At 47.1% G+C, this 230,094-nt stretch carries 220 protein-coding genes, 20 tRNA genes and 2 pseudogenes (2 of these 242 running past the window's edge); 164 read left to right on the top strand and 78 right to left on the bottom strand.

Translation table 11 applies throughout. The features are described from left to right. From gpt to pgpA, 13 genes are all read left to right on the top strand, one after another. Positions 1 to 33: the 3' end of a xanthine phosphoribosyltransferase gene (gene gpt, locus MKA69_RS01490; RefSeq protein WP_000037415.1), read on the top strand. Its footprint begins 432 nt before the window's first position; the window shows 33 of its 465 coding nt (coding positions 433-465); its start codon lies beyond the left edge, outside the window; the stop codon is at positions 31 to 33. Positions 34 to 129: 96 nt separating this feature from the next. Beyond that, a complete protein-coding gene (frsA, locus tag MKA69_RS01485; RefSeq protein ID WP_055035010.1) occupies positions 130 to 1,377 on the top strand; it encodes an esterase FrsA in 1,248 nt (415 codons plus the stop codon). Positions 1,378 to 1,523: 146 nt separating this feature from the next. Beyond that, a complete protein-coding gene (gene crl / locus MKA69_RS01480) occupies positions 1,524 to 1,913 on the top strand; it encodes a sigma factor-binding protein Crl (protein ID WP_001293327.1) in 390 nt (129 codons plus the stop codon). Positions 1,914 to 2,033: 120 nt separating this feature from the next. Next, positions 2,034 to 3,167, top strand: coding sequence for a glutamate 5-kinase (proB, locus tag MKA69_RS01475; RefSeq protein ID WP_000210569.1), 1,134 nt, complete (start codon positions 2,034 to 2,036; stop codon positions 3,165 to 3,167). 11 nt (positions 3,168 to 3,178) lie between these two features. Next, positions 3,179 to 4,429 (top strand): glutamate-5-semialdehyde dehydrogenase, encoded by a 1,251-nt coding sequence (locus MKA69_RS01470; protein WP_305848215.1) that lies wholly within the window; start codon positions 3,179 to 3,181, stop codon positions 4,427 to 4,429. A 100-nt stretch (positions 4,430 to 4,529) separates the two neighbouring features. Continuing rightward, positions 4,530 to 4,979 (top strand): transcriptional regulator NrdR, encoded by a 450-nt coding sequence (nrdR, locus tag MKA69_RS01465; RefSeq protein WP_305847391.1) that lies wholly within the window; start codon positions 4,530 to 4,532, stop codon positions 4,977 to 4,979. Positions 4,980 to 4,991: 12 nt separating this feature from the next. Continuing rightward, complete coding sequence (gene ribD, locus MKA69_RS01460; protein ID WP_305847390.1) at positions 4,992 to 6,095, top strand: bifunctional diaminohydroxyphosphoribosylaminopyrimidine deaminase/5-amino-6-(5-phosphoribosylamino)uracil reductase RibD; 1,104 nt, start codon at positions 4,992 to 4,994, stop codon at positions 6,093 to 6,095. A gap of 4 nt (positions 6,096 to 6,099) precedes the next feature. Then, positions 6,100 to 6,753, top strand: coding sequence for a riboflavin synthase (locus MKA69_RS01455; protein WP_305847389.1), 654 nt, complete (start codon positions 6,100 to 6,102; stop codon positions 6,751 to 6,753). A 39-nt stretch (positions 6,754 to 6,792) separates the two neighbouring features. Beyond that, the gene (ribBA, locus tag MKA69_RS01450; RefSeq protein WP_305847388.1) at positions 6,793 to 7,902 is read left to right on the top strand and encodes a bifunctional 3,4-dihydroxy-2-butanone-4-phosphate synthase/GTP cyclohydrolase II; all 1,110 of its coding nucleotides are present in this window, start codon (positions 6,793 to 6,795) and stop codon (positions 7,900 to 7,902) included. A gap of 140 nt (positions 7,903 to 8,042) precedes the next feature. Continuing rightward, on the top strand, positions 8,043 to 8,513 hold the full coding sequence (gene ribE, locus MKA69_RS01445; protein ID WP_000864130.1) for a 6,7-dimethyl-8-ribityllumazine synthase: 471 nt from the start codon (positions 8,043 to 8,045) through the stop codon (positions 8,511 to 8,513). Beyond that, the gene (gene nusB, locus MKA69_RS01440) at positions 8,513 to 8,983 is read left to right on the top strand and encodes a transcription antitermination factor NusB (protein WP_000501297.1); all 471 of its coding nucleotides are present in this window, start codon (positions 8,513 to 8,515) and stop codon (positions 8,981 to 8,983) included. Before ribE ends, nusB begins: the two co-directional genes overlap by 1 nt. Positions 8,984 to 9,074: 91 nt before the next feature. Continuing rightward, a complete protein-coding gene (gene thiL / locus MKA69_RS01435; protein WP_055029166.1) occupies positions 9,075 to 10,049 on the top strand; it encodes a thiamine-phosphate kinase in 975 nt (324 codons plus the stop codon). Next, positions 10,046 to 10,552 carry a phosphatidylglycerophosphatase A gene (pgpA, locus tag MKA69_RS01430; RefSeq protein ID WP_095469687.1) on the top strand — a complete coding sequence of 169 codons (507 nt, stop codon included), beginning with the start codon at positions 10,046 to 10,048 and terminating at the stop codon, positions 10,550 to 10,552. The genes thiL and pgpA overlap by 4 nt, the downstream gene beginning before the upstream one ends. Before the next feature lie 31 nt (positions 10,553 to 10,583). Here the strand turns inward: pgpA and MKA69_RS01425 are convergent, their stop codons facing one another. The 3 genes from MKA69_RS01425 to map form a co-directional block, all read right to left on the bottom strand. Continuing rightward, the gene (locus tag MKA69_RS01425; RefSeq protein ID WP_000483923.1) at positions 10,584 to 10,967 is read right to left on the bottom strand and encodes a DUF3461 family protein; all 384 of its coding nucleotides are present in this window, start codon (positions 10,965 to 10,967) and stop codon (positions 10,584 to 10,586) included. A 194-nt stretch (positions 10,968 to 11,161) separates the two neighbouring features. Beyond that, a complete protein-coding gene (gene glnD, locus MKA69_RS01420) occupies positions 11,162 to 13,792 on the bottom strand; it encodes a bifunctional uridylyltransferase/uridylyl-removing protein GlnD (RefSeq protein ID WP_000966838.1) in 2,631 nt (876 codons plus the stop codon). 104 nt (positions 13,793 to 13,896) lie between these two features. Continuing rightward, entirely contained in the window at positions 13,897 to 14,739 is an 843-nt protein-coding gene (map, locus tag MKA69_RS01415; RefSeq protein ID WP_000023304.1) for a type I methionyl aminopeptidase, read from the bottom strand. A gap of 343 nt (positions 14,740 to 15,082) precedes the next feature. Here map and rpsB point away from each other — a divergent pair, with 343 nt between their 5' ends. The 21 genes from rpsB to MKA69_RS01310 all read left to right on the top strand — a co-directional run bounded on the left by rpsB (position 15,083) and on the right by MKA69_RS01310 (position 37,784). Further along, a complete protein-coding gene (rpsB, locus tag MKA69_RS01410) occupies positions 15,083 to 15,808 on the top strand; it encodes a 30S ribosomal protein S2 (RefSeq protein WP_000179227.1) in 726 nt (241 codons plus the stop codon). Between the two features lie 131 nt (positions 15,809 to 15,939). After that, positions 15,940 to 16,782, top strand: a complete 843-nt coding sequence (gene tsf / locus MKA69_RS01405) for a translation elongation factor Ts (protein ID WP_055027593.1) — start codon at positions 15,940 to 15,942, stop codon at positions 16,780 to 16,782. Positions 16,783 to 16,965: 183 nt separating this feature from the next. Beyond that, positions 16,966 to 17,697: a UMP kinase gene (gene pyrH / locus MKA69_RS01400; protein ID WP_000210549.1), complete on the top strand. Its 732-nt coding sequence runs from the start codon at positions 16,966 to 16,968 to the stop codon at positions 17,695 to 17,697. A gap of 53 nt (positions 17,698 to 17,750) precedes the next feature. Beyond that, positions 17,751 to 18,308, top strand: a complete 558-nt coding sequence (gene frr / locus MKA69_RS01395) for a ribosome recycling factor (protein ID WP_000606616.1) — start codon at positions 17,751 to 17,753, stop codon at positions 18,306 to 18,308. A gap of 90 nt (positions 18,309 to 18,398) precedes the next feature. Then, the gene (uppS, locus tag MKA69_RS01390) at positions 18,399 to 19,151 is read left to right on the top strand and encodes a polyprenyl diphosphate synthase (protein ID WP_304572502.1); all 753 of its coding nucleotides are present in this window, start codon (positions 18,399 to 18,401) and stop codon (positions 19,149 to 19,151) included. A 17-nt stretch (positions 19,152 to 19,168) separates the two neighbouring features. Then, positions 19,169 to 20,011 (top strand): phosphatidate cytidylyltransferase, encoded by an 843-nt coding sequence (locus tag MKA69_RS01385; protein WP_000813570.1) that lies wholly within the window; start codon positions 19,169 to 19,171, stop codon positions 20,009 to 20,011. 46 nt (positions 20,012 to 20,057) lie between these two features. Further along, on the top strand, positions 20,058 to 21,266 hold the full coding sequence (gene ispC, locus MKA69_RS01380) for a 1-deoxy-D-xylulose-5-phosphate reductoisomerase (protein WP_095456549.1): 1,209 nt from the start codon (positions 20,058 to 20,060) through the stop codon (positions 21,264 to 21,266). Continuing rightward, positions 21,263 to 22,621 carry a sigma E protease regulator RseP gene (rseP, locus tag MKA69_RS01375; RefSeq protein ID WP_305847387.1) on the top strand — a complete coding sequence of 453 codons (1,359 nt, stop codon included), beginning with the start codon at positions 21,263 to 21,265 and terminating at the stop codon, positions 22,619 to 22,621. The genes ispC and rseP overlap by 4 nt, the downstream gene beginning before the upstream one ends. Before the next feature lie 48 nt (positions 22,622 to 22,669). After that, positions 22,670 to 25,081 (top strand): outer membrane protein assembly factor BamA, encoded by a 2,412-nt coding sequence (gene bamA / locus MKA69_RS01370; protein ID WP_001240972.1) that lies wholly within the window; start codon positions 22,670 to 22,672, stop codon positions 25,079 to 25,081. A gap of 14 nt (positions 25,082 to 25,095) precedes the next feature. Beyond that, positions 25,096 to 25,605, top strand: a complete 510-nt coding sequence (locus MKA69_RS01365) for an OmpH family outer membrane protein (protein ID WP_009355384.1) — start codon at positions 25,096 to 25,098, stop codon at positions 25,603 to 25,605. Between the two features lie 9 nt (positions 25,606 to 25,614). Next, positions 25,615 to 26,667, top strand: a complete 1,053-nt coding sequence (gene lpxD / locus MKA69_RS01360; RefSeq protein WP_305847386.1) for a UDP-3-O-(3-hydroxymyristoyl)glucosamine N-acyltransferase — start codon at positions 25,615 to 25,617, stop codon at positions 26,665 to 26,667. A 108-nt stretch (positions 26,668 to 26,775) separates the two neighbouring features. Then, the gene (gene fabZ, locus MKA69_RS01355; RefSeq protein WP_009355382.1) at positions 26,776 to 27,207 is read left to right on the top strand and encodes a 3-hydroxyacyl-ACP dehydratase FabZ; all 432 of its coding nucleotides are present in this window, start codon (positions 26,776 to 26,778) and stop codon (positions 27,205 to 27,207) included. Between the two features lies 1 nt (position 27,208). Then, positions 27,209 to 27,997 (top strand): acyl-ACP--UDP-N-acetylglucosamine O-acyltransferase, encoded by a 789-nt coding sequence (gene lpxA, locus MKA69_RS01350; RefSeq protein ID WP_305847385.1) that lies wholly within the window; start codon positions 27,209 to 27,211, stop codon positions 27,995 to 27,997. Positions 27,998 to 28,142: 145 nt separating this feature from the next. Next, complete coding sequence (gene lpxB, locus MKA69_RS01345; RefSeq protein WP_055044234.1) at positions 28,143 to 29,282, top strand: lipid-A-disaccharide synthase; 1,140 nt, start codon at positions 28,143 to 28,145, stop codon at positions 29,280 to 29,282. A gap of 24 nt (positions 29,283 to 29,306) precedes the next feature. Beyond that, positions 29,307 to 29,927, top strand: coding sequence for a ribonuclease HII (rnhB, locus tag MKA69_RS01340; protein ID WP_055044235.1), 621 nt, complete (start codon positions 29,307 to 29,309; stop codon positions 29,925 to 29,927). Between the two features lie 198 nt (positions 29,928 to 30,125). After that, positions 30,126 to 33,605, top strand: a complete 3,480-nt coding sequence (gene dnaE / locus MKA69_RS01335; RefSeq protein WP_305847384.1) for a DNA polymerase III subunit alpha — start codon at positions 30,126 to 30,128, stop codon at positions 33,603 to 33,605. 54 nt (positions 33,606 to 33,659) lie between these two features. Further along, positions 33,660 to 34,619, top strand: coding sequence for an acetyl-CoA carboxylase carboxyl transferase subunit alpha (gene accA, locus MKA69_RS01330; RefSeq protein ID WP_000055724.1), 960 nt, complete (start codon positions 33,660 to 33,662; stop codon positions 34,617 to 34,619). A gap of 123 nt (positions 34,620 to 34,742) precedes the next feature. Beyond that, positions 34,743 to 36,065, top strand: a complete 1,323-nt coding sequence (gene tilS, locus MKA69_RS01325) for a tRNA lysidine(34) synthetase TilS (RefSeq protein ID WP_158119931.1) — start codon at positions 34,743 to 34,745, stop codon at positions 36,063 to 36,065. A 35-nt stretch (positions 36,066 to 36,100) separates the two neighbouring features. After that, entirely contained in the window at positions 36,101 to 36,424 is a 324-nt protein-coding gene (locus MKA69_RS01320; protein ID WP_000513611.1) for a cytochrome c, read from the top strand. 103 nt (positions 36,425 to 36,527) lie between these two features. Then, positions 36,528 to 36,866 (top strand): nitrogen regulatory protein P-II, encoded by a 339-nt coding sequence (gene glnB / locus MKA69_RS01315; protein WP_000717796.1) that lies wholly within the window; start codon positions 36,528 to 36,530, stop codon positions 36,864 to 36,866. Positions 36,867 to 36,938: 72 nt separating this feature from the next. Continuing rightward, the gene (locus tag MKA69_RS01310) at positions 36,939 to 37,784 is read left to right on the top strand and encodes an endonuclease/exonuclease/phosphatase family protein (protein WP_055027600.1); all 846 of its coding nucleotides are present in this window, start codon (positions 36,939 to 36,941) and stop codon (positions 37,782 to 37,784) included. Between the two features lie 20 nt (positions 37,785 to 37,804). On the opposite strand, the gene MKA69_RS01305 is transcribed toward MKA69_RS01310, so the two are convergent. After that, a complete protein-coding gene (locus MKA69_RS01305) occupies positions 37,805 to 39,400 on the bottom strand; it encodes a LysM peptidoglycan-binding domain-containing protein (RefSeq protein ID WP_055027601.1) in 1,596 nt (531 codons plus the stop codon). Positions 39,401 to 39,471: 71 nt separating this feature from the next. Then, on the bottom strand, positions 39,472 to 40,230 hold the full coding sequence (gloB, locus tag MKA69_RS01300) for a hydroxyacylglutathione hydrolase (RefSeq protein WP_305847383.1): 759 nt from the start codon (positions 40,228 to 40,230) through the stop codon (positions 39,472 to 39,474). 37 nt (positions 40,231 to 40,267) lie between these two features. Here gloB and MKA69_RS01295 point away from each other — a divergent pair, with 37 nt between their 5' ends. Continuing rightward, positions 40,268 to 41,005, top strand: a complete 738-nt coding sequence (locus MKA69_RS01295) for a class I SAM-dependent methyltransferase (protein WP_000801263.1) — start codon at positions 40,268 to 40,270, stop codon at positions 41,003 to 41,005. 31 nt (positions 41,006 to 41,036) lie between these two features. Here the strand turns inward: MKA69_RS01295 and rnhA are convergent, their stop codons facing one another. Next, on the bottom strand, positions 41,037 to 41,507 hold the full coding sequence (gene rnhA, locus MKA69_RS01290) for a ribonuclease HI (protein ID WP_001041875.1): 471 nt from the start codon (positions 41,505 to 41,507) through the stop codon (positions 41,037 to 41,039). 56 nt (positions 41,508 to 41,563) lie between these two features. Here rnhA and dnaQ point away from each other — a divergent pair, with 56 nt between their 5' ends. Then, the gene (gene dnaQ / locus MKA69_RS01285; RefSeq protein ID WP_001098056.1) at positions 41,564 to 42,307 is read left to right on the top strand and encodes a DNA polymerase III subunit epsilon; all 744 of its coding nucleotides are present in this window, start codon (positions 41,564 to 41,566) and stop codon (positions 42,305 to 42,307) included. Between the two features lie 8 nt (positions 42,308 to 42,315). Beyond that, positions 42,316 to 43,575 (top strand): TIGR03503 family protein, encoded by a 1,260-nt coding sequence (locus MKA69_RS01280; RefSeq protein WP_305847382.1) that lies wholly within the window; start codon positions 42,316 to 42,318, stop codon positions 43,573 to 43,575. Between the two features lie 86 nt (positions 43,576 to 43,661). On the opposite strand, the gene fadE is transcribed toward MKA69_RS01280, so the two are convergent. After that, a complete protein-coding gene (fadE, locus tag MKA69_RS01275) occupies positions 43,662 to 46,106 on the bottom strand; it encodes an acyl-CoA dehydrogenase FadE (protein ID WP_305847381.1) in 2,445 nt (814 codons plus the stop codon). A 320-nt stretch (positions 46,107 to 46,426) separates the two neighbouring features. Here fadE and lpcA point away from each other — a divergent pair, with 320 nt between their 5' ends. Then, positions 46,427 to 47,002, top strand: coding sequence for a D-sedoheptulose 7-phosphate isomerase (gene lpcA / locus MKA69_RS01270; RefSeq protein WP_055031649.1), 576 nt, complete (start codon positions 46,427 to 46,429; stop codon positions 47,000 to 47,002). Between the two features lie 62 nt (positions 47,003 to 47,064). Continuing rightward, positions 47,065 to 47,910 carry a class II glutamine amidotransferase gene (locus tag MKA69_RS01265; RefSeq protein WP_095456541.1) on the top strand — a complete coding sequence of 282 codons (846 nt, stop codon included), beginning with the start codon at positions 47,065 to 47,067 and terminating at the stop codon, positions 47,908 to 47,910. A 251-nt stretch (positions 47,911 to 48,161) separates the two neighbouring features. Here MKA69_RS01265 and purN read toward each other — a convergent pair whose 3' ends face one another. Then, positions 48,162 to 48,800 carry a phosphoribosylglycinamide formyltransferase gene (gene purN / locus MKA69_RS01260; protein ID WP_055031647.1) on the bottom strand — a complete coding sequence of 213 codons (639 nt, stop codon included), beginning with the start codon at positions 48,798 to 48,800 and terminating at the stop codon, positions 48,162 to 48,164. Between the two features lie 2 nt (positions 48,801 to 48,802). Then, entirely contained in the window at positions 48,803 to 49,843 is a 1,041-nt protein-coding gene (purM, locus tag MKA69_RS01255) for a phosphoribosylformylglycinamidine cyclo-ligase (protein WP_001915179.1), read from the bottom strand. Between the two features lie 166 nt (positions 49,844 to 50,009). Between purM and upp the strand changes: the two genes are divergently transcribed. Further along, entirely contained in the window at positions 50,010 to 50,636 is a 627-nt protein-coding gene (gene upp, locus MKA69_RS01250; protein ID WP_000706206.1) for a uracil phosphoribosyltransferase, read from the top strand. Positions 50,637 to 50,956: 320 nt separating this feature from the next. Next, on the top strand, positions 50,957 to 52,384 hold the full coding sequence (locus MKA69_RS01245; protein ID WP_305847380.1) for a sensor domain-containing diguanylate cyclase: 1,428 nt from the start codon (positions 50,957 to 50,959) through the stop codon (positions 52,382 to 52,384). Between the two features lie 60 nt (positions 52,385 to 52,444). On the opposite strand, the gene rluF is transcribed toward MKA69_RS01245, so the two are convergent. From rluF to MKA69_RS01230, 3 genes are all read right to left on the bottom strand, one after another. Then, the gene (gene rluF, locus MKA69_RS01240) at positions 52,445 to 53,443 is read right to left on the bottom strand and encodes a 23S rRNA pseudouridine(2604) synthase RluF (RefSeq protein WP_305847379.1); all 999 of its coding nucleotides are present in this window, start codon (positions 53,441 to 53,443) and stop codon (positions 52,445 to 52,447) included. A gap of 65 nt (positions 53,444 to 53,508) precedes the next feature. Next, entirely contained in the window at positions 53,509 to 54,087 is a 579-nt protein-coding gene (gene smrA / locus MKA69_RS01235; protein WP_089070851.1) for a DNA endonuclease SmrA, read from the bottom strand. Positions 54,088 to 54,268: 181 nt separating this feature from the next. Then, entirely contained in the window at positions 54,269 to 54,409 is a 141-nt protein-coding gene (locus tag MKA69_RS01230; RefSeq protein ID WP_000348347.1) for a DUF3149 domain-containing protein, read from the bottom strand. A gap of 229 nt (positions 54,410 to 54,638) precedes the next feature. On the opposite strand from MKA69_RS01230, the gene MKA69_RS01225 reads away from it, so the two are divergent. Further along, a tRNA-Pro gene (locus MKA69_RS01225) sits at positions 54,639 to 54,715 on the top strand. A gap of 174 nt (positions 54,716 to 54,889) precedes the next feature. On the opposite strand, the gene MKA69_RS01220 is transcribed toward MKA69_RS01225, so the two are convergent. Continuing rightward, positions 54,890 to 55,759 carry a TraB/GumN family protein gene (locus tag MKA69_RS01220; protein ID WP_305847378.1) on the bottom strand — a complete coding sequence of 290 codons (870 nt, stop codon included), beginning with the start codon at positions 55,757 to 55,759 and terminating at the stop codon, positions 54,890 to 54,892. A 446-nt stretch (positions 55,760 to 56,205) separates the two neighbouring features. On the opposite strand from MKA69_RS01220, the gene MKA69_RS01215 reads away from it, so the two are divergent. Then, positions 56,206 to 58,857, top strand: coding sequence for a beta-N-acetylhexosaminidase (locus tag MKA69_RS01215; protein WP_305847377.1), 2,652 nt, complete (start codon positions 56,206 to 56,208; stop codon positions 58,855 to 58,857). A 137-nt stretch (positions 58,858 to 58,994) separates the two neighbouring features. On the opposite strand, the gene MKA69_RS01210 is transcribed toward MKA69_RS01215, so the two are convergent. Continuing rightward, on the bottom strand, positions 58,995 to 59,435 hold the full coding sequence (locus MKA69_RS01210) for a DUF411 domain-containing protein (RefSeq protein ID WP_305847376.1): 441 nt from the start codon (positions 59,433 to 59,435) through the stop codon (positions 58,995 to 58,997). An 8-nt stretch (positions 59,436 to 59,443) separates the two neighbouring features. Then, positions 59,444 to 62,164, bottom strand: a complete 2,721-nt coding sequence (gene copA / locus MKA69_RS01205; RefSeq protein WP_305847375.1) for a copper-translocating P-type ATPase CopA — start codon at positions 62,162 to 62,164, stop codon at positions 59,444 to 59,446. Between the two features lie 200 nt (positions 62,165 to 62,364). Here copA and gltX point away from each other — a divergent pair, with 200 nt between their 5' ends. Together gltX and MKA69_RS01195 are read left to right on the top strand one after the other, a co-directional pair. Then, positions 62,365 to 63,789, top strand: a complete 1,425-nt coding sequence (gene gltX, locus MKA69_RS01200) for a glutamate--tRNA ligase (protein ID WP_305847374.1) — start codon at positions 62,365 to 62,367, stop codon at positions 63,787 to 63,789. 294 nt (positions 63,790 to 64,083) lie between these two features. Continuing rightward, positions 64,084 to 65,052 carry an OmpA family protein gene (locus MKA69_RS01195; protein WP_055029868.1) on the top strand — a complete coding sequence of 323 codons (969 nt, stop codon included), beginning with the start codon at positions 64,084 to 64,086 and terminating at the stop codon, positions 65,050 to 65,052. Positions 65,053 to 65,148: 96 nt separating this feature from the next. On the opposite strand, the gene MKA69_RS01190 is transcribed toward MKA69_RS01195, so the two are convergent. The 3 genes from MKA69_RS01190 to MKA69_RS01180 form a co-directional block, all read right to left on the bottom strand. Continuing rightward, positions 65,149 to 65,655 carry a hypothetical protein gene (locus MKA69_RS01190; protein WP_000045927.1) on the bottom strand — a complete coding sequence of 169 codons (507 nt, stop codon included), beginning with the start codon at positions 65,653 to 65,655 and terminating at the stop codon, positions 65,149 to 65,151. Positions 65,656 to 65,810: 155 nt separating this feature from the next. Beyond that, positions 65,811 to 65,887: transfer RNA gene (locus MKA69_RS01185), tRNA-Arg, on the bottom strand. 42 nt (positions 65,888 to 65,929) lie between these two features. Continuing rightward, positions 65,930 to 67,063 carry a flagellar assembly protein FlgT gene (locus MKA69_RS01180; RefSeq protein ID WP_305847373.1) on the bottom strand — a complete coding sequence of 378 codons (1,134 nt, stop codon included), beginning with the start codon at positions 67,061 to 67,063 and terminating at the stop codon, positions 65,930 to 65,932. 159 nt (positions 67,064 to 67,222) lie between these two features. Between MKA69_RS01180 and MKA69_RS01175 the strand changes: the two genes are divergently transcribed. Both MKA69_RS01175 and flgP read left to right on the top strand, forming a co-directional pair. Next, complete coding sequence (locus MKA69_RS01175) at positions 67,223 to 67,858, top strand: FlgO family outer membrane protein (protein WP_000759068.1); 636 nt, start codon at positions 67,223 to 67,225, stop codon at positions 67,856 to 67,858. Positions 67,859 to 67,868: 10 nt separating this feature from the next. Next, positions 67,869 to 68,303: a flagellar assembly lipoprotein FlgP gene (gene flgP, locus MKA69_RS01170; protein WP_055029866.1), complete on the top strand. Its 435-nt coding sequence runs from the start codon at positions 67,869 to 67,871 to the stop codon at positions 68,301 to 68,303. Between the two features lie 83 nt (positions 68,304 to 68,386). Here flgP and MKA69_RS01165 read toward each other — a convergent pair whose 3' ends face one another. The 3 genes from MKA69_RS01165 to flgA form a co-directional block, all read right to left on the bottom strand. Then, positions 68,387 to 68,812 carry a flagella synthesis protein FlgN gene (locus tag MKA69_RS01165; protein ID WP_000729364.1) on the bottom strand — a complete coding sequence of 142 codons (426 nt, stop codon included), beginning with the start codon at positions 68,810 to 68,812 and terminating at the stop codon, positions 68,387 to 68,389. A gap of 57 nt (positions 68,813 to 68,869) precedes the next feature. Continuing rightward, a complete protein-coding gene (gene flgM, locus MKA69_RS01160; protein WP_000907261.1) occupies positions 68,870 to 69,193 on the bottom strand; it encodes a flagellar biosynthesis anti-sigma factor FlgM in 324 nt (107 codons plus the stop codon). A gap of 128 nt (positions 69,194 to 69,321) precedes the next feature. Further along, positions 69,322 to 70,089, bottom strand: coding sequence for a flagellar basal body P-ring formation chaperone FlgA (gene flgA / locus MKA69_RS01155; protein WP_305847372.1), 768 nt, complete (start codon positions 70,087 to 70,089; stop codon positions 69,322 to 69,324). A 56-nt stretch (positions 70,090 to 70,145) separates the two neighbouring features. Between flgA and MKA69_RS01150 the strand changes: the two genes are divergently transcribed. From MKA69_RS01150 to MKA69_RS01080, 15 genes are all read left to right on the top strand, one after another. Next, positions 70,146 to 71,072: a chemotaxis protein CheV gene (locus tag MKA69_RS01150; RefSeq protein ID WP_000145782.1), complete on the top strand. Its 927-nt coding sequence runs from the start codon at positions 70,146 to 70,148 to the stop codon at positions 71,070 to 71,072. Between the two features lie 10 nt (positions 71,073 to 71,082). Further along, a complete protein-coding gene (locus tag MKA69_RS01145) occupies positions 71,083 to 71,910 on the top strand; it encodes a protein-glutamate O-methyltransferase (RefSeq protein WP_000125390.1) in 828 nt (275 codons plus the stop codon). A gap of 204 nt (positions 71,911 to 72,114) precedes the next feature. Then, positions 72,115 to 72,510, top strand: coding sequence for a flagellar basal body rod protein FlgB (gene flgB / locus MKA69_RS01140; RefSeq protein ID WP_001007978.1), 396 nt, complete (start codon positions 72,115 to 72,117; stop codon positions 72,508 to 72,510). Between the two features lie 4 nt (positions 72,511 to 72,514). After that, a complete protein-coding gene (flgC, locus tag MKA69_RS01135) occupies positions 72,515 to 72,931 on the top strand; it encodes a flagellar basal body rod protein FlgC (RefSeq protein WP_000051919.1) in 417 nt (138 codons plus the stop codon). A gap of 17 nt (positions 72,932 to 72,948) precedes the next feature. Continuing rightward, entirely contained in the window at positions 72,949 to 73,656 is a 708-nt protein-coding gene (gene flgD, locus MKA69_RS01130) for a flagellar hook assembly protein FlgD (RefSeq protein WP_000907397.1), read from the top strand. 28 nt (positions 73,657 to 73,684) lie between these two features. Beyond that, a complete protein-coding gene (gene flgE, locus MKA69_RS01125) occupies positions 73,685 to 74,989 on the top strand; it encodes a flagellar hook protein FlgE (RefSeq protein ID WP_000122827.1) in 1,305 nt (434 codons plus the stop codon). Positions 74,990 to 75,168: 179 nt separating this feature from the next. Next, positions 75,169 to 75,918 carry a flagellar basal-body rod protein FlgF gene (flgF, locus tag MKA69_RS01120; RefSeq protein ID WP_158119920.1) on the top strand — a complete coding sequence of 250 codons (750 nt, stop codon included), beginning with the start codon at positions 75,169 to 75,171 and terminating at the stop codon, positions 75,916 to 75,918. Positions 75,919 to 75,937: 19 nt separating this feature from the next. Continuing rightward, positions 75,938 to 76,726 (top strand): flagellar basal-body rod protein FlgG, encoded by a 789-nt coding sequence (gene flgG, locus MKA69_RS01115; RefSeq protein WP_055032141.1) that lies wholly within the window; start codon positions 75,938 to 75,940, stop codon positions 76,724 to 76,726. A 23-nt stretch (positions 76,727 to 76,749) separates the two neighbouring features. Continuing rightward, positions 76,750 to 77,526, top strand: coding sequence for a flagellar basal body L-ring protein FlgH (gene flgH / locus MKA69_RS01110; protein WP_000825899.1), 777 nt, complete (start codon positions 76,750 to 76,752; stop codon positions 77,524 to 77,526). 88 nt (positions 77,527 to 77,614) lie between these two features. Continuing rightward, positions 77,615 to 78,700 (top strand): flagellar basal body P-ring protein FlgI, encoded by a 1,086-nt coding sequence (locus tag MKA69_RS01105; protein ID WP_305847371.1) that lies wholly within the window; start codon positions 77,615 to 77,617, stop codon positions 78,698 to 78,700. 10 nt (positions 78,701 to 78,710) lie between these two features. After that, positions 78,711 to 79,649 carry a flagellar assembly peptidoglycan hydrolase FlgJ gene (gene flgJ, locus MKA69_RS01100; protein ID WP_055028294.1) on the top strand — a complete coding sequence of 313 codons (939 nt, stop codon included), beginning with the start codon at positions 78,711 to 78,713 and terminating at the stop codon, positions 79,647 to 79,649. Positions 79,650 to 79,838: 189 nt separating this feature from the next. After that, positions 79,839 to 81,713, top strand: a complete 1,875-nt coding sequence (gene flgK / locus MKA69_RS01095; protein ID WP_305847370.1) for a flagellar hook-associated protein FlgK — start codon at positions 79,839 to 79,841, stop codon at positions 81,711 to 81,713. Between the two features lie 12 nt (positions 81,714 to 81,725). Next, positions 81,726 to 82,919, top strand: a complete 1,194-nt coding sequence (gene flgL / locus MKA69_RS01090; protein WP_055032143.1) for a flagellar hook-associated protein FlgL — start codon at positions 81,726 to 81,728, stop codon at positions 82,917 to 82,919. A 407-nt stretch (positions 82,920 to 83,326) separates the two neighbouring features. Continuing rightward, the gene (locus MKA69_RS01085) at positions 83,327 to 84,466 is read left to right on the top strand and encodes a flagellin (protein ID WP_055029860.1); all 1,140 of its coding nucleotides are present in this window, start codon (positions 83,327 to 83,329) and stop codon (positions 84,464 to 84,466) included. A gap of 559 nt (positions 84,467 to 85,025) precedes the next feature. Next, positions 85,026 to 86,159, top strand: a complete 1,134-nt coding sequence (locus MKA69_RS01080; RefSeq protein ID WP_055029859.1) for a flagellin — start codon at positions 85,026 to 85,028, stop codon at positions 86,157 to 86,159. A 284-nt stretch (positions 86,160 to 86,443) separates the two neighbouring features. On the opposite strand, the gene MKA69_RS01075 is transcribed toward MKA69_RS01080, so the two are convergent. The 21 genes from MKA69_RS01075 to lolB form a co-directional block, all read right to left on the bottom strand. Continuing rightward, positions 86,444 to 86,528 (bottom strand) — tRNA-Leu (locus tag MKA69_RS01075). 41 nt (positions 86,529 to 86,569) lie between these two features. Continuing rightward, positions 86,570 to 86,644, bottom strand: a tRNA-Gln gene (locus tag MKA69_RS01070). A gap of 38 nt (positions 86,645 to 86,682) precedes the next feature. Beyond that, a tRNA-Leu gene (locus MKA69_RS01065) sits at positions 86,683 to 86,767 on the bottom strand. 41 nt (positions 86,768 to 86,808) lie between these two features. Further along, positions 86,809 to 86,883, bottom strand: a tRNA-Gln gene (locus MKA69_RS01060). A 17-nt stretch (positions 86,884 to 86,900) separates the two neighbouring features. Continuing rightward, positions 86,901 to 86,986 (bottom strand) — tRNA-Leu (locus tag MKA69_RS01055). A 23-nt stretch (positions 86,987 to 87,009) separates the two neighbouring features. Next, positions 87,010 to 87,086, bottom strand: a tRNA-Met gene (locus MKA69_RS01050). Positions 87,087 to 87,112: 26 nt separating this feature from the next. Beyond that, positions 87,113 to 87,197: transfer RNA gene (locus MKA69_RS01045), tRNA-Leu, on the bottom strand. 40 nt (positions 87,198 to 87,237) lie between these two features. After that, positions 87,238 to 87,312: transfer RNA gene (locus MKA69_RS01040), tRNA-Gln, on the bottom strand. A 27-nt stretch (positions 87,313 to 87,339) separates the two neighbouring features. Continuing rightward, a tRNA-Leu gene (locus MKA69_RS01035) sits at positions 87,340 to 87,424 on the bottom strand. Between the two features lie 41 nt (positions 87,425 to 87,465). Then, a tRNA-Gln gene (locus MKA69_RS01030) sits at positions 87,466 to 87,540 on the bottom strand. Between the two features lie 17 nt (positions 87,541 to 87,557). After that, positions 87,558 to 87,643: transfer RNA gene (locus tag MKA69_RS01025), tRNA-Leu, on the bottom strand. 23 nt (positions 87,644 to 87,666) lie between these two features. Then, positions 87,667 to 87,743, bottom strand: a tRNA-Met gene (locus tag MKA69_RS01020). A 77-nt stretch (positions 87,744 to 87,820) separates the two neighbouring features. Further along, positions 87,821 to 87,895: transfer RNA gene (locus tag MKA69_RS01015), tRNA-Gln, on the bottom strand. 27 nt (positions 87,896 to 87,922) lie between these two features. After that, positions 87,923 to 88,007, bottom strand: a tRNA-Leu gene (locus MKA69_RS01010). A gap of 25 nt (positions 88,008 to 88,032) precedes the next feature. Next, positions 88,033 to 88,118: transfer RNA gene (locus tag MKA69_RS01005), tRNA-Leu, on the bottom strand. Between the two features lie 29 nt (positions 88,119 to 88,147). After that, positions 88,148 to 88,224: transfer RNA gene (locus MKA69_RS01000), tRNA-Met, on the bottom strand. 277 nt (positions 88,225 to 88,501) lie between these two features. After that, positions 88,502 to 89,593 (bottom strand): redox-regulated ATPase YchF, encoded by a 1,092-nt coding sequence (gene ychF / locus MKA69_RS00995; protein WP_055031769.1) that lies wholly within the window; start codon positions 89,591 to 89,593, stop codon positions 88,502 to 88,504. A gap of 10 nt (positions 89,594 to 89,603) precedes the next feature. Further along, the gene (gene pth, locus MKA69_RS00990) at positions 89,604 to 90,194 is read right to left on the bottom strand and encodes an aminoacyl-tRNA hydrolase (protein WP_055027996.1); all 591 of its coding nucleotides are present in this window, start codon (positions 90,192 to 90,194) and stop codon (positions 89,604 to 89,606) included. A gap of 168 nt (positions 90,195 to 90,362) precedes the next feature. Further along, positions 90,363 to 91,307, bottom strand: coding sequence for a ribose-phosphate pyrophosphokinase (locus tag MKA69_RS00985; RefSeq protein ID WP_001113134.1), 945 nt, complete (start codon positions 91,305 to 91,307; stop codon positions 90,363 to 90,365). Between the two features lie 29 nt (positions 91,308 to 91,336). Then, complete coding sequence (gene ispE, locus MKA69_RS00980; RefSeq protein ID WP_305848214.1) at positions 91,337 to 92,209, bottom strand: 4-(cytidine 5'-diphospho)-2-C-methyl-D-erythritol kinase; 873 nt, start codon at positions 92,207 to 92,209, stop codon at positions 91,337 to 91,339. After that, positions 92,206 to 92,823, bottom strand: a complete 618-nt coding sequence (lolB, locus tag MKA69_RS00975; RefSeq protein ID WP_000992936.1) for a lipoprotein insertase outer membrane protein LolB — start codon at positions 92,821 to 92,823, stop codon at positions 92,206 to 92,208. The genes ispE and lolB overlap by 4 nt, the downstream gene beginning before the upstream one ends. A gap of 157 nt (positions 92,824 to 92,980) precedes the next feature. Here lolB and hemA point away from each other — a divergent pair, with 157 nt between their 5' ends. The 8 genes from hemA (at position 92,981) to ybaK (ending at position 100,993) form a co-directional block, all read left to right on the top strand. Further along, a complete protein-coding gene (hemA, locus tag MKA69_RS00970) occupies positions 92,981 to 94,240 on the top strand; it encodes a glutamyl-tRNA reductase (RefSeq protein WP_305847369.1) in 1,260 nt (419 codons plus the stop codon). 29 nt (positions 94,241 to 94,269) lie between these two features. After that, positions 94,270 to 95,358 carry a peptide chain release factor 1 gene (gene prfA, locus MKA69_RS00965; RefSeq protein ID WP_000647702.1) on the top strand — a complete coding sequence of 363 codons (1,089 nt, stop codon included), beginning with the start codon at positions 94,270 to 94,272 and terminating at the stop codon, positions 95,356 to 95,358. A 3-nt stretch (positions 95,359 to 95,361) separates the two neighbouring features. Further along, positions 95,362 to 96,222: a peptide chain release factor N(5)-glutamine methyltransferase gene (gene prmC / locus MKA69_RS00960; protein WP_095476287.1), complete on the top strand. Its 861-nt coding sequence runs from the start codon at positions 95,362 to 95,364 to the stop codon at positions 96,220 to 96,222. Further along, a complete protein-coding gene (locus MKA69_RS00955) occupies positions 96,222 to 96,605 on the top strand; it encodes a SirB2 family protein (RefSeq protein ID WP_305847368.1) in 384 nt (127 codons plus the stop codon). The genes prmC and MKA69_RS00955 overlap by 1 nt, the downstream gene beginning before the upstream one ends. Before the next feature lie 14 nt (positions 96,606 to 96,619). Then, positions 96,620 to 97,432, top strand: a complete 813-nt coding sequence (locus tag MKA69_RS00950; RefSeq protein WP_055029928.1) for a SirB1 family protein — start codon at positions 96,620 to 96,622, stop codon at positions 97,430 to 97,432. 19 nt (positions 97,433 to 97,451) lie between these two features. Next, positions 97,452 to 98,303 carry a 3-deoxy-8-phosphooctulonate synthase gene (gene kdsA / locus MKA69_RS00945; protein ID WP_000400339.1) on the top strand — a complete coding sequence of 284 codons (852 nt, stop codon included), beginning with the start codon at positions 97,452 to 97,454 and terminating at the stop codon, positions 98,301 to 98,303. A gap of 405 nt (positions 98,304 to 98,708) precedes the next feature. Further along, positions 98,709 to 100,370, top strand: a complete 1,662-nt coding sequence (gene ushA, locus MKA69_RS00940; RefSeq protein WP_305847367.1) for a bifunctional UDP-sugar hydrolase/5'-nucleotidase UshA — start codon at positions 98,709 to 98,711, stop codon at positions 100,368 to 100,370. 140 nt (positions 100,371 to 100,510) lie between these two features. Beyond that, the gene (gene ybaK, locus MKA69_RS00935) at positions 100,511 to 100,993 is read left to right on the top strand and encodes a Cys-tRNA(Pro) deacylase (protein ID WP_000186556.1); all 483 of its coding nucleotides are present in this window, start codon (positions 100,511 to 100,513) and stop codon (positions 100,991 to 100,993) included. A gap of 86 nt (positions 100,994 to 101,079) precedes the next feature. Here the strand turns inward: ybaK and MKA69_RS00930 are convergent, their stop codons facing one another. After that, positions 101,080 to 102,333, bottom strand: a complete 1,254-nt coding sequence (locus tag MKA69_RS00930) for a uracil-xanthine permease family protein (protein WP_000786154.1) — start codon at positions 102,331 to 102,333, stop codon at positions 101,080 to 101,082. 220 nt (positions 102,334 to 102,553) lie between these two features. Here MKA69_RS00930 and MKA69_RS00925 point away from each other — a divergent pair, with 220 nt between their 5' ends. Continuing rightward, positions 102,554 to 103,678 (top strand): DUF2066 domain-containing protein, encoded by a 1,125-nt coding sequence (locus MKA69_RS00925; RefSeq protein WP_001269688.1) that lies wholly within the window; start codon positions 102,554 to 102,556, stop codon positions 103,676 to 103,678. Between the two features lie 119 nt (positions 103,679 to 103,797). On the opposite strand, the gene MKA69_RS00920 is transcribed toward MKA69_RS00925, so the two are convergent. Genes MKA69_RS00920 through MKA69_RS00905 form a run of 4 tightly spaced genes read right to left on the bottom strand, consistent with a single transcriptional unit; the run spans position 103,798 to position 106,617 of the window. Then, complete coding sequence (locus MKA69_RS00920; protein ID WP_050418637.1) at positions 103,798 to 104,214, bottom strand: DUF2069 domain-containing protein; 417 nt, start codon at positions 104,212 to 104,214, stop codon at positions 103,798 to 103,800. 11 nt (positions 104,215 to 104,225) lie between these two features. Further along, entirely contained in the window at positions 104,226 to 104,792 is a 567-nt protein-coding gene (wrbA, locus tag MKA69_RS00915; protein ID WP_055035409.1) for an NAD(P)H:quinone oxidoreductase, read from the bottom strand. Next, positions 104,789 to 105,139, bottom strand: coding sequence for an arsenate reductase (glutaredoxin) (arsC, locus tag MKA69_RS00910; protein ID WP_055031763.1), 351 nt, complete (start codon positions 105,137 to 105,139; stop codon positions 104,789 to 104,791). The genes wrbA and arsC overlap by 4 nt, the downstream gene beginning before the upstream one ends. A 23-nt stretch (positions 105,140 to 105,162) precedes the next feature. After that, entirely contained in the window at positions 105,163 to 106,617 is a 1,455-nt protein-coding gene (locus MKA69_RS00905) for a M48 family metallopeptidase (RefSeq protein WP_305848213.1), read from the bottom strand. Between the two features lie 183 nt (positions 106,618 to 106,800). On the opposite strand from MKA69_RS00905, the gene MKA69_RS00900 reads away from it, so the two are divergent. The 3 genes from MKA69_RS00900 (at position 106,801) to MKA69_RS00890 (ending at position 110,152) form a co-directional block, all read left to right on the top strand. After that, entirely contained in the window at positions 106,801 to 107,037 is a 237-nt protein-coding gene (locus tag MKA69_RS00900) for a sulfurtransferase TusA family protein (RefSeq protein ID WP_000433300.1), read from the top strand. Next, positions 107,030 to 108,106, top strand: coding sequence for an AI-2E family transporter (locus MKA69_RS00895; protein WP_000462615.1), 1,077 nt, complete (start codon positions 107,030 to 107,032; stop codon positions 108,104 to 108,106). The genes MKA69_RS00900 and MKA69_RS00895 overlap by 8 nt, the downstream gene beginning before the upstream one ends. A gap of 174 nt (positions 108,107 to 108,280) precedes the next feature. Continuing rightward, positions 108,281 to 110,152 (top strand): methyl-accepting chemotaxis protein, encoded by a 1,872-nt coding sequence (locus MKA69_RS00890; protein WP_305847366.1) that lies wholly within the window; start codon positions 108,281 to 108,283, stop codon positions 110,150 to 110,152. A gap of 81 nt (positions 110,153 to 110,233) precedes the next feature. On the opposite strand, the gene bcp is transcribed toward MKA69_RS00890, so the two are convergent. Further along, positions 110,234 to 110,701, bottom strand: coding sequence for a thioredoxin-dependent thiol peroxidase (gene bcp, locus MKA69_RS00885; RefSeq protein WP_055028004.1), 468 nt, complete (start codon positions 110,699 to 110,701; stop codon positions 110,234 to 110,236). 14 nt (positions 110,702 to 110,715) lie between these two features. Next, complete coding sequence (locus MKA69_RS00880) at positions 110,716 to 111,258, bottom strand: glycine cleavage system protein R (protein WP_000191993.1); 543 nt, start codon at positions 111,256 to 111,258, stop codon at positions 110,716 to 110,718. Between the two features lie 276 nt (positions 111,259 to 111,534). On the opposite strand from MKA69_RS00880, the gene dapA reads away from it, so the two are divergent. Both dapA and bamC read left to right on the top strand, forming a co-directional pair. After that, entirely contained in the window at positions 111,535 to 112,413 is an 879-nt protein-coding gene (gene dapA / locus MKA69_RS00875; RefSeq protein ID WP_000491217.1) for a 4-hydroxy-tetrahydrodipicolinate synthase, read from the top strand. Positions 112,414 to 112,470: 57 nt separating this feature from the next. Then, positions 112,471 to 113,490, top strand: coding sequence for an outer membrane protein assembly factor BamC (gene bamC / locus MKA69_RS00870; protein WP_000672774.1), 1,020 nt, complete (start codon positions 112,471 to 112,473; stop codon positions 113,488 to 113,490). 99 nt (positions 113,491 to 113,589) lie between these two features. On the opposite strand, the gene MKA69_RS00865 is transcribed toward bamC, so the two are convergent. From MKA69_RS00865 to MKA69_RS00850, 4 genes are read right to left on the bottom strand one after another with little or no spacing between them, the layout of a single operon-like run. Further along, the gene (locus MKA69_RS00865) at positions 113,590 to 113,802 is read right to left on the bottom strand and encodes a DUF2897 family protein (RefSeq protein WP_305847365.1); all 213 of its coding nucleotides are present in this window, start codon (positions 113,800 to 113,802) and stop codon (positions 113,590 to 113,592) included. 1 nt (position 113,803) lies between these two features. Further along, positions 113,804 to 114,478, bottom strand: a complete 675-nt coding sequence (locus MKA69_RS00860; protein ID WP_305847364.1) for a M15 family metallopeptidase — start codon at positions 114,476 to 114,478, stop codon at positions 113,804 to 113,806. A 2-nt stretch (positions 114,479 to 114,480) separates the two neighbouring features. Continuing rightward, on the bottom strand, positions 114,481 to 115,614 hold the full coding sequence (gene dapE, locus MKA69_RS00855; RefSeq protein WP_305847363.1) for a succinyl-diaminopimelate desuccinylase: 1,134 nt from the start codon (positions 115,612 to 115,614) through the stop codon (positions 114,481 to 114,483). Between the two features lie 16 nt (positions 115,615 to 115,630). Then, positions 115,631 to 115,978, bottom strand: coding sequence for an ArsC family reductase (locus MKA69_RS00850; RefSeq protein WP_000181825.1), 348 nt, complete (start codon positions 115,976 to 115,978; stop codon positions 115,631 to 115,633). Between the two features lie 245 nt (positions 115,979 to 116,223). Between MKA69_RS00850 and MKA69_RS00845 the strand changes: the two genes are divergently transcribed. Further along, positions 116,224 to 116,511 carry a helix-turn-helix domain-containing protein gene (locus tag MKA69_RS00845; RefSeq protein ID WP_000423625.1) on the top strand — a complete coding sequence of 96 codons (288 nt, stop codon included), beginning with the start codon at positions 116,224 to 116,226 and terminating at the stop codon, positions 116,509 to 116,511. A gap of 47 nt (positions 116,512 to 116,558) precedes the next feature. Here MKA69_RS00845 and MKA69_RS00840 read toward each other — a convergent pair whose 3' ends face one another. After that, positions 116,559 to 116,915, bottom strand: coding sequence for a DUF2956 domain-containing protein (locus MKA69_RS00840; protein WP_000798563.1), 357 nt, complete (start codon positions 116,913 to 116,915; stop codon positions 116,559 to 116,561). 143 nt (positions 116,916 to 117,058) lie between these two features. Between MKA69_RS00840 and MKA69_RS00835 the strand changes: the two genes are divergently transcribed. The 28 genes and pseudogenes from MKA69_RS00835 to flhB all read left to right on the top strand — a co-directional run bounded on the left by MKA69_RS00835 (position 117,059) and on the right by flhB (position 143,677). Beyond that, positions 117,059 to 117,523, top strand: a complete 465-nt coding sequence (locus MKA69_RS00835) for a DUF2919 domain-containing protein (RefSeq protein WP_009355175.1) — start codon at positions 117,059 to 117,061, stop codon at positions 117,521 to 117,523. Between the two features lie 65 nt (positions 117,524 to 117,588). Then, a complete protein-coding gene (locus MKA69_RS00830; RefSeq protein ID WP_055032912.1) occupies positions 117,589 to 118,497 on the top strand; it encodes a Dyp-type peroxidase in 909 nt (302 codons plus the stop codon). Between the two features lie 123 nt (positions 118,498 to 118,620). Further along, on the top strand, positions 118,621 to 119,757 hold the full coding sequence (locus MKA69_RS00825) for a flagellin (RefSeq protein WP_001251954.1): 1,137 nt from the start codon (positions 118,621 to 118,623) through the stop codon (positions 119,755 to 119,757). Between the two features lie 242 nt (positions 119,758 to 119,999). Next, positions 120,000 to 121,133 (top strand): flagellin, encoded by a 1,134-nt coding sequence (locus MKA69_RS00820; RefSeq protein ID WP_055029940.1) that lies wholly within the window; start codon positions 120,000 to 120,002, stop codon positions 121,131 to 121,133. A 238-nt stretch (positions 121,134 to 121,371) separates the two neighbouring features. Continuing rightward, entirely contained in the window at positions 121,372 to 122,502 is a 1,131-nt protein-coding gene (locus MKA69_RS00815) for a flagellin (protein WP_095458643.1), read from the top strand. A 71-nt stretch (positions 122,503 to 122,573) separates the two neighbouring features. Continuing rightward, positions 122,574 to 123,035: a flagellar protein FlaG gene (flaG, locus tag MKA69_RS00810; protein WP_000405328.1), complete on the top strand. Its 462-nt coding sequence runs from the start codon at positions 122,574 to 122,576 to the stop codon at positions 123,033 to 123,035. 21 nt (positions 123,036 to 123,056) lie between these two features. Continuing rightward, a complete protein-coding gene (fliD, locus tag MKA69_RS00805; RefSeq protein WP_000052027.1) occupies positions 123,057 to 125,063 on the top strand; it encodes a flagellar filament capping protein FliD in 2,007 nt (668 codons plus the stop codon). A 1-nt stretch (position 125,064) separates the two neighbouring features. Then, positions 125,065 to 125,370: a flagellar protein FliT gene (locus MKA69_RS00800; RefSeq protein ID WP_009355174.1), complete on the top strand. Its 306-nt coding sequence runs from the start codon at positions 125,065 to 125,067 to the stop codon at positions 125,368 to 125,370. Positions 125,371 to 125,380: 10 nt separating this feature from the next. Continuing rightward, positions 125,381 to 125,791 carry a flagellar export chaperone FliS gene (gene fliS, locus MKA69_RS00795; protein ID WP_001214987.1) on the top strand — a complete coding sequence of 137 codons (411 nt, stop codon included), beginning with the start codon at positions 125,381 to 125,383 and terminating at the stop codon, positions 125,789 to 125,791. A gap of 232 nt (positions 125,792 to 126,023) precedes the next feature. Then, positions 126,024 to 127,490, top strand: a complete 1,467-nt coding sequence (locus MKA69_RS00790) for a sigma-54 dependent transcriptional regulator (RefSeq protein ID WP_055029941.1) — start codon at positions 126,024 to 126,026, stop codon at positions 127,488 to 127,490. Between the two features lie 111 nt (positions 127,491 to 127,601). Continuing rightward, complete coding sequence (locus MKA69_RS00785) at positions 127,602 to 128,657, top strand: PAS domain-containing sensor histidine kinase (protein ID WP_009355173.1); 1,056 nt, start codon at positions 127,602 to 127,604, stop codon at positions 128,655 to 128,657. A 2-nt stretch (positions 128,658 to 128,659) separates the two neighbouring features. Beyond that, the gene (locus MKA69_RS00780; RefSeq protein ID WP_055028010.1) at positions 128,660 to 130,096 is read left to right on the top strand and encodes a sigma-54 dependent transcriptional regulator; all 1,437 of its coding nucleotides are present in this window, start codon (positions 128,660 to 128,662) and stop codon (positions 130,094 to 130,096) included. A gap of 75 nt (positions 130,097 to 130,171) precedes the next feature. After that, complete coding sequence (gene fliE, locus MKA69_RS00775; protein WP_032469616.1) at positions 130,172 to 130,483, top strand: flagellar hook-basal body complex protein FliE; 312 nt, start codon at positions 130,172 to 130,174, stop codon at positions 130,481 to 130,483. Between the two features lie 15 nt (positions 130,484 to 130,498). Next, a complete protein-coding gene (fliF, locus tag MKA69_RS00770; RefSeq protein WP_305847362.1) occupies positions 130,499 to 132,241 on the top strand; it encodes a flagellar basal-body MS-ring/collar protein FliF in 1,743 nt (580 codons plus the stop codon). Continuing rightward, on the top strand, positions 132,234 to 133,280 hold the full coding sequence (gene fliG / locus MKA69_RS00765) for a flagellar motor switch protein FliG (protein ID WP_001030087.1): 1,047 nt from the start codon (positions 132,234 to 132,236) through the stop codon (positions 133,278 to 133,280). Before fliF ends, fliG begins: the two co-directional genes overlap by 8 nt. Positions 133,281 to 133,362: 82 nt before the next feature. Next, positions 133,363 to 134,163: a flagellar assembly protein FliH gene (fliH, locus tag MKA69_RS00760; protein WP_305847361.1), complete on the top strand. Its 801-nt coding sequence runs from the start codon at positions 133,363 to 133,365 to the stop codon at positions 134,161 to 134,163. 3 nt (positions 134,164 to 134,166) lie between these two features. Next, on the top strand, positions 134,167 to 135,486 hold the full coding sequence (gene fliI / locus MKA69_RS00755) for a flagellar protein export ATPase FliI (protein WP_305847360.1): 1,320 nt from the start codon (positions 134,167 to 134,169) through the stop codon (positions 135,484 to 135,486). Positions 135,487 to 135,500: 14 nt separating this feature from the next. Further along, complete coding sequence (fliJ, locus tag MKA69_RS00750; protein WP_000367974.1) at positions 135,501 to 135,944, top strand: flagellar export protein FliJ; 444 nt, start codon at positions 135,501 to 135,503, stop codon at positions 135,942 to 135,944. A gap of 189 nt (positions 135,945 to 136,133) precedes the next feature. Next, positions 136,134 to 136,749 (top strand): annotated as a pseudogene (locus MKA69_RS18175) (flagellar hook-length control protein FliK); the annotation flags it as partial. Positions 136,750 to 137,165: 416 nt separating this feature from the next. Continuing rightward, a pseudogene (locus MKA69_RS18170) lies at positions 137,166 to 138,116 on the top strand (flagellar hook-length control protein FliK); the annotation flags it as partial. A 34-nt stretch (positions 138,117 to 138,150) separates the two neighbouring features. Continuing rightward, a complete protein-coding gene (gene fliL / locus MKA69_RS00740) occupies positions 138,151 to 138,654 on the top strand; it encodes a flagellar basal body-associated protein FliL (protein WP_000796920.1) in 504 nt (167 codons plus the stop codon). A 7-nt stretch (positions 138,655 to 138,661) separates the two neighbouring features. Next, the gene (fliM, locus tag MKA69_RS00735; RefSeq protein WP_000130776.1) at positions 138,662 to 139,711 is read left to right on the top strand and encodes a flagellar motor switch protein FliM; all 1,050 of its coding nucleotides are present in this window, start codon (positions 138,662 to 138,664) and stop codon (positions 139,709 to 139,711) included. A gap of 72 nt (positions 139,712 to 139,783) precedes the next feature. Next, positions 139,784 to 140,194 (top strand): flagellar motor switch protein FliN, encoded by a 411-nt coding sequence (gene fliN, locus MKA69_RS00730; protein ID WP_001129784.1) that lies wholly within the window; start codon positions 139,784 to 139,786, stop codon positions 140,192 to 140,194. Between the two features lie 3 nt (positions 140,195 to 140,197). Continuing rightward, positions 140,198 to 140,587, top strand: coding sequence for a flagellar biosynthetic protein FliO (gene fliO, locus MKA69_RS00725; protein WP_001228186.1), 390 nt, complete (start codon positions 140,198 to 140,200; stop codon positions 140,585 to 140,587). Next, positions 140,565 to 141,464 carry a flagellar type III secretion system pore protein FliP gene (gene fliP / locus MKA69_RS00720; protein WP_000831832.1) on the top strand — a complete coding sequence of 300 codons (900 nt, stop codon included), beginning with the start codon at positions 140,565 to 140,567 and terminating at the stop codon, positions 141,462 to 141,464. The genes fliO and fliP overlap by 23 nt, the downstream gene beginning before the upstream one ends. A gap of 12 nt (positions 141,465 to 141,476) precedes the next feature. Continuing rightward, complete coding sequence (fliQ, locus tag MKA69_RS00715) at positions 141,477 to 141,746, top strand: flagellar biosynthesis protein FliQ (RefSeq protein WP_000187050.1); 270 nt, start codon at positions 141,477 to 141,479, stop codon at positions 141,744 to 141,746. 8 nt (positions 141,747 to 141,754) lie between these two features. Continuing rightward, positions 141,755 to 142,537, top strand: coding sequence for a flagellar biosynthetic protein FliR (gene fliR / locus MKA69_RS00710; RefSeq protein ID WP_000456296.1), 783 nt, complete (start codon positions 141,755 to 141,757; stop codon positions 142,535 to 142,537). A gap of 9 nt (positions 142,538 to 142,546) precedes the next feature. After that, positions 142,547 to 143,677 carry a flagellar biosynthesis protein FlhB gene (flhB, locus tag MKA69_RS00705; RefSeq protein ID WP_305847358.1) on the top strand — a complete coding sequence of 377 codons (1,131 nt, stop codon included), beginning with the start codon at positions 142,547 to 142,549 and terminating at the stop codon, positions 143,675 to 143,677. Positions 143,678 to 143,684: 7 nt separating this feature from the next. Here the strand turns inward: flhB and smrB are convergent, their stop codons facing one another. Continuing rightward, on the bottom strand, positions 143,685 to 144,245 hold the full coding sequence (gene smrB, locus MKA69_RS00700; RefSeq protein WP_000041518.1) for an endonuclease SmrB: 561 nt from the start codon (positions 144,243 to 144,245) through the stop codon (positions 143,685 to 143,687). A gap of 66 nt (positions 144,246 to 144,311) precedes the next feature. On the opposite strand from smrB, the gene prmB reads away from it, so the two are divergent. Together prmB and aroC are read left to right on the top strand one after the other, a co-directional pair. Next, positions 144,312 to 145,244, top strand: a complete 933-nt coding sequence (gene prmB / locus MKA69_RS00695; RefSeq protein WP_305847357.1) for a 50S ribosomal protein L3 N(5)-glutamine methyltransferase — start codon at positions 144,312 to 144,314, stop codon at positions 145,242 to 145,244. A 227-nt stretch (positions 145,245 to 145,471) separates the two neighbouring features. Next, complete coding sequence (gene aroC / locus MKA69_RS00690; RefSeq protein ID WP_000918427.1) at positions 145,472 to 146,557, top strand: chorismate synthase; 1,086 nt, start codon at positions 145,472 to 145,474, stop codon at positions 146,555 to 146,557. Between the two features lie 94 nt (positions 146,558 to 146,651). On the opposite strand, the gene MKA69_RS00685 is transcribed toward aroC, so the two are convergent. Beyond that, complete coding sequence (locus tag MKA69_RS00685; RefSeq protein ID WP_000927102.1) at positions 146,652 to 147,275, bottom strand: trimeric intracellular cation channel family protein; 624 nt, start codon at positions 147,273 to 147,275, stop codon at positions 146,652 to 146,654. A 366-nt stretch (positions 147,276 to 147,641) separates the two neighbouring features. Here MKA69_RS00685 and MKA69_RS00680 point away from each other — a divergent pair, with 366 nt between their 5' ends. The 3 genes from MKA69_RS00680 (at position 147,642) to MKA69_RS00670 (ending at position 149,196) form a co-directional block, all read left to right on the top strand. Beyond that, the gene (locus MKA69_RS00680) at positions 147,642 to 148,172 is read left to right on the top strand and encodes an elongation factor P hydroxylase (protein ID WP_055028014.1); all 531 of its coding nucleotides are present in this window, start codon (positions 147,642 to 147,644) and stop codon (positions 148,170 to 148,172) included. 35 nt (positions 148,173 to 148,207) lie between these two features. After that, positions 148,208 to 148,471 carry a YfcL family protein gene (locus tag MKA69_RS00675; RefSeq protein ID WP_032469624.1) on the top strand — a complete coding sequence of 88 codons (264 nt, stop codon included), beginning with the start codon at positions 148,208 to 148,210 and terminating at the stop codon, positions 148,469 to 148,471. A 197-nt stretch (positions 148,472 to 148,668) separates the two neighbouring features. Then, positions 148,669 to 149,196, top strand: a complete 528-nt coding sequence (locus MKA69_RS00670) for an NADPH-dependent FMN reductase (RefSeq protein ID WP_000690955.1) — start codon at positions 148,669 to 148,671, stop codon at positions 149,194 to 149,196. Positions 149,197 to 149,275: 79 nt separating this feature from the next. On the opposite strand, the gene mnmC is transcribed toward MKA69_RS00670, so the two are convergent. Further along, positions 149,276 to 151,291, bottom strand: a complete 2,016-nt coding sequence (gene mnmC / locus MKA69_RS00665; protein WP_305847356.1) for a bifunctional tRNA (5-methylaminomethyl-2-thiouridine)(34)-methyltransferase MnmD/FAD-dependent 5-carboxymethylaminomethyl-2-thiouridine(34) oxidoreductase MnmC — start codon at positions 151,289 to 151,291, stop codon at positions 149,276 to 149,278. Positions 151,292 to 151,417: 126 nt separating this feature from the next. On the opposite strand from mnmC, the gene fabB reads away from it, so the two are divergent. The 3 genes from fabB to MKA69_RS00650 all read left to right on the top strand — a co-directional run bounded on the left by fabB (position 151,418) and on the right by MKA69_RS00650 (position 154,975). After that, a complete protein-coding gene (fabB, locus tag MKA69_RS00660) occupies positions 151,418 to 152,629 on the top strand; it encodes a beta-ketoacyl-ACP synthase I (protein WP_055028015.1) in 1,212 nt (403 codons plus the stop codon). Between the two features lie 203 nt (positions 152,630 to 152,832). Beyond that, on the top strand, positions 152,833 to 153,978 hold the full coding sequence (locus tag MKA69_RS00655; RefSeq protein WP_305847355.1) for a 4-phosphoerythronate dehydrogenase: 1,146 nt from the start codon (positions 152,833 to 152,835) through the stop codon (positions 153,976 to 153,978). After that, a complete protein-coding gene (locus tag MKA69_RS00650) occupies positions 153,962 to 154,975 on the top strand; it encodes an aspartate-semialdehyde dehydrogenase (RefSeq protein WP_000082622.1) in 1,014 nt (337 codons plus the stop codon). The genes MKA69_RS00655 and MKA69_RS00650 overlap by 17 nt, the downstream gene beginning before the upstream one ends. A 74-nt stretch (positions 154,976 to 155,049) precedes the next feature. Here the strand turns inward: MKA69_RS00650 and fcrX are convergent, their stop codons facing one another. After that, a complete protein-coding gene (gene fcrX / locus MKA69_RS00645) occupies positions 155,050 to 155,502 on the bottom strand; it encodes a ferric iron uptake transcriptional regulator FcrX (RefSeq protein ID WP_001282828.1) in 453 nt (150 codons plus the stop codon). Between the two features lie 363 nt (positions 155,503 to 155,865). On the opposite strand from fcrX, the gene MKA69_RS00640 reads away from it, so the two are divergent. Further along, the gene (locus tag MKA69_RS00640; protein ID WP_055029947.1) at positions 155,866 to 156,366 is read left to right on the top strand and encodes a DUF4442 domain-containing protein; all 501 of its coding nucleotides are present in this window, start codon (positions 155,866 to 155,868) and stop codon (positions 156,364 to 156,366) included. Position 156,367: 1 nt separating this feature from the next. Here the strand turns inward: MKA69_RS00640 and MKA69_RS00635 are convergent, their stop codons facing one another. After that, on the bottom strand, positions 156,368 to 157,246 hold the full coding sequence (locus MKA69_RS00635; protein ID WP_055032920.1) for a LysR family transcriptional regulator: 879 nt from the start codon (positions 157,244 to 157,246) through the stop codon (positions 156,368 to 156,370). A 115-nt stretch (positions 157,247 to 157,361) separates the two neighbouring features. On the opposite strand from MKA69_RS00635, the gene MKA69_RS00630 reads away from it, so the two are divergent. After that, positions 157,362 to 157,802 carry a CidA/LrgA family protein gene (locus tag MKA69_RS00630; protein ID WP_055029949.1) on the top strand — a complete coding sequence of 147 codons (441 nt, stop codon included), beginning with the start codon at positions 157,362 to 157,364 and terminating at the stop codon, positions 157,800 to 157,802. Positions 157,803 to 157,807: 5 nt separating this feature from the next. Next, positions 157,808 to 158,497, top strand: coding sequence for an LrgB family protein (locus MKA69_RS00625; RefSeq protein WP_055029950.1), 690 nt, complete (start codon positions 157,808 to 157,810; stop codon positions 158,495 to 158,497). A 75-nt stretch (positions 158,498 to 158,572) separates the two neighbouring features. Here MKA69_RS00625 and fldA read toward each other — a convergent pair whose 3' ends face one another. The 3 genes from fldA to MKA69_RS00610 all read right to left on the bottom strand — a co-directional run bounded on the left by fldA (position 158,573) and on the right by MKA69_RS00610 (position 160,239). Beyond that, positions 158,573 to 159,100, bottom strand: a complete 528-nt coding sequence (fldA, locus tag MKA69_RS00620; protein ID WP_055028022.1) for a flavodoxin FldA — start codon at positions 159,098 to 159,100, stop codon at positions 158,573 to 158,575. Positions 159,101 to 159,148: 48 nt separating this feature from the next. Then, positions 159,149 to 159,370: a DUF2788 domain-containing protein gene (locus tag MKA69_RS00615; RefSeq protein WP_000965049.1), complete on the bottom strand. Its 222-nt coding sequence runs from the start codon at positions 159,368 to 159,370 to the stop codon at positions 159,149 to 159,151. An 89-nt stretch (positions 159,371 to 159,459) separates the two neighbouring features. Beyond that, the gene (locus MKA69_RS00610) at positions 159,460 to 160,239 is read right to left on the bottom strand and encodes an alpha/beta fold hydrolase (RefSeq protein WP_305847354.1); all 780 of its coding nucleotides are present in this window, start codon (positions 160,237 to 160,239) and stop codon (positions 159,460 to 159,462) included. Positions 160,240 to 160,331: 92 nt separating this feature from the next. Between MKA69_RS00610 and seqA the strand changes: the two genes are divergently transcribed. Continuing rightward, on the top strand, positions 160,332 to 160,868 hold the full coding sequence (gene seqA, locus MKA69_RS00605) for a replication initiation negative regulator SeqA (RefSeq protein WP_000848405.1): 537 nt from the start codon (positions 160,332 to 160,334) through the stop codon (positions 160,866 to 160,868). A 108-nt stretch (positions 160,869 to 160,976) separates the two neighbouring features. Continuing rightward, positions 160,977 to 162,623, top strand: coding sequence for a phosphoglucomutase (alpha-D-glucose-1,6-bisphosphate-dependent) (pgm, locus tag MKA69_RS00600; protein WP_305847353.1), 1,647 nt, complete (start codon positions 160,977 to 160,979; stop codon positions 162,621 to 162,623). A 56-nt stretch (positions 162,624 to 162,679) separates the two neighbouring features. Here pgm and MKA69_RS00595 read toward each other — a convergent pair whose 3' ends face one another. After that, entirely contained in the window at positions 162,680 to 163,429 is a 750-nt protein-coding gene (locus MKA69_RS00595; protein WP_055029954.1) for a DUF1853 family protein, read from the bottom strand. Between the two features lie 89 nt (positions 163,430 to 163,518). On the opposite strand from MKA69_RS00595, the gene MKA69_RS00590 reads away from it, so the two are divergent. Next, positions 163,519 to 164,277, top strand: coding sequence for a Nif3-like dinuclear metal center hexameric protein (locus MKA69_RS00590; protein WP_176470657.1), 759 nt, complete (start codon positions 163,519 to 163,521; stop codon positions 164,275 to 164,277). 155 nt (positions 164,278 to 164,432) lie between these two features. Then, entirely contained in the window at positions 164,433 to 164,870 is a 438-nt protein-coding gene (tnpA, locus tag MKA69_RS00585; RefSeq protein ID WP_305847352.1) for an IS200/IS605-like element IS1004 family transposase, read from the top strand. 84 nt (positions 164,871 to 164,954) lie between these two features. On the opposite strand, the gene MKA69_RS00580 is transcribed toward tnpA, so the two are convergent. Then, positions 164,955 to 166,244, bottom strand: coding sequence for a citrate synthase (locus tag MKA69_RS00580; protein ID WP_000763929.1), 1,290 nt, complete (start codon positions 166,242 to 166,244; stop codon positions 164,955 to 164,957). Positions 166,245 to 166,639: 395 nt separating this feature from the next. On the opposite strand from MKA69_RS00580, the gene sdhC reads away from it, so the two are divergent. From sdhC to sucD, 8 genes are all read left to right on the top strand, one after another. Further along, positions 166,640 to 167,032, top strand: coding sequence for a succinate dehydrogenase cytochrome b556 subunit (sdhC, locus tag MKA69_RS00575; protein WP_055035431.1), 393 nt, complete (start codon positions 166,640 to 166,642; stop codon positions 167,030 to 167,032). Beyond that, positions 167,026 to 167,370, top strand: a complete 345-nt coding sequence (gene sdhD, locus MKA69_RS00570) for a succinate dehydrogenase, hydrophobic membrane anchor protein (RefSeq protein ID WP_000238618.1) — start codon at positions 167,026 to 167,028, stop codon at positions 167,368 to 167,370. Before sdhC ends, sdhD begins: the two co-directional genes overlap by 7 nt. Next, a complete protein-coding gene (gene sdhA, locus MKA69_RS00565) occupies positions 167,371 to 169,137 on the top strand; it encodes a succinate dehydrogenase flavoprotein subunit (protein ID WP_305847351.1) in 1,767 nt (588 codons plus the stop codon). A gap of 14 nt (positions 169,138 to 169,151) precedes the next feature. Continuing rightward, positions 169,152 to 169,862: a succinate dehydrogenase iron-sulfur subunit gene (locus tag MKA69_RS00560; protein ID WP_055035433.1), complete on the top strand. Its 711-nt coding sequence runs from the start codon at positions 169,152 to 169,154 to the stop codon at positions 169,860 to 169,862. A gap of 88 nt (positions 169,863 to 169,950) precedes the next feature. Next, the gene (gene sucA / locus MKA69_RS00555) at positions 169,951 to 172,767 is read left to right on the top strand and encodes a 2-oxoglutarate dehydrogenase E1 component (RefSeq protein WP_305847350.1); all 2,817 of its coding nucleotides are present in this window, start codon (positions 169,951 to 169,953) and stop codon (positions 172,765 to 172,767) included. A gap of 21 nt (positions 172,768 to 172,788) precedes the next feature. Next, a complete protein-coding gene (odhB, locus tag MKA69_RS00550; RefSeq protein WP_305847349.1) occupies positions 172,789 to 174,003 on the top strand; it encodes a 2-oxoglutarate dehydrogenase complex dihydrolipoyllysine-residue succinyltransferase in 1,215 nt (404 codons plus the stop codon). 170 nt (positions 174,004 to 174,173) lie between these two features. Continuing rightward, positions 174,174 to 175,340, top strand: a complete 1,167-nt coding sequence (sucC, locus tag MKA69_RS00545) for an ADP-forming succinate--CoA ligase subunit beta (RefSeq protein ID WP_001048577.1) — start codon at positions 174,174 to 174,176, stop codon at positions 175,338 to 175,340. Continuing rightward, positions 175,340 to 176,212: a succinate--CoA ligase subunit alpha gene (gene sucD, locus MKA69_RS00540; protein WP_000025475.1), complete on the top strand. Its 873-nt coding sequence runs from the start codon at positions 175,340 to 175,342 to the stop codon at positions 176,210 to 176,212. The genes sucC and sucD overlap by 1 nt, the downstream gene beginning before the upstream one ends. 86 nt (positions 176,213 to 176,298) lie before the next feature. Here the strand turns inward: sucD and znuB are convergent, their stop codons facing one another. Then, positions 176,299 to 177,081, bottom strand: coding sequence for a zinc ABC transporter permease subunit ZnuB (gene znuB, locus MKA69_RS00535; protein ID WP_095457281.1), 783 nt, complete (start codon positions 177,079 to 177,081; stop codon positions 176,299 to 176,301). Continuing rightward, the gene (znuC, locus tag MKA69_RS00530; RefSeq protein WP_000212416.1) at positions 177,074 to 177,862 is read right to left on the bottom strand and encodes a zinc ABC transporter ATP-binding protein ZnuC; all 789 of its coding nucleotides are present in this window, start codon (positions 177,860 to 177,862) and stop codon (positions 177,074 to 177,076) included. The genes znuB and znuC overlap by 8 nt, the downstream gene beginning before the upstream one ends. 82 nt (positions 177,863 to 177,944) lie before the next feature. Here znuC and znuA point away from each other — a divergent pair, with 82 nt between their 5' ends. From znuA to MKA69_RS00505, 5 genes are all read left to right on the top strand, one after another. Next, entirely contained in the window at positions 177,945 to 178,829 is an 885-nt protein-coding gene (znuA, locus tag MKA69_RS00525) for a zinc ABC transporter substrate-binding protein ZnuA (protein ID WP_095457256.1), read from the top strand. 199 nt (positions 178,830 to 179,028) lie between these two features. Continuing rightward, the gene (locus tag MKA69_RS00520) at positions 179,029 to 182,376 is read left to right on the top strand and encodes a helix-turn-helix domain-containing protein (RefSeq protein ID WP_305847348.1); all 3,348 of its coding nucleotides are present in this window, start codon (positions 179,029 to 179,031) and stop codon (positions 182,374 to 182,376) included. Positions 182,377 to 182,919: 543 nt separating this feature from the next. Continuing rightward, the gene (locus MKA69_RS00515) at positions 182,920 to 183,150 is read left to right on the top strand and encodes a FeoA family protein (RefSeq protein ID WP_000777867.1); all 231 of its coding nucleotides are present in this window, start codon (positions 182,920 to 182,922) and stop codon (positions 183,148 to 183,150) included. Beyond that, a complete protein-coding gene (feoB, locus tag MKA69_RS00510; RefSeq protein WP_304572556.1) occupies positions 183,147 to 185,423 on the top strand; it encodes a Fe(2+) transporter permease subunit FeoB in 2,277 nt (758 codons plus the stop codon). Before MKA69_RS00515 ends, feoB begins: the two co-directional genes overlap by 4 nt. Beyond that, entirely contained in the window at positions 185,420 to 185,650 is a 231-nt protein-coding gene (locus MKA69_RS00505) for a FeoC-like transcriptional regulator (protein ID WP_000604018.1), read from the top strand. The genes feoB and MKA69_RS00505 overlap by 4 nt, the downstream gene beginning before the upstream one ends. Before the next feature lie 105 nt (positions 185,651 to 185,755). Here the strand turns inward: MKA69_RS00505 and MKA69_RS00500 are convergent, their stop codons facing one another. Next, complete coding sequence (locus MKA69_RS00500) at positions 185,756 to 186,193, bottom strand: HIT domain-containing protein (RefSeq protein WP_000929909.1); 438 nt, start codon at positions 186,191 to 186,193, stop codon at positions 185,756 to 185,758. A gap of 103 nt (positions 186,194 to 186,296) precedes the next feature. Then, on the bottom strand, positions 186,297 to 188,030 hold the full coding sequence (argS, locus tag MKA69_RS00495; RefSeq protein WP_305847347.1) for an arginine--tRNA ligase: 1,734 nt from the start codon (positions 188,028 to 188,030) through the stop codon (positions 186,297 to 186,299). 199 nt (positions 188,031 to 188,229) lie between these two features. Between argS and MKA69_RS00490 the strand changes: the two genes are divergently transcribed. Next, the gene (locus tag MKA69_RS00490) at positions 188,230 to 188,835 is read left to right on the top strand and encodes a VOC family protein (protein ID WP_258463401.1); all 606 of its coding nucleotides are present in this window, start codon (positions 188,230 to 188,232) and stop codon (positions 188,833 to 188,835) included. Here MKA69_RS00490 and MKA69_RS00485 read toward each other — a convergent pair. After that, positions 188,832 to 191,603 carry an insulinase family protein gene (locus MKA69_RS00485; protein WP_305847346.1) on the bottom strand — a complete coding sequence of 924 codons (2,772 nt, stop codon included), beginning with the start codon at positions 191,601 to 191,603 and terminating at the stop codon, positions 188,832 to 188,834. The two genes, MKA69_RS00490 and MKA69_RS00485, sit on opposite strands and share 4 nt — an antisense overlap. A 198-nt stretch (positions 191,604 to 191,801) precedes the next feature. On the opposite strand from MKA69_RS00485, the gene sixA reads away from it, so the two are divergent. The 23 genes from sixA (at position 191,802) to MKA69_RS00370 (ending at position 213,483) form a co-directional block, all read left to right on the top strand. Further along, positions 191,802 to 192,269, top strand: coding sequence for a phosphohistidine phosphatase SixA (gene sixA, locus MKA69_RS00480; protein ID WP_000708351.1), 468 nt, complete (start codon positions 191,802 to 191,804; stop codon positions 192,267 to 192,269). Positions 192,270 to 192,471: 202 nt separating this feature from the next. Continuing rightward, a complete protein-coding gene (gene flhA, locus MKA69_RS00475; protein ID WP_000673267.1) occupies positions 192,472 to 194,565 on the top strand; it encodes a flagellar biosynthesis protein FlhA in 2,094 nt (697 codons plus the stop codon). A gap of 34 nt (positions 194,566 to 194,599) precedes the next feature. Further along, a complete protein-coding gene (flhF, locus tag MKA69_RS00470) occupies positions 194,600 to 196,072 on the top strand; it encodes a flagellar biosynthesis protein FlhF (protein ID WP_000695099.1) in 1,473 nt (490 codons plus the stop codon). A gap of 13 nt (positions 196,073 to 196,085) precedes the next feature. Then, on the top strand, positions 196,086 to 196,973 hold the full coding sequence (locus MKA69_RS00465; protein ID WP_000182546.1) for a MinD/ParA family protein: 888 nt from the start codon (positions 196,086 to 196,088) through the stop codon (positions 196,971 to 196,973). Then, positions 196,966 to 197,700 carry an RNA polymerase sigma factor FliA gene (locus tag MKA69_RS00460; RefSeq protein WP_001030416.1) on the top strand — a complete coding sequence of 245 codons (735 nt, stop codon included), beginning with the start codon at positions 196,966 to 196,968 and terminating at the stop codon, positions 197,698 to 197,700. Before MKA69_RS00465 ends, MKA69_RS00460 begins: the two co-directional genes overlap by 8 nt. 45 nt (positions 197,701 to 197,745) lie before the next feature. Next, positions 197,746 to 198,114: a chemotaxis response regulator CheY gene (gene cheY, locus MKA69_RS00455; RefSeq protein ID WP_055028320.1), complete on the top strand. Its 369-nt coding sequence runs from the start codon at positions 197,746 to 197,748 to the stop codon at positions 198,112 to 198,114. Positions 198,115 to 198,169: 55 nt separating this feature from the next. Then, the gene (locus tag MKA69_RS00450; RefSeq protein ID WP_000624254.1) at positions 198,170 to 198,889 is read left to right on the top strand and encodes a protein phosphatase CheZ; all 720 of its coding nucleotides are present in this window, start codon (positions 198,170 to 198,172) and stop codon (positions 198,887 to 198,889) included. 9 nt (positions 198,890 to 198,898) lie between these two features. Then, positions 198,899 to 201,265, top strand: coding sequence for a chemotaxis protein CheA (locus MKA69_RS00445; protein WP_305847345.1), 2,367 nt, complete (start codon positions 198,899 to 198,901; stop codon positions 201,263 to 201,265). Positions 201,266 to 201,291: 26 nt separating this feature from the next. Beyond that, complete coding sequence (locus tag MKA69_RS00440; RefSeq protein WP_000985852.1) at positions 201,292 to 202,431, top strand: chemotaxis response regulator protein-glutamate methylesterase; 1,140 nt, start codon at positions 201,292 to 201,294, stop codon at positions 202,429 to 202,431. 9 nt (positions 202,432 to 202,440) lie between these two features. Next, the gene (locus tag MKA69_RS00435) at positions 202,441 to 203,217 is read left to right on the top strand and encodes a ParA family protein (RefSeq protein ID WP_000637673.1); all 777 of its coding nucleotides are present in this window, start codon (positions 202,441 to 202,443) and stop codon (positions 203,215 to 203,217) included. Next, entirely contained in the window at positions 203,210 to 204,205 is a 996-nt protein-coding gene (locus MKA69_RS00430) for a chemotaxis protein CheW (RefSeq protein WP_305847344.1), read from the top strand. The genes MKA69_RS00435 and MKA69_RS00430 overlap by 8 nt, the downstream gene beginning before the upstream one ends. A gap of 38 nt (positions 204,206 to 204,243) precedes the next feature. Beyond that, positions 204,244 to 204,738, top strand: a complete 495-nt coding sequence (locus MKA69_RS00425; protein ID WP_000075894.1) for a chemotaxis protein CheW — start codon at positions 204,244 to 204,246, stop codon at positions 204,736 to 204,738. Further along, entirely contained in the window at positions 204,714 to 205,217 is a 504-nt protein-coding gene (locus MKA69_RS00420) for a DUF2802 domain-containing protein (protein ID WP_083802492.1), read from the top strand. The genes MKA69_RS00425 and MKA69_RS00420 overlap by 25 nt, the downstream gene beginning before the upstream one ends. Positions 205,218 to 205,592: 375 nt before the next feature. Continuing rightward, the gene (gene ccmA / locus MKA69_RS00415; protein ID WP_000895174.1) at positions 205,593 to 206,219 is read left to right on the top strand and encodes a cytochrome c biogenesis heme-transporting ATPase CcmA; all 627 of its coding nucleotides are present in this window, start codon (positions 205,593 to 205,595) and stop codon (positions 206,217 to 206,219) included. Beyond that, on the top strand, positions 206,216 to 206,884 hold the full coding sequence (gene ccmB / locus MKA69_RS00410) for a heme exporter protein CcmB (RefSeq protein WP_000622152.1): 669 nt from the start codon (positions 206,216 to 206,218) through the stop codon (positions 206,882 to 206,884). Before ccmA ends, ccmB begins: the two co-directional genes overlap by 4 nt. A gap of 91 nt (positions 206,885 to 206,975) precedes the next feature. Continuing rightward, a complete protein-coding gene (locus MKA69_RS00405) occupies positions 206,976 to 207,728 on the top strand; it encodes a heme ABC transporter permease (RefSeq protein ID WP_055028312.1) in 753 nt (250 codons plus the stop codon). Next, complete coding sequence (ccmD, locus tag MKA69_RS00400; RefSeq protein WP_000545363.1) at positions 207,728 to 207,934, top strand: heme exporter protein CcmD; 207 nt, start codon at positions 207,728 to 207,730, stop codon at positions 207,932 to 207,934. Before MKA69_RS00405 ends, ccmD begins: the two co-directional genes overlap by 1 nt. Continuing rightward, a complete protein-coding gene (ccmE, locus tag MKA69_RS00395; protein ID WP_001069623.1) occupies positions 207,931 to 208,410 on the top strand; it encodes a cytochrome c maturation protein CcmE in 480 nt (159 codons plus the stop codon). Before ccmD ends, ccmE begins: the two co-directional genes overlap by 4 nt. Next, the gene (locus MKA69_RS00390) at positions 208,407 to 210,362 is read left to right on the top strand and encodes a heme lyase CcmF/NrfE family subunit (RefSeq protein WP_055030723.1); all 1,956 of its coding nucleotides are present in this window, start codon (positions 208,407 to 208,409) and stop codon (positions 210,360 to 210,362) included. The genes ccmE and MKA69_RS00390 overlap by 4 nt, the downstream gene beginning before the upstream one ends. After that, on the top strand, positions 210,363 to 210,917 hold the full coding sequence (locus MKA69_RS00385) for a DsbE family thiol:disulfide interchange protein (protein WP_001035066.1): 555 nt from the start codon (positions 210,363 to 210,365) through the stop codon (positions 210,915 to 210,917). A 29-nt stretch (positions 210,918 to 210,946) separates the two neighbouring features. After that, complete coding sequence (locus MKA69_RS00380) at positions 210,947 to 211,390, top strand: cytochrome c-type biogenesis protein (protein ID WP_305848212.1); 444 nt, start codon at positions 210,947 to 210,949, stop codon at positions 211,388 to 211,390. 2 nt (positions 211,391 to 211,392) lie between these two features. Next, on the top strand, positions 211,393 to 212,616 hold the full coding sequence (ccmI, locus tag MKA69_RS00375; protein ID WP_055028314.1) for a c-type cytochrome biogenesis protein CcmI: 1,224 nt from the start codon (positions 211,393 to 211,395) through the stop codon (positions 212,614 to 212,616). Positions 212,617 to 212,736: 120 nt separating this feature from the next. Continuing rightward, positions 212,737 to 213,483, top strand: coding sequence for a VacJ family lipoprotein (locus MKA69_RS00370; RefSeq protein WP_305847343.1), 747 nt, complete (start codon positions 212,737 to 212,739; stop codon positions 213,481 to 213,483). Between the two features lie 21 nt (positions 213,484 to 213,504). On the opposite strand, the gene MKA69_RS00365 is transcribed toward MKA69_RS00370, so the two are convergent. The 3 genes from MKA69_RS00365 to sodB form a co-directional block, all read right to left on the bottom strand. Then, complete coding sequence (locus tag MKA69_RS00365; protein ID WP_229600237.1) at positions 213,505 to 214,116, bottom strand: SDR family oxidoreductase; 612 nt, start codon at positions 214,114 to 214,116, stop codon at positions 213,505 to 213,507. A gap of 276 nt (positions 214,117 to 214,392) precedes the next feature. After that, positions 214,393 to 214,896 carry a VC2046/SO_2500 family protein gene (locus tag MKA69_RS00360; protein ID WP_055028317.1) on the bottom strand — a complete coding sequence of 168 codons (504 nt, stop codon included), beginning with the start codon at positions 214,894 to 214,896 and terminating at the stop codon, positions 214,393 to 214,395. 114 nt (positions 214,897 to 215,010) lie between these two features. Continuing rightward, positions 215,011 to 215,595, bottom strand: a complete 585-nt coding sequence (sodB, locus tag MKA69_RS00355; RefSeq protein WP_000863550.1) for a superoxide dismutase [Fe] — start codon at positions 215,593 to 215,595, stop codon at positions 215,011 to 215,013. Between the two features lie 283 nt (positions 215,596 to 215,878). Between sodB and MKA69_RS00350 the strand changes: the two genes are divergently transcribed. From MKA69_RS00350 to MKA69_RS00340, 3 genes are all read left to right on the top strand, one after another. Beyond that, on the top strand, positions 215,879 to 216,211 hold the full coding sequence (locus MKA69_RS00350) for a Grx4 family monothiol glutaredoxin (protein ID WP_000447539.1): 333 nt from the start codon (positions 215,879 to 215,881) through the stop codon (positions 216,209 to 216,211). An 83-nt stretch (positions 216,212 to 216,294) separates the two neighbouring features. Then, positions 216,295 to 218,238 carry a DNA topoisomerase III gene (locus MKA69_RS00345; RefSeq protein WP_305847342.1) on the top strand — a complete coding sequence of 648 codons (1,944 nt, stop codon included), beginning with the start codon at positions 216,295 to 216,297 and terminating at the stop codon, positions 218,236 to 218,238. A gap of 22 nt (positions 218,239 to 218,260) precedes the next feature. Continuing rightward, entirely contained in the window at positions 218,261 to 219,181 is a 921-nt protein-coding gene (locus MKA69_RS00340; protein ID WP_305847341.1) for a histone deacetylase, read from the top strand. Between the two features lie 62 nt (positions 219,182 to 219,243). Here MKA69_RS00340 and MKA69_RS00335 read toward each other — a convergent pair. The 4 genes from MKA69_RS00335 to MKA69_RS00320 all read right to left on the bottom strand — a co-directional run bounded on the left by MKA69_RS00335 (position 219,244) and on the right by MKA69_RS00320 (position 221,695). After that, positions 219,244 to 219,334: transfer RNA gene (locus MKA69_RS00335), tRNA-Ser, on the bottom strand. Positions 219,335 to 219,498: 164 nt separating this feature from the next. Beyond that, positions 219,499 to 219,575 (bottom strand) — tRNA-Pro (locus tag MKA69_RS00330). Positions 219,576 to 219,638: 63 nt separating this feature from the next. After that, a complete protein-coding gene (locus tag MKA69_RS00325) occupies positions 219,639 to 221,444 on the bottom strand; it encodes a DUF3413 domain-containing protein (RefSeq protein ID WP_000230319.1) in 1,806 nt (601 codons plus the stop codon). 35 nt (positions 221,445 to 221,479) lie between these two features. Continuing rightward, entirely contained in the window at positions 221,480 to 221,695 is a 216-nt protein-coding gene (locus MKA69_RS00320) for a YejL family protein (protein ID WP_001123172.1), read from the bottom strand. Between the two features lie 84 nt (positions 221,696 to 221,779). Here MKA69_RS00320 and yejK point away from each other — a divergent pair, with 84 nt between their 5' ends. Continuing rightward, the gene (gene yejK, locus MKA69_RS00315) at positions 221,780 to 222,781 is read left to right on the top strand and encodes a nucleoid-associated protein YejK (protein WP_305847340.1); all 1,002 of its coding nucleotides are present in this window, start codon (positions 221,780 to 221,782) and stop codon (positions 222,779 to 222,781) included. Positions 222,782 to 222,932: 151 nt separating this feature from the next. After that, complete coding sequence (locus tag MKA69_RS00310; protein ID WP_095457772.1) at positions 222,933 to 224,129, top strand: Hpt domain-containing protein; 1,197 nt, start codon at positions 222,933 to 222,935, stop codon at positions 224,127 to 224,129. 47 nt (positions 224,130 to 224,176) lie between these two features. Here MKA69_RS00310 and nhaC read toward each other — a convergent pair whose 3' ends face one another. Beyond that, on the bottom strand, positions 224,177 to 225,616 hold the full coding sequence (gene nhaC, locus MKA69_RS00305) for a Na+/H+ antiporter NhaC (RefSeq protein ID WP_000938457.1): 1,440 nt from the start codon (positions 225,614 to 225,616) through the stop codon (positions 224,177 to 224,179). Positions 225,617 to 226,040: 424 nt separating this feature from the next. Between nhaC and asd the strand changes: the two genes are divergently transcribed. Then, positions 226,041 to 227,153 carry an aspartate-semialdehyde dehydrogenase gene (gene asd, locus MKA69_RS00300; RefSeq protein ID WP_305847339.1) on the top strand — a complete coding sequence of 371 codons (1,113 nt, stop codon included), beginning with the start codon at positions 226,041 to 226,043 and terminating at the stop codon, positions 227,151 to 227,153. 75 nt (positions 227,154 to 227,228) lie between these two features. Here the strand turns inward: asd and MKA69_RS00295 are convergent, their stop codons facing one another. Next, entirely contained in the window at positions 227,229 to 227,867 is a 639-nt protein-coding gene (locus MKA69_RS00295) for a YchE family NAAT transporter (RefSeq protein ID WP_001190431.1), read from the bottom strand. A gap of 626 nt (positions 227,868 to 228,493) precedes the next feature. Between MKA69_RS00295 and adhE the strand changes: the two genes are divergently transcribed. Next, positions 228,494 to 230,094 carry the 5' portion of a bifunctional acetaldehyde-CoA/alcohol dehydrogenase gene (adhE, locus tag MKA69_RS00290; protein WP_305847338.1) on the top strand. It continues 1,084 nt past the right edge of the window, so the window shows 1,601 of its 2,685 coding nt (coding positions 1-1,601); it begins with the start codon at positions 228,494 to 228,496; the stop codon falls past the right edge of the window.

Below are 230,094 nucleotides of genomic sequence, written 5' to 3'. Positions count from 1 at the left end.
TATGTTGAGCCAGTCAATCGTAAGCAAAAGTAGTCTTTTTGCATAGAATTTGAAAATGACCCTTTCAAGGGTCATTTTTTTTTACTACTGTTAGGCCAACTTAGCGTAATGCCAGCATAGAGACTTGCCATGTCAGAAGCGATCAGCAAAAACCTGTCTGAGACCCTATTCCAAAACCATAAACAAGCCAAAGAAACGTCTTCGCTTACTCAATACATGCCAAGCAGTTTAGAGCTGTTAGATGCGCGTCGTGAGCAATCGTCCTCCGCTTGGTATCGTAACTTACGTCGTTTGCAATGGGTGTGGCAGGGGATTAATCCGGTTGAACAGGAAGAAGTGCTCGCGCGGATTGCGTCATCCACTCATTCGCGTACTCATGATGAATGGTTAGATACTGTAATGGGCTACCGCAGTGGTAACTGGACTTACGAGTGGACACGTGTTGGCATGCTGCATCAAAAGCAAGCGGCTGAACGTCAAGGCGAAGAGGCGGCTGATGAAATGTTCACTGCTGCACTGTGTTATAGCATCGCAGGTTATCCGCACCTTAAAAATGATAATTTGGCCTTACAAGCGCAAGTTCTGGCCAATAACGCCTATCAAGAGGGCGCTAAGCTCACCGGTTTTGTGGTTAAGCGTTTAGAATTTTCTTACCAAAACAAAAAAGTAGCAGGCTATCTGCACTTGTGTAATACGGATTCGCCTAAGCCTGTGGTGTTGGTCAGTGCGGGGTTAGACAGCCTACAAACCGATATGTGGCGTCTGTTTCGCGATTATTTAGCTAAGCGAGACATCGCTATGCTGACGATTGATATGCCATCACTTGGAGCGAGCTCGCAATGGCCGCTGACGGAAGACTCGTCCTGCCTGCATCAAGCCGTACTGAATCAGTTGGCCGATCTGCCTTGGGTCGACCATTTCCGTGTCGGGCTAATCGGTTTTCGTTTTGGTGGTAACTCAATGGCCCGCCTTGCTTTTCTCGAATCGGACAAAATAAAAGCCTGTGTTGCGTTAGGGGCTCCGATCCACGATATTTTTACCTCGCCGAACAAATTAGCGGGTATGCCGAAAATGTATCTTGATGTTCTGGCATCACGCTTAGGGAAAAACGTAGTCGATGTGCGCAGCTTAGCGGGGCAATTGATGGCGTGGTCGCTGAAAGTACAGGGGTTCATGTCTGGCCGTAGAACTAAAACGCCGATCTTGGCACTCGGGTTAGAAGGGGATCCGGTATCACCTTATTCAGACAATCAACTTGTGGCACTGTTTAGTCATGGTGGACAAGCAAAGAAAGTAAAAAGTAAAACCATTTCACAGGGATATGAGCAATCCCTCGATTTGGCAATAAACTGGCTAGAAGATGAACTTTGCAAGTGACATTTTCATAAAAGTCATCAAGATTAAACATTAAGTGGCGAATGTTTGTTCGTCCAATAATTAAATTTTCCCAATGACTTGGTGTTGCCACGCCAAGTTGCTAGGGGATGAAAATGGCTCTTGATTGCTGCTTATGGAGATGAACTATGTCAGAGATGACCAAAACCCCCACCCACTACCGTCTACTTTCAACGTTGAAAGCTATTGGCCCCTATTTACGGGAAGGGCAGTGTAGTGAGCAAGTCTATTTATTTGATTGTCTCGCCTCGTGTGTTAACGATAAAAAATCCCCTGAAAAACGAGAGTTTTGGGGCTGGTGGATGGTATTGACCCACCACGAGCAGGAAATGTCTGCGTGTTACCATATTGGCCGCTATACGCTCTCAGGAGATTGGATAGCGGAAGACATTCCCGAAGCGGCACAAAACGAAGTGAAGCACACTCAGGCTGAATTTCACAAAAAGTTGGAGAAAACGTTACGCGAACGTTTCGAAATGACCTTAGCTGTTGCTAGCGAGTCAGCCGATTTTGCTTAATTGACCCAGTTCAATCGTTAACCTAAAGAAAAAGGTGCTTTTGCACCTTTTTCTGCTTGTGCAATGCAGTGCGGATTGCTAAAACATCGTCTCTTAAAGTTTTTCTCGACAGAAGCAATCATGACTACAAATCAACGAAGCGCAAAGGCTCCACAAACGGTTGTTGTGAAGCTGGGAACCAGTGTTCTGACCGGTGGTACTCTTGCGCTGGATCGAGCTCATATGGTTGAGCTTGCACGCCAGTGTGCAGAACTGAAAAAACAAGGTCACTCAGTAGTGATCGTGACTTCGGGTGCCATTGCGGCAGGCCGTGAGCACTTAGGTTACCCTGCGCTGCCCAACGCGATCTCCAGCAAGCAACTGCTGGCCGCTGTTGGGCAAAGTCGTTTGATTCAAGTATGGGAATCGCTGTTTGCGATTTACGGCATCAAAATTGGTCAGATGCTGCTAACACGTGCCGATCTTGATGATCGTGAACGTTTCCTTAATGCGCGTGACACCATCAATGCTTTGGTTGAAAACGGTATTGTGCCTGTGGTCAACGAAAACGATGCGGTGGCGACCAACGAAATCAAAGTCGGTGACAACGACAATCTATCGGCATTGGTCGGGATTTTGTGTGGCGCGGATAAGCTGCTGCTACTGACCGATCAAAAAGGCTTGTTCACGGCCGACCCGCGTAAAGATCCCAATGCTCAACTGATCAAAGAAGTGACCACTATTGATGACACACTACGCAAAATTGCCGGTGGCAGTGGTACTACACTCGGTACCGGTGGCATGGCGACCAAACTGCAAGCGGCAGATATTGCACGCCGTGCTGGGATTGAAGTCATCATTGCGGCAGGTCGTGCGCCCAATGTGATTTTTGATTCGTTGAGCGAGGAGCCACAAGGTACGCGTTTCTTAGCCTTGGAAGAAGCCTTAGAAAACCGTAAACGGTGGATTTTAGCGGGACCTGCGGCTTCTGGTGACATTGTGATTGATGATGGTGCGGTGAAAGCCGTATTCAACAAAGGCAGTAGCTTGTTAGCCAAAGGCGTTATACGCGTACAAGGCCATTTCAATCGTGGTGAAGTGGTACGTGTTCTGGACAAACAAAACCACTTGGTTGCGCGTGGCATTTCAGCCTATGCCCATGATGCGTTAGCCGAAATTGCGGGTAAGCACAGTAAAGAGATCATCGATATTTTAGGTTACGATCACGGCTCAGAAGTGATCCACCGCGACGACATGGTCGTGATTCAAGAATAAAGGAGAGAATGATGGATTTAACCGTACTCGGTAAAGCGGCCAAAGCGGCCTCTTTTCAACTGGCAACGGCCAGTACCGCGCAAAAAAATCAGGCTCTCGCGATTATGGCCGAGCAGTTGGAAGCGCAAAGCGCGAGTATTCTCGCCGCGAATGATAAAGATATTGCGCTCGGACGCGAGGCGGGTTTGTCTGACGCCATGTTGGATCGTCTGCTGCTCAATGAGGCTCGCTTACAAGCGATCGCCAATGATGTGCGTAACGTGATCAAGTTAAACGATCCGGTGGGCAGCGAAATCGATAGCCGCGTATTGGAAAACGGCATGTCGCTGGCGCGTCGTCGCGTACCACTTGGTGTGGTGGGCGTGATTTATGAAGCTCGCCCGAACGTCACCATTGATATTGCTGCACTGTGTTTAAAAACTGGTAATGCTGCGATTTTGCGTGGTGGTAAAGAGACCTTTTTCTCTAACATGGAACTGGTCAAAGTGATCCAGTCGGCGTTGGATAAAGCTGGTTTGCCTGCAGCTTCCGTACAGTACATTGAAAAGCCGGATCGAGAATTGGTCACTCAACTACTGAAAATGGACGATTATGTCGACATGATCATCCCACGTGGCGGTGCGGGCCTGCACAAAATGTGCAAAGAAAACAGCACTGTGCCTGTGATCATTGGCGGTTTTGGCATTAGCCATATTTTCGTGGATGAAAGTGCCGATCTGGATAAATCCGTTGCCGTGATTGAAAATGCCAAAGTGCAACGCCCTTCAGCGTGTAATGCATTGGATACTTTATTGGTGCACCAAGCGATTGCCAAACCGTTACTGGAAAAATTGGTCGCAGAACTGAATGGCAAAGTGACGTTTGTGGCGGAACCAAAAGCCAAGGCGTTAATGAGTTCAGCGACTGAGCTGCGTGATGCGCAAGACGGAGATTTTGATACTGAATGGCTCAGTTACACCTTAGGGGTGAAAGTGGTACAAGACGTGCAAGAAGCCATTGATCACATGCGTGAACACAATGCGAGCCACTCTGATGCGATCATGACCAACGATCTCTACAATGCTGAACTGTTTGTGAATACCGCCGGTTCTGCAGCGGTGTATGTCAACGCTTCAACTCGTTTTACCGACGGTGCGCAGTTTGGTTTGGGCGCAGAAGTAGCGGTCTCCACGCAAAAACTGCACGCGCGTGGTCCTATGGGGCTGGAAGAACTCACCAGTTACAAATGGGTTGGTAAGGCTAATTACCTGTCTCGCAGCTAAAAAATCTCAGTAAGATGTGATGTAAAGGGGCTTCATGCCCCTTTTTCTTTGGCTCTCAACAGCACATCGGCTACACTGATTGCCTTGTTATGGAGGTAATATGCATTGTCCTTTCTGTTCTGAAAACGATACCAAAGTGATCGATTCACGTCTGGTGGCTGACGGACATCAAGTACGCCGTCGTCGTCAGTGTCTAGGTTGTAATGAGCGCTTTACCACTTTTGAAAGTGCGGAATTAGTGATGCCGCGTGTGATTAAATCGAACGGTAATCGCGAGCCATTTGATGAAGAGAAAATGATTGGCGGTCTGCAACGTGCTTTAGAAAAACGCCCAGTAAGCTCCGATGCGATTGAACTGGCGATCAGCACCATCAAATCCAAGTTGCGCGCCACGGGTGAGCGCGAAGTGCCAAGCAAATTGATTGGTAATTTGGTGATGGAGCAATTAAAAGTGCTGGATAAAGTGGCCTATATTCGCTTTGCTTCCGTATATCGTAGCTTTGAAGATGTCCGTGAGTTTGGTGAAGAGATCGCCAAGCTACAGGATTAATGCACAGCGACTATGCCTATGTTTACCTCTTTTGATCATCAAATGATGTCCCGCGCGATTGAGCTTGCTCGGCGCGGACGTTTTACCACTTCCCCTAATCCCAACGTTGGCTGCGTGATGACACGCGGTGAGCAGATTGTGGGTGAAGGCTTCCATTTTCGAGCAGGCGAGCCACATGCTGAAGTGCATGCGATGCGCCAAGCGGGCGAGCTCGCTCGCGGCGCTACTGCCTACGTTACGTTAGAGCCTTGTTCTCACTACGGCCGCACACCTCCTTGCGCCGAGGGACTCATCAAGGCTGGCGTGGCAAAAGTGATTTGCGCGATGCAAGATCCCAATCCGCAAGTGGCTGGTCGTGGTGTACAAATGTTGCGTGATGCTGGCATTGAGGTTGAAGTAGGGTTGCTTGAAGCCGATGCGCGAGCGCTGAACCGCGGTTTCCTGAAACGGATGGAAACGGGCATGCCTTATGTGCAGCTTAAAATGGCGGCAAGTCTTGATGGCCAAACAGCGCTTGCTAACGGGAAAAGTCAGTGGATCACCTCTTCCGCAGCACGTAAAGATGTGCAGCGGTTTCGCGCGCAAGCCAGCGCGATTCTTTCCACCAGTCAAACTGTGCTGGCTGATAACGCCTCTCTGGCGGTACGTTGGCACGATTTACCACCATCGGTACAGGCGCAATACGCACAAGCGGATTTGCGCCAGCCACTGCGGGTGATTTTGGATCGCCAACATCAATTGCATCCAGAGTTAGCGTTATACCAAACACCTTCACCCGTGCTGCGAGTTGCCAGCGAGAATGCCGAACTCTGTATCTCTGCTGAGAACGGAAAGCTTGATTTGCGTGAGCTTTTGGCACTACTCGCTCAGCAACACAATGTGAATCAACTCTGGGTAGAGGCGGGGAGCCAACTGGCTCAATCTTTGATTGAGCAAAAGTTGGTGGATGAAATCATTCTCTATTTAGCGCCGAAACTGATGGGCAGTGATGGCCGTGGTTTATTTGGCGCGCTCGGTTTGACGGAAATGGTTGAGGCCATTGAACTCAAAATAGAAGATTGTCGAATGGTGGGGGCAGATTTGCGGATCATCGCCACCCCAAAAACAAAAGATTAGCATTATGTTTACAGGTATTGTTGAAGCGGTTGGCAAGCTGACCGCTATTATCCCTAAAGGCAGCGACGTCACCATCAGTGTAGATGTGGGTAAGCTGGACATGGCCGATGTTAAACTCGGTGACAGTATCGCGACCAATGGCGTCTGTTTAACTGTTGTGGCCTTTGATGCGCGCAGTTTCAGCGCGGATTTGTCGATGGAAACCTTGAAGAAATCTGGCTTTGCTCAGTATCAGGTTGGTGATCGCGTCAACCTGGAGAAAGCGATGCTACCCACTACCCGTTTTGGTGGCCACATTGTTTCTGGGCATGTGGATGGTGTAGGCGAAATCGTTGAGCGTATTCCTGTTGGTCGTGCGGTAGAACTGTGGGTCAACATGCCTGCGGATCTGAGCAAATACGTCGCGGAGAAAGGCTCAATTACCGTCGATGGGATCAGTTTGACGGTGAATGATTTACGCAAAAATGCCTTCAAACTGACCATTGTTCCTCATACCAGTGCAGAAACCACAATGGATGAGTTCCAAGTGGGGCGTCGAGTGAATCTGGAAGTGGATGTGTTAGCGCGTTACATGGAGCGCTTGCTCCAAGGAAGCAAAGAGAGCGAGCCTCAGTCACGATTGACGATGGATTTTCTGCAGCAAAACGGCTTCGCTTAATGGCTCGCCACGAATACGAATAACGATAGGACTGAGATCATGCCAATTAGTACCCCACAAGAAATTATTGAAGATATTCGTCAGGGCAAAATGGTCATCCTGATGGACGATGAAGATCGTGAGAATGAAGGTGATTTGATCATGGCGGCGGAGCACATTACGCCAGCAGCAATTAACTTCATGGCGACTCATGGTCGCGGCCTTATCTGTTTAACCATGACCAAAGATCGTTGCCGCCGTTTGGGCTTAAATCCTATGGTGCAAGACAATAATGCGCAGTACACCACCAACTTCACCGTCTCGATTGAAGCCGCTGAAGGGGTAACTACTGGCATTTCGGCGGCGGATCGCGCACGTACGGTGCAAGCGGCGGTAGCCAAAGAGGCGAAAGCCTCCGATTTGGTTCAGCCGGGGCATATTTTCCCGCTTGCCGCGCAAGAAGGTGGGGTGCTGACGCGTGCAGGCCACACTGAAGCGGGTTGTGATTTGGCACGATTGGCCGGTTTTGAGCCAGCTTCGGTGATTGTGGAAATTCTGAACGATGATGGCACGATGGCGCGTCGTCCGGATTTGGAAGTGTTCGCTGAAAAACACGGTTTAAAGCTCGGCACGATTGCTGACTTGATTGAATACCGTAACCACACCGAAACTACGATTGAGCGTGTGGCGCAATGCAAATTGCCGACCGAATACGGTGAGTTTGAACTGGTGACTTACCGTGACATCATCGATAAGCAAATTCACTTCGCACTACGCAAAGGGGATGTCACTACATCGCCCACTTTGGTGCGTGTTCATCTGCAAGATACCTTTACCGATTTGCTACACAGTGACCGTACCGCCGAGCGTAGTTGGACGCTGACTACCGCCATGCAGCGTATTGGTCAAGAAGGTGGGGTATTGGTGATTCTTGGCAATGAAGAGTCAAGCGATCTGCTCCTGCACCGCGTGAAAATGTTTGAGCTGCAAGATAAAGGTGAAGCACCGGCAATGGCGAAAAAGCAAGGCACTTCGCGCCGTGTGGGTGTGGGTTCACAAATCCTTGCCGATCTTGGGGTTAAGGAGATGCGTTTGCTCTCTTCGCCGAACAAAAAATACCACGCATTGGGCGGTTTTGGCCTCAATGTGGTCGAATACGTCTGTGAATAATCACAGCAAATTGCCGGTTTGCCGCGTGTTACCTTGAAGGTGGGGCGCGGCTTTTAGCCCAAATTTCTGTTAGATATTGCTCACAAAATTGTGCTAGAATCCGGCGATTCTCACTTGATGAACAGAGTTAAAGGAAAGCTATGAAAGTGATCGAGGGTGGTTTCCCAGCACCAAATGCGAAAATTGCGATTGTGATTTCTCGTTTCAACAGTTTTATCAATGAAAGTTTACTGTCTGGTGCCATCGATACTCTTAAGCGTCACGGTCAGATCAGTGATGACAACATTACTGTTGTTCGTTGCCCTGGTGCAGTTGAGTTGCCTCTGGTAGCCCAACGTGTTGCAAAAACAGGCGACTACGATGCGATTGTCTCACTGGGTTGTGTGATCCGTGGTGGTACACCGCACTTTGACTATGTTTGCAGTGAAATGAATAAAGGTCTGGCACAAGTGTCTCTGGAATTTAGCATTCCAGTCGCATTCGGTGTGCTGACTGTTGATACTATCGATCAAGCTATTGAACGCGCAGGAACCAAGGCTGGTAATAAGGGTGCTGAAGCAGCACTGAGCGCACTTGAGATGATTAACGTTCTTTCTGAAATTGATTCCTAATGGGGGCCAGTGTGAAACCAGCCGCACGTCGTAATGCACGTCAATTTGCGCTACAAGCAATTTATTCATGGCAAATTACTAAAGAGAATGTTGCGACTATTGAAGAGCAATTTCTAACCAGCGGTAAATACGATGAAGAAGAACATCGTGCCGCTGAGCCAGCTCTTGCTGCTCCTGAAACCGATGTTTCTTATTTCCGTGACCTGTTAGCCGGTGTGGTTTTGAACCATACTGAACTAGACAGCAAACTGCGTCCTTTCGTTTCTCGTCCAATGCAAGATCTGGACATGATGGAACTGGCGCTGCTGCGTTTGGCCATGTACGAAATGACGCGTCGTGAAGACGTACCATACAAAGTCGTGATTAACGAGGCGATTGAGTTGGCAAAAGTGTTTGCCGCTGAAGATAGCCATAAATTCGTTAACGGTGTACTGGATAAAGCCGCACCGCACGTACGTAAGAAAGCGTAACCCGTTTTCCACTAGAAGGTCAGCAGTTGCTGACCTTTTTTCTTAATAAGCTGCTGCTTGCGTTGGCTTAATTAACCAAAGAGTCTGGATGATGTTTGGTGAATTTAATTTAATCGATAAATACTTTTCTAACCGACAACCACAGCGTAAAGACGTGCATTTAGCGTTGGGTGATGATTGTGCGATTGTCAAAGTTCCTGAAAACTCACGTGTGGCGATCAGCACGGATACTCTCGTTGCCGGCACCCATTTCCTTCCTGAAGCCAATCCGGCTTGGGTCGCACATAAAGCCTTAGCGTCGAACATCAGTGATTTGGCGGCGATGGGTGCAACACCTGCTTGGGTTTCTCTTGCGCTGACCCTGCCTGAAATCGATGAGACGTGGTTAAAACCTTTCTGCGATGCCTTTTTCGAGTTAGCCAATTACTACAATGTACAGCTGATTGGCGGTGATACCACCAAAGGCCCACTCAGTATCACGTTAACCGTGCAGGGTTTTTTGCCTAAAGAGCAAGCGATGTTGCGCAGTGGGGCAAAAGTGGGCGATTGGCTGTATGTCACAGGCGATCTTGGTGATAGCCAAGCGGGACTGGATGTGATTTTACACCCTGAAAAGCGTCAACTTCCGTTTGCGGATATTCTCGAACAGCGTCATTACCTTTCAACACCGCGGATTGTGGCCGGACAAGCCTTAGTCCATTTGGCTTCATCGGCGATCGATATTTCTGATGGCTTGATTGCGGATTTGCAACACATCTTGCGTCGCTCCAATGTTGGAGCGAGTATTGATGTCAGCTTGCTGCCTCTTTCAAAAGAACTCTTACAGTTCGTTGATAGTGTTACCAGCGCGCAGCAGTATGCTTTGACGAGCGGGGAAGAGTACGAACTCTGTTTCACCATTCCAGAAGAGAATCGTGGATCGTTGGAAAATGCCTTGGCTCATTGTGGTACCAAAGTCACTTGTATTGGTCAGATTCGTCCTGCTGGTACGTTTGAGCTGCATAATCAAGGTAAAAAGTTGGATTGGCAATTGGCAGGGTATGATCATTTCAAGGTGAAGGCATGAGCGATCCGCGCAGCAAAATTTCATTACGTAATCCTTGGCACTTACTGGCCACGGGCTTTGGCAGTGGTTTATCTCCCGTGGTACCCGGCACGATGGGTACGTTAGCATCGGTACCATTTTATCTGTTACTCGCTCAACTGCCTTTCATGCTCTATATCGCAGTGATTGTGATAGCCAGCGTGATAGGGATTAAAATCTGCCAAGTGACCTCGGATGATATGCAGGTGCATGATCATGGTTCGATCGTATGGGATGAGTTTGCTGGATTTTGGATCACCATGTTGATTGTGCCGTTATACCAATTATCGGTTTTCGATTGGAAATGGCTCGCCACGGGTTTTGTGCTGTTTCGCTTTTTCGACATGGTGAAGCCTTGGCCCATCAGTTGGTTGGATAAACGCGTACATGGCGGTTTCGGCATCATGATTGATGATTTAGTGGCAGGGGTGATGGCGGCGATCAGCTTAGCGGCCGTCGGTCACTGGCTCGGTTGGAGTCTTTAGTAAGCAGGTTCCCTGAAGGGAACCTGACTGGCTAATTGAGTTTTTCTAAATCCGCTTCAATTTCTGCAATTTTACTGGCGACAACTTTTTCTAAGTGACGTAAATCATTAAGAATTTTCTGTTTTACGTCCACTTCACCCATCACTTCAGGTTTAGTGATCTTATTCAGCTCATCAATCACCAGCGTCAAATTACGATTAATTTCAGTCACTTCTTTGTATTGATGACTGCCACTGTCCACCAAAACATTTTTGATTTGTCTTGGGTACTTAAACTTAACGCTTTTTGCGAACAGTTCGCCTTTTTGCTTTTTGAAGTAGATTTTTAACACGTCTTTATGCGCTTCTTGGCGCAGCGAATAACGTTCAATTTGCGTAGGTTCATTAATACCCAAGCCGACGAGATGGGGAAACATAGGCAACCTCTTAGTCAAAATAACCTGTTTACCATCACTGAGCACAAGCATATGTTTGTCAAACTCGTAATGGACTCTATTCACTGTAGCAGTAGGTTGATGTGCCTGACAGTTCAATAGGTTAAGTTGTGCTCAAGATCCCACCTGATCTCGTCAGGCATGTAAAGCTCAATCGCCCGCTGTTCGACACGATGCTATTGAGCACTAGGTGCAAGTTGAGAGACATTTTCGATCAATTTCTCGCGCAGTAACTGCTCTTCATCTTCATTGAGGCGAGCACCTTGTGAATTGGTCAGAATAAATAAATCCTCTGCCCTTTCCCCAATCGTGGTGATTTTTGCTGCATGTAAGTCGAGATTGAGTTCTGCAAATGTTGCACCGACAGTGGCGAGTAAACCTGGTGTATCGAGGGCAACCAATTCCATTAAAGTGCGCTTTTTACTCTTGGTCGGTAGAAAGTCCACCTGTGTTTTGACCTTAAAATGTTGCAAGTTACGCGGAATGCGCCGCGCTTTTAACGTGGTCGGGCGGCCATCTTCTAACACATGCACGAGATGGCGAATGAGGGCTTGATGACGATCTTCTTCAATCGCTTGACCGTTTTGATCGAGTACCATAAAGGTATCAAGTACGTACCCATCCTTACTCGCCATGATCTGTGCATCGTGTACGTTGAGGTTGCGCCGGTCGAGTTCGGCAACCACGGTCGCGAACAGCGCGGCTTGATCTTTGGTATACACAAAGACTTCAGTCCCCCCACGGGTGGCTTTTTTGCTAAGGAGCACTAAGGGTTTGCTGCTGTCTTCATGGCGCAGTAAATGGGTGCAGTGCCAAGCGATCTGTTTATGGGTATGGCGTAGGAAGTAGTCGGCTTTAAAGCGTTGCCACAGCACTTCAATTTCTCGGCTAGTGAAGCCTTCTTTGCGCAATAGTGCAGAAGCCATTTGCTGGTTGTGGCGAATCCGCTCACGAATATCAACCGGATTTTCTAAGCCGCGGCGTAAAGCCCGTTGTGTAGAGTAAAACAGCTCCGCCAGTAGCGTACGTTTCCAACTGTTCCAAAGTTCAGGGTTGGTGGCACAGATGTCTGCGACAGTGAGGCACACTAAGTATTCCAAGCGCTCCTCATCACGTACTTTTTTGGCAAATTCGATGATCACATCTGGGTCATAAATATCACGCCGCTGCGCGGTGACCGACATCAGCAAATGATTTTTAACCAACCACGCGACGAGTTTAGCTTCTGGCTTAGATAAGCCATGTTCAATACAGAAATCAAAGGCTTCATCAGCCCCGATTTCGGAGTGATCGCCTCCTCGGCCTTTTCCGATGTCATGGAAAATAGCGGCGAGAATTAATAGCTCTTTTTTCTGGATTTTAGGATAAATTTCACAGCAGATAGGGTGTCTTTCGTGATTTTTTATATCGCTAAAGAGATGGATGTGCTTGAGCAAACGAACACTGTGTTCATCGACAGTGTACACGTGGAATAAGTCGAACTGCATCTGGCCGACAATTTGATGCCATTGTGGTAGATAAGCGGCCAATACGCCGAGTTTATGCATTTGGCTAAAGGCTTTATGTAATGCATTGGGATGACGCACCAGTTCGATAAATTTCTCTCGCGCTGCGGGAATGGTGTGCAGGAATTTATTTAAACGACGGCGAGCGGTACGCAATTGGCGCATGGTCGCAGGCGCTACCGATTCGATGGTGGAATCGTTCGCCATATGCAAAAACATATCCAGAATGGTTTCTGGGCGCGCTTGAAATAGGGCTGGTTTACGCGCCTCAATCATGTTTCCGCGGCGCTGAAAATCTTCATCGATAATGATTGCATCTTCTTCTTCCCCGTTATTGAGAATGGCTTTATCGAAGATTTTTAGCAGCATTTTGTTCAGTTCTGCCACGCGACGTAACGTGCGAAAGAACTCTTTCATCATCATTTCTACGCCACGATTACCTTCACCAAAATAGCCCAGATGACGAGCAACTTGAACTTGATGAGCAAAGGTGAGACGGTTGTCGTAACGTTTTAGCTCAATATGCAGCGCAAAACGTACGCGCCACAGAAAATCTTGGCACTCAACCAATTCACGGTATTCAGCATCAGTGAGAAAGCCAAAGCGGCTCATTTCATACAAGGAGGTTGCCCCGAAATGGCGACGAGCAACCCAGCTTAGGGTATGAATATCGCGCAACCCGCCGGGCGTTGATTTAATATCGGGTTCTAAATTGTAGGTAGTGTCGTGATAACGGGCGTGACGCTCTTTTTGTTCTTGCACTTTGGCCTGATAGAACACTTCACTGGGCCAAAACGATTCAGAATGAATCACCATTTTTAAGTGATGGAACGTCTCTTCACACCCACAAAGTAAACGCGCTTCTTGTAAGTTAGTTGCGACGGTTAAGTCGGCCTTACCGATTTCAGCACACTGTTCAACCGTACGAACCGCATGACCAATCTCTAATTTTAAATCCCATAATAGAGTTAAAAATTGGCTGATCTTGCTCGCGACTTGATCACTGAGCGGCTGCTGAGAAAGCACCAATAAGTCAATGTCAGAAAGGGGGTGCAGCTCACCGCGACCATAACCACCGACTGCAACTAAACTCACTTCGAGCAGTTCATCAAACCCAAAAGATTGCCATAGGCGATGCAGCAACAAATCCATGTATTCTGAGCGGCCTAAGACCAAATCTGTCACAGGGTGGTGATCGAAAAACTCCTGTTTCTGATATTCCGTAAAACTTTCCAGTTGTTGCTTTAAACTCTCAACGGTCAGTTGTGATTCTTGAAGTGTAAGGGGCGATTGATACAGCATAGCGCGTCCATGCAAGCGTTAACACGAATAGAGCCAATCTAGCAGATGGCAGCAGATAAAAAAATATCCCTGACTGGCAGGGATATTTTTCAGCGTTGAAGAGCTTAAGCGTTGTTAAGCAAACGCGGCAGTGTTTCATCTTTACGCAGGGTTAAGATCTCGCAGCCAGTGGCCGTAACGAGAATAGTGTGTTCCCATTGCGCAGATTTTTTACCGTCGGCGGTGTAAACCGTCCAACTGTCTTCATCATCAAGGCGGCAGCCAAATTTACCGGCGTTGATCATCGGCTCGATGGTGAAAATCATCCCTTCACGCAACACGGTGCGATCACTGTTTTTGTAGTGCACCACTTGCGGCTCTTCATGGAACTCAGCACCAATGCCGTGACCACAGTAATCACGCACGATAGAAAACTTAAAGCGTGGATTATTTTTGTTGTTGGTCTTGATGTGTTTTTCAATCGTGCTACCAATTTCGCCAAGTTGCACGCCTGGTTTAACTTGTTTTAGAGCCAAGTACAGACATTCTTGTGCCACATGACACAGGCGCTTGTCTTCGAGTGACACCTCACCAATCATGAACATTTTTGATGTATCGCCGTGGTAACCGTCTTTGATCACCGTAATGTCAATATTGAGGATGTCGCCGTCACGCAGTACCGCAGGACGCTGCAGTTGGCCAAAGTAAGAATCTTCACTGGCTGGAATACCATGACAGACAATATGGTTGATCGACGTACAAATCGATTTTGGAAAACCGTGATAATTCAGTGGTGCCGGAATCGCGCCTTGAACCTCAGTAATGTACTTATGACATATCTGATCCAGCTCTTCAGTGGTCACGCCTGCTTTCACATGAGGTTCAATCATTTCTAGAACTTCAGCGGCTAAGCGGCCCGCAACGCGCATTTTTTCAATTTCTACGGCATTCTTGATTTTTATAGACATCGGCTTTCTCTACTGACTTGTGAGCACACAAGGTGCTAGTAGCGCTATTGTAACAATGGACAGATGAAGCGCAAGAAAACAGTCAGTCTTGAGCTAGAAACGATGGGGAATTGGCTCATCGCAGATCGACTTCCGACGAATTTTTTCTAGCCACACAGGGGCAAAATATGGTATAAAGCGCGCCGGAATCCGGGTCCTTGTTCTCCTTGTCGGCGAAAAGGATTGGGAACCGCAAACCTAATTGTTTAAATCACACACATTCCGACACGTGTTCCGGGGTGCTCCAATTGAGGAGTCGGATATACGGGGAATGTGGAGGCCTAACCCCATAGAGGAATTTAAAATGGCATCTGTATCAATGCGCGATATGCTGACAGCGGGCGTACACTTCGGTCACCAAACTCGTTACTGGAACCCAAAAATGAAGCAATTCATTTTCGGTGCTCGTAACCGCGTTCACATCATCAACCTAGAAAAAACTGTACCAATGTTCAACGAAGCTCTAGCTGAGCTGGCAAAAGTTGGCGAGAAAAAAGGTAAAGTTCTGTTCGTAGGTACTAAGCGCGCTGCATCTGAGTCTGTTAAAGAAGCTGCTCTAGCAAGCAACCAATACTACGTTAACAACCGCTGGTTGGGCGGTATGCTGACTAACTGGAAAACTGTTCGTCAGTCAATCAAGCGTCTGAAAGAGCTGGAAGTTCAATCAACTGACGGTACTTTTGACAAGCTGACTAAGAAAGAAGCTCTAATGCGCACTCGCGAAATGGAGAAACTTGAAAAGTCTCTTGGTGGTATCAAAGATATGGGCGGCCTGCCTGACGCTCTGTTCGTAATCGACGCAGATCACGAGCACATCGCTATCAAAGAAGCGAACAACCTAGGTATTCCAGTATTTGCTGTTGTTGATACTAACTCTAGCCCAGACGGCGTTGACTACATCATCCCAGGTAACGACGACGCGATCCGCGCTGTTCAACTGTACCTGAATGCGGCTGCTGCTTCGATCAATGAAGGTCGTAACAAAGACGCTGTTGTAGCTGAAAAAGACGGTTTCGTAGAAGCGGAATAATCTCGGCTCTGAGTGAAACTTAGGCTATCTGCCATAATTGTGCAGCATAGGCCAAGTTATAGTTAGCATTGGGGGCCGATAATGTAGGCCCTCAATTTTTACCCAATCCAGAATTAACTGAGGAATAGAGAATGGCTGTTACTGCTGCTCTAGTAAAAGAACTGCGCGAGCGTACTGGCGCAGGTATGATGGAATGTAAGAAAGCCCTTGTTGAAACTAACGGTGACATCGAGCTGGCGATCGAAAACATGCGTAAGAGTGGTGCTGCTAAAGCTGCTAAAAAAGCTGGCAACATCGCTGCTGAAGGCACCATCATTATCAAAGAAGGCGAAGGCGTTGCGGCTCTGGTTGAAGTAAACTGCCAAACTGACTTCGTAGCAAAAGACGGCAGCTTCGTAGCATTTGCTAACCAAGTTGCTGACGCTGCTGTTGCTTCTAAAGCCTCTGTAGAAGAACTACAAGCGCAATTCGAAGAAGTTCGTGTTGCTCTAGTTGCGAAAATTGGTGAGAACATCAACATCCGTCGCGTTCAGTACGTTGAAGGCGCAACTCTGGCTACTTACCGTCACGGCGATCGTATCGGTGTAGTAGTTGCAGGTTCTACTGACGCAGAAACTCTGAAGCACGTTGCAATGCACGTTGCTGCTTCTCGTCCAGAATTCCTGACTCCAGACGACGTTCCAGCTGAAGTTGTTGCCAAAGAGCGTGAAGTTCAAGTTGGCATCGCAATGAACGAAGGCAAGCCAAAAGAAATCGCAGAGAAAATGGTTGAAGGCCGTATGAAGAAATTCACTGGCGAAGTTTCTCTGACTGGTCAACCATTCGTAATGGAACCAAAGAAAACTGTTGGCGAAATTCTGGCTGAGAAAGGCGTAGCAGTGACTGCGTTCGTTCGTCTTGAAGTAGGTGAAGGCATCGAGAAACAAGAAGGCCTGAGCTTTGCTGAAGAAGTAGCACTGGTGCAAAAAGGTTAATCCTAGCGCAATTGCTCAAAAAAAGACCGTGGCCATGGCTGCGGTCTTTTTACGATGAGTGCGTTGATTCGTTAAATGTGGCTAGAGCTGACACCTTGATTAGCCGTGATGAATAGATTTAAGTACACACTCAAATCTATTCATGACTGTTAATCCTCAACTCTCTTTGGAAGGTAAACTCCCATGACTACGAACCCTAAACCAGCTTATCAACGTATTTTGTTAAAACTAAGTGGTGAAGCGCTACAAGGCTCTGAAGGTTTTGGTATTGATCCTACGGTACTTGAGCGTATGGCTCAGGAAGTAAAAGAACTGGTTGAGCTGGGCGTACAAGTGGGCGTTGTGATTGGTGGGGGCAACCTGTTCCGTGGTGCTGGTCTTGCGAAAGCAGGCATGAACCGTGTTGTAGGTGATCACATGGGGATGTTGGCAACCGTGATGAACGGCTTGGCAATGCGTGATGCGTTGCATCGTGCTTATGTGAATGCGCGCTTGATGTCTGCTATCCCGCTAAATGGTGTGTGTGACGATTACAGCTGGTCTGATGCGATTCGTGAATTACGTCAAGGCCGAGTGGTCATTTTCGCGGCAGGTACAGGTAACCCATTCTTTACTACAGACTCAGCAGCGTGTTTGCGTGGTATTGAAATTGAAGCAGACGTGGTTCTCAAAGCGACGAAAGTGGATGGTGTTTACAGTGCTGACCCGGTAGCCAACCCAGATGCACAACTGTATGATAAGCTGACTTACAACGATGTGCTTGATAAAGAGCTGAAAGTGATGGATTTAGCCGCGTTCACTCTGGCTCGTGACCATAAAATGCCAATTCGTGTATTTAACATGAACAAACCTGGCGCACTTCGTCGCGTCGTTATGGGTGAAACTGAAGGTACATTGATCAGCGACGCGCTGTGATCAGTCTTGAAACTGAACGCTCTCGAAACGAAAACAAGAATTAAGGTGATATTGTGATTAATGAGATCAAAAAAGATGCGCAAGAGCGTATGGAGAAAAGTGTAGAAGCACTGAAAAATGGCCTGTCTAAAATTCGTACTGGCCGTGCTCACCCAAGTCTGCTCACAGGTATTTCTGTTGACTACTACGGCGCTCCAACTCCACTTAATCAGATTGCTAACGTGATTGCAGAAGATGCACGTACTTTGGCGATCACCGTATTTGATCGTGATTTAACTCAAAAAGTTGAAAAAGCGATCTTAATGTCTGATCTGGGTTTAAACCCAATGTCAGCAGGCACTATCATTCGTGTTCCACTGCCACCTCTGACGGAAGAGCGCCGTCGTGATCTGGTGAAAATTGTGCGTGGTGAAGCGGAAGGCGGTCGTGTTGCGGTGCGTAACATCCGTCGTGATGCGAACAACGATCTAAAAGGTCTGCTAAAAGATAAAGAAATTTCAGAAGATGATGAGCGTCGTGCACAAGAAGACATTCAGAAGCTGACTGATGCAGCCGTGAAGAAGATCGATGATGTTCTTGCTGCAAAAGAAAAAGAGCTGATGGAAGTTTAATCCACTGGCTTGGTGAACAGAACGCTGTGCTCGCAGCACAGCGTTTTTTTATGCTACTCTGCGCCTCTTTGATTGTTCGTTGTGTTTCTTATGCAAAATCTATCTCTTTCCCAAGATGTATTACCTAAGCATATTGCCATCATTATGGATGGGAATGGTCGCTGGGCGAAAGCACAGGGAAAACCGCGAGTGTTTGGCCATAAAAATGGTGTTGCTGCGGTTCGCAAAACAATTTCTACTTCTGCTCGTCTAGGGATCCAAGCGATTACCTTGTTTGCCTTTAGCAGTGAAAACTGGCGTCGACCAGAAGAAGAAGTGGGCGTGCTGATGGAACTCTTTATCACGGTGCTTTCCACCGAGATAAAAAAACTGCATAAAAATAACCTTCGTCTACGCGTGATTGGAGATAAAAGCCGCTTTAGTGAGCGCTTACAATCGAAAATAGCGCAAGCCGAACAATTAACGGCTAGCAATACGGGCATGGTGGTGAACATTGCTGCGAATTACGGTGGTCAGTGGGACATTTTGCAAGCTACCCAAGCACTAGCAGAAAAAGTCACACAAGGTGAATTACAGCCAACCGATATTGATGAAGCCGTGTTTAAGCAACATCTCACAATGGCCGATCTGCCGGATGTGGACTTGTTGATCCGTACTAGCGGAGAGTGCCGCATTAGTAATTTTATGCTTTGGCAACTTGCCTACGCAGAAATGTATTTTACTCCAGTCTTCTGGCCTGAATTCGATGAAAACTGCCTGATTGAAGCAGTGACTTGGTTTGTTAATCGCGAGCGCCGTTTTGGCTGCACTGGTGAACAAATCAAGGCATTGATGGAAAACTGAATATAGGACTTCTCAATTTGAAGCAGCGAATCATTACAGCGCTTGTTCTCGCGCCTTTGGTGATCCTTGGCATTATCTATTTGCCTTTTGCTTGGTTTATGCTGGCGCTTGCCGTGGTGACTTTACTTGGGTTCTGGGAATGGACTCAGTTCGTGAACCAGCCATCACGGATTCTGGCAATGATCCCTGCGCTAGTGTGTGGTGGGATCAGTCTTGCATTGATTGATTTTGAATTTCCAGCCATCGGTAATATTAGTGCGCCCCATTTTGCCGTGCTTGGTCTCGGTGGTATATGGTGGTTGGTGGCGAGCGGCTTAGCGATCACTTATCCACGCTCTCGTCCGTTATGGGAACACTCAAGCAGTGTACGTCATCTCTTTGGATTGCTGACGCTAGTGCCATTCTTTTGGAGTGTGCTGTTTTTGCGCGCTCATTCTTACCTCGCCGATCCTTTTTATGGCGCAAAACTTGTGCTCTTCGTCTGTTTTCTGGTTTGGGCCGCAGACAGCGGGGCCTATTTTGTGGGAAAAAGTCTAGGTAAACACAAAATGGCGCCCGCAGTCAGTCCCAATAAAACTATTGAAGGGTTAGTCGGTGGCGTGGTTACGGCTATGCTCGTAGGGTACTGGGTTGCTGAAGGGTTTGGCCTTCAATTTAGCTCTATGCCGGCAATGTTGTTGATTATTTTGCTGACCGTGGTGATTTCAGTGTTGGGCGATCTGGTCGAAAGTATGTTTAAACGTGTCTCTGGCATTAAAGACAGCAGCAATATCATACCGGGACATGGCGGCATTTTGGATCGAATTGATAGCCTGACGGCTGCTTTCCCAGTGTTTACACTTCTCTATTTCTTGTTCTAATCATCGGGCTGCCCAGGCAGCCTGATGCACAATAGCGGTTTTCACTATGCGTAAACTAACCATCTTAGGCGCCACCGGTTCGATTGGAGCCAGCACCCTTAAAGTGATTGCCCAAAATCCACAGCAGTTTTCGATTGTTGCTTTAGTTGCTGGGGGCAATGTGGCCAAAATGCACCAGCTTTGCCAGCAATGGCAACCTAAATATGCGGTGATGGCAACGGCTCAGGCGGCAGCCGAGTTGCAACAGTTACTAAAAAGTCATGCGATCCCCACTGAAGTCTTATACGGTGAACAAGCGATGTGCCAAGTCGCGGCGCTGGATGAAGTGGATACGGTCATGGCGGCGATTGTCGGTGCGGCGGGTTTGTTACCCACGATGGCGGCGGTGAAAGCGGGCAAACGAGTGTTGCTCGCCAATAAAGAGGCATTGGTCATGTCTGGCCAACTGTTTATTGATGCTGTGGCGCAATCGGGCGCGGAGTTAATGCCGGTTGATAGTGAGCATAATGCTATTTTTCAATGTTTACCGCGTGAGATCCAAACACAGCTTGGCCGCTGTGATTTATCGCAGCACGGTATTAGCCATATTTTACTGACGGGTTCAGGTGGTCCATTCCGTTACAGTGATCTTTCGATCCTAGAGAGTGTGACTCCCGAACAGGCGATTGCTCATCCTAACTGGTCGATGGGGCCTAAGATCTCCGTGGATTCGGCCACCATGATGAACAAAGGCCTCGAATACATTGAAGCCAAGTGGTTGTTTAATACATCGCGTGAACAGCTTAAGGTGTTGATTCACCCTCAATCCGTGATCCATTCTATGGTGCAATACCAAGATGGTTCAGTGATTGCGCAGTTGGGGGAGCCTGATATGGCAACCCCGATCTCCTATGCTATGGCTTATCCAGAACGGGTGACAGCCGGTGTACCAGCGCTTGATTTTACGCGTTTGCAGCAACTGACTTTTATGGATGTCGATTTTGCTCGTTACCCATGTTTGCAATTGGCTATGGATGCTTGTTTCCTTGGCCAACATGCGACGACCTCGCTCAATGCGGCGAATGAAGTCGCGGTTGACGCCTTTTTAAAACGGAAAATACGTTTCACTGACATCGCCGCGATCAATGATCAGGTATTGTCTAAGGTCTGTGCGACCAATACCGAGTTACATTGCCGTGACTTGGAAAGCCTGCTTGAGCTAGATACAATGGCCCGACATTTTGCCCACCAAGTATTGAAAGAGCGTCAACCATGAACGACATCTTATGGAACTTCATCGCCTTTATTGTTGCGCTAGGCATTTTAGTGGCAGTGCATGAATTTGGACATTTCTGGGTTGCCAGACGTTGCGGTGTAAAAGTCGAAAAATTCTCCATCGGTTTTGGTAAATCGATTTGGAAACGCATGGGGCGTGATGGCACCGAATATAGCCTATCTATGATCCCGCTTGGCGGTTACGTCAAAATGTTGGATGGACGGGTCGATGATGTACCTGCCGAACAACAGGCTATGGCGTTTGATAAGCAGTCGCTCTGGAAACGCTCGGCAATTGTGAGCGCAGGCCCTCTCTTCAATTTTCTGTTCGCTATCTTTGCCTATTGGCTGATGTTTATGATCGGTGTCCCAGCGGTCAAACCTGTGATTGGCGGAGTCACACCATACTCGATTGCAGCTCAAGCGGGGCTTGAGTCGGGCATGGAGATTAAAGCGGTCTCTGGCGTGACTACCCCAGACTGGGAATCGGTGAATATGGGCTTGGTTGGTCATATTGGTGATGACAGTATGACGCTTACCGTTTCATCAGCAGAAGGCGTTGGGCTCGACGAAATCAAGACAATTAATCTGCGTGATTGGAACTTTGACCCAGAAACAGAGTCTGCTATGAGGGCGCTTGGCTTTAAGCCATTTACCCCTGAAATATCAAACCAATTGGTCAGTGTGGCAGCACAAGGTGCTGGTGAGCGATCAGGGTTGCAAGTGGGTGATATTCTTTTGCAAATCAATGGCCAAGCAATTGAACATTGGCAGCAAGTTGTGAATGCGATTCAAAACCATCCTAACGCGCCGCTCCCTGTCGTGGTTGAGCGCGCTGGGCAAAAAATCGAGCTCTCACTGACACCGGATAGTCGTGAACTTTCGCAAGGAAAAGTGATCGGCTTTGCGGGAATCGCACCAAAAGTCGCAGAATGGCCGCAAAGCTATCGATTTGAATTGCAATTTGGTGTATTTGAGTCGCTGAGCAAAGCAGTTGAAAAAAGTGGACAAGTGATTGACCTGACGGTCAGTATGTTAAAAAAACTGCTAGTAGGGGATGTGGGGTTGAACAACCTTAGCGGCCCGATTTCTATTGCCAAAGGGGCAGGAACAACTGCGGACTATGGCTTTGTCTACTTTTTAGGTTTTTTAGCGTTGATCAGCATTAACCTTGGCATTATTAATTTGGTGCCACTGCCAATGTTGGATGGGGGTCATCTGCTGTTTTTCATGATTGAAGCGGTGATCCGTCGTCCGGTACCTGAAAAGGTTCAGGAAATGGGTTACCGGATTGGTGGTGCCATCATTTTCTCTTTAATGGCCGTTGCAATCTTTAACGATTTTACTCGCCTGTGATTGATAAACATTAGGCAAGAGTTGTAGTAAGGAAGAACTCAAAACAATATGGCGATGAAACAGATTCTGCTCGCGACATTACTTGCCACGAGCGTGTCGGCGAATGGTGCCGAAAAATTTGTGGTACAGGACATCCAGATTAATGGTCTGCAACGGGTGGCGTTAGGTGCTGCATTACTGAAAATGCCCGTTCGGGTTGGCGATAGTGTTGATTCACAAGATGTTGCTAACATTATCAAGGCGTTGTACACCTCCGGCAACTTTGAAGATGTCAAAGTGCTGCGTGATGGCAATACCTTGGTCGTTCAAGTGAAAGAGCGTCCAACGATTGCGAGCGTGTCATTCTCTGGCAATAAAGCGATCAAAGAAGAGCAGCTCAAACAAAACTTGGAAGCTTCTAATATCCGAGTGGGTGAGGCGCTCGATCGCACCACGCTAAGCAATATCGAAAAAGGCTTAGAAGATTTCTACTACAGCGTGGGTAAATACAACGCGACTGTGAAAGCGGTTGTGACACCACTGCCTCGTAATCGTGCGGACCTCAAGTTTGTCTTTACTGAGGGCGTGTCAGCCAAGATCCAGCAAATTAACTTCATCGGTAACCAAGTGTTTAGCGATGAAGAACTGTTGTCTCGTTTTAACCTCAATGTGGATGTGTCTTGGTGGAACTTCTTAGCTGACGATAAGTACAAGAAGCAGGTATTGGCGGGTGATATTGAAGCACTGCGTACCTACTATTTGGATCGTGGTTATTTGAAGTTTCAGGTCGATAGCACACAAGTCGCGATTTCTCCCGATAAAAAGGGTGTTTACATTACGCTCAACCTGAATGAGGGCGAGCCGTACACGGTGAGCAAAGTGCAGTTCCGTGGCGAACTGATGGGCAAAGAAGCAGAGTTCACCTCGCTCATCCCATTTGAAATCGGAGAAACCTACAATGGTTCTTCGGTGACAAGGCTTGAGGAAAGTGTCAAGAAAGTGCTGGGTGAGGCAGGATATGCCTATCCTCAAGTGCGCACTATTCCTGAATTTGATGATGAAAAGCAGCAAGTATCACTGGTGGTTCATGTTGAAGCGGGTAAGCGTATTTATGTGCGTGATATTCGTTTTGTCGGCAACAACAGCACACGTGATGAAGTGCTACGCCGTGAAATGCGTCAAATGGAAGGTTCGTGGCTGAACTCGAAAGATATTGAAACGGGTAAAACTCGTCTTAATCGTCTAGGCTTCTTTGAAACCGTAGAAGTACAAACCGTTCGAGTCCCCGGCAGCGAAGACCAAGTTGATTTAGTCTACAGCGTGAAAGAAGCGAACTCCGGCAGTGTTAACTTTGGCATCGGTTACGGCACGGAATCAGGCGTGAGTTTCCAAGTCGGTTTGAAACAAGATAACTTCCTAGGCAGCGGTAACTTGGTGGGCATCAACGCGATGATCAACGATTACCAGAAAAACCTGACCTTGGAATACCGAGACCCTTACTGGAACCTTGATGGTGTTAGTTTAGGTGGTAAAGTTTTCTATAACCAGTTCGAAGCTTCTGAAGCGGGGATCGTTGACTATACCAACGAAAGCTACGGTATGAATCTGACGTGGGGTTTCCCATTTGATGAGTTGAACCGTTTCGAGTTCGGGGTCGGATATACCCACAATAAACTGGGTAACCTAACGCCTTACTTACAGGTGGAAAAGTTCCTTGCGGCGCAGTCGAATAATATCGATTCAGAAGGCAACCTGTTAACCAATGATTTTGATTTCAACCTGTCATGGACGCGTAATAACCTAAACAGCAGTTATTTCCCGACAGCAGGTAACCATCAACGTGCTTCGTACAAAATGACTGTGCCGGGCTCTGATGCTCAGTACTTCAAGCTGCAATACGATGTGCGCCAATACTTCCCGTTAACCAAGAAGCATGAGTTTACCTTGCTACTGCGTGGACGTTTAGGTTATGGAAATGGCTACGGGCAAACCGATGGAAAAGATAACCTGTTCCCATTTTATGAGAACTTCTATGCGGGCGGCTTTACCTCATTACGTGGTTTTGGGTCAAACTCTGCAGGTCCTAAAGCGGTATACCGTGATTATTCCGGTTCAAATAATGGTTCGGATACAGCGACGGATGATTCAGTGGGTGGTAACGCCATCGCTTTGGCGAGCGTGGAACTGATTGTGCCAACCCCATTTGCTTCGGATGAAGTACGTAATCAAATTCGTACCAGCATTTTCTACGATATGGCGAGCGTGTGGGATACCGAGTTCGATTATCGTAATCATGCAGCCTATGGCGACCAGTATTACTACGACTACTCAGATCCAACGAAGTATCGCTCATCTTACGGCGTTGCTTTGCAGTGGGTTTCACCAATGGGGCCTCTGGTATTCTCACTGGCTAAACCTATTAAAATTTATGAGGGTGACAATGAGGAATTCTTCACCTTCACTATCGGAAGAACCTTCTAGGAGAGGAACATATTTTGAAAAACATGATCAAAGCAGCCGGTCTTGGCCTAATTATTCTTAGCTCATCTATGGTGGCTAATGCGGCTGATGCAGCGCAGAAAATTGGCTACATCAATACTGCGCAGGTGTTCCAAGCCTTGCCTCAGCGCGAAGTCGTTTTGCAAAAAATGCAAGAAGAGTTCAAAGATAAAGCGGCTGAACTGCAAGCGATTCAAGCCGATGCAAAAACCAAAATTGAAAAGCTCAAGCGTGATGGTCAGTTGATGGGTCAAGACGAGATTGAAAAACTGCGTATTGAAATTGGCCAACTAGACAGCAAATTCAAAATTAAATCTCAGGCACTTGAGCAAGCTTCAGCCCGTCGCGAAGCCGAAGAGAAGCAAAAACTGTTCAAAGTCATTCAAGATGCAGTTAAGAAAGTCGCAGAGAAAGAAGGCTACGACATCGTGATTGATACCAGCGCAATGCAATACGGCAAGCCTGAGCACAATCTGTCTGAAAAAGTGATTAAAGCCATTAAATAATCGAACATTATGACTACATTAACTTTAGCCGAATTGGCTACCATCACCGGGGGGGAGTTACACGGTGATCCAACCGCACTGGTTAGTGCGGTTGCGCCTATGGATAAGGCACAGCTTGGAAATGTGACATTTCTGTCTAATCCTAAATACAGTAAGCACTTAAGTGAGTGTAAAGCCACCGTCATCATGGTTAAAGCCAGTGAGCGTGAACTTTGCCCGGGCAATGCTTTAGTCGTTGCCGATCCTTATGTGGCTTTTGCTAAAGTGACTCAGGCGTTAGATTCTACCCCTGCACCTGCACATGGTATTGCTCCTAGTGCGGTGGTTGCTGAAGATGCGAAGTTAGGTAGTAACGTTTCGATTGGTGCCAATGCCGTGATTGAGTCAGGCGTACAGCTTGGTGATAACGTGGTGGTTGGCGCGGGTTGTTTTATTGGTAAGCAGGCGCGTTTGGGTGATAACACCAAACTCTGGGCCAATGTCACCGTCTATCATAAGGTGGAAATTGGTTCAGACTGCTTAATTCAATCGGGTACTGTGATTGGCGCTGACGGTTTTGGTTATGCGAATGAACGTGGCGAATGGATCAAAATTCCTCAGTTGGGTTCCGTTCGTATTGGTGATCGTGTAGAAATCGGTGCTTGCACCACCATCGATCGCGGTGCGTTGGATGACACGGTGATTGAAGATAACGTGATTATCGATAACCAACTGCAAATCGCGCATAACGTGCACATCGGATATGGTAGCGCGCTTGCGGGTGGTACAGTCATCGCCGGCAGCACACGTATCGGTAAGTACTGTATTATAGGTGGCGCTAGCGTGATTAACGGCCATATCGAGATTGCCGATGGGGTAACCATCACTGGCATGGGCATGGTGATGCGCAGCATTGAGGAAAAGGGGATGTACTCTTCTGGTATTCCTCTGCAAACCAATAAAGAGTGGCGCAAAACCGCTGCCCGAGTACACCGCATTGAAGATATGCATAAGCGACTGAAAGCTCTAGAAAAACAGCTTGAGCAATCAGACACTGAGCAGCCTGATAATTCACAAGCGTAATTGGCTGACACCAAAGGCTCGCATCTTGCGAGTCTTTTCGCTGTTGGGTATCCCCTTATTTATTTTTACACAAACAGGATGATGACTTTGACTACTGACAAGAAAACGATGAACATCACTGAAATTCAATCGCTTCTTCCGCACCGCTATCCATTTTTGCTGATCGATCGCGTGACCGATTATGAAGAAGGCAAGTACCTGATTGGTTTGAAAAATGTTTCAGTGAACGAGCCTCAGTTTACCGGTCATTTTCCACAACTGCCGGTTTTCCCCGGCGTACTGATTTTAGAAGCCATGGCGCAAGCTACTGGCTTATTGGCGTTTAAAACCTTTGGTGCGCCAAAAGAAAATGAACTGTACTACTTCGCAAGCATTGATGAAGCGAAGTTCCGTAAGCCAGTTACCCCAGGCGATCAACTGATGATTGAAGTTGAATTTCTAAAAGAGCGCCGCGGTATTGCACTGTTTAACGGTGTTGCCAGAGTCGATGGTGATGTCGTTTGCTCTGCTCAACTTAAATGCGCACGTCGAGAGTTTTAAGATGATTCACGAATCAGCACAAATTCACCCAACTTCTGTAGTGGAAGACGGTGCCATTATTGGCGCTAACGTAAAAATTGGCCCTTTTTGTTATGTGGACGGCAAGGTGGAGATCGGTGAAGGCACCGAGCTTATGTCTCATGTTGTGGTCAAAGGTCCAACGAAAATCGGTTGTTTCAACCGTATTTTCCAGTTTGCTTCGATTGGTGAAGCGTGTCAGGACCTGAAATACGCAGGTGAAGATACTCAACTCATCATTGGCGATCGCAATACCATTCGTGAAAGCGTGACGATGCACCGTGGTACGGTACAAGACAAAGGCATCACTATCGTGGGTAGCGACAACCTATTTATGATCAATGCTCACGTTGCACATGACTGTGTGATTGGCGATCGCTGTATTTTTGCCAATAACGCCACGTTGGCGGGCCACGTCAAAGTGGGCAACCAAGCGATTGTCGGCGGCATGTCTGCTATCCATCAGTTCTGCCATATTGGTGACCATTGTATGCTGGGCGGCGGCTCCATCGTGGTACAAGATGTGCCACCGTATGTCATGGCGCAAGGTAACCACTGTGCACCTTTCGGTATTAACGTGGAAGGCTTAAAGCGTCGTGGCTTTGAAAAGGCAGAAATCCATGCGATTCGCCGTGCGTACAAATCGCTGTACCGCAATGGCTTGACGCTAGAAGCCGCAAAAGCCGAAATTGCTCAAGAAGCAGAACAGTTCCCAAGTGTGAAAGTGTTCCTCGATTTTCTTGAGAAATCCGAGCGCGGCATCATCCGCTGATCGGTTGATGCTCATTCACTTACTCAGTGCAGTGAATTGACGGATAAATTGAAAGATCGCTGCGACTCTCAGCGATCTTTTGCATTTTTAGCCTCTGCTGACTTGCAGTCCAGAGAAGAGTCTCTTTCAACGGTGGAGAAATAGGGTGAACAGACCATTACGGATTGGCATCGTGGTAGGCGAACTTTCAGGTGATACCTTAGGTGAAGGTTTCATTAAGGCGGTGCGTACACGTTACCCCGATGCGGAATTTGTCGGTATCGGTGGACCGAAGATGATCGAGCTTGGCTGTGAGTCTCTGTTTGATATGGAAGAGCTTGCCGTCATGGGGCTGGTCGAAGTGCTTGGGCGTTTACCGCGTTTGTTGAAAGTGAAAGCCGAACTGGTCAAATATTTCACAGCCAATCCGCCAGATGTATTTGTCGGCATTGATGCCCCTGATTTTAACTTGCGCCTTGAACTGAGCCTTAAACAAGCTGGGATCAAAACCGTACATTATGTTAGCCCATCGGTCTGGGCGTGGCGACAAAATCGTATTCATGGCATTGCCGCTGCCACCCATCTGGTACTGGCTTTTCTGCCGTTTGAGAAAGCGTTTTACGACAAATTCAATGTACCTTGTGAGTTTATCGGTCACACCTTAGCGGACTCCATCCCATTAGAGTCCGATAAGTTAGCCGCTCGCCAACTGCTAGGTCTGGATGAGCAGCGCCGCTGGTTAGCCGTTTTGCCAGGTAGTCGTGGTGGTGAGATGAAAATGCTCGCCGAACCGTTTATTAAAACTTGCCAACAGTTGCAGACTCGCTATCCAGAATTGGGCTTTGTTGTCGCGTTAGTGAATGCTAAACGCCGCGCACAATTTGAAGAAGCATGGAAACGAGTTGCTCCAGAACTTAACTTTGTGTTGGTGGATGATACCGCGCGCAATGTGATTACGGCATCCGATGCCGTCATGTTGGCTTCCGGAACCGTAGCGCTGGAATGCATGCTAATTAAGCGTCCTATGGTGGTGGGCTACCGCGTGAATGCGTTTACGGCATTTTTGGCTAAACACTTGCTGAAAACGCCTTATGTTTCTTTGCCGAATATTCTGGCCGGTGAAGAGTTGGTGAAAGAGCTGCTGCAAGATAATTGCACGGTCGATAATCTTTGCCATGAAGTGAGCCGTTTGCTCGACAGTGATAACCAAGCGTTGATGAGTAAATTCACTGAAATGCATCAATGGATCCGTAAAGATGCGGATCAGCAAGCGGCGCAAGCTGTACTGCATTTGATTCAGAAATAAAATTAATAAGATTGAGAACATACCATGGCGAAGAAACCAAACATTGAGCTGCCTCCGTTTGAGATTCCGGCAGGTTATGCCCTGATTGCGGGAGTGGATGAAGTCGGGCGCGGCCCATTGGTGGGGGATGTCGTCACGGCGGCGGTGATCCTTGACCCTAATCGGCCGATTGAGGGCTTGAATGATTCCAAAAAGCTCAGTGAGAAAAAACGCTTAGCGCTTTTTCCAGAGATTCAGGAAAAAGCCTTAGCTTGGGCGGTGGGACGCTGTTCACCACAAGAAATTGATGAGCTGAACATCTTCCAAGCCACTATGGTTGCCATGCAGCGCGCGGTGGCCGGATTGGCGGTTCAACCCGATTTGGTGTTGGTGGATGGGAATAAAGTGCCTCAACTGCCGATGGAAGCACAAGCCGTGGTCAAAGGCGATCTGCGTGTCGCGCAAATCAGTGCGGCTTCGATTATTGCCAAAGTGATCCGCGATCACGAGATGGAAGAGCTAGATAAGCAATACCCTCAATTTGGTTTTGCCAAACACAAAGGCTACCCAACCGCCGTGCATTTCGCCGCCATTGAGCAGCATGGCGTGATTGAGCAGCATCGTAAAAGTTTTGGCCCAGTAAAACGTGCTCTTGGCCTAGAATAAGCAACTGAAAGCCAACGCAGATTAACGTATACCCTTCCTACTTGAAGCTGTAGCGGCGTTGGCTACGTTTGTTCACCCCAATCACATAGTTTATCTATGTTCATGGGGATTCACTCTCTTGCCGCCTACCTGCAACTCCAAGTAGTTTTGGTATAGAATAGAGCGCAATTGCGTTTCCCAGACTCGGATATTCCTTGCATGTCAGACCCAAAGTTCATCCACTTACGTGTTCACAGTGATTTCTCAATGGTGGATGGTTTGTCCAAAGTGCCACCTTTGGTGAAAAAAGTGGCGGCAATGGGCATGCCAGCAATGGCGTTGACCGATTTCACTAACTTGTGTGGCTTGGTTAAATTTTACAGCACCGCGCATAATTGCGGGATCAAGCCGATCATCGGTGCCGATTTCATGCTGCAATCGGAAGAGTTTGGTGATGAACTGACCAAGCTGACCCTGCTTGCCAAAAATAACATCGGTTATAAAAACCTCACCTTATTGATTTCCCAAGCCTATTTGCGCGGCCATGTTCAACATCAACCTGTACTTGATAAAGCATGGTTGATTGAGCACGCCGAAGGCTTGATTGTGCTTTCGGGGGGTAAGAGTGGTGAAGTCGGGCGTGCTTTGCTAAAAGGTAACCAACAACAAGTTGAGAAGTGCCTTGAGTTTTACCAAACCCACTTTGCTGACCACTTCTATTTAGAGTTAATCCGCACCGGACGCGCAGATGAAGAGAGCTACCTTCACTTTGCACTTGATGTTGCCGAGCAGTATGAACTGCCAGTGGTCGCGACCAATGAAGTGGTGTTCATTACGGAAGAATCCTTTGAAGCGCATGAGATCCGAGTCGCGATTCATGATGGTTATACGCTCGAAGACCCGCGTCGCCCGAAAAATTACAGCCCTAAACAATATCTGCGCACTGAAGCGGAAATGTGCGAGCTGTTTGCGGATATTCCCGAAGCACTGGAAAACAGCGTGGAGATTGCCAAGCGTTGTAACGTAACGGTGCGCTTAGGCGAATATTTCCTGCCTAACTTCCCAACCGAAGGCATGGCGATTGAAGACTTCCTCGTGATGAAATCCCGTGAAGGTTTGGAAGATCGACTCGAATTCCTTTTCCCTGATCCAGAAGTCCGTGCACAGCGCCGCCCAGAATATGATGAGCGCTTGCAAATCGAACTCGATGTTATCAACCAGATGGGTTTCCCCGGTTACTTCTTGATCGTGATGGAGTTTATCCAGTGGTCAAAAGATAACGATATTCCGGTAGGGCCGGGGCGGGGTTCGGGTGCCGGTTCGTTAGTGGCGTATGCACTGAAAATCACCGATCTTGATCCGCTCGAATACGATCTGCTGTTCGAACGCTTCTTAAACCCAGAGCGGGTATCCATGCCCGACTTCGACGTCGATTTCTGTATGGATAAACGTGACCAAGTGATTGATCACGTAGCAGAAATGTATGGTCGTGATGCGGTATCACAAATCATTACCTTCGGTACCATGGCGGCGAAAGCGGTGATTCGCGATGTGGGGCGAGTGCTTGGTCATCCGTTCGGTTTTGTCGATCGCATTTCCAAATTAGTGCCGCCCGATCCGGGCATGACGCTCGAAAAAGCCTTTATCGCCGAGCCTGCACTGCAAGAGCTGTATGACGCGGATGAAGAAGTCAAAGAGCTGATCGACAAGTGTCGCATTCTAGAAGGTTGTACTCGAAACGCTGGTAAGCACGCAGGTGGCGTGGTGATTTCACCGACTGCCATCACTGACTTTGCTCCAATTTACTGTGATGCAGAAGGTAACTTCCCCGTTACTCAGTTCGATAAGAACGATGTAGAAACCGCCGGCCTGGTCAAGTTTGACTTCTTGGGGCTGCGCACCCTCACCATCATTGACTGGGCGTTGGGGCTGGTTAACCCGCGTTTGAAAAAAGCAGGCAAACCACCGGTACGGATTGAAGCGATCCCGCTCGATGATGCGCGCTCTTTCCGTAACCTACAAGATGCCAAAACCACCGCGGTATTCCAGCTTGAATCGCGTGGTATGAAAGAGCTGATTAAGCGACTACAGCCAGACTGTTTTGAAGACATCATCGCTTTGGTGGCGCTGTTTCGTCCGGGGCCGTTGCAATCGGGCATGGTGGATAACTTTATCGACCGTAAACATGGTCGTGAAGCCATCTCGTATCCGGATGAAAAGTGGCAACATGAATCGCTCAAAGAGATCCTAGAACCGACCTACGGCATCATCCTCTATCAAGAACAGGTGATGCAGATTGCGCAGGTGCTTTCTGGTTATACCTTGGGTGGGGCAGATATGTTGCGCCGTGCAATGGGTAAGAAAAAACCGGAAGAGATGGCCAAACAGCGCGCCGTATTCCAAGAAGGGGCTGAAAATAACGGCGTTGATGGTGAGTTGGCGATGAAAATCTTCGATCTGGTGGAAAAATTCGCCGGATACGGATTTAACAAATCGCACTCTGCCGCTTATGCGCTGGTTTCCTATCAAACCTTATGGTTGAAAACCCACTATCCAGCCGAGTTCATGGCGGCGGTAATGACCGCTGATATGGATAACACGGAAAAAGTGGTTGGCTTGGTGGATGAGTGTAAAAACATGGGATTGACCGTGTTGCCACCGGACATCAACTCCGGCTTGTATCGCTTTAACGTGGATGACAACGGTGCGATTGTTTACGGCATCGGTGCTATCAAAGGCGTGGGGGAAGGCCCGATTGAAGCGATTCTTGAAGCGCGTAACAAAGACGGTTACTTCAAAGATTTGTTTGATTTCTGCGCGCGAATTGATCTGAAAAAGGTCAACAAGCGCGTGATTGAAAAACTGATTTTGGCCGGTGCGCTAGACAGATTAGGGCCACATCGCGCCGCGATGATGGCCTCAGTGGATGATGCGGTACGTGCAGCAAGCCAACATCACCAAGCGGAAGCGTTTGGACAAGCGGATATGTTCGGTGTGCTCACCGATGCGCCAGAAGAAGTCGAGCAGAAATACACGCAAGTGCCAGAATGGCCGGAAAAAGTACGTTTGGAAGGGGAGCGCGAGACGCTTGGGCTGTATCTCACCGGCCATCCAGTCGATGAATACCTGAAAGAGCTGACCAAATACACCAGTTGCCGCTTGAATGAAGCCGCGCCAACACGGCGTGATCAATCGTTAACTGTTGCCGGATTAGTAATTGCCGCGCGGGTGATGACCACCAAACGCGGTACGCGAATTGGTTTAATGACGCTGGATGACCGTTCGGGTCGCATGGAAGTAATGCTCTACTCAGAAGCATTAGATCGGTATGCAGAATGGTTAGAAAAAGATAAAATTCTGGTGGTTTCCGGACAGGTCAGCTTTGATGACTTCAATGGCGGACTTAAAATGTCGGCGCGCGAGGTCATGGACTTGGGCAGCGCGCGTGAAAAATTTGCCCGCGGTTTATCGATCTCGATTTTACAGTCGCAGATTGATCAACAATTTTTTGAGCGTTTTAGTCACATACTGGAACCTCACCGCGCAGGAACCGTACCTGTCAATGTATACTACCAGCGCCCTGATGCGCGAGCGCGCCTGACGTTAGGCACAGAGTGGCGAGTCACGCCAAGCGATACATTGTTAGACGAATTAAAGCAGCTACTTGGTAACGATCAGGTAGAACTCGAATTTAACTAAAATTCAGCCAGTGCGCACTGAGGGTGGCATGGCTGAGTCACAAAGGATCGATAGATGAGCCTCAATTTTCTTGATTTTGAAAAACCGATTGTCGAACTGGAAACGAAAATTCAGGCGCTGCGTGATATGTCTCGTCACAGCACAAGCGCATCCGTAGATCTGGATAAAGAGCTAGAACAGCTTGAGAAGAAAAGCCTTGAGCTGAAAAAGAAGATTTTCAGTGACTTAGGTGCGTGGCAAGTGGCGCAATTGGCGCGTCATCCGCAGCGTCCTTACACGCTGGATTACCTCAATCACATCTTTACTGAGTTTGATGAACTGGCTGGTGATCGTGCCTACGCTGACGACAAAGCGATTGTGGGCGGTATTGCACGTCTTGATGGCCGTGCGGTCATGGTGATTGGTCACCAGAAGGGGCGTGAAACCCGTGAAAAAGTAAAACGTAACTTCGGGATGCCAAAGCCTGAAGGCTACCGTAAAGCGCTGCGCTTGATGGAAATGGCTGAGCGTTTCAATATGCCTATCATCACTTTCATTGATACCGCGGGCGCATACCCTGGTGTGGGCGCGGAAGAGCGTGGTCAGTCGGAAGCGATCGCCAAAAACCTTAAAGTGATGTCAGGCCTGAAGGTGCCTGTCATCTGTAATGTGGTGGGCGAAGGCGGTTCTGGCGGTGCGTTAGCGATTGGGGTGGGTGACTACGTGAACATGTTGCAATTTTCTACCTACTCAGTGATTTCACCAGAAGGTTGCGCATCTATCCTATGGCGTGATTCTGATAAAGCACCTCAAGCGGCAGAAGCGATGGGTTTGATTGCTCCACGTTTGAAAGAGCTGGAATTGATCGATGAAATCATCGAAGAACCACTCGGTGGCGCGCATCGAGACCATAAACAGACTGCGCAAAATGTAAAAGCAACATTGCTACGTCAGTTGGCGGATCTCGATGCACTGGATCACGAAAACTTGCTAGAGCGCCGTTATCAACGTTTGATGAACTACGGTTACTGTTGATTATTTCATCGCGCAGTGGCGGTGGAATATCCACATATAGAAAGGGTTGACTTAGGTCAGCCCTTTGGCTTTTCTGGGCTCAAGGGGTAAACTTGAGCCACTTTTCTTTACTCTCTGTGGTCTATGGACGATCTCTATCTCCACTTTGTGCAGCAATTAGCTCGCCACCCTTTTCGCAAACTTCTTCTCGCACTGAGCGGCGGTGTTGATTCGCGTGTGCTGCTTGCCCTTTTGGCCCGTGGACGCGATGAGTTTGGCTGGGATGTGGCCGCGGTTCATGTTCATCATGGGTTGAGCCCGAACGCCGATCAGTGGGCGCAGCATTGCCAACTCTGTTGCCGTGAAGTCGGCATGGCATGTCAAATCGAATATGTGCAGCTGGATTTAGCAAGTGGTGAAAGCATTGAAAAAATGGCGCGTGAAGCGCGTTATCAAGCACTATCTCAGCATGTGGGTTCAGACACTCTTCTATTGCTTGGCCAGCATGCGGATGATCAACTCGAAACATTTTTACTTGCGTTAAAGCGCGGCAGTGGCCCGAAAGGGCTGGCCGCAATGGCAGCGTATTCTCCTTTTGCTGAGGGGCATTTACTTCGTCCTCTGTTAACCGTTTCGCGTCAACACATTGAAGCCTATGCCAAGCAGCACAAACTCACTTGGGTAACGGATGAAAGTAATGCCGATACCCGCTATGAGCGCAATTTTCTGCGTCATCAGGTGACCCCTGTGCTTGCCGAGCGCTGGCCGAGTATTCACCAAGCGGTGCAGCGTAGTGCTGAGCTGTGTGCAGAACAAGAAGCACTGCTGCAAGAACTTTTGGCGGAAGCGTTAAAAAGAGCGATTAGTGCTGAGGGAGGATTAGTGATCTCCGCTCTTGTTGAGAGTAGTGATGTGATGCGGCGGCAGCTTATCCGAGCTTGGTTTGCGCATCATCGATTGCCAATGCCAAGTCGTCAGCACACTGAACGTATTTGGTGTGAAGTGGCGTTAGCGAGTGAGGATGCTAATCCAAAACTAAAGCTCAACAGCATTGAGGTGCGCCGTTTCCAACAGTGTTTGTATCTCGTACCGCCAGAAAAAGATCTCTCTGGCTGGCGTAGTGTATTGGTGCTTGAACAACGTTTGCCTCTACCACAAGGTCTAGGTCATCTGCAGTTGACCAGCAAGGCGGGTGGAAACATCAAGCTGCCCGATGACCCCAGCCAGTTATGGGTTAGCTTTGAACCGCAAGGGCTAGAGGCTTGTCCAATTGGGCGTAGCGGTTCGCGCAAACTCAAAAAACTGTTTCAAGAATATGGTGTGCCGAGTTGGCTGCGGCGACAAATCCCCATCCTCATGTACCAAGATAGAGTGGTCTGTGTCGCGGATTTATTCGTGGATCGTGATTGGAGTGGGCAAGATTGTGAGTTGGTTTGGTTCAAATCTTCCGATTCTGTGCCAAAATAAATTCAAAACCACACATAATCTATAGGGATAATTACATGGGGAAAGCAATGAACAAAATGATCATGGCACTTGTGTTGGGTGGGAGCTTATTGTCAGGCTCCGTGTTGGCAGGAGATGTGGCCGCAGGGCAAGCTAAGGCTGCAATTTGTGCCGCTTGCCATGGTATGGATGGAATAGCGGTGATTCCGGGCTATCCAAATTTGAAAGGCCAGAATGAGCAATACATTACCACCTCGATCAAAGCGTATAAAAACAAAGAGCGTAATGGTGGCCTCGCCGTTGTTATGCAAGCGCAAGCCATGCTGTTGAGTGACGATGATATTGCCAACTTAGCGGCTTATTATTCTAGCCTGAAGTAAGTACGAGTTTTGTTGAATGCCCAGGCTTTGCTTGGGCTTTTTATTGATTGTTATCGGTCGCTGGCAGATAATGCCGCCACTGACCGTCGTTTAAGGGATGAACATGAAAAAAATCGAAGCCATCATTAAGCCATTTAAACTCGATGATGTCCGCGAGGCATTGGCCGAAGTCGGCATTACAGGTATGACCGTGTCTGAAGTCAAAGGATTTGGCCGTCAGAAAGGACACACTGAACTGTACCGCGGTGCCGAGTATATGGTCGATTTCCTGCCTAAAGTGAAGCTAGAAATTGTCGTGACCGATGATGTGGCTGATCGCTGTGTCGATACGATTATTGAAACGGCTCAGACCGGAAAAATCGGTGATGGTAAGATCTTTATCACTAGTGTTGAACGTGTTGTGCGTATTCGTACTGGTGAAGAAGATGAGGATGCGATTTAAGCATTGATCACCATTTTGATCGTATTAACAATAAGGAGCTGAGGCTCCTTATTTTGTTTCAAGGAGTCGTTGATGAAAAAACGTTATTGGGCGATACCGCTAGTGCTTGTGGCGTTAGCTATAACGGCATTTTTCTCCATTTTTACCATACCCAGTCAGCCTGAGCTGATCACCATTGGTCACAATCAGCAAGGAGAACCTCTGCTGTGTTACCAAAATCCGCATGCACCAGTTTTAGATAAATCACGACAAATCAACCTATTGGTGTGGAATCTCTACAAACAGAATCGTCCCACTTGGCAAACCGAGCTCTCTTTGCTCAGCGCATCTCAACAATTATTGCTGTTACAAGAAGCGAATATGAATAAGGGGTTGAAACAGTGGATTAACGAGGATGGCTGGGATGGTACTCAAACACGCGCGTTTGAAGCTTTCGGGGAGGCGGCTGGAGTCATCAATCTTGCGAAAGTGATGCCGATGATGGCGTGCGCTTACACACAAGTCGAACCTTGGTTACGGTTGCCGAAATCAGGTATTTATGCTCGTTACCGACTAAGTAATCAGCAAGAGTTGGCTGTGGTGAATTTGCATGCTGTCAACTTTACCTATGGCACACAAGAGTATCAACAACAGCTGACGGCGCTATTTGAAGAGTTACGTTCGTTTTCAGGTCCTGTCATTGTGGCGGGGGATTTTAACAGCTGGAGCGAGGCTAGAATGGCATTAGTGAGTGCTAACTTGGCGTCAATCGGCTTGCAAGAAGTCGCTTTTGACCCTGACCACCGTACCACGTTTATTACTGGCTTGCCGTTGGATCATGTGTTTTATCGTGGCCTTGTTTTGAAAAAAGCAGAAGCGCCCAAATCGGACGCTTCTGACCATAATCCATTGTTGGTGAGCTTTCAGTTAATTGACTAAGATCATCGCTCCGGCACGGGTTATGCGCTGAATTTAGTCACATCCACGTACAGTTTTAGCTGTTGGCCGGGTTTGAGATACTTATTGCTCTTTAACGTATTCCATTTAACGATGTCTGTCGTTTTCACTTTGAACTTGCTGGCAATACTACTCAATGAGTCACCTGAACGGACTTTGTACGTCACCGTGCGAATCACTCCGGTCGGCTTGGTATCTTTCCATACCACCAATTTTTGCCCTTTACGCAGCGCGTCTTTAGGCGCCATGCCATTCCATTTCGCGAGCGATTGGTAAGATACGTTATATTGCTTAGCGATGGTCCACAGACTTTCACCAGTGTTGACCGTATGAGTCACCTGATATTGCCCACGAGGCACGGACTGTGTTTTCGCGAGACGATTGCTCACACTCAGTGCATAGGCTTTCTCATCTTTCACTGACGTTGGAACAAACAGATAGCTACCAATCCGGATTTGGTTGTTAGCGATTTGGTTCGCCGCTTTGATGACTTTCGTGGTGGTATTGTATTTATCGGCAATCGTACTGAGCGTATCGCCAGATTTGACCTTATAGCGAACCACTTTGACGCCTTTGCCTCGATTTTCCTCAATTGCCGCATTAAAGCGCTCGACTTTTTCGACCGGCAGTAATAACTGATGAGGTCCATTCGGAGCCGTCGCCCATTGGTTATAGGCTGGGTTTAAGCTTTGTAGTTCTTTTACCGTCATGCCTGCGTATTGCGCTGCGATGGCAAGATCCAGCTGTTCTTTCGGATCGACCATGGATAGCACTTGGCGGTTTTCTATCGTCGGGATAGAGATGCCGTATTTTTCCTGATTCGCGATCACATCAGCTAGCGCCATCAGTTTTGGTACGTAGCTACTGGTCTCTTTAGGTAAATCTAGCGAGAAAAAGTCGATAGGTTTTCCGGCTTTTTGGTTGGCTTTAATTGCTCTCGCAACTCGCCCTTCGCCACTGTTATAAGCGGCAATCGCGTGGTACCAATCCCCATTAAAGTGTTGGCTCAGTACTGTCATGTAATCGAGTGCTGCATCGGTAGCGGCTGAAACATCGCGGCGACCGTCATACCAGAAATTTTGTTTTAGGCCGTAGCGTTTCCCCGTTGCTGAAACAAATTGCCATAAGCCCGCGGCACTTCCATGAGAGTAGGCAAAGGGGTCAAAGGAGCTTTCTACAATCGGCAGCAGCACCAGTTCCATCGGTAGGCCACGTTGCTCGACTTTTTCGGTGATCAGATACAAAAAAGGTTCGGCACGGCTGGCAATGGCTTGCAGGTGACCTGGGTTTTTGATGAACCATTCACGATAAGTATCTACGCTCGGATCTTTCGGTATTCCGAGTTTTAATTGCATAGCAATGCGTTGCCATACATCGTCTTGTTCTTGTGGGGAAAGCTCCACATACTCTTCTTCTGCGCTCTCGGTTGCTTCTGCTGGGAGCGTGGTCATGGTTTGTGGTTTACGCTTCTTTTTAACCTTAACAGATTGAGTGGGCGGGTTTACCGCCTGATCATCTGATGTGGTTGTATCCACAGGTTGGGGGGCTTGACAGCCGACGAGCAGCAATGCCAATACCCAACTGAATTTAACTCGCATGTAACACAGCCTTTATTCTTCATGGCTGCTGATAATACTTGCCACTTTGTCTTGGTGACAAGCGACAAAAGTCAAAATTCATTCTTCCATTCACGTAATGCAGTAAATATTGTGAGCGGATCCAGAGTTGATACTCGGTTAGCAACAGAGCGAATGACACTCGGCTCTTGTGTCCGTAAGAACGGATTGAGCCATTTCTCACGCCCCAGTGTGGTGGGTAGCGTGGGGTGATTTTGAGCGCGTAAACGACTCACTTCATCGCGATAAATATGCAATTGTTCGTTTTCTGGCTCAACCGCGAGCGCAAAAGAAAGGTTGGAAGCGGTGTATTCGTGCGCGCTGTAAACTTGGGTTTCTTCGGGCAAGGAAAGGAGTTTGTTGAGTGAGGAAAACATTTGTTCCATCGTTCCTTCAAACACTCGGCCACAACCTGCGGAAAAAAGGACATCTCCACAAAATAACTTGCCATCACCGACATAACCAATATGCCCTAAGGTGTGTCCCGGCAGACCGAGTACCATAAAGCGCTCATCAAACAGTTCGATTTGGTCGCCATCTTCTACCGGATGCGTCAAGGTAGGGATGGGTTCTTGTGCAGGCCCGACAACGTGGGTGTTCGGAAATTGATGGACCAATTCGGCTACGCCACCAATATGATCATGATGATGATGGGTAATTAAGATGGCCTTTAAGTTCAAATCATGTTGTTTGAGGTAGGCGAGAACAGGTTCAGCGTTGCCCGGATCGACAACCGCACAATCGCGATCGCTATTTTGGATCAGCCAGATGTAATTGTCGTTAAATGCGGGTATGCTTTTGATCTGTAACATGAGTTGTCTCCGGTTACTTTGATGAAGCGGGTGAGCAATGAAACCAGCACGCAGTGATAAAGCGCTTGAAAATCCACACTCATGGTCGCAACTAAAAAATGGCCAGTGGGTGAGTGAATCCATCCAGACCCGTTTAGATGAATGGTGTCCAAAACTTTTTGGCTACCATATGTTAAAGCTCGGCGGTCTGAGCTGTGAGCTTGCCAGTTGTACTTGCAATATTCAACACCAAGTGCATCTTGACCTTAAAAATCCTCTGCATACAGTGATTGCCGATAAGTACGAACTGCCATTTTTAGAAAAGAGTATTGATGTGGCGATTTTGGCGCATCAGTTGGATTACAGTAACGACCCTCACCGTTTATTACGAGAAGTTGACCGCGTGTTGATTGACGATGGCTATGTCATTATCACCGGTTTTAACCCGATCAGTTTTATTGGTTTAGCCAGTTTGATGCCGTGGCGCAAGAATAATTTGCCATGGAGTGGGCGCATGTTTACGCCTAATCGCATCAAGGATTGGTTAGGCGTACTCAATTACCAAGTGATTGCTTGTGATCACTATGCCCTGTTTCCGATGCAGAAATACCGCCCATTTTGGACTTGGTTAGAGAATGGTCTTGGAGAATCTAGCACGGCATTCGGCAGTCTTTACTTTATTGTGGCACGGAAACGAACCTGCCCATTGAAGCCGATTCGTTCTAAGTGGCGTTTAAAGCGACGTCTCTCGCCTGTTGGCGTTAATTATCGAGTGAACAGTAAACCGCAGTCATAGTGGTACTCTGCTTTTGGGGCGTTTATTGAGGTTATTTGGTGTCTGGTTGGTAACCCGTATCCTCTTCGGTGGGGTTTTCTGCTGCTTGTCGAGCTAGCTCATCACACATTTCATTTTCACGATGGCCTGCATGGCCTTTAACCCAGCGCCATTCGACTTGATGACGTGCCGTTTCACGATCTAATGCTTGCCACAGATCGGCATTTTTAACCGGTTTTTTGTCAGCAGTTTTCCACCCACGCAGCTTCCAGTTATGGATCCACTGGGTAATGCCTTGACGAACGTATTGGCTGTCGGTGGTGAGGATAACATGGCAGGGCTCTTTGAGTGCTTGTAATGCCATGACGGCGGCGAGCATTTCCATCCGGTTATTGGTGGTGAGACGATAGCCGCGAGCCAGTGTTTTTTCGACTTGCTTATAGCGCATCACCACGCCATACCCCCCAGGGCCTGGATTACCGAGGCAAGATCCATCAGTGAAAATTTCCACCTGTTTGTTCATGATTTGATACTATTGGGTCACGCAAAGAATTGGCATAGTCTGACATAGATATCCTGATGAATACTAGCAACAATGCAGAATACCAACGCATCGTGGTGCTCGATACCGAAACCACAGGTATGAACCGCGAAGGCGGCCCCCATTATGAAGGGCATCGAATTATTGAAATCGGTGCTGTAGAGATCATCAACCGTAAGCTCACCGGGCGGCATTTTCACGTCTATTTAAAACCGGATCGTGAAATTCAACTAGAAGCGATTGAAGTACACGGTATTACCGATGAGTTTCTGCGTGATAAACCAGAATACAAAGAGGTTCATGCCGAGTTTTTGGACTTCATTAAAGGTGCTGAACTGGTTGCCCATAACGCGCCGTTTGACGTCGGCTTTATGGACTATGAATTTGCTAAGTTAGGTAGTTCGATAGGTAAAACCACCGATTTTTGCAAAGTGACCGATACCTTGGCGATGGCCAAGCGGATTTTCCCCGGTAAACGCAATAACTTAGATATTTTGTGTGAGCGGTACGGTATTGATAACTCACACCGAACGCTCCACGGCGCTTTGCTCGATGCGGAGATCCTCGCTGACGTTTATCTATTGATGACGGGCGGGCAGACATCACTACAATTTTCAGCAAGCTCTCAAAATAGTGGGGAACTGGGCGCAGAATCATTAAAACGCGCACGTTCAGGGCGAAAAGCGTTAAAGGTTTTACACGCTAACGCCGATGAACTACAAGCACATCAAGAACGTTTGGATTTGGTCGCCAAAAGTGGCACTTGCCTCTGGCGCAATTAGGAGTGGTTATGGTGAGGATTCTCGCGGCGATAGTGGGATGTTTGATCAGTTTGAGTAGTTTGGCGGCAAAAGAGTCTTCAATGTCGCTGCTTGATAACCGTTTTCGTGTGGATCCCACTATTTCTCAAATTACCTTTGTCATTTACCGCGAAAAAGATTCTCAACCGGTCGTGTTGGTTCGCCCGGACGGCACCAAATATTATCAATGGCGTAATCCTGACAACGTACGTTGGTATCAGGAAGCGTCAATGGACATTATTTCGATTGATAACCCGATGCCTGGCCCTTGGCAAGCCATCGGGAAAGTGACGCCGAAAAACAATATTAAGTTGATCTCTAACCTGCAATTAACCACTGACGTGTTTCCGACTCGAGTGTTTCAAGGTGAAGAGTTTAAATTTACCGCTCGCTTAACGTCGGATGGTAAACCTTTGTTACTGCGTGACTTTCTTGATCGAGTCAACCTCAAAGTGACCTTTACTAAATTCGTTGAAAACGAAGACTCCCTAGCCAAAGAGGCGCGGCCGATTCCAGAAGTATTAGGAGAGTTTGCCGATGATGGTACGTTACTGGATGAAAAACCGGGTGATGGGGTCTTTACTGTTTCGTTAAAAATGTCGATTGAGCCAGGGAAATACCGAGTTCGTATTACCTCCGGTAATGGTGTGTTTTTACGCGCTCAAGAACAAGAAGTGCTAGTGTACCCGACACCGATTTCCACCACCTTTATTCAATCACGAGTAAAAGACACACCACATCAGGTGATATTCACTGGCGAACAGGGAATGGTTGAACCGGGGTCGTTGCTCGCGCATATCCGTCATCGTCATCCTTATCAAGATGATTATCTGGCTGAAGCCCAAGCAGGGAAAGAATCCTTAACCGTGAAGTTGCCAATCCCTTATGACGGTGAGTTTGGCAATTACTCTTGGGATGGAAGCGTGTGGGCGACGGAACTGGCTTCGCAGCGTGGTCTTTATTTCCCTATTGGTGACCAGACTTACAGCGTGGTTGATGAGTTAAACATTGCGGAAGTGCGTCGAATTCAAGAAGAAGAAGAGGCTCTGCGTCTTAAGAAAGAACAAGAGCAATTGATGATTCAGATGCGTGAAGAGCAGCGTAGCCGCAATATGATGTACATCATTGTGGGCAATCTGGTCGTGCTAGTCTTGGTGCTTGTCGTGTGGTTTGTGTTACGAAAAATCAAGATGAAAAAAGCTACGCAACCTGAAATGCAGTTGAACATGCCACCCAAAAAGGGCAAGTAATCCTAGTTCAATCTTGTGCTGAGTGGAGATAAAAAGGGAGACATTTCGTCTCCCTTTGTTTTTAGGTAATGCTGTTACGGCGTAAACTAAGCCACTTCTGCCTTACGTTGTGAGCGCTTTTTAGCAGCCAGTTCCTGTGGGACAAAGTCGTCAACATTGATGGTGTAGAGGCGATGTGCTTCCGCTTCACTTAACAATGCCGCTTCCTGAATGGTCAGCACTTTGGCTTCTAATCCGATTCTGGCGACTTCATCGAGCCCCATAAAGGGACGACGTTGACCGAGCTCTTTACACACTTTGTCAAACAAAGGTTCTGCTTGCAAAATCACTTGTAGTGCCTGTTCAATTTTTCCGGCAGGGTTGTGATCGCTCGGCGTTAAGTACTGGTTACGACCTATTCTGGAACGTGTTGCACTCGGCGTTTGCAGGATTTGCGCGAGTTTACTATCCAGCTTATCGCTCGGTGCTTTACGCACTCGACCAAAAGGCATGATCAGTAAGCGTAATGCGCGACCAATAAGACGATTTGGGAAGTTGGCTAAGAACTCATCAATGGCGACTTCGGTTTGGCGTAAACTGTCTTGTAATCCCCAGTGCACCAAAGGTAAATCTTCCTGTGGACGACCATCATTTTCAAAGCGTTTTAATGTCGCTGAGCTCAAATAAAGCTGGCTGAGAATATCGCCCAAGCGAGCGGATAAACGTTCTTTACGTTTCAACGACCCCCCAAGCACTGCCATGGAAATGTCAGCGAGAAGCGCTAAATTGGCGCTGTAACGGTTGAGTTGTTGATAGTAACGCTTCGTAGCGTCACGCGTTGGGGCTTGTGATCCGAAGCCATCAGTCAAGCCTAGCCATAAGCTACGGACAAGGTTACTTAAAACAAAGCCGACATGTCCGGCTAACGCCATATCAAATTTTTCTACCGCATCGGAGTTCTGGCTGTAAGCTGCTTCCATCTCTTTAAGAACATAAGGATGGCAGCGGATCGCTCCTTGACCGAAGATGATCATCGAACGAGTCAGAATGTTTGCTCCTTCGACCGTAATGGCAATCGGGGCTCCTTGATAGCCGCGCGCTAAGAAGTTTGCGGGGCCTAAGCAGATGCCTTTACCGCCAACGATGTCCATCGCATCAATGATCGAACGTTGGCCTCGATGAGTACAGTGATACTTCACAATGGCGGAAATCACCGAAGGTTTCTCGCCTAAATCGATACCCGCGACAGTGAGATTGCTCGCGGCATCCATCACATAAGCGTTACCCGCTAGACGCGCTAAAGGCTCTTCAATCCCTTCCATCTGGCCGATGGGTTGCTTAAATTGGCGGCGAATACGTGCATAAGCACCTGTAGCGAGTGCGGCTGATTTAATTCCGCCCGTGGAGTTGGAGGGCAGGGTAATACCACGACCGACCGACAGGCATTCCACCAGCATGCGCCAACCTTGTCCGGCCATTTTTGGACCACCAATAATAAAATCGAGCGGCACAAACAGATCTTTCGCGCGGGTAGGGCCATTTTGGAATGGCACGTTTAATGGAAAGTGGCGATTGCCGATCTCCACACCTTTGAGATGCGTAGGAATGAGAGCACAGGTGATGCCGAGATCTTCTTTCTCTCCGAGCAATCCTTCCGGATCTCGAAGTTTAAAAGCAAGACCGAGCACGGTTGCAACAGGGGCGAGTGTTATGTAGCGCTTGTTCCATGTTAGACGCATCCCTAGAACTTCTTTGTCTTCCCATTCGCCTTTGCAAACTACGCCAAAATCTGGGATTGAACCGGCATCAGAGCCGGCTTCTGGGCTGGTGAGTGCAAAACAAGGGATCTCTTTGCCTTCGGCTAAGCGAGGTAGATAGTAGTCTTTTTGCTCTTCGGTACCGTAGTGTTGCAGCAATTCGCCGGGGCCGAGAGAGTTTGGTACGCCTACGGTGGAAGAAAGAACACTGGAAACGCCCGTTAGCTTTTGCAGCACGAGAGATTGAGCATAAGCTGAGAACTCTAAACCGCCATATTGCTTTTTGATGATCATGGCGAAGAATTTCTTTTCTTTCAGGAAGGTCCAAATTTCAGGGGGTAAGTCGGCCAACTCGTGGGTGACTTGATAATCACTGACCATGGCACACACTTCATTGACTGGGCCATCAAGGAAGGCTTGCTCTTCTGCGCTCAATTTAGGGGCAGAGATCGTATGCAGTTTTTTCCAGTCTGGTTTGCCTTTAAACAGTTCGGCTTCCCACCATACGGTGCCAGCTTCGAGAGCTTCTTTCTCGGTTTGTGACATCGCTGGCAACACTTTTTTAAAGACTGCAAGTGCTTTACCACTGATCAAGGATTGACGGATCGACGGAACACAAAGTACCGCAACGCCGGCAAGATACAGAGCCCAACTGAAAAATCCAAAAGGACCAAACAGTGAGAGTGCCAACATCGTAACAGTCAGTGCTGCTAGCGAAGTAAATAAAGATGTTCTTTGATACAGGCAAGCACCGAGTATCAAGATCATAACTAAGGTTGAGAGCAAGATTTCCATACAGTTTTATCCTTTTTCAGACTGGCATTCTTCTGTTCTCTGATACGAAAATAGCGAGTCTAAGTTTAGTGGTCTAACCAGTTAAAGTGTAACCAAAGTATTAATGAAATGTAAAACGACATTTTGTCCGAAAGTGATCACGCTAGAGTAATCTCTCTACTCTTGCTGCTGATTGAATGACTGGATTTGCTAACGAAGAGTAAATCTTGCTTTTTGGCTATCGACAGATCGGCAGGTTTGGGTAAACTCAGGTGGATACTGAATAGAAGTGCCAAGAGCACTCGGTTCGGATAACAAATAATCAATAAGAGAGATGCCTCATGTACCAGGATTTAATTAGAAGTGAACTGACCGAAGCGGCTGACGTTTTGCAGAAGTTTTTGAGCGATGACCATAATCTCGCGCAAATTGAAGCAGCGGCTAAGCTAATTGCTGATTCATTTAAGCAAGGTGGAAAAGTGCTTTCTTGTGGTAATGGTGGTTCACACTGTGATGCCATGCACTTTGCTGAGGAATTAACAGGCCGTTACCGTGAAAACCGCCCTGGCTATCCTGGTATTGCGATTTCTGATCCAAGCCACCTGTCTTGTGTGAGTAACGATTTTGGTTACGAGTACGTGTTCTCTCGTTATGTTGAAGCGGTCGGTGCCAAAGGCGATGTGCTGTTTGGCCTGTCTACTTCTGGTAACTCAGGCAACATCCTAAAAGCGATTGATGCGGCGAAAGCAAAAGGCATGAAAACGATCGCTTTGACTGGTAAAGATGGTGGCAAAATGGCGGGTCTAGCGGATGTTGAAATCCGTGTTCCACATTTTGGTTACGCGGATCGTATCCAAGAAGTGCATATCAAGATCATCCACATCATCATTCAGTTGATTGAAAAGGAAATGGCGTAACATTACGCGAATCAGCCCGGTGTATGCCGGGCTGTTGGTTTAAGTAAGGAGTGGTTTAAACCATGTGTGAATTGCTCGGAATGAGCGCGAATGTTCCAACCGATATCTGTTTTAGCTTTACTGGCTTGATGCAACGTGGCGGAAGAACTGGCCCACATCGTGATGGCTGGGGGATCGCTTTTTACGAAGGCAAAGGCTTTCGTACCTTCAAAGATCCCAATCCCAGCAGTCAGTCCAAAATTGCTGAGTTAGTTCAGCAATATCCGATCAAAAGTCGTGCGGTGATCAGTCACATTCGGCAAGCCAACCGCGGTGGGGTGAACCTCGAAAATACCCATCCGTTTACCCGTGAATTGTGGGGACAGTATTGGACGTTTGCCCACAACGGACAATTGACGGGCTACCAAACTTTAGTCACAGGGCGACATCGGCCAGTCGGTGAAACGGACAGTGAGTTGGCGTTTTGTTGGTTGTTAAATCAAATGGAGCAGCGTTACCCCGAGGGTCCACAAGATTGGCCTGAGATGCTTCGCTATGTTGCGCAGTGTTGTGATGAGCTTAGAGCTCTCGGTGTCTTTAATATGCTGCTGTCTAATGGCGAATATGTGATGGCGTATTGCACCAATCATTTGTATTGGATCACTCGCCGTGCCCCATTTGGCCGCGCAGCACTGCTCGATGAAGATGTCGAGATCAATTTCCAAGAAGAAACTACGCCGAATGATGTGGTGTCAGTGATTGCGACTCAACCGTTAACCGGTAATGAAACTTGGCAGCGTATGAAGCCGGGGCAATTCGCATTTTTCCATTTTGGAGAGCGTATAGAAGACAATGCCCATGTGTTGATGGATGTGGATTTTGCACCGGGGCGACCCGGATGTCAGGCTCCAAGCCAACCTCTCGACTAAGCGATATCCCCTTCCTACTTGAAGCTGCAGCGGTGTTGGCTACGTTCGTCACCCCAATCACATAGTTTATCTATGCTCATGGGGATGAACTCATTTGCCGCCTACCTGCAACTCCAAGTAGTTTGGGTATAGAGCTTTCTATCGGCCACATCAAGTTGTGTTGGGATAGTGTTTAGGAATGTCGTTTGGGAATTAAGGAGCGGTACAAAAAGAAAGGGTTGAATGATTTCAACCCTTTTTTCAATTTGAGATTATTCGGCCGCGTAACCGTGCATGCCGAGCGCTTCGCCATCCAGATAGGCTTTGCCATCTTTCATCGCTAAACGTTCCTCGACAAACCATTTCACGACAAGCGGGTAGATGCGATGCTCTTGATCCTGCACGCGAGCCGTGAGCTCTTCGACCGTATCATCTTCAAAAATCGGTACTTTGGCTTGCAGAATCACAGGGCCACCATCGAGCTGCTCGGTGACAAAATGCACGCTGGTACCATGCTCTTCATCACCGGCGTGGATAGCTCGTTGATAAGTGTTCAATCCCGGATACTTTGGCAATAACGAAGGGTGGATATTGATCATTCGCCCCAAATAGTGGCGAACAAATTCGCTACTGAGAATGCGCATGTAACCGGCGAGCACTATTAAGTCAGGAGCAAATTTATCCATCTGCTCCATCAATGCCGCGTCAAAAGCATCACGAGTTTCGTAAGCTTTGGGATCAATAAAACAGGCGGCTGCGCCAGCCTGTTTTGCGCGTTCTAAACCGTAAGCTGTTGCTTTATTGGAAAACACAGCCGTCACTTTGCCATCTTGAATACTGGTTGCACAAGCATCAATGATCGCCTGTAGGTTGGTTCCGTTTCCCGAAATTAAAACAACAATACTCTTCATGCTTAGTTGATCTCTACCTGTGCTTCGTTGCTATTGGCGGCTGCGATTTCGCCGATCACCCATGCGGTTTCGCCTTCTGCTTGCAGTAGCGCAACGGCCGCATTGGCTTGATCTTTTGGCAGTGCAATGATCAAACCGACACCACAGTTGAAGGTGCGGTACATTTCGTGAGTGGTCACGTTACCTTTTTCCTGTAGCCATTGGAAAATCACTGGCCATTCCCAGCTCTTACCATCGATCACCGCTTTGGTACCTTCTGGCAATACGCGTGGAATGTTCTCCCAGAAGCCACCGCCAGTGATGTGTGAAATCGCATGAATGTCATGTTCAGCAATCAGCTTTAAGCCAGATTTGATGTAAATCTTGGTTGGTGCGAGTAAGTGCTCACCAATCGTTTTGCCCGCTAACAGTTCATTTTTATCGGCTTTAGAGACTTCTAAAATCTTACGTACCAGCGAGTAACCGTTGGAGTGTGGGCCGCTAGAGCCAACCGCAATCAGCGCGTCACCGACTTGTACTTTGCTGCCGTCGATGATCTCTTCTTTTTCAACGACACCGACACAAAAGCCAGCCACATCGTAGTCTTCACCTTCGTACATTCCTGGCATTTCAGCGGTTTCGCCGCCAATCAGCGCGCAGCCCGCTTGCAAACAGCCATCGGCAATGCCGGAAATGACTTCGGCTGCGGTATCCACATCCAGTTTACCCGTCGCGTAATAATCGAGGAAAAACAGCGGCTCAGCACCTTGTACAATCAGATCGTTCACACACATAGCAACGAGATCAATACCGATGGTGTCGTGTTTTTTCATATCCAGTGCGAGACGCAGTTTGGTACCTACGCCGTCTGTACCAGAGACTAAAACTGGGTGTTTGTATTTGGTTGGCAGCTCACACAGTGCGCCAAAACCACCTAGGCCACCCATAACTTCAGGGCGACGGGTGCGCTTCACTGCGCCTTTAATTCGTTCAACGAGTGCATTACCTGCATCAATATCGACACCTGCATCTTTATAGCTGAGAGATGGATTATTACCGCTCACGGGGAAGTTCCTCGGTCTAGTTGGATATGAAAACGGCGCTATTCTACAGGGCTTAAAACAAAAAGGAAAACGTTTGCGTAAGATTTTTCTCCGGTTTTACAGTCGGAAAAGTCGACAAAATAAGTGTATAATCCGCAGGTTTAAATTAATGAAGCCGGAGTTGGACATGAAAATTGTTGAAGTTAAGCACCCTCTTGTAAAACACAAACTTGGCCTGATGCGTGAAGGCGATATCAGCACTAAGCGTTTTCGCGAGCTTGCGACAGAAGTTGGCAGCCTGCTGACTTATGAAGCGACTTCAGACTTTGAAACCGAAAAAGTCACGATCGAAGGCTGGAATGGCCCAGTACAAGTGGATCAGATCAAAGGTAAGAAAGTCACAGTCGTGCCAATCTTGCGTGCCGGCCTTGGCATGATGGATGGCGTACTTGAGCACATCCCTAGTGCTCGTATCAGTGTCGTGGGTATTTACCGTGACGAAGAAACCCTTGAACCAGTGCCTTACTTCAATAAGCTGGCTTCTAACATTGAAGAGCGTATTGCCCTAGTGGTTGACCCTATGCTGGCAACTGGTGGTTCAATGATCGCCACTATCGACCTGCTGAAAGAGAAAGGCTGTAACCAGATTAAAGTTCTGGTGCTGGTGGCGGCGCCAGAAGGGATTGCTGCTTTGGAAAAAGCGCACCCAGATGTTGAGCTTTACACGGCCGCAATCGATGAGAAGCTGAACGACAAAGGCTACATCGTGCCGGGCCTTGGTGACGCTGGCGACAAGATTTTTGGTACTAAGTGATCTTGAGTGAGGAAGCCTAATGGCTTCCTCATTACCTTTCTGCGCCATACTTCCTGCCTATCTTTGAGATCTATCCCTAATTTTAATGCAATACCTTGCTAAAAAGTCGCGGATAAATGAATAGCCCTCACAGCACTGACTGTTCTATTAGTTCTTTCTAACGCATTCCTAGTAGTTAATGGCAACATAGCCAGTACTCGGTATGGTATATGGATTATTTTGACTCACTAGGTAAGGTCATTAGGATTGATGGATGTGCTCTGTCTCCACAAACGCTGGAGCAGGGTGATGCAGTAAGTAGTGCTAGCAGGACGCTGATTATGACGCGAAAGAAATTTAGTTGGATTCTTGTCTCTTTAATTATATTTGGATTTTTTGTGACCAGCTTGGTCAGTTATAAAGTGGCTCACGATACGCTTGAGGAGCAAATCAATAAAGACTCACTCCCTTTAACCAGCGACAACATCTATTCAGAAATCCAGCAGGATCTGATCCGCCCCATTTTTATCTCTTCTTTAATGGCACAAGATACTTTTGTGCGTGACTGGACATTGGCTGGGGAGCAAGAACCTGAGCGAATCATCCGCTATTTGAGTGAGATTCAGCGCCAATATCAGACGATGTCGAGTTTTTATATTTCGGATCGTACCCACAACTATTATCACTACAGCGGAACGTTGAAGACAATCTCGGAATCGAACCCGAATGATGCTTGGTTTTTTCGGGTCAAAAATTCTGCGCCCGATAAACATTTCGAGGTGAATATTGATGTTGATACTGCTAACAGTCATCAAACGGTGGTGTTTGTTAACTACAAGGTTTTTGATTTCGAAAATCGTTTCTTGGGTGTGATTGGTGTGGGGTTGAGCTCCGATGCGGTTTCTGCGTTAGTGGAGAAATATCAAAAACGTTACAACCGGCATATCTATTTTATCAATGAGTTGGGTGAGGTCACTTTGCATGGTTCCAATCATCCAGACTTTACGCGGATCCAGGAGCGAGAAGGGCTAAAAACACTCTCAACCCAGATTTTGACGTCTCCCAGTGTGAGTGGGAGTTACTATGCCGATGGTCAGAAGAACTATCTCAACAGTCGGTGGGTTGAGGAATTCCAGTGGTACATCATCGTTGAGCAGAAAGATGAATTTAACCAAGACATTTGGTTCAAAGCGATGCTGGGGAATTTAGCGATCAGTGCCTTGGTGGCGATTGCGGTATTAGGGCTTGCACAAATGAGCTTCCGAGGTTATCAAAAACGGCTGGAAGATATGGCGGTAAGAGATAAATTGACCGGTGCATACAGTCGACAAGTGTTTGAGGAGTTAGTTGAAGAGGCGATTTCTAATGCGACGAAAGAGCTGCATCCTTTAAGTTTGGCCGTCATCGATCTGGACCATTTTAAACAAGTGAATGACAACTATGGTCATCCGGTTGGGGATCTGGTTTTACAGCGTGTGGTTGGGATATGTCAGCGTCATATTGAACAAGTGGGAGCCTTGTGCCGCTGGGGCGGTGAAGAGTTTGTTGTTCTACTACCAGACATGCCGTTGCAAGAAGCGTATCAACGCATGGAGCAGATTCGACATGACATTGCGGTGATGAGCAGTAAACCACAGGTCACGGTGAGTATTGGTGTCGTTGAATACTCTCCGAATGAGAGCTTGCTGCAATTGTTTAATCGGGCCGATCAAGCCATGTACACGGCCAAAAATGAAGGTCGTAACAAAGTGGTTGGGTTATCGCTCTAGCCACAATAAAAACCAGGGAAGCGATAAGCTTCCCTGGTTTTTATTGTATAGATAAATTGTTTATTTCGACTTTCTTAGGCTCAAGGTACCACCAGTGCGTGGAGTTGCGCGCTGGGCTGGTTTAGATGCGGTAGAAGAGCTTGAGGACGAATTCGTTGGGCGACGCTGCGCTTTTTTCGAGTTTGGTGCATGGCGAAACTCTTGCGCATTTTTACCATGATAGGTTTTTGGGTTGCGGCGTGCTTTGGATTCTTTATTGGCTTCACGACTATCAAACAGTTTGGCATCGGTCGCACGTTTAATCGTGTCACCACTATGCGCGACTCTTGAGGCTTCTTCCGTACCACTGGAGTCTTCACACATGGCCAGAATGTCATTTACTTCGGCTTCGCTCAAATAACGCCATTTACCGTTTGGAATGCCATCTAATGTGATGTTCATGATCCGCACGCGGCGCAGTTTAAACACTTCATATCCCAAGGCTTCACACATGCGACGAATTTGGCGGTTCAATCCCTGAGTTAGCACGATGCGAAAAGAATACTGGGTTTCCTGAGTGACTTTACAAGGCAGAGTAACCGTATCGAGGATGTTCACTCCTGATGACATCTGACGAATAAATTCCGGTGTAATGGGTTTATCGACTCGAACCACGTACTCTTTTTCGTGGTTATTTCCCGCACGTAGGATCTTATTCACGATATCGCCATCATTGGTCAGAAAGATGAGGCCATCAGACGGCTTATCTAAACGGCCAATCGGGAAAATGCGTTTGTGGTGACCAATAAAGTCGACAATATTCCCCGGAACATCGCGCTCAGTTGTACAGGTAATGCCAGTGGGTTTGTTTAACGCAATATAGATCGGGCGTTCTTTGCTGCGTAGCGGCTTGCCATCAATACACACTTCATCTTGTTCGGTGACTTTGCTTCCGACTTCAGGTTGGGCGCCATTGAGGGTCACTCGCCCTTGTTCAATCAGCTTGTCAGCTTCACGGCGTGAGCAAAAGCCCGTTTCACTGATGAATTTATTAAGGCGCTTTTCAATAGGTTGGGACATACAATCTCCTAACGTTTCACAACGGATGGTGCACAAAATCCGCGCATTCTAACAGCTTTACCTACTTAGCCAAGCCGTTTCTGGTGACGCTCACGGTTTTCGGCTTTTTTCTCGGCACTCTTACGAAGTAAGACATACACCGCGCCGGTGCCGCCATGTAAGCGTTGAGCTGAGTGAGCACACTGCACTTCGCTGATTTGAGTCAGCCAATGGCTGACAAAACTTTTCATCAGTGCTGGTGGGTTGGAGCGCTCGCCACGGCCATGCACAATCAGCAGGGTGCGAATATCCATCGCCATACATTGACGAATAAATTGGATCACTTCACTGCGTGCTTCTTTGAGCGTTTTTCGATGTAAGTCTAAGCGTGCTTGAATGGGGTACTTACCCAATCTGAGTTTGCGGTATACGCCATCTTGAACGCCATCCCGCTTAAATTCGAGCATAGCATCAGGCTTAAGCATGGGGGCATGATCGAGGGATAGCGCCTCGGGGTCATGGTCTGCCAAGCTTACTGCCGCTTCTCGCTTAGCCAGTTGAGCTTCGGTGACTTGGTGGGCTTTTTTGAGTTCAACCGTATCATGAGTGATGGTTTTTACATCGCCCATCATTTGCTGAAACAGTTCTAAATCCTCTTGCGACATAACGGCACATCAAAGTTATTTCACATGGTGCTGATTATATACTTCTCATTTAGCAAGTTGCACGGAGTTGTGCGTGGAAGGGGAGTGATGTTGAGGATAAATGCACAATAAAAAACCGGAGCAGACACGCAGTCGGCTCCGGTGCATAGCGTTTTTCTATCTTTCAATAGAGGCTAGCGATCTAGTGAGGAGATTTGTCTGTCATCACTTTGTAGATGAAGAAACCGCCATAGAACAGCATAAGACCTAAAGCGCCCAAGATGACTATCATTGAAGAGAGTCCAACTGCATTACCAAAAAGAAGATCGAGCCAGAAGTCCATGTTTCCTCCAAAGTGTTGAAGACGAGTTAACGTTAAATTCTGGCTATATTTGCAGCACTGATCTGGATCAATTGTGTTGCATAGGTTGCCGATATGTTTCTTATGTTGAGTTGTGAGTCACATTTTTTTCGTGCTTTGGTGGTGTTTTGAGCGAACGGTTTAAACCATGCAGAAAGTCAGGCTTCAGGGGTTGCGTTTCCGAAAATGGCGAGTAATATACGCAGCGTTCCGGTGAATAGCGCAGTTTGGTAGCGCATCTGGTTTGGGACCAGAGGGTCGGGGGTTCGAATCCCTCTTCACCGACCATATTTAAGGCCTCAGCATTTATGTTGGGGCCTTTTCGCTTTATCTACTTCTCACTTGAAGCCTCAGCGTTGGCGACACTCGCTTTCCATGACATGTTCTGTCGATACTTGTTTGGATAAGTTCATCTGCCGCCGACCCATAATGCCAAATCATTTGTTCTACCGAATAGCTGATTTATAAAAATGAGCAGCTTGCCGTTTGGCTTTGGTTAAGCTGCTGGATGCTAAAGCCTTTTTGCTCAAGAATACTGAGCAAGCTCTGCTTGCCAATCAAATGCAAAGTGCCGACGACGACCAGATAAGGTTTGCCTTGTTGTGGTAAGAATTGAGGGTGAGTGAGCTTCTCTGCCCAATCCTGATTACGCTCAGTGAGCATTTGGGCTTCCAATTCAGCAGACATACCGGTGAGTGTGAGCATTTGTAGCAAATTCTTCTCATCTCCTTTTTTCCAGCTTTCAATCATGCACTCGGTGAGTTTGGTATTGTTTTCCCATTCATCGATCAAACTCACCAGTAATTCCTGCCCTGAGTTGGGTAAGTGCGCTAACAGATCCACTTGAAATTGTAAGGTTTCTAGACTGAGTACAGGCAGTTGATGCTGCTCAGCTTGCTGCATGAAATAAAGGTCGATGCCTCGATCGGCTTGATACCCCATCTCTAAAAATTGGCGCATTTGCAGGATAAGGCTGGCTGACCATGGGGGGGGCAGTTGGCGGATCTGCTGGGCATCCAACCTCAGTTGCTGCGCAATCCCATCCAATACAAACAATTGTTCATCGCTTAAAACCTGCTCACTGCTCATCGTCGTTGCAGGCAAAGTAACGTTGGATTGGTGACGGATATCCGTCTCTACGACTAAGCCTGCGCTTTGCTTTAGCTTCTGTGCGAGTCGGTCAGGCAGTGGATAAAGCTGATCGCTGCCCACATGCAGAGAGCCGAAGAGGATGAGTTGTGTCGAACCTTTGGTTGCTGACCAGTACAAGGGTTCTGCGTGAAGAGGTTGGATAAATAGCCATAAAAGACAGCAAGCGAATCGTTTGAGCATGGAATGCGTGAACTCCTTTAGGTTCGGCAAAAACGTTACTTTAGCAGTGAATTAACGGATTTGACGGAGCTTGAATCATGATAAAGCTCACATCTTGTTGATTTGTTCGAGCCAACTCACGATTTGTTGCCGCAATCTTGTGTGATGTCGATCGGCTTTCTTTGCGTAGCGCGGATTGCTAAGTGTGATCTGGATTAGAAGAAATCTCGTCAAAAATGAAGTGTCGATTTTGACGTTGTTCCTATATTTTTGAAATTTAAGACTTTTATCTTGGTGTCAATTTGTAAAGTTTGAACATGATCACTTGGCTAAAGGATTAATTTTGCGCTTAGAAAAAAGTACCGCTAAATATCCCTGAATTTTAGGTAAAGCCATTGGCTGATGTCGTTGTGAGATTGGGTGCAGGCAGAGCATCCCTCATCGTTAACTAATTTAGGGTCATTATTATGCTGAAGAAGAGTCTTATCTCGATCGCGGTATTCACTTCATTAAGTGGCTGCGCACTCAACACTACGTCACCACAAGAGGTGGTAGACACATTAGCGAATAACTTGGATGTGCAATACCAAGTTGTCAACAATCACGGCGCGGATACCGGTTTGGCTTGTCAAACTCTAGAAGCTGAGTGGGCTTCTTGTAACCAAGTGAATATGACCTTGGTTAACCGTGGTGAGGCGGTCAATTCAAAAGATTGGGCTATTTACTTCCACAGTATTCGCTTGATCCTCGATGTGGGTAATGACCAGTTCAAAATTACTCGCGTTACCGGCGACCTACATAAACTGGAACCTACCGATAAGTTTGATGGTTTTGCCGCAGGTGAAACGGTGACTTTGCCGCTGATTGGTGAATACTGGACGCTGTTTGATACCGATTTTATGCCGCGTGCTTTTGTGGCCGCTCCGGATGCTGAGCCGAAAGTGATTGCATCTTTAAACACAGAAGAAGTTGAGAGCTTTGTTACTGGGTTAGAGGGGGAGAACCTTAAGCGTACTCCGAGCGATAACAACGTATTTGCTCAAGCGCTGTCTCGCTTTGAAAAGAACAGTGATGTTGCGCTACAAGATGTGTCTCACGCACTGATCCCAACGCCACTGCAAGTTAAAACGCAATCAGGTTCAGTGTCTATCGCGAAAGGTATTGCGCTACCGAGCAAAGCATTTGACGGTGAGCAAATGCAAGCGCTGAATGAGCGTGCACAACTGCTTGGCGTGAACTTAAAAGGCGTAATGCCTGCGCAAGTGGTTATCAACCCTAAATCATTTAAAGGTGAGCTGGCCAAATCTGGTGCTTACCGTTTAGCGATTACGGATAAAGCCGTTAAAGTCACCGCGTTTGACCAAGCGGGTGCATTCTATGCGATGCAATCGGTGCTGGGTTTAGTCGATATGGCCGATGCGACTCAACTGCCAAAAGTTGAAATCGTCGATGCGCCTCGTTTTGATTATCGCGGTGTGATGGTGGATGTGGCGCGTAACTTCCACTCGAAACAAGCGATTCTAGCGACCTTGGATCAAATGGCGGCTTACAAAATGAATAAGCTGCATCTCCATCTGACCGATGACGAAGGTTGGCGTATTGAAATTCCGGGCTTACCTGAGCTGACGGATATCGGCGCTCAACGCTGTTTTGACCCGAGTGAAACAGAATGCGTGTTGCCACAGCTTGGCTCTGGTCCAAACGCCGATAACTTTGGCTCTGGTTATTTCACCAAGCAAGATTATTTAGAGATCCTGCAATACGCGAAAGCACGTCATATCGAAGTGATCCCTGAGATTGATATGCCAGCGCACGCTCGTGCGGCCGTGGTTTCAATGGAGGCGCGTTACCAACGTTTAATGCAAGAGGGCAATGAGGCGGCAGCCAATGAGTTCCGTCTACTGGATCCGCAAGATACCTCTAACGTCACCACAGTACAGTTCTATGACCGCATGAGCTTTATCAACCCATGCTTAGATTCATCAAAGCGCTTTGTGGATAAAGTGATCTCTGAGATTGCGACGATGCACCAAGCGGCGGGTATGCCTCTGACAACGTGGCACTTTGGTGGCGATGAAGCGAAAAACATCAAGCTTGGCGCAGGCTTCCAAGATGTGAATACCCAAGAGCCAGTAAGTTGGAAAGGCAACTTGGATCTGAGCAAGCAAGATAAGCCTTTTGCGCGTTCGCCGCAGTGCCAAAACTTGATTGCAACAGGTGCGGTGAGTGATTTCGGCCATTTACCAAGCTACTTTGCTGAGCAAGTGTCTAAGTTGGTTGCCGAGAAAGGTATTGCTAACTTCCAAGCATGGCAAGATGGCTTGAAATACAGCGAAGGCGAAAAAGCGTTCGCAACCGAAAACACGCGTGTGAACTTCTGGGATGTTCTGTACTGGGGTGGCTCTGCCTCTGCGTACGAATGGGCTGAGAAAGGTTACGATGTGATCATCTCTAACCCTGACTACGTTTACATGGATATGCCTTACGAAGTGGATCCTAAAGAGCGTGGTTATTACTGGGCAACCCGTGCAACTGATACACGTAAGATGTTTGGTTTTGCACCGGAAAACTTGCCACAAAATGCAGAAACTTCATTGGATCGTGATGGCAATGGCTTCAGCGGTAAAGGCGAAGTGAAAGGTAAGCCTTTCTATGGTCTGTCTGCGCAGCTGTGGTCTGAAACAGTACGTACCGATGAGCAATATGAATACATGGTATTCCCTCGCGTGCTCGCAGCCGCTGAGCGTGCATGGCATCGTGCGGATTGGGAAAACACTTACAAAGCCGGCGTGGAATATTCGCAGGAGACTCAGCTAGTCAACGACAAAGCTCTAAATGCGGATTGGAATCGCTTTGCTAACGTATTGGGTCAACGTGAGCTGGCCAAACTTGAGAAAGCAGGCATTGATTACCGTCTCCCAGTTCCGGGAGCCAAGATCGAGAACGGTCATTTGGCCATGAACGTTCAGTTCCCTGGTGTCACGCTGCAATACTCACTGGATGGTCAAACTTGGTTGGATTATGATGCGAAGCAAGCGCCAAAAGTGAACGGAGAAGTTTGGATTCGCTCTGTTTCTGCCAGCGGTGAGCGTGCTAGCCGAGTGACTTCGCTAAAATAATCGAACACTCATTTCACTGAATGGATAATGAAAGCCTCCGCATGCGGAGGCTTTTCTTTTGTCTTTTTTCTAGAAGAAAAAGTTATGAGACAGCGCTTTGTGTCTAGCCCTCTATTCTCTTCGATAAGAAGGAGAGATCAGTTTCCTTTATGGAAACGGTATTCAAAGACTTGGCCGCGCTCATTAAAGGCATATACCGCGTAGCTGTCTTTCTTATCGCCGTATTCCATGCCCGGTGAACCCATAGGCATTCCCGGAACCGCGAGCCCTTTCGCATTTTTCGGTGGGTTAGCCAGAAAATCTTTGATGTCTTGCGCTGGAATATGACCTTCAAAGACATAACCGCCGATCTCTGCGGTATGGCAAGAAGCTAGCTTAGGTTTTACGCCCAGTTGTTGCTTAATGCTGTCCATGTTGTCATGCAGCACTTCTTTTACCGTAAAACCATTCTCTTCCATGTGTTTGGTCCATTCGGTGCAACAACCACAATAAGGAGATTTGTGATTCACTACCTGAGTAGCAAGCGCTTGTCCTGAAAATGTAGCCAATAGGGCGAGTGTCAGCATTGTGCGTTTCATGGTGTACCTCATTGAGAATGTTGATCGAAAGAAATTTTGCTCCAGCGCAGGCGATTGGCATTACTGACCACGGTGATCGAGGAGAGCGCCATCGCCGCTCCGGCGACAACTGGGCTGAGTAAAAATCCAAACGCTGGGTAAAGCACACCCGCTGCGATAGGAATACCCAGCGTGTTGTAAATAAATGCGCCAAACAGGTTTTGCTTCATATTGCGCAGTGTGGCTTTTGACAGCTCAATCGCGCTCACCACACTGGTTGGTGATGAGTTCAAAAGGGTCATCTGTGCGCTCTCAATGGCTACATCACTGCCACTGCCCATGGCAATACCAATGTCAGCCAGCGCTAAAGCTGGGGCATCATTAATCCCATCGCCAATCATGGCGACTTTACGGCCTTGTTGTTGCAAAGCTTGAATGTGCTGCGCTTTTTGGTCGGGCAGCACTTGCGCTATCACTTGCGAGATACCGAGCTCTTTGGCAATCGCATTGGCAACCGAAGCGTGATCGCCAGTCAGCATCACGGTATGAATTCCAAGCTCATTGAGCTTACGTACCGCTTGCGCTGAGGTGGGCTTGATCGGGTCGGCAATCGCTAACACGCCTTGCAACATGCCACGATAAGCCACCGCCACCGGCGTCCACGCTTGTGCTGCAAATTTTTCTAGAGTCGATTCAGCCATCGACAAATCAATGCCTTGTTCTTGCATAAAAGCGAGAGAACCAACCAGCACGGTTTGATTTTGGTAATCGGCTAAGAGTCCACGTCCACGTTGGTTAGTGAATTGGCTGATATCTACAGGGCGAATATTGCGCTGTTTGGCATAATCACAGATCGCTTTAGCCAGTGGGTGTTCTGATTGCTGCTCAAGGGCATAGGCTAGGGCAAGTAATTGGTTTTCATCACCCTGCAACACATGCAGTGATTGAATACTCGGTTTGCCTAAGGTCAGCGTCCCTGTTTTATCAAACACCACGGTATCTATCTGACTTGCGGTCTGCAGTACATTGGCATCGCGAATCAAAATCCCCATCTCTGCCGCTTTGCCGATACCCACGGTAATCGAGAGCGGAGTGGCAAGCCCCAAAGCACAAGGGCAGGCGATGATTAATACAGTGGTCGCAACGACCAACATGTAACTGGCTTTAGGATCGGGGCCATACAGATACCAAAGTGCGGCAGACAAGATGGCAATGACAACAACAACGGGCACGAAAACAGAGGAAATCTGATCGGCTAAACGAGCCATCGCCGGTTTACTGCTTTGCGCTTGTCTTACCATCTGGATAATCCGAGCCAGCATAGTTTCCGAACCAATGCCAGTAGCGGTGATCACTAAGCTGCCATCTTGGTTCAATGTGCCCGCTGCGACTTTCGCGCCGGCTTCTTTGAGTACAGGAATGGGTTCGCCCGTGAGCATGGATTCATCCAGATAAGAGTGACCAGTACTCACCACACCATCGACAGGAACTTGCTCTCCGGGTTTGATGCGTAGTGACATGCCCAGTTGAATATCGGCGACGGCGATGGATTGATCGCCTTGTTCAGTCACTAAGGTTGCTTGCTGAGGTTGTAAGTTAAGCAAGGCTTGCAGTGAGCGATTAGTACGGCTTTTGGCTTTGGTTTCAATGTAATGACCCAGTGAAATCAAACCGATGATCATTGCCGTTGCTTCGAAGTATACATGACGCGCTGCATCAGGGAACGCTTGCGGCCAAGCAACCACGAGCATGGAGTAAAACCAAGCAGCCCCTGTGCCCAGTGCGACTAGGGTGTCCATGGTCGCTCTGCCATGAGTCAGTGCTTGCCAAGCATTAATAAAGAAGTGGCGACCGGCGGTGAGCAGCAGTGCGAAACAGATGATGCCGATTCCACCCCAGGCCATTTGATCACTGCTATTGCGGATCATCATGTTGCCGCCAAACACGCCCCACAGCATTAAAGGTGCACCCAGAGCGATGCCCAATAAGGCACTCTGTTTATGCTCTTTTTGTAAAGCATCGAGTTGTGCTTGCTGTTTGGTTTGCTGCTGTGCTGGGTCATCCAAGAGCTCAGCTTGGTAGCCTGCACTTTGAATGGCGTTAAGCAGTGGTTGCGGATTGGTGAAATTGGCTTTCACCAAGGCGCTTTGCTCTGCGAGGTTGACTTGTGCACTTTGTACACCCTCAACTGAAAGTAGCGCCTTTTCCACCGATGCGACACAACTGGCGCAGGTCATCCCTTTAATAAGTAGAGAGAGCGTTTGGCTAGATGCCTCGGCGGGTTCTTGGGGCGAGAGGTTTTCAGCGTCAGGTGTGTCGGTTTTCTTCTCATTAATAGAGGCTGCTAGTGCAAGTGTTGATTCTTGTGCTGCTTCGATAGCCTGATAGCCTACTTCTGCCACCAGCGCTTTCACTTGGTCTGCGGTTAGGGTAGTAACCAGCGAAAGCCGCTCTTTACTGACTTGCAGTTTGGCAACCTCAGCCCGCGCGCTGAGGTGAGTGGTCAGTTTATTCACACAGCGACCACAGTTTAAACCTTGTAGCTGATAAGTTTGCTCAGCACCGCCTTGATAATCGAGGGACTCAATACTCGTCAGCACTTGATCTAAACTCGCCTCGGTATGCAGCTCAATTAACGTTGGCGTCAGCGTTTCAATCTCAAGAGTCAAATCTTGCTTGAGTTGGCGCTCCAATTTTCGCGCACAGCCCATGCAATTTAGGCCACGCAGAGGTAAGACAAAATAGTTCATTTTCATTCCTCCCATTGGAATGAGAATAAGGATAAACCTTGACCTTAAGGTAAGGTCAACCCTTACTTCTCGCACTCATTTCGGTGAGTGTAAATTTGCCGAAAATCGTGCGTAGCATCGCGCCAACTCGGGTGTTAGAATACCGCCCAAAATTTCGCATGCTGAGCTCTCAGCAAAAGAATCTCACAAAGGTAATTCAAATGACGGTTAAAACTCGTTTTGCGCCTAGTCCAACTGGGTATCTGCACGTTGGTGGTGCGCGTACAGCACTCTATTCTTGGTTATATGCTAAAAGCCAAGGTGGTGAATTTGTTCTGCGTATTGAAGACACCGACCTAGAACGCTCTACTCAGGCGGCGGTGGATGCCATTATTGAAGGCATGACGTGGTTAGGTTTGGAATGGGATGAAGGCCCATACTACCAAACCAAACGTTTTGATCGTTACAACCAAGTAATTGATCAGTTGTTGGCAGAAGGCAAAGCCTACAAGTGCTATGCCCCGAAAGAGCTATTGGATGAAATCCGCGCTGAGCAAGAAGCGAACAAAGAGATGCCGCGCTACGATGCGAATCATCCAAAAATCAAAGCGGTCAATGAAGCAGCGAAAGAAGGCGAACCTTGCTGTATCCGTTTCCGTAACCCGAAAGAGGGCAGCGTCGTTTTTGATGACCAAATCCGTGGCCGTATTGAAATCCGTAACGACCAACTGGATGACCTGATCATCCGTCGTACTGATGGCACTCCAACCTATAACTTCTGTGTGGTAGTGGATGATGTCGATATGGGTATCAGCCATGTGATTCGTGGTGAAGACCATATCAACAACACGCCACGCCAGATCAACATTTATAAAGCAATGGGTGCAACCATCCCAACGTTTGCGCACTGCGCAATGATCTTGGGTGATGATGGTGCCAAGCTATCTAAGCGTCATGGCGCGGTTTCTGTAATGCAATACCGTGATGATGGCTATCTGCCAGAAGCGCTGCTGAACTACTTAGTGCGTTTAGGTTGGGGGCATGGCGACCAGGAGATCTTCTCTCGCGATGAAATGATCAACCTGTTCAGCCTTAACGCAATTTCAAAATCAGCGTCAGCGTTTAACACTGACAAACTGCTATGGTTGAACAACCACTACATCAAGACTTCAGAACCTGAGTATGTGGCGAAACACCTTGAGTGGCATTTTGATCACCAAGGTATTAACAAGGCGACTGGCCCAGCATTAGCTGACGTGGTGAAGTTAGTGGGTGAGCGTTGCAATACCCTAGTTGAGCTGGCGCAACAGTCACGTTACTTCTACGAAGATTTTGCTGAGTTTGATGCTGATGCTGCGAAGAAACATCTACGCGGCGTAGCGAAAGAACCATTAACGTTAGCGCTGAGCAAAATTGAAGCTCTGACTGAATGGAATACTGAAGCGCTGCACCAAGTGATCGCGCAAGTGTGTGAAGAGCTTGATATTGGCATGGGTAAAATCGGTATGCCGCTACGTGTTGCCGTAACGGGTGGTGGTCAATCACCTTCTGTAGACGCAGTAATGAACCTTATCGGTCAAGAGCGTGTGATTGTGCGTATCAAGATGGCATTAGCCTTTATTGAAACTCGCGAAGCGAATGCATAGAAGTTTAGTTGCATAAAAAACAAAGCCGCAGCACAAACTGCGGCTTTTTTATTATCTATTGAAATCTTTATCTCGTACTATAGTTTTGGGTTAACGAGTTGTGTTTTAGACTTTTCTCATTTTTAGCAAAGACGTGACAAAATAATAACCTAACAGCCCTTTTTCTTTTTATTTCATCCGTTATAGTGATGCCGACAAAAAGGTGTTCTGGCTCGCATAAGAGTCAACCTCTTTGAACGGTCGTTAATCCATCATCGATTCGCGACGATAATCATAAAGAAAAAAGGAAATACCATGAAAAAGCTAGCGGCAATCATTTCAACGACGTTACTTTTTGCTTCTTCTGCGGCAGTGGCTGAAGTGTATGTCGGAGGTAAAATCGGTAAATCTTGGTTGGATGACGCATGTCAGTCTGGTCAACCTTGTGATAAGGATGACACGACGCTTGGTGCGTTTGTAGGTTATGAAGCAAACAAGTGGCTCTCTCTTGAAGCGGGATACGATTACTTAGGTAAATTCACCGCAGCAGGATTGGCTGATGAAAAGGTAAAAGCCATCACGCTGGCGCCAAAACTGAGTCTACCTCTTACTGAAGGTATTGCCCTGTACGGTAAAGTCGGTGGTGCTTTTGTTGATTACGGCAGCAAGGATGATTACTCATATCTAGGCGCAGCAGGTTTGGAGTTCAATACCAACCACAATGTGACAATGCGTTTGGAATATCAAAATATTACTGACATCAATAACGACATCGTACGTGCAAGCGGAGAAAGTGCAACGCTTGGTGTGGTGTACAAATTTGGTGGCAGCCAAGAACCGGCTCCAGTTGTAGAACAACGTCCTGCTGAACCTGCGCCAGTTGCAGAACCAGTGGTAGAGAAAGTTGCGGTAACAAAAACGTTTACTTTCCAACACTTGGACAGCAGCACTTTTGCTACAGCAAGTGCAGAGCTAAAACCTGCAACGGTTAAGAAGCTGGATAAAATTGTGGGTTACCTAAACCAATACCCACAAGCAAAAGTTGAAGTTGTTGGTCATACAGACTCAACTGGCTCTGACGCTTACAACCAAAAACTGTCTGAGCGTCGCGCTCAAGCAGTAGCCAAAGCACTGGAAGCTCAAGGTATTGATGCTTCTCGTATCTCTGCTAAAGGTCTAGGTGAAAGCAGCCCAATCGCTTCTAACGCGACTGCAGAAGGCCGCGAAAAGAACCGTCGTGTTGAGCTAGTGATCCCAGAATTCCAGTACCAAGTGACTGAGTAATTTCGGTAATCATCGAGATTCAATCAACAAAGGCCCGTAAGGGCCTTTGTTTTTTTCAGCAAACCAAATTTTACTCTTTGAGCGTGGAGGTGGGGGTTACTTGAGATCAATACTGTTTAAGCGCCCCATAAAAACTAAGATATCTAAGCAATCTTTATGAGCGGCCAGCAATGCTTTTTTGGTTTTTGTGTAAGCCGCTAACTTGCCGTGCTTGTTGATGGAGCACACCACACTGCGGAAATGACATTTCCCTTGTGTGTCATATTCTCGCCATGCCGCGATATAGCAGGCGTCTCTTGCTTCTGGGTTGTCTAGCGTTGGTCTAGGTTTATGGATGATTTTCGGTTCTAAGCTATGTGGTAAGCGAGTCATTAGATAGGGATCTTTTAAAATACGTCGCCAAAATTTTCCCCACATGGCTGAGCCTAATTCATTACGCAGTAAAATCGCTTTTTTAAGCCCTTTCTTTTCACCGAGTCGAACAAAACCGACGGAACGGTGTAAAACGCTATCGTCAGGAGTATGGATATGAATTTTATACGCGGTTTTCGCTTTTGAAATAAAGCGGTGTCCGGTATTGGTCTCTAGGTTACTTTTCGACATGCTGTGTTTTATAAACAAAACTGTTAATAGTAATAGTAGAGGATTTTAGCTAGTGCGAGAAGAAATGTGCTGCAAGAATGACCAAAGATTGACATGAGGTGGTGGCAACAAAGTAAGACAAAATCTTTGTCAAAAAACTAACCACTTGAGAAATATGGCGCTCCCGACAGGATTTGAACCTGTGACCTGCCCCTTAGGAGGGGGCTGCGCTATCCAACTGTGCTACGGGAGCGAAGAGGAAAAAGGAAGTGTCCCGAAGAACACTTCCCATAGACTACATCTGTTTATGCATGACATCGCCGATTTGAATACTGTAGGCGAGTTCAGGTTGATCAACGGTCAGCTCAGCTTCATGTTCGTAAACACGTGATACCGTCAGCGTGATCTCACTTTGTGTTACTTTGTTACGTGGCAAACCTTGCTGATCAATAAAAGCACCAGTGTGCCAGAGACGAAGCTTATCACCTTGTTGTACCCCGTGGATCCGACCGAGATCCATGGTCGCGGTAGTGCCAAATTTGGCGATGATCTGTGGCAGCGTGATCTTGCAAGAAATTTCTGATTCCAGATCGAGCATAATATTACGGCTTACACGCAACATCATCTCACCGTAGGTCGAGGCCCAAAAACGCGCACTGCGCGTATCAATTTGACTGGTTTTAGGGAATGGCCAGCGTGCGACTTCACGATATGTTCGTGTCATCACCTCGTTCCCTGTTTTCCCATCAAATACATTAATTTCCATAGCAAATTGGCGATTGATCAGGTCATCTTGCAACGTTCTTTGTTCGATGGTGGCTGTTAAATCAGTAATCACTCCGCCAATGATGTATTGCGCTCCGGCATCTTGAGCAATCATTTTGATACGCTCAGGCGCTTTGGGATCAATGTCGTATTGCGTAGTACCGACCGAAACAAAGCTGTGAGACTCTTGCTCTAAGCGACGATTAATCACCTGCGCAAAATCATCACCGACTTGATAGATTTGCCCCATCACTGCTTGCTGAGGTGAGGCCAGATCAATATTGCCGATCAGCATGGTTTTCTTGTATTGCTCAACGTGGCAAGCCGTTGCCGATGGGTAAATATCAATGCGAGTGCGCACGTACATCACATTGTTAATCGCTTTGCGTTCTTCAATCAGGATGTAGCGTACCTCATGGTTAGCAAACAGGTACTCTCGACGATCAGACTCTAAAAGCGGCATTAAGTTACTGATGCTGCCCATATCTGCCCCGGCAAAATTTACCGCTTTATATAAAGCGTCTTCCAATGCGTGTAAGCGAGCCACATCCTCTGAAGAGACTATGGCGGCAGAGCCTGTCACTTCATACCAAGCTGCTTGAGCAGATTGGAGGTAAAGACTCATCCAAAGCACTGAAATTATAGATAAAATATTTTTTTTCATTATAAGGTCCCAAGTGGGTATAAATTTTGCTTTTCAATTCCTAACTGATGTAGGCATTGCGATTCTAAATAATGACAGATTAAGAAAAGCAAGGAGCGTTCCAGTTTAATCGAGTGAGAAGCTGAAACGCGCGCCATAGTATATCTGGAGATGAAGAGAATGAAAAAATGGCTTTCCTTAGTACCCGTTGTCTTGCTGACTTCGTGTGCATATGCCCCGATTTATAACGGTAAAGAACCGTATAACGGGTCACAGTTTATGTTGATGGAGAGTCCACGTCATACGTTGGATTTCTTTGTTGAGAGCATGACCGAAGATTTGATGCTCTCCAATACTAGCATTACGGCTCGTACGCCGATTGCGGTGACCTCATTTGTTGATCTACAAAACATGGATACGACAAACTGGTTGGGCAACTCGGTTTCCGAAGGGTTTATCCACCAATTTCAGCGTCGCGGCTTCAAAGTGGTTGATTTCAAAACGACAGGTTCGATCCAAGTGACTCAACAAGGTGATTTCGCTTTTAGTCGAGACTGGAAAGATCTTTCCCAGCAGCAAGAAGTACAGTACGTACTGACGGGAACGATGTTACGCCAAGAAGGTGGGGTGATTGTGAATGCGCGTGTCGTTGGTATGCAATCTCGAATTGTTGTGGCCACGGCACAAGGCTTCCTTCCTGCGGATCGTATTGGTCGGGATTTGGATACTTTAAACAGTATTCGCACTCAGGATGGCGTGCTGATCCGTTCAGATCCGACCATAACACAACCTTATACTGTTATTTTGCGTCCATAGGAGAACAACAATGAAACCTGTTTTCCTGATTTTAGTCGCGATGTTGATGATGACGGGATGCCAGCCATTGCAAACCATGCGCCCAGATGATTGGCTTACCGCAGTAGGCTATGCCAGCATTAGTGAACAAAAAGGTCGCAATGACGAAGAGAAGCAAGTTCGAGCGATGCGCGCATCTAAAATTGACGCTTATCGTGAGTTGGCTGAACAAGTATACGGTATGCGTATCAGCGGCCGTGCTGAATTACAAGATCAACGCCTCGGTACTGAATTAACCGCCGGAGCAGTTGATGGGGTAATTCGTGGTGCAGAAGTGGTGCGCAGCTATAAAGTGGGTGACAGTTATGTCACTGAGCTCAGGCTCGACATTCGCAAGATGGATAAGATGCGTGATTACGGTGAAGTTCAGCAAGTTCCCGAAAAACGTCAAATGACCTTATTCTAATATGAACACTCTCATCTCTCAGATCCAAAAAGCGGCATGATTGCCGCTTTTGCTTTTTTGTCTCGGTGAACGGGATAATCTCGTTAGGCTTTGATATTGGTACCGAGAGTTGAAATGGTGTGCGTTTTGCCCGTTGCACTGTAAGTCATCCCGATCTTGCCATGGCTTTGCTGCATCAGATTATTGAGTTTATTAAAGCTGAGCTGAGCACGGGCGAGTGCGTCGCCATTGATTTGATTGGCTTGCTGGCAATCGAGAATAATACTGCGGATTTGACTCACTAAATCATTAAGGTAAGCATCTTCAGTCAGGCTCGCGACGTGAGGATGCTTAGCAATGCGTTGGTCAGTCTGCTGTAGCTGATTAATCAAGGTCAGTTTCTGCTTGGCGATAGCTTCAATATCCACAGAGATGCGACTGGTGATCGCAATTTTTTCTGCGTCGAGTACCGTCACTAATTCTTGTGCATTTTTCAACTGAAATTCGACTAAGTCTTTTAATGCTGCCATGGTCAAACCGCCTGTTGATTGCCTTTTCTATTACAAGCTCTAAAGAGTGAGTATGACTTAGAAGCCGCCCAGTTCTTTTTCGAATTTGATCATGTTATCGGCCAGTTTATCAGGATCTACGACATAGGAACCGTTTGCGATCGCTTCTTTGATTGCGGCCACTTTGGCGCTATCAAAACTGGGTCTCGATGCCATTTCATTTTGCATTTCGCCAATGGCTTTGCTTTGTGAGCTAAGTGATACCGCATCTTGACCACCAGCCGATGAGCGTGAAACTGCCCCGGATTGAGGTGAAGAGTTGCTGGCATCAGAAGAACGCACACTTGTTCGGTTGGTCGTATTTAACGACTGCCCTGCGCGTATGTTATCAATACCTGCCATAGATGAGCCTTTTCAATAAACTTTAACGTGTACTGTCAATATCGACCGTAGTGGTCAGAACTTTAGCGACTTTTTAACCAAATAGAAAATCACTTCGCACAAGCTTGTTGATAAGCAGGTAAGAGCGTTCAAAACGCGACGGTGACTTCACCTACACCACTGACTTGCGCATCAATTATACGGTTAGATTTGTCATTTTTCACTTTTATCTGTTCACCAAGGATGCCATCTGACATGGCCGTGCCTTTGGTTGTGATCGACATACCAGATTTTCCAGCACGGATGACAACACTTTCATTACGACAGACGATGCACACATCCTTTTGATCGATAACATCGCCAATGCGGATATTTTTTTTGATTTTTGCACCTATCACGCTTTCGGGAGTGGAAAAACCTTGCCGCCGGAAACGCAGCAGATCTACCATACTCAACGTAACATCTTGTGCAGAAATCATTTGTCCTCGGCTGAGTGGATTTGCCGCCGTGATCAGTGGAATCGTAATCGTCAAGCGAACGGGGACATACACCCGCCAATTATCGCTTTTGCACTCCACGAGCACAGTAATATTTGCGGCAGATCCATTACTGGATGACGAGTTCGTTACAAGTGGTTCTGGGCAATCGGTCGCGAATAGACGATCGTCTATATTGGCGGCATTGACGACTAACTCTCCGCCAGTGGGCATATCGACGGTGCTCAGAACGTGATTTTCTGCGGCTTCTCTTATCATCGAAAGCTGCTCTGGCGTGGCCGAATTTGCCGCTAGACTAAAGAAAAACAATAAAAAGCCGATAAAGCTATAAAATATTTCACAGAAAGCTCTACACTTAGTTATGAAATGCGAATGGAGATCGATCTTCGGAAGCATTTTTCGTTTCTCTGGTTTCTTCATAGCCTGTAGTAGACTATCACTTTTTTTGGATAAAAGTTTGAGATGGAGATGAGCTTATGACGGGTATTCTTGATTCTGTGAATCAGCGTACGCAACTCGTCGGTCAAAACCGATTAGAACTATTAACTTTCCGTCTTAACGGCCGTCAGCGATACGGTATTAACGTTTTCAAAGTTAAAGAAGTCCTTCAATGCCCTAAACTGACCGCGATGCCTAACTTACACCGTTTGGTTAAAGGGGTGGCACATATTCGTGGGCAAACCGTATCTGTCATCGATTTGAGTCTTGCGATCGGTGGTCGTCCGACCGTTGATGTAGACAAAAGCTTCGTGGTGATTGCGGAATTTAACCGTACAATCCAAGCCTTTTTAGTGAGTTCGGTTGAGCGTATCATTAACATGCGTTGGGAAGCGATTCTGCCACCGCCTGATGGCTCTGGTAAAGCGAACTACCTAACTGCTGTCACGAATATCGATAACGAGCTAGTAGAGATTATCGACGTTGAGAAGATTTTGGCTGAGATTGCTCCGGTTAACGAAGCAATGACAAAAGATATCGGCCAAGAGATTGCACAAGTTGAACAAGAAAAAGAGATTGTTCGTCGTATTTTGATTGCGGACGACTCTAGCGTGGCACGTAAGCAGGTGCAACGCGCCATTGAATCGATCGGTTTCGAGGTTATCTCCACCAAAGACGGTAAAGATGCTTATGAGAAACTGCTTGAAATGAGCCGTGAAGGCCCCATTCTCAATCAAATCTCGCTAGTGATTTCAGATATTGAGATGCCGGAAATGGATGGTTATACGCTAACGGCGGAAATCCGTCGTAGCAACGAGCTGAAAGATCTTTATGTTATTTTGCACTCTTCATTGAGTGGCGTGTTCAACCAAGCGATGGTTGAGCGAGTCGGGGCAAACGCATTTATTGCGAAATTCAACCCTGATGAGCTTGGTAATGCGGTGAAAGCTGCGCTAGTTAAATAAAGAGAAATGAATGACTGCTATAACGATTAGCGACCAAGAGTATCGCGACTTTTGCCGATTTCTGGAATCTCAGTGCGGAATCGTACTGGGTGACAGCAAGCAGTATTTGGTGCGAAGTCGTCTAAGTCCACTCGTCACAAAATTCAAGTTAACGTCGTTGTCTGACTTGTTGCGGGATGTCGTGACAGGACGAAATCGCGATCTGCGAGTAGCAGCGGTTGACGCCATGACCACCAACGAAACGTTATGGTTTCGAGATGCTTACCCATTTACGGTTTTAGCAGACAAACTGTTGCCAGAAATGGCAGCCAATAAGCGACCGATAAAAATTTGGTCAGCCGCCAGTTCATCCGGCCAAGAGCCGTATTCTATGGCGATGACCATATTGGAAGTTCAGCAAAAACGCCCTGGTTTACTACCCAGTGTAGCGATTACGGCTACGGATATTTCTGCCAGTATGTTGGATATGTGCCGAGCGGGGGTTTATGACAATCTAGCGTTAGGCCGTGGTTTATCACCGGAACGACGCCGAATCTTTTTTGAAGATGCGGGCGATGGCCGAATGAAAATCAAAGATAACGTGAAGCGTTTGGTGAATTTTCGGCCGCAAAACTTGATGGAGAGTTATTCGTTACTCGGCAAGTTTGACATCATTTTTTGTCGTAACGTGCTTATCTACTTTTCGCCTGATATGAAGTCGAAAGTGCTCAACCAGATGGCGTCGAGTCTCAACCCAGGAGGGTATCTACTCTTGGGTGCTTCGGAATCCCTAACCGGATTGACCGACAAGTTTGAAATGGTGCGTTGTAATCCAGGTATCATCTATAAACTGAAATAATAAGTACGATCCATCTCATTTTGCCCAGCGTTTGCTGGGCTTTTTGTTTTTATTGACACCGCGCGTTTTGGGCAAAAGATTTCTTTGGCGTGGAGTTTGCAAATTTCATTTATCCCTATGCCGTGAGGGAGAAGGTTTTAAAGTTGGTATGCTAATTGCAAATAATTTGAGTAATAACGGTCAGTTCTTATCGAAGAGGTAAACATGGCTATTTCTTTTGACAACGCCCTAGGCATTCACCAGCACACGGTGGGCGTACGTGAGCGCAACTCTGAGGTGATTGCCACCAATATTGCGCAAGCGAATACGCCGGGATTTAAGGCAAAAGGAATGGACTTCCAGAAGGCATTGCAAGCGGCAAGTTCGGGGGCAAGCATCAGTCTTAGCCGTACCGATGGTCGGCACATTCCTGCCTCCTCGACGGTTACTGGGGAAATTCTTTACCGCACTCCGACTCAGCCGGATACGGGGGATGGCAATACGGTGGATGTGGATCTTGAGCGTAACTTGTTTATGCAAAACCAAATCCGTCATCAAGCCTCATTGGATTTTCTTGGTGGCAAATTCAAGAACTTAACCAAAGCGATTAAAGGGGAGTAATTAGATGAGCTTATTCAGCGTATTCAATGTCACTGGTTCTGCGATGAGCGCCGAGTCGGTTCGTCTCAATACTACCTCAAGTAATCTGGCCAATGCCGATAGTATTAGTAGTTCAGCGAAAGATACTTACAAAGCTCGTCACGCAGTATTTGGTGCAGAGTTGAGTAAAGCGCGTTTCAACCGCGATCCCAATGTGCCGGTGAAGGTTTTGGGGATTGTGGAAAGTGATAAACCGCTGGTCGCTGAATTTAATCCAGAACATCCACTTGCCAATGATGAAGGCTATATCTACAAGCCAAACGTCAATGTGATGGAAGAGATGGCGAATATGATTTCGGCTTCTCGTTCATACCAAACCAATGTGCAGGTGGCGGATGCCAGTAAACAGATGCTGCTGCGTACGCTGCAGATGGGTCAGTAAGGATAAGGAGTTAACGTATGGCCGGAATCAATAATGTTGGTCAAAGCGGCTTGTCCTATATTGATCAGCTTAAAGCTCTTCAAGAGCAGAAAAAGCCGGATGAAACCACAGGGCAGAAATCGCTCAAACAAGAAGACTTTCTTTCTCTGCTGACTAAGCAGTTAGCACAGCAAGATCCATTCAAACCTGTCGGCAACGATCAGATGATTGCGCAGATGGCTTCGTTTGCCACGGTAGATGGCATCGGAAAGATGAACACTCAATTTGAGAGTCTCAACTCATCGATGACGTCTAACCAAGCACTGCAAGCTTCATCTCTGGTGGGGCGAGATGTGTTGGTGCCTGGTGCGGCAGGAATGAAAAAGCCTGATGGCGGCATGGCGGCAATGGTGAAACTGCCGCAGTCGATCGATAACTTGTTCATCCGTATTGAGAATGAAGCTGGTCAATTAGTACGAACCTTTGACGTCGGTGCCAAATCTTCTGGTGATAACCGCGTTGAATGGGATGGAAAAGATCAGAACGGTAATCCGTTGCCGGGTGGCAAATACAAAGTTAAAGCGTCTGGCTTGCAGGATGGAGAGAGTAAAGAGTTTGAAGTCTCCACTTATGCAAACGTCAACAGTGTTTTGTTAGGCAAAGGCGATGGTAACGTACTACTCAATCTGGCTGGTTTCGATGCACCAGTTCGACTTGCTGAAGTACTTGAAGTAGGCAAAGCGTGATTGCGCTAGCTAGATAGGAGAATTACTCATGTCATATGTCTCTCTTAGTGGTTTATCCGCCGCGCAGATGGATTTAAATACCACCAGTAACAACATTGCGAACGCCAACACGTTTGGTTTTAAAGAGTCGCGTGCTGAGTTTGGTGACGTGTATTCCACTTCGCTTTTTACCAATGCGAAAACAACCCCAGGGCAAGGTGTACAAGCGGCCAAAGTGGCACAACAGTTCCACGAAGGCTCCAGTATTTATACCAATAACCCATTAGATTTGCGTATTGCGGGTACAGGCTTTTTCGCGGTAGCGAAAGATCGTTTGGTTCCTCAGCAAAATGAGCTGACACGTAACGGTGCGTTTCACTTAGATAAAAATAGTTTCATGGTCACGGCAAATGATGAATTTTTGCTTGGTTATGAAGTAAACCCTGATACGGGTGATGTTTTATCTTATGAACCCAAGCCGATCAACATTCCACCGCAATTTGGTAAGCCGAAACAGACCGCGAATATTGAGTTGGGTGCCAATTTACCTGCTAACGGTGATTTAAAAGATCCGGCTCTATTTGATATTACAGATCCTGAAACGTATAACCGTACCACCTCATCAACCATTTATGACTCGATGGGGCAGCCTTATAAGCTGACCACGTATTACTTGAAAGATATGAATCAAGCCAATACATGGCAGACTTACTATACCGTTACCGACAAAACAGGTGAGAAACCCGTTAACGTTGTGGGTGGTGATGCAGCTAGCCCAACAGGGCATGTGGGACATACCATGCGTTTTAACAACGATGGTACTCTTGCGAGCCTAAACAACGGTCAACCGATTGTGACTGAACCGCTGGGTGGTGGTGCAAATCCAGTCGATCTGAATGGTGCGGATGTGAACCAAACCTTATCGTTTAGTTTGGATTCTGCCACTCAGTTTGCCGCGCCTTTCGAGTTGACCAAGTTCGATCAAGATGGTGCGACGACAGGCTTCCTGACTAAGATCGACTTTGATGAAAATGGTAGCGTATTGGCCACTTACTCAAACGGCATTAACACCACTCTAGGCCGTGTTGCGCTGGTGCGTGTTGCTAACGAGCAAGGACTGGACAAAAAAGGCGGTACTCAGTGGGATGCTACTCAGTTCTCGGGCGCGAAAATCTGGGGTGAATCGAATAAAGGTTCGTTCGGTTCGATCAGTAATGGTTCACTAGAGCAGTCGAACATCGATATGACGCAAGAGCTGGTGGATTTGATTTCTGCTCAGCGTAACTTCCAAGCCAACTCACGTGCTCTGGAAGTACACAACGGTCTGCAACAAAATATCCTGCAGATTCGTTAATCCTCTTCAACCCCATTAGGCGGCAATGCGGCTTAATGGGGTTGCCTCTTTGCCCCATTGCCGCGGCAAACCTCAAGAAAATACCTCTCACTCCATTCTATTTTATTGATAAATAACGGTTAATTAAGTTGGCACATTGCTTGCTTTATCTGCTTTAACTAACGATTTGGGAGCAGATTATGGACCGCGCATTGTTTCTAGCCATGAGTGGCGCAAAACAAAACATGCAAGCGATGCAGCTACGGGCAAACAACCTTGCCAACGTCAGCACAACGGGGTTTCGTGCTGATTTGGCACAAGCGCGCTCAATGCAAGCTTACGGCGAAGGCCTCCCAACTCGCGTGTTTAGTATGACTGAGCGACCAGGGAATAACTTTGCCCAAGGCAGTGTAATCACGACAGGTCGAGATCTGGATGTCACGATCCAAGGTGAAGGCTGGATTTCGGTACTGGATAAAACTGGCAAAGAAGGCCTGACTCGCAACGGTAACTTACGTATTGATGAAACGGGATTATTGCTTAACGGCAATGGGCATCCGGTTTTAGGCGAAACAGGGGCTCCGATTACCTTGCCTGTGCCGCTAAATAAAGTCGAAATCGGCGGTGATGGTACCATCTCTGTTCGTCCTCAGGGTGCACCGGCTGATGCGATGGAAGTCGTGGATCGAATCAAGCTGGTTCGCCTCAATGACCAATCACTGTTTAAAGACGTGAATGGTTTATTTCGCGCGACCGATCCCAACACTCAGTTTGAGGCCGACGCCAGCGTAAAAATTCTCACGGGTGCTCTTGAAGGGAGCAACGTGAATGCGATTAGTGAAATGACTAGTCTGATTGATTTGCAACGTCAGTTTGAAATGCAGGTCAAGATGATGAGCACCGCGGAAGAGATGGATAAATCTTCCGATTCACTGCTGCGCACAAGCTAATTTAAGGTAGGAGTCAGGTATGCAACCAGCACTATGGGTCAGTAAGACCGGCTTAGATGCCCAACAAACCAATATTGCAACAATTTCAAACAACCTTGCCAACGCCTCAACCATCGGTTTTAAAAAAGGTCGCGCAGTCTTTGAAGATCTGTTTTACCAAAACATTAACCAACCAGGGGCGCAGTCATCACAAAACACGCGTTTACCAAGTGGTTTGATGCTAGGTGCAGGCTCTAAGGTCGTAGCAACCCAAAAGGTGCATACCCATGGGAATGCACAAACCACCTCCAACAGTTTGGACATGATGATTGAAGGTGATGGATTTTTCCAAATTCTGATGCCAGACGGCAACATTGCCTATAGCCGTAATGGTCAGTTCACTTTAGATGATGAAGGCGCGATTGTGACATCGGGCTCCGGTTACCGATTGCAACCTGAAATCATTATTCCTGAGGATGCAATTTCCATCACGATTGGCAATGACGGTGAAGTCTCTGTACGTGTTCGTGGTCAGCAAGATAACCAAGTGCTTGGTCAAATCACCACGGTAGACTTTATTAACCCAGGTGGTCTTGAGCCGATTGGGCAGAACCTTTATTTGCCAACCGGTGCCAGTGGTGAACCACAAGAAGGCGTACCGGGTTTGGATGGTTTAGGGGATGTGCGTCAATCCATGCTAGAAACCTCCAACGTGAACGTGACGGAAGAGTTGGTGAACATGATTGAAGCGCAGCGCGTGTATGAGATGAATTCTAAAGTCATCTCTGCCGTCGATAAGATGATGAGCTTCGTTAACCAACAACTGTAATTGTTAATTAAGAGATGGCCGCAATGAAACGTTTACTTGCTTCTAGCTTATTGATTTTGCTCTCAGGTTGTAGCTTGATGCAGCCACCGATTGAGTCTGCTGAAACCATTCAAGGCACCACCACCGTGGATGCGGTGGAAGGCGATAAGTCAGAAGGGAACTCGGGATTAACCGATGCTCTGCGTAACCGTACCGATCCAGTGGCAGGTGATCCTGCGTGGGCGCCTATTCATCCGAAAGGCAAGCCTGAGCATTATGCCGCGGAAACCGGCTCGCTGTTTAATTTGGCCAGCGGCAGTAGCATGTATGACGATTCTAAACCCCGCGGTGTCGGTGACATTATTACAGTGACCTTGAATGAGAGCACCAAAGCCGCCAAAAGTGCCGATGCGGATTTGAACAAGAAAAATGATGCATCGATGGATCCGCTAGCGGTCGGTGGTAAAGATTTGACCATTGGGGATTACAATTTCTCTTACGCGCTGAAAAATGACAATAAGTTTTCAGGGAGCGCGGCGGCTAACCAAAGTAACAGCATGTCAGGCTCGATTACGGTGGAAGTGATCGAAGTGTTAGCGAACGGTAACTTAGTGATTCGTGGGGAAAAATGGCTCACTCTGAACACGGGTGATGAGTATATTCGCTTGAGTGGCACCATTCGTCCGGATGATATCGACTTTGACAATACCATTGCTTCTAACCGTATTTCTAACGCACGAATTCAATATTCGGGGACGGGAACGAATCAAGATATGCAGGAACCCGGATTCTTGGCACGATTTTTTAATGTCTCATTATAAGTCGAGCCGCTGGGCTAATTTTTTGACAGCATAGTGAACGGTGAGGCCCTTTGGCCTCATCGTTTTTTTAAGAGTAAGGTAATCCACCATGAGAAAATTCACGATTTTATTGATGATGTTGCTGGCTTCCAGTGCTCAGGCGGCACGGATCAAAGACGTCGCGCAGGTTGCCGGAGTGCGCAGTAACCAATTGGTGGGATATGGATTGGTTACGGGTTTGCCGGGTACAGGCGAATCAACCCCTTTTACTGATCAAAGCTTTAACGCCATGCTGCAAAGCTTCGGCATTCAATTGCCACCCGGCACCAAGCCAAAAACCAAAAACGTTGCCGCTGTGATTGTCACGGCCGATCTGCCAGCATTTTCTAAGCAAGGTCAAACCATCGACATTACTGTTTCTTCTATTGGTTCGGCTAAGAGTTTACGCGGTGGTACTTTGATGCAAACCTTCTTAAAAGGTTTGGATGGTCAAGTTTACGCCGTTGCTCAAGGTAACTTAGTGGTCAGTGGCTTTAGTGCAACTGGCGCAGATGGTTCAAAAATTGTCGGCAATAACCCAACCGTAGGTATGATTTCCAGTGGGGCGATTGTTGAGCGTGAAGTCCCCAACCCATTTGGCCGTGGTGATTACATCACCTTTAACCTATTTGAATCTGATTTCACCACTGCGCAGCGTTTAGCCGATGCTGTGAACCAGTTTTTAGGGCCTCAAATGGCTTCTCCGGTCGATGCGGCATCGATAAAAGTGCGTGCACCACGTGATTTGAGTCAGCGAGTGGCTTTCTTGTCAGCCATTGAAAACTTAGAGTTCAATACGGCAGAGAGTGCGGCAAAAATTATTGTTAACTCACGCACCGGCACTATTGTGGTTGGGCAAAATGTACGCCTCAAACCGGCTGCGGTCACTCATGGTGGGATGACGGTCGCGATTAAAGAAAACCTCAATGTCAGCCAACCGAATGCGTTGGGTGGTGGCCAAACCGTGGTAACCCCCGATTCCAGCATCGAAGTGACAGAGAAACAGGGCAAAATGTTTAAGTTAGAACCGGGTGTCACGTTGGATGATCTGGTTCGTGCGATAAACGAAGTCGGTGCCGCACCTTCTGATTTGATGGCGATTTTGCAAGCGTTGAAGCAAGCGGGTGCCATCGAAGGTCAACTGATCATTATTTAAGGAGTGAGCCATGATTAATAATCCCAATGACATTGGCTTTATCCAAGATATTGCCGGTCTAGATAAGTTGCGCCAAAAGGCGATTAATGGCGATGAGGGGTCAGAACAATCGGCTCTGACGGCGGCAGCTCGCCAGTTTGAGTCGATCTTTACCTCGATGATGCTCAAGTCAATGCGTGATGCGAACAGCGATTTTAAATCAGACATGTTCGGGAGTCAGACTGAAGATACCTACCGACAAATGCTCGATGAGCAGATGGCGAGTGAATTTAGTTCCTCTGGTTCTCTGGGGTTGGCCGATATGATTGTTGCCCAACTTTCAACCGGACAAACTCCAGCAGACAAAAAAGGCGATGATGGTTTCCAAGAAGCCATGCGCCGTGTGGAGCATGCTCGTAAAACGGCCAGTGAGCGCAGTAATGAAGATTTGGTGGCGGCAGTTTACCCACTACGCAAAACGCAAGCGGTGCAATCAACCCAGTTTGATTCTCGTCAGGCGTTTGTTACCAAACTAAAACCGTATGCCGATAAAGCGGCTCGTGTGCTTGGTGTTGATTCATCATTGCTGATTGCTCAAGCGGCTTTGGAAACGGGGTGGGGGCAAAAGATGGTGAAAAATGCTCTTGGTAACAGCAATAACCTGTTTAACATTAAAGCCGATCGCAGCTGGCAAGGGGAAAAGGTCGCCACTCAAACACTGGAATATCACAATAATGTTCCGGTGATGGAGAAAGCGGCATTCCGCTCTTATGCGAACTTTGATGACAGCTTTAATGACTATGTCCGTTTCCTTGAGAGTAACCCTCGTTATACCGATGCATTGGATCACGGTGGCAACAGTGAGCGTTTTATCTATGGTATCCATCGCGCAGGTTACGCTACCGATCCTCAATATGCGGATAAAGTCCTGCGCGTAAAAGCGCAAATTGATCAAATGAATCTGCTGTAATCTGTCCGCCGGAGTTTTTCCGGCGGCACTCTTTTGCTTGTCCTCTCTCTTTGGCTTTCTCCATTGCTAATACCGTTAACTCTCTCTTTTTATTAGATTAAAACTCAAAATCACAAAGTGGCATACATATTGCAATCACCGAATAGATTCAGTGATTTTTACTGATTAATATCGGTTTTCGGGGGCAGTATGGCGTCTGATCTTCTGAATGTGGGTACGCAAAGCGTATTAACGGCTCAGAGACAACTCAATACCACAGGTCATAACATTTCTAATGTTAATACAGAGGGTTACAGCCGTCAGTCTGTGATCCAAGGGACCAATATGCCCCGCCAATATGGCGGTGAAACCTACGGTATGGGTGTGCATGTGGAAAATGTTCGCCGCTCGTGGGATCAATTTGCCGTGAAAGAGCTGAACATTGCCTCTACCGATTACTCTTTCAAACGAGATACCGAAGAAAACTTAGATATGTTGTCTAAGTTACTCTCTTCCGTGGCTTCGAAAAAAATACCTGAGAACCTCAATGAGTGGTTTGATTCGGTAAAAAGTTTAGCCGATTCGCCTAATGATTTGGGTGCCAGAAAAGTGGTGCTCGAAAAGGCGAAACTCATTTCGCAAAACCTCAATGATTTTCATGAAACCGTTCGTCTGCAAAAAGATATTGCCAACAAAGGCTTAGATCTTGGTGTGGAACGGATTAACCAACTTGCGATTGAAATCCGTGATCTGCAGCGTTTAATGATGCGTGTACCAGGTCCACATAACGATCTGATGGATAAGCATGAAAAGCTGGTGTCAGAACTGTCGCAATACACCAAAGTCACCGTGACCCAACGGAAAAATGGTGAGGGCTTTAACATCCATATCGGCAATGGACACACCTTGGTTTCTGGGAGTGAAGCGAGCCAACTCAAAGTGATTGATGGCTTTCCTGATACTCAGCAACATCGTTTAGCCATGGTGGAAGGCAAAGCGCTCAAAGCCATCTCCGCTCGTGATATTGGCGGCAAGATGGAAGCGATTTTAGATATGCGTGATGAGCACATTCCGTACTTGATGGATGAAGTCGGTCGCCTCGCAGTCTCATTTTCTCATGAAGTGAATACCTTACAGTCACAAGGTTTAGACCTACGTGGCAATGTAGGTAGCGCTCTGTTTACCGATGTCAATTTGGACGTCATTGCCCGCTCGCGTGTCGTGACCAACAGTAATTCTAAAGCTGATATGGCGGCATTTATTGATGATGTCAGCCAACTCAAAGGCGGCGAATACTCCATGCAGTACAACGGCAGTGAATTTGTCGTCACCTTGCCTTCCGGACAACAAACCGTGTTGCCCGTAGTCAAAGGCAATGTGTATGTCGATGGCCTGCGGGTTGAAGTGCGTAATCCTCCGCAAGTTGGGGAGCGCATTTTAGTGCGCCCAACGCGTAATGGTGCTGCGGCAATTCGCCTTGCAACCGATGATGCGACAAAAATTGCCGCTCAGAGTTTTGAGGCTTCGACCACTTTTGCCCAAGGCAAAGCAAAGTTCAACATCTTGCAGGCGGGAGCGGTACGTGAGTTTGAAGTGCATGTTTCGCCTACGGGTGATCAATTTGCCGTGACGGACACCAAAGGCAACATTTTACTGCAACCTCAGCCTTATCCACCATCTGGGCCAGTCACGGTACAGGGTACGACTTTCGAGCTAACGGAAGGGGCTTTGCCAAACGACAAGTTCACGGCAAACCTTGTTCCATCGGAAGGGGATAACGGCAATCTGCGCAAAATGATCAATATCCAAACCGATAAAAAAATGAACGACAAAGAGTCGACCATTATCGACCTGTACCACAACCTCAATACGGATGTGGGTTTAAAAATGGCGACCATGACCCGTTTAACCGATGTTGCGCGTTTAGAAAAAGAGGCGGCACAGTCGCGTATTGCTTCCATTTCTGGCGTTAACCTCGATGAAGAAGCCGCCAACATGATGAAGTTTCAACAAGCCTATATGGCGTCATCACGCATTATTCAGGCTTCGAATGACACGTTTAATACCATTTTGGCGTTGCGATAGGGAGATGGGTAAATGTTAAACCGAATCTCTAGCTTCCATAACTATCAAGCGGTTCAGAACGACATTCGTCGTCAGGAATCGAAAGTGTTTAATAATCAAGCGCAATTAGCGTCCGGGAAAAAACTGCTCTCAGCGAGTGATAATCCACTGGCCACGCACTACATCCAAAATGTAGGGCAACAAGAAGAGCAGTTACGCCAGTATCTCGATGCCATTGTGTTGGTGCGTAACCGTTTAGAGCACCAAGAAGTGATTGTCTCGAACACTGAAGAGTTTTCAGACTCCGCGAAGCGGACGGTGATGGAGATGATCAACGGTTCGTTATCACCAGAAGATCGGGTGGCACGTGCACGCGTATTGCAGGAAATGGCGAGCAACTTCCTCAACCTTGCTAACGTACAGGATGAATCCGGCAACTATATTTTTGCCGGTACCAAACCCAAAAATCAGCCATTTTTCCGTGATAACCAAGGCAATGTGAGTTACGCCGGTGATGACTATCAGCGCAAAATGAAGATCTCCAACAGCTTGGAAATTCCATTTAATAATCCAGGCAGCAAAGTGTTTATGGAGATCCCCAATCCGTTTGGCAGTTATGAACCTAATTACGCATTGCAAGAGGGCTCTGAGTTGCTCTTGGAGCGCGCCGTTAATCTCAATCCTGATGATACTGCCGCCTATCGCGTGACTTTTGTGGATATGCCAGATGGCAATAATGGTTACCAATTAGAACGGAATGGTAGCGTGGTGCAAGCGGGTGAGTTTGACCCGAAAACTGGAATTCAATTTAACGAACTGAATATTCAGGTGAAAGGACAGATCACCAAGGGTGATGCAATTGACCTGACACCTCGCGATACCTATAGCGTATTTGATACGTTCCGCGATGCGATTCGTTATGCGGAAGGTTCGGTTTCCGATGCATCCAATACCGCGAAGCTGCATCAAATCGTCGAAGAGTTTCATACGGCGTTTATTCATCTCAATAAAACGAGAACCGATATCGGCGCACGTTTGAATACCCTCGATATTCAGGAAGAGCAGCACGAAGATTTTAAAATTAGTCTCGCGAAATCCAAAAGCACGTTTGAAGATTTGGATTACGCCGATGCCGTGATTGAATTCAATGAGAACTCTCGTGCTCTTGAAGCATCACAAAAAGCATTTGGAAAAACCAAAGATCTCACGCTGTTTAACTACATCTAACCTTCAATGCCTTATGTGCTTACGCCATATGTGCGAAGTGAGTTGAGTTAAAAAGTGGCGCGAAAGTTGCTTTTACAACATTAAGCCTGGGTGAAAAGTTGTACAGGTGGCCAAAGCGGCAAGTCAGCGGCAAAAAAATTTGCCGCCGGACTGAATCGGCAGCCCTGAGTCGCTGATTAAATAAATGAAGTAGTGTAACTCATTGAAAATAAGTGATGTATATCAGTGAAAGCCAAAGTGAAAAAAGTTGGCACACAAATTGAATGAAATACATCAGAGTTGTTGTAACCGGTTTTTAAATCCGCCTTAGGGCCGATTTGGCAAGTTATTCACGGTCAGTGCTTCCAAAAGAGACCAAAGCTGACCGCTTCGCAAATGAGCTTGCGAACTCGATAGGAGAGCAAACTATGACCATTAACGTAAATACCAACGTGTCGGCGATGACCGCACAACGTTACCTGACTAAGGCGACGGGAGATTTAAACACCTCCATGGAACGTCTTTCATCAGGTAACCGCATTAACAGTGCAAAAGATGACGCGGCAGGCCTGCAGATTTCAAACCGTTTAACGGCGCAATCTCGTGGTTTGGATGTAGCAATGCGTAACGCCAACGATGGTATTTCGATTGCTCAAACCGCTGAAGGCGCGATGAACGAATCGACCAGCATTTTACAGCGTATGCGTGACCTCGCCCTGCAATCGGCGAACGGCACCAACTCAGATTCAGAGCGTCAGGCTTTGGACGAAGAGTCGAAAGCGCTGCAAGATGAATTGAACCGTATCGCAGAAACCACGTCGTTTGGTGGCCGTAAACTGCTGAATGGTTCATTTGGTGAAGCTTCATTCCAAATCGGTTCTAGCTCAGGTGAAGCGATCATCATGGGATTGACCAGCGTACGTGCGGACGATTTCCGCATGGGTGGCCAGTCTTTTGTCTCAGAACAGGCCAAAACCAAAGAGTGGGGCGTTCCGCCAACTGCTCGTGATTTGAAGTTTGAATTCACCAAGCAAGATGGTGAAGCTGTGGTGCTCGATATCTCTGCCAAAAGTGGCGACGACATCGAAGAGCTGGCGACGTACATCAACGGTCAAACGGATCTGTTCAAAGCTTCGGTTGACCAAGATGGCAAACTGCAGATTTTTGTGGCTGAACCGAATGTTCAAGGCAACTTCAATATTTCCGGTGGCCTGGCAACTGAACTTGGCCTCAATGGTGGCCCAGGTGTGAAAACCACAGTACAAGACATTGATATCACTAGTGTCGGTGGTTCACAAAACGCCGTGGGTATCATCGATGCCGCATTGAAATACGTGGATTCGCAACGGGCTGACCTCGGTGCGAAACAGAACCGACTCAGTCACAGCATCAGTAACCTGTCGAATATTCAGGAAAACGTGGAAGCGTCGAAAAGTCGGATTAAAGATACGGACTTTGCGAAGGAAACAACGCAACTTACCAAATCTCAGATTCTGCAACAGGCGGGGACTTCAATTCTTGCCCAAGCAAAACAATTGCCAAACTCTGCAATCTCGTTATTGCAGTAGTTCCCGGTACCTTCATTAATGAGCTCAGACGTGGGTATGTAATGAAGGGACTTTGGCAAAGTATGATTGTGGGATGTTAGCTGAGCTCTCTCACTCAAACTGCTCAACTAATTAAACAGAATCATACGCCCTTAATGGTTAGCCGAAATGTGTTCATTTCTCTTGATCTCCACATTGGCGATGGCTACCACCAAATAGCCCCAGTTCTCTCAAAGGAAAGGGGGCTTTTCTTTTTCTGCCATTTACTCCCCGTCAATCGCCATTTCAACGCTCCACTCCTGATGAATATTCTCCATAAAGCGGGTTAACGGCAGTTTTTACCTACCGGCCATCAGTCTGAAAACTTAAGTTAATCTTTCAGATATTTATGCAATTTGCGTGATATCTCTCAAGATGCATAGATTTCGTCAAGTTTAGAGCGAAAAAACATCTTTTTGCTAAAGGATTTATCCACGGAGTCGCTAATAGAAGTAACTTTGAGAGAACTGCTTGGTTTTCCGAGACGTCGGAGACCGTTTGTGAGTTCCGCTACGTCGGAAAATCAATAGGAGATACCACTATGGCGGTGAATGTAAACACCAACGTGTCAGCAATGACAGCACAACGGTACTTGACGAGTGCAACTAACGCACAACAATCGTCAATGGAACGTCTATCTTCAGGATATAAAATTAACAGCGCAAAAGACGATGCGGCAGGTCTGCAAATCTCTAACCGCTTGAACGTGCAAAGCCGAGGTTTAGGCGTAGCCGTTCGTAACGCCAACGATGGTATTTCGATGGCGCAAACCGCGGAAGGGGCCATGAAAGAGACCACCAACATCCTGCAACGTATGCGTGATCTCTCCTTGCAATCAGCAAACGGTTCGAACTCAAAAGCCGACCGTATTGCGATTCAAGAAGAAATCACCGCGTTGAATGATGAGCTTAATCGTGTGGCTGAAACCACTTCTTTCGGTGGTAACAAGCTGCTCAACGGCACATTCGCAACCAAATCCTTCCAGATTGGTGCGGATAACGGTGAAGCGGTGATGCTCAATATCAAAGACATGCGCAGTGATAACGTTTTGATGGGTGGTAAAACTTATCAAGCGGCGAATGGCAAAGATAAAAACTGGGGCGTGGAAGCGGGTAAAAATGACCTGACGATCACACTGAAAGACAAACGCGAAGGCGATGTGACCATTTCAATCAATGCGAAAGAAGGGGATGACATCGAAGAACTGGCGACTTACATCAACGGTCAAACCGACATGGTGAAAGCCTCTGTGAGCGAAGAGGGTAAATTGCAACTCTTCACCGACAGCAACAAAGTCGATGGTGCGGCAACTTTCGGTGGCTCACTGGCTGGTGAGTTAGGTATCGGTGCGGCGAAAGATGTCACGGTAGATACCTTGGATGTGACCACGGTCGGCGGTGCACAAGAAAGTGTGGCGATTGTCGATGCAGCATTGAAATACGTGGATAGTCATCGTGCTGAACTCGGTGCGTTCCAAAATCGATTCAACCATGCTATCAACAACTTAGATAACATTAACGAAAACGTTAATGCTTCTACAAGCCGAATCAAAGATACAGACTTTGCCAAAGAGACGACTGCACTGACCAAAGCGCAGATCCTATCTCAAGCATCAAGTTCTGTTCTCGCACAAGCCAAGCAGGCACCCAACTCAGCTCTGGCTCTTCTAGGCTAGTTTGAGTTGATAGGAAAAAACCCAGCTGCAGCTGGGTTTTTTATTGGGTAAAAATCCAATAGGCTAATCTACAAACAATTTATTTTGATGATCGGCAATCAAAAGTGAGGATAAACAAGGGCTAAAGATGGACTTTGTCAGAGCTAAGAGAGAAGTCAGAGGAAAAGCATGTGTTTTAATGAGTGAGCGAGAACTTAAACCGATTCGCCTATTCTCTGAAAAAGGTCTCTGAAAAAAGGAAAAGCAGAAAAAACAAAACCTAGCCGAAGCTAGGTTTGTTTGTATGGTGCGGAAGAAGAGACTTGAACTCTTACACCTTGCGGCGCCAGAACCTAAATCTGGTGCGTCTACCAATTTCGCCACTTCCGCAAATTGTAGTGATAATTTGATTTCTCAAACCATCGATATAATGGCAGGTCTGCCAGGATTCGAACCTGGGTATGACGGGATCAAAACCCGTTGCCTTACCGCTTGGCGACAGACCTGCAGTATTCTGCACAACGATCGTCGTTGCTTTCAATAATGGTGCGGAAGAAGAGACTTGAACTCTTACACCTTGCGGCGCCAGAACCTAAATCTGGTGCGTCTACCAATTTCGCCACTTCCGCAAATTTTAGTGATAACCCGATTGCTCGAATCATCGAAATAGTGGCAGGTCTACATGGATTCGAACCATGGGATGACGGGATCAAAACCCGTTGCCTTACCGCTTGGCGATAGACCTGCAGAATTCGATACATTTGGTGCGGAAGGAGGGACTTGAACCCTCACGTCCGAAGGACACTAACACCTGAAGCTAGCGCGTCTACCAATTCCGCCACCACCGCGTTAAATGCATCAAATTGTAATATGGTGGCTACGACGGGATTCGAACCTGTGACCCCATCATTATGAGTGATGTGCTCTAACCAACTGAGCTACGTAGCCACTCTAAATCTTTTCAGATTTAATTATGGTGCGGAAGAAGAGACTTGAACTCTTACACCTTGCGGCGCCAGAACCTAAATCTGGTGCGTCTACCAATTTCGCCACTTCCGCAAATTGTTTGATGATTTGAATGCTCAATTCATCGAGATAATGGCAGGTCTACCTGGATTCGAACCAGGGGATGACGGGATCAAAACCCGTTGCCTTACCGCTTGGCGATAGACCTGCAGTGATGATTACTATCATCAAATAATGGTGCGGAAGAAGAGACTTGAACTCTTACACCTTGCGGCGCCAGAACCTAAATCTGGTGCGTCTACCAATTTCGCCACTTCCGCAAATTTTACTGATAACTCGATTACTCGAATCATCGAAATAGTGGCAGGTCTACCTGGATTCGAACCAGGGGATGACGGGATCAAAACCCGTTGCCTTACCGCTTGGCGATAGACCTGCAGAATTCGATACATTTGGTGCGGAAGGAGGGACTTGAACCCTCACGTCCGAAGGACACTAACACCTGAAGCTAGCGCGTCTACCAATTCCGCCACCACCGCGTTAAATGCATCAAATTGTATTATGGTGGCTACGACGGGATTTGAACCTGTGACCCCATCATTATGAGTGATGTGCTCTAACCAACTGAGCTACGTAGCCATCTTTTCGAGCGAGAGACTATAATACAATCTCGCTCTGACTTCCAATGGTTTTTACCGTGTTGAAAGTTAAGAAAATGGCAGGTCTACATGGATTCGAACCATGGGATGACGGGATCAAAACCCGTTGCCTTACCGCTTGGCGATAGACCTGCAGTGATGATATTCATCATCAAAATATGGTGCGGAAGAAGAGACTTGAACTCTTACACCTTGCGGCGCCAGAACCTAAATCTGGTGCGTCTACCAATTTCGCCACTTCCGCAAATTTTTTAACAACCTGATACTTTTGGTGCGGAAGGAGGGACTTGAACCCTCACGTCCTAGGGACACTAACACCTGAAGCTAGCGCGTCTACCAATTCCGCCACCACCGCGTGTTCAAAAGCATCAAATTGTATAAATTTGGTGGCTACGACGGGATTCGAACCTGTGACCCCATCATTATGAGTGATGTGCTCTAACCAACTGAGCTACGTAGCCAAATTTTTATCTCTCTGCCTAGGCGTTGTGCCTTATCGCTGAGAACGGAGCGCATTATGCGGATATGGGTTAGGAGCGTCAACAGTTTTTTTGAATAAATTCTTTGAAACTAACTGTTCGAGTTTTTTTTAAACAAAGAGGCGTGTTTATGATCAAAAACCATCAACAAAACAACAAATTCATTACGCTTTGAGGAGAACAAAGATCATTTTTTTAATGCCGATAAAGAACAAAAGCCAACACTTTGGTTGGCTTTTGGTTTGCATTATAGCGAGTTTTAAACGTTGAAGCGGAAGTGGATCACATCGCCATCTTTTACGATGTAGTCTTTACCTTCCAAACGCCATTTACCGGCATCTTTCGCACCTGACTCACCATTAAATTGGATGTAGTCATCGTAACCGATCACTTCAGCACGGATAAAACCACGTTCAAAGTCAGTGTGGATCTTACCTGCTGCTTGTGGCGCAGTTGCACCGACAGGGATTGTCCATGCACGTACTTCTTTCACACCTGCGGTGAAGTAAGTTTGCAGGTTCAGAAGATCATAACCAGAGCGGATTACACGGTTAAGTCCTGGTTCTTCAATGCCCAGATCGGCTAAAAACTCATCACGCTCTTCTTCTTCGAGTTCTGACAGTTCTGCTTCAATGGCTGCACATACTGCAACAACAGAGGCATTTTCTTGTGCGGCAAACTCAACAACGGCATCCAGATATGGGTTGTTCTCAAAACCATCTTCATTTACGTTAGCAATGTACATGGTTGGTTTGAGTGTCAGTAGGTTTAAGTAACCAACGGCCAAGAGTTCTTCTTTCGTAAGCTTAACAGAACGAGCTGATTGGCCTTCGCTTAATACAGGTTGCAGTTTTTCCAGTACGGCCAGCTCAAATTTCGCTTCTTTATCGCCACCTTTCGCGCGTTTGCTTTGACGCAAAATCGCACGCTCACAGCTATCAAGATCCGCTAGCGCCAGTTCAAGGTTGATGACTTCAATGTCTTCCAACGGTGAAACTTTACCCGCAACGTGAACGATGTTTTCGTTTTCAAAGCAGCGCACAACGTGACCAATTGCGTCGGTTTCACGGATGTTGGCGAGGAATTTGTTACCGAGACCTTCACCTTTTGATGCACCCGCAACCAGACCAGCGATATCCACAAATTCCATAGTGGTTGGCAGAATACGCTCTGGCTTTACGATAGCGGCTAAGGCATCCATACGCGGATCTGGCACTGGAACAACACCTGTGTTTGGCTCGATTGTACAAAACGGGAAGTTAGCTGCTTCGATGCCCGCTTTGGTCAGTGCATTAAAAAGAGTTGATTTACCTACGTTTGGCAAACCGACGATGCCACATTTAAAACCCATGACTGTAACCTTATTCAGCTTTGAAAGTGTGTAAACGATTTTGTGCTTTGGTGAGGCCATCCTTCATGAGGATCTCAAGGCAGCGAACGGATTCATCCACTGCGGCATCAAGGCATTCTTGCTCTTTAGCGGGAGCTTTGCCTAGCACATAACCGGCTACTTTATCTTTGTGTCCCGGATGGCCGATACCAAGCCGTAGACGATAGAATTCTTTGTTGTTGCCTAATTTGCTTATGGTGTCTTTGAGTCCGTTATGTCCACCATGACCGCCTCCTTGCTTGAACTTCGCAATACCGGGAGGTAAGTCTAGTTCATCGTGTGCCACCATGATCTCTTCTGGCTTAATCTGGTAAAAATTGGCCAGTGCCGCAATGGCTTTGCCTGAGAGGTTCATGAAGGTTGTGGGGACTAATACTCGTAATTCTTGACCATTGATCAACAGACGTCCGGTAAGGCCAAAAAATTTCGGCTCATTTTTTAGCGTAACGTTGTGAATACGGGCTAATTCTTCGACAACCCAAGCACCTGCGTTATGGCGTGTTTTCGCGTATTCAGGTCCTGGATTAGCCAGTCCGACAAGGAGTTTGATTGGTTGACTCAAGGCGAATATCTCTTCGGAAACTCAAAAGCGCGGTATGATAGCACACATCCGCCGCGAGGTGCGAGTCACACAAAAAGCAATAAAAAAGCGCTTCACCAAAGATGAAACGCTTTCGCATCATCGATTCCCTAACTTACTGACAGGCAGTGAGGTTCGGTTACTCAATGATTAGTTAAACATCGCAGAGATAGACTCTTCGTTGCTGATACGACGAATCGCTTCAGCCAGCATGCTTGATAGGGTGAGTTGAGTTACTTTACCTGTCGCCGCCATCTCTTTCGATAGGGTGATAGAGTCAGTCACAATCACTTGATCCAACACGGAATTTTTGATGTTTTTCGCTGCATTGCCAGAGAACACCGCGTGCGTAGCGTAAGCAAATACGCGTTTCGCACCACGTTCTTTCAATGCTTCAGCGGCTTTACACAGTGTGCCACCGGTGTCGATCATATCATCGACAATCACACAGTCACGGCCTTCAACATCACCGATTAGGTTCATTACTTCTGAAACGTTCGCGCGTGGACGACGCTTATCAACGATCGCGATATCGATATCACCCAAGGCTTTCGCGGTTGCGCGAGCTCGCACCACACCACCAAGGTCTGGAGATACCACAACAGGATCTTCCAAGTTACGTGCTTTCATATCTTCCAGCAGTACAGGTGTACCGAAAATGTTGTCTACTGGAACATCAAAGAAGCCTTGGATTTGCTCTGCGTGGAGGTCGATAGTCAGAACGCGGTCAACGCCAACGTTAGAAAGGAAATCTGCAACAACTTTTGCAGTGATTGGCACACGAGCCGAACGCACACGGCGGTCTTGGCGGGCATAACCAAAGTAAGGAATAACTGCCGTAATACGGCCTGCAGAAGCACGGCGCATTGCGTCAATCATAACCACCAGTTCCATCAGGTTGTCATTGGTCGGGGCACAGGTGGATTGAATGATAAATACATCGCTACCACGGACATTTTCGTTGATTTGTACTGCTACTTCACCATCAGAGAAACGAGAAACAGTAGCATCACCAAGGGAAATGTACAGGCGATCAGCAATACGTTGGGCTAGTTCGGGTATTGCGTTACCAGCAAATAGCTTCATATCAGGCACGGTGGAAACCTCAGGGTTGCGTCCAGTTTTTAGTAAGGTCGGATTTTGGCTGATTGGTAATCAGCCAACGTCTTTCTGAGCGGTGAAACATTGCGCCCTTGGGCGACAAACGCTAAGACGTTGTCAGATAATTGAGCAAAGACGGCTTGTGCATCTTTCCTGCTCGAAAACTCAGCAAAAACGCAAGATCCCGTCCCGGTCAATCTTGACGGCGCGTATTGTAGCAGCCATGAAAGTTGCTGATCAACCTCGGGGTACAGTGATCGGACAATTTTTTCGCAATCGTTTTCGTAAGGAGCGGCAAGAAGGCTTGCCAGATCACGCTTTGGCGTATTTCTCACTAGCTCAGGATGAGTAAAAATATCTTTTGTCGCGATGCTGACCGCAGGGCGCACCACTAAATACCATTTTTCCTCGGGTTCTACCGCGGATAATTCTTCGCCAACACCTTCAGCAAAGGCGGCAAAGCCACGGGTAAAGACGGGTACATCTGCCCCGAGTGCCAACCCAATCTCGGCCAGTTGATCATCCGTGAGTTGAGTCTGCCAAAGATAATTGAGTGCCACTAAAGTGGTGGCCGCATTGGATGACCCTCCACCAATTCCACCGCCCATCGGCAAAGTTTTGTGCAGTTTAATATCTGCTCCCAGCGGGGATTGGGTATAGCTTTTAAGCGCCATCACGGCCTTGTAGATCAGGTTATCCTCTAACGCGACATTGGCCAGAGCGGGGGATAGGGTAATGTCACCACGGGTGTTTGCCGTAATGGTCAACTCATCACCGTGATCGAGAAACTGAAATAAGGTTTGCAGATCGTGATAGCCGTTAGCGCGACGACCTGTGATGTAAAGAAACAGGTTGAGTTTGGCCGGTGAAGGCCACACGGTGGTGCCGTGGATCATGGGAGCAGCGTCCATTGTGAAATCACCAGTTGAATCGAGGTTTTATTTTGCTGGAGTTTGAGTTTATCCGGCAACGGAATGAGCTGATTTTGCCACTCAATGGCTTGGTAACGCTGATATTCCACTTGCCATTCTGCTGTTGAGGCGAGTTTGGTGAGCATGGCAAGGGTGTTCTGTTCATTCAGCTCATAATGAGTCGCTTGCGTCGGTAAACCTAAAATCCAGTCTTCGAGCTGTGCAACGGGAATATCCAATCCGGTCAAATTGCGGATCAGGCTTTGCGCATCTTGGTCGCGATAAATTTGATCATCATAAGTGTCGACCTGTGCGCCTTGCTCATCGACCCGTAGGTTGAGAACGGTTTGACCGAGGAAATTGGTTAAGCGAAGTGAGAGTTGCTGCGGGCTTTTTTGCCATTGAAAATTGAACGATTGACGCTGATCTGGCGCGATATAACCGAGCTTACCAGTGAGTTGATAGGCTTGAATTTGTTGTAATACGAGCTGATGAGATTGCCACTGAACATTGACTGGTTGTGGTGGTGTGGTGGCACAACCCGCTAAGAGAAACAGACTCGCCACTCCGGGGAGTAAGCGACGTAAGAGAGCATTCATAGTGCGTTTTTTATCCAAAGCGAGAACGAAAACGGGCTAACTATATCATTGATCTCACGAACTCAGGAAAACAAATCCGGTCTGCCCTTTCAATCAAAGAGGGCATCAAGTAAAATTCGGCCTCTAGTCCATCACCATATCTGAGAATCCTCTATAGATGTCTTTGCTTGCCATTGGAATCAATCACAATACGGCGTCGGTAGAATTGCGGGAAAAAGTAGCGTTCGGCCCAGAGAAACTCTCTTTGGCTCTGAATCAGCTCGCCACCAGTTCACACGTTAAGGGAGGCGTAATCCTCTCAACGTGCAACCGTACCGAAATTTACTGTGATGTGAGATCGGCGAGTAAGAACAAGGTCATCGAATGGTTCTCCCAGTTTCATCAAATCAGTTTGGATGAGTTAAAACCCAGCTTGTATGTTCATGAAGAGCAAGCCGCCATTCGTCACTTGATGCGCGTCGCTTGTGGTTTGGACTCATTAGTATTGGGCGAGCCGCAGATATTAGGGCAGGTAAAACAAGCTTACGCGGAAGCGCGAGAAAACCACGCGGTCAATCCCGCGACTGAAAAGTTGTTCCAAAAAACCTTTTCGGTAGCCAAGCGAGTGCGTACCGAAACCGAGATTGGTGGCAGTGCGGTTTCGGTGGCGTACGCCGCTTGTACTTTGGCGAAACACATTTTTGAATCACTGGCAGATGCCACTGTACTACTGGTTGGTGCGGGTGAAACGATAGAACTGGTTGCTAAGCATTTGGCGGGGCATCACTGTAAACGGATGATTGTGGCTAACCGCACACGTGAGCGAGCTTTAGGGCTTGCCGAGCAGTTTGGGGCTGAAGTGATCGCCCTTAATGAAATTCCCGATTATCTCGCGCAAGCGGATATTGTGATCAGCTCTACCGCTAGCCCTTTACCGATCATCGGTAAAGGCATGGTAGAAACCGCGCTCAAAGCGCGCCGTCATCAGCCAATGTTGTTGGTGGATATTGCTGTCCCGCGTGATATTGAGCCGCAAGTCGGCAAACTGAATGATGCTTACCTTTACTCGGTCGATGATTTGCAATCGATCGTGGACAGCAATATCGAGCAGCGGAAAGTGGAAGCGATTCAGGCGGAAGCGATTGTCAGTGAAGAAAGCGCAACCTTTATGAGTTGGATGCGCTCACTGCAAGCTGTCGATAGCATTCGCGATTATCGCAAGCAAGCCAATGACACTCGGGAAGATCTGCTGAGTAAAAGTTTGCAAGCTTTAGCCGCAGGCGGTGACCCTGAAAAACTGCTTATTGAATTAAGCAACAAACTGACCAACAAACTAATTCACACCCCAACTCGTGCGTTACAAACCGCGGCGGAACAAGGGGAACCGGCTAAATTGGCCGTGATCAGACAAAGTTTGGGTCTTGACGATCTGAACTAAATCTCAACTTAGAGTTTAAAGAAGCAACTATGAAAGCGTCGATTTTAAGCAAGCTTGAATCCCTTGTTGAGCGCTACGAAGAGGTGCAACACCTCCTTGGCGACCCAACCGTTATTGGTGATCAAAATAAATTCCGTGCTCTGTCCAAAGAGTATTCGCAGTTGGAAGAGATCACTCAGTGTTTCCAAGCTTACCAACAAGCGAAGGAAGATCTGGTTGCTGCCGAAGAAATGGCACAAGAAGATGATGCAGAAATGCGTGAAATGGCACAGGACGAGATCAAAGCGGCGAAAGCGGCAATTGAGCGCCTGACCGATGAGCTGCAAATTCTGTTGCTGCCAAAAGATCCAAACGATGATCGCAACTGTTTCTTGGAAATCCGCGCCGGTGCGGGTGGTGATGAAGCCGGTATTTTCGCCGGTGATCTGTTCCGTATGTACAGCCGCTTTGCTGAGAAAAAAGGTTGGCGTATCGAAGTGATGTCATCAAGCGAAGCTGAGCATGGCGGTTACAAAGAGATGATCGCCAAAGTCAACGGTGACGGTGCTTACGGTACGCTGAAATTTGAATCTGGTGGTCATCGCGTGCAACGTGTTCCGGCAACGGAAGCGCAAGGTCGCATCCATACCTCAGCTTGTACCGTTGCGGTGATGCCAGAAATTCCAGAAGCGGAAATTCCAGAAATCAAAGCCAGCGATCTGAAAATTGATACGTTCCGCTCCTCTGGCGCGGGTGGTCAGCACGTTAACACCACCGACTCGGCTATCCGTATCACTCACTTACCGACTGGAATTGTGGTGGAGTGTCAGGATGAGCGTTCGCAACATAAGAACAAAGCGAAAGCAATGTCAGTATTGGCGGCGCGCATTGCTCAAGCGGAAGAGTCAAAACGTGCGGCGGAAATTTCCGATACTCGTCGTAACCTGCTGGGTTCTGGCGACCGTAGTGACCGTATTCGTACTTACAACTACCCGCAAGGTCGTGTGTCCGATCACCGTATCAACCTGACGGTGTACCGCCTGACGGAAGTGATGGAAGGCGACATGCAATCACTGATTGAACCGGTGATTCATGAGCACCAAGCAGACCAGTTGGCGGCTCTGGCGGATCAAAACTAATTCATGTCAGTCACTATTGAAGCGGCATTAAAAGCGGCAACCGAGCAACTGCAGCAAAGCGGCAGTGATTCGCCAGCGTTAGATGCCGCTGTGTTACTTTGCCATGTACTGGCTAAGCCACGTTCCTATCTGCTGACTTGGCCAGATAAAACGCTTGAGGAGCCAGCTTTGGCTTCTCTCGACGCACTACTGGCTCGCCGCATGGCGGGCGAGCCGATTGCCTACATTCTCGGTGAGCGTGAATTTTGGTCACTGCCGCTGAAAGTTTCTCCTTCCACACTTATTCCACGCCCAGATACTGAACGTTTGGTCGAGCTGGCATTGGATAAGGCCGCTTTGATGGACGGTGAACTATTGGATCTCGGCACCGGAACTGGAGCGATTGCATTAGCGTTGGCTTCGGAGCTGCCGCAGCGTCGGGTCACGGGCATCGATTTACGCCCAGAAGCGGCTGCGCTGGCGCAGGAAAATGCTACGCGTTTGGCGATTCACAATACGCAGTTTTTGCAAGGCAGTTGGTTTAGTCCACTGGCCGACGGTACGAAGTTTGCTTTGATCGTCTCCAACCCACCGTACATCGAAGAAAATGATCCGCATCTGAGCCAAGGTGATGTTCGTTTTGAGCCCAAAAGCGCACTGGTTGCGAAAGAAAACGGCCTCGCGGACATACGCTATATCAGCACGCATGCGCCACATTTTTTGCTCGACGGCGGCTGGCTACTGTTTGAACATGGCTACGATCAAGGCGCTGCGGTGCAGATGATGTTGCGTGAGCTTGGCTACCAAAACGTCACGACCGAACAAGATTATGCCGGCAATGACCGGGTTACATTGGGACAATATAAAATGGAAAGAGAATCATAATGTACGAAGGCTTAAAACATTTTCACCTGTTCACGATTGGCATCAGTGCCGTCATGCTATCGATTCGTTATGTGCTGATGATGCTGAACTCCGCGCATTTAGAGCGCAAGTTTTTCAAAGTTTTTCCGCATGTTAATGACACCTTATTGCTGCTTTCCGGTATCGGTTTGATTTTCATCACGGGATTCATTCCATTTACCGCTGCCGCGCCGTGGATGAGTGAAAAATTCACCTGTGTGCTGGCTTATATTGCTTTAGGCTTTTTTGCTCTCAAATTTGGCCGCAACAAATTGCTGCGTAGCTTTGCGTTTTTTGGCGCATTGGGCTGGCTAGCAATGGCAGGAAAAATCGCGGTCGCGAAAGCGCCGATTCTGTTTGGTTAAGCCTAGGAGCAACCATGCTGAATTTATGTGATGAAGATTTTGATGCGATGGAGTTGGTGGAAGGGGCGCTTGCGCTCAACAGAGCCATCAACCCTGACACGCAGCTAGAATGGGCTCACATTGAGTTAGCACGTCTGCTTGAAGAGGCTGAGTTGGCTTTGGTTCATGAGCGGCATGAGAAAGCACGTTTTGATGCTTTTTTGCGTCTGTTTTACCAAGAGTGGGGGTTTAGCGGGGATCGTGAAGCCTACTTTGATTCACGCAATGCATTCATGGATCAGGTTTTAGAACGACGCAAAGGTATTCCCGTGAGTTTGGGCGCGTTGCTGCTTTACTTTGGCCGCAAACTGGGCTTTCCACTGAATGGCATTAGTTTCCCCACACAGTTCCTGTTGTCGCTGAATTGGCCAGATGAAACGCCGATTTATATCAACCCATTCAATGGTGAAGTCGTTTCTCAACACACGTTACAAGCTTGGTTAGTTGGCCATAAAGGGCCTCTCGCTAAACTCAAACCGCAGCATTTGCAAGGGGTAGACAACCCGACCATTATTGGTCGTTGGTTGGCGCTGCTTAAAAGTGCCTTATTGCGCGAAGAGCGTTATACTCTGGCGCTAAGATGTACCGATTTGGCACTCACGTTTGTGCCGGATGATCCTTACGAAATCCGCGATCGTGGCTTTATCTACCAACAGCTAGAGTGTCACCAAATTGCCATTTCGGACTATCAATATTTTATTGATCAATGCCCGAACGATCCGGCAGCTGAATTGTTAAAAACGCAAGTCAATGCACTCAGTCACGATACGCACGTGACGCTGCATTAACCCAACAAGAGAGATGAAGATGGAACACAAGATTGTCCATGTCGGTGATATTCCGGTAGCCAACGATAAACCGTTTACCCTGTTTGCTGGTATGAACGTGTTGGAATCGCGTGATTTGGCGATGCAAATTTGCGAATACTACGTAAAAGTAACCGAGAAGCTCGGTATTCCTTATGTGTTCAAAGCTTCTTTTGATAAAGCGAACCGCAGCTCGGTACACTCTTACCGTGGCCCAGGCTTAGAAGAAGGCATGAAAATTTTCCAAGAGTTGAAACAAACTTTTGGTGTGAAAATCATTACTGATGTGCACACGGCTGAACAGGCACAACCTGTTGCGGATGTAGTGGATGTCATTCAATTGCCTGCCTTTTTGGCGCGTCAAACGGATCTGGTTGAAGCGATGGCGAAAACGGGTGCCGTGATCAACGTGAAAAAGCCGCAATTCATGAGCCCAGGCCAAGTAGGCAACATCGTTGAGAAGTTTGCTGAGTGTGGCAACGACAAAGTGATTTTGTGTGAGCGTGGTTCTTGCCACGGTTACGACAACCTCGTTGTGGATATGCTCGGTTTTGGCGTGATGAAGCAAGCCTCTAACGGCAGCCCAATCATTTTCGATGTGACTCACTCACTGCAAATGCGCGATCCTTCTGGTGCGGCATCGGGTGGTCGTCGTGAACAGACGGTTGAACTGGCGAAAGCGGGTCTGGCAACGGGGATTGCCGGTTTGTTTATTGAAGCGCATCCAAATCCAGAGAAAGCGAAGTGTGATGGCCCATCGGCTCTGCCGCTCGATAAGCTAGAGCCATTCCTTGTGCAGATGAAAGCGCTGGATGATTTGATCAAAAGTTTTGCGCACATCGATATCCGATAAGTGTGATATCCAGATAGACATCGATTTAAAGCCATCTGCGGATGGCTTTTTCATATCTCATGCACCGTAGGGGATGGGGTACGCAATTCTTGCAAAAGAGGGTTTATGTAGGTTAAACGCTTGCGTGCACAAAATGAGAGTACCTGTCGTTTTATCAGTAAAACGTTTGCCTGTGATCGGGGCGGATTATCTTCTTAACTCTCATCCTTGATTACATGCAATTGGCTCGTTTTAGGTGATCCATCCTACATAAATATGAAATCAAGCTGTCTCATCAATTTCGTTACTTTAAACTAAGTCAAGTTTTACCCGCGCATTAAGCAGTGGCAGTGGGAAGCGTATGCGCCGTACGAGCGCTCATCAATACACTTCAGCAGTGGTTTTCATCAGTTCAAAGGTATGACAATGAAACAAGGCCTCATTCTAAAATCCGTACTCAGTGCAGCCATTATTGCCTCTTTGGCAGGTTGTGCAACCCAACCCGCTCACCAGTGGGAAGCAGACAAAACCTATAAACTGACTATTTTGCACACCAATGACCATCATGGTCGTTTTTGGCAAAACCAGTATGGCGAATACGGCATGGCAGCTCGTAAGACGCTGATCGACCAAATGCGTGCTGAAATTGAAGCGCAAGGTGGCAGTGTGTTACTGCTGTCTGGTGGTGACATCAACACAGGTGTTCCAGAGTCCGATCTGCAAGATGCAGAGCCTGATTTTAAAGGGATGAGCAAAATTGGTTACGATGCGATGGCGCTGGGTAACCATGAGTTCGATAACCCAATCGACGTTTTGTTTAAGCAAAAAGAGTGGGCGAATTTCCCAATGCTTTCTGCCAACATTTACGACAAAGCCACTGGCAAACGTCTGTTTGAACCGTACCATATTTTTGATAAGCAAGGGATCAAGATTGCTGTCATCGGTTTAACCACCGAAGACACCGCGAAAATTGGTAACCCAGAATACATTGGTGGTATTGATTTCCGTGATCCAAAAGCAGAAGCGAAGCAAGTGATTGCTGAGCTGAAGAAAAATGAGAAGCCGGATTTGATCATTGCCGTCACTCACATGGGTCACTACCAAAATGGTGAGCATGGTGTGAATGCTCCGGGGGATGTCGCTCTGGCTCGTTTCCTACCTGAGGGTGAGCTGGACATGATTGTGGGTGGTCACTCACAAGAGCCTGTTTGTATGGAAGGCCCAAATCTGGTCAAAAAGAATTTTGAACCGGGCGATGCTTGTAAACCTGACATGCAAAACGGTACCTACATCGTTCAGGCTTATGAATGGGGTAAATATGTTGGCCGTGCGGATTATGAATTCCGTAATGGTGAGCTAAATATGGTTAGCTACAACCTAGTTCCAGTTAACCTGAAGAAAAAAGTGGAAGTAAATGGCGAAAGCAAACGTGTGTTTGCGACATCTGAAATTAAAGAAGATACTGCGATGCTCGACTTCCTACGCCCTTACCAAGAGAAAGGCCAAGAGCAATTAGGTATTAAGATTGCAAAAAGCAACGGTAAGCTGGAAGGCGACCGTAACATCGTGCGTTTTGAGCAAACCAACTTAGGGCGCATGATTGCAATGGCGCACATGCAACGAGCAAAAGCGGATTTCGCCATCATGAACTCTGGCGGTGTGCGTGACTCCATTCAAGCGGGTGATATTACGTACAAAGATGTGCTGAAAGTGCAGCCATTTGGCAACATTCTGACTTATGTGGATATGAATGGTCAGGAAGTGCTGGATTACTTAAATGTGGTGGCGACCAAGCCGGTCGATTCAGGTGCCTATGCTCAATTTGCGGGTATCTCTATGACGGTAGCGGATGGCAAAGTGTCAAACGTGATGATTGGTGGCAAACAACTGCGTTTGGATGCGACTTACCGCTTCACAATCCCAAGCTTTAACGCAGCGGGTGGTGATGGCTATCCGAAAGTGTCGGATCATCCGGGTTATGTCAACACCGGTTTTGTGGATGCGGAAGTGTTGAAAGATTTCCTCGAAGCAAACAGCCCAATTGACGTAAACCGTTTCGCCCCAGCGGGTGAAATTGTTTATCGCTAATAAGGTTTGACTCAGCGAGTCGAATTGCGTTTACTGACAGGCGGTGTAAAAACACCGCCTTTTTTGTTTTTTCCATATCGATATGGAACTGAGTTTTATCTGCTTAATCTGCAGTGTGAGTAAATGAGGACACGCGATTCATGACTCCAGCCATCAATCTTGCAAAGAAAAATAAAATCCCGCATACCATTCATCAGTATGAACATGATCCGAGCCATGCCAGCTATGGCTTAGAAGCGGCACAGGCGCTCGGCCAAGATCCGAAGCGTGTCTTCAAAACTTTACTGTTTTGTATGAACGGGGAAGAGAAAAATCTCGCGGTAGCCATTATCCCAGTCGATTTAAAACTGAATTTGAAACTGGCAGCGAAAGCAGCTAAAGCCAAAAAAGCAGAGATGGCGAAGCCGGATATTGCAGAAAAAACGACAGGTTATGTGGTGGGGGGGATCAGTCCTCTCGGTCAGAAAAAAGCACTACCGACCTTTATTCATCAAAGTGCGCAAGCGCAAACGACGGTTTGTGTCAGTGCCGGTAAGCGTGGCTTGGAAATTGAATTATCACCGCAAGATTTAGCGCGCTTAACGCGTGGTCAATTTGCGGATCTGTGCCAAGAAGAGAGTTAACACCGACAAAAACGGCCTCAGCAAGAGGCCGTTTATCCCCTTAAGACTTGAAGCTCAAGTAGTAAGGGGAGTTAACCATCACGAGATTAATGACGCGCTTCTTCTTCCATCTGCGCATTATCCACCACGTGGCTTTCACCCAAATCCTTAGGCAAAACGAGATTCAGGACAATCGCGACAATACCGCACAAGCTCACGCCTTGTAGGCTGAAATCACCGACGCCGAATGCCATGCCACCAATACCAAAGACCAGTGTTACCGCGACAATCACGAGGTTGCGTGATTTGTGTAGGTCCACATGATTTTTGATCAGCGTGTTCAAACCCACGGTTGCGATGGAGCCAAACAGTAGGATCATGATCCCGCCCATGACTGGTACAGGGATGGTTTGCAGCAGTGCGCCGAGTTTACCGACCAAAGCCAGCACAATCGCGGTGATGGCAGCCCAAGTCATGATGGCTGGATTGAATGCACGAGTCAGCATCACCGCACCAGTGACTTCACTGTAAGTGGTATTGGGTGGCGCACCGAGCATGGTTGCCGCGATAGTGGCGACTCCGTCACCCGCAATCGTGCGGTGTAAGCCCGGTTTCTTCAGGTAATCTTTGTTGGTGACGTTGGAGATCGCCAGCATATCACCCACGTGTTCAACCGCAGGGGCGATCGCGACTGGGATCATAAACAGAATGGCGTTGATATTAAACTCAGGGAAAGTAAAGTTTGGCAGCGCCAGCCAAGCGGCTTGTTCTACGGCGGCAAAGCTCACGACTCCGAGTGCGAGTGACAGTACATAACCCGTGATGATGCCCGCGAGAATCGGTACTAGCTTGAAAAAGCCTTTCGCGAAGACACTGAAAACCACCGTCACCAAAAGTGAAAGGCAAGAAATCCACAGTGCTGCTTGTGGGTCAACCAGTTGGACGGAACCGTCCCCTGTTTTACCCAGCGCCATGTTGACTGCCGCTGGCGCAAGCCCCAAACCAATCACCATGATAACCGGACCCACTACAACAGGAGGCAACAGCTTATGGATGATTTCTACACCACGCACCTTGATGATGCCACCGAGAACGATATACACCGCACCGGCTGCCATCAATCCCCCCATGGTGGCAGGAATACCCCAAGTTTGGATGCCGAACATGATAGGAGCAATAAAAGCAAAAGAAGAGGCGAGAAAGATGGGGACTGAGCGGCGGGTAATCAATTGGAAAAGCAGAGTTCCTAAACCAGCACCGAACAGTGCTACGTTTGGATCGAGTCCCGTTAGCAGTGGGACCAGAACCAACGCGCCGAATGCAACAAACAGCATTTGCGCGCCTTGTATGGCATTTTTCATCGTATTTTCCCTGAACTAAATAAAAATTCGCGGGATTCTATCACTTCTGCAATCGATTGCGAGCGGAATGAGATCAAAAAATGACAGGTTTATTAGTCAATCATAAAAACGACGTGGATCGCGTCGCACAAATTCTGACGTACTCCTGTAACCTCTTGCCTTGCTGAACTCAGGATAGTTGCTTATCATCGTCGTTCAGTAAACAGAATGTAGGTATGGTATGCGCTATTTAGCTGTGTTGATGATGGGATTGCTCACGTTTCCCGCATTCGCCCTCACTCGAGTCAATTTGTATCAAGCAGAAGTTGCGATTGATCCCCAACAAAATAACGCGGATGCCACTGCTCGTGTACGTGGTATGGAAGAGGTAATTGTGCGTGCGACAGGCAGCCAAGATTCCCTTAAGAATGATGCGGTGCAAAAAGCACTGCGCCAAAATAACCAATACATCACGCAGATCAGCACTCAGCAGCAAGGCACACAATCTGTGCTGCGTTTGCAATTTAGTGCGCCACACATACGCTCTTTGTTAACTCAAGCTCAATTACCATTTTGGCCAGAAAGCCGCAGCAACCTGTTGGTATGGCTGGTGGAAGAGGCTAATTATGATCGCAGCATTAGCTGGGAACACGCTGATACACCAGTGCTGAACCAAATGAAAAACCGTGCACGTGTGCGTGGTTTACCACTGACCGTTCCGGTCGGTGATTTTGATGATGTCACCGGGGTACAAGTTTCCGATTTATGGGGTGGCTTTATTAACCCGATCAGTGCGGCGAGCCAACGTTATCCAACCGATGCGGTCTTAGTGGTGCGTGTTCAAGGTTCCGATGTTCGCTGGACGTTGTTTGATCAAGCGGCGAACAGCATGGTGGCTCAGCCCAAATCTCCTATCTCGGGTCAAGCTTCTGGTGAGCAAGCGGCCAGTGAGATGATTGATGAAATCAGTGATTACTATGCAAGCAAGAGCGCGGTGGTGGTGAGTAGTGAATCCTCACAATCTGTGCTTGCCCAATTTGGTCCACTCGATAGTGCGCAAGATTTTTTTGTGGTTGAAAACAAACTTAAGCGTTTAAGCTCCGTTGCTTCTCTGGATATTCTGAAAATTCAGGGAACAGAAGTGACGTTTAAAGTGCACTTGTTGGCGAGTGTTGATGAGTTTGCGAATGAAGTGGTGAGAATGGGGCAAGTGGTTCGAATGGAAGCGCCGCAAGATGATGTTTCTGCAACCGATAATTTCACTTCAGAGGCGCCAACCGAAGGCTCATTGAATGAAAACCAAGAGTCTGCAGTCGCTCCTCAACCGGCTTTATCCACTACGCTGTATTTTTCTTGGCAAGGTTAAGTCATCAAAAATCGTATCGAAAAAATAGCGCCAACAGAGGCGCTATTTTTTTATCCACGTTGGGGGAGGGCAAACCAGCGGTATCGTTATGGGCGATTAGCCCTCAATGAGCAAAAAGATCATGGGTGGTCAAAACGTGATTTTTCCTGCTTTTCAACCTCTGACAGCTTGGTGAGTTTTAACCCCAGTTCTTGACCGCGTAAGCGTGCATAAAGTGTATTACCAATGAAGGCGGTGAAGGTTAGTACAAGCTCAATCAATGCTAGCCAACGCTCACCACCATCTACATACAACAAGGTTAGGGCGTGCAAGAAATAGAGCATCAGCACGAAGTTCGCCCATGCATGGGTATAAGGTTTGCCTTTGAGGATACCCCAAAGAGGGAGTAGCAGAGGGATCACCCAACCGACCGCTAATGCGATGGCATTGAGATGGGGATGGGGAGAGAGTTTCAATTGCCACAAGACAATCCAAACCAGTAACCCCAGATTCGCACTGAGTGCCAACCAGCGATAAAACGCAGTACGAGGTTGCATGTTAGGTGTGGTCATACGGATCCTTTTAACTGTTTGGCCACATTGGCGAGGCGTTTTCCTAACTGGCGAGCCAGCTCGGCCTCTTCCGGTGAAAGCGATTTTTGTTGATGAACATGGCTAGCACCATAAGGTGTTCCGCCAGATTGAGTTGTGTGCAAAGCCGGCTCTGAGTAGGGAATTCCTAAGATCAACATACCGTGATGCAACAAGGGCAGCATCATACTTTGTTGGGTAGTTTCTTGCCCACCATGCAAAGTGGCGGAGGACGTAAAGACACAAGCCGGTTTATCGATCAGTGCGCCACTGAGCCAAAGTGGAGTAGTTTGATCCCAGAAGTGCTTTAAGGGAGCCGCCATATTGCCAAACCAAACTGGGCTACCAAAGGCTAATCCATCACACTGTTTTAGCTCTTCCAAAGTAAGGTAAGGATCGCTTGCGGGCTCGTTTTCATCCCACTCAGGAACGGTACGCAGTAAAGCATGGCAGCCGGTGACCGATTCAATACCACGAGCGATCTGGCGTGCAAGGGCTAGGGTGCTGCCATGCCGACTGTAATAAAGAACAACAACCGAAATCATAGGATTTCGAGTACTTGCTCGGGTGGTCGGCCATGTCGAGCTTGGTTGTTACAGACCACAATCGGGCGCTCAATCAGTTTCGGGTGTTCAGCCATTGCTGCAAACAGATCATCATCACTGAGTTGGCTATTGCCTAGATTCAGCTCTTTGTACAAATCTTCTTTACAACGCATCATCCCCCGAACATCGCTCAGCCCTAATTGTTGATATAGGCATTTAAGCTGCGCAACGGAAGGGGATTCTTCCAAATATTTAATGACTTGAGGTGTGATGCCTTGGCTTTCGAGCAAGGCTAAAGTTTCACGACTTTTTGAGCATTTTGGGTTGTGATAAATCACGACTGACATGGATTCTCCTTAATCAGATTTTATTATTGGAGGGATAAAAAGCGTTCACGCTGAACCATTAATTGATCAATGCGCGCATCATAACGGGCCTGAGCGAGGCTACCGAGTTCAACCAGTTGGCTTGCTTGGGTATAAAACTGAATCGCTTTGTTCCAATTTGCCTGCAGCGCCATGATTTCACCACGAGCCGCCAAGTCTTCGGCGCTATTTCCTAAGCGGCTATTTGCCTCAGAGAGTAATTGCCAACCATTGATATCATTGGGGTTGTCATGGGTATAACGCTGTAAAATACGAATCGCCTCATCGAACTTATCTTGCTTAAGCAGCACATTGGCATAGTTAATGGTTAATACCGAATTGTTTGGGGTTCGTTTTAGTGCGTTTTCCAGTAAATTTTGTGCTTTAACGGCTTGCTGAGTGCCAAGATAAAGATCACTGATCGCATCGAGATAAAAATGATTATCGGGCTGCTCTTTAATGAGTTGAGTGAGCAGAGGTTCTGCTTTATCAAACTGTTTCTGATCGAGATAGACCAACGCTTTACCATAGAGGATAGAAGGTTGCAGTGTCGGATCGATTTTTTTCTCCGTACGAGCAAACCAATCTAAAGCGGCATCTGCCTCAATCCCTGCATAACGAGCGATGATTCGTGCGCGCGCCAAGTGGTAATCCAGATGAGGGGCGAGCTTGAGCGGTGGATATTGTCGTGCACGTTCACGACTATCTGTGATGCGATCTTCCGGTAACGGGTGCGTCAGCAGCATCGGTGGCGGCTTACTGGCATAACGATATTCATCCGCTAAGCGGCTAAAAAACAGTGGCATCGCATTGGCATCAAATCCCGCTTTGGCTAAGGTTGCGATGCCGAATCGGTCGGCTTCTTTTTCATTACTGCGCGTGTAGTTAATTTGCCCTTGAATAGTACCTGCCATCGTGGCGTTGATCGCAGCAATCCCGGCTTCTGGGGCGGCAATCGCAAGTAGCAAAGAGCCCGCCAGAGCCGCAATGGTCGCCGGTGAACGGCGTGCTTGCTCTTCCATACTTCGGGCGAGGTGACGCTGGGTTACGTGGGCAATTTCGTGCGCCATGACCGAAGCCAGTTCACTTTCACTTTGTGCATGTAGAAACAGCCCTGAATGCAGAGCTACGTAACCGCCAAAAAACGCAAAAGCGTTGATGTTGCGATCGCGGATTAAGAAGAAAGTGAAGGGGGTTTTGACATCATTGGCATTCGCGACTAATTGATGCCCCAAACTGTCAATGTACTCATTCAGTACCGGATCATTGATCACCGGTTGATTATTGCGCAGCATGCGCATGTAGGCATCGCCATAAATCAGCTCTTGATCTATGGTCAAGGTGGAACCTGCGACGGTGCCGATATCAGGCAGTTCGATCGCTTCCGTTTGTGCAACCGTAGGGAGACATTGCGCAGCAATGCACAAACATAACAGAGTGCGAGTCGGGAACAATTTCATAATGGCGGTGAATACTCCGAGTTTATCTGCCAGTAAGACACAGTCGAACCCAATTGGTTTCTCAAGCTGACTATCCTGTAGTGAATTTCCTGTCAAAATCCGCCACCTGCGAACGCACAATAGGTGTAACCCTGACCGAAAGCCGATACAATGTGCCACCTATATTAAGGATTAAGCGGCAGAATGGAACCGATTATTCTCGATTTGCGGGAGCAACGTTGCCCTCTGGCATTATTGCTGGCTAAACGGGCAACTGCAGCACTGTTACCCTGTGAAGCGCTGACCATTTTGATTGCCGATCCCGCCTCATTACGTGACATTGAACAATATATGGCTCAACAGCCAGTACAATGTCAGCGTACTCAAAAACACGATCATTGTTCGCTCATGGTGAGTAAGGAGACTTCGTTTAATGTTTGAAATGGTCAGTCGTTGGTATAAACGACGCTTCTCCGATCCACATGCTGCCAGTTTGGTAGCGATTTTACTGTTTGGTTTTATTACCATCTATTTCTTTGGGCATCTAATTGCACCGCTATTGGTTGCAATTGTGCTGGCTTATTTGCTTGAGTGGCCTGTTACTCAACTGCGCCGTTTACGTATTCCTCGTACCTTAGCGGTGATCATTGTGATTACCGTCTTTACTGGCTTGATGATTCTGGCGGTATTTGGATTGGTTCCGACAATATGGAAGCAAGTGGGCAACTTAATCAATGATGTTCCGAACATGTACAACGGTACGCAAAAGTTCATCACTACTCTGCCTGAGCGTTTTCCAGAACTGGCGCATTTAGAGATCGTGGAGTCGGTGATCAACAATGCGAAAAACAAAGTGCTTGGTATGGGCGAAACCGTCGTGAAAGGTTCGTTAGCGTCTTTAGTGAGTTTGGCAACATTAGGGGTTTATTTAATTCTGGTACCACTTTTGGTGTTCTTCTTGTTGAAAGATAAACAAGAGATGCTGCGCATGGCAAGCGGTATTCTGCCGCGCAACCGTAAGCTCGCCACTAAAGTATGGGAAGAAATGAACCAACAAATTTCTAACTACATTCGTGGAAAAGTGTTGGAAATTGTGATTGTGGGAACAGTGAGTTACATCACTTTCGCGATTCTAGATCTGCGTTACTCCGTGCTGTTAGCGGTCGCGGTTGGTCTCTCCGTGTTGATTCCCTATATTGGTGCGGCGGCCGTGACTGTACCTGTGGCGATTGTTGCCCTGTTTCAGTGGGGGCTAACGCCACCGTTTTATACTCTGCTGATCGCTTACGGCATTATCCAAGCTCTGGATGGCAACGTGTTAGTTCCCGTCCTGTTTTCTGAAGCGGTTAACTTGCATCCCGTTGCCATTATTATCGCTGTACTGGTATTTGGCGGATTGTGGGGATTTTGGGGAGTATTTTTTGCCATTCCACTCGCAACCTTAGTCAAAGCGGTATGGAAAGCCCTTCCTAGTATCGATGAAGAGCCGAACAAAGAGAGTTATTCGTAAAGAAAAAACCAGCGTAATGCTGGTTTTTTCTTGTCTTGCAGCCCAAAACTAAAAATTCAGACTAAAGTTTGTAAAGAAGGTTGGCGATATAGCACTTATAAGAAAGTCAGGTTAATCAAGATTATTTATCGCACTGCGGTTATCTGGAACCCAGAAACAGAAGGATTGGGAATTATGAGGTTTAGTCAGAAGATCGTTGCCGCTTCATCGGCTTTATTACTGTGTATTATTGCACTGCTTTCCTTTCAGCAGCTTTCAACGGTGCGTGAGGAGATTGAGTCATTAGTGCAAGATAGTTTGATGGAAATGGTGAAAGGGGTTAAAAACACCATAGAGTCGGATCTCGCGAGTAAAAAGGGGCTAGCCCAATCGACGACAGAAGTGTTGGAACTTGATCCAACCAATAAAACGTTTGTGAAAAACGTTTTGGAAGCGCCGAATTTAAAAGGCAGCTTTTTAGCGATCGGTTTGGGGTATGAGTCTGATGCCTCGGTTGTGGAAAACGATGATGGCTGGGAGCCGAACTCCGATTATGACCCCCGCAAGCGTCCTTGGTATATCGATGCGAAACGGGAAGGGAAGCTGACGGTTACAGAGCCGTATGTAGATATTTCAACCAAGAAAATCATCATTTCTATCGGCACGCCCGTGTATCAACAGAACAATTTTATTGGTGCCATGTTCTACGACGTTGAACTTACACAATTGGCGCAACTGGTTAACTCGATTAACTTGTTTGATGCGGGCTATCTGTTCATCACCACCGCAGACGGTATTACGATTGCGCACCCTAATGCTGAAAATAACGGCGAGAAGTTCAGCAAATTCTTGCCGAATGTGGAGCTAAAAGAGGGAACTCAGCGGGTTGAGCTTGATGGCAAATACTACTTAGTTAAGTTTGCCCAAGTACCGTCAGAACATTGGTATATCGGTGCCGTGGTTGATGAATCTGTCGCGTTCGCGATGGTGAATGATTTACGTCGCAGCTCGCTGATTTATACCGTAATTGGCGTATTACTGAGCATCGTCGGTCTGAGCTTCTTAATTAAAGTGCTGATGAAACCACTCGGTGCGTTAAGCCGTGCGATTGAAGATGTGGCTTCAGGCCAAGGTGATTTAACCAAACGCCTAGATACCAATACGGATATGGAATTCGCGATATTGGCGAAGGATTTCAACGTATTTAGCGAAACGTTACAAAAACGTATTCAGCAGTTGAAAGGGATTGGCGCCGAGATCATGCATGGTACCGAGCTGACGGTTCAGGGGGCTCATGAATCAGCCAGTGCCATGTCTCAGCAGTTGCAAGAATTAGAGCAGTTAGCGACCGCAATGCACGAGATGGCCGTGACAGCAACCGAAGTTGCCAACAATGCTCAAGGGGCGGCGGCGGCGGCTCATGAGGCCGATGAAGCCTCACAAGATGGCAGTAAGGTCGTAAGTGATACTACGCGTTCGATTGATGCGCTATCAGCACGTATTGAACAAGCCGTAGAAGAGGTGAAAGGGCTAGAAGTAGCGACGGGTAACATCGAAACCATCTTAAAAGTGATTAACGATATTGCAGACCAAACTAACTTACTGGCACTAAACGCGGCGATTGAGGCTGCGCGTGCAGGAGAATCCGGCCGCGGTTTCGCGGTAGTTGCGGATGAGGTTCGTACCCTAGCACAGCGTACACAGCAATCGACAACGGAAATTCGCAGCATGATTGAACAGCTGCAAAGTGGTGCGAGTGCGGTTTCGGTCGCGATGAATGAAAGTAAATACACGGCCGATGATGCGGTACAAAAAGCGCAGCGTGCCGATGAATCACTGCAACGGATCCGCAGCGCGATTCAGCGCATCAGCGATATGAATATGCAGATTGCGTCAGCAGCTGAAGAGCAGAGTTTGGTTGCCGAAGAGATCAACACTAACACGGTCAAAATCAAAGACCTCTCGACTCTGGTTGCTGATTCAGCCAAAGCGGCTAGCTTGGCAATGCAAGTACAGACCGAAAACGTGCGTGAGCAAGACAAAGTACTCAATACCTTTATTGTGTAACCCTCTTTTCTCGCAACAATAAGGCCAGTCATTGACTGGCCTTAAATTTAGATAATCTTGTGGGTTATCAGAGAAAGCGAATTACGCTTGGTTTAGGTAGTTCAGCACAACTTCATGATGGTTGGTGGTTTTGAATTTATCAAATACCTGTTCAATCACACCTTGTTCATTGATCAAAAAGCTGATGCGATGCAAACCATCAAACACTTTACCCATGAATTTTTTCTCGCCCCATACACCAAACTGTTCCGCCACTTGGTGATCTTCATCTGACAGCAGTGTGAAATTGAGGTTATCTCGCTCGATGAACTTGCCGAGACGTTTTACCGGATCAATGCTGACGCCCAGTACGACCACATTATGTGCCTGCAATTTTGTTTGAACATCACGCAGACCTTGGGCTTGAACGGTACAGCCGGGTGTCATGGCTTTAGGGTAAAAATAAAGCAGCACTTTTTTACCTGCGAAATCAGCAAGTGAAATCGCCTTGCCATCTTGATCAGGCAGAGAAAAGGTTGGCGCTGGAGTTCCTGCGGTGAGTGTGTTCATAGTGATCCCTTTGATTACTGACTATTTTTTATAAAATTAAGCGAACCTTGAACATCAAGTTCTTCACACAAGGCATCAAACTCTTCTTGCAGTTGCATCAGATTACAGCCGGAATCCACACGCGCTCCAATCGCAATGTGGAACTGATCTTGCTCACTGTGCAGCTTTTCCTTGCTGATGGTTTGTGCGCTGAGTGAGGCCATGCCGATTTGGCGTTGAGCGAAAAACTGAGTGAACTTTTCCGTGAGCCCCAATTTATCGTCAGACTCAACATACACCTCAACGGTATAAGCATGACTTTGATGATCATGAGGTGAAGTACGCTTCATCATAGTGATCAGATCATGTTGTTGACCTAGCAAGGGGAGTGTTGTCTCAACGCGAGTGATGCTGCTCGGGGATCCGGAGATCAACATCAGGAGAGTAAACTCCTTTCCAAACAAAGCAATACGGCTATCGATGATGTTGCAACCCGCTTGGGTAACCAATCGAACCACTTCATTACAAATGCCGGGTCTGTCGGTGCCCACGGCGGTGATCACAAGATGCTGGGTCATACTGTCACTTTTAAGATGATTTTTCGGGCATGTTAACACAGTTAAAGTATAGAAAAACCGTGAACAAACGCGTTTTTCCGTGCGATGCCCCTGAAAATGACGGTGGTTTGACACCCACTCGGCCGCGCTGTGTATAAAGACGATTCATCAAGATGCCGTTTTATGAGGGCGTCTTATCAATATTCATCCGCATGGCGATTTAAGCCCATTTCTCCGCTTGTCTTTTTTTAGCGCCATGCATTACCATGCTGAGAGTATCAGATTAGGGAGATAGACATGTTTTCAGGAAGTATCGTTGCGTTAATTACCCCATTTACTCCAGACGGAGAGGTCGACTATATCAGCCTGAAAAAGTTAGTCGATTTCCATGTTGATGCTGGAACCGATGCGATTGTGTCTGTCGGCACCACGGGTGAATCCGCCACGCTGACGGTCGAAGAGCACGTAAAGGTGGTTGCTAAAACGGTTGAGTTTGCTGAAGGCCGACTTCCGATTATTGCCGGAACGGGCGCTAATGCAACGCATGAAGCGGTTACATTCAGTCGTCTGCTCAATAACACCGGCATATCCGGTTATTTGAGTGTCACGCCCTACTACAATAAGCCGACTCAAGAGGGGCTGTTCCTTCACTATAATGCGATTGCGCAAGAAACCGACATTCCTGTGATTTTGTATAACGTTCCAGGACGTACGGCAGTCGACATGCGTCCAGAAACGGTGGCCCGTTTATCTGAAATCAAGAATATTGTGGCTTTAAAAGATGCAACAGGCGATCTCAGCCGCGTGGCAAAACACCTTGAAATGTGTAAGAAAGGGTTTGTGCTGCTCAGTGGTGATGACGCAACGGGTCTTGAGTTTGTGAAACTTGGTGGTCAAGGCGTGATTTCTGTGACCAACAACATCGCCGCTGCCGATATGGCGAAGATGATGCATTTGGCTCTGGAAGGCAAATTTGAAGAAGCAGAAATCATCAATCAACGTTTAATGACGCTGCACAAAAATCTGTTTATCGAATCCAGCCCAATCCCAGTGAAATGGGCTGCCCACAAAATGGGATTGATCACAAATGGTGATCTGCGTCTACCTTTGACCCAACTGTCGGAACAAGCGCGTCCAATCGTTGCCCAAGCACTGTCTGAAGCCTGTATTTATTAAGGCGCTATCTATTACAATGCCGGGGTCTGATAACCCCGGTCATTTTTAGGAGTTTCAATGAAGTTTTCTCGCCAGCTAGTTCTCGGTTCACTGGCTGTTTTGGTTTTAAGTGCTTGCTCCAGCAGCCCGACGCAGCGACGCCAAGCCAAAAACGATTTCGATTACCTCGAAACCACAGAATTTAAGCCTTGGGTATTACCACAAGGTTCCACGCCACAGTTCTACCCTAACTACGATATTCCCCAAGGTGATTTCCTCGGTGGTGTGGGGAGTACGGTCGATATTCGTCCTCCACAACAAGTGTTGGAGTTGATTCCAGGTGCTCGCGCAGAACGCCAAAATGGTGAAGTAACGCTGTGGATGGTGCGCCAAGATGAAGCCCAAAAAGTGTGGCAAACTGCACTGAATATGATCGCTGAGCGTAAGATTCCGCTACGTAAGCAAACCGATTCTATGGTTGAAACGGATTGGGTTGAGTGGGTTTCCGAAGATGAAGATGTCACCATCGGTAGCCGCTACGTAATGTCGATGGTGGAGAACAACAACCGTTACGGTTTCAAGATTTCACTGGTTGGTTGGCGTGAAAATGGCCAAGTGCAAACCGTCTCTGCCACCAATAAAGAGCGCTATAACGCCTTTATGACGAACTTGGTGACCACTCGTTATGATTCCGACATTCGTGCGGAAGCGGCGCGTCGTGCTCAAGAGTTGGTGAAGCAGATCCCGATCACCATGGGAGCAGACCGTAGTGGCTTCCCTGTGATTATCGCGCGTACACCTTATGATGTGTTGTGGCAACGTTTACCCGAGTTGCTGCCTAAGATGGGCTTTACCATTGAAGAACGTAACCAGTCGCAAGGTACCGTTAAAGCGAAATACGCTTCGCCGGATGATGATTTCTGGCAAGAGATTGGCGTAAAACCGATTGAGCTAAAATCAGGGACGTATACTTTCTTGTTTGGCGATTTGGGTAACCGTACTTCGATTAACGTGACTGACTCTTCAGGAAAACCGGTTAATGAAGCCCTGCTTAAAGAGATGGTTCCTGTACTCTCTGCGGTAGTGGATAAGAAGTAATGTGAAAGGGGGCGTTTTGATGCCCTCATTTCAAAACGAATAACAAAGTAAAAAGAAGGGATGCAATGGCATCCCTTCTTTTTTGAACTTCATCAGTGACTATGGCTTGTCTTCGGGTTCGGTCATTTGTTTGGATGTATCTTTAGACTGAGGATTGCGCTGCTTATCCAGTTCGTTTAATCGATCCAGTTCACTCTTTTTCCCCATTTGTCCTACTTTCATGTTGGCTGTGTATTTCAGCGCCGCAATATTGCCGACAATCACCGCCACCACAATGAACGAGATCACCCAAGGGTTAAACAATATCTCCATTTTATCCCTCACTAATATTGGTAATGAAGTGCTGATAAAGCTCCGGCAGCATCGTGAGAATCGTTGATTGACCTTCGATGTTAGCTTTGGAAAGTTGTTCACGCAGTCGCGGTTCAGTAAGCTCCGCAAGGCATTGTTGCGCGGTTACTTTATGGCTGATATGCCAAGGCTCAAAACCAACCCCTTGACCGTTCTGATAGGGCAGAAAAAAGCCAAACTCAGCAAGGTGAGCCTTTAGCCATAGGAAAAACTGACTTTGGTGACCAGTTAAGTATTCCCAAGGCTCAAGCAGTAGACTCGTATTTTCAGGCAAGGCATCTCGGTCGTAGACATCAAAATCGGTACCCCAATGATGGCGACTGGCGCCTGGTAAGGCTGACCAGCGTAAAATGGCCAGTATTTTTTCTGCCTCGCTTAATCTATCCACTGCGAAAGGTTGGCTTTGTTCATCTAAAATCGGCTTTTGGCCCGTCATCTTCTGATTCCAGATGGTTAACTGGCGTTCAAAAGGGCGAAAACCACTCGCAATGCACAAATTAAATCCAGCATCGTGCGCCGCTTGTTTGAGTGCCAACAAGTCGGCACTCACTTGCGGATGAACCTGAAATGCTTTTTGTCCTACCCAAACTGACACCAAATGGGTGCCAATTTGGCCGGTCAACTGCTCTGCCGTCATAGTTAGCCTAGAAGGTGATTTAAGGTTTTTTGGTACATGTCGGTCAATTTTTCCAAATCAGTAATCCGCACACATTCGTTAACTTTGTGAATGGTGGCATTAACGGGACCGAGCTCCACAACTTGCGCCCCCATTTGTGCGATAAAGCGACCATCGGATGTTCCGCCGGTCGTCAGGAGCGCAGGAGCTTGATGGTTGACTTCTTCAACAGCATCCACAACGGCGGCGAGCAGTTCACCAGCATCGGTTAAGAAAGGTTGACCACTGAGTGTCCATTTCAGGTCGTAATCCAATCCGTGAGCATCCAAAACCGAATGTACGCGGCGTTTGATCTCTTCATCGGTGAGTTCGGCGCTAAAACGGAAGTTAAATTGCACATCAAATTCCCCTGGGATCACGTTAGAGGCGCCAGTGCCAGCTTGCAAATTCGGGATTTGAAAGCTAGTGGGTGGGAAAAACGCGTTGCCTTCATCCCATGAAGTTGCGGCCAATTCAGCCAAGGCGGGTAGCGCTTGGTGTACTGGGTTATTGGCCAGATGCGGATAGGCCACATGGCCTTGAGTACCTTTGATTTTGAGATCTCCGGTGATAGAACCACGGCGGCCATTTTTCACCACATCACCTACTGCTAGGGTGCTAGATGGCTCCCCGACGATACACATATCGATCATCTCGTTACGTGCCATGAGAGTTTCCACTACGCGTACGGTGCCGTTGATGAAAGGACCTTCTTCATCAGAGGTGATCAAAAAGCCAATAGAACCTTGATGATCGGGATGCTCCGCGAGGAAGCGCTCAACCGCGACAATCATACAAGCCAGTGAGCCTTTCATATCCGCAGCACCACGTCCGTGCAAGAAATCATCAATCACCGTAGGTTCAAACGGTGGCGTATGCCACTGCGCTAGAGGGCCAGCAGGCACCACATCGGTATGGCCTGCAAAAACAAACAGAGGAGATTGTGTACCGCGGCGAGCCCAAAAATTGGTGGTGTCTTCAAACACCATGCTTTCAATTTCGAACCCAAGCGCTTTTAAGCGCGCAATCATTACATCTTGGCATCCTGCATCTGCAGGTGTGACCGATTGGCGGCTGATGAGATCTTTTGCCAGAGCCAGAACAGGGCTATCTGTCATCCTTGAAATCCTTGTATTAAGAGAAAAGAGCGCGGTACTGCGTATCGCTAAAGCCAAGATGGAGCGTATCTTGGCGCTGTAAAATCGGGCGTTTAATCATTGCCGGTTGGTCAACTAACAATGCCACGGCATTCTCGGCATTCAAAGTGGCTTTTTGTTCATCGCTGAGTTGGCGATAGGTGGTACCGCGTTTATTGAGTACCTGTTCCCAACCTAACTGATCACAAAACCGAGCAATAAGCTCAGGTGTGATGCCATCTTTACGATAATCGTGAAACTGATAGGGAACTCCCTCTTGTTCTAGCCACTTACGTGCTTTTTTAATCGTGTCGCAGTTAGGAATGCCATACAGAATGTTTGTCATGTTTATCCTTGCTTTTATTGAAGGGCTGAATGGATTGCTAGACGAAGCGTAGCTCGCTGCAACCTTGCTTATTGTGCGTTCAATCCTAACAGGAAGGGGCAGCAGAGACAAAAGTGTGATGTAGATATTTCACGCAAAGAAAAAATACCCCGTCAAGATAAATCGATTGGCAAGTTCTTGATCAAACGCAACACATAACACGGTAAAACGGAAATAATGAGCACAGCACACTTTAGGAGGTATCAATGGAACTGAGTCCTGTTTTTGCAAGGCGCCTGTATTTAGCTTTGTTAGTGGAAAGCCTTGAGCGACCCAATGTCCCTAAGCTCATCGAAAAAACGGGTTGGCCACGTCGCACCATTCAAGATGTGATTAAAGCCATGCCGGGTATCGGCATTGAATTAAATTTTGTTCAAGATGGTCGTCGACATAACGATGGCTACTACCAGCTCTCAGACTGGGGGCCCTTTGACAGTCAATGGGTGACTGAACGAAAAAAAGATATTGCGGAAAGTCTAGGATTTTGTGCATAAAGCCAGCATCGCTGGCTTTTTCTTTGTCCACATCATGTTGGTGCACATCAGCTGTTTTGCCACCACCAATAACTGATAAAGCCTACCCAACTGAGCACTAATAATATCCATGCGAGTTTGGCTTGATGGGTATGAGATACATCGTCTAGCTCCGATACATAGTCATCCGCTTCGTGGATTTCCTCCGTCGAGGATTGCTTGGCTTTTAACGCCTTTTTACGCAGTTTATCGGCTTGTCGATGTTTCTCTTTTTGCTGCTTCTTATACAGTGCAATCCCTTTTTCGATACCTTGGGTAATCAGTTTCGTCTGCTCTTTGGTTTGCCCTGGTCTTTGGGTGGCTTTGGCGATTTTCTGCGCCTCTTGTTGCGTTTGCTCAGAAGGTATTGGCGTGGAATTTTTCATTATCGGCTCGAATTAAAAAGCTTGAGGGCTAAGACTAGCATGTGATGCTTCAGTAAAAAATGGCGCTTCTCAAGAATTAGCAGTGGTCATTTGGATGAATTGCGCTAGAGTGGAAAGCCCGTGATTTATCAGTAGAGAACCCCGTGCGTTATTCGCTAGAACAGTATGATAGCCAAGGATTTTTAAAAGCGCCGCTATGGCTATGGCTAGGATGGCTGTTTCTTATTCGGGCTTGGGTCATGTTTGTGATGGCAGGAGTGAGCCGCGAACATGGTTCGCGTTTGCTGTCTTTAATCTATCCTGATCATTCGTTGCTTTATGTAGGATTGGCGATGGGCGTGCCTATTCTCAGCTTGATGTGGTTGATTACGTTGCGTAACTCACAACGTGGATGGGTCAACCGAATCGTGGCTCAAGGTCGTGCAATGACTTTGTTGACTGTCATCGGTCAGGCTATTCAAACGGCTTTCCATGTTTATTTGCAGCAGGGCGCATTTCACTGGGCGAATGCGCTAACGTTGGTCTTGCTGCTGTGGTTTGGCATTTATCTTGTACAGAGCCGCCACGTCAAAGACAGTTTACAAATCCCCGTGTTAGACAAGGTATGATCATCATCAACGTAGGGATTTAACTTTTTATTACACTGAGCAAAACCTAAAAGTGAGGACTCATTATGTTTAAGTCACAGACTGCAATCGTGCCGGAAGCTGGCCCATTTGCCCTGTACACACTGATTAAAGTTCGTCAAAACCACGCGAATGTTTTGCAAGCACTTAAAGCGCTGCCTGCGTTAGTTGAGGAAATCAATCAAAATCAGCCGGGAGCAGATCTGACGGTTTCTGTCGCGTTCAGCAAAGGTTTTTGGAGCCATTTTGAGATGGCGTCGCCACCAGAACTGATTGATTTTCCTGAGCTGGGTGAGGGCGAAACTCACGCGCCAAGCACGGATGTGGATGTGCTGATCCATTGTCACTCGACGCGCCACGACTTACTGTTTTATGCCCTGCGTAAAGGGATCAGTGATATCGCTGAAGATATTGAAGTGGTAGACGAAACCTACGGTTTCCGTTATTTAGATGCGCGCGACATGACCGGCTTTATCGACGGCACAGAAAACCCGAAAGCGGAGAAACGTGCAGAGGTTGCTTTGGTAGCCGATGGAGAATTTGCAGGTGGCAGTTATGTGATGGTGCAACGCTTTGTGCACAACCTGCCCGCGTGGAGCCGACTCAACTTAGCGGCACAAGAAAAAGTGATTGGCCGTACTAAGCCCGATTCTGTCGAGCTGGAGAATGTTCCGGCCGCTTCGCATGTGGGCCGAGTGGATATTAAAGAAGAAGGCAAAGGATTGAAGATTGTTCGTCACAGCCTGCCGTATGGTAGCGTGAGCGGCGATCACGGCCTACTGTTTATTGCTTACTGTCACACACTGCATAATTTCAAAACCATGCTGGAAAGCATGTATGGTGTGACCGATGGCAAAACAGACCAACTGCTGCGCTTTACCAAAGCTGTGACAGGGGCTTATTTCTTTGCGCCATCGCAAGTGATGTTGCAAACGCTAGAGCTGAAAAATCAGTAATGCAACACTGTTGCATATGTTTCATACAAAAGCCGAGCCCAGTGCTCGGTTTTTTGATTAAAGAAAACGCAGCTCGCACCGATAAAAGAACAAGTAAGCAATAGTGTAAGGAGTGCAGCAGCCATGGCCATGACGGTAAACACCAATGTGTCAGCGCTGGTAGCACAGCGACATCTTAATTCTGCGTCCGAGATGCTCAATCAATCTCTGGGGCGCCTTTCCTCTGGTAACCGTATTAACAGCGCCAAAGATGATGCTGCGGGACTACAGATCTCGAACCGTCTGGAAACGCAAATGCGGGGCCTCAGTATTGCTGTACGTAATGCCAACGATGGTATTTCGATCATGCAGACTGCAGAAGGGGCAATGCAGGAAACCACTCAACTATTGCAACGTATGCGCGACCTCTCTTTACAATCCGCGAATGGCTCGAATAGCGCCGCAGATAGAACCGCATTACAAGAGGAAATGGCCGCTTTAAATGATGAATTGAATCGAATTGCTGAAACCACCTCTTTTGCGGGGCGAAAACTGCTTAATGGTCAGTTTGTCAAAGCCAGTTTCCAAATTGGAGCCAGCAGTGGTGAGGCGGTACAGCTTTCACTGCGCAATATGCGATCCGACAGTTTGGATATGGGTGGCTTTAGTTATGTTGCCGCCGCAATGGCAGATAAAAAGTGGCAAGTCGCGAAAGGTAAGCAACAACTCAATATTAACTACGTCAATGCGCAAGGTGAGAATGAGAACATTCAGATCCAAGCCAAGGAAGGGGATGATATTGAGGAATTGGCCACTTATATTAACGGACAAACCGATAAAGTTTCGGCCTCCGTCAATGAAAAGGGGCAGCTCCAGCTTTACATCGCGGGGAAAGAAACCTCAGGAACCTTGGCGTTTGGTGGTAGCCTCGCCAATGAGTTACAACTTAACTTGTTGGGGTATGAAGCGGTGGATAATCTCGATATCAGCAGTGCAGGCGGCGCACAGCGTGCTGTTTCTGTCATTGATACGGCACTGAAATATGTCGATGGACACCGTTCTGAATTGGGTGCGATGCAAAATCGCTTTCATCATGCGATCAGCAATCTTGATAACGTGCATGAAAACTTGGCCGCGTCTAATAGTCGGATTAAAGATGCCGATTACGCCAAAGAAACCACACAAATGATTAAGCAGCAGATCTTGCAGCAGGTCAGTACATCTGTACTGGCTCAAGCGAAACGCCAGCCAAAATTCGTGTTGTTTTTGCTGCGTAACTAAAGAATAAGCCCACCTTATCGTCCGCCGTTGAGAAACCTTGAGTGCTAAAGTGCACTTTTTGTGCATTTTATGTGTTTGATGCCTAATTTATCGCCAAACAAACTTTTTTCTTAAAAAATCGAAAATTTTCCCTAAAGGATTTAAAAACCACGCCGTTATAAAAGGTAACTTTGAGAGAACTACTTTGGTTTTCCGAGACGTCGGAAACCGGATACATCGGAAAATCAATTGGAGAAATCACCATGGCAGTAAATGTAAATACCAACGTAGCAGCAATGACCGCTCAACGTTATTTGACTGGTGCAACTAACGCACAACAAACTTCAATGGAGCGTCTATCTTCAGGCTTTAAAATCAATAGCGCTAAAGATGATGCTGCAGGCCTACAAATTTCTAACCGCTTGAATGTACAAAGCCGCGGTCTGGATGTGGCAGTACGCAACGCGAATGATGGTATTTCAATTGCTCAAACCGCAGAAGGCGCGATGAATGAAACCACCAACATTCTGCAACGTATGCGTGATTTGTCACTGCAATCGGCAAACGGCTCAAACTCTAAAGCTGACCGCGTGGCCATCCAAGAAGAGATCACCGCGCTGAACGATGAATTGAACCGTGTGGCTGAAACCACCTCATTCGGTGGTAATAAACTACTGAACGGTACTTTCTCAACCAAGTCGTTCCAAATCGGTGCCGACAACGGTGAAGCGGTAATGCTGACCCTGAAAGACATGCGCAGTGATAACCGTATGATGGGTGGTACCAGCTACGTTGCGACTGAAAGCAAAGACAAAGACTGGAAAGTAGCCGCAGGTGCGAACGACATCACTTTCACGCTGAAAGACATCGACGGTCAAGACCAAACCATTACCGTTAATGCCAAAGAAGGCGATGACATCGAAGAAGTGGCGACTTACATCAACGGTCAAACCGACATGGTGAAAGCGTCGGTCAACGAGAAAGGTCAGCTACAAATCTTTGCTGGTAACAACAAAGTAACCGGTGATGTCGCATTCTCTGGTGGCCTAGCGGGTGCACTGAACATGCAAGCAGGTACTGGTGAAACGGTTGATACTATCGATGTAACTTCAGTAGGTGGCGCGCAACAATCTGTAGCGGTTATCGACTCTGCACTGAAATATGTAGATAGCCATCGCGCTGAACTGGGTGCGTTCCAAAACCGATTCAGCCATGCAATCAGCAACTTGGATAACATTAACGAAAACGTGAATGCTTCTAAGAGCCGTATCAAAGACACCGATTTCGCGAAAGAGACGACCGCTCTTACCAAATCGCAAATCCTGTCTCAAGCATCAAGCTCTGTGCTGGCCCAAGCCAAACAAGCGCCAAACGCCGCACTCAGCCTGTTGGGTTAATCACACCCACACCGCCAAAAAATCCAGCTTCGGTTGGATTTTTTATTACATCCGATTTCATTAATTCAGTGCCTAACTTCACGAAAGTGGAGGGGATTTTCTTTTTTCGAAAAAAAGCCTGAAATTTCTCTAAAGGATATTTATTTCTCGCCGTTACAGGATACGAGAGAAATGAGGTAAACCGACGTGAGGTGAGAGACACCGAGGTTTACCAACTTATCCGCCTAAGGAGATCAATATGGCAATTAATGTAAACACGAACGTGTCTGCCATGACCGCTCAGCGCTATCTAAATGGCGCTGCTGATGGCATGCAGAAATCGATGGAGCGTTTGTCGTCCGGCTATAAAATCAACAGTGCTCGGGACGATGCCGCAGGTCTGCAAATTTCTAACCGTTTAACATCGCAAAGTCGTGGTTTGGATATGGCGGTGAAAAACGCCAACGATGGTATTTCTATCGCCCAAACTGCTGAAGGGGCGATGAATGAAACGACCAACATCTTACAACGGATGCGCGACCTCTCGTTGCAATCCTCTAACGGTTCGAACTCCTCTTCTGAACGCCGAGCGATTCAAGAAGAAGTGTCCGCCCTCAATGATGAGCTAAACCGTATTGCAGAAACCACTTCATTTGGTGGTAACAAACTGCTCAACGGCTCCTTTGGTAACAAATCGTTCCAGATCGGTGCGGATTCCGGTGAAGCTGTCATGCTCAGCATGGGCAGTATGCGCTCGGATACCCAAGCAATGGGAGGCAGAAGTTACCGTGCTCAAGAGGGGAAGGCCGCAGACTGGCGCGTAGGCGCGGCAACCGACTTAACCCTGAACTACACTAATAAACAGGGTGAAGCACGTGAAGTAACCATTAATGCCAAACAGGGTGACGACTTAGAAGAGCTCGCGACCTACATCAACGGCCAAACGGATGACGTTAAAGCCTCTGTGGGTGAAAACGGCAAAATGCAGCTGTTTGCTTCATCGCAAAAAGTGAACGGTGATGTGACGATTGGCGGTGGACTGGGCGGTGAAATCGGCTTTGACGCCGGTCGTGATGTGACTGTGGCGAATATCGATGTTTCGACCGTTGCGGGTTCACAAGAAGCGGTTTCGGTATTGGACGGTGCACTGAAAGCGGTGGATAGCCAACGCGCTTCATTGGGTGCGTTCCAGAACCGATTCGGTCACGCGATCAGTAACTTGGATAACGTCAACGAGAACGTCAATGCGTCTCGCAGCCGTATCCGTGATACCGATTATGCTCGTGAAACCACGGCGATGACGAAAGCGCAGATATTGCAACAAGCGAGTACTTCTGTGTTGGCGCAAGCGAAGCAGTCACCATCTGCAGCTCTGAGCTTATTGGGGTAACCCTTTAAGCTCATTCGAGCTAGTAAGTAACTTGCAGTTAATGTTACTTATAAGGTGGAAGGGAGATTGTTATGGAAATACCATCCTACGCATCGAACATCCAGCCTTACGGCTCACAAAGTGGCATTAAAATTGCTTCAGAAAACGATAATGCAAAAAGCGTTTCGCTTTCAGGGGAGAACAGCCGCTCGGTTTCGCGTGCAGATAAATCATCTGAACACTTTTCTGAGCAGGCCAGGGCAAAGCAGCAAGAATCGGTTGATACGGCTATGGAGCATGCTAGGCAGCGCCAACGTCTCAACGAGGAGCAACTTGCCAAAATGGTGGATCAAATGAACGAGTTCGTGAAATCTATCAACAAAGGCCTGTCTTTCAGATTGGATCAAGAATCCGGGCGCGAGGTGGTTACCATCTACGAAGCTTCGACGGGTGATATCATTCGTCAAATCCCCGAGGAAGAGATGCTTGAAGTACTGCGTCGCCTTGCCCGTGAACAGGATCATCGATCCGGTTTACTGATGGCAAAGGTGTGAATGTGTTTTTGAGGTGATTGAATGAGTTTAGGCCCGATGGGGATGAATACTGGCTTTGATATCAATGGCATGGTCAGCAAAATTGTCAGTGCGGAGCGCGTACCCAAGCAGCAACGCATTGACAATGAGCGCACCAACATTGATACCAGTATCAGTGCCTATGGTCGGCTCAGAGAGTCGCTGGATACGATGAAAAATCTGATGACCCAGTTTCGTCAGGAGAAGGCTTTTGCTGTGCGCAAAGTCGATACCAGTGATGAAAAGGTTGTCTCCGCGACTGCCACCACGGAAGCGATCGCTGGCAACTATTCCGTCGATGTGTTGCAGCTTGCTCAAAGCCATAAAATTGCCTCTGAAGTGTTAGATAAAGATGCAAAGTTTGGCCCAGGCAAGCTGCAAATTTCATTGGGGGATAAAAGTTTTACGCTAGATGTACAAGCCAATTCCAAACTGGTTGATATTGTCCGTGGAATAAACGGTGAAAAGTCCAACCCGGGCGTGCGGGCCTCCATCATTAACGATGTGGAAGGGCCACGGCTGATTGTTGCCTCTAACGTATCGGGGAAAGACAACAGTGTAAAAATGTCGGCTCAAGCTGAGCCTGGCAATCCTCTCAAACAACTCGAATACAAAACGCTTGAGCAGCGGGTCCGCGATCTGGAAAAAGCACGTGCTCAAGCGCAGCAATTAATTAACCCACTGACACCTGAACAGCAGAAAGTAGCAGCGAAAGTTGCAGAAAAGATCGGCGATGCTGCACGGTTAGTGGATCAAGAAGTTGCACAAGAAATTCGCAATGCGGCACAAACGGCGCAAGGCGCTAACGCGACAGATACGGCTGCCAATGCCGGTGAACTCACCGATAATGCAGTTAAAGCGGCAGCCAGTGCGGCAAGTGAAGCAAAAAAATACCTCAAACCAGAAGACCGAATTCCAGGTTGGAGTGAAACGGCTTCCGGCACTTTACTCGATTCCTATTGGGAACCCGAGGAAGAACTCGATGCCAAAGGCAGTGAAAAAGCCTCAGATGTCCCAGGTTGGAGTAATACCGCATCTGGTACACTGCTCGATTCTTACGTGACGCCCAAAGAAGCGCAGCAAAAATTAGAGCAGAAACTGGCGCAAGAGAAAGCCGATATTGAAGCGGCAATTCGCAGCGGAAAAATGACCCCAGAAGAGGCTAAAGCTCAGGCACGAGCCAAGCTCAGCCCTGAAGAGCGTGCCTACATCGAGCAAGTCGAAAAAGCACAAGCCGCGCTCGATGCGGCGCAGACGGCGTTTGATGGCTATGGCGGCATGACAGAAGTGCAATCGGCGCAAGACTCCATGGTTGTACTGGATGGTGTTGCCACCTTATCAAGCAATAACAACATCATTGAAAATGCCATTGAAGGCGTAAACTTAACCCTCAAAGGCAAGACGGAGCGCAACCAAACTCCCGCCGAAATCGGCATTGAGTATGATCGCGATCGGGTGCGTACCGACATTGAACAGTTTGTGGCGGCCTATAACCAATTTTTCCAAACCAGCAAAGAACTGGCAGGGGTTGACCCTCGAACCGGGCAAGCAGGGCCACTAGCCGGAGACAGCATTGTACGCAGTGCCGACTCACGCTTAAAAACGGCTTTCTCGGCAAGCATCGAACAAGCACCAGATAACCTAAAATCATTGACGGAGTTCGGCATCACAACGACTCGACAAGGGACGTTGGAAATCAACTATGATATGCTCAACCGCCAGTTAAACAGTAACTTCACCAAGTTGGGTGATTTTTTTGGCGGTAATCAAGGCTTTGCCAAACGAGTCGAAGATGCCATTTCGAGCATGACGGGAGTGACTGGTTCCATCCGAACGCGCGAAAAAACTCTGACAGAGCAAACCTATCGACTGGATGATGATCAGCGCGCTTTAGATCGCCGCATGGACAGCTTAGAGAAGCGTACTCACGCGAAATTCAGCGCCATGCAAGATGCTACTGGGAAAATGCAATCCCAGCTTGCAGGCATGATGAATGCGTTAGGTGGTTAATGTGGAAGCACAACTGCAATATTTAAGTGATCTTGATCAACAAATAACAACTCTTCTGGCTGAAGATGATATTCATGCTGAAGATATTTTGCAGTTGGTCGATAACAGGGAACAGCTATTGCATAGCTTGTTAGGCTATTTAGCCGAGCACCCAGAATGGGCTCAATCCGATTTATGGCGCGAGGCAATTGGTAATACCCAACAACTTGTTGAACAGATGCAGTTAAAAACGGCGGCGATTGGTCAAACTCTTCATAAATATCGCCACGGAAATAAATCCGTTCAACAATACAAAAAGTTTTTATAAGAGGAAGACTATGCGTGGTTCTTTACAGGCGTACAAAAAAGTATCAGTGGATAGCCAGCTAAGTGCGGCCTCACCGCATAAAATAGTCCAAATGTTAATGGCGGGAGCCATTGAGCGTCTTATCCAAGGTAAGGCGGCAATGCAGCAGGGCAACATTCCACAAAAGGGCGAGCGCTTAGGTAAGGCGCTGGATATCATCATCAGCCTGCGCAGTTGCTTATCGATGGAAGATGGCGGCGATATCGCTAAAAATCTCGATCAACTGTATGACTTTATGGTCAACCAAATTACCCAAGCTAACCATAAAAATGATCCACAAATGCTGGATGACGTGATTGAGATCATTCGTGAAATAAAATCAGCTTGGGATCAAATTCCGCCTGAATTCCACAATTTGACCGCCGCTGAAGTGGGTATTTGATTTCCGTCAGGGAAACTTTTAACGGATATCACACCCAGCAAATGCTTGGTTGCCTTATTTGCCGATTTAAATAGAATAGAAGCCACTAACTAGCCAAGTGGCTTTTTTTGTTGCTGATTTCCACAAATTGTCTATCGTTTATTCAGGTTATATAACAAAAATGAATCACCTGAAAATGATGTTCAACGGGTGCAACCACAACTTCTTATAATAAAGGCAAATAATCTCACCTATGCAGAGTTTAGCGAAACTACTTGTGATTGAGGACGATGCCGCGATCCGGCTCAATCTCAGTGTTATTTTAGAATTTGTAGGAGAGCAGTGTGAGGTCATTGAGTCTACTCAGCTTGCCCAAGTCAATTGGTCTGCGGTGTGGGCGGGATGTATTTTAGGTTCGTTGCGTGGTCAAGCGCTTTCTCAAGAATTAATTCAATCTTTGACCAAAGCAAACCATATTCCGCTATTGATGGCGAATAAGCAGTCTTATTCCTTAGAAGAGTTTCCCAATTACGTTGGCGAATTAGATTTTCCTCTTAACTATCCACAGTTGAGTGAAGCACTACGCCACTGTAAAGAGTTTCTTGGACGTAAAGGCTTTCAAGTTCTTGCGACGGCACGTAAAAACACCCTGTTTCGTAGCCTTGTTGGGCAAAGCATGGGGATCCAAGAAGTTCGTCATCTGATTGAACAAGTGTCGACGACTGAAGCCAATGTCCTGATCCTCGGAGAATCGGGCACGGGCAAAGAAGTGGTCGCTCGCAATATCCACTACCACTCAGGACGCCGCAATGGCCCTTTTGTGCCGATTAACTGTGGAGCCATTCCTGCAGAACTGCTAGAAAGCGAACTGTTTGGGCATGAAAAAGGCGCATTTACGGGGGCGATTACCTCACGGAAAGGGCGTTTCGAACTGGCTGAAGGCGGCACGCTGTTTTTAGACGAAATTGGCGACATGCCAATGAGTATGCAGGTAAAACTGCTGCGCGTGTTACAAGAGCGCTGTTTTGAACGGGTGGGCGGTAATTGCACCATTAAAGCGAATGTTCGCGTGATTGCGGCGACACACCGCAACTTAGAAGAGATGATCGATGATCAGAAATTCCGTGAAGATCTTTACTATCGCTTAAACGTTTTTCCGATCGAAATGCCAGCTCTGCGCGATCGCATTGATGATATTCCTTTGCTACTGCAAGAATTGATGACGCGTATGGAGGCGGAAGGTGCGCAACCGATCTGCTTCACTCCTCGTGCTATCAATTCGATGATGGAACACGATTGGCCAGGGAATGTGCGTGAATTAGCTAACTTGGTTGAGCGTATGGTGATCCTCTATCCCAATAGTTTGGTGGATGTTAACCACTTGCCGACCAAGTACCGCTACAGCGATATTCCTGAATTCCAGCCTGAACCTAGCCGATTTAGCTCGGTTGAGGAGCAGGAGCGCGATGTTCTGGAAGGCATTTTTTCAGAAGATTTCAACTTTGAAGAGCCGCATGAGTTCGCAGCCGATATCGATGCGCCACAAGCGTTACCCCCTGAAGGGGTGAATCTGAAAGAGCTGTTGGCGGATCTAGAAGTGAATCTGATCAATCAAGCGTTAGAAGCGCAAGGTGGCGTTGTTGCGCGGGCGGCAGATATGCTGGGTATGCGGCGTACCACCTTGGTTGAGAAAATGCGCAAATACAACATGCAACGCTAAGAAAACCCATAGTCAATATATTGGCATTGGTAACATGTTGATTTTTAAATAAAATGGCTTGGCATGACTCTTGCGTGTCAAGCCATTGTTGCATTTTAAGACAGAGAGTGAATGATGAGCAGCGCAGTGCAAGAGCAGCATTCCCATTTGGACTCGTTAGAAGATCAAGTTGAGCGCTATAAACAAGTATTGGATGTGATGCCCGCAGGGGTCATTTTGCTTGATACTCAAGGCATCGTGCGTGAAGCCAACCCTGAAGCGCAGCGCTTGTTGGATGTCCCCTTGGTGGGAGAAAGATGGTATAGCGTGATCCAAATTGCGTTTGCACCTAGAGAAGATGATGGGCATGAAATCTCACTGCGTAATGGCCGTAAAGTCCGTTTGGCGATTTCAGCTTCAACCACAGGGCAGCTTATCCTCATCACCGATTTAACGGAAACACGGTTATTGCAGTCACGGGTCAGTGATTTACAACGGCTTTCTTCACTCGGTCGTATGGTCGCCTCTCTTGCACACCAAGTGCGCACGCCACTTTCCAGTGCCATGTTGTATGCCGCTAATCTTGCTGCACCAAATCTTCCGCCGGCAACGCGCGAGCGTTTTCAAAGCAAGCTTGTCGATCGGCTACATGATCTTGAAAAGCAAGTTAACGACATGCTGCTGTTTGCCAAAGGGGGCGATAATAAAGTGGTCGCACCTTTTTCAATTGGTGATCTGGCTTGCGAATTTATGCCGATGGTGGAAACGGCGCTAAAAAATAGCCAGATCGATTATGGCCAGGAAGTCGAAAGTGAAGAGACCATGCTTTTGGGGAACGCCAACGCATTAGCCTCTGCTCTCAGTAACTTAGTGATGAATGCGGTGCAAATTGCTGGCAAAGGCTCACAAATTGATGTGTTTTTCCGCCCCGTGAATGGTGAACTCAAAATTTCAGTGCAAGATAACGGCCCTGGAGTGCCTGAATCTTTGCAGCACAAAATTATGGAACCCTTTTTTACCACTCGCTCCCAAGGCACTGGCCTTGGCTTAGCGGTAGTGCAAATGGTGTGTCGCGCCCATGGTGGGCGATTAGAACTGATATCCAAGGAGGGGGAAGGTGCTTGTTTTACCATGTGCATTCCCCTTGAACGTCAGGTAGATAGCTCAAACTCAGAGACTGGAGAGTGAAGATGGCTCAAAGCAAAGTCTTAATCGTAGAAGATGATGAAGGTCTTCGCGAAGCATTGATCGACACCTTAGCTTTAGCGGGTTATGAGTGGCTAGAAGCCGATTGCGCGGAAGACGCTTTACTCAAACTCAAGTCTAACAGTGTGGATATTGTGGTTTCTGATGTGCAAATGGCTGGCATGGGCGGCTTAGCTCTGTTACGCAGTATCAAGCAGCATTGGCCGAACCTACCCGTGTTACTGATGACGGCCTACGCCAATATTCAAGATGCGGTTTCCGCGATGAAAGACGGTGCCATTGATTACATGGCAAAACCTTTTGCACCAGAAGTGCTGCTGAATATGGTCAGCCGTTATGCTCCGGTTAAATCCGATGACAATGGTGATGCGGTGGTCGCGGATGCCAAAAGCCTAAAACTGCTTGCCTTAGCAGAAAAGGTCGCGAAAACCGATGCTAACGTGATGATTTTAGGTCCCAGTGGTTCCGGTAAAGAGGTGATGTCGCGTTATATCCACAACGCATCACCGCGTAAAGAGGGGCCATTTATCGCGATAAACTGCGCGGCGATCCCTGACAACATGCTGGAAGCGACACTGTTTGGTTATGAAAAAGGCGCCTTTACGGGGGCGGTACAAGCCTGCCCCGGTAAGTTCGAACAGGCACAAGGCGGCACCATTTTACTTGATGAAATCAGTGAAATGGATCTGAACCTACAAGCTAAGTTACTGCGTGTGCTGCAAGAGCGTGAAGTGGAGCGCTTAGGTAGCCGTAAAAGCATCAAGTTGGATGTTCGTGTACTTGCCACCAGTAACCGTGACTTGAAACAGTATGTACAAGCGGGGAATTTCCGTGAAGATTTATACTATCGTCTGAATGTGTTCCCATTAACGTGGCCAGCCCTGTGTGAACGTAAAGACGACATTGAACCACTGGCGAATCATTTGATTGAACGTCACTGTAAAAAGTTGGGTTTACCCGTTCCGAGTATTGAACCTAATGCAGTGAATAAACTTTTGCATTATTCTTGGCCGGGCAATGTACGTGAATTGGATAATGTGGTGCAGCGAGCGCTGATTTTAAGCGAGAACGGCCATATTACGAGTGAGCACATTTTGCTTGAAGGCGTAGATTGGCATGACGCCAGCAGCCTACAACAAGTCGTCGCGGGTGAATCGGTTGCCGCTCCGCAAATTAAACCGGTAGCTGAGCCTGAAGTGTTTAAACCTTTGGTTCAAGGCTCCAGTGTGCAGAGTACGGGAACGCCAAGTTCAGGATTGGGGGGGGAACTCCGCGATCAAGAGTTTGCGATCATTCTTGATACCTTGGCCGAATGTCAGGGGCGTCGTAAAGAGATGGCTGAGAAGCTTGGTATCAGCCCACGAACCTTGCGTTATAAGCTCGCTAAAATGCGTGATGCTGGAATTGATATCCCAGGATGAGGGCATGGCATATAAATTGCTCTTTAGAGTTAGGAATGGAAATTTTGAGTCAAAGAATTGGCATCAGAGGTAGCAATGAGACTTGACGGTTTAAACAGCGAAATGCAAGCGATGATGTTCGAAGCGATGAACACTCAACCCGCATCAACAGGTCAGAAAGTTGGCGCAGACTTTAGCGCAATGCTGAATAACGCGATCAACAACGTGAACGGCCTACAAAAGACCTCAAGCGATTTGCAAATGCGCTTTGATCGTGGCGATGAAGGCGTCTCTCTTTCCGACGTGATGATCGCCCGCAATAAGTCGAGTGTGGCGTTTGAAGCCACCATTCAAGTACGTAACAAATTGGTAGAAGCGTACAAAGAATTGATGAACATGCCAGTATAACTTGGGTAGCAAATTGTGGCTGATGATAAACAAACAACCGATCTTGCGTTGACCAACAGTAGTGGTGAGCACGCCTTAATGGCGAGCTCGGACCTTGACCACGATACGCAAAATCCAGACATCAACGAAAAAAGCAGCAAAATGGACTTTACCGTTGGTGATCTCGATTTATTGCGCCAAGTGGTACTGGTGCTCTCCATTTCTATCTGTGTTGCGCTCATCGTTATGTTGTTCTTCTGGGTTCGTGAACCGGATATGCGTCCACTTGGTGCGTATGAAACCGAAGAATTGATCCCAGTACTGGATTATCTCGATCAGCAAAAACAGCAATACAAACTCGACGGTAACACCATTTTGGTGCCGGTGAGTGATTACAACAGCCTGAAATTGTCCATGGTGCGTGCTGGATTAAACCAAGAGCGCCAAGCGGGCGATGAAATACTAATGCAAGACATGGGGTTTGGTGTTTCACAACGCTTGGAACAAGAGCGCTTGAAACTGAGTCGTGAGCGTCAATTGGCAAAAGCCATTGAAGAAATGCGCCAGATAAACAAAGCTCGCGTTCTGCTCGCGCTGCCTAAACAGAGTGTCTTCGTACGCCAAAACCAAGAAGCCTCAGCTTCGGTTTTTCTCAGTTTGCGTACGGGCGCTAACCTCAAACAAGAAGAAATTGATGCGGTGGTCGATATGGTGGCCAGTGCGGTACCCGGTATGAAACCGAGCCGTGTCACCGTGACCGATCAACATGGTCGCTTGCTCAGCTCAGGCTCACAAGATCCGGTATCGGCTGCCCGCCGTAAAGAACAAGAGTTAGAAAAGCAGCAAGAAGAGGCGTTACGCGGAAAAATTGACTCGGTGTTGATCCCGATTTTGGGTTTAGGTAACTACACCGCTCAGGTGGATATTGAGCTTGATTTCAGCGCAGTTGAACAAACTCGTAAAGTGTTTGATCCCAATACTCCGGCGACACGCAGTGAGTACACGTTAGAAGATTTCAACAACGGTAATGTGGTGGCAGGTGTTCCTGGTGCGCTCAGCAACCAACCTCCAGCCGATGCATCAATTCCACAAGATGTCGCGCAGATGAAAGATGGCTCGGTACTTGGCCAAGGCTCTGTACACAAAGAAGCCACGCGCAACTTCGAACTCGATACCACTATTAGCCACGAACGTAAACAATCGGGTGTCGTGAATCGCCAAACCGTCGCTGTAGCAGTGAAAAGCCGTTCGAGTGTTAATCCAGATACGGGTGAAGTCACTTACACCCCATTGAGTGAAGCTGAAATCAACTCGATTCGTCAGATCCTGATCGGCACGGTAGGCTATAGTGAAAATCGTGGGGATTTACTGAATGTGTTAAGCATGCCATTTGCTGAGCCGGAAGTAGAACAGATTGCGGATGTGCCAATCTGGGAGAATCCAAACTTCAACGACTGGGTTCGTTGGCTAGCCAGTGCGCTTGTGATCATCATTGTGGTGTTGGTCTTGGTACGCCCAGCGATGAAAAAACTTATCAACCCAACCGCAGATTCGGACGAACAAATGTATGGTCCGGACGGTATGCCTATCGGAGCGGATGGTGAAACTAGCTTGATCGGTAGCGAAATCGACAGTGGTGAATTGTTCGAATTTGGTTCCGGCATTGACCTGCCTAATCTCCACAAAGATGAGGACGTACTGAAAGCGGTGCGTGCTTTGGTGGCAAACGAGCCAGAACTCGCGGCTCAAGTGGTGAAGAACTGGATGCAAAATGGCTAAAGATAATAAAGATGGTGGAGAAGTGGTTGAGTCAACCATTGACATCAGTGAGATCCCGGGTGATGAAAAAGCCGCGATTCTTCTGCTCAGCCTCAATGAAGAAGATGCCGCTGGCATTATTCGTCACCTTGAACCTAAACAGGTTCAGCGTGTGGGTAGCGCCATGGCGCGTGCCAAAGACTTAAGTCAAACCAAAGTGTCAGCGGTACATCGCGCCTTTTTGGAAGACATTCAGAAATACACCAACATCGGTATGGGCAGCGAAGACTTCTTACGTAATGCCTTGGTGGCGGCGTTGGGGGCGGATAAAGCCAATAACTTGGTGGATCAAATTCTGCTTGGTACGGGTTCTAAAGGTTTGGATTCCCTTAAATGGATGGATCCACGTCAGGTGGCGAGCATTATTGTTAACGAGCACCCGCAGATCCAAACCATCGTACTGTCCTACCTTGAGCCGGATCAATCGGCGGAAATCTTGGCGCAGTTCGCAGAGCGTGACCGTCTTGATTTGTTGATGCGTATCGCCAACTTGGAAGAGGTACAACCTTCTGCACTGGCCGAGTTGAACGAAATCATGGAGAAACAGTTTGCGGGTCAAGCTGGCGCGCAAGCCGCCAAAATTGGTGGCTTGAAAGCGGCTGCCGATATCATGAACTACCTGGACAACAACATCGAAAGCGTGTTGATGGATCAGATGCGCGAACAAGACGAGGATTTGGCGACCCAAATCCAAGATTTGATGTTCGTGTTCGAAAACTTGGTCGAAGTCGACGATCAAGGCATCCAAAAATTGCTGCGTGACGTGCCACAAGACGTCTTGCAAAAAGCCCTCAAAGGGGCCGACGATGCACTGCGTGAGAAAATCTTCAAGAACATGTCGAAGCGTGCTGCTGAGATGATGAAAGACGATCTGGAAGCGATGCCACCGATCAAAGTATCGGATGTGGAAACCGCACAGAAAGAGATCTTGGCGATTGCTCGTCGCATGGCCGATAACGGCGAAATCATGCTAGGCGGCGGTGCTGACGAATTCTTGTAATCGATACGGGTCGGCGTAAGCCGATCCGTTTCACATCGATAGGTTTATTGACCTTAAACTTGCTGCATGATTAAGGATCACAATGTCTGGTGAAAGAAAGCGCGGTTTTATTCGCCCAGGCGCAGACGATGCGACTGTCACTCCTCAACGTTGGGGACTACCTGATTACGGTGCTGAGAGCCATAAAGCGGCAAAGCAGACCGCCTTCAACTACGATCCGGGTTGGATTCCCAATTTTGATGAACCCGATCTGGAAGTCGAACACGAATTAACTGAAGAAGAAATTGCGTTGATCCGTACTGCGGCTCAGCAAGAAGGTTTTGAGCAAGGCCATGCGGAGGGTTATCAGCAAGGTCTTGAGCAAGGCAAAGCGGAAGGGTTCCAAACCGGACATCAAGAAGGTCAGACGCAAGGCTACCAAGACGGGATTGCCGAAGGACAAGCCTTGATACAAGAGCATGTCAAAAACTTTATGGCGCTGGCGAATCAGTTTGCCCAGCCCCTTGATCTGCTCAATGCGCAAGTGGAAAAGCAGTTGGTGGATATGGTACTCGCGCTCACCAAAGAAGTGGTGCACGTGGAAGTGCAAACCAATCCGCAAGTGATCCTTGATACCGTGAAAGCTTCTGTTGAGTCGTTGCCGATTGCTGGCCACGCGATTACCCTCAAACTCAATCCTGAAGATGTCGAGATCATTCGCCAAGCGTATGGCGAACAAGAAATCGAAACCCGCAACTGGACTCTACTCAGCGAGCCGGCGTTAAGTCGCGGCGATGTGCAGATTGAAGCGGGAGAATCGAGTGTTAGCTACCGAATGGAAGAGCGGATTCGTAGTGTACTGAAAAGCTTCTGCGGTATTAACCGCCATCATCCGGGAGAGTAAGCGATGTTGGCTTTAGCGGATCGTCTTGCCCAGTATAAAGTCGAAGGACATACCACCAGACCCATGGCTTCAGGCAAACTGGTGCGTGTGGTCGGCCTCACGTTGGAGGCCACTGGCTGCAAGGCGCCAGTGGGCAGTTTGTGTAAAGTACAAACCATGACGGGGGAAATGGAAGCCGAGGTGGTCGGGTTTTCGGGTGAGAATCTTTTTCTCATGCCAAGCGAACAGATCATCGGTGTCCTACCGGGAGCTAAAGTTACGCCGATTACGTCTGAATCGGGTTTACCCGTGGGAATGGAGCTGCTCGGTCGAGTGATTGACGGTGTTGGCAATCCGCTTGATGGTCTTGGCTCGATTTACACCGAACAACGCGCTTCCTTGAATGCCGCACCGATTAACCCACTGGCGCGTAAACCAATCAGCGAGCCTTTGGATGTTGGGCTTAAAGCCATTAACGGTTTACTGACGGTCGGCAAAGGACAGCGGATTGGCTTGTTTGCAGGCTCCGGTGTGGGTAAATCGGTCACGCTCGGCATGATGACCCGAGGTACTACCGCGCAAGTCGTCGTGGTTGGGTTGATTGGTGAACGGGGACGCGAAGTGAAAGAATTTATCGAAGAGATCCTCGGGGTTGATGGGCGTCAGCGTTCGGTTGTCGTCGCGGCTCCCGCCGATTCATCACCATTGATGCGTTTAAAAGGCTGCCAAACCGCTCTGACTATTGCTGAATATTTCCGAGACCAAGGCTTAGATGTTCTTCTGCTGATGGATTCGTTAACCCGTTTTGCCCAAGCGCAGCGGGAAATTGCTTTGTCGGTCGGTGAGCCACCCGCTACCAAAGGTTATCCGCCTTCCGTGTTTGCTAAACTTCCAGCTCTCGTTGAGCGAGCTGGGAACGGTGGTCCACATCAGGGATCCATTACGGCTTTCTTCACAGTATTAACCGAAGGGGATGACTTACAAGATCCGATCGCTGATGCTTCACGTGCGATTCTGGATGGTCACATTGTCCTGTCTCGTGAAATGGCCGATGCGGGGCATTATCCCGCGATTGATGTCGAAAAATCCGTCAGTCGGGTCATGCCACAGATCACCACCGATGAACATCTACTGATGTCTAAAGCCGTGCGGCAAATTCTCTCGGTCTGTCGTAAGAACCAAGATTTGGTATCGATTGGGGCTTATAAGCCGGGGACCGATAAGGCGATTGATGCGGCTTTCACCCTCAAGCCTAAGTTGGATCAGTATTTGCAGCAGGGAATGAAAGAAACAGTGCCTTATGACATGTGCGTTAATATGCTGCGCCATGTGCTCAGTTCATAGCTCGGAGCCGTTGAATGGATAACGCGTTAGATTTTCTGCTTGAGCAAGCTCAAGAAGGGGAAGACAAAGCCGTATTAGCACTCAGCAAAGCGCGTAGCGAGCTAGAGAGTTATTACCATCAGTTACGCCAAATTGAGCAGTACCGTTTGGAGTATTGCCAGCAGTTGGTGGAGCGCGGTCAATCGGGTTTAACGGCCAGCCAGTATGGTCACCTCAATCGCTTCCTGACTCAGCTTGATGAAACCTTAGCCAAACAGAAAAGTGCCGAGCAGCACTTCCGTCTACAAGTCGAAAACTGTGAACAACACTGGCTGAGCATGCGCCAAAAGCGTAAGTCGTATCAATGGCTGCTTGAGAAAAAACAGTCGGAGCGTCAGCTGCTTCAGGAAAAACGTGAGCAGAAACAGATGGATGAGTTTTCAACGCTGATGTTCAACCGCCGACGTCTTTCCTCTTAATGTTCGTGCCAGCATCGCGCTGCCATCTTCTTCCTCTATTCCTTCGTTATAAACAGGCTATTTGGCGTATTTCTTGCTAGGTTTCCTGTAAAGGGGATAAATTCCCCATGGTTACCGATGAGTTGAACAATATGGGGTTGCCGCCGTTGGTTACGCCTAAGTTCAAATCCCACTGTGCGAGTAGCGAATATGAATGTGAATCTCACCCCTCCGGTTGAACCGGGCAAAGTCGCCTCTGTGGCTAAAAGCGGCGCAGTCAGTACGGATACGGTAGAAACCGAAGCCTCTGGTGGCTTTTTTGCGCAGTTACACGCTCTTATTTTCGGTAGCAAAACCTCATCGGATGAGCCTGCCGCCAGTGCGACTCAGGTTGAAGACGCAGAGGTCACCGCGGATGCCGGAATGAGTTCCGACATTGAGCCAGCGTTAACGGCAGAGATGGATGACGCTTTGCTTAGCGCTACGGATCTGGACACAACCAGTGATGAAAGCACGAATGCGGCCGCGGTAAAGCCCGATCAAAAAGCGACTCCATTAGAAAAAGGAGAGGCCACCTCCGCCAAGTCTGCGCAAACCAATCAAGCTCAAGATAGCTCGAATACGCCAGTGCCGGTTTCGCTCGCTAAATGGGTTAAACCATCAGAGGCGGTCGATGATGTACAGGTCAGCGATGAGCTACAACGCAAAACCGCACAAGCCATGAGCGAGGGCGACAAAATACTTGGTCGCTTACAAGAATCTAATCAAGTGCTTTCAAAAACAAACGGCAAAACTTTGCCTGTGCAGCATGGTCAAGCGCTAGATAAACACACAACTGAGCTGGCAGAAAATGAGTCGTTATCTGCCGAAATAACTGCCCAAGCCCCATCATCGGAGGCACGTGTGCTTGCCGCGCAAGGCGCGAAGCCTACGTCTGACGAGTTAAAGAATGCGGCGGTTGCGCAAGCTAGTGAAGATGAAAAAACACAAGATGAGCTGATGGCTGCCGCGTTGTTAGGTGGCGCGATAACCGGTGTGAGTGTGGTGAAAAATCAGCCAGCAAGCACCGTCGCTGAGGATATACCAATCGATGCTACGCAAGTCGCTTCTTCCAACGTAGGGAAATCTGAAGCCGCGTTGGTTGACAATCAACTTATGATCAAAGCCAAAACACCGAGTACTGCAGCACAGGTTCAAGCGCCGGTGCATGGCATAACGCCAACGATAAACGATGCATTGACGGCTGAAACTTCGGTTGCTGAGAGTGGCAAAGTGGCGATTCCATGGGCGACACAAGCACCAACGGAACATGAACTTGCCGCAGTATCTCCAGAATTGAAAGCGCTGCTAGAAGAAGGTGGTAAAACCAAAACGCTTACCCCTAATCCGTCGGGGCAATCCATTGCACAAGGAATCACACCTGCACACTTGGCAGCGCAACAGGCGGCAAGCACCGCTGTGCCAGTAAACCCAACGGCGGTAACCCCCGTTGATATGGCTGCTCTTGCACCACAGGCTGTGGCGGTGAATCCTATGGTCAACCCTGCTTCAACCGTTAATCCAGAACTGGCAGCCAGTTCAGCGATGCTCACCGCATTAGGTGGACGTGCTTTGGCGGGGGGAGATGAGCGCCGCGTAACCAACGAATCGGGGCATGAAGGGTTAGCGCAGCAAATTGCCGCTGCTGCAGGTCAGGGTGTGGGACAAAATCAGGCATTACATCGCGCGGAATCGCAAGCCGTGCAAGCCAATGCAACCCCTTTACATCTCAATAAAGAGATGGCCGCGGATCAGCTTGCGGAACGGGTACAGGTGATGATGTCCAAAAACCTGAAGAATATCGATATTCGGCTTGATCCTCCCGAAATGGGGCGGATGCATATTCGTATGAACATGCAAGGTGATGGTGCCACCGTGCATTTCACAGTGGCGAACCAACACGCGCGTGATGCGTTAGAACAAACCATGCCAAGACTGCGTGAAATGCTAGCTCAACAGGGAGTTCAATTGGGGGATACCTCTGTTCAACAACAAAGTGCAGGACAACAACAGCGTTATGCAGGGCAAGAGCAGTCGGGTTTTGGTCAAACTGCACGCAACGAACAGCATAATAGCGAAGAAAACCTTGATACCGACGTCAAACTTGATTTGAATGTGGCAACAAAGCGTGATGGAATCAGTTATTACGCTTAAACTTATACAAAATTAACCACATACAGAGGCAATTATGGCCGAAGAAGAACAAGTTGCGGATGCCCCCAAAGGGAAAAAGAAATTGTTGATCATCATTATCGCCGCCGTGGTATTACTGGCTGGCGGTGGTGGTGCGGCATTTTTTATGATGGGATCCGGTGGTGAAGAGGCCGCAGCGCAAGCTGAGCAGAAAACAGAGCAAGCTGCGACACCTGCCGACCCTGTCTCTTACGTCAACATTGCTCAGCCGTTTGTGTTTAATGTTACGGGTGATGCAAAAGATCGCATGGTACAAATCAAAGTGCAGTTGATGGTACGGGGCAGCGAAAACGAGAATTTAGCCCGTTACCATTCCCCTTTAGTGGAAAGCACCTTGTTGGCCACTTTTGCTTCGGCGACTGTTGAACAGCTACGTACGCCTAACGGACGTATTGAATTGCGCGACAAAGCGACTGAAGACATCAAAGCGGCACTTAACCAAGCCGTAGGTAAGCCGATTATTGAAAAAGTGCTGTTTACCGATTTTGTAATGCAATAGGTGAAATGTGACTGATTTATTAAGCCAAGACGAAATTGATGCGCTGCTCCATGGTGTCGATAGTGTCGATGAGGAAGAAGAGGAATTACCCAAGTCGGTCCCCGGCGCGGTAAACTTCGATTTTTCTTCCCAAGATCGTATCGTCCGGGGTCGAATGCCGACTCTGGAGCTGATCAATGAACGTTTTGCTCGCCACCTACGCATCAGTCTCTTCAACATGCTGCGCAAAACCGCTGAAGTATCGATCAACGGCGTACAGATGATGAAGTTTGGTGAATACCAAAACACCTTGTATGTCCCTACCAGTTTGAACATGGTGCGTTTTCGTCCCTTAAAAGGCACCGCTTTGGTGACCATGGAAGCGCGCTTGGTGTTTATTCTGGTTGAGAACTTCTTCGGCGGCGATGGTCGTTACCATGCGCGGATTGAAGGCCGTGAATTTACCCCGACCGAGCGACGCGTTATTCAACTGCTGCTCAAAATCGTGTTTGCTGACTACAAAGAAGCGTGGTCTCCGGTGATGGGGGTTGAGTTTGAATACCTCGATTCCGAAGTGAACCCGAGTATGGCGAACATTGTCAGTCCGACGGAAGTGATTGTAGTCAGCTCTTTCCACGTTGAAGTGGATGGCGGCGGTGGTGATTTCCACATGGTGATGCCGTATTCCATGGTTGAGCCAATCCGTGAACTGCTTGATGCGGGTGTACAGTCAGACAAAATGGAAACCGACGTGCGTTGGAGCACCGCGCTGCGTGAGGAGATCATGGATGTGCCGGTCAATTTCCGAGTGAACCTACTGGAAATGGATATTGCGCTGCGTGATTTGATGGAGTTGCAAGTTGGTGATGTTATACCGATCAAAATGCCAGAACACGCGGTGATGTTTGTTGAAGAGTTACCGACTTACCGCGTTAAAATGGGTCGCTCCGGAGAGAAGCTCGCAGTACAAGTTTCCGAAAAAATCAAACGCCCTGATGTGGTGAAAACGGATCTCGCTTTCCTCGGCAAAGATATTATGGCCGAGTTTGAAAACGCAGAAGAAGACGAAATCGAGTAACCCGTTACACGTGATTAGGATGACCTCGCTGTCACCCAGCGAATGAAGATCAGAACCAATAGGTAGTTGAAGATGGCAAAAAGCGAAGATGAAAGATTGGCTGAAGAGTGGGCAGCAGCACTAGGTGAAGATCCGAATGCGCCCGATATTGATGTGGATGAAATCTTAGCCGCACCGCTTGAAGAGTTAAAAAATACTGCGCCACCGATCAGTGATGACGAACGCCGCAAGCTGGATACCATTATGGATATTCCAGTGACCATTTCGATGGAAGTCGGGCGTTCTAAAATCAGTATCCGTAACCTGCTGCAATTGAACCAAGGTTCGGTGGTTGAGCTAGATCGTATTGCGGGTGAATCACTGGATGTGATGGTTAACGGCACGCTGATTGCGCATGGCGAAGTGGTAGTGGTGAACGATAAGTTCGGTATCCGCTTGACCGACGTAATCAGCCAGACTGAACGTATCAAGAAACTGAGATAGCCAATGCGAAAATTGGCGGCTCTGATTCTTATCCCTGTTCCTGGGTTGGCTGCAACCAGCAGCCAACTGGATTTGGCGACCACTTTTGGGTCGCTTTTGTTCGTTATTGCCCTGATCCTTTTACTGGCTTGGCTACTCAAGAGAATGCGGGTTCCTGCCTTCGGTCAGCAAAAAGGGCTGAGTATTGTCAAACAACTGCCCGTTGGTACCCGAGAGCGGGTGATGATCATTCAAGTGGGCGAAGAGCAGTATCTGATTGGGGTGACCACTCAGTCGATTCAACTGTTGGCCAAACTCGATAATCCACTCACACAGGAGGAGCTGCCTGCAACCCCTTTTTCTAACCAGTTGATGCAGCTACTGAAAAAAAATGAAACGGACTCAAAGACTTAATTTGACCTCTTGGTTGACAACTGGGTTACTCACTTGGCTGCTCTCCGGCATGCTAGGTTTTGCTTCGCTCGCTTTTGCTGAAGAACCACTCAATACCGGAATTCCATCGACTGCGGCGGGGGCATCTTCTGTCACCGTTACCGCACTTGAAAAAGAACAAGGTAACGCCAAAACCATCGCGTTGGGCAGTAGCAGCGGGGGGAGTGGCATTCCCGCTTTCACCATGACCACCAATCCGGATGGCAGTGAAGATTACTCGATAAACCTGCAAATTCTGGCACTGATGACCATGTTGGGCTTCCTGCCTGCTATGGTCATCTTGATGACCTCATTCACTCGCATTGTGGTGGTGATGTCAATTCTGCGGCAAGCCATGGGTTTACAACAAACGCCTTCCAACCAAGTGATTATTGGTATTGCGCTATTTCTGACGTTTTTCATTATGGCGCCAGTGTTTAACCAGATTAATGAGCAAGCGGTGCAGCCTTATCTCAATGAACAGATCTCTGCGCGCCAAGCGTTTGATTTAGCGCAAGAGCCAATGAAGGCCTTCATGCTCAAGCAGACCCGAGTTAAAGATCTGGAAACCTTCGTTGAAATGTCGGGCGCTCAAGTGACTGCTCCGGAGCAAGTCTCCATGGCGGTGCTCATTCCTGCCTTTATCACGTCGGAGTTAAAAACCGCGTTCCAGATTGGTTTTATGCTGTTTTTGCCGTTTTTGATCATCGACTTGGTGGTGGCTTCGGTACTCATGGCGATGGGTATGATGATGCTCTCGCCTATGATTGTTTCTCTACCTTTTAAATTGATGTTGTTCGTGTTGGTGGATGGCTGGAACTTGATCCTGTCGACCTTGGCGGGCAGTTTTGCCTTGTAGCGGGGAAGCAACATGACACCAGAGATATTTGTCGAACTGTTCAAAGAATCACTCTGGCTGGTGCTGATTATGGTGTGTGCCATTATCATCCCTAGCTTGCTGATTGGTCTCGTGGTTGCGATTTTTCAGGCCGCGACCTCGATTAACGAACAGACACTGAGTTTTTTGCCGCGTTTGATCATCACCTTATTAGCGTTGATGTTCTTTGGGCATTGGATGACGCAAATGCTGATGGACTTTTTCTACAGCATGATTGAGCGCTTGCCGCAGGTTCTGTACTAGGAGCACTTATGGAGTATCCAGCCAGTGTCGTCCTCGATTTCATCGCTAATTATTTTTGGCCGTACACGCGTATTGCGGCCATGTTGATGGTGATGACGGTCACTGGCGCGCGTTTTGTGCCTGCGCGTGTGCGTCTTTATTTGGGGTTAGCTTTAACCTTTGCTGTGATGCCAGCCATTCCTGCTGTGCCTTCCGATATCGCTTTGCTCTCACTGCAAGGATTCATGATCACCTTTGAACAGATTGTGATTGGCATGGCGATGGGCATGGTTACCCAGTTTTTGGTGCAAATCTTTGTCATGCTTGGTCAAATTCTCGGTATGCAATCGAGCTTGGGTTTTGCCTCTATGGTTGACCCTGCCAATGGACAAAATACACCGTTACTGGGTCAGATGTTTATGCTGTTGGCCACGCTGTTTTTTCTCTCCAGTGATGGTCATTTAAAAATGATCCAACTGGTGGTGTTTAGCTTTAAAAGCTTGCCGATTGGCAGCGGCTCACTCACTACGGTCGATTATCGCGAGTTAGCCTTGTGGCTTGGTATTATGTTTAAAGCCTCACTCGCGGTATCGCTCTCAGGCATTATTGCACTGCTCACCGTGAACCTCTCGTTTGGCGTGATGACTCGTGCTGCGCCGCAGCTTAACATCTTCTCGCTTGGCTTCTCGTTTGCGCTCCTTGTGGGTCTGCTGCTGTGTTGGTACATCCTTAGCGGTTTGTATACCCATTACGAAATCTACTGGCAAGAGACGGAAGAGCAGATCTGCCGTCTTATTCGCTTGAACTGTTAGGAGGCTGATTTGGCAGAATCCGACGGCCAAGAAAGGACCGAAGAAGCCACCCCCCGAAGGTTGCAGCAGGCCAAGGAAAAAGGCCAAGTTGCACGTTCGAAGGAGTTGGCTTCTGTCTCTGTATTAGTAGTAGGTGCGGTTTCCTTGATGTGGTTTGGCGAAGCCTTAGCCCAAGGTCTATTCACGGCTATGCAGCGGCTGTTTTCGCTCAGCCGAGAAGAAATCTTCGATGTCGGGAAACTGTTCGATATCATAGGTGGGGCGCTGGTTAATTTGCTGCTACCTCTGCTGATGATTTTGATTACCTTGTTTACCGCGGCATTGATTGGTGCAGCAGGGATCGGGGGAATTAATTTTTCCGCAGAAGCGGCAATGCCCAAACTCTCCAAAATGAATCCACTGAGTGGGTTTAAGCGGATGTTTGGTATGCAAAGCTGGGTTGAACTGCTCAAGTCGATTCTAAAAGTCATGTTGGTGGCGGGGGTAGCTTTCTATCTCATCGAAGCCTCACAAAAAGATCTATTCCAACTCAGTTTAGATGTCTACCCGCAAAACATCTTCCATGCGCTCGATATCCTGCTCAACTTTGTATTGCTGATCAGCTGTTCATTACTGGTGGTGGTGGCGATTGATATTCCGTTTCAGATTTGGCAACACGCTAACCAACTGAAAATGACCAAGCAGGAAGTGAAAGACGAATACAAAGACACCGAAGGTAAACCTGAGGTGAAAGGGCGTATTCGTATGCTGCAACGTGAAGCGGCGCAGCGGCGGATGATGGCTGCACTGCCACAGGCGGACGTGATCATCACCAACCCGGAGCACTTCTCGGTCGCGCTACGTTATAAGCAAAATACCGATAAAGCGCCCGTAGTGATTGCCAAGGGCGTGGATCATATGGCATTAAAAATCCGTGAAATTGCGCGGGAATACGACATTGCGATTGTTCCTGCACCGCCTTTGGCACGAGCGTTATACCACACCACTGAGCTTGAGCAGCAAATTCCAGATGGCTTGTTCGTTGCGGTCGCGCAAGTGCTGGCGTTCGTGTTCCAGCTAAAACAGTACCGCCGTAAAGGTGGTCAGCGGCCGAAGCTCAATGAGGAGAGTATGCCGATCCCACCGGATATGCGTTACTAAAGATTCGCTATTTCTCAGGAATCGACAGCAGCACTAATAGCGCACCATCGCCACCAAATTCGAGTGGGGCTTGGTGGAACGCGAGTACATCTGGGTGCTGTGCCAGCCACAGTGGGACATTCTGTTTTAAGATGTGCTTGCCAATGCCATGCTGCACGCAAGCACAATGCACATTCTCTTTTAAGCAGTAGGCAATCATCGCCCCCAATTCGCGCTTCGCTTCTTGCTGAGTCATGCCGTGCATGTCCAAAAACACATCGGGCACATACACGCCACGGCGTAGCCTTTTCACTTCATATTTGGAGACATCACCACGCGCGTAACGCGTTGGGCCTTCATCACTCAGATGGGGCATAAACTCATCTGAGAAATAGAAATCGTTGTCGGAAGCTTCACGCTCGGTACGGCGGATTTCTTTTTGCTTGGGATTTCTGTTTGGTGCGTGGAGTATGGTATCCTGACGCAACTTTTTTACGCCCTTTACTTCGTCACGAAACAGTGAGAAATCGTCGTCAAGATTATCTTTATCATTCTTGTTATGGGTAATTCGGTGATCGTTTTTGCTCATTAGGGTGACGTGTTTTTGTTACTGTAAATGGATGACGCGGTATTGTAGCGCTTTTTGGAGGCAATTTTGGATAAGATTTTCGTTGAGGAAGCGGTTTCTGAACTGCATACCTTGCAAGACATGATTCGTTGGACTGTGAGTCGATTTAACGCTGCTAACCTGTTTTATGGTCAAGGCACGGACAACGCTTGGGATGAAGCGGTACAACTCATTCTGCCAACGCTCTATCTGCCGATTGATGTGCCTCCGCATGTACTGAATTCACGCCTGACCAGCAGCGAGCGCCTGCGTGTGGTTGAACGCGTGATCAAACGCATTAACGATCGTACTCCGGTCGCGTACCTGACCAACAAAGCGTGGTTCTGTGGTCTTGAATTCTTTGTTGACCAACGTGTATTGGTACCACGTTCGCCGATCGGTGAATTGATCCAAAACCGTTTTGAACCTTGGTTGATTGAAGAGCCAACGCGCATCATGGATTTGTGTACTGGCAGCGGCTGTATTGCGATTGCTTGTGCCAATGCTTTCCCAGAAGCCGAAGTGGATGCGATTGATATCTCGGCAGATGCTCTGCAAGTGGCCGAGCAAAACATTCAAGAGCATGGTCTAGAACAGCAAGTTTTCCCAATCCGTTCCGATCTTTTCCGTGATCTGCCACAAGAGCAGTATGACCTGATCGTGACCAATCCACCTTATGTGGATCAAGAAGACATGGATAGCCTGCCAAGTGAGTTCCGTCATGAGCCTGAACTTGGCCTTGCTGCCGGTAGCGATGGTTTGAAACTGGCACGCCGCATTCTGGCCAATGCGCCACTTTACCTGAAAGAGAACGGGGTTCTGGTGTGTGAAGTGGGCAACTCGATGGTGCACATGATGGAACAGTACCCGCACATTCCATTTACTTGGTTAGAGTTTGAAAATGGCGGCCATGGCGTATTTTTGCTGACTCGTGAGCAACTTATCGACTGTGCGGCGGATTTCGCGCTGTACAAAGACTAATCATGACACGCTGAATCGATTCCAACGCCGACCTTTGAGTCGGCGTTTTTCATGGTGCTGCTTCCACCGAAAACTTGCTTAAGGTGGTGAATAACACTATTAGCCGGTGAAAACGGTCGAATCTGGTCATTTTTAGGACTTTACATCACAAAGCATTAACGCCACTATGAAGCCACGAAGAACAGTTAATCAGTGAAACTTACGTTTCACTGTGTATTGAGGAAGTCATGGCAGGAAACAGTATCGGACAACATTTTCGAGTGACCACATTCGGAGAAAGTCACGGTATCGCACTGGGATGTATTGTGGATGGCTGCCCACCGGGGCTAGCTATTTGCGAAGCGGATTTACAAGTGGATCTCGACCGTCGTCGTCCTGGCACATCACGCTATACCACTCAGCGTCGTGAGCCGGACGAAGTCAAAATTCTCGCTGGTGTGTTTGAGGGAAAAACCACAGGCACATCGATTGGGCTATTGATCGAAAACACCGACCAACGTTCCAAAGATTATTCAGATATCAAAGATAAGTTCCGTCCCGGACATGCGGATTACACCTATCATCAAAAATACGGTGTACGTGATTATCGCGGTGGTGGCCGTTCATCGGCGCGTGAAACCGCCATGCGTGTCGCGGCGGGAGCGATTGCCAAAAAATACCTACAGCAAGAATTTGGCATTGAAGTGCGTGCTTACTTGTCGCAAATGGGGGATGTCGCGATTGATAAAGTGGATTGGAATGAGATTGAAAACAACGATTTCTTCTGCCCTGATGTCGATAAAGTTGCTGCCTTTGACGAGCTGATCCGTGAGCTGAAAAAAGAAGGCGATTCGATTGGCGCGAAAATCCAAGTGGTTGCTACAGGCGTTCCGGTTGGATTGGGTGAACCTGTGTTTGACCGTTTGGATGCGGATATTGCCCATGCGTTGATGAGCATCAACGCAGTGAAAGGGGTCGAGATTGGTGATGGTTTTGATGTCGTGCACCAAAAAGGCAGCCAACATCGTGATCCTCTCACTCCACAAGGTTTCCGTTCTAACCATGCGGGTGGCATTTTAGGTGGCATTTCTAGCGGGCAGGATATTGTCGCCAATATCGCCCTGAAGCCGACGTCTAGCATTACCGTGCCGGGCGAGACGATTGACGTCAACGGTGAGCCAACCGAGCTTATCACCAAAGGTCGCCATGACCCTTGTGTCGGCATTCGCGCCGTACCGATTGCAGAAGCTATGTTGGCGATTGTGCTGATGGACCATCTGTTGCGTCATCGTGGTCAGAACCACGGTGTCATGACGGCAACACCGAAAATCTAGCTTTATCTTTAGAGTTCATAGCTTTAAATGCAACAACGCCCTCAATCGAGGGCGTTTTCATATCCACTACTTACCAAGTAAAGATAAGGAATGGTTAGTGAATCGAGTTCTCAGCTTCCAAATGGAAAGAGGGGAGACGCCATTTAAAACGTACTGCAGCCATACGCAGAGTGTAACCGACCACGAGAGTTACCACGGTACTCACTACGTCGCTCACCCCAAATTCCAGTAGGGTCAGATACAGTCCCGATGCCAATAGAGCAATCGACGCATACAACTCTTCATGCAATACCAAGGGCGGCTGACGGCAGATCAAATCGCGTAGCAAACCACCAAACACACCAGTCACAACCGCAGATACCAAGCAGATGCCTGGGTGTAAGCCCATGCGCATTGCCACTTGTGTGCCGATGATCGAAAACACAATCAGCCCTAGCGCATCAAGACGAATAAATAACCCTTTAAGCTTGATCACCCATTTGTAGACCCAAGTGGTCAGTACACCTGCTACACAAGTAATCGCCAGATACTCAGGATTCTTTACCCAACCTAAAGGGTAGTGACCTAGCAAAATGTCGCGCACAGTGCCACCACCAATCGCGGTGGCGCTGGCGACCAGCATGACACCAAACCAGTCCATTTTGCGACGGCCCGCACTCAAGGCTCCGGTCATGGCTTCCGCCGTGATCCCAATGACATACAAAATACTTAGCAGCATGTATCACCTCATTTAACAGCAGAGGATATACTCTTCCTACTTGAAGTTGCAGCGGTGTTGGCTGCGTTCACTCCTCCTAATCACATAGCTTATCTATGCTCATAGGGATGAGTTCACTTACCGCCTACCTGCAACGCCAAGTAGTTTGGTATAGAAAAATTAAGGCGAAATTCTAGAGTTTATCTTAGAGAATAAACAATGATTTTTTATAAGGTGAAGGTGTTATTAATTAGTAAAACTAATGACTTAATGGCTAGGTTAACTCATTAGTTCCCCGCGTAGATACCTTCGGTTTGCGGTTTAGTTCTTTACCCGATGGAAAAAAATCTCCAGAATGCACGCCGTCACTCCTATTTTCCATGCACTATGAACCATCAATACCAAGACTTAATTGACATTTTCAACCAGACTTTTTACTGCGACTACAACACCAAATTAGAGTTAGGTGGTGATGAGCCGATCTATTTACCGGCCGATGAGCAGATCAGTTATCACCGGATTGTTTTTGCACGTGGCTTTTATGCCTCTGCTTTGCATGAGATTGCCCATTGGTGTGTTGCCGGGCCGCAGCGACGTTTGCTCGAAGATTTTGGTTATTGGTATGAACCGGATGGACGTACCGCGCAAGTACAGGCCGAGTTTGAAAAAGTGGAAATTCGTCCACAAGCTTATGAATGGATTCTAGCGATGAGCGCCGGCTTTCCCTTTACCGTGAGTTGTGACAACCTCAACGGAGATTTTGAGCCAGACCGTCTCGCATTTATGACCAAAGTCCACCGTGAAGTGCTCAATATTCTTGAACAAGGTTTGCCGTTGCGAGTCAAAATGCTGTCGGATGCGTTGCGCGCTTTTTATCACATTCCGGCTTTGCAGCCAGAGCACTTTATTGTTAAATGACCGATTGAAAAATGGTACGAGATAACGAGAACCTGATGATTATCGAATTCGAAGAAAAACTTCTGGAACTGATTGATACACAAGTAGAAAATGCATCTAGCGATGAGCTGTTTGCGGGTGGTTATCTACGTGGACACATTTCACTTTCTGCGGCGCAGTGTGAAGAGGATGGGATCACCGAACTTGATGTGCTCAAGCAACGCATTGAACAAAGTTTAGAGGCTGCGCGCTCAGAGTTGAGCCCTGCCGACCGCGCGATTGTGGCTGAGCTTTGGCAGCAGCTGGCCGCGCAAGCGTAACCCAACCATCCGGTTTTATCGCGAAAGCTACTATCAGCAAAGCAAGGCTTTCGCGATTCTCCTCGTTTTTGCTCAACTCTCCAGTGCTAAAAGTCAGTTGTTCAAACTTTCTGAACAACTAAGTAAAAAAATCAGGATTGTTGCTCATTCATTTCCCGACTAATCTTGCTCTAACACTAGTCAGGGGATACCACACCATGAAAATCATTGCTTTCGGTGCCAGCACCAGCTCAACTTCAATCAATAAAGCGCTTGCCACTTTTACTGCAAATCTGATTGATGGCGCACAAGTCCAAGTGCTCAACATCAACGATTACTCTGTACCTATGTTTAACGAAGATCTGGAAAAAGAGATCGGCCAAGCAGAAGGTGCTCAAGGTTTCTTGCGCGATCTGGCTCAAGCCGATGCATACGTTATCTCTTTTGCTGAGCATAACGGCCATTACCCAGCGGCGTACAAAAACTTGTTCGACTGGGCAAGCCGTATTAATCGCGCGATGTTTGGTGATAAACCAGCGGTGTACCTGTCTACTTCTCCAGGCCCAGGTGGTGCACAGTCAGTGCTTGCCGCGGCAACGGCTTCAGCGCCTTTCTTTGGTGGAAATGTGAAAGCTTCCGTTTCGGTGCCTAGCTTTTATGACAACTTCGATCTCGAACAAGGTGTTGTGACCAATCCTGAGATTGTTTCTGAGCTCAAAGCTGCCGTAGCTAAACTCAGCGCCTAAGTAAAAAATTGTCCATTAAGTCCTAAATGAATAAAGCCTCGCAGTGCGAGGCTTTTTTGATCAGCGTTGATAGCCTTTATCAGACTTTTTGTGTGAGCGCTTTTCCTTTGCGCAGCTTTCGTACCCACATGCGGCAAGGATGCAACTGTTCCAACAAATCGACGCCCAATGGCAGAGGATCACCACACATTTGTGAAGCGAGAAGTTCTGCTATGAGTGGTGCGCTACTTAAACCGCGCGAGCCGAGCCCGACAGACGCATAAAGTTGCGGATAGAGTGGAATAGGCTCAGGTTCTGCTTGCTGAGCTAAATCTCGGTATTGCTCAGTAATTTTGGTAAATTGGCCGACATTGCCGACAAAAGGCAGATGATCGCGGCTGACACAGCGTACGCCTTGGCGTGACTGATTGCCGCTGACATCCACTTCTAATGGCCAGGTTTGCTCCGGCAAGCAGTGAATCAGCTTTTGCGCATTTTCGCGTTGTGCTTGCGGATCAAAAGTCGCATCAAGGTGCTGGCGATCATAACTTGCCCCAATACAGTGATGTCCATTTTGTTGGCTAACGGGAGTCATATAGCCATCGTAGCAAAGTACGCTGTTGATTTTGCTCAGCGTCTCTGTTGTCGGGATGTGGCTCACTTGGCCTTTCACTTTGCCAAGCGGTAACTCTGCGGTTTGTGTCACGCTGTCAAACTGATGGCCACTGGCAATCACTACGCACTGATGCTGCATTACCTTATCGGCGCAGTGTAACTGCCACTGCTGTGTCTCTGACTGCCAAGTCAGGGCATCAATCGAAGTGGAATAATGCGCGGTGAGCTTGCCTTGCAGCGCTAAAAGATGGATTAAGCCTTGAGTCAGCTCAGCTGGGCAGAGCCAGCCACCAAGCGGATAATGCACACTGGCTTGATCCACTGGCACGCCGACTTGTTGGTTGGTTTGCTCTGCGGATAAACTATGTACTAATTGTTCTGGGAAATCGCCTTCAAGCATGCTGGAGAGTTTTTGGGTGGCCTTTTCATCCCACATTAATTGGGTAACACCGCACCAATCGTGGTCAAAGGTTATCTGCTCCGCCGCTTGTTCAATAAATTGACGCGCAAACAGAAAGGCTGGAGCAAACACTCGTGATACAGCGTTGTGATCGCCACTGAGTAGTGGATAGACCGCGCCTTGTCGGTTACCGGATGCACCTTGCGCCGGTTTTTGATCTGCGCAATAAAGAGTTACTGCGATACCACGTTTGGCTAGTGTTGTCGCGAGTGTTGCACTGGCAACGCCACCACCAATAATTGCTACATCTCGTAGGTCGTTGGTGGCTTCAATACGAAATTCGGGCGTAATATTGGTGTACGGAACCTTCTCATTCAGACTGCCGGCAATCATTTCGCGCTTAGTGCCAAAGCCTTTGACCTTTTTCATCGCAAAACCCGCGTCAATCAAGCCACGGCGTACAAAGCCAGCCGAAGTAAAGGTAGCGCAGGTACAACCGTTTTTCGCCAGTTTGGCCATACCTGCAAACAGGTTTGGGTTCCACATTTCTGGATTTTTGCTTGGGGCAAAACCATCGAGGAACCATGCATCCACTAAGCCTTGCTCTTGTGTCGCCACTTTCGGCAGGCAGTCTTTGATATCCCCAAACCAGAGATCGAGCGTGATGAGTCCATCATCCAACACAATCCGTTGGCATTCTGGAATCGCTAACGGGTAGTGCTTATGCAGTTTTTGCGCGAATTGCGCCAGTTCCGGCCATGCTTGATGCGCTTGAATTAAATCGCTTTTACTGAGCGGGTATTTTTCAAAACTGATGAAATGCAGCTCTTTGAGTTTGGCCTCGGGATTCGCTTCACGAAACGCGACAAACGCTTGCCACACTGCCAGAAAATTTAGGCCGGTACCGAAGCCGGTTTCTGCAATCACAAATCGCCTTTGGTCATCATTGTGCCATCTTTGTGGGAGATGATTCTGCTCAAGGAATACATAGCGTGTCTCGGCCAAACCATTGACGTTAGAGAAATAGACATCGTCAAATTGATCAGAGACAGGGGTTCCGGCGTCGTTCCAGCCAAGCTGGGCGTGTGAAATGGATGACATAATGAACAAATTCTATGAAATCAGGCTGAATATGGGTCGAGATTGTACGAATTTATGGGAAAGCTGACCACTTCTGTTATTCTTCTTCGATATCATCTAGCCAAATTTACATAATAGGAATGTTACATGAAACGAGTCGTCATCACCGGTATGGGTATTATTTCGAGTATCGGTAACAACGTCGAAGAAGTTTTGGCCTCACTAAAAGCTGGCAAGTCAGGCATCACCGCCTCTGAACAGTTTAAAGAGCATGGTTTGCGTTCACAGGTTTGGGGCGATTTAAAAATCAACCCGGAAGAACATATCGATCGTAAGCAAATGCGCTTTATGGGTGATGCGGCTGCGTATGCATACCTATCTCTTGAGCAAGCGATTGCTGATTCGGGTCTCACTCCTGAGCAAGTGTCTAACGACCGTACGGGTATCGTTGCCGGTTCTGGTGGCGCGTCTTCTGAAAACCAAGTTATCGCGGTGGATACCCAGCGTGAAAAAGGCGTGAAGCGCGTTGGTCCTTACATGGTGCCACGTACCATGTCTTCAACTGTTTCTGCGTGTTTGGCAACCCCATTTAAAATTCGTGGCGTAAACTACTCAATCAGTTCTGCGTGTGCCACTTCTGCACACTGTATTGGTAACGCGGTTGAGCTGATCCAACTGGGTAAGCAAGACATCGTGTTTGCCGGTGGTGGTGAAGAGCTGTACTGGTCACAAACCATGATGTTTGATGCGATGGGCGCACTGTCTACCAAATACAACGAAACACCAGAAAAAGCGTCACGTACTTACGATGCGGATCGTGATGGTTTCGTGATCTCTGGCGGCGGCGGTATGGTTGTGGTTGAAGAACTGGAACACGCTCTGGCTCGCGGCGCAAAAATTTACGGTGAAATCGTCGGTTACGGCGCGACATCGGATGGCTACGACATGGTTGCTCCATCGGGTGAAGGCGCAGTACGTTGTATGAAAATGGCAATGCAAGGCGTTGATAAGATTGACTACATCAACACGCACGGCACTTCAACCCCAGTGGGTGATGTGAAAGAGCTTGGCGCAATCCAAGAAGTGTTTGCGGGCAACAGCCCAGCGATTTCTGCAACCAAAGCGATGACTGGTCACGCACTGGGCGCAGCTGGCGTACATGAAGCGATTTACTCAACACTGATGCTGCACCACGGCTTTATTGCTCCAAGCATTAACGTTGAAACGTTAGATGAAGCGGCGCATGGTTTGGATATCGTAACGGAAATGCGTGAGCAAGAGCTGACTACAGTAATGTCTAACAGCTTTGGTTTTGGTGGCACAAACGCAACTTTGGTTATCAAAAAATACCAAGGTTAAGCGCACCAAATCCATCATAGTTTCCAGAACAGATTAGTATCGCTAATCGAACAGACGCAGACTCTGTCCCATGGAGAGCGGGATAGGATCCTTTTGTTCTGGATGTTTGCCCGGCGGCTTAGGTCGTCGGGTATTTTTATTCTCGACAGCCTCCGCGCTTTTCTGCACAATGCCTGCAACTTTGATTGCCGCAAATTCCCACTATGAAAATTCTGATTGATGAAAACATGCCTTACGCACAAGCGCTGTTTAGTCAGCTTGGCGAAGTGGTCTTAAAACCTGGCCGTACTTTAACCGCTGATGATCTGATTGATATTGATGCCTTAATGATCCGTTCGGTAACGAAAGTGAATGAGGCACTGCTCGCTAAAGCGAATCGCTTGAAGTTTGTTGGTACCGCAACGGCGGGGATGGATCATGTTGACCAAACGCTGTTGGCTGAACGTGGCATCTTTTTTACTGCTGCACCAGGCTGTAACAAAGTCGGTGTCGCGGAATACGTGTTCAGCGTGCTGATGGTACTGGCGCAGCAGCAAGGCTTCTCGGTTTTCGATAAAACGGTAGGCATCATCGGCGCAGGTCAAGTCGGCAGCTATCTCGCACAATGCCTCTCTGGTATTGGCATGAAAGTGCTACTCAATGACCCTCTTAAGCAAGCACAAGGCGATGAGCGAACGTTTACCGAGTTGGAAACGTTACTCAAAGAATCGGATGTGATCACTTTGCATACGCCGATTACCCGTGACGGTGAGTGGCCAACCCATCATTTGATTGATGCGGCAATTCTTGAGCAATTACGCAGTGACCAAATTTTAATTAATGCGGCGCGTGGCCCTGTGGTTGATAACGCAGCGCTGAAAGCTCGTTTACAAAAAGGCGATGGTTTTACCGCCGTGTTAGACGTGTTTGAGTTTGAACCGCAAGTGGATATGGAATTGCTGCCGCTACTGGCCTTTGCCACTCCCCACATTGCCGGTTATGGCCTTGAAGGTAAGGCGCGTGGCACGACGATGATTTTTAACAGCTATTGCGAGTTTCTCGGTAATGCACATTGTGCAAACCCTGCGAGTCTATTGCCTAAAGCCCCCGTGCCTAGGGTTTACTTAGACCGAGCATGGGATGAAGAAACGCTGCATACGCTGACCCAAATTATTTACGATGTGCGTAAAGATGACGCACAGTTTCGCCGTGAAATTCACCAACCCGGAGCGTTTGACTTAATGCGCAAACACTATTGGGACAGACGTGAATATAGCGCGGTGACACTAGCGGGAGGCGCTGACTGTCATTTGCCTCCTTTGGCTAAACTCGGTTTTCAAGTAGAGGTATGTGATGAGCCAACAATTTAATGTTGCCATTTTTGGCGCAACGGGCGCAGTAGGCGAAACCATGTTGGAAGTGCTGCAGGAGCGTGAGTTTCCTGTTGATGAACTTTTCCTGCTAGCGAGTGAGCGCAGCGAAGGGAAAACTTATCGCTTCAACGGTAAGACGGTGCGTGTGCAAAATGTCGAAGAGTTTGACTGGTCACAAGTCCATATCGCGCTGTTTTCAGCCGGCGGTGAGCTTTCGGCACATTGGGCTCCCATCGCTGCTGAAGCGGGCGTGGTGGTGATCGATAATACCTCGCACTTCCGTTATGACTACGATATTCCACTGGTGATCCCTGAAGTGAACCCAGAAGCGATTGCTGAATTCCGTAACCGTAACATCATTGCTAACCCTAACTGCTCAACCATCCAGATGCTGGTGGCACTGAAGCCGATTTACGATGCGGTAGGCATTGAACGTATCAACGTAACGACTTACCAATCTGTCTCTGGTGCGGGTAAAGCGGGAATTGATGAGTTAGCGGGTCAAACGGCTAAACTACTCAATGGCTACCCAGCGGAAACCAATACCTTTAGTCAGCAAATCGCTTTTAACTGTATTCCACAAATCGATCAGTTTATGGACAATGGTTACACCAAAGAAGAAATGAAGATGGTGTGGGAAACCCAGAAAATCTTCAATGATCCTTCGATCATGGTGAACCCAACGTGCGTACGTGTACCTGTATTCTACGGTCATGCGGAAGCCGTACATGTGGAAACTCGTGCTCCGATCGATGCTGAGCAAGTGATGGACATGCTGGATCAAACGGATGGCATCGAGCTGTTCCGTGGTGCAGATTTCCCAACTCAAGTGCGTGATGCCGGTGGCAAAGACCATGTATTGGTTGGTCGTGTGCGTAATGACATTAGCCATCACAGCGGTGTGAACCTGTGGGTAGTGGCAGATAACGTGCGTAAAGGTGCGGCAACCAACGCGGTGCAAATTGCAGAGCTGTTGGTGCGAGACTATTTCTAAAGAGTGCAACCTACAGCATAAGTAATAAAAAACCCACCGTTTGGTGGGTTTTTGCTATTTGGCTTACTAAGCGATTATTTCTTTGGCTTATGAGCGTTAGGATTGTCTTTACAATTACCTTCGCTACCACATTTACCATACAGATACAGACTGTGGTTAGTCAGTTGCACATTGTATTTTTCTGCAATTTCTTTTTGACGTTGTTCAATAACATCGTCAGAAAATTCGATCACTTCACCACAGTCAAGACACACTAGGTGGTCGTGATGGTGTTGCGTTGAAAGCTCAAAAACTGACTTGCCGCCTTCAAAGTGGTGGCGAGTCACGATACCTGCATCATCAAATTGGTTGAGAACTCGGTACACTGTGGCAAGACCAATCTCTTCGCCGAGATCAATCAACTTTTTGTACAGCTCTTCAGCACTAATATGTTGGCACTCTGGCTGTTGTAAAACTTCTAAAATCTTAAGCCGTGGGAGGGTAACTTTAAGACCAGCATCCTTTAGCGCTTGGTTATTGTCTGACATATACTTTCCTGTTGATGTTCTGCAGTGATACATCCGTTCTACTTGAGGTTGCAACAGTTATGGCTGCGTTGTTTAACCCACGTGACGAACTTCATTTGTGGGTGTCACTCACTTGCCGCTTACCTGCATCTCAATACGTTTGGTATAACAGAAGTCAATGTTGCTTTGCATTATAGGTGAGTCACCGCGAACAATAAACCACGAACTTCAAGAGGTTAATGAGAAACCTGCAAAGTCGAGTCAAATCACTGAACGAAGTGCTCTTACCAGTTACAATTATTTAACAATGATGGTATGAATACTCGGCAGCCCAGTTCATCCATTACAGTGGCTGTCCAAACCGAAGTCTAGGGCACTCAGGGTATGAATAAAACACTCTCTAAGCTTTATCAACCGAATATTGTGAAGTGGGCACTAAACTCTTGGCCTCCTTTTTGGGGCGCTGGGATCCATATCGATTCAATCAGTGCGGATTTTCGTGAAGTTCGCATCCGCTTGAAATTACGCTGGTGGAATAAAAACGCCAACCGGACTCAATACGGGGGCAGTATTTTTTCACTGACCGATCCGGTTTATGCCTTGATGCTGATGGGAATATTGGGTGAGCGTTATTACGTGTGGGATAAAGAAGCGAGCATTAACTTTATTAAACCGGGCGATACCGATTTATTCGCAGAATTTCGCATAACTCAAGAGATGTTAGATTGGATTCTGGCTTCAACGGCAGAAGGTGATAAATGCTTTCCAGAGTTCATTGTACATGTCAAAAATGCCCAGGGAGAAGTGGTGTCTGAAGTGCAGCGTAAACTGTATGTACGCAAAAAGCCGCAATACCGCGAGAGTTCTATCGAGTGTATTGAGTGAGTTAGATATTTTGACGGCGGCATAAGGCAATCCAAGCTTCTGCTGTTTTTGAAACATAACGCTCACGATGCCAAATGACGCCCAAACGCCAATCTATGGTGGGAGTAATAGGGTAGATTAACACTCCATCACCTTGAATTCTTTGGCAAAGTGGTGCTGGTAGAAAACACACGCCGACTCCACTTTTGACTAATGCGACCAAAAAATCCCACTGGCTACTGCGTGCGGCAACTTGTGGCGTATAGCCCGCAGCTTGGCAACAGGTATGAATGTGGTCACTCAAGGTAAATTCATGGGTAAACAGATAGAACGGCTCTTGGCTGAGTTGCGTCCAACGAAGCGTATTTTGTTCACGCCAACGGGGAATATCTGGCACTACAGCAAAAATGGGGTAATGATCGAGAGCTATGGTGTTGAGATCGGGATGTTGATTAGGAGAAAGCATGGTCACTGCTACGTCAATCTCGCCATCCAGTATCGCTTGCTCTATTTTGCGTCCACCATATTCGACCACGGTTAATTCTACGTTGGGGTAAGTTTGGCGGTATTGGCGGAATAGCCGTGCGTAAACATGCCCAACCATAGGCGGGATCCCCAGACGTAAATGCCCACGCTGTAACTGATTAAGGTCTGTCAGTTCCGCTTCTAATTGCTGCATTTGAGTCAAAATCTGTTGTGCTCTTTGATAGACGATTTCCCCCGCTTCAGTCAGCCAAAAACGTCGGCCTTCACGATGTAGTAGCGGTTGTTCTAACTCCTGCTCCAAATTGCGGATCATCTTACTGATGGTGGGCTGGGTAACAAAAAGACGTTCAGAGGCTTTAGTAAAACTCTGTTGGTTGATTAATTCAACGAAGTAGCGCAGAGCCCGGATATCCATCAGTTGCCTCTTTGTATGCCCAAATGGCATGAATTTGATAAATTTAAGTCATTTTATGCCGGTATTACTCAAGAATACAATGTGATCTGGTTCCCATTCTATCAAGGCAATCCTCATGCAAGCGTTCAAGCATGCTCTCTCGTTAAAACATAGCCTGCTGATTGCGGCCCAAGTCGCCGCACTTTCATTGATTTGGTTTTTCTCTGACTGGTTAGTCAATCAGTTTTACATTCCATTGCCTGCGAATTTAACGGGTATGCTGCTTTTATTGTTACTGGTTATGCTCAAAGTGGTGAATGTGGAGTGGTTTCGGCGTGGAGCCAGCTGGCTGTTGGCTGAAATGTTGTTGTTTTTTGTGCCGGCCGTGGTAGCGGTGGTGAATTATCAAGATTTGATGCGCCAAGAGGGGATAAAAATTGCGGTGGTTTTAGTGGCTAGTACCATCTTAGTGATCGCTAGTACTGCTTGGGTTGTTGATAAAATGCATCGAGTTGAGCTGGTTTTAGCCAAACGTAAACGTCGTCAAATGGCTCTGGCTCGCAGCGTGGAGAAATAGAATTCATGTCGACTTCCTTGCTCAGCCTATTTTGTTTTTTGTTAACGCTGTTGTTTTACTACGCGAGTAAGTTTCTCTATCGGCGTAAACGCAGTTTATTCCTCATGCCATTGTTACTGGCTCCACTTCTATTAGTCGCCGTAGTGATGTTTTTCCACATTCCATACCAAGCGTATATGGCGGATGCTCACTGGCTTTTATGGTTACTTGGTCCCGCCACGGTGGCTTTTGCGGTTCCGGTTTACGATAACCGAAGCTTATTGCGCCAGCACTGGTTATCCTTGTCCGTTGGGGTCATGGTGTCTGTTTTTATGGCGATCTCGAGTACGGTATTATTGGCGCGTTGGCTTCATCTTCCGGAGTTGTTACAGCGCAGTCTCGCTATGCGTTCGATCACGACTCCTTTTGCGGTGGAAGCAACGAAATCGATTGGTGGGCAAAGTGATCTAACCGCACTGTTTGTGGTACTGACAGGGGTAATCGGCATGGCTGTTGGTGAGCTGATCCTGACTGCGCTTTCTATTCGCTCTCGCTTAGGGAAAGGAGCAAGTTTAGGGGCTTCAGCACATGGCGCTGGCACAGCTAAAGCCTATCAAATCGGTAATTCAGAAGGCGTGGTGTCGAGTGTGGTAATGATGTTAGCTGGCATGGTGACCGTAGTAATTGCGCCTTGGGTGGGACACTGGTTCTGGTAATTTTGGGGATTGAGCGAATTCACACATAAAAAAATCCCCTGTAGGTCAGGGGATTTTTTAGTTTAACTCTGCAAATTAGTCTTCAAGTTCAGCAAGACACATCTCTTCATAAACTTGGTTAACCCATTTGGTTACGCGTTGTTCTGTCAGTTCTGGTTGGCGATCTTCATCGATACACAGACCGACAAAGTGGTTTTCATCAACCAGTGCTTTAGATGCTTCGAACTCGTAGCCTTCTGTTGGCCAGTTGCCGACAATCGTCGCGCCTTTGGCTTGAACGATGTCACGAACAGTACCCATCGCATCGCAGAAGTACTCTGCGTAATCTTCTTGGTCACCACAACCAAAAATAGCCACAAGCTTAGTTGAGAAATCAATGGCTTCTAGCTCAGGGAAAAAGTCGTCCCAGTCACACTGTGCTTCACCGTAATACCAAGTTGGGATGCCCAACAACAGCAGATCGAAGTTATTGATGTCTTCTTTGCTGCTTTTGGCAATATCTTGTACGTGAACGAGTTTTTTACCGAGTTGTTTTTGAATCATCTTTGCAATTGCTTCGGTGTTGCCGGTGTCGCTGCCAAAGAAGATACCTACACTTGCCATAGAGTCATTACCTTTAGATTGTTATAGAGTTGCGAAGCCTCGTTGAGCTTAACCTAGCCCACTGCCTTCCCAAGTCAATTGAATTATGCCTTTGGCGACAAAGCCTGCGCACCCCAAAAAGAGAACTAACCACACAATACGACGCCCGAAAGCCGGAACATTGCCTTGTTTCAACACATCTTTAATTGCCATACCGATCAGGAAAAAGATCGAGGCAAACAATAGATCGAGTCCCACCGACTCCAGCATGTTCATATAGTCGTAAAGCATGATATTCCTTTATGCCAAATTGCTTGCGCGCACTATACCACTGTTATCCGACAAAGTTAATGCGTCGAATGTTTCTCAATTCACACTTGTTAGCCTGAAATGGGGGAATCAATAAATTTGCGTATAACCCTCAGCACTTCAGCTGGTTTCTCTGCATGTAACCAGTGACCAGTGTTGGCAATCACATGGGCTTTCGCTTGGCTAAATTGGGACTGAACCATAGGCTGATGTTGAGTAGTCAGATAATCGGAATCTGCACCTTTGATAAATAGGGTTGGTATTCGGCATTTGGCGATAATGTCCCAACCCAGAATCTCCGCATAATGTGTTTTCAAGGCCGCAACGTTAAAACGCCATGTCATCACGTTTTGATCTGACATTAAAGATTTGCCGAGAAACTGGCGTACACCTTCCATTTCAATATGTTGAGCAAGGATTGACATCACTTCGCTGCGTGAGGTTGGTTTTTGCGCTAACACGGCATCGAGTCCGGCAAACACATTATCATGACGGCGCTGGGTATAAGCGACGGGTGACATGTCCAACACCACTAATTGGCGAATTTTCGGTGCGGCGATATCGGCTAATTTCATTGCCACTTTACCGCCCATCGAGTGGCCAATCACAATGACAGAATTGAGGTTAAGATGCTCAAGTAACTGATTCACATCTTGCGCCATCAGCGCATAATTGTGTTCATCACAGTGGAAGGAAAGCCCGTGATTACGAAGATCCAGACTCAGTACCTGATGATCGTTTTTTAGATCGCGAGCAAGCAAGCCAAGGTTATCTAAGCTGCCGAATAGACCGTGGATCAGAACGACTGTCTGTCCATTGCCCTCTAGTTTGTAATTTAGAAGTGCTGACATTTTATCTTATTAGTGATTGGTTTAACGTAGAGTCTCAGTAAAGATCTCGCTATAATCCCCGAAAGTTTAAACATAGAGATTGTGAAAAGCGAATGAAAACAATTGAGGTTGATGAGGATCTATACCGTTACATTGCGAGCCAGACTCTGCATATTGGTGAAAGTGCCTCCGATATTTTGCGTCGTCTTCTCAATGTGGATGGTAGTGAGTTAGTCACTGCTACACCTGTTGTTGAGCCAAAAGGCATTGTGGTGAGCAAAGACGCAGCGTTAGATACCAAAATTGATGGTGTGAAAGAGATGCGTTCACTGCTGATTTCCGATGAATTTGCAGGCCTGAAGAATGCAATCGACCGTTTTATGCTAGTGCTGTCTACTCTTCATCGCATCGACTCTGCGAGTTTTTCTGAAGCGACTATGGTGAAAGGTCGTAAGCGTGTTTATTTTGCAGATAATGAACAGACTTTGTTAGCCAGTGGGCAAACCACCAAACCGAAAGCGATTCCAAATACACCGTTTTGGGTGATTACCAATAATAATACCAGCCGTAAGCAACAAATGGTGGAACAGGTAATGGTGCGTATGGGTTTCCCTAGCGACATTATTGAGAAAGTTACCCATTCTATTTGATTTTTGCTGATTACAGCCCAAAACTCTGATTCAAGCCTCATAATGTGCAGCGTTACGCCGCTATTATGAGGTTTTATTTTATGTGAAATTTAAAGAAAGGATGTCACTATGGCTATGCACCCTCGTGCAGGACAAAAGGCGCGACAAGAGGATCTTTACAATATCCCTGCGCTAGTTGCAAATTATTACCTACTCCAGCCAGAAGCTGGAAATATGGCACATAAAGTTGAGTTTGGTACATCGGGACACCGAGGTACTGCGGATAAAACAACCTTTAATGAACATCATATTCTTGCGATTGCACAAGCGGTAGCGGATGTACGCCGTGAGCATGGCGTGACCGGTCCGATCTTCATTGGTAAAGATACTCATGCGCTGTCTGAACCTGCATTTAGCAGCGTTCTAGAAGTGTTGATTGCCAATGGCATCGAAGTGATTGTTCAAGAAAATAACGGTTACACTCCAACCCCGGGCATTTCACACGCCATTTTAACGTACAACCTGAAGCATGCAGATAAAGCAGACGGTATTGTAATTACGCCTTCGCACAACCCACCACAAGACGGTGGTATCAAATACAATCCACCACACGGTGGTCCTGCAGAAGGTGAGCTAACCCAAGCGATTGAAGATCGTGCTAATGCTTACATCAGTCAGCAGCTTGTTGGTGTAAAACGCATGCCGATTGCTTTGGCAAAACAATCTTCTTTACTCAAGCAAGTCGATTTGGTTAAGACTTACGTTGATGATTTGGTCAATGTGGTTGATATGGCGGCAATCCAAAAGGCCAAGCTCAAAATTGGAGTGGATCCTCTGGGTGGTAGTGGCATTGATTACTGGCGTCAAATTGGCAAAGCTTACCAACTCGATTTAACGCTGGTCAGTGAAGCCATTGATCCAAGCTTCCAGTTCATGTCATTAGATAAAGATGGCGTGATCCGCATGGATTGTTCTTCACCTTATGCAATGGCGGGTTTGCTGGCGCTGAAAGATGAGTACGACTTAGCTTTCGGTAACGATCCTGATTACGATCGTCACGGCATTGTTACGCCAAAAGGTTTGATGAATCCTAACCACTTCCTAGCGGTGTGCATTGATTATCTGTACCGTCATCGTCAAGGGTGGGCAGAGAATGTCGCGGTGGGTAAAACCCTCGTTTCCAGCGCCATGATTGATAAAGTAGTCGCCGATCTGGGTCGTGTGCTGTGTGAAGTACCCGTTGGTTTCAAATGGTTTGTCGATGGTCTGTACTCAGGTCGTTTTGGTTTTGGCGGAGAAGAGAGCGCGGGTGCCTCTTTCTTGCGTCAAGATGGGACACCTTGGTCCACCGACAAAGACGGTATCATTCTATGTTTGCTAGCAGCTGAAATTACTGCAGTAACGGGTAAGAACCCGCAGCAGTATTATGATGAGCTGGCGGCAAAACATGGTGACTCTCACTATAGCCGTATTCAAGCTGTAGCGAATGGCCCACAGAAGAATGTGCTGAAGAAGCTGTCTCCAGAAATGGTGTCGGCACAAACTTTAGCGGGAGATCCTATTACGGCTCGTCTGACTCATGCACCGGGTAATGGCGCTGCGATTGGCGGCCTAAAAGTGACTACGGATTACGGTTGGTTTGCGGCACGCCCTTCTGGTACTGAAGATATCTACAAGATTTATTGTGAGAGCTTCAAAGGCACCGAACACTTGAAACAGATTGAGTCAGAAGCTCAGCAGATTGTGAACCAAGTGTTTAAAGATGCGGGTTTATAATCATTGTGATGAAGCGAATAAGGGGCGATGACATCGCCCCTTTACTTTTATAGCGCTTAAATCGTTGGCCACTGGTCAGGTACGATAAACCAAAATTTCCCAGATTCCGCTTGGCAATGCACAAACCCTTCTGTTTGCCCTGTATAAGGTGTTGAGCTTGGTTGACGTCCCGTCAACCAATCGGCTTTCTCAAGCAGATACAAAGGTTCATCAATTAAATGTTGCTCACGCTGAAAACACCAATAACCTTGGATTTGGCTTGCATTGAGCGTGTAACCAAGGCAATCCGTTGGAATTGGCTCATCAGAGAAAGGATTTGTATACAGACGGCCTTGCATTAGTAAGTGTTGTGATGCTCCAGCCCATAATGGATGTTTTTCTAGAAATAGAGGGTTTTGAGACAGAGGAAGCTGTTGGTTAAGCATATGATCGAGCTTGATATCCAAACGATCTTCAGGATTAGGTCCGTACCATAACCCTTGATGAAGCAGATAGAATTTGATGGCCACTTCCCAATGCTCGTAGTGTTCTGTTTTACGGTTTTTGGCTAAAAAATCTATTGAACCTAAGGTTTTCCCCTCATTAACTAACTGAATCTCTTCCGAAACGGCAGTATAAAATGGAGTGGCGGTGAATAATTGACCACAGAGATGCTGATAAAGAAAGCCTAAACGCGGATTTCCTTGATAATCAGACCAATGTTCTCGTACCGTTTTGCTAAACGGGGGTCTACCAACTAAAGGCGCTTTGGTTTGAAACAGGGCAGGGGTGTGGGTCACCCAATCCATTAAGTGTTTTAACTCCATCTTATCATCACCACTCTTTTTACATATTTCGACATTCTAGCCTGAAATTGTTATAACCACGCCATCTCTGTTGCTCAATGGATTACAAGATGAACAATTTACAGCTAGAAGCTTTGCTAAATGAGACATTGTCCCCACAGTTAATTAAAGATTATTGTCCCAACGGTTTACAAGTCGAAGGTAAAACGAAAGTAAAACGAATTGTCACCGGTGTGACCGCTAGCATGGCTTTAATTGAAGCTGCGATTGAGCTGAAAGCCGATGCGCTATTGGTTCATCACGGCTATTTTTGGAAAAGTGAGCCTGAGGCGATTCGCGGCATGAAAGGTCGCCGTATTAGAGCTCTAATCCAAAATGATCTTAATCTGTATGCTTACCATCTGCCTTTGGATATTCATCCACAACTGGGCAATAATGCGCAGCTCGCGCAGCGACTCGGGATTATCGTTGAAGGCGGTTTGGAAGGACATTCACAATCGGTGGCAATGTTTGGGCGTTTTTCTCAGCCATTAACGGGGCAAGAATTGGCAAATCGGATTGGGCAAGCGCTGAATCGCCCGCCTCTGTATATCGCTCCTGATCAAGCAGAGAAACCGATCGAAACCGTTGGCTGGTGTACCGGTGGTGGACAAGACTATATTGAACTCGCGGCTAGCCGAGGTTTAGATGCCTTTATTTCTGGAGAAATCTCGGAGCGTACGACGTATTCGGCACGAGAACAGCAAATACATTATTTTGCCGCAGGTCACCATGCTACAGAGCGCTATGGGATTAAAGCGTTAGGGGAATGGCTCGCGGAAAATCACGGTTTTGATGTGACCTTTATTGATATTGATAATCCAGTTTAGAGCAATAAAAAAGAGCGAGATTTCCTCGCTCTTTTGTTGTCATCCCTAAACCACCGCTTTTAGCGGTGGTGATTGTTCCTAGGGGCTTTTGCCCGAAAATGCGCCCATGTTAAAGACAAACTCTTATTCACCATAAGTAAGAGGAGTCAAATAACATGGGCGACTATCGAAGTTCATCACACGTCTATTGGCGTTGTAAATATCATATCGTTTGGACACCAAAATTTCGTTTTAAGATCTTAAAAGGTAATGTAGTCAAAGAGCTAAATCGTTCGATCTACATTCTTTGTAATATGAAAGATTGTGAAGTTTTGGAACTCAATGTTCAGCCAGATCATGTCCACTTAGTTGCGATAATTCCCCCCAAAGTATCGATTTCGACGTTGATGGGAGTGTTAAAGGGTAGGAGTGCAATTAGGTTATTCAACAAGTTTCCACATATCAGGAAAAAGTTATGGGGAAATCATTTTTGGTCGCGAGGCTATTTTGTGGATACGGTAGGTGTAAATGAAGAAATCATTAGACGGTATGTACGGCATCAAGACAAAAAAGAGCTTGAGCAAGAGCAGCAGTTAGAGTTATTGAGAGATTAACAGCGTCGTGGCCCCCTTTTAGGGGGCTTATATTAAAACCGCCTTCTAAGAAGGCGGATTTTTATATTTCTTCTAAATCATGCACTAGCTGCGTTCATGCAGTGGAGTGAAATCACGTAGTTTTTGACCTGTGTACAGTTGACGTGGACGACCGATACGGTTGTCTGGATCGCTGTGCATTTCATTCCAGTGTGCAATCCAACCGATGGTACGAGACATCGCAAAGATCACGGTAAACATTGAGATTGGAATACCGATCGCTTTCAAAATGATGCCTGAGTAGAAATCGACGTTTGGATAGAGTTTCTTCTCGATGAAGTACTCATCAGACAGAGCAATACGCTCAAGCTCCATGGCGACATCGAGCAGCGGATCTTGAATGCTCAATTCTTTAAGCACTTCATGACAGGCTTCACGCATTACCGTTGCGCGTGGATCGTAGTTTTTGTAAACGCGGTGACCAAAGCCCATCAGACGGAATGGATCATCTTTGTCTTTCGCTCGTCTTACGTACTCGGGGATCTTGTCAACAGAGCCGATCTCTTCAAGCATACGCAAACAAGCCTCGTTTGCTCCACCATGCGCAGGCCCCCAGAGAGAAGCGATACCAGCAGCAATACAAGCAAATGGGTTTGCACCGGATGAACCAGCCAAACGCACAGTAGAGGTGGAAGCATTTTGCTCATGGTCAGCATGCAGCGTGAAAATCTTATCCATAGCACGAGCTACGATAGGATTCACTTCATATTCTTCACAAGGTGTGGCAAACATCATGTGCAGGAAGTTTTCCGCATAGCTTAAATCGTTACGTGGGTAGATAAACGGTTGACCAACCGAGTATTTGTAACACATTGCCGCCAGAGTTGGCATTTTTGAAAGCAGACGATAAGCCGCAATCTCTCGGTGTGTGTCATTATTGATATCGAGTGAATCGTGATAGAAAGCGGCTAACGCACCAACCACACCACACATAACAGCCATAGGGTGAGCATCACGGCGGAAACCGTGGAAAAAGCTCGCTATCTGTTCGTGTACCATGGTGTGACGAGTAACGATTTTCTTGAATTCTTCATATTGCTTACGATTAGGGGCTTCACCGTAAAGAAGGATGTAACAAACTTCCAAGTAATCAGCGTTATTGGCTAACTGATCGATAGGGTAGCCGCGGTGCAACAAAATGCCCTTAGCGCCATCGATATAAGTAATTTGAGATTCACAGGATGCAGTGGCAAGAAAACCCGGGTCAAAAGTAAAGTAACCGTTTGAGCCTAAAGTACGAACGTCAATTACTTGTGGACCGAGGGATCCGTCCATAATTGGCAATTCGATCGGCGCTTTACCTTCAATGTGAAGGGTCGCTTTCTTATCCGCCATAACCATCTCCTTTGTTTATTATTTAATCCGTCCAGGATGTTTTGTGTGTGATTCTTGTACGTCCGATCTTAATTAAAGTCAATGATTCTCCTCTGATGTGTGCACTCACTTTGATTTTTTATACATACAAAGTTAAAAATCTGTTCTGTGTAGCAAAAATTGTTACAGCAATTGTATTAGAATGTTGCAGTCCGTATAGTGACACAGAAAATTCTGTGAGAGACCTTATAAATTCAAGGCTAGAAAGAAATTTGACTCAGAGATTTTAGACTTGAGCTTAACATTTAAACTACAATTAACTCGCCAAATTGGCGGCTGAAATGTTGAATAAATGTTAATTTATGCGCATTATCGACCAGAATTCATCCATAACTATAAATGCTCAATGGAGCTGAGTGAGCAAGCCCGTGAAAGAAAGAAAGTCAAGACCTGTTAATTTAGATTTGCAGACCATCCACTTTCCGATCTCAGCAATCGCATCCATCCTCCACCGTGTGTCGGGGGTGATTACGTTTGTTGCGGTTGGGATTTTGCTTTGGTTGCTATCCCTCTCTCTCTCCTCACCTGTCGGATTCATGGAAGCGAGCAACATTGTTGACAGCTTTCTTGTGAAATTTGTGCTGTGGGGAATCCTAACTGCTTTGGCCTACCACATTGCTGGTGGTATTCGTCATTTATTGATGGATCTTGGGCATTTTGAAGAGTTGGAATCCGGTGCCGCGAGCGCCAAGGTGGCTTTTGCTGCTACTGTCGTATTGTCTCTGCTGGCGGGGGTTCTGGTATGGTAAAACATGTTTCTTCGTTTGGTCGTAACGGTGTGCACGATTTTCTGTTGATTCGTGCCTCTGCGATCATCATGGTGCTCTACACCATCTATATCGTAAGTTTTTGCGCGTTCACGGACATTTCGTATGTTGCGTGGACTCAATTCTTTGGTAGCACGTTCACCAAAGTCTTCACAATGTTGGCATTAGTATCAGTATTAATCCATGGCTGGATTGGTCTATGGCAAGTACTGACGGATTACATTAAGTGTTCCAAATTGCGTGCGGGGCTACAGTTGGTGGTCATCGCAGTTTTGTTTGGATACTTCTTCTCTGGCCTATTTGTATTGTGGGGTGCCTAAGTGACTATTCCAGTTCGTTCCTTTGACGCCGTTGTAATCGGCGCGGGTGGTGCAGGTATGCGTGCTGCACTACAGATTTCTGAGCAAGGTTTAACTTGTGCTCTGCTTTCAAAAGTGTTCCCAACTCGTTCACACACCGTATCAGCTCAAGGTGGTATTACTGTGGCATTGGGTAACTCACATAAAGATGATTGGCAATGGCACATGTACGATACGGTAAAGGGTTCCGACTATATCGGTGACCAAAATGCTATCGAATACATGTGTAAAAACGGCCCTGAATCAGTGATTGAACTTGAGAAAATGGGTCTGCCGTTTTCTCGTTTCGAGGATGGTACAATTTACCAGCGTCCTTTTGGCGGTCAGTCAAAAGAGTTTGGTGGTGAACAAGCGGCGCGTACTGCTGCTGCTGCTGACCGTACTGGTCATGCCCTATTGCACACGCTTTACCAACAAAACGTGAAGCATAAGACCACCATTTTCTCGGAATGGTATGCGTTGGATTTGGTGAAAAACCAAGATGGTGCTGTACTTGGTTGTACCGCTATCTGTATGGAAACCGGCGAAATTTGCTATTTCAAAGCCAAAGCGACCGTACTTGCTACGGGTGGTGCGGGCCGTATTTACGCCTCAACGACTAACGCACACATCAATACTGGTGATGGTGTTGGCATGGCATTGCGTGCTGGTGTACCAATGCAAGATATGGAAATGTGGCAATTCCACCCAACAGGCATTGCAGGTGCCGGTGTACTGGTGACGGAAGGTTGCCGTGGTGAAGGCGGCTATCTACTGAATAAAGACGGCGAACGTTTCATGGAACGCTACGCACCGAATGCCAAAGACTTGGCAGGTCGTGACGTGGTTGCTCGTTCAATGATGATCGAGATCCGTGAAGGCCGTGGTTGTGACGGTCCTTGGGGTCCACACATCAAACTGAAATTGGATCACTTAGGTCGTGATGTATTGGAATCACGTCTACCGGGTATCTGTGAACTATCACGTACCTTTGCTCACGTGGATCCAGTGAAAGAGCCAATTCCAGTTATTCCAACCTGTCACTACATGATGGGTGGTGTACCAACACAAGTTTCGGGTCAAGCGATTAAGCAAGACCGCAGTGGTAAAGATGTGGAAGTACAAGGCCTGTTCGCTTGTGGCGAAATTGCCTCTGTATCGGTACATGGTGCTAACCGTTTAGGTGGTAACTCACTGCTTGATCTCGTGGTATTTGGCCGTGCGACAGGTCTGCATCTTGGTGAAACTCTGCGTGCTCAAGCAGAGGCTCGCCCAGCAACCGCATCGGATATCGAAGCCTCTTTGGCTCGTACCATGCGCTGGGAGAACAGCAAAGGTGGCGAAGACCCTGTGGTTATCCGTAAAGATCTGCAACGCTGCATGCAAAATAACTTCTCGGTATTCCGTGAAGGTAAAGCGATGGCCGAAGGTCTTGAAGAGTTGAAAGTGATTCGCGAACGCCTGAAAGATGCGCATCTTGCTGATAAATCGTCAGAATTCAACACTCAGCGTATCGAATGTTTAGAGCTGGATAACCTGATGGAAACCGCATTTTCTACGGCTGTGGCGGCAAACTATCGTACTGAAAGCCGTGGTGCTCATGCTCGCTTCGACTATCCAGATCGTGACGATGAAAACTGGCTGTGTCACTCAATCTACAATCCGGAAACGGAACAGATGAGTAAACGTGATGTGAATATGACACCTGTTCACCGTGACCCGTTCCCGCCTAAAGTGCGTTCATATTAAGGGAGGTACTCAAAATGAAACTCAACTTCTCTTTATATCGTTACAATCCGGATGTGGATGCAAAGCCATACATGAAAGACTACATTCTTGAGGTAGAAGAAGGGTCTGACATGATGTTGTTGGATGCGCTGATTCTACTCAAAGAACAAGATCCAAGCATTGCTTTCCGTCGCTCATGCCGTGAAGGGGTTTGTGGTTCGGACGGTCTGAATATGAATGGTAAAAATGGTCTGGCTTGTATCACGCCATTGTCTGCACTCAAAGGCGACAAAATTGTGATACGCCCTCTACCTGGATTGCCAGTTATTCGTGACTTGATTGTCGACATGACTCAGTTTTACGATAACTACGCGAAAGTTAAGCCTTTCTTGATTGCTGATGATGCACTTCCTCCATCAAGAGAGAACTTGCAATCCCCAGAAGAACGGGCACATTTAGATGGTCTGTACGAGTGTATTATGTGCGCTTGCTGTACGACCTCTTGTCCTTCATTCTGGTGGAATCCGGATAAATTTATCGGACCTGCAGGCTTGTTGGCCGCTTATCGTTGGTTGATTGACAGCCGTGATACAGCAACAGATGAACGCCTATCGAATCTTGATGATGCATTTAGCGTTTTTCGTTGCCACGGTATTATGAACTGTGTCAGTGTTTGTCCGAAAGGATTGAACCCGACGAAAGCGATTGGGCATATTAAGTCCATGTTGATCAATCGTTCAGTTTAAATTGAAAATTGCAGGCCTTCGGGCCTGCCTTTTATAGCTCGGCGATAAGACCGCAGCAAACGTGAAAACTACTGGTTAAGGGAAAAAAATGCACAACGGCGTGATGAAGGCATGGCTCGAGTCTTCACACTTGGCTGGCGCCAATGCAACTTACGTAGAAGACCTCTACGAACTGTATCTAAGTGATCCCGATCTGGTAAGTGAGGAGTGGAAACGTGTTTTTGATGGGCTGCCTACGCACCCAACGAATGTGGTTGAACAACCACACTCACGCGTCCGTGACTACTTCCGACGACTCGCCCAAGAGACAAAGCATTACAATGTCCAAGTTAGTGATCCTGAAGTCGATGCAAAACAAGTTAAAGTACTGCAGCTAATTAACGCATACCGTTTCCGCGGTCATGAGGCTGCCAAGCTTGATCCTCTCGGTTTATGGAACCGCCCTGAAGTGGTGGAACTGAATCCTGCTTTCCATAACTTGACCCCAGAAGATATGGAAGAAACCTTCAACGTGGGCTCTTTTGCGATTGGCAAAGACACGATGAAGTTGAAAGACATCTATCAATCTCTGCAAAAAATCTACTGCGGTTCTGTCGGTGCTGAATATATGCACATCACTGACACTGAACAAAAACGCTGGATTCAGCAGCGCCTTGAGCCAGTTATTGGCAATCCGATTTTCACAAAAGATGAAAAGCGCACTTTCCTTGAAGAGTTAACTGCAGCAGAAGGCCTTGAGCGCTACCTTGGTGCGAAGTTCCCTGGCGCCAAGCGTTTCTCTCTCGAAGGTGGTGATGCTTTAGTTCCTATGACCAAAGAACTGATCCGCCATGCAGGTGCTAGCGGTATGCGTGAAGTCGTGATCGGTATGGCTCACCGTGGTCGCTTAAATATGCTAGTTAACGTTCTGGGGAAAAAGCCTCAAGATCTGTTTGACGAGTTTGCTGGAAAGCACGGTGAAGGTTGGGGAACTGGTGACGTTAAATATCACCAAGGTTTCTCAGCAGACTTTGCGACACCGGGTGGCGATGTTCACTTAGCGTTGGCCTTTAACCCTTCGCACCTTGAGATTGTTAACCCAGTAGTGATGGGTTCAGTGCGTGCACGTCAAGATCGTCTTGGTGATGAAGATGGCAGTAAAGTTCTGCCTATCACAGTGCACGGCGACTCGGCGATTGCGGGACAAGGTGTGGTTGCTGAAACCTTCAACATGTCTCAAGCTCGTGGTTTCTGCGTCGGTGGAACAGTACGTATTGTGGTGAATAACCAAGTGGGCTTTACCACTTCAAACCCACGCGATACACGTTCAACCATGTACTGTACTGACATCGCCAAGATGGTGCAGGCTCCGATTTTCCACGTTAACTCAGACGATCCTGAAGCCGTGGCGTTTGTTACACGTCTAGCGCTGGATTATCGTAATGAATTCAAACGAGATGTGGTCATCGATCTGGTGTGTTATCGCCGTCATGGTCATAACGAAGCGGATGAGCCAAATGCAACTCAGCCGCTGATGTACCAAAAAATCAAAAAACACCCAACACCTCGTAAGCTGTATGCCGATGTGTTGACCGAGCGTGGCGAGTGTGATTTAGAAACCGCCACTCAACTCGTTAACGAATATCGCGATGCATTGGATCACGGTGAGGTGGTGGTCAAAGAGTGGCGTCCTATGGCGATGCACTCGGTTGACTGGTCTCCATACCTTGGCCACGATTGGAATATTGCGTGGAATAACGAATATGTTATGGAGCGTTTGCAAGACCTCGGTCGTCGCATTTGCCAATATCCAGAAAGCCATGTTCTGCATAGCCGTGTGGAAAAAATCTATCAAGATCGCCTCGCTATGATTTCAGGTGAGAAGATGCTGGACTGGGGGATGGCGGAAACGTTGGCTTACGCCACTCTAGTTGATGATGGCAAACGTATTCGTATCTCGGGTCAGGATTCTGGTCGTGGTACTTTCTTCCACCGTCATGCGGTTCTACATAACCAAAACGATGCCAGCACTTACATCCCGCTCGCGCAAATTCATGCAGGGCAAGGCCCGTTTGAAGTGTTTGATTCGGTATTGTCCGAAGAAGCAGTATTGGCATTCGAATACGGTTACGCAACAGCAGAACCAAGCGGCTTAACCTTGTGGGAAGCGCAGTTTGGTGATTTCGCTAACGGAGCACAGGTTGTAATTGACCAGTTTATTTCCTCTGGTGAGCAGAAATGGGGTCGCCTGTGTGGCCTAACTATGTTGTTGCCGCATGGCTATGAAGGCCAAGGCCCTGAACACTCTTCTGCACGTTTAGAACGCTATTTGCAACTATGCGCTGAGCAAAACATGCAAGTTGTGGTTCCTTCTACGCCGGCTCAGGTCTATCACATGATTCGTCGTCAAGTGGTTCGTCCAATGCGTCGTCCATTGGTGGTGATGTCGCCTAAGTCTCTACTGCGTCATCCACTGTGTGTATCGAGTATGGAAGATCTTGCTCATGGTACTTTCCAAGCAGCGATTGCGGAAATCGATGCATTGGAAGCGACACAAGTGAAGCGTGTCGTGTTCTGTTCCGGTAAGGTTTATTACGATCTACTGGAACAGCGCCGAGCCAATGAGCAGAAAGATGTCGCGATTGTTCGTATTGAACAGTTGTACCCGTTCCCTCAAGAAGAGGTACAAGCGGCCATTGCGAATTACACCAATGTGGTGGATTACGTTTGGTGTCAGGAAGAACCACAGAACCAAGGTGCTTGGTATAGCAGCCAGCATAATTTCCGTGCTGCAATTCCAGCGGGTGCTGATTTGAAATATGCAGGTCGACCAGCTTCTGCATCACCTGCAGTTGGCTATATGTCGGTGCACATGAAACAACAAAAAGCGTTGATTGAAGACGCTCTGACCCTAGCTAAGAACTAGAAGTATAAGGAAGATACCATTATGACCATTGAAATTCTGGTTCCAGATTTGCCTGAATCAGTTGCGGATGCCACTGTTGCCACGTGGCACAAAAAACCGGGCGATGTGATAGCTCGTGATGAAGTGATTGTTGAAATCGAAACCGACAAAGTGGTACTGGAAGTTCCAGCGCCAGAAGCGGGCGTATTAGAAACGATTCTGGAACAAGAAGGTGCGACCGTACTTTCTAAACAGCTTCTGGCTCGTTTGAAGCCAGGAGTTGTTGCTGGTGAACCAACACAAGATACACCGGATGCTACTGAGCCGTCACCAGACAAACGCCATAAAGCGTCACTGACAGAAGAAAGCAATGATGCCCTGAGCCCTGCGGTACGCCGTCTGCTTGCTGAACATAACTTGGAAGCAAGTCAAGTTAAAGGTTCTGGTGTGGGCGGTCGTATTACCCGCGAAGACATCGAAGCTCACTTAGCAGCGAACAAAGCCAAACCGGCTGTGAAAGCTGAAGCCCCTGTTGCAGCGCTGGCTCCTGTAGTCGGTCGCAGTGAAAAACGCGTGCCAATGACACGTCTGCGTAAGCGTATCGCTGAGCGTCTGTTGGAAGCGAAAAATAACACGGCTATGCTGACGACGTTTAATGAAGTGAACATGAAACCGATCATGGATATGCGTAAGCAGTACCAAGATGTGTTCGAAAAACGTCATGGCATCCGTCTGGGCTTTATGTCGTTCTACGTGAAAGCCGTCACTGAAGCGCTGAAGCGTTACCCAGAAGTCAACGCGTCTATCGATGGTGATGATCTGGTTTACCACAACTACTTTGATGTGAGCATTGCCGTATCAACCCCACGTGGTCTGGTTACTCCAGTACTGAAAAACTGCGATACCTTGAGCTTGGCGCAAATTGAAAAAGGCATCAAAGAGCTGGCAGAAAAAGGCCGTGACGGTAAATTGACCGTAGACGAGCTGACTGGCGGTAACTTCACTATCACCAACGGTGGCGTGTTTGGTTCACTGATGTCTACGCCAATCATTAACCCACCACAAGCCGCTATTTTGGGTATGCATAAGATCCAAGACCGCGCCATGGTGGTGGATGGCAAGATTGAAATTCTGCCAATGATGTATCTAGCACTGTCTTATGACCACCGTTCTATTGATGGTCGTGAGTCAGTTGGTTTCTTAGTGACTGTGAAAGAGTTGCTAGAAGATCCAGCACGTCTGCTGCTCGATGTTTAAACAATTGATGACTCAGATTTCTGAGTGATTAATTGACAAGGGTCGGACACGCTCAACGTCCGACCTGGCTTTGGCCAAAGATTGGCTACTCGCTCAAGAGTGACCCTACAAACGTAAAGTTCAGTCGAATTGGACTCTATGGAAGAACAATAAACAAATGGAACAACACAATGAATTTGCATGAATATCAAGCTAAACAGCTGTTTGCAGAATTCGGTTTGCCTGTACCGGAAGGTTATGCTTGTGATACGCCACAAGAAGCGTTTGAAGCAGCAGGACGCATCAGCACAGCGAAGAAAGTCGTAAAATGTCAAGTTCACGCTGGTGGACGTGGTAAAGCAGGTGGCGTTGAACTGCACGATACTAAAGATGGCGTAAAAGCCTTTGCACAAAAGTGGCTAGGTAAAAACCTAGTAACTTATCAAACCGATGCGAATGGCCAACCTGTTTCAAAAATTCTGGTTGAAGAAGCATCAAACATCGCGAATGAACTCTATCTTGGTGCGGTGGTTGACCGTTCTACTCGCCGTATCGTTTTCATGGCATCGACTGAAGGTGGTGTGGAAATTGAGAAAGTCGCAGAAGAAACGCCAGAACTGATCCACAAAGCAGCGATCGATCCACTGGTTGGCCCTCAAGCCTACCAAGGCCGTGAGTTGGCGTTTAAGCTGGGCCTGCAAGGTGACCAAATCAAACAGTTCGTGAAAATTTTCATGGGCTTGGGTGAAATGTTTGCTCAATACGACCTCGCGCTGCTGGAAATCAACCCGCTGGTGATTACTGCTGAAGGCAATTTGCTGTGTCTAGACGGTAAAATCAACATCGACTCAAATGCGATGTACCGCCAACCAAAACTGCGTGAAATGCACGATGCTTCTCAAGAAGATGCGCGTGAAGCACACGCAGCGAAATGGGAACTGAACTACGTGGCGCTAGATGGCAACGTAGGTTGCATGGTTAACGGTGCTGGCCTAGCAATGGGTACCATGGACATTGTTAACTTGCACGGCGGAAAACCTGCAAACTTCCTTGATGTAGGTGGTGGCGCGACCAAAGAGCGCGTTGCGGAAGCGTTCAAGATTATTTTGTCTGATACCAATGTAAAAGCCGTACTGGTGAACATCTTTGGTGGCATTGTGCGCTGCGACATGATTGCAGAAGGCATTATCGGTGCGGTTAAGGAAGTTGGTGTAAGCGTTCCTGTGGTTGTGCGTCTTGAAGGCACAAACGCAGAACTTGGACGTAAAGTACTGGCAGAATCAGGTCTAGATATTATTGCAGCTGTATCTCTGACAGACGCAGCTCAAAAAGTAGTTGCCGCGGCGGAGGGCAAATAATGTCGATTCTTATCAATAAAGACACTAAAGTCATTTGTCAGGGTTTCACCGGTGGTCAGGGTACTTTCCACTCTGAACAGGCGATTGCTTATGGCACACAAATGGTTGGCGGTGTATCGCCAGGTAAAGGCGGTACAACTCATCTAGGTTTGCCTGTATTTAATACGGTTCGTGAAGCCGTTGAAGTGACTGGCGCAACTGCCACAGTTATCTACGTACCAGCACCATTCTGTAAAGATGCGATTCTGGAAGCGATCGATGCGGGCATCAAGCTGATCGTGACGATCACCGAAGGTATTCCAACCACTGACATGATTGATGTCAAAGTGAAGCTGGAACAGACTGGCGTTCGTATGATCGGCCCTAACTGCCCTGGTGTGATCACACCTGACGAATGTAAGATTGGCATCATGCCGGGACACATTCACAAGAAAGGTAAAGTGGGTATCGTTTCTCGCTCTGGTACTTTGACTTATGAAGCGGTGAAACAGACCACTGATGAGGGTTTCGGCCAGTCAACCTGTGTGGGCATCGGTGGCGACCCAATCCCAGGTTCAAACTTCATCGACATCCTGAAGATGTTCCAAGAAGATCCAGCGACAGAAGCGATTGTGATGATCGGTGAAATCGGTGGTACTGCAGAAGAAGAAGCGGCTGCCTTTATCAAAGCTAACGTCACAAAACCTGTCGTTTCTTATATCGCCGGTGTAACGGCTCCTCCGGGCAAACGTATGGGTCATGCTGGTGCGATCATCTCTGGTGGTAAAGGTACTGCTGAAGAGAAATTCGCAGCGCTTGAGTCTGCGGGCGTGAAGACGGTAAAAAGTCTTGCCGATATTGGTAAAGCACTGCGTGAAGTGACTGGTTGGTAATCTACCGCGATTACTAACTCAGATGATAAAAAACCCCGAACACAGCTTCGGGGTTTCTTTTTGCGAACAGCCAATGTGAAACAGTGCTAAGCGACTCGTTTAAACTGAGTGAGTATAAATAAAGCTGCGGCAGAGACGACCACCGAAGGGCCCGCTGGAGTATCAAAATGCCAAGATAGCGCCAAACCACCGATCACACTTAATACACCCAGTCCAATTGCCCAAAACGCCATGGCTTCTGGAGTGCGTGAAAGGCGACGAGCGGTGGCCGCGGGGATGATTAACAGCGACCCCATGATCAAAGCACCAACAAATTTCATACCCACGGCGATCACTAGACCAATCAGTAGCATCAAAATTAGCCGCATCAGGTCAGTATTGGTTCCTTCCACAAAAGCCAACTCTTCGTTAACACTGGTACTCAACAGTGGTTGCCAAAGCAGATAAACAATCAGGCTCACCGTCGCCACACCTAACCAGATAAAGGTGAGATCTGACGGGCTAATCGCAAGTAAGTCACCAAACAGATAGCTCATCAAATCGATGCGGACATTATCGAGAAAACTCACCGCAATCATACCGAGCGATAACGCACTGTGCGCCATGATACCGAGTAGGGTATCGGTCGCGATGAGTTTTTGCTTTTGCATTGCGACTAAAATTGCTGCCATACCTAAACAGCAAACTAACAAGGCGAGGTACAAATTGATGTCGAGTAAAAAACCCAGCGCTAGACCAAGTAAGGAGGCATGGGCAAGCGTATCTCCGAAATAGGCCATTTTGCGCCAGACCACAAAGGAGCCTAAAGGACCGGCGATAATGGCAATACCAAGACCGGCGAGCAGAGACGGCAAAAGAAATTCAATCATGTTTGTGATGACCATGTGAGTGGTGTGAGCAAGCACTTGCTTTGCCTTTAACCGGTAAGCCGGATAAATCGTGGTGGTGATGCTCGTGGTGGTGTTGATAAAAAGCGAGGGTTTCTCGGCTACGGTGACCAAACATTGCTAAATAGCTCGGGTGTTTGGCAATGTTCTCGGGTGAACCAGAGCAGCATACATGGTGCTGTAAACAGATGACTTCATCGGTTTTTGCCATCACCAAATGTAAATCGTGAGAAACCATCAACACGGCGCAGCCAAAGCGGTTGCGTAGAGTATGAATGAGGTCATACAAGTCGATTTGCCCTTGGACATCGACCCCTTGCGCAGGCTCATCTAACACAAGTAGATCAGGCCTTTGTAATAATGCCCTCGCTAGCAACACTCGTTGAGTTTCGCCGCCAGATAGCTTATGCATGTCGTTAGTTTGTAGGTGTTCCCCCCCGACAAGGCGTAGTGCTTCTGACAACTCTTGAGGACTAAAGCGCCCAGCGAGTTTTAAAAATCGATTCACAGTCAGTGGCAAAGTATCGTTAAGTTTGAGTTTTTGCGGAACATAACCGATGCGTACACCCGCTTGGCGGATAATTTTACCTGAACTGATGGTTTGTAATCCTAAGATGACTTTTACCAACGTTGATTTACCTGCACCGTTAGGGCCAATAAGCGTTGTAATATTGCCTTTGGTGAGATTTAAACGGATATTGTCAAGCACGCGTCGTTGTTCAAAATCGACGCAAATATCCTGCAATTCAATCAGAGTAGCCATGAATAGAACTCATTTGCAAAATGGTTATGTTATAAAGTAACATCTTGGCAAAATAAAAGCCACTAACTGGAGAGCGGCGATCATGCTACCGAGATTTGTTTTACTGAGTGCTCTTTCACTGTTTTCCCAAATGGTCAGTGCCATTGAGGTGCTGACGAGCATCAAGCCGATACAGATGATCACTTATGAATTAATGTTAGGCACTGGTACTCCCGATGTACTGTTACCCTCGGGGGCTTCGCCGCACGATTATGCGCTCCGCCCTTCAGATGTAAAGCGGATTCAACAAGCGGATTTGGTTATTTGGTTTGGTCAAGATCTTGAACCCTTTATGAGTAAGTTATTAGTTGACCGTCAATCTGCTTTAACATTAAGCCAAGCCCCAAATTTAGTCCTTCGCGAGTACAATGAAGAAGGGGAACATGACCATGATGGTCATCATCATGGAAGCCACGATCCTCATTTTTGGTTGGGAATTGAGCAAGCAGGGCAAGTCGCTCGTGTTATCACGGCGCGGTTAATTGCACTTGATGAGGTTAACCAACAACTGTATCAAGCAAATTTGGTTCGCTTCTTAACAAGCCTAGCGGAGCACGACAATGCTATTGGCGAAAAACTAAAACCCGTCACCACCGTTCCTTACTATGTATTCCATGATGCTTATGGTTATTTCGAGCAGCATTTCGCACTCAATAATCTTGGGCATTTCACTGTTAGCCCTGAACGTAAGCCTGGCGCCAAAACACTTATTGCCATTAAGCAGACGCTTAATTCACAGTTAGCGAAGTGTGTTTTTGCTGAGCCACAATTTGAGCCGGCAATTATTGATACTGTGGTAAGAGGTACTCCGGCGAAGATTGGTGTACTGGACCCATTGGGAAGCTCAATAGAGTTGAATGCAGGCAGTTATTTTGTTTTTCTCAATCAGCTGGCTGATAGCTACTACGGTTGTTTGTCTCAGTCTTGAGCAAACTATGAACAACGCTATGATTTAAATGCGGCTTTAGCCGCATTTTTTTTGATCGCACTTTAAAAAAGTCGCGCTTTCTAAGCCTTTCAAACTGCATAGAGTTGAGTGATTCGTTAGAATGCATGAGAATTTGTGCTGCTATTCACTCTTCGATTTATTAAGCACGAATTCTAAATTGTCGCTGACAGGGGAACTCGTGTATCGCACATTGTTATACAGCTTCTTGCTGAATCTTATTTTTCCTTCACTGGTGTTGGCTTTAGATAAGTCAATGTCAGTTTTTTATCCTTTGCCAATCCAAGAGCAGGGGAAAGTCATTGTTGCTCAAAACCTCTATCTTGGTACGGATGGCGGTATCTGGATGCATGATGTGCATGGAAAAGTCATGTATTTTGATGGGCAAAATATCCTGCCCCGTCGTGGTTCTGTACTTCCGCAAACGTCGAGTCACATTGTTTACGCAAATAGTGCTTTTTGGACATTTGAACAACATGAATTGTTTCGAACCTATCCTGCGGGGCACAAGGAGTTGATGTTAAGCCTAACGCCAGGAACCCAAATCAATCAGATTGGCTCATCGAACGGTATGATCTGGATGACAGATAATGACAATTTCTACAGCTATGAAATTCGAAGTGGGCGAGTATCGACGCTTTCACTGCATGAGTTATATCAATTGAATAGCGCTAGTACGGTTGTCATAAATGATGCACAGTTCTTGGTTTCAAAGTGGGCGTTAGCGACGAATGTGGGTGTTTATTTGTCTGACGAACAAGGCTTTTCTCATGTAAAAAAATCCGGAAAACATTTTGTTCAGAAGCTTTATTTCTCTCATAAACGCCGAGAATTATTGGTTGGCTCTAAGCGCGGAGCGTTAATTATTGATATTGAAAACAAGCGCTCACTACCTGATCGAATTGGCTCATCGCATGTCCTATCCATGGCGGAAACAGAAAAAGAGTATTGGGTTGGCACCGAAGAGGGTCTTTATGTTTACTCCTTTATTACGGGAAAAATAGTTCAATTAGAAAGTAATAGTAATAATGAGTACGCTCTACTGGGTAAAAAAATCTATGCGATGGTGAATGATTTTCAGGGGGGAATGTGGATCGCAACCGATAAAGGTGTGTTCTATTATTCTTTATTTGGGCAGCAGTTTACGCGTTACCCTACTCAAGCATTATCGAACGACGGTAGTAAGGCACAGATCAGTAAAATCAAGGCATTAAACTCGGATGGTGATTATTTGGCCATCACACAGCAAGGGTTGTATAACTTCAATGTCGCTGATGATTTACGTAAACACCTCATCTATCCCGGTAAGGTCAACGACTTTGCCATCAACGGTGAGAATATATGGATAGCAACAGACAAAGGATTGGCTCGTTATAATCTTTCTCGTCGTAGTATTGACACTCCTCATCTACCGCTAGCATTGCTACAAACACCAGTTGAACACCTCACTATTGACGGCAGCGGTAACTTATGGGGTTCAAGTAATCACCAGATTTGGTCATATTCAATCATTCAGCAAAGCTTTGTGGATTATGGTTCGGAATGGATGGTTAAACAATTTTCACCATCTCGAATCACCTTTCTTGCCGCTGTAGAGCAAGGCATTGTTATTGGCACTGAGCATGGCGCTTACTCTTTATTTGGAAAACAGATTCGTTTCGATTTCTCCAGTCATCGTTATGGTGAAATTGTGCAAGTGGCGCAAAATGCCTTGGGTGATGTCTGGATTATTGGCGCTTATGGTGTTTTTTTGTGGCATCAAGATCAACCGGAAGCGGTACCAGTAGAATTAATTGAAGAGAATATTCAACCTCTGTGTATTGCTGAATCCAAACAAGGTATGTGGTTTATTTCATCGCAGGGAATAAGCCACTATAGCGACCAAGGTCAATTGAATAAAAACTTTAGCGCCCCTTATGGTTTAATCAGCCATGAATTTCTTCCCGCCTCTTGCGCAGTCGGTGAAGAAAAAGAAAGTTCATCTCTGGTTATTGGTTCACAATTGGGAATAGTGAAAGTCAACACGGAAGAATTGGCAGTATCAAATTTACCTAATATTCAGGTTATGTTTAGCCAAGTGAGCGTTAACCATAGGCCTAAGTTGTTGGGGTATCGTACCCCCCATCCTCTGAAGATTCGTTATGGCGATGCGATCAGTTTCCAGTTTGGGGCTTTGCCTTCTGCGCGCAGCCAATCGTTAGAATACAAATTGAATGATGATCAACAGTGGCAACGATTTGATTGGGCTCTGTTGAGTTTTGATAAGTTATTACCCGGTAAATATCGCCTAAAAGTGCGTAGTGCAAACCCTATTCAGCGCTATCGAACGGAAGCATTGTTTGATTTTGAAGTGATGGAGCCTTGGTACATGACTTCAGTGGCGATTGTTGGTTATGTTGTGGCTTTATTCGGGCTACTTGCTGTGGCGTTTTGGTGGCGAACCCGCATGATTGTTGGCGCTAACCGAAAGTTAAAGGCGCAAGTTGATCTGAAAACGAGTCAGTTGCGCCATCAAAGTAAAATAGTATTGAGCAATAACCATCAATTGCGAAAGCAACTGCAACTTCACCACAATTTATTAGGAAAGGTTTTAGAGAGCGTAGACCCATCATTAAGGCACCTATCATCGTATGCCAAAGTTCGAGGTTGGAATGAGTTTGACGCTCCCCTGAATAAAGTGAAGCAAGAATTGGCACAGTTGCACTTTATGCATCGTGGTGATGCAGAGGAGAGTAAGTTTCATGATTTACACTTACTGATCGAGTCAGCCTTAAAGAGTTGGCAGGAAGAGTACAGTAAAGCGGCAATCAAGCTTATTTACCACGGTGAAACTCGCTTTATCGAAGTCCGCCAATTTAATCTTGATGTACTGTTTAACGCGATTTTGACGGATGCGATTAAACGACTTTATAAATATCAAGAATTACAGATCCAACTAGAAGCGAGAGATGAACAAGCCGTTCTCATTTTTTCTGATTTTGGTTCACCGATTCAAAATCTTGGATCAATGTTGGTGACATTAACAGGTTTTGGCACCTATCCATTACAGGAACTCATTAGTCGAAGTGGTGGGGAGCTGCGAGTATTAGTTCTGAAAGAGCGCAATGTGATTGAGCTCGCGTGGCCACTCGCCTCGATTCCAGAGATCGAATCGCTCAAGCAAGAAGTGGTTGAAATCGAACAGAAGTCAGCCATTGATGATGTGGAAAAAGAGTGGTTGAGTAAGCTGGAAAAGCTTATTGAGCAAAATTACAGTGATCCTAACTTTACGACATCAACGGCAGCACAATCCCTCTATGTTTCCGAGCGTAGTTTGCAGCGTCGCTTCAAAGCCGCAACGGGAAAAACATTTAAAGAATCATTGAATGAGTTACGTTTGGAGAAAGCCTGCCAGAGTTTATTGAGTGGGGCAAAAATTGCTCAAGTGGCCTTTGACTGTGGATTTAATGACCCTTCCTACTTTAGCCAACGTTTTAAACATCACTTTGGTTTATCTCCGAGTCAATTTATTGAAGATCAAGAATCTTAATGACTACGAATTCAAGGCGTTATTTTATTGTCGTGATGTAAAGATGAGTGTGGTCTTGAGAAGAGAAAGCCTAGAAAAAAATATCGTGGTATAGCCGGGGGGACTATACCACGGGTGTCAACGACACCTTCGCTTGCTGCCGGAGTGATACAACATAGTCATATCACCTCTGGAATTCTTGTCTCTAGGAGGGATGTCCTTTCAACGCTTTCACTATAATCTCACCGACTTATTTTACTTATAAAATTAACGACAACGTTACATAGAAAAACGACAACGTTTATTGGTGTTGATTATCTTATTGATTTTTATGGTTTATTTTTATTTTGTCGGATTTCTTATGTGCTTTGGTTGCATGTGAAGATTTTTCTTACATCACCTTTGACGTTTTTGACGGGAATTCTTTTGACGAAAGTGACGTTAGGTATGACTGAGCAAACTTTGTTTTCACGCAAAAAAACGTTATGTCCTTTATGATAATGTGGCTTATCATTAATGGTAATATTTCTTATTAACACTTTCTTTTATTAAAAAGTAACGAACATGAAATTGTCACAGCTGAAAGCGGGCGAGCGTGGTGTTATTCTCGCATTAGAAGGTCTTTCTGAAACCGTTAGAAAGAAACTCATGGTCATGGGAGTCCTACCCAACACGGAGGTGGTGTTAGTCCGACGAGCGCCTATGGGCGATCCTCTTCAAGTTGAGGTTCGAGGTGTGTCGATTGCTTTGCGTGAAAATATCGCGGCCAGTATTGAGGTGGAGAAAGCGTCATGAAGTATCAAGTTCTCACCGTTGGTAACCCTAACAGCGGTAAAACAACGCTTTTTAACGGACTGACGGGAGCGAAACAGCAAGTAGGTAACTGGGCTGGGGTGACCGTTGAGAAAAAGACGGGACGTTTTACTCATGCTGGTGATGAGTTCTTGCTAACGGATTTACCCGGCATTTATGCTTTAGACAGCGGTAATGATGACAACAGTATTGATGAATCGATCGCTTCACGTGCGGTACTTACACACCCCGCCGATGTGATCATTAATGTGGTTGACGCCACTTGTCTTGAACGTAGTCTTTATATGACGCTTCAACTACGCGAATTGCGTCGTCCTATGATCGTCGTGCTTAATAAAATGGATGCTCTGAAACGAGAGCGTGTTCATCTTGATCTTAAGCAATTGGAACTGTTTCTCGGCTGTCCTGTGATTGCACTTTCCGCTAACAACAAAGAGCAAGTACGCCGTTTTCAGGAAAAACTACATAAGATTGTGGTACAAGGTATCGCGCTGAAACAATTTGATTTGAATTATGGCGATGACTTTGAACAACTCATTTCCCAGCTAGAATCCACCTTTGTCGACCAAACGGTGACATCACGAGCGCTAGCAATCCGAGCGCTCGAAAATGATTTGTTAGTGATCAACAGCCTAAAAGAAAGTGATCGCCAGAAAGTTCGTGAGGTTCAGAACTCAGCTACTATGGACATCGATTTGCTGGTTGCGAATGTGCGTTACACCTATCTGCATGATTTGTGCACTCATGTGCGACGTTCAGAAGGCAAGTTGAGCCATAAATTCACACAGAAAGCGGATCGTATCATTCTCAATAAATGGGTAGGAATTCCTTTCTTCTTTGCGGTGATGTACGTGATGTTTATGTTTTCGATCAATATTGGCAGTGCCTTTATTGATTTCTTCGACATAAGCGTCGGTGCGCTTCTGGTGGATGGCGGGCATTATTTGCTTGATGACCATTTGCCAGTTTGGTTAGTGACTTTGATTGCTAATGGGGTTGGTGGAGGTATCCAAACGGTTGCCACCTTTATTCCTGTGATTGCTTGTCTATACCTTTTTTTAGCGGTGTTAGAGAGTTCTGGTTACATGTCGCGTGCAGCGTTTGTACTAGATAAAGTGATGCAGAGAATCGGTTTGCCGGGCAAAGCGTTTGTGCCGCTCGTGCTTGGCTTTGGTTGTAACGTCCCTTCTATTATGGCCACCCGGACATTAGATCAAGAGCGTGAGCGTAAGCTTGCAGCATCAATGGCTCCCTTTATGTCATGTGGTGCTCGCTTGCCTGTTTATGCCTTGTTTGCCGCGGCATTTTTTCCACAGAGTGGTCAGAACGTTGTGTTCGCGCTCTATTTATTAGGCATTGTGGCAGCCGTCTTCACAGGCTTGATTCTGAAAAAAACCTTGTACCCTGGTGTAAGTGAAAGCTTAATCATGGAAATGCCAGATTATGAAATTCCGACTTTGCAAAACGTGGTGCTCAAAACGTGGCAGAAGCTAAAGCGCTTTGTGATGGGGGCAGGAAAAACAATTGTGATTGTAGTTACGATCTTGAGCTTTTTGAACTCAGTGGGTACTGATGGTTCATTTGGTAATGAAAATAGCGACAAATCAGTGCTTTCTAAGGCTGCACAGTTTGTCACTCCGGTCTTTGCGCCAATGGGGATTTCTCAACAAAACTGGCCAGCAACCGTAGGTATTATTACGGGTATTTTTGCTAAAGAAGCGGTTGTGGGAACCTTGAATAGTCTTTACTCCACGTCAGTCGATGCTGAAGATACGCCTGAATATGATTTGCTTGCGAGTCTTCAGGAAGCCGTAATGACCATTCCGGAAAACTTAGCCGGACTCAGTTTTAGTGATCCACTGGGGATTGAAGTTGGTGATCTGACCGATACGAATGCGGTCGCGCAAGAGCAAGAAGTTGATGCGTCGATCTTTGGCAACTTGCACTCTTATTTTGTGGATGGGCATGTCGCGTTTGCTTACCTGATTTTTATTCTGCTTTATACCCCTTGTGTTGCTGCGATGGGGGCTTATGTGCGTGAATTTGGGGTGGCTTATGCTCGCTTTATCGCGGTGTGGACGATGGGACTTGCTTACGGTTCAGCCGTAATGTACTACCAACTAACGCATGTTTCTGAACATCCGGTGTCAAGTTTAGCTTGGGTTACGACCATCACTCTGATTGCTCTTGCCACCTACTGGATGTTGAAGAAAACTGGGCGTAAGCAGCGAATGATCGAGGTTCCTGTCGCGTGATATTAACGGATCTCAAAGCTGCGATTGAAGCGAAAGGTAGCATCACCCAGCAAGAGTTAGCTCGGCGTTTTTCTTTGAGCGAAGATGGTGTGGATGCCATGCTTTCGGTCTGGATTAAGAAAGGGGTGATATCTCGTCAGCAATACACAAATGCAGAAGATACCATCGTTCGAGTTCGTTATGTCCTTAATCGTGTCGGTGACTTATCCGTCAGTGTCACCATGTAGTTAAGTCTTGATGACAATAAAAAAGCCGCATTATGCGGCTTTTTTATTGTCATTTCTAAACGGTGGTTTATGACGGTAGTGATTTTTTCTAGCACATCGAAATGTTCAAGCAAGCTCAGGGGCAAAATGTGGGTTTTGCACAAGATGTTGCTGGATAGCCGTGAGCAGGGTTTGTTGCTCTAGTTCTGAGCGGAATACACCTTGAGTGCGTCCCCAAACGGGTCCCGGCCAAGCCATATCATCAGTAAAGCGAGCAATGTGGTGAATGTGCAGTTGAGGCACCATATTACCCAGTGCGCCTAAGTTGAGTTTGTCTGGAGTGAACAGGGTTTCTAAGGTTTGGCAAATGATTTGCGATTCCACGAGAAATTGTTGTTGCTCATTCATAGGCAAGTGGTGCAGCTCGCGTAATCCTGCTCTTTGTGGAACTAAGATGATCCAAGGTACGGCAGAGTCTTTATGTAACAGAGCAACACAAAGTGGAAAATGTCCAATGACATTGGTATCTTTCTGCAGTTGAGGGTGCAGTTCAAAATGTGCCATGAGGTTGCGCCTCTGAGTCAGAATCTGTTTTCTCGCTTTGTCAAAACGAGATAGGAGAGATAAAGAAAAGGTTGGCAAGTAGCCAACCTTAGTCGGGATTTGATTACATTCTTTCTAGGGTATCAATGCCTAAAAGAGCGAGGCCTTGCTTGATGGTTTTTGCGGTCAGTGCCGCGAGTTTCAAGCGACTCTGCTTAATGCTTTCTTGCTCTGCGACCAGAATTGGGCAAGCTTCATAGAAGCTAGAGAAAATACCCGCGAGTTCAAAAAGGTAACTACACATGATGTGAGGTTGACCTTCACGAGCTACCGATTGAACCGCCTCTTCAAATTGCAGCAGTTTAGCGATCAGCGCTTTTTCTTTTTCTTCCGTGATTTGGATATGGCCAGCTAGCTCATTCATATCCACGCCTGCTTTTGCAAACACAGAAGCAACACGAGTGTAAGCGTACTGCATGTAAGGCGCCGTGTTGCCTTCAAACGCCAGCATATTGTCCCAATCGAACACATAATCGGTGGTGCGGTGTTTTGATAGGTCTGCGTATTTTACTGCCGCCATTGCCACGGTGTTGGCGATGTTGGCTTTCTCTTCCGCTGACAATTCTGGGTTTTTGGATTCGATCAGGGCTTTGGCGCGATCTTCTGCTTCATCCAGCAAATCGGCTAAGCGAACGGTGCCGCCTGCACGAGTTTTGAAAGGGCGGCCATCTTTGCCTAGCATCATACCGAACGCATGGTGCTCTAAGCTGACTTCTTCTGGGATATAGCCCGCTTTGCGTACGATAGTCCACGCTTGCATCAAGTGTTGATGTTGGCGTGAATCGATGAAGTACAGTACTCGATCGGCACCCAACGTTTCATAACGGTATTTCGCACACGCAATATCAGTGGTTGTGTACAAGAAACCACCATCACGTTTCTGAACGATAACACCCATAGGTTCGCCGTCTTTATTCTTGAATTCGTCCAAGAAAACTACTTGCGCACCATCGTCTTCGACTGCCAAGCCTTTGGCTTTCAGGTCGCTCACAATTAACGGCAGCATGTCGTTGTACATGCTTTCGCCCATGACATTTTCACGAGTGAGGGAGACGTTCAAGCGGTCGTAGTTACGCTGGTTTTGAATCATGGTGACATCAACCAACTTCTTCCACATATCTAGGCAGAATGCATCGCCACCTTGCAGTTTCACTACGTAGTTACGTGCCGTTTCCGCAAACTGTTCATCTTCGTCATACAGTTTTTTCGATTCACGATAGAAAGCTTCGAGATCAGAAAGCTCCATCGAAACTTCACCCGATGCTTTCTGCACGCGCTCAAGGTTGGCGATCAGCATACCGAACTGAGTGCCCCAGTCACCGATGTGGTTCGCGCGGATCACGTTATGACCCAAGAATTCCAAGGTACGTACTACCGCATCACCAATGATGGTTGAGCGCAGATGGCCTACGTGCATCTCTTTGGCAACGTTAGGTGCAGAGTAGTCAGCCACGATGGTTTTTGGGGCTTCTGGCGCAACACCTAGGCGCTCATCGGCAAGAGCCGCTTCAGCTTGAGCAGCGAGAAACTCTTCGCTCAAGAAGATATTGATAAAGCCAGGGCCGGCAATTTCAGTTTTGCTTGCAATGCCTTCAAGGTTTAGAACATCCAAGACTTTCTGTGCAAATTCTCGAGGATTGGTACCCAACTGCTTGGCGGCACCCATAATGCCATTCGCTTGGTAATCACCAAATTGTGCTTTTGCTGATTGACGAACCAGTGCTGGGGTACCAGCGGGTGCGCCTGCGGCTTCGATAGCCTGAGAAACTCGATCATTGATTAGTGCTTGGATATTCACACGTTTGCCCTTCAATTCAAGGAAATAGGTGAGGAATGCCATCATTTTGGGAGTGAGGCATATCACAATAACATTGGTTAGATGGCGGCCATAATAACAATTTTCAGCTTAACCACCTAGGGAGAAACGCAGGAAATTTTCACCTTTTCCCGCCAATCTTGATAGTATCGCGTTCAAATAGCGATTTTAAGGCCATGAGATGCATCAACAACTTTGTGAGACAGGGCTTGCCCCACAACAACTGCTTGGAAAACTCGATCTTTTTATCTCGAAAATAGAGCAGTTGCTTGCTCTTTTGGGCTTAGATTTACGTTCTCATCAGCTAGATCATATTGCGTTGCGAATTAATGATCAGGAACTGGCACAAGTTGCTCATCATGCATGGTTGGCTTATGGCCAAGAGATCTCTTGTGCGCAGATTAATGGTCGCCCGATCATCGTGATTCTTTTTAACGAGCCGCTGCAATCAAGCCATTGGCGGATTGAATGCTTAGAACTGCCTTATCCTGCGTTAGGCAAAACTTACCCTGAACAGAGTTGGGAGCATGTAGAGTTTGTCGTTCCTTCACAAGCACTGAGTGCCCAAGCATTTTGTGAGGAGTTGAAAACGAATTGTCCCTCACTTGCCGAAAAATGGGATCGGCTTGCTGATGAGGGAATCAAGGTTAAGTTGTCGAGCCCGCAAGGAGAGGGGGAGCGTTTAGCGAACCCAACGGTGGCGTTTCAATGGCAAGGGGTGTGTATCAAACTACACCCACACCCGCTGCAAAAGATTGTTGAGTCAGAAGCTGAAGTGGTGTGTTAACCAACATCATAAGCTTTCGGACGCAACTGGAACTCTTGCACTGAACCGATTTCTTGACCAAGTTGTAGGGCGGGCGCATCTTGATGCGCCTTGCCTTGCGTGTGCATGATTAAGCGATGTGCAGTGCGAGGTTTTAGCTCATTAACCACAAAACGAATCATATCGGCACGGCTAAGGTTTTTCAGTTCCTCCAATACTTTTTCTCGTTGGTCGAACGTGAGATCCTTGTTACCAATCGCGACCCATAAGCGCTGAGCTCGAACTCTCAGGGTTGGATCGGGAGCGGATATTTGGTTCCATAATCCGCGCTTACTGCTATGCCATTCATATTCGTTTAACTCTAACAGCACCATGTACAGCGCATTCAAAAACTCATCAATTGAACGGATTAACTCGCTAGGCGGCGCAGAGGGGGATTGCACGTACAGAATCAACCCAGGATGGCGATTTAACGGCATATTGCCCGTTCCAACCATATAACCGAGTTGCTGTTTGGTACGAATTTCGTGAAAAAATGTGGCTGACATCAAATGGTTGGCTAGGGAATACAACGCAATACTACGCGGACTGACTTCTTCACACTGGTAGTAAACGACAATCGCAGAATCATCTTGTTGGCAATCAACTTCGCGTTGAAATGTCCCATTTTTGCCGAGCATGATGAGAGGGCGGAGTGACTCTTCGTAAGTTTGCCCCTGTACACGCAGTGCATCCTTGAGCACTTCTGCCATCTGTTGGGCGGCTGGGGCTGACCAGTCGCCGTACACAAACATTTCAACATGCAATTGTGACAAAATGGTCTCGACAAAAGCCGCGAGTTCTTCCACCTGCACATCGTCGATTGCGGCTAGCAAGTCGACATACGGTGGGTTATTGGGTTGTAGCAGCCCAGTCATCCCATTAAACAGTTGAGAAATGGGTTTATCATGGGCTGCATTGCGCCAGTTACGGATCATCTGCTGTTTAATGGTGTCAAACCGTTTAGGTTGAAAATCACGTTGAGCAAATTTGCGCAAAATGACTTCCATCAACTGTGGGAGTTTTTGACTAAAACCAGAGAGCGTGAGGGTAACACCACCTTGATGAGCATAGAGGTTATAACCCATTCCTGCGATTTCCGCTTGGTAAGTCTCTTTGGCAAGGGCATCCAAAAACATTTCAACGCATAAGCGAGTCATGACGATATTACGGCAGTTGGCTACAGCGTGTGGGCTATCGATGGCGACATAAATGACGCCTTTGGGAACTCGAAACTCAGTATCCTGTTGATGCCATAGCGTAAATCCAGGCAAATCCTGCAACACTTGCGGTAAATTGCTCGCGTCTTTGATATCGGAAGGATCAAGCTCATAGCAGATGAATGGGTTTGGCTCCGGTAGTGCGAGTGGTAAATCTACCGATTGGCGGAACTGGTTCAGTTGCTTAGTGCTGAACGGTTGCACCGAATAAGGGGTAAAGTACCATTGCGCGGTTCTATCAAAGCCATCACCTTTGGCAATCAAGGTTGCACGCAGATTTTCTGGGGTAAGATAGCTGAGAATATGCCGCAGGAGTGGTTCGTCATACCCCATCATCATGTAGTCGCCATAGGCCGTATCTTCGGGGGCGTAATGCTGCATATTGACCACTAAATGGCTGACCATATCCAGTGGGCGCTGAGTTTCTTGAAAACGGAAAGCGGATTCCAGTACGGCGCGTTTTTCTTGATAACGCCATTCCTGCAATCCTTGAGTTGCAATTAAATTCAAGGTTTGAAAAAGGCTTTGAATGATGTCATCGACATGCTCTAGCCCTTCAGGCGTGAGCACACAGCTGACTGCAAACTCGCGGTAGTTACTGCCACTTACACCGCCACCGGCAGAGAGGGTAGTGATCCAACCCTTATCTTTCAATGCTTGTAGCAAGCTGCCCTCACCTTCATAGCCAATTAAATGCGCAAAGTAGGAAAGTGGCTTTTTCTGATAGTAGCTTTCGGTACTTGGCATCGGAAAGGCTAAGATCAGTTTGCGAATTTCTTTGAGTGGCTCAACTCGGATCAAAATTCCGGTGTGCTCATCGCAAACAAAAGGTGGCAAAGGTGTGATGTCTCGTACAGGGTTAGGAATGGCGGCGAAGTAAGTGTGTGCCCACTGTTCCAATTCTTCAAAACTCTGCGGTCCAATGAGCGTCAATGTCATTAACTCTGCAGAGTAGTGGGATTGGTAGAAATCAATAATTTCATCACGAATGGAGCTGTTTTCGCGATCGCTTAGGGTTTGCTGATTACCTACCGAGAATTTGCTGAAAGGGTGCTGAGGATTAATCGTCTCTTTCTGTACCTGATAGAGGCGGCGTGACTCATCTTTAATTTTAAGTTTGTATTCGGAGTCGACAGCTTGGCGTTCTTTATCTAGAGCTTCAGCATTAAATAGCGGCGCAATGAAAAATTGGCTGAATCGATCGAGGGCTTTAGCAAAAGCATTGGGTACGACATCGAAGAAAAAACAGGTGTGCTCGGTACCAGTCCAAGCATTGTTTGATCCCCCATGCTGGCTGATAAAAGTTTGAAATTCTCCGACTTTCGGGTATTTTTCTGTGCCCAAAAACAGCATGTGCTCAAGGTAATGGGCTAAGCCTTGGCGTTCATTCGGATCGTCAAAGTGCCCCACGTTAACGGCTAAAGCCGCGGCGCATTTTGGGGCATCTGGACTTTGGATCAACAGCGTCCGTAAGCCATTGCTCAGCGTGAGATAACGGTACTGATTGGTATCATTGGGGCTGATATGCACAGCATTTCTCCGGATTAATAGGGTCAAAGACGAGTCACAGAACACCAAGCTGACACATCGTACTATTATTATTCCTGTCAGTTTAGTCTGTAGCTTGGCTTTTTAATAGACTGTTAACGAAGTCGAAGTCTTTGCTCAGACTGCTGTTATAATCAAAAAAACCAAGCAGCCAGAGACTGCATAGCGTAGGTAGTGTACATGAAGATTTATATTATGCGTCATGGAGAAGCTGAGCAGTTTGCTTCCAGTGATGCGGAGAGAGCATTAACCGATCGAGGTCGCCATGAATCAGAAGCGGTGGCTCGAGCATGTGCGGACCAACGAGGTGTTAACGCCTTTGACCTTGTGCTGGTTAGCCCTTATTTGCGGGCGCAACAAACATGGGCGTTGCTGGCGGAACATTTTTCCGCCCGAAATGTAGAAAGTTGTGATGGCATCACGCCTTATGGGCAGTCAGATCGTGTGTTTGATTATCTCTCTGCTTTGATCGAGGTTGAACAGCTTGAATCCCTGTTGCTCGTTTCCCACTTACCGCTTGTGGGGTATTTAGTCTCGGAATTTGTTGATGGTATGATCCCACCGATGTTCCCAACCTCAGGAATGATCTGCATTGAGTACGATCCCGCAACCCAAATGGGACAACCTTTGTGGAATGTGCATCCTTGATTGAGTCGTAGTTTCACGATGAGATGAGAGCCTTAATTGGCTCTCATTAATTTTAACTCTTTGTTTTTTCAATTCTCATTGGATAATTCATGTTGCCATAAAATTGACGTCTGTACTGGACTGAAAATTGCATTGGATGGTAATGCGTTTTGCTGCGCTCGACTGATGTTCCGATTAACCATTAAGTGACAACCAGAAATCTATGAAGTTTACTCTTCCATTTGCAGACAAATTGCCTTCTATCCCACAGCGCAGCATGCCAGCCATTGGGGCTCCGGTTATGGTGTTGGCGGCATTGGCGATGGTTGTCCTCCCAATGCCGGCATTTCTGCTCGACTTATTCTTCACCTTTAATATTGCATTATCGCTGGTGGTGTTATTAGTCACGGTATACACCCGCCGTCCACTGGATTTCGCGGCATTTCCCACGGTACTGCTGATTGCGACCTTACTGCGGCTAGCGCTTAACGTAGCTTCCACGCGAGTGGTTTTGTTGTATGGTCATGAAGGCCCTGGCGCTGCGGGTCATGTTATTGAAGCCTTCGGTAATGTGGTGATCGGTGGGAATTACGCGGTTGGTCTTGTGGTATTCCTCATCCTGATGATCATTAACTTCATGGTTGTGACCAAAGGTGCTGGACGTATTTCGGAAGTCAGTGCTCGCTTTACCTTGGATGCCTTGCCTGGTAAGCAAATGGCAATTGATGCAGACTTAAACGCCGGTCTTATTGATCAAGAACAAGCGCGTGTGCGCCGTTTTGAAGTCACCAAAGAGGCGGACTTCTACGGCTCGATGGATGGTGCGTCAAAATTTGTTAAAGGCGATGCGATCGCCGGTATCCTAATTCTCTTTATCAACATCATTGGTGGTCTGACGATTGGGATGATCCAATACGGTTTAGGTTTCAAAGAAGCAATTGAAATTTATACCTTATTGACCATCGGTGATGGCTTAGTGGCTCAGATCCCGTCACTGCTCTTGTCGATTGGTGCGGCAATCATGGTTACGCGTCAAAATACCGATGAGGATATGGGGCAGCAGGTTATCTTCCAACTGTTTGATAACCCGAAAGCCTTAACCATTACCGCCGGTATTCTAGGTGTGATGGGTATCGTTCCGGGAATGCCGCACTTTTCATTCCTATTTTTGGCGCTGTTGGCGGGGGGCGCTGCTTATTGGATGCATCGTAAGCAAAAGGCCAAAGCACAGAATAAAAACCTTCCTGCTAAGAGTGATGTGGAAGCGCCAACTCAACGTGAATTGTCATGGGATGATGTACAACCTGTTGATGTAATAGGGTTAGAAGTGGGTTACCGCTTGATTCCGTTGGTGGACAAAGATCAAGGTGGAGAACTCCTTGAACGGGTCAAAGGGGTGCGTAAAAAACTCTCGCAAGATTTTGGCTTTTTAATCCCACCGGTACATATTCGTGACAACCTAGAGCTTACACCAAACAGTTACCGCATCACCTTGATGGGGGTGGCGGTCGGTGAGGCGGAGATCCGCCCTGACCAAGAGTTGGCGATTAACCCAGGACAAGTATATGGAATGATTGATGGTGAGCGCACCCGTGACCCAGCTTTTGGTTTGGATGCGGTGTGGATCCGTGAAGAGCAGCGTGAACACGCACAAGCCTTGGGTTACACCGTTGTCGACTCATCCACAGTATTGGCCACCCATCTTAGCCAACTGCTCACCAACAATGCGGCGCAACTCATCGGCCATGAAGAAGTACAAAACTTGTTGGAAATGCTCTCGCGGTCAGCGCCTAAATTGGTGGAAAATTTCGTACCGGATCAGCTCTCATTGGGCGTGGTCGTCAAAGTGCTGCAAAACTTGCTGCATGAAGCGATCCCGATTCGTGATATTCGCACCATAGTACAAACCCTTTCTGAATACGCGAGTAAGAGTCAAGAACCCGACATTCTTACCGCGGCGGTACGCATCTCTCTAAAACGGCTGATTGTCCAAGAAATCAATGGGGTAGAGCCAGAATTGCCCGTGATTACCCTTATTCCTGAGCTGGAACAAATCTTGCATCAAACCATGCAGGCTTCCGGTGGTGAATCAGCAGGAATTGAGCCAGGATTGGCTGAAAGACTGCAAATGGCATTGAGCCACGCCACACAAGAGCAGGAATTGAAAGGGGAACCCGCAGTATTACTGACATCTGGTGTACTGCGTTCGACACTGGCGAAGTTTGTGAAAAACACCATTCCCAACCTTCGTGTGCTCTCCTATCAGGAGATCCCCGATGAGAAACAAATTCGAATTGTGCAGGCCGTGGGTAATTAATCGTCCGCACGTTTTTTAAAGACGGAAATCTGCTTTGAAAATAAAACGATTTTTTGCCAAAGATATGAAAACAGCGCTACTTCAGGTCAAAGAAGAACTGGGTGTAGACGCGGTGATTATGTCGAATAAAAAAGTCGCGGGTGGGGTCGAAATTGTGGCTGCTGTCGACGGAGATACCGCGCCTGCACCTGCAAAACGGTACAACTCGCAGCCGAGACATGCTTATAGCCAAGTGTCGCCTTCAGTCGCACCGACAAAAAGTCGAGAGTTGATCGATGACCGAGTGAGCCTGCAATCAAGTGCCGACAATGGTCGCTCGATGACCCAACGTTTTGCCAACATGCTAAAGCAATACAGCAATGGCACAGCGGATGAACAAGATCACCGAGCAGAAAATGAAGATTCGCTTTCAGCCCTACTCAAGCGACAATCAGAGAACCGTGCACCACAAAGAAATAACTCGGAGCGTCAACGTCCTGACTCTGCTCTAAGTAAGTTGTTGCAAGAGGATACCAACTCACGCCGCAAACCTCGGTTAGACCCGACACGCTATGACCGCAATACTCCAGACGAACCCACGGTGGCGGTGAGCGAATTAGAGTCTATGCGCGAAGAAATGACCTCGATCCGACGTTTGCTCGAACACCAAGTTTCTGGATTAATGTGGCAAGAAGTTGAGCGCCGTGAGCCTCTGCGAGCCATGTTAATCAAACGTTTAGAACGTATGGGTGTTTCATTGGAAATGGCAGACCAATTGGCTTGTTACATTCCAGAAGAAACGCCTCCCCCTAAAGCGTGGAAAGCTCTGCTTGGTCTAGTGTCAGACCAAATTCCCGTCATCAAACACGATATTCTTAAACGTGGTGGCGTTGTGGCACTGCTTGGGCCAACCGGTGTGGGAAAAACCACGACGGTAGCTAAACTCGCAGCTCGTGCGGCGATGGAGTACGGCTCAGACAACGTTGCCTTAGTGACAACAGACACCTACCGCATCGGCGCCCATGAACAATTATCGATTTATGGGCGAATTATGGGATGTCCTGTAAGAGTTGCTAAAGATTCCAACGAGTTAGCCGATGTAATCTATCAGCTACGTAATCGCCGCCTAATTTTGGTCGATACCGCAGGAATGGGACAGCGTGACGTCCGGCTGTCTGAACAACTGGATACCTTGATGCAAGAGAGCGGAGAGACCATCCATAGCTATCTCGTGTTGCCTGCCACAGCGCAACGCAAAGTATTACAAGAAACGATTGAGCATTTCAGAAGAATTCCACTTTCTGGATGCATTATGACCAAGCTCGATGAGTGCCTAAGCTTAGGTGAATTCGTGAGCGTGGTGGTACAAAATGCGTTGCCTGTGGCGTATATCGCCAATGGGCAACGAGTACCGGAAGATATCGTAATCGCGCAACCCAAATACATGGTCGCAAAGGCAAACGAATTGCTAGAGAAGTCGACTGAAGATGAACCTCATTACTGGACCAGTGATTCAGAGAGATTCTAGGCGGCGGACAGGTATGACAAATAAAATGATATATGACCAAGCAAGCGGCCTACGTCGCTTAACCCAACCCTCTGTGACCAAAGTAATTTCGGTTACTGGGGGCAAAGGTGGTGTAGGGAAATCGAATGTCACCCTAGGCATGGCTATCTGCATGGCAAAACAGGGCAAAAAAGTCATGGTGCTTGATGCCGACTTAGGTCTTGCCAATGTGGATGTGATGCTCGGCATACGCCCTAAGCGCAACCTAGGCCATGTTTTAGCCGGTGAGTGTGAGCTCAAAGATGCCATTGTTGAAGGTCCACATGGTATCCGCATCATCCCCGCAACCTCGGGTACTCAGTCGATGACCGAACTATCACATGCACAGCATGTGGGGCTGATCCGTGCATTTGGCACACTAGAAGATGAAATGGATATTTTGCTCATCGACACGGCGGCGGGGATCTCCGATATGGTGGTTAGCTTCTCCCGTGCCGCACAAGATGTAGTGGTTGTGGTATGTGATGAACCTACATCGATCACCGATGCTTATGCGCTGATCAAGCTATTAAGTAAAGAGCATCAAGTTCAACGATTTAAAATTGTTGCTAATATGGTGAGAAGTTATCGTGAAGGCCGCGAATTATTTGCTAAATTAACATTAGTGACAGAACGGTTTTTAAATGTGAGCTTAGAACTTGTCGCTTGCATCCCTCTCGACGACAATGTGCGTCAGGCGGTGAAACGACAAAAAATCGTAGTGGATGCGTATCCACGCTCGCCGGCAGCACTGGCGATTAGCTCACTGGCAAATAAAGCGTTGACTTGGCCGATACCAAGAACGCCAAGTGGACATTTAGAGTTTTTCGTTGAACGCTTACTTAATCGGTCAGAAACAGTAGGGGAACCTTTCGGTGAATAAAGCGCTTACATACGATCAATACGGAAATCTTAATAGCCAGCAGCTATTTCTTGAGAAGTACTCTGTATTGGTTAAGCGTATCGCTCATCATTTAATTGGCCGTTTACCCCCTAGCGTGCTGATCGAAGACCTCATTCAAGCCGGTATGGTTGGCTTACTTGAGGCACAAAAAAACTATGATGGAAGTAAAGGCGCGAGCTTTGAAACCTATGCCGGAATTCGGATCCGTGGAGCAATGCTCGACGATATCCGACGTGGTGACTGGGTTCCGCGATCTGTGCACAAACATAATCGGGAAATCAGTCAAGCGATAGCGGTTCTCGAAGGAGAGCTGAACCGCGATCCAACGGATGCTGAAGTGGCGAAGTTTTTAGAGATGTCGCTAGAACAGTATCACAGCGTACTGATGGACATTAACTGTTCACGTATCGTTGGGATAGAAGATCTCGGCGTTTCTGATGATGCAATTTCACCGTTTGAAGAAGGGGAAGACAACTCTCCTTTTCACGGTGTCGCTGAAGAATCTTTCCGTAAAGCACTCGTTGAATCAATAAAATCACTTCCGGAGCGTGAAGCTTTGGTACTTTCGCTCTATTATGATGAAGAGCTAAACTTAAAAGAAATTGGTGAGGTACTTGGAGTTAGTGAATCTCGCGTCAGCCAAATACTCAGCCAATCTATGCAGCGACTAAGAACAAAGTTAAGTTCTTGGACTCGGAATGACTAAATATCACTGATCTCAAACTCAGTGGAGGCAATTTTGAATAAAAACATGAAGATCCTTATTGTTGATGATTTTTCAACAATGCGCCGAATCGTTAAAAACCTACTTCGAGATCTGGGGTTCAATAATACGCAGGAAGCGGACGATGGCCTAACGGCATTGCCTATGCTCAAAAAAGGTGAGTTTGACTTTGTTGTCACAGACTGGAACATGCCTGGCATGCAAGGCATTGACCTGCTCAAAAACATCCGTGCTGACGAAGAATTGAAACACCTGCCTGTGCTTATGATTACTGCAGAAGCTAAACGTGAGCAAATCATTGAAGCCGCTCAAGCGGGTGTTAACGGTTACATCGTAAAACCATTCACCGCTGCTACGCTTAAAGAAAAACTAGAGAAAATATTTGAGCGTTTATAAGGCTTTTGCTGCGGCAAAAGGTGTTCTATTCACACGCGCAAAAGGCTGATTCAGGATGATTTCATTAGAACAGGCTAAAGAACTCGTGCAACTTTTGGAACAAGGTCAAAAGGACGAAGCTAATCGCCTTCTCACCTATGTTTTTGAGTCTGCGAGCAATCCTATGCTCCAAGAGATAGGGATGTTGACGCGGGATTTACACGAATCGCTGAAAAATTTTCACATTGATGAACGCTTCAGTGAAATTGCGACCGATGAAATTCCAGACGCACGGGAAAGACTGCATTACGTTATACAGAAAACGGAAGTTGCGGCAAACAAAACAATGGATGCAGTCGATCGGTGCATGCCGATTGCCGACAAATTACACGAAAGCCTGCTGCTGATTCGCCCTGAATGGAATAGTTTGATGAATGGTCGAATTGAGCTGATGCACTTTAAGTCACTTTGTCACCGGATCGATGACTTACTTTCTCAAGTGGAAGGTGACAGCAGTGAATTACGCGGAGAGCTGACGGAAATCTTGATGGCACAAGACTTTCAAGATTTAACCGGGCAAATCATCAAACGCGTGATTAATCTGGTTAATGAAGTCGAAAAACGATTGGTAGAAATACTGATGGTATTCGGCGCAACGCAAAAAGAACAAAAAGCAGATAAGACGACCGTGGCATTGACTGAGCCTGAGGGGCCAATTATCAACCCTCATGAGAGAATTGATGCTGTCTCATCTCAAGACGAAGTTGACGATTTGTTATCGAGTCTTGGATTTTAGGGGTAACCTATGAGCTACGAATTAGACGAAGACATCCTGCAGGACTTTCTGGTAGAAGCCGGCGAAATTTTAGAGTTGCTTTCTGAGCAGCTCGTTGAACTGGAAAATAACCCCGAAGACCGAGATTTGCTGAACGCCATATTCCGCGGCTTTCATACTGTAAAAGGTGGTGCGGGTTTCTTGGCATTATCTGAGCTAGTGGAAACTTGTCACGGTGCGGAAAACGTATTCGACATTTTACGAAATGGTCAGCGACACGTTTCCCCTAGCCTGATGGACACCATGCTTAAAGCATTGGATACCGTTAACGAACAGTTCCGTGCAGTACAAGACCGTGAACCACTTCAACCAGCAGATCAAGAACTGCTTGATGAACTACACCGCTTGAGCAAACCAGCCTCTGATGATGAGGATGAGCAAGAGCTCGTAGATCACGTAGATGAAGCTGAAGAAATCATTGAAGAAGTCGTCGAAGACATCATCGAAGAAGTGGAGCCAGAAATAGAAGAATTGGTTGAAGCTCCTGCGCCAGTCAACACTACCGTGATTGATAAAGGCTCGATTGACGATATCACTGACGATGAGTTTGAAAAGCTGTTGGATGAATTGCATGGTAAAGGCAAAGCCCCTGGTACGCATGCAGAACAGCAAGCTACGCTAGCCCCTGTAAAAGCAGCTCCTGTTGCTAGCGCCCAGATGAGTGGCGATATCACCGACGATGAATTTGAAAAGCTGCTTGATCAATTACACGGTGTTGGTAAAGGACCGTCGATTGAAAACGCAGCGCCCGCAGCCCCCGTGAAACCTGCCGCGCCCAAAGCGGCGGATGTTGCGAAACCTGCTGCTGCGAAATCAGCGCCAGGCGGTGACGATTTAATGACGGATGAAGAGTTTGAAAAGCTGTTAGATGAACTTCACGGATCGGGCAAAGGTCCATCTGTGGAAGAACTAGAAATAGCGACTCGTCCAGTAGCAACTTCTCCGGTTGCAAACGAAGCGAAAGCGGCGACAGAGAACGCTGCTCCAGCAGTAAAACCTGCCGCTAAGGCCGCAGCTCCTGCAAAACCTGTTGCTAAACCTGCTTCGGCAAAACCAGCCGTTGCCAAAGAAGCACCAGCGAAAGCGCCTGCACCTGTCGCAAAAGAGACTGACGATTCTCGTGAAGTTGCTGTTGCCGGTGGTGCGAAGAAAACACAAGCGGAATCCACCGTACGTGTTGATACCTCTACACTCGACATCATTATGAACATGGTGGGTGAGTTGGTACTGGTGCGTAACCGACTATTAAGCCTAGGCTTGAATAGTGACGATGAAGAGATGTCTAAAGCGGTTGCGAACTTAGATGTGGTTACGGCTGATTTGCAAGGCGCGGTCATGAAAACGCGTATGCAACCGATTAAAAAAGTCTTCGGCCGTTTCCCTCGCGTGGTTCGTGACTTAGCGCGTAGCTTGAATAAAGAGATCGATCTTGAGTTGCGTGGTGAAGAAACGGATTTGGATAAAAACCTCGTTGAAGCACTAGCCGATCCTTTGATCCACTTGGTGCGAAACTCGGTTGACCACGGTATTGAGATGCCTGATGAGCGCGCTAAAAATGGCAAATCTCGTACGGGTAAAGTGATCCTTTCAGCCTCTCAAGAAGGGGATCATATTGAATTGGCCATCGTAGACGATGGTGCAGGTATGAATCCTGATAAGCTGCGCTCTATCGCCGTAAAACGCGGCATGATGGATGAAGATGCCGCTTCACGTTTATCGGATAAAGAGTGCTTTAACCTGATCTTCATGCCGGGCTTCTCAAGTAAAGAGCAGATTTCGGATATCTCAGGCCGTGGCGTAGGGATGGACGTGGTGAAAACCGCCATCAATACGCTCAATGGTTCAATCGATATCGACTCAACTATGGGTAAAGGTACGAAGATCACCATCAAAGTGCCGCTGACACTCGCGATTTTACCCACCCTGATGGTCGGTGTAGCGGGGCACCCATTTGCTCTGCCTTTAGCGAGTGTGAATGAGATTTTCCATCTTGATCTGCGCCGTACCAACGTGGTTGATGGTCAGCTGACTATTATTGTGCGCGAAAAATCGATTCCGCTGTTCTACTTACAAAACTGGTTAGCACCGAAAAAGGGCAAAGTACAACTGCGCCAAGGTCATGGCCATGTGGTGATTGTACAAATTGGTAGCCAGCGTGTTGGCCTTGTGGTTGATACCCTAATTGGTCAAGAAGAAGTTGTGATTAAACCGCTTGATAAATTACTACAGGGTACTCCTGGTATGTCTGGAGCCACGATCACGAGTGATGGCCATATCGCGCTGATTTTGGATGTGCCAGATCTGCTCAAGCAGTACGCAGCTGCATCACGAATCTGATTAGCTGCACAACGATAAGGATAAACATGGCGATTAAAGTATTAGTTGTTGATGATTCAAGCTTTTTCCGTCGTCGCGTGAGTGAAATCATCAACTCCGAATCGCGCTTAGAAGTCATTGATGTTGCTGTAAATGGTAAAGAGGCGGTAGAAAAGGCTGCTCGATTAAAGCCAGATGTAATTACCATGGATATTGAAATGCCGGTTATGGACGGCATTTCAGCCGTGCGTGAAATTATGGCAAATAATCCAGTGCCGATTCTCATGTTCTCTTCGCTGACGCATGATGGTGCGAAAGCCACATTAGATGCCTTAGATGCGGGTGCGTTAGACTTCCTACCTAAGAAGTTTGAAGATATCGCCCGTAATCGCGATGAAGCGGTCACTCTGCTCCAACAGAGAGTGTTGTCGATCGCCTCTAAAAAGATTTTTTTACGTCGTCCAACGATGAGCCGTGCAACTTCTACGTTGCCTACCTCATCAAGTAGTACACCGATGACCCAAGAGCGTGCCTCTCCATCGGCATCATTCACTGGAAATCGTCCTGCGGCGGCTGTTACTGCTGGTGCTCGATTTAAAGCGACAGGTAAGAAATATCAGTTAACGGCCATTGGTACCTCTACTGGGGGGCCGGTTGCATTACAGAAAATCTTAACCAAGCTACCCGCCAATTACCCGCATCCAATTGTTTTGATTCAACATATGCCGGCGACGTTCACCGCTGCTTTTGCTAGCCGCTTAAACTCACTGTGCAAAATTGAAGTAAAAGAAGCGGAAGATGGCGATACCTTACGACCAGGGGTGGCTTACTTGGCGCCTGGCGGTAAACAAATGATGCTTGATGGACGACCGGGCGCTGCAAGACTGCGTATCATCGATGGTGGTGATCGCATGAACTATAAGCCGTGTGTGGATGTGACTTTTGGCTCTGCTGCAAAAATCTACGGCGATAAAGTATTGTCTATGATTCTAACGGGCATGGGAGCTGATGGACGTGAAGGTGCTCGAATGCTTAAAGAAGCTGGCGCCACCATCTGGGCACAAGATGAAGAGAGTTGTGTGGTGTATGGAATGCCACAGGCGGTAGCCAAAGCGGGAATCTCTACAGAAGATTTGCCGCTCGACAGAATCGCAGAGCGAATGCTGGTAGAAGTAGGGCTCGCATAAGGAACCTCAATGATCGTTTGGAGTGTCGCAAACCAAAAAGGTGGGGTAGGAAAAACCACCACAACGATTACATTGGCTGGCTTATTAAGTCAGCAGGGTAAACGTGTCCTGTTGGTTGATACGGATCCGCATGCCTCGCTGACCACCTATTTGGGCTATGATTCCGATGGTGTTCCAGCTAGCTTATTCGACCTTTTTCAATTGCGTGAATACAATGAGGCATCGGTTAGGCCTCTGATTTTAAATACCGATATTCAAGGCATCGACCTGATTCCGGCTCATATGTCACTTGCCACTCTGGATCGTGTTATGGGTAATCGTAGTGGCATGGGCTTGATTTTAAAACGCGCTTTGTTAGCACTGCGGCACGCTTATGATTATGTGCTGATTGATTGCCCTCCGATTCTAGGGGTGATGATGGTCAATGCCCTTGCCGCGAGTGATCGCATCCTTATCCCAGTTCAAACTGAATTTCTGGCGATGAAAGGCTTGGAGCGTATGGTTCGTACATTGGCGATTATGCAAAAATCGCGCAGTCGTGAGTTTAAAGTGACGATTGTCCCGACTATGTATGATAAGAGGACTCGAGCTTCGCTACAGACCTTGAACCAGTTGAAAAAAGACTATCCAGAGAAAGTGTGGACATCGGCGGTACCCATTGATACTAAATTCCGTGATGCGAGCTTACAGCGTCTGCCTGCCTCACATTTTGCAGAGGGGAGTCGCGGCGTTTTTGCCTACAAGCAGTTGTTACTGTTTTTAGAGAGGCTAGCCATCGATGAGTAGTGCGTTGATTTCCAGCGAACAAGCGCTTAACGATTACTTCACCGCGTTATTGGATGAAGAAACGGCTGATCTTGAGTTAACTCAAATCAAAGAGGAGGCAGTGTTAGAACTGGCTCCTGTGGTGCAATCTGTACCTAATAAAAGCTATTTTGAGGCGGAAGTTGAAGAGCTTGAACTGCCTAATTTAGAAGATGTTCAACGCTTACTGAGTCAACTCGAGTCGAGTAATCCGGTGGCGGATTTGGATCTTGAACAAATCTTGGAAGAAAACACGGCCAAGATTGCTCGAACGGAAGTTACAGCACCACCAGTTACCGTCGTGGATGAGATCCAAGAGTGGGATATTGAGACTGACTCGGACTATCTCGAAGCGCAAATCCTTGCTGAAGAAGAGCTTGAGCCTGCTTACTTAAACGTTGAGCCAGAGAGCGAGGTTTCCGTTGCTGAGGTGGAGCCAGAGGTAGTGGTTGACACCGTGCCGACCCCAGAAACGCAAACTGGTGGAAATAAACTGGGTACGTGGACGAACACCATTCGTGAAAAAGACTTCCAAGTGCTCTATTTTGATGTCAATGGTGTCACTTTTGCTGTGCCTTTGGATGAGCTAGGTGGTATCCATCGGATGACGACGCTCAACCATTTAATTGGGCGTCCGGCGTGGTATTTAGGTTTACAAACTAACCGTGATTCACAACTTGATGTAGTGGATACGGCGAAATGGGTAATGGCTGAGAAGCTGCATGATGATAGTTATAAGCAAGCTTATCAGTATATTGTCATGTTGGGTGAGAGTGCTTGGGGGCTCGCCAGCACTCAACTCATGGGCACAGAATTACTCAGTACAGATAAAGTGCGGTGGCGTGAACAGGTCGGTAAACGTCCTTGGCTCGCCGGCATGGTGAAAGAAAAAATGTGCGCTTTGATCCATGTTCAAGCATTGATAGCTATGCTTAATGCAGGGCTTGATGTAAAAGCACTGGAAAATTAAAACATTGGGTGTCGGAAACGACTCAGAGAGGGAAAGTTATGTCTCAGGCGAATGAAGTGAAAGTCAGAAAAGAAAAGTCGAACGATGAAGTACTTCAATGGGTGACGTTCCAATTGGAAGAAGAAACGTACGGCATTAACGTAATGCAGGTACGTGAAGTACTGCGCTACACCGAAATTGCTCCAGTTCCTGGAGCGCCTGATTATGTGTTGGGTATTATTAACCTGCGTGGCAACGTGGTGACGGTTATCGACACTCGTTCACGTTTTGGGCTAATGCAAGGTGAAATTACGGATAATACCCGTATCATCGTGATCGAGTCGGAGCGTCAAGTGATCGGCATTCTGGTGGATAGTGTTGCAGAAGTTGTTTACTTACGTTCATCAGAAATCGACTCAACACCAAGCGTGGGTACGGATGAAAGCTCGAAGTTTATCCAAGGTGTGAGCAATCGCGATGGCAAGTTGTTGATTCTGGTTGATCTGAACAAGTTCCTAACCGATGAAGAATGGGACGACATGGCTCATCTGTAATGGTTGATTTGACTTGGTTAACCCCTCCTGTTATGGCAGGAGGGTTGGTTTTTGTTGTTTTGTGCATAGTATTGGCGCTATGGCGTCTTAAGCGTGGTCAACTACGCCAAAGTGAAACCTTACGCCAACAAGTACGTAATCTCGACCGAGAGCTACAAAAATCAAATAAACAACTGCTGGAAGTACGTTCAGTCATGGTAGGGCTCGGGCAAAAAGTCAGCGAGCAGCAAGATGTGATCCGCCATTTGAATGAACGTTTACTTGAGCTAGAAAATACGGATGCCGATGCGCGTCTGTATACCCGTGCCAGTAAAATGGTTCAACTCGGGGCAGATCTCAATGAACTTATCCAAGAATGTGAGCTGCCGAAAGCTGAAGCTGAGTTGATGATGTCTTTACAAAATAAGCTGGCCGGCAAAGAAACGATTCCTCCTCTCGCCAGTCACCCTGAAGGGAAAGGTGGTAGGGTAAAGTCCTGATCTAAGATCACTTATTATTTTAAAGGAAGCTCAGGCTTCCTTTTTTATTGTTATTCCTAAACCACTATTTTGAGCAGTTGGGATGGTTTTATTATGGTTTAGTGATTCACGATAGTGGCTCATTCACGCTGCACATCATTACTTATTTAAGGCGCATTCATTTATACCTGAATCATCGTGTGAAGGAATTCATGTTGTTTTAACGTACGTATGTCGATTGGATTATGGTTGTAACCATAAAGGGGTAGTTGCGAAAGAAATAGGTGAATTTTTAATAGTTTCTTACTTAGTTTCGTGATTCGTAATAGAGTTAGCGGCTTTAGTCTCCCCGTTGCTGTGGTAATATAGCCGTCCCAACGCTCTTAGTAGACAAGCATGTTAGAAGTAAAAAATCTCACCGCCATTCGTGATGAGCGGATTTTATTTGAATCCCTCTCATTCGAAATCCATACCGGCGAACTAGTCCAGATTGAAGGTCGTAATGGAACGGGTAAAACCACTTTACTACGAATCATTGCTGGTCTTGGTGAGAGTGACTCTGGTGAAATCCTCTGGCAGAGCAACAAAATTCAAAGTGATCGTGAAAACTATCATCAAGATTTACTGTTTTTAGGCCACCAAACAGGGATTAAGCGCGAACTGACGGCCGCTGAAAATTTACGGTTTTATCAAGCTGTGCATCAACAAGCGGTGAGTGAAGTGGAGATTTTTCAAGCACTGGCGAAAGTGGGATTAGCTGGGCGAGAAGATGTGCCTGTTGGGCAACTTTCCGCAGGGCAGCAGCGCAGGGTTGCGTTGGCAAGATTATGGTTGAGCCAAAAGAAACTATGGATTTTGGACGAACCTCTAACCGCTATTGATAAGCAAGGCGTGAAAGTTCTTGAAGCCCTGTTTTTAAACCACGCAGAACAAGGAGGGATTGTCATTTTGACTACGCATCAAGATATGTTTGCCGACAATCCTAAACTCCGCAAGATTCGACTCGGTGGTCACATCTCATGATTAGTGCTTTTATTCAGTTTATTCGCCGAGAACTCTTGATTGCATTTCGTCGTCAAGCCGATGTATTTAACCCTTTGTGGTTCTTTATTATTGTCATTACCTTGTTCCCTCTGAGTGTGGGACCTGAACCCGCCTTATTGGCGCGAATTGCACCGGGTATCGTTTGGGTGGCGGCTTTGCTAGCGGCGCTGCTTTCCTTAGAGCGTTTATTTCGGGATGATTTCCAAGATGGCGCCCTTGAGCAGGCAATGCTTACTCCACTACCTTTATCCGTTGTGGTATTGGCAAAAGTCACCGCGCACTGGATTCTGACGGGTTTACCTCTGATTTTATTAAGCCCTCTGCTTGCTGTTTTGCTGTCGTTCGATAGCTCAACTTGGCTTGCGGTTGTGCTAACGCTTTTACTGGGAACGCCAACCTTAAGTTTTATTGGCGCAATTGGGGTTGCATTGACCGTGGGGTTACAAAAAGGCGGGGTATTGCTGAGTTTATTAGTTCTGCCGCTGTTTATCCCAGTCTTAATATTTGCTACCTCAGCAATTGATGCTGCAGCCCTCGGTATGCCGTATAACGGACAGCTAGCTATTTTAGCCGCTATGCTCATGGGTTCGATGACTTTAACGCCATTTGCGATAAGCGCGGCGTTACGAGTAAGTGTTCATTGATTGTTTTCGATCAAGCACGAAAATGCTGCGTTAGATAAATTATAAGTAAGTTAGTTAAAACTCAATAAATTGAAAGCAAAGTGAGATCAACATGTGGAAATGGCTTCATCCCTATGCCAAACCCGATGCAGCTTACCAATTGTGCGGTAAGTTGTTGCCTTGGTTTGCCAGTTTAGGATTCCTGTTTCTTGCGGTAGGGACGGTGCTGGGGTTAGCTTATGCACCAGCAGATTACCAGCAGGGTGACAGTTTTAGAATCATCTATATCCATGTCCCTGCGGCGATATGGTCAATGGGTATTTACATGTCGATGGCCATCGCTGCATTTATCGGCATTGTTTGGCAGATCCGTATTTCAGATATGGCCGCTTTAGCGATGGCTCCGATTGGTGCTGTGTACACGTTTATTGCGCTGATCACTGGAGCGATTTGGGGCAAGCCAATGTGGGGGGCTTGGTGGGTATGGGATGCACGCTTAACTTCTGAACTTGTGCTTCTGTTTCTCTATTTAGGTGTGATTGCGCTTTATCATGCTTTTGATGATCAAAAAACGGCGGCGAAAGCAGCAGGTATCCTAGCAATTGTTGGCGTGATTAATCTGCCAATCATTCATTTCTCGGTTGAGTGGTGGAACACTTTACACCAAGGTGCCACCATCACAAAGTTTGCGAAACCATCGATCGCGCCTGAAATGCTGTGGCCGCTTTTGGCTTGTATTTTTGGTTTTGCGTTCTTCTTCGCGGCACTAACGATGATCCGTCTGCGTAATGAGATCCTAAGTCGAGAAAGTCACCGTCCTTGGGTCTGCGAATTAGCGAACCAATCCTTGCGAGGAAACCAATGATGCATTTTGAATCTTTCAGTGATTTTTTAGCAATGGGCGGGTATGCCAGCTATGTTTGGGGAGCCTTTGGCTTAACTTATCTGTCGATGGCGGTGTTGTGGATCGTCAGCGTTCGACGCAAAAACACGTTACTCAATCAAGTGCGCAATAAATTGGAGCGCCAGGCTCGGATTGATGCTGCAAAACATATGGAGAACACACTATGAACCCAAGACGTAAAAAGCGGCTCGGTGTTGTTTTAGCGATCTTACTTGGACTGAGTGCCACAGTTGGACTGATCATCTACGCCTTAAATCAAAATATGGATTTGTTTTATACCCCAAGTGAGTTGGTGTATGGAAAAGAAGGAAAGAAACCGGAAGTGGGACAACGCCTTCGCATTGGTGGAATGGTAGTTGTTGGATCGGTAAAGCGTGATCCTAATTCTCTGAAAGTCAGTTTTGATTTACATGATGTAGGCCCTAGCGTCACGATAACCTATGACGGTATTTTGCCGGATCTATTCCGAGAAGGTCAGGGTATTGTCGCTCAAGGTGTTCTGGTTGATGCAACGAATATCGAAGCATTTGAAGTCTTGGCAAAACATGATGAGAACTACATGCCACCAGAAATTGCTGAAGCAATGCAAAAAACACATGCACCACTCCAGTACACAGAAGAACAACAAGGAAGTGCACAATGATTGCTGAAATTGGCCATTTTGCACTGATTGTTTCGTTAGGTCTGGCGATTTTATTGAGTGCACTCCCTCTGCTTGGCGCATCACGCAACAACACGCTATTAATGAATACTGCTCGCCCCTTATCATGGGGCATGTTCTTTATGCTGTTGACCTCTTTCGTGATTTTACTGTGGGCATTTTATAGCAACGATTTTACCGTTCAGTATGTGGCAAGTAACTCAAACAGCGAGCTGCCTTGGTACTATCGGTTGACGGCAGTTTGGGGAGCTCACGAAGGTTCGCTACTACTTTGGGTACTGATTCAGTCGGCTTGGACTGTCGCTGTGGCTACTTTTAGCCGCGGAATGCCACAAGAGTCTGTGGCTAGAGTATTAGCGGTAATGGGCATGATCAGCGTTGGTTTTCTTCTGTTCATCATCGTTACCTCAAACCCATTTTTACGAACGTTACCCTATTTCCCAATTGATGGTCGTGATTTAAACCCACTCCTACAAGACCCTGGCTTAATAATCCATCCACCGATGTTGTACATGGGTTATGTAGGTTTCTCAGTGGCTTTCTCGTTCGCGATTGCTTCTTTGATGACTGGTCGATTGGATACGGCATGGGCTCGTTGGTCACGTCCTTGGACGATTGGAGCTTGGCTGTTTCTCACGATGGGGATCGTATTAGGTTCTTGGTGGGCATACTATGAGCTTGGTTGGGGGGGCTGGTGGTTCTGGGACCCAGTAGAAAACGCCTCGTTCATGCCTTGGCTCGCCGGTACGGCTTTAATGCACTCATTAGCGGTTACGGAAAAGCGTGGCACTTTTAAGGCATGGACGGTTCTGCTTGCCATTTCAGCCTTCTCTCTGAGTTTGCTAGGCACATTCTTAGTTCGTTCAGGTATTTTGGTTTCTGTGCATGCGTTTGCGTCTGATCCTGCAAGGGGTATGTTTATCCTAGGTTTCTTGATCGCAGTGATCGGTGGTTCATTGCTGCTGTTTGCGATCAAAGGTGGCTCGGTACGAGTGCGTGGCAACTTTGAATTGGTCTCACGTGAAAATAGCTTACTGGCGAATAACGTGTTGCTGATGACCGCGTTAGCGGTCGTGCTGATTGGTACTCTGTTGCCATTGGTACATAAACAGATTGGTCTTGGTTCTGTCTCTATTGGTGCGCCATTCTTTAACATGTTGTTCGCATGGCTAATGATCCCATTCGCGTTTTTATTGGGCATTGGTCCATTAATTCGTTGGAAGCGTGACCAAATTTCAACCTTATTTAAACCTATGTTAGCGACAGCGGTGGCTTCATTGGTACTTGCCGCACTAATGATGTGGCTTAATGCTCCTACTTTCAGCCCGATGGCCTATCTTGGCTGGGTAATGGCATGGTGGATTGTGCTCCTGCATGGTTATGAGCTGCATACGCGTGCGACTCACCGCCACCCGTTTATGGTAGGTGTGAAAAAGCTACCACGCAGCCATTGGGCGATGATGCTCGGTCATTTAGGCTTAGCGGTGAGTATTATCGGTATTGCGATGGTGCAGAATTACAGTATTGAGCGCGATGTACGCCTTGCCCCTGGGGATCATTTCCAGCTGAATGAGTACAACTTCTACTTCCAAAATGTGCGCGACAAAGATGGCCCGAACTACGACGGTTACATTGCTGATTTTGAAATCACTAGCCAAGGTCAATATGTCAACACGTTGCATGCAGAAAAACGTTTCTATCGCACCGCTAAATCGATGATGACCGAAGCCGCGATTGATCGTGGTATTACGCGTGATTTGTATATTGCAATGGGAGAGCGTCTGGAAGATAACCGCTCGTGGGCAGTTCGCATTTATTACAAACCTTATGTGCGCTGGATTTGGGCTGGTGGTTTATTAATGGCATTGGGTGGCGTATTCGCCATCAGTGATAAGCGTTACCGCTTCAGAAAAAATGCACATCAGGAGGCCTAAGTGAATAAGAAAATTTTATTTATCCCACTGGTTGCATTTTTGCTATTGGCAGGGGTGTTTGCTACTCAGTTGGTGAGAAACTCGTCAGGAGATGATCCGACCAAACTCGAATCTGTATTGGTCGGCAAGTCGGTGCCTGAGTTTCGTTTAGAAGATTTGGCGGAACCGGGTAAGTTATACGATCAGTCCATTTTCAAAGGTGAGCCGTTATTGCTCAACGTTTGGGCTACTTGGTGTCCAACCTGTTATGCAGAACACCAATACCTGAACAAACTGGCTGGACAAGGTGTGAAAATTATTGGTCTGAATTACAAAGATCAACGAGATAAAGCAACCCAGTGGCTCAATGAGCTCGGTAACCCATACCTCATCAGCCTATTCGATGGGAACGGTATGCTAGGGCTGGATCTAGGCGTTTATGGTGCTCCGGAGACTTTCCTAATTGATGCGAATGGGGTGATCCGTTATCGCCATGTGGGTGATGTGAATTCGCGCAACTGGCAAGAAACACTCGCGCCACTCTATGCGCAGCTGCAAGCGGAGGCGAAACAATGAAAAAGTGGTGGTTCGCAGTATTCGCTGCCATGATGGTATCACTTTCGGCATTCGCCACAATTGAAGTGTATGATTTTGAAACATTAGAACAAGAACAGCAGTTTCAGGAATTAGGTGCGACCTTGCGCTGTCCGAAATGTCAAAACAACACGATCGCGGATTCAAACGCAGAATTAGCGCAAGATTTGCGTCAAAAAGTGTATGAGATGACGAAAGCAGGAAAGTCCAAGTCGGAAATCGTCGATTACATGATTGCTCGCTACGGTAATTTTGTAACCTATAATCCGCCGTTTACACTAGGCACTGCGATTCTTTGGCTTGGCCCTATTTCGGTGCTTGTGATTGGTTTTACGGTAATCGTGCTACGCAGTCGACGTAAATCGCGCAACGCGGCTAATTCAATACCGTGGAATGACGAACAAGAAGCACGTCTAGCGGCGTTATTGAAAGAAGAGCAAGAGGGAGAGAAGTAATCATGGGGATGTTTTGGATCTCAACCTTGTTGCTAGCATTGATTGCGGTAGCATTCATCATTATTCCTTTCGTTAAAAAACGTGCTAATAACGATCAAGCACTACGCGATGAATTGAATAAAGCCTTTTATAAAGATCGCCTGAAAGAGCTGGAAGAGGAAGCGGAAGAGGGGATTGTGGTTGATCAACAAGATTTGATCGCCGATCTCAAGCAAACTCTGTTAGACGACATCCCAACCCAGCAAAAGCATGAGCAAGAGAATAGCGTTTCATTATGGAAAATCGTTGTTCCATCGGTGTTACTGGTGGTCGGTTTGAGCTATGGCTTATACGCTAAGTTCGGTAGTTATCAACATGTGCAAGCGTGGCAGGAAGTGACGGCACAACTCCCTGAACTATCGAAAAAACTGATGGCACCTCAAGTAGAGCTTAGCGATGAAGAGATGAATGACTTGACTCTTGCGCTACGTACACGACTACATTACCAAGCCGATGATGTGACTGGGTGGTTGTTGTTAGGGCGAATTGGTTTAGCCAACCGTGATCTTGAAACCGCCATCGGAGCAATGAAGAAAGCCTACGCATTAGATAGTGAAGATCCTGATGTGAAATTTGGCTACGCTCAAGCATTAATGCTGTCCAACGATCCGATTGACCAACAAGACGCTAAATCAATTCTGCTGAAATTGGCCCAGCGTGGTTATGCCGATCTGCGTGTTTACTCTTTACTGGCATTTGATGCATTTGAGAGTGGCGATTTTTCTGCCGCCATTAAATATTGGAGCTTGATGCAACAAGCGATCGGCCCTCAGGATGCTCGCTATGAGATGCTCAGTCGCAGTATTGAAAGTGCGCGACAAAAAATGGGCTCACAGACCAGCGCCACGAGTGATGGAAAATCGGTTAAGGTAACGATCAGTCTCGGTGATCAGGTGAACGTCGATCCTAATGCAGTATTAATTGTGTCGGTTCATGCACCTGGTTCTCCTATGCCTACGGCTGCGGCACGTTACCCACTAGGTGAATTCCCAAGAACCGTGGTATTGGATGACAGTAACAGCATGATGCAAGGGGCAAAACTCTCTAGTCTTGAGTCTTTTATTGTGCGAGCACGTATTGATACCGACGGTAATGTGGCGACAAAAGCCGGTGATTGGCATGGTGAAAGCCAAATAATGAAAGCGGGTGATGCTGTTGCCGTTGTACTTGATAAGCAGTACGAATAAAATCACAAGCGGAAAAATAATAAATGATGCCCAAATAGTCCAAAGTCGCGGCTGGTACGACTTTGAATGGGAAGAAAATATAAGGCCGATGTAAGTCGGCCTTTGCACATGGAATAACGTATGGTTGGTCGCTTATCTTGGATTGTTTTATTCACCGCGTTTTTGCTCGGATGCAGTAGCACCCCCGATGACGCATCCTCTCACTCTCAGGTTAACGATCCGCTTGAAAGTTTTAACCGACAAATGTGGACGATTAACTACGACTACTTAGATCCTTACGTGGTTCGCCCTGTCTCCTTGTTCTATGTCGGTTATGTGCCTAAGCCTGTGCGCAGTGGGGTAGCGAATTTCCTTTCTAACTTAGATGAACCAGCCAGTATGGTGAATAACTTACTGATGGGTAATGGTTCTAAAGCCGTTGTTCATTTCAACCGTTTTTGGATCAACACCAGTTTTGGTTTACTTGGCTTAATCGATATTGCTTCTGAAGCTGGCATTAAAAAGTACGATGAAAAAGAGTTTAGTGATGCAGTCGGACACTATGGTGTAGGTAATGGACCTTACCTAATGATTCCAGGATACGGGCCTTATACCGTGCGCCAAGTATCGGATGTGGTTGACGGCATGTATTTCCCTCTCGCTTATCTCAATATTTGGGCTGGATTAGGCAAATGGGCTCTAGAAGGCATGGAAACACGTGCTGCCCTAGTTTCGCAAGAAGCTTTACTGCATAACTCACCCGACCCGTATAGTTTGACTCGTGATGCTTTCATCCAACGAAGAAATTTCGAAGCGGAAATTCGAGTGGATGATTACAATGCCGAAGAAGAGAACTATCTTGATGAGTATCTAAACGAAGGATTATGAGACACCGCGGCTTAGCGGAGGCTAAGCCGACATTACCCTTCCACTAAAATATTCATTAGCCACGATATATTCAGTGTTGCGAATCAGTTCTTCACGGATTTCAGACCAGTGCACTGCCTCATCATTTGCACTCTCGACTTGAGGTACCACGCCTCCGACCCGAATGTTAAACGGGGTTAGCTCTTTAGCCCAACTTTGAGTAAATCCTGAGACCATTGAGTTTGCACTTTCTATACCTGATCGATCTTGCGGTGCGTTGTAGCACACCACATTGACGATCACTCCTTTAGTCTGGCGTTGACGCATTCTGACCGAGCAAGCGTGACTGAAATTAAACAACGAAGAGGCAATTGCGCCCAATTGCTGAATAAATTGTTCACTGGGTTTTTCGTCAACCAGTGACGGTAAGGGGGCGGAAGGTAAGTTGTTGATCAACACATCGGGCGCTCGCTGAAATTTTTGTTCAACCATATCCAGAAGGTGTTCAATGCTGTCGGGCGAAAAATCATTGAGATGAAAATACGCGACTTGATTTGAGATGGCATGACAGCGCCAATACGTGTCCACCAATCCTTGTTGGTCACGATCACAAAGGATCACTTTGGCTCCAAGTTTGACAAAGTGAGTGGCCAGTGTACTTCCGAGAGCTGAGCTTGCCGAAGTTATTAATATTACTGCACTTTTTATATCCATGAGTGCTACCTCATCTTGTTCTTAGCTGCATTTTTAACCGTCAGGTTACGCAGGGGGTTTGGACAGCATGGTTGATTAGATGTGTATACAGTGTGAATAAGTTCAAATAACTTTGGATTTAGCAAACAGAAAGCCAATAGTTTGCATCCATTCACAAAAATTATTAGATCGCAACTTTGTTTGCAGTATGGTCTATGTATTAGGCCGGTCGAATGATCAAACCGACAGACGGAATTGATCTTGACGATAAGCGGTCGCAAGGCGGTGGTAAAAATCTTTGGCCAATAGAGCTGTCGGTGTCTTTTCTGCTAAATGACGCCGCTCATGACCTGAAAGATTTAGATAGACTTCTTCAGGGAAGCCTTGAGTATCTTGTGGACGATAAGTCAGTGCTTCTGGGGTCAGGTAGTGGCTGAGTTTGGCGCTTGCCATTCCGCCTTCATGAAACAGCGCTGCCTGTTTGGCTGAAATCTGATATGAGCTTTCATCATTTTCCAGTGGTTGAGGTTCTGCAAGTTCAAAACGCTGGCGAAGAACTTGTTCAGTCGTAGGTGATTCATGGATTTTGTCTATAGGAGTGTTGTCGCGCACATCGTTAGAAAAAAGTGCCAATAACAGGGCAAAGTCAGCACGACGTCCTTGCGTTACCGCTTGGCTTATACCTTGGCCAAAATGCAGCTCGCTAATGATTCCCGCTTTGTCTAACGTGTGGACTTGCATGACTCTCTCCCCTTGATATTCGTTTAACGGCTTCAGGGCAGAAAACTTGAGGAGATGAAATCAAAAAAGCCTGCAAAATTGCAGGCTTATGACGATTAAATAAGCAATAGGAACTTATTTAGCTAGGTTCTGAGCAACAAAGTCCCAGTTAACCAGTGCCCAGAAACCATTCATGTAGTCTGGACGCACATTACGGTAGTCGATGTAGTATGCGTGTTCCCACAGGTCAACGGTCAGCAGTGGTGTCACGCCTGCTTCTGTCAGCGGAGTTGCTGCATTTGAAGTGTTCGTGATGGCAAGAGAACCGTCCGCTTTTTTCACCAACCAAGTCCAAGATGAACCGAAGTTGTTGATTGCAGAATCTGTGAATTTAGCTTTGAAGTCAGCGAAAGAACCGAATGCTGCATTGATTGCTTCAGCAACCGCGCCCGTTGGCTCACCGCCACCGTTTGGTGACAGGCAGTGCCAGTAGAACGTGTGGTTCCAAATTTGCGCTGCGTTGTTGAAAACACCACCAGTTGAGGTCTTGATGATCTCTTCTAGTGATTTGTTTTCAAACTCAGTACCTGGGATCAGACCATTCAGTTTTACCACGTAAGTGTTGTGGTGTTTACCGTGGTGGAAATCCAGAGTTTCTGCTGAGATGTGTGGTTCCAGCGCGTCTTTCGCGTAAGGAAGAGCGGGTAGTTCAAATGCCATTGCTCGATTCTCCGTTGAGTGTAAAGAGAGGGATCTCTTTATATCGTTGCTTCCAGTGTATTGTTTTCTTCGTCGTTACGACTGACTTGCCAAGTATTTTAGCAACTTTTTACTTTATTAAAACCCCGAAGACAGAAAAAGATCGGTCTAGGGTGCTCACAAAAGCGCTAACGAGACAAACAAGATAAGTCTACTCTTTATCCACATAGAGAATATGCTTTTTATTCTCAGTTATTGCTTTAGAATGTGCCCATATTTGATGACATCCATTAATGAGGAAGCGATGGAAACTATTGACAAAATCAAACAGCAAATCGCCGAAAACCCGATTCTGCTTTATATGAAAGGCTCACCAAAACTGCCAAGCTGTGGTTTTTCTTCGCAAGCTGCACAAGCTCTGATGGCGTGTGGTGAGAAGTTTGCTTATGTAGATATCCTACAAAATCCAGACATCCGTGCAGAGCTACCGGTTTACGCTCAGTGGCCTACTTTCCCACAACTGTGGATTGAAGGTGAGCTGATTGGTGGTTGCGACATCATGCTGGAGATGTTCCAAAAGGGTGAACTGCAAACACTGATTAAAGAAGCGGCATCTCGTACCGCGAGTGAAGAATAACACTGTATAAAACGACAGTTTTTCTTGATTTTATAAGGCCACATTGAGTAATGTGGCCTTAATTTTATCCGCCAATGTATGCTATGAGCCGACTCATTATTGCTGAAAAACCAAGCCTTGCCCGAGCCATCGCCGATGCTTTGCCAAAACCGCATAAGAAAGAGCAAGGTTGTATTCGCTGTGCCAATGGCGATGTCGTAACTTGGTGTATTGGGCATCTTCTTGAGCAAGTTGAGCCAGATGCTTATGATGAACGCTACAAAAAATGGAACATGGCGGATCTGCCGATTATTCCGCAGCAGTGGCAACTGCGCCCGAGAAAATCTTCTTCCCAACAGCTGACAGTGGTTCGCAAACTGCTTAAAGATGCGAATCAAATTATTCATGCAGGCGATCCGGATCGTGAAGGGCAACTGCTAGTGGATGAAGTACTGGATTATTGCAAAGTTCCGAATAGCAAAAAAGAAACCGTGCAGCGCCTTTTGATCAGTGATTTAAATCTTTCAGCAGTAAAGCGAGCATTACAAGGTTTGCGCAGTAACCGTGAATTTATTCCACTTTCAGTATCTGCCTTGGCGCGTTCACGTGCTGACTGGCTGTATGGTATGAATATGTCACGGGCTTATACCTTGCTTGGAAAAAAAGCCGGTTATCAAGGCGTGCTCTCCGTAGGGCGAGTACAAACACCGGTACTCGGCTTAGTGGTGAGACGAGATGAAGAGATCGAGAATTTTGTCCCGCATGATTACTTTACTCTGGATGCTTTAATTCCTTACCAAAGTGGCGCGGAGCACTTTGATATTCGTGCTCGCTGGAAGCCAAGTGAGGCATGTTTGCCGTGGCAAGATGAAGACGGGCGAGTGACTAACCGCAAACTGGTAGAGAATGTGGCTAGTCGCATTGCCCATCAGCCCGCCACTGTGACGGAATCAGAACAAGATCAAACTAAGCAAGCCGCTCCTTTACCTTATTCACTCTCTGCGCTGCAAATTGATGCTGCTAAGCGTTATAACATGAGTGCGCAGCAAGTCTTGGATATTTGCCAATCTCTTTATGAGAAACATAAGCTGATCACCTATCCGCGTTCAGATTGCCGATATCTCCCGAAAGAGCATTTGGCTCAGGCGGCTGATGTTGTGGCCGCTATTGCCAATAATGCGCAAGAAATGCTCACGGCCGTTAACAATGCGAATTTATCGCTACGCTCCAAAGCTTGGAATGACAGTAAAGTGGACGCGCACCACGCCATTATCCCCACGCCCAAAAAGGCTAGCGTGAATGCGTTGTCTAGCTATGAGATGAAGGTGTATCAACTCATTGCTCGCCAATACTTAATTCAGTTCTATCCTGCGGCAGTGTATGCAGAGGCTAAGTTGGTCTTCAACATCGCCGGTGGAGTTTTTATTGCGAAAGGGCGTCAACTGCTTAGTGCTGGATGGAAAGCGTTGACTGGTCATCAAGATGAACAAGAAGAGGGCGTGGATAAAGTCCCTCCTCTGGCTGTTGGTACGGTGCTACAGTGTCGAGAAGGGGAAATAAAACAGAGACAAACAGAGCCTCCTCGCCATTTTACTGAAGCAACACTTTTACAGGCGATGACGGGGATAGCCCGCTTTGTTGCTGATAAAGAACTGAAAAAAATTCTGCGGGACACGGATGGTTTGGGTACAGAAGCAACCCGAGCAGGGATTCTGGATACCCTGTTTAAACGCGGACTTTTGCTGCGCGATAACAAGCTGATTAAAAGCACTCCGGCGGGACGAGGTTTAATTCACGCATTACCACTGGAAGCCACATATCCAGATATGACAGCACATTGGGAACACCAACTACAAGCGATTGCTGAAAAAGGCCAAGCATACCAACCCTTTATGCAAACTTTACAGGTACGTTTAGAGCAGCTCATCGCGCAAGTCAAATGTGCCCCTGTGCCTACCTCATTGCAATCCTTGCCCGTGGTGAAGAAAGCGGCCTTTAAGCGCATACGTCGTGCTCCAAACAATAAAACTAGAACGTATAAAGCCTAAATGAACCAGAGTTGAGTAGCGTATGATCCCGCTGATTTATCATCCCATTTATTCACAATTGGAATTGCCTGTCGGTCATCGATATCCCATCAACAAATATCGTTTACTGTATGAAGAAATTGTACGTCAGCAAGAACACAGTGAAGAGTGGCGAACTGCATTTCACTTTATGGCTCCACAAATGGCAGCGCTCTCATTGGTGAGGTCAGTACATGATTCGGACTATGTGCGGGCTTTGCTGGAAGGAACATTACCAGCCGCCAAGATGCGCCGGATAGGCTTTCCTTGGAGTGAAAAACTGATTGAGCGTACATTGTTTTCAGTCGGTGGAACCTGCTTAACGGTTGAACACGCGCTGCACTCGGGACTTGCCATTCACCTCAGTGGTGGTTATCACCACGCCCATGTGGACTTTGGTAGCGGCTTCTGTTTGTTTAATGATTTAGCGATAGCGGCACATTTCGCGCTCTCTTTATCCGGTGTTGATAAAGTGCTGATCATTGATAGTGATGTACATCATGGCGATGGAACGGCAACCTTGTGTGCGCAGCGAGATGATATCATTACCCTTTCGTTTCATTGTGATAAGAATTTCCCAGCACGAAAACCAGCTTCTGATATGGATATTGAGTTTTGTAAACAAACGGGAGACAGCGAGTTTATTTCGACATTTAAACAGGTGGTTGAAATCGCAGTCAGTGTTCATCAACCTGATCTGATTATTTACGATGCTGGTGTTGATATCCATCATGATGATGAGTTGGGCTATTTATCCATTTCTCAGGAAGCTATAGCACAACGCGATCGTTTTATATTGGGTTTGGCGAAGCAGGAGAGCATCCCAATCGCTTGTGTCATCGGTGGAGGGTATCGTGAAGACCACGCAGCGCTAGTGCCATTGCATCTTGAGTTACTGAAAGCGGCGTTAAGCACGGCGTATTGAAGTGAAAATTTAATCACATGTAAAAGCAAAAAGCCGCTGAATAATCAGCGGCTTTTCTAATGTGGCGGAGAGATAGGGATTTGAACCCTAGGATAGCTATTAACCATCGCCGGTTTTCAAGACCGGTGCTTTCAACCACTCAGCCATCTCTCCGTTTGTGCGCGCATAATATCGGCCTGACGCTTGCTTGTAAAGCCCCTAAAATACTGTTTGCTCTAATTATGTACACTTGGTCGCTATTTTTATTGCTAAGCGCTATTTTTTACAAGTTCTAAAACGGAAAAGGGGAGTTTCAAAGAAACTCCCCTTTAGGTGTATGGTCGGACTGAGAGGATTTGAACCTCCGACCCCCGACACCCCATGACGGTGCGCTACCAAGCTGCGCTACAGTCCGATGGGCGTAATCTAATAACTTTTCTCTAAGGCGTCAACCCTAGGGTACCTTAAAATAATGAATTTAATTGTCTTTTGCGTAAAAACGCTGCAATTCGGTCAAACCTTGCATTAACACGGGTAATGTTGGAGTAACCTCTTTAAGGCGTTGGTAATTCGCATCATAAACTTTAAAGTTGCCCAATTTATCGATCACGGTGGTTTGCGAATCTGTAATTAAGGCTAACTCACGTGAATCACCGGCTAAAATCCATTTTCGTTTACTTTCGTTAAACAGATTTTTACCGCTGCTGTAGTCAATTGGGTTTGATGAAACCCCTAGTAAATCTTGCATTAGAGTCACAGAGAAATCGAGGTGACTAGAGCGATGAGCATAAGTGCCAGCTACTTTACCTGGCCAATGAATAATCATGGGAACCTGTAACTGATAGCGACTATAGTTGCTGTTCGCGCCCCAAGTATTTGTTTTAGTCTCGTTAAACTCAGTACCATGATTAGAGGTGATGACAACCACCGTGTTGTCTAACAATGCCATGGATTCTAATTGGTCAAGCAAGTTTTTGATTACGTTATCTGCTTGGGTCGCAGAAAGGTTATAAGCATCACGTAAACGGTCAGTTGCCGATGATTTGGTCGTGTCAGATTTAAGCGCTGAAAACTCTTCAACAGTTGTGAATTCTAAATAGCTAAACCACGGTTTTCCCTGTGTTGTGACTAGCCACTCAGACCATGCTTTTACCGCCTGATCATCAGCACTGTTCTCTTTAACGAAAGCTATTTCAGCAAGGTCTAAAGAGCGGAATAATGTTTCATGGTAAAGCGGGTCAGAGAAGTTACTGCCACTGAATAATCCAAATTGATAGCCATTCTTTTTCATGACATCAATAAATGCGGGCGGATTACCTTGAATCCGAACGCTACTCGCATAAGTGCTCGGCAAACCATAAAACAGGCCAAACAGGCCAAACATATCGTTGCTTGAACTGTAATGGTTAGTGAAGTTGAGGTTCTCGCTAGCAAACTGATATGCGTTTGGCATTAAATCAGGCGTTAGTGTATCGGCGCGCAAATTATTAATACTAACCACCAATACATTTAGGTTATTGGTGCGCCGATTAAATTCTAGAGGCTCAAGAGGATAGATTAGCCCATCAGTGCCGTTATTTTGTTCAGCAAGGCGCTTGGTATACTCTTCTCTATCAAATAAACCGTGCTTTTCCATAAAGGATTTAGCCGTCATTGGATAGGACAGAGGGAAGTTTGCCCGCTGGTTGGTCACCGATGAATAGAGATAGGCATCCGACCAAACGTAAATGAGATGACTGGTAATAAAACTGATAAAAAATACGGCTGCAATAGGGCGACCAATACGCTTATGGGATAGCTTGCGCTGTTTGCGCCATACCCATTCTGATAATCCCAGTTCAAGCAGAAAAATCAGCGGTAAGACAACAAATAGATGCTGTAGATCAGCGCTCACGCTGCTCGTCTCATCATTAAAAAGAAGCTCCCACACCACGGGGTTAAGGTGTAGATTGATGATTTGATAGGCTTGAGTATCGATCAGTAAAACAGTGAGACCGAGAGTTGAAAAGCAGACCGCTAAAAAACGAAACAGACTTCTTGATGGGACAAGAAAGGTCAAAGGAAAAAGCACTAACAGATAGAGTGCAAAAACAAGAAAACCGAAATGCCCAACCCAAGACAGCACAAGGTAGAGTTGCCCGATTAGCGTTTCTGGCCAAGGAGATTGAGAGATATATCGAGTGCCAATGAGCATGGCTGCGATGATATTAAAGAAGGCAAACCAATGCCCCCAACCTACCAAACGAGATACTCTATCGCCGTATGTATTTCCGCTCTCTACCATGTGCTTTTTCTATTTATTGGTTAAATGGGTCAATTTTAGCTTTGCAAAGATGACACTAACGCTTGTGCGAATTTTTCTGCAATCACTTTACGTTGTGAAGCTGCAACGTTTTGATTAAGCACGTTCGTTGCGATATTACCTACGAGCATTAAGGTTAGCTCTGGTGAGGTATTATGTTTGTTTAGTACCGCAGCAATTTCAGTCAGAATGGATTCAACGTGTTCGTCACTGTATTTCGATGTAATAGGCATATTGACTCTGATGATGATAGTAAAAGCGGCTTATGATACCCTACTATGCCTAACAACTGAAACCAGAACGATGATTATTTCACTATGAGCCTATTCCTTTCTAACGTGATTCTGCACCAGCTCCGTAAAAATGATAACGATGAGTTGGTCGTAAACTATCGCGCTGAATCTCTCCGCAATGATACGTCAACTGAAAACTTAGTCGCTGAGTTACATCGTGTTTTTAATGCAAAAGCGGGTAAAGGTTTCGGTTGTTTTAAGTCAGACAGTGAATTCCAGCTTTGGTTGCAAGAGATGCGCCGTGGAGAATTGCCTTTCTACGATTTTTCACAACAGAGTGCTCAGCGTTTAAAGAATGAACTCGCAAAATACCCTTTTGCCGATGAGGGCATTTTGGTGATGGCGGAATATCAATCGTTGGCGACAGATTATCTGTTTATTGGCTTGCTGCCCCTCAACCAAAGCCTGAAAGTTACAGAAGGGTTAGACATCAGTGCCACCGATTATTTGGATATCAATAAAATGGATATCGTGGCACGTATTGATCTTTCTAGTTATGAAACAGACAAAGAGTCCAAACGCTATTTGAGTTACATCAAAGGTCGAGTTGGGCGTAAAGTGGCCGATTTTTTCCTTGATTTCCTGCAGGCGGATATTGGTCTCGATACTAAGCAGCAAAATCAAGTGCTTATGCAGGCGGTGGAAGATTTTTGTGCTGATGCTAAGTTCGAAAAAGATGAAGTGATCAGTTACAAAAAGCAAGTATATGAATACTGCAATGATCAGATGAAATCGGGCGATGAAGTAAAAGTGCAAGAGTTGTCTGGGGAATTGCCGCCAAGCAATGAAGGGGTCAACTTTTTCGACTTTACGCGTGAGCAAGGCTATGAGCTGGAGGAGAGTTTTCCTGCGGATCGATCTACCGTACGTAAACTGACGAAATATGTGGGCGCCGGTGGTGGTTTGAACTTAAGTTTTGACAGCTTGTTGCTGGGAGTGCGTGTGTTCTATGACCCAGAAACTGACACGCTGACGATTAAAGGAACGCCACCGAATTTACGTGATCAATTGACTCGCTTACGTTAACGAGCAGTAATCAATACTGTGAGTCATACACCATTCACTTTGCTAAAGAGAGCGATCACGCTCTCTTTTTTTTAAGCAAATCACCACATTGCCCATCAAGCTTAAAAATTGCGTATATGCTTGATCTTAGGTTTTTACTAGGATCGTTGGCATGGAACAAATCTTATCGAATAAGCGGTTGAGAAATAACGCTGTGATGACGATTTTTGTTGTATGGGGGATCGTAGCAGCCTTGATGTTGTGGCAATTTTACCAGATCTCATCATCTTCACGTAGCCTTGACGAGTTGACCAATCGCTTAATGCACTTTCGCGATACGCTCTATTTCTCGCAGCCTTATCGAGCAAACCACGCTCCAGATTTGGAACTTGAACTCTCCTTGCTGCTCGCGTTACGTATGCAAATTGAAGCGGAGCAATCTCATGTTTGGTTTGCCGGTGATGTACAACAACTGCTGTATCAAACGGATCGATTTATTGAACAGGCGAGAGCCTTTTTGAACATAGAGCTACACCCTACGGAGTTAGCGGAGTTGTTGCGGCAAAACCGACAAAAGGTTACGCAGAATGATGCGCGATTAGCAGAATATTTCGAGCTCGGAGCCTTGAGTTTTGAGGCTTTGTTTGCTGATCATCGGACTAACCCAGACATCTATCGCAGTTTGGATCGTCTCTTAAAAAGCTCACTTACCTTACCTAACGCAGAGCAAGAACATCTACAGATTGCCTTAGCCTATGTTTCCAAACTTCTTACGCAATATGCAGAAGGCGACAATATTGCCAATAAACTGTTAAACCATGCTGTCTACGAAGAGGCGAGCTTGCTTGAAGAAGAGTACCACCGTCAATTGTGGAGCATGATGGTGATTTTGGTGTTTGGGAGTGTATTAGCCATGTTGAGCTTTATGCTGCTGTTATCTTGCCGTTCCTTTCCTGTTTTTCCCACACAAACTCATGAAGAACAAGAGCGTACTCCGATAGATGGGGTAAGCAGCCAAGTGAACATCGAGCAATTAAAACAAGCATTAAATGGCAATATGAAATCGGTTCATCAGCTGCTGAATGTTTTCTTGGAAGATCATAAACAAGATGATGAAAGAATTCGCACACATATAGTGAACGATCCTCAAATGGCTCAACGTGTGAGTCATAGTTTGAAAAGTGCAGCGGCAAGCCTAGGGGCAGAAAGGTTAAAAAACGCGGCGGCAGAGATTGAAAGCGAGCTACAAGCAGGAAAAATGCCGAGTGAGCGAGTATTGGATAACTTATCCTCATACTTGGCAAAAACCGTTCGAGAAGTGGAATGGCATATGGCTCGGTTGCATTTAGAGTCTTACTCTTCGTTATAAATAAAAAGAGCGCCTTAGCGCGCTCTCTTCAAATGATTTTGAGGTTGTTATGCAGAAACAGGAACCTTGGAATTTTCAGCGTCGTCATCAAGTGTCGCGCAAGCCGTTGGTTCACATTTATCAACAAACCATCCGCAGTAAGAGGTCACGATGGTGACGATAATGCAGACAAAGCTCAGCCACATGAACGGCGCGTAAGAAAGCGTCGCGACACCGAGAATGCTGGCCATATAAATTCCGTTATCGCTCCATGGCACCATACCTGAGGTTAGCGTGCCACCAAACTCTGCGTTACGAGAAAGGTTTTTGCGTTGATAGCCTAAACGATCATAGTTTTTGGCACAGATTTTTGGAGTCAGGATCAGTGACACATACATTGCTGAGCCAAACACGTTACCCATGAAAGCGGTACCAATCGTGCTGGTCGCGAGTGAACCTGCGCTAGTTACTCGACGCTCAAACAGTTTTGCGATCGTTTCAAGCACGCCCACTTTATCTAACAAACCACCAAAACCAAGACCAAACACGATCACGGCAACTGAGCCAAGCATGGATGACATACCACCACGATTCAAAATCGCATCGATAAAGCTTACGCCAGATTCAATATTGTAAGGGGCCCATGCGGTGTTGAATGCTTGCAGGAAATCGACATCTTGAATCATCACTGCCCAAATAATGCCGAGTAGTGAGCCAAAACTGATCACAGGGAAAGAGGGCATACGCATGGCGAGCAGTCCGAGCACGATAAGTACAGGGACAAAAGAGTATGGGGTGATATAAAATTGCTGTTCCATCGCGGTAATCACCGTCTCAACCTGAGACATATCAACGTTACCCGCATAGTGGAAGCCAAACAGAGTAAACAGAACTCCTGTGATCACATAGCTGATCAAGGCAATCGGTAGCATCCCTTTGATGTGTTCCATCACTTCAACGTTTGACATCGAAGAGGCCAAAATAACCGAATCTGAAAGCGGTGACATTTTATCGCCGAAGTAGCAACCAGAAAGTACGGCACCCGCAGTAATCGGGGCTGGAATACCAAGGCCTTGGCCAATCCCCATCATCGCAATACCCGCCGTGCCTGCGGCGCCCCAGGAAGTGCCTGTTGCTAAAGCGGTTAGAGAGCAAATCACCATAGTGGCTAATAAAAAGATAGAAGGGTGAATGGCTTTCAAACCGTAATAAATAATGGTTGGGACAATACCACCTGAAATCCAGGTTCCGACCAAAGCACCTACGGCCAAGAGAATTAAAACCGCACCTAGGCCATTTGAGATGCCATTAAGGGCTGCGGTTTCTAAATCTTTGTATTTATGCCCTAGGCGAATGCCAAGAGTAATAATCACGAACCAGCCGATGTACAGAGCAAGCTGAATCGGTAAATCCAGTTGTGCAGTAAATGAAAACGCTAACAGCAAAAATAGTCCAAGCGAAACGATCACTTGGATCAAGCTTGGTAGGCGTTGTTGGGCTTGTAACATACTAAGAGCCTCTTATCCAATCGTTAGTAAGGAGTCAGGATGTCCTTATTGAGTCGGAGTGCACTTTACCGTAGTTAAAATAATATATCGACATTAAAGCTCTTTGTTGTGATTTATATCGTTCAAGTGGTTAATTTGTAGCATTTGCTGTTTAATTTTTGAGTTATTAATGAAAGCAAATCTTTTGTAATGTGGGTTTATTGTGTAACAAGAAATAAGTTTTTTGGTAAAAAACTGACGTCAACGCTCTCACTTGGTTAAAAAATGAGAGTTTTAAGGTGCTTGCCGCAAAAACGTCGATCACTTGACCAGAAGGATAAGAAAAAGTTGTGAGATTTGATAAGAAAGGCTTGAGATTTAAGGCTGAACCACTTATAGATGGAGCCAGTGATTTAACATTGGATCTACACGGAGAGTATGTGAAATGAGAGTAGGTTTAGTAGGTTGGCGTGGCATGGTCGGTTCTGTACTGATGCAACGCATGGTAGAAGAACGCGATTTTGATCTGATTGAGCCCGTTTTTTTCAGTACATCGCAAATTGGTGTTCTTGCCCCGAACTTTGGTAAAGAGGCGGGGATGCTACAGGATGCGTTTGATATTGAGAGCCTAAAACAGCTAGACGCCGTTATTACTTGCCAAGGTGGTAGCTATACCGAAAAAGTGTACCCAGCATTACGCCAAGCTGGTTGGAAGGGATATTGGATTGATGCCGCTTCTACTTTGCGTATGGATAAAGATGCGATCATCACACTAGATCCGGTCAACCTAAAACAAATTCTGCACGGTATTCACCACGGCACCAAAACTTTCGTTGGCGGTAACTGCACCGTGAGTTTAATGTTGATGGCTTTGGGTGGTTTGTACGAACGTGGCTTGGTTGAGTGGATGAGTGCCATGACATACCAAGCGGCCTCCGGTGCTGGCGCACAGAATATGCGTGAGTTAATTTCGCAAATGGGCGTCATTAATGATGCGGTGAGCTCAGAGTTGGCGAACCCTGCAAGTTCTATACTGGATATTGATAAAAAAGTGGCAGAGACCATGCGTTCTGCCTCTTTCCCAACCGATAACTTCGGCGTGCCGTTGGCGGGATCATTGATTCCTTGGATCGATGTGAAGCGTGATAACGGCCAAAGCAAAGAAGAATGGAAAGCGGGGGTTGAAGCCAACAAAATTCTTGGTTTGCAACATTCGCCCGTCCCCATTGATGGTACTTGTGTACGTATCGGTGCAATGCGTTGCCATTCTCAAGCTTTGACCATCAAGCTGAAACAGAATATTCCGCTTGATGAAATCGAAGAAATGATTGCGACTCATAATGATTGGGTGAAAGTGATCCCTAATGAACGTGATATTACTGCACGTGAACTCACCCCCGCGAAAGTCACTGGAACCTTATCGGTTCCTGTTGGGCGCCTACGTAAGATGGCGATGGGTGATGACTTCCTCAATGCCTTTACCGTCGGTGATCAATTACTGTGGGGGGCGGCAGAACCACTACGTCGTACTCTGCGCATCATCTTGGCTGAGAAGTAATTTTCCTGTGTACTTCGCATCAAATCTTAATAAAAAAGCGCCGATGGGCGCTTTTTTTATCTGTTCATCGCTAAGTTAAGCTAAACCTGGAAACAGGTTGCGCAGCCCGTTAGCGATAAATTCAATACCTAATGCGCCAAGGATGAGACCCATGATACGGGTGATCACGTTGATCCCAGTTTGTCCAAGCAATCTCACAATATATGGGGCAGAACGGAACAGCAACCAAGAACAAAAGCTGAATGCCACAATCGTCAAGACAATCCCGAAAGTATCTAGCATATTTGGGTAGCGTGAACCATACACAATCGTCGAGCTAATCGCACCAGGCCCCGCCATTAGTGGCATAGCTAAAGGAACAACCGCAATTTGTTCTCGGCTAATGTATTCCGATTTTTCTTGTTTGTTCTGTTTATCTTCACCGAGCTTACCGCTCATCATCGAAAAAGCGATGCTGAGCAGTAGTAAACCGCCGGCCACACGGAAGGAGTCTAGAGAGATACTGAACAAGTCGAGCATCATTTGCCCTGCTAGTAGCGCAATGATCAAAATGATGGCAACAGCAATATTAGCCGTTGCTGCGGTTTTGTTTTTCTCTTCCAGCGTCATATGACCGGTCAGAGAGACGAAAACAGGCATGATACCCACAGGGTTTACCGCAGCGACTAAGCCGAGGAAAAATTGAAGAAAAATGGCAATTTCAAAGCTTTGCATGATGAAGTCTCGTAACCATCGCAGAGAGATAAAGAAGCGTGCGTAATGTAAGCGAAAGATAGCAGAATCACGAATGAAAAAAATTGGGTCGCCACGGATTATTGTGTGAGAAAAACTAATTGATGCATAAGAGTGAAAAGATTCAGTGTCATTCTTGTGTCAAGTTTGTTTTCTTATTCTTTTGCCTGTTAACATTCGCACATTTTTTGTAAAAACTTGGGCGAGCTCTGGTGGTCATAGACATAACCGATATACTCTCAGTAGCACGTGAATAGCCTCCCAAACGTGCCTCAGGTGTCTAAAAATGAAACTTTTTTACAAGGTGTTGTAGTTTTTTTAGTTTTTAAAACTCAAGTGAGGTTTTTTTCTTCATGAGGCTGTTTTGTTTTAAATTCTTTTTATTCAGTTACTTATGATGTATTGATGTGACTTATTACCCCTTCTTGGGTAATTAATTTTTCATAACTGATCTGAGTCAATTTTTTTCACAGTCTGAAATATTATACTCAGTCGTGAAAGCAATTTACTAAGTCGGTCGTAAGTTAAGTCTTTGAGTAAAGGTGAAAACTGACTGCAGCACACTTACTAAAGAGTTTTTAATATTTTTTTATTTTAGGAGATTCATTATGCCTGTTACTAATCTGGCTGAACTTGATGCTCTGGTTGCTCGCGTTAAAGCAGCACAAGCTGAATTTGCTACTTTCTCTCAAGAACAAGTAGACAAAATCTTCCGTGCAGCCTCTCTAGCAGCAAACCAAGCGCGTATCCCGCTAGCTCAAATGGCGGTAGAAGAATCAGGTATGGGTATTGTTGAAGATAAAGTAATCAAAAACCACTTTGCTTCTGAGTTTATCTACAACAAGTACAAGGACGAAAAAACCTGTGGCATCCTCGAAGAAGATGACAACCTAGGTACTATGACCATCGCTGAGCCTGTAGGCATCATCTGTGGTATCGTCCCAACCACTAACCCAACCTCAACCGCGATCTTCAAATCACTGATTTCTCTGAAGACTCGTAACGGTATCATCTTCTCTCCACACCCACGTGCTAAGAACTCAACCAACGCAGCCGCGAAATTGGTTCTGGATGCGGCAATCGCAGCGGGTGCTCCAAAAGACATCATCGGTTGGATTGACCAACCTTCAGTTGAGCTGTCAAATGCCCTGATGAAACACGATGGTATCGCACTGATCCTTGCAACGGGTGGTCCAGGCATGGTGAAAGCGGCTTACTCTTCTGGTAAACCAGCAATCGGTGTAGGTGCAGGTAACGTTCCTGTTGTTATCGATGAAACTGCTGATATCAAACGTGCAGTAGCTTCTATCCTAATGTCAAAAACCTTCGACAACGGCGTAGTATGTGCTTCTGAGCAAGCGGCTATCGTAGTGAGCGAAGTTTATGATGAAGTGAAAGAGCGTTTCGCAACGCACAAAGCGCACGTACTGAGCAAAGCTGATGCGGATAAAGTGCGTAAAGTACTGTTGATTGATGGCGCGCTGAACGCGAAAATCGTAGGTCAACCTGCTGCTGCTATCGCGGAAATGGCAGGCGTAAAAGTACCTGCAGATACTAAAGTGCTGGTGGGTGAAGGTCTGGGCAAAGTCTCTTATGATGACGAATTCGCTCACGAAAAACTGTCTCCAACACTGGGTCTGTTCCGTGCCGACAACTTTGAAGACGCGGTTGCACAAGCAGTAACCATGGTTGAAATCGGTGGTATCGGCCACACCTCTGGTCTGTACACCAACCAAGACGTTAACGCAGATCGTATCCGTTACTTCGGTGACAAACTGAAAACTGCCCGTATTCTTGTCAACATCCCAACCACTCACGGTGGTATCGGTGACCTGTACAACTTCAACGTTGCACCGTCTCTGACTCTGGGTTGCGGTTCTTGGGGTGGTAACTCAATCTCTGAGAACGTAGGTCCTAAGCACCTCATCAACAAGAAAACTGTTGCGAAGCGAGCTGAAAACATGTTGTGGCACAAACTACCTAAGTCTATCTACTTCCGCCGTGGTAGCCTTCCAATCGCTCTGAGCGACCTAGAAGGTAAAAAACGCGCATTCCTAGTTACTGACCGTTTCCTATTCAACAACGGTTATGCAGACGATGTGGTTGCCCTGCTGAAAGCGCAAGGCATGGAAGTTCAGACATTCTTCGAAGTAGAAGCGGATCCAACGCTGTCTGTAGTAGAAAAAGGCGCTGCAGCAATGCAAAGCTT

It is taken from the genome of Vibrio sp. AH4 (assembly GCF_030710545.1).
GTDB classification, from domain to species: domain Bacteria; phylum Pseudomonadota; class Gammaproteobacteria; order Enterobacterales; family Vibrionaceae; genus Vibrio; species Vibrio metoecus.
Note: the sequence above shows the minus strand (reverse complement) of the source record. Positions and strands in the feature narration are given on the sequence as shown.

Bases quoted from the DNA above. Each gene is read 5' to 3' on its own strand.
- frsA (WP_055035010.1), top strand. From the start codon at position 130: ATGTCAGAAGCGATCAGCAAAAACCTGTCTGAGACCCTATTCCAAAAC.
- crl (WP_001293327.1), top strand. From the start codon at position 1,524: ATGTCAGAGATGACCAAAACCCCCACCCACTACCGTCTACTTTCAACG.
- proB (WP_000210569.1), top strand. From the start codon at position 2,034: ATGACTACAAATCAACGAAGCGCAAAGGCTCCACAAACGGTTGTTGTG.
- MKA69_RS01470 (WP_305848215.1), top strand. From the start codon at position 3,179: ATGGATTTAACCGTACTCGGTAAAGCGGCCAAAGCGGCCTCTTTTCAA.
- nrdR (WP_305847391.1), top strand. From the start codon at position 4,530: ATGCATTGTCCTTTCTGTTCTGAAAACGATACCAAAGTGATCGATTCA.
- ribD (WP_305847390.1), top strand. From the start codon at position 4,992: ATGCCTATGTTTACCTCTTTTGATCATCAAATGATGTCCCGCGCGATT.
- MKA69_RS01455 (WP_305847389.1), top strand. From the start codon at position 6,100: ATGTTTACAGGTATTGTTGAAGCGGTTGGCAAGCTGACCGCTATTATC.
- ribBA (WP_305847388.1), top strand. From the start codon at position 6,793: ATGCCAATTAGTACCCCACAAGAAATTATTGAAGATATTCGTCAGGGC.
- ribE (WP_000864130.1), top strand. From the start codon at position 8,043: ATGAAAGTGATCGAGGGTGGTTTCCCAGCACCAAATGCGAAAATTGCG.
- nusB (WP_000501297.1), top strand. From the start codon at position 8,513: ATGGGGGCCAGTGTGAAACCAGCCGCACGTCGTAATGCACGTCAATTT.
- thiL (WP_055029166.1), top strand. From the start codon at position 9,075: ATGTTTGGTGAATTTAATTTAATCGATAAATACTTTTCTAACCGACAA.
- pgpA (WP_095469687.1), top strand. From the start codon at position 10,046: ATGAGCGATCCGCGCAGCAAAATTTCATTACGTAATCCTTGGCACTTA.
- MKA69_RS01425 (WP_000483923.1), bottom strand. From the start codon at position 10,967: ATGTTTCCCCATCTCGTCGGCTTGGGTATTAATGAACCTACGCAAATT.
- glnD (WP_000966838.1), bottom strand. From the start codon at position 13,792: ATGCTGTATCAATCGCCCCTTACACTTCAAGAATCACAACTGACCGTT.
- map (WP_000023304.1), bottom strand. From the start codon at position 14,739: ATGTCTATAAAAATCAAGAATGCCGTAGAAATTGAAAAAATGCGCGTT.
- rpsB (WP_000179227.1), top strand. From the start codon at position 15,083: ATGGCATCTGTATCAATGCGCGATATGCTGACAGCGGGCGTACACTTC.
- tsf (WP_055027593.1), top strand. From the start codon at position 15,940: ATGGCTGTTACTGCTGCTCTAGTAAAAGAACTGCGCGAGCGTACTGGC.
- pyrH (WP_000210549.1), top strand. From the start codon at position 16,966: ATGACTACGAACCCTAAACCAGCTTATCAACGTATTTTGTTAAAACTA.
- uppS (WP_304572502.1), top strand. From the start codon at position 18,399: ATGCAAAATCTATCTCTTTCCCAAGATGTATTACCTAAGCATATTGCC.
- ispC (WP_095456549.1), top strand. From the start codon at position 20,058: ATGCGTAAACTAACCATCTTAGGCGCCACCGGTTCGATTGGAGCCAGC.
- rseP (WP_305847387.1), top strand. From the start codon at position 21,263: ATGAACGACATCTTATGGAACTTCATCGCCTTTATTGTTGCGCTAGGC.
- bamA (WP_001240972.1), top strand. From the start codon at position 22,670: ATGGCGATGAAACAGATTCTGCTCGCGACATTACTTGCCACGAGCGTG.
- lpxD (WP_305847386.1), top strand. From the start codon at position 25,615: ATGACTACATTAACTTTAGCCGAATTGGCTACCATCACCGGGGGGGAG.
- fabZ (WP_009355382.1), top strand. From the start codon at position 26,776: ATGAACATCACTGAAATTCAATCGCTTCTTCCGCACCGCTATCCATTT.
- lpxA (WP_305847385.1), top strand. From the start codon at position 27,209: ATGATTCACGAATCAGCACAAATTCACCCAACTTCTGTAGTGGAAGAC.
- rnhB (WP_055044235.1), top strand. From the start codon at position 29,307: ATGGCGAAGAAACCAAACATTGAGCTGCCTCCGTTTGAGATTCCGGCA.
- dnaE (WP_305847384.1), top strand. From the start codon at position 30,126: ATGTCAGACCCAAAGTTCATCCACTTACGTGTTCACAGTGATTTCTCA.
- accA (WP_000055724.1), top strand. From the start codon at position 33,660: ATGAGCCTCAATTTTCTTGATTTTGAAAAACCGATTGTCGAACTGGAA.
- tilS (WP_158119931.1), top strand. From the start codon at position 34,743: ATGGACGATCTCTATCTCCACTTTGTGCAGCAATTAGCTCGCCACCCT.
- MKA69_RS01320 (WP_000513611.1), top strand. From the start codon at position 36,101: ATGGGGAAAGCAATGAACAAAATGATCATGGCACTTGTGTTGGGTGGG.
- glnB (WP_000717796.1), top strand. From the start codon at position 36,528: ATGAAAAAAATCGAAGCCATCATTAAGCCATTTAAACTCGATGATGTC.
- MKA69_RS01310 (WP_055027600.1), top strand. From the start codon at position 36,939: ATGAAAAAACGTTATTGGGCGATACCGCTAGTGCTTGTGGCGTTAGCT.
- MKA69_RS01305 (WP_055027601.1), bottom strand. From the start codon at position 39,400: ATGCGAGTTAAATTCAGTTGGGTATTGGCATTGCTGCTCGTCGGCTGT.
- gloB (WP_305847383.1), bottom strand. From the start codon at position 40,230: ATGTTACAGATCAAAAGCATACCCGCATTTAACGACAATTACATCTGG.
- MKA69_RS01295 (WP_000801263.1), top strand. From the start codon at position 40,268: ATGAAACCAGCACGCAGTGATAAAGCGCTTGAAAATCCACACTCATGG.
- rnhA (WP_001041875.1), bottom strand. From the start codon at position 41,507: ATGAACAAACAGGTGGAAATTTTCACTGATGGATCTTGCCTCGGTAAT.
- dnaQ (WP_001098056.1), top strand. From the start codon at position 41,564: ATGAATACTAGCAACAATGCAGAATACCAACGCATCGTGGTGCTCGAT.
- MKA69_RS01280 (WP_305847382.1), top strand. From the start codon at position 42,316: ATGGTGAGGATTCTCGCGGCGATAGTGGGATGTTTGATCAGTTTGAGT.
- fadE (WP_305847381.1), bottom strand. From the start codon at position 46,106: ATGGAAATCTTGCTCTCAACCTTAGTTATGATCTTGATACTCGGTGCT.
- lpcA (WP_055031649.1), top strand. From the start codon at position 46,427: ATGTACCAGGATTTAATTAGAAGTGAACTGACCGAAGCGGCTGACGTT.
- MKA69_RS01265 (WP_095456541.1), top strand. From the start codon at position 47,065: ATGTGTGAATTGCTCGGAATGAGCGCGAATGTTCCAACCGATATCTGT.
- purN (WP_055031647.1), bottom strand. From the start codon at position 48,800: ATGAAGAGTATTGTTGTTTTAATTTCGGGAAACGGAACCAACCTACAG.
- upp (WP_000706206.1), top strand. From the start codon at position 50,010: ATGAAAATTGTTGAAGTTAAGCACCCTCTTGTAAAACACAAACTTGGC.
- MKA69_RS01245 (WP_305847380.1), top strand. From the start codon at position 50,957: ATGACGCGAAAGAAATTTAGTTGGATTCTTGTCTCTTTAATTATATTT.
- rluF (WP_305847379.1), bottom strand. From the start codon at position 53,443: ATGTCCCAACCTATTGAAAAGCGCCTTAATAAATTCATCAGTGAAACG.
- smrA (WP_089070851.1), bottom strand. From the start codon at position 54,087: ATGTCGCAAGAGGATTTAGAACTGTTTCAGCAAATGATGGGCGATGTA.
- MKA69_RS01230 (WP_000348347.1), bottom strand. From the start codon at position 54,409: ATGGACTTCTGGCTCGATCTTCTTTTTGGTAATGCAGTTGGACTCTCT.
- MKA69_RS01220 (WP_305847378.1), bottom strand. From the start codon at position 55,759: ATGCTCAAACGATTCGCTTGCTGTCTTTTATGGCTATTTATCCAACCT.
- MKA69_RS01215 (WP_305847377.1), top strand. From the start codon at position 56,206: ATGCTGAAGAAGAGTCTTATCTCGATCGCGGTATTCACTTCATTAAGT.
- MKA69_RS01210 (WP_305847376.1), bottom strand. From the start codon at position 59,435: ATGAAACGCACAATGCTGACACTCGCCCTATTGGCTACATTTTCAGGA.
- copA (WP_305847375.1), bottom strand. From the start codon at position 62,164: ATGAACTATTTTGTCTTACCTCTGCGTGGCCTAAATTGCATGGGCTGT.
- gltX (WP_305847374.1), top strand. From the start codon at position 62,365: ATGACGGTTAAAACTCGTTTTGCGCCTAGTCCAACTGGGTATCTGCAC.
- MKA69_RS01195 (WP_055029868.1), top strand. From the start codon at position 64,084: ATGAAAAAGCTAGCGGCAATCATTTCAACGACGTTACTTTTTGCTTCT.
- MKA69_RS01190 (WP_000045927.1), bottom strand. From the start codon at position 65,655: ATGTCGAAAAGTAACCTAGAGACCAATACCGGACACCGCTTTATTTCA.
- MKA69_RS01180 (WP_305847373.1), bottom strand. From the start codon at position 67,063: ATGAAAAAAAATATTTTATCTATAATTTCAGTGCTTTGGATGAGTCTT.
- MKA69_RS01175 (WP_000759068.1), top strand. From the start codon at position 67,223: ATGAAAAAATGGCTTTCCTTAGTACCCGTTGTCTTGCTGACTTCGTGT.
- flgP (WP_055029866.1), top strand. From the start codon at position 67,869: ATGAAACCTGTTTTCCTGATTTTAGTCGCGATGTTGATGATGACGGGA.
- MKA69_RS01165 (WP_000729364.1), bottom strand. From the start codon at position 68,812: ATGGCAGCATTAAAAGACTTAGTCGAATTTCAGTTGAAAAATGCACAA.
- flgM (WP_000907261.1), bottom strand. From the start codon at position 69,193: ATGGCAGGTATTGATAACATACGCGCAGGGCAGTCGTTAAATACGACC.
- flgA (WP_305847372.1), bottom strand. From the start codon at position 70,089: ATGAAGAAACCAGAGAAACGAAAAATGCTTCCGAAGATCGATCTCCAT.
- MKA69_RS01150 (WP_000145782.1), top strand. From the start codon at position 70,146: ATGACGGGTATTCTTGATTCTGTGAATCAGCGTACGCAACTCGTCGGT.
- MKA69_RS01145 (WP_000125390.1), top strand. From the start codon at position 71,083: ATGACTGCTATAACGATTAGCGACCAAGAGTATCGCGACTTTTGCCGA.
- flgB (WP_001007978.1), top strand. From the start codon at position 72,115: ATGGCTATTTCTTTTGACAACGCCCTAGGCATTCACCAGCACACGGTG.
- flgC (WP_000051919.1), top strand. From the start codon at position 72,515: ATGAGCTTATTCAGCGTATTCAATGTCACTGGTTCTGCGATGAGCGCC.
- flgD (WP_000907397.1), top strand. From the start codon at position 72,949: ATGGCCGGAATCAATAATGTTGGTCAAAGCGGCTTGTCCTATATTGAT.
- flgE (WP_000122827.1), top strand. From the start codon at position 73,685: ATGTCATATGTCTCTCTTAGTGGTTTATCCGCCGCGCAGATGGATTTA.
- flgF (WP_158119920.1), top strand. From the start codon at position 75,169: ATGGACCGCGCATTGTTTCTAGCCATGAGTGGCGCAAAACAAAACATG.
- flgG (WP_055032141.1), top strand. From the start codon at position 75,938: ATGCAACCAGCACTATGGGTCAGTAAGACCGGCTTAGATGCCCAACAA.
- flgH (WP_000825899.1), top strand. From the start codon at position 76,750: ATGAAACGTTTACTTGCTTCTAGCTTATTGATTTTGCTCTCAGGTTGT.
- MKA69_RS01105 (WP_305847371.1), top strand. From the start codon at position 77,615: ATGAGAAAATTCACGATTTTATTGATGATGTTGCTGGCTTCCAGTGCT.
- flgJ (WP_055028294.1), top strand. From the start codon at position 78,711: ATGATTAATAATCCCAATGACATTGGCTTTATCCAAGATATTGCCGGT.
- flgK (WP_305847370.1), top strand. From the start codon at position 79,839: ATGGCGTCTGATCTTCTGAATGTGGGTACGCAAAGCGTATTAACGGCT.
- flgL (WP_055032143.1), top strand. From the start codon at position 81,726: ATGTTAAACCGAATCTCTAGCTTCCATAACTATCAAGCGGTTCAGAAC.
- MKA69_RS01085 (WP_055029860.1), top strand. From the start codon at position 83,327: ATGACCATTAACGTAAATACCAACGTGTCGGCGATGACCGCACAACGT.
- MKA69_RS01080 (WP_055029859.1), top strand. From the start codon at position 85,026: ATGGCGGTGAATGTAAACACCAACGTGTCAGCAATGACAGCACAACGG.
- ychF (WP_055031769.1), bottom strand. From the start codon at position 89,593: ATGGGTTTTAAATGTGGCATCGTCGGTTTGCCAAACGTAGGTAAATCA.
- ispE (WP_305848214.1), bottom strand. From the start codon at position 92,209: ATGATCCACGGCACCACCGTGTGGCCTTCACCGGCCAAACTCAACCTG.
- lolB (WP_000992936.1), bottom strand. From the start codon at position 92,823: ATGAATGCTCTCTTACGTCGCTTACTCCCCGGAGTGGCGAGTCTGTTT.
- hemA (WP_305847369.1), top strand. From the start codon at position 92,981: ATGTCTTTGCTTGCCATTGGAATCAATCACAATACGGCGTCGGTAGAA.
- prfA (WP_000647702.1), top strand. From the start codon at position 94,270: ATGAAAGCGTCGATTTTAAGCAAGCTTGAATCCCTTGTTGAGCGCTAC.
- prmC (WP_095476287.1), top strand. From the start codon at position 95,362: ATGTCAGTCACTATTGAAGCGGCATTAAAAGCGGCAACCGAGCAACTG.
- MKA69_RS00955 (WP_305847368.1), top strand. From the start codon at position 96,222: ATGTACGAAGGCTTAAAACATTTTCACCTGTTCACGATTGGCATCAGT.
- MKA69_RS00950 (WP_055029928.1), top strand. From the start codon at position 96,620: ATGCTGAATTTATGTGATGAAGATTTTGATGCGATGGAGTTGGTGGAA.
- kdsA (WP_000400339.1), top strand. From the start codon at position 97,452: ATGGAACACAAGATTGTCCATGTCGGTGATATTCCGGTAGCCAACGAT.
- ushA (WP_305847367.1), top strand. From the start codon at position 98,709: ATGAAACAAGGCCTCATTCTAAAATCCGTACTCAGTGCAGCCATTATT.
- ybaK (WP_000186556.1), top strand. From the start codon at position 100,511: ATGACTCCAGCCATCAATCTTGCAAAGAAAAATAAAATCCCGCATACC.
- MKA69_RS00930 (WP_000786154.1), bottom strand. From the start codon at position 102,333: ATGAAAAATGCCATACAAGGCGCGCAAATGCTGTTTGTTGCATTCGGC.
- MKA69_RS00925 (WP_001269688.1), top strand. From the start codon at position 102,554: ATGCGCTATTTAGCTGTGTTGATGATGGGATTGCTCACGTTTCCCGCA.
- MKA69_RS00920 (WP_050418637.1), bottom strand. From the start codon at position 104,214: ATGCAACCTCGTACTGCGTTTTATCGCTGGTTGGCACTCAGTGCGAAT.
- wrbA (WP_055035409.1), bottom strand. From the start codon at position 104,792: ATGATTTCGGTTGTTGTTCTTTATTACAGTCGGCATGGCAGCACCCTA.
- arsC (WP_055031763.1), bottom strand. From the start codon at position 105,139: ATGTCAGTCGTGATTTATCACAACCCAAAATGCTCAAAAAGTCGTGAA.
- MKA69_RS00905 (WP_305848213.1), bottom strand. From the start codon at position 106,617: ATGAAATTGTTCCCGACTCGCACTCTGTTATGTTTGTGCATTGCTGCG.
- MKA69_RS00900 (WP_000433300.1), top strand. From the start codon at position 106,801: ATGGAACCGATTATTCTCGATTTGCGGGAGCAACGTTGCCCTCTGGCA.
- MKA69_RS00895 (WP_000462615.1), top strand. From the start codon at position 107,030: ATGTTTGAAATGGTCAGTCGTTGGTATAAACGACGCTTCTCCGATCCA.
- MKA69_RS00890 (WP_305847366.1), top strand. From the start codon at position 108,281: ATGAGGTTTAGTCAGAAGATCGTTGCCGCTTCATCGGCTTTATTACTG.
- bcp (WP_055028004.1), bottom strand. From the start codon at position 110,701: ATGAACACACTCACCGCAGGAACTCCAGCGCCAACCTTTTCTCTGCCT.
- MKA69_RS00880 (WP_000191993.1), bottom strand. From the start codon at position 111,258: ATGACCCAGCATCTTGTGATCACCGCCGTGGGCACCGACAGACCCGGC.
- dapA (WP_000491217.1), top strand. From the start codon at position 111,535: ATGTTTTCAGGAAGTATCGTTGCGTTAATTACCCCATTTACTCCAGAC.
- bamC (WP_000672774.1), top strand. From the start codon at position 112,471: ATGAAGTTTTCTCGCCAGCTAGTTCTCGGTTCACTGGCTGTTTTGGTT.
- MKA69_RS00865 (WP_305847365.1), bottom strand. From the start codon at position 113,802: ATGGAGATATTGTTTAACCCTTGGGTGATCTCGTTCATTGTGGTGGCG.
- MKA69_RS00860 (WP_305847364.1), bottom strand. From the start codon at position 114,478: ATGACGGCAGAGCAGTTGACCGGCCAAATTGGCACCCATTTGGTGTCA.
- dapE (WP_305847363.1), bottom strand. From the start codon at position 115,614: ATGACAGATAGCCCTGTTCTGGCTCTGGCAAAAGATCTCATCAGCCGC.
- MKA69_RS00850 (WP_000181825.1), bottom strand. From the start codon at position 115,978: ATGACAAACATTCTGTATGGCATTCCTAACTGCGACACGATTAAAAAA.
- MKA69_RS00845 (WP_000423625.1), top strand. From the start codon at position 116,224: ATGGAACTGAGTCCTGTTTTTGCAAGGCGCCTGTATTTAGCTTTGTTA.
- MKA69_RS00840 (WP_000798563.1), bottom strand. From the start codon at position 116,915: ATGAAAAATTCCACGCCAATACCTTCTGAGCAAACGCAACAAGAGGCG.
- MKA69_RS00830 (WP_055032912.1), top strand. From the start codon at position 117,589: ATGTTTAAGTCACAGACTGCAATCGTGCCGGAAGCTGGCCCATTTGCC.
- MKA69_RS00825 (WP_001251954.1), top strand. From the start codon at position 118,621: ATGGCCATGACGGTAAACACCAATGTGTCAGCGCTGGTAGCACAGCGA.
- MKA69_RS00820 (WP_055029940.1), top strand. From the start codon at position 120,000: ATGGCAGTAAATGTAAATACCAACGTAGCAGCAATGACCGCTCAACGT.
- MKA69_RS00815 (WP_095458643.1), top strand. From the start codon at position 121,372: ATGGCAATTAATGTAAACACGAACGTGTCTGCCATGACCGCTCAGCGC.
- flaG (WP_000405328.1), top strand. From the start codon at position 122,574: ATGGAAATACCATCCTACGCATCGAACATCCAGCCTTACGGCTCACAA.
- fliD (WP_000052027.1), top strand. From the start codon at position 123,057: ATGAGTTTAGGCCCGATGGGGATGAATACTGGCTTTGATATCAATGGC.
- fliS (WP_001214987.1), top strand. From the start codon at position 125,381: ATGCGTGGTTCTTTACAGGCGTACAAAAAAGTATCAGTGGATAGCCAG.
- MKA69_RS00790 (WP_055029941.1), top strand. From the start codon at position 126,024: ATGCAGAGTTTAGCGAAACTACTTGTGATTGAGGACGATGCCGCGATC.
- MKA69_RS00785 (WP_009355173.1), top strand. From the start codon at position 127,602: ATGATGAGCAGCGCAGTGCAAGAGCAGCATTCCCATTTGGACTCGTTA.
- MKA69_RS00780 (WP_055028010.1), top strand. From the start codon at position 128,660: ATGGCTCAAAGCAAAGTCTTAATCGTAGAAGATGATGAAGGTCTTCGC.
- fliE (WP_032469616.1), top strand. From the start codon at position 130,172: ATGAGACTTGACGGTTTAAACAGCGAAATGCAAGCGATGATGTTCGAA.
- fliG (WP_001030087.1), top strand. From the start codon at position 132,234: ATGGCTAAAGATAATAAAGATGGTGGAGAAGTGGTTGAGTCAACCATT.
- fliH (WP_305847361.1), top strand. From the start codon at position 133,363: ATGTCTGGTGAAAGAAAGCGCGGTTTTATTCGCCCAGGCGCAGACGAT.
- fliI (WP_305847360.1), top strand. From the start codon at position 134,167: ATGTTGGCTTTAGCGGATCGTCTTGCCCAGTATAAAGTCGAAGGACAT.
- fliJ (WP_000367974.1), top strand. From the start codon at position 135,501: ATGGATAACGCGTTAGATTTTCTGCTTGAGCAAGCTCAAGAAGGGGAA.
- fliL (WP_000796920.1), top strand. From the start codon at position 138,151: ATGGCCGAAGAAGAACAAGTTGCGGATGCCCCCAAAGGGAAAAAGAAA.
- fliN (WP_001129784.1), top strand. From the start codon at position 139,784: ATGGCAAAAAGCGAAGATGAAAGATTGGCTGAAGAGTGGGCAGCAGCA.
- fliO (WP_001228186.1), top strand. From the start codon at position 140,198: ATGCGAAAATTGGCGGCTCTGATTCTTATCCCTGTTCCTGGGTTGGCT.
- fliP (WP_000831832.1), top strand. From the start codon at position 140,565: ATGAAACGGACTCAAAGACTTAATTTGACCTCTTGGTTGACAACTGGG.
- fliQ (WP_000187050.1), top strand. From the start codon at position 141,477: ATGACACCAGAGATATTTGTCGAACTGTTCAAAGAATCACTCTGGCTG.
- fliR (WP_000456296.1), top strand. From the start codon at position 141,755: ATGGAGTATCCAGCCAGTGTCGTCCTCGATTTCATCGCTAATTATTTT.
- smrB (WP_000041518.1), bottom strand. From the start codon at position 144,245: ATGAGCAAAAACGATCACCGAATTACCCATAACAAGAATGATAAAGAT.
- aroC (WP_000918427.1), top strand. From the start codon at position 145,472: ATGGCAGGAAACAGTATCGGACAACATTTTCGAGTGACCACATTCGGA.
- MKA69_RS00685 (WP_000927102.1), bottom strand. From the start codon at position 147,275: ATGCTGCTAAGTATTTTGTATGTCATTGGGATCACGGCGGAAGCCATG.
- MKA69_RS00680 (WP_055028014.1), top strand. From the start codon at position 147,642: ATGAACCATCAATACCAAGACTTAATTGACATTTTCAACCAGACTTTT.
- MKA69_RS00675 (WP_032469624.1), top strand. From the start codon at position 148,208: ATGATTATCGAATTCGAAGAAAAACTTCTGGAACTGATTGATACACAA.
- MKA69_RS00670 (WP_000690955.1), top strand. From the start codon at position 148,669: ATGAAAATCATTGCTTTCGGTGCCAGCACCAGCTCAACTTCAATCAAT.
- mnmC (WP_305847356.1), bottom strand. From the start codon at position 151,291: ATGTCATCCATTTCACACGCCCAGCTTGGCTGGAACGACGCCGGAACC.
- fabB (WP_055028015.1), top strand. From the start codon at position 151,418: ATGAAACGAGTCGTCATCACCGGTATGGGTATTATTTCGAGTATCGGT.
- MKA69_RS00655 (WP_305847355.1), top strand. From the start codon at position 152,833: ATGAAAATTCTGATTGATGAAAACATGCCTTACGCACAAGCGCTGTTT.
- MKA69_RS00650 (WP_000082622.1), top strand. From the start codon at position 153,962: ATGAGCCAACAATTTAATGTTGCCATTTTTGGCGCAACGGGCGCAGTA.
- fcrX (WP_001282828.1), bottom strand. From the start codon at position 155,502: ATGTCAGACAATAACCAAGCGCTAAAGGATGCTGGTCTTAAAGTTACC.
- MKA69_RS00640 (WP_055029947.1), top strand. From the start codon at position 155,866: ATGAATAAAACACTCTCTAAGCTTTATCAACCGAATATTGTGAAGTGG.
- MKA69_RS00635 (WP_055032920.1), bottom strand. From the start codon at position 157,246: ATGGATATCCGGGCTCTGCGCTACTTCGTTGAATTAATCAACCAACAG.
- MKA69_RS00630 (WP_055029949.1), top strand. From the start codon at position 157,362: ATGCAAGCGTTCAAGCATGCTCTCTCGTTAAAACATAGCCTGCTGATT.
- MKA69_RS00625 (WP_055029950.1), top strand. From the start codon at position 157,808: ATGTCGACTTCCTTGCTCAGCCTATTTTGTTTTTTGTTAACGCTGTTG.
- fldA (WP_055028022.1), bottom strand. From the start codon at position 159,100: ATGGCAAGTGTAGGTATCTTCTTTGGCAGCGACACCGGCAACACCGAA.
- MKA69_RS00615 (WP_000965049.1), bottom strand. From the start codon at position 159,370: ATGCTTTACGACTATATGAACATGCTGGAGTCGGTGGGACTCGATCTA.
- MKA69_RS00610 (WP_305847354.1), bottom strand. From the start codon at position 160,239: ATGTCAGCACTTCTAAATTACAAACTAGAGGGCAATGGACAGACAGTC.
- seqA (WP_000848405.1), top strand. From the start codon at position 160,332: ATGAAAACAATTGAGGTTGATGAGGATCTATACCGTTACATTGCGAGC.
- pgm (WP_305847353.1), top strand. From the start codon at position 160,977: ATGGCTATGCACCCTCGTGCAGGACAAAAGGCGCGACAAGAGGATCTT.
- MKA69_RS00595 (WP_055029954.1), bottom strand. From the start codon at position 163,429: ATGGAGTTAAAACACTTAATGGATTGGGTGACCCACACCCCTGCCCTG.
- MKA69_RS00590 (WP_176470657.1), top strand. From the start codon at position 163,519: ATGAACAATTTACAGCTAGAAGCTTTGCTAAATGAGACATTGTCCCCA.
- tnpA (WP_305847352.1), top strand. From the start codon at position 164,433: ATGGGCGACTATCGAAGTTCATCACACGTCTATTGGCGTTGTAAATAT.
- MKA69_RS00580 (WP_000763929.1), bottom strand. From the start codon at position 166,244: ATGGCGGATAAGAAAGCGACCCTTCACATTGAAGGTAAAGCGCCGATC.
- sdhD (WP_000238618.1), top strand. From the start codon at position 167,026: ATGGTAAAACATGTTTCTTCGTTTGGTCGTAACGGTGTGCACGATTTT.
- MKA69_RS00560 (WP_055035433.1), top strand. From the start codon at position 169,152: ATGAAACTCAACTTCTCTTTATATCGTTACAATCCGGATGTGGATGCA.
- sucA (WP_305847350.1), top strand. From the start codon at position 169,951: ATGCACAACGGCGTGATGAAGGCATGGCTCGAGTCTTCACACTTGGCT.
- odhB (WP_305847349.1), top strand. From the start codon at position 172,789: ATGACCATTGAAATTCTGGTTCCAGATTTGCCTGAATCAGTTGCGGAT.
- sucC (WP_001048577.1), top strand. From the start codon at position 174,174: ATGAATTTGCATGAATATCAAGCTAAACAGCTGTTTGCAGAATTCGGT.
- sucD (WP_000025475.1), top strand. From the start codon at position 175,340: ATGTCGATTCTTATCAATAAAGACACTAAAGTCATTTGTCAGGGTTTC.
- znuB (WP_095457281.1), bottom strand. From the start codon at position 177,081: ATGATTGAATTTCTTTTGCCGTCTCTGCTCGCCGGTCTTGGTATTGCC.
- znuC (WP_000212416.1), bottom strand. From the start codon at position 177,862: ATGGCTACTCTGATTGAATTGCAGGATATTTGCGTCGATTTTGAACAA.
- znuA (WP_095457256.1), top strand. From the start codon at position 177,945: ATGCTACCGAGATTTGTTTTACTGAGTGCTCTTTCACTGTTTTCCCAA.
- MKA69_RS00515 (WP_000777867.1), top strand. From the start codon at position 182,920: ATGAAATTGTCACAGCTGAAAGCGGGCGAGCGTGGTGTTATTCTCGCA.
- feoB (WP_304572556.1), top strand. From the start codon at position 183,147: ATGAAGTATCAAGTTCTCACCGTTGGTAACCCTAACAGCGGTAAAACA.
- MKA69_RS00500 (WP_000929909.1), bottom strand. From the start codon at position 186,193: ATGGCACATTTTGAACTGCACCCTCAACTGCAGAAAGATACCAATGTC.
- MKA69_RS00490 (WP_258463401.1), top strand. From the start codon at position 188,230: ATGCATCAACAACTTTGTGAGACAGGGCTTGCCCCACAACAACTGCTT.
- sixA (WP_000708351.1), top strand. From the start codon at position 191,802: ATGAAGATTTATATTATGCGTCATGGAGAAGCTGAGCAGTTTGCTTCC.
- flhA (WP_000673267.1), top strand. From the start codon at position 192,472: ATGAAGTTTACTCTTCCATTTGCAGACAAATTGCCTTCTATCCCACAG.
- MKA69_RS00465 (WP_000182546.1), top strand. From the start codon at position 196,086: ATGACAAATAAAATGATATATGACCAAGCAAGCGGCCTACGTCGCTTA.
- cheY (WP_055028320.1), top strand. From the start codon at position 197,746: ATGAAGATCCTTATTGTTGATGATTTTTCAACAATGCGCCGAATCGTT.
- MKA69_RS00450 (WP_000624254.1), top strand. From the start codon at position 198,170: ATGATTTCATTAGAACAGGCTAAAGAACTCGTGCAACTTTTGGAACAA.
- MKA69_RS00445 (WP_305847345.1), top strand. From the start codon at position 198,899: ATGAGCTACGAATTAGACGAAGACATCCTGCAGGACTTTCTGGTAGAA.
- MKA69_RS00440 (WP_000985852.1), top strand. From the start codon at position 201,292: ATGGCGATTAAAGTATTAGTTGTTGATGATTCAAGCTTTTTCCGTCGT.
- MKA69_RS00435 (WP_000637673.1), top strand. From the start codon at position 202,441: ATGATCGTTTGGAGTGTCGCAAACCAAAAAGGTGGGGTAGGAAAAACC.
- MKA69_RS00430 (WP_305847344.1), top strand. From the start codon at position 203,210: ATGAGTAGTGCGTTGATTTCCAGCGAACAAGCGCTTAACGATTACTTC.
- MKA69_RS00425 (WP_000075894.1), top strand. From the start codon at position 204,244: ATGTCTCAGGCGAATGAAGTGAAAGTCAGAAAAGAAAAGTCGAACGAT.
- MKA69_RS00420 (WP_083802492.1), top strand. From the start codon at position 204,714: ATGGGACGACATGGCTCATCTGTAATGGTTGATTTGACTTGGTTAACC.
- ccmA (WP_000895174.1), top strand. From the start codon at position 205,593: ATGTTAGAAGTAAAAAATCTCACCGCCATTCGTGATGAGCGGATTTTA.
- ccmB (WP_000622152.1), top strand. From the start codon at position 206,216: ATGATTAGTGCTTTTATTCAGTTTATTCGCCGAGAACTCTTGATTGCA.
- MKA69_RS00405 (WP_055028312.1), top strand. From the start codon at position 206,976: ATGTGGAAATGGCTTCATCCCTATGCCAAACCCGATGCAGCTTACCAA.
- ccmD (WP_000545363.1), top strand. From the start codon at position 207,728: ATGCATTTTGAATCTTTCAGTGATTTTTTAGCAATGGGCGGGTATGCC.
- ccmE (WP_001069623.1), top strand. From the start codon at position 207,931: ATGAACCCAAGACGTAAAAAGCGGCTCGGTGTTGTTTTAGCGATCTTA.
- MKA69_RS00390 (WP_055030723.1), top strand. From the start codon at position 208,407: ATGATTGCTGAAATTGGCCATTTTGCACTGATTGTTTCGTTAGGTCTG.
- MKA69_RS00380 (WP_305848212.1), top strand. From the start codon at position 210,947: ATGATGGTATCACTTTCGGCATTCGCCACAATTGAAGTGTATGATTTT.
- ccmI (WP_055028314.1), top strand. From the start codon at position 211,393: ATGGGGATGTTTTGGATCTCAACCTTGTTGCTAGCATTGATTGCGGTA.
- MKA69_RS00370 (WP_305847343.1), top strand. From the start codon at position 212,737: ATGGTTGGTCGCTTATCTTGGATTGTTTTATTCACCGCGTTTTTGCTC.
- MKA69_RS00360 (WP_055028317.1), bottom strand. From the start codon at position 214,896: ATGCAAGTCCACACGTTAGACAAAGCGGGAATCATTAGCGAGCTGCAT.
- sodB (WP_000863550.1), bottom strand. From the start codon at position 215,595: ATGGCATTTGAACTACCCGCTCTTCCTTACGCGAAAGACGCGCTGGAA.
- MKA69_RS00350 (WP_000447539.1), top strand. From the start codon at position 215,879: ATGGAAACTATTGACAAAATCAAACAGCAAATCGCCGAAAACCCGATT.
- MKA69_RS00345 (WP_305847342.1), top strand. From the start codon at position 216,295: ATGAGCCGACTCATTATTGCTGAAAAACCAAGCCTTGCCCGAGCCATC.
- MKA69_RS00340 (WP_305847341.1), top strand. From the start codon at position 218,261: ATGATCCCGCTGATTTATCATCCCATTTATTCACAATTGGAATTGCCT.
- MKA69_RS00325 (WP_000230319.1), bottom strand. From the start codon at position 221,444: ATGGTAGAGAGCGGAAATACATACGGCGATAGAGTATCTCGTTTGGTA.
- MKA69_RS00320 (WP_001123172.1), bottom strand. From the start codon at position 221,695: ATGCCTATTACATCGAAATACAGTGACGAACACGTTGAATCCATTCTG.
- yejK (WP_305847340.1), top strand. From the start codon at position 221,780: ATGAGCCTATTCCTTTCTAACGTGATTCTGCACCAGCTCCGTAAAAAT.
- MKA69_RS00310 (WP_095457772.1), top strand. From the start codon at position 222,933: ATGGAACAAATCTTATCGAATAAGCGGTTGAGAAATAACGCTGTGATG.
- nhaC (WP_000938457.1), bottom strand. From the start codon at position 225,616: ATGTTACAAGCCCAACAACGCCTACCAAGCTTGATCCAAGTGATCGTT.
- asd (WP_305847339.1), top strand. From the start codon at position 226,041: ATGAGAGTAGGTTTAGTAGGTTGGCGTGGCATGGTCGGTTCTGTACTG.
- MKA69_RS00295 (WP_001190431.1), bottom strand. From the start codon at position 227,867: ATGCAAAGCTTTGAAATTGCCATTTTTCTTCAATTTTTCCTCGGCTTA.